General features: G+C 35.4%; 195 protein-coding genes and 1 tRNA gene (1 of these 196 cut by a window edge). 136 read left to right on the plus strand and 60 right to left on the minus strand.

Going from position 1 to position 230,686, the window contains the following annotated elements:
* Positions 1 to 363: 363 nt before the first annotated feature.
* A complete protein-coding gene (locus tag DMB68_RS15565; RefSeq protein WP_110347598.1) occupies positions 364 to 1,116 on the minus strand; it encodes a DUF1349 domain-containing protein in 753 nt (250 codons plus the stop codon).
* A gap of 105 nt (positions 1,117 to 1,221) precedes the next feature.
* Here DMB68_RS15565 and DMB68_RS15570 point away from each other — a divergent pair, with 105 nt between their 5' ends.
* Positions 1,222 to 1,992, plus strand: coding sequence for a response regulator transcription factor (locus DMB68_RS15570; RefSeq protein ID WP_110347599.1), 771 nt, complete (start codon positions 1,222 to 1,224; stop codon positions 1,990 to 1,992).
* Positions 1,993 to 2,050: 58 nt separating this feature from the next.
* On the opposite strand, the gene DMB68_RS15575 is transcribed toward DMB68_RS15570, so the two are convergent.
* The 8 genes from DMB68_RS15575 to DMB68_RS15610 form a co-directional block, all read right to left on the minus strand.
* Complete coding sequence (locus tag DMB68_RS15575) at positions 2,051 to 3,157, minus strand: pectinesterase family protein (RefSeq protein WP_110347600.1); 1,107 nt, start codon at positions 3,155 to 3,157, stop codon at positions 2,051 to 2,053.
* 91 nt (positions 3,158 to 3,248) lie between these two features.
* A complete protein-coding gene (gene fucP / locus DMB68_RS15580) occupies positions 3,249 to 4,553 on the minus strand; it encodes an L-fucose:H+ symporter permease (protein WP_110347601.1) in 1,305 nt (434 codons plus the stop codon).
* A 21-nt stretch (positions 4,554 to 4,574) separates the two neighbouring features.
* A complete protein-coding gene (locus DMB68_RS15585; protein ID WP_110347602.1) occupies positions 4,575 to 5,015 on the minus strand; it encodes a MaoC/PaaZ C-terminal domain-containing protein in 441 nt (146 codons plus the stop codon).
* A 190-nt stretch (positions 5,016 to 5,205) separates the two neighbouring features.
* Positions 5,206 to 6,270 (minus strand): Gfo/Idh/MocA family protein, encoded by a 1,065-nt coding sequence (locus DMB68_RS15590; protein ID WP_110347603.1) that lies wholly within the window; start codon positions 6,268 to 6,270, stop codon positions 5,206 to 5,208.
* 2 nt (positions 6,271 to 6,272) lie between these two features.
* A complete protein-coding gene (locus DMB68_RS15595; RefSeq protein WP_110347604.1) occupies positions 6,273 to 7,496 on the minus strand; it encodes an extracellular solute-binding protein in 1,224 nt (407 codons plus the stop codon).
* Between the two features lie 2 nt (positions 7,497 to 7,498).
* Positions 7,499 to 8,635 (minus strand): CaiB/BaiF CoA transferase family protein, encoded by a 1,137-nt coding sequence (locus DMB68_RS15600; RefSeq protein ID WP_110347605.1) that lies wholly within the window; start codon positions 8,633 to 8,635, stop codon positions 7,499 to 7,501.
* 4 nt (positions 8,636 to 8,639) lie between these two features.
* On the minus strand, positions 8,640 to 9,782 hold the full coding sequence (locus DMB68_RS15605; RefSeq protein WP_110347606.1) for a CaiB/BaiF CoA transferase family protein: 1,143 nt from the start codon (positions 9,780 to 9,782) through the stop codon (positions 8,640 to 8,642).
* A 4-nt stretch (positions 9,783 to 9,786) separates the two neighbouring features.
* Positions 9,787 to 10,926: an ABC transporter substrate-binding protein gene (locus tag DMB68_RS15610; protein WP_110347607.1), complete on the minus strand. Its 1,140-nt coding sequence runs from the start codon at positions 10,924 to 10,926 to the stop codon at positions 9,787 to 9,789.
* Between the two features lie 286 nt (positions 10,927 to 11,212).
* Here DMB68_RS15610 and DMB68_RS15615 point away from each other — a divergent pair, with 286 nt between their 5' ends.
* From DMB68_RS15615 to DMB68_RS15640, 6 genes are read left to right on the plus strand one after another with little or no spacing between them, the layout of a single operon-like run.
* Entirely contained in the window at positions 11,213 to 12,400 is a 1,188-nt protein-coding gene (locus tag DMB68_RS15615) for a glycoside hydrolase family 88/105 protein (RefSeq protein ID WP_110347608.1), read from the plus strand.
* Between the two features lie 18 nt (positions 12,401 to 12,418).
* A complete protein-coding gene (locus DMB68_RS15620; RefSeq protein ID WP_031455526.1) occupies positions 12,419 to 13,183 on the plus strand; it encodes an SDR family NAD(P)-dependent oxidoreductase in 765 nt (254 codons plus the stop codon).
* Positions 13,184 to 13,200: 17 nt separating this feature from the next.
* Positions 13,201 to 14,055, plus strand: coding sequence for a fumarylacetoacetate hydrolase family protein (locus tag DMB68_RS15625; RefSeq protein WP_110347609.1), 855 nt, complete (start codon positions 13,201 to 13,203; stop codon positions 14,053 to 14,055).
* Between the two features lies 1 nt (position 14,056).
* Positions 14,057 to 15,070, plus strand: a complete 1,014-nt coding sequence (locus tag DMB68_RS15630; protein WP_031455528.1) for a zinc-binding alcohol dehydrogenase family protein — start codon at positions 14,057 to 14,059, stop codon at positions 15,068 to 15,070.
* 19 nt (positions 15,071 to 15,089) lie between these two features.
* Complete coding sequence (locus tag DMB68_RS15635; protein WP_031455529.1) at positions 15,090 to 15,887, plus strand: SDR family oxidoreductase; 798 nt, start codon at positions 15,090 to 15,092, stop codon at positions 15,885 to 15,887.
* A gap of 6 nt (positions 15,888 to 15,893) precedes the next feature.
* A complete protein-coding gene (locus DMB68_RS15640) occupies positions 15,894 to 16,727 on the plus strand; it encodes an amidohydrolase family protein (RefSeq protein WP_110347610.1) in 834 nt (277 codons plus the stop codon).
* A gap of 75 nt (positions 16,728 to 16,802) precedes the next feature.
* Here the strand turns inward: DMB68_RS15640 and pelA are convergent, their stop codons facing one another.
* Both pelA and DMB68_RS15650 read right to left on the minus strand, forming a co-directional pair.
* On the minus strand, positions 16,803 to 18,005 hold the full coding sequence (gene pelA, locus DMB68_RS15645) for a pectate lyase (protein ID WP_110347611.1): 1,203 nt from the start codon (positions 18,003 to 18,005) through the stop codon (positions 16,803 to 16,805).
* Between the two features lie 73 nt (positions 18,006 to 18,078).
* On the minus strand, positions 18,079 to 19,767 hold the full coding sequence (locus DMB68_RS15650) for a glycoside hydrolase family 28 protein (RefSeq protein WP_110347612.1): 1,689 nt from the start codon (positions 19,765 to 19,767) through the stop codon (positions 18,079 to 18,081).
* A gap of 406 nt (positions 19,768 to 20,173) precedes the next feature.
* Between DMB68_RS15650 and DMB68_RS15655 the strand changes: the two genes are divergently transcribed.
* The 4 genes from DMB68_RS15655 (at position 20,174) to DMB68_RS15670 (ending at position 27,109) form a co-directional block, all read left to right on the plus strand.
* Positions 20,174 to 22,696 carry an L-rhamnose mutarotase gene (locus DMB68_RS15655; RefSeq protein ID WP_110347613.1) on the plus strand — a complete coding sequence of 841 codons (2,523 nt, stop codon included), beginning with the start codon at positions 20,174 to 20,176 and terminating at the stop codon, positions 22,694 to 22,696.
* 90 nt (positions 22,697 to 22,786) lie between these two features.
* Positions 22,787 to 23,851, plus strand: a complete 1,065-nt coding sequence (locus DMB68_RS15660; protein WP_110347614.1) for a Gfo/Idh/MocA family protein — start codon at positions 22,787 to 22,789, stop codon at positions 23,849 to 23,851.
* A complete protein-coding gene (locus DMB68_RS15665) occupies positions 23,848 to 25,428 on the plus strand; it encodes a sodium:solute symporter (protein WP_110347615.1) in 1,581 nt (526 codons plus the stop codon). The genes DMB68_RS15660 and DMB68_RS15665 overlap by 4 nt, the downstream gene beginning before the upstream one ends.
* Before the next feature lie 166 nt (positions 25,429 to 25,594).
* Complete coding sequence (locus DMB68_RS15670; RefSeq protein ID WP_165830151.1) at positions 25,595 to 27,109, plus strand: T9SS type A sorting domain-containing protein; 1,515 nt, start codon at positions 25,595 to 25,597, stop codon at positions 27,107 to 27,109.
* 172 nt (positions 27,110 to 27,281) lie between these two features.
* On the opposite strand, the gene DMB68_RS15675 is transcribed toward DMB68_RS15670, so the two are convergent.
* Positions 27,282 to 28,490, minus strand: coding sequence for an MFS transporter (locus tag DMB68_RS15675; protein ID WP_110347616.1), 1,209 nt, complete (start codon positions 28,488 to 28,490; stop codon positions 27,282 to 27,284).
* Between the two features lie 101 nt (positions 28,491 to 28,591).
* On the opposite strand from DMB68_RS15675, the gene DMB68_RS15680 reads away from it, so the two are divergent.
* On the plus strand, positions 28,592 to 29,386 hold the full coding sequence (locus tag DMB68_RS15680; RefSeq protein ID WP_110347617.1) for an AraC family transcriptional regulator: 795 nt from the start codon (positions 28,592 to 28,594) through the stop codon (positions 29,384 to 29,386).
* Between the two features lie 36 nt (positions 29,387 to 29,422).
* Here the strand turns inward: DMB68_RS15680 and DMB68_RS15685 are convergent, their stop codons facing one another.
* A complete protein-coding gene (locus tag DMB68_RS15685) occupies positions 29,423 to 30,454 on the minus strand; it encodes a hypothetical protein (RefSeq protein WP_124019443.1) in 1,032 nt (343 codons plus the stop codon).
* Positions 30,455 to 30,709: 255 nt separating this feature from the next.
* Between DMB68_RS15685 and DMB68_RS15690 the strand changes: the two genes are divergently transcribed.
* The 36 genes from DMB68_RS15690 (at position 30,710) to DMB68_RS15865 (ending at position 102,945) form a co-directional block, all read left to right on the plus strand.
* Positions 30,710 to 32,893: an alpha-L-rhamnosidase-related protein gene (locus DMB68_RS15690; RefSeq protein ID WP_110347619.1), complete on the plus strand. Its 2,184-nt coding sequence runs from the start codon at positions 30,710 to 30,712 to the stop codon at positions 32,891 to 32,893.
* A gap of 180 nt (positions 32,894 to 33,073) precedes the next feature.
* A complete protein-coding gene (locus DMB68_RS15695) occupies positions 33,074 to 34,750 on the plus strand; it encodes a glycoside hydrolase family protein (RefSeq protein WP_110347620.1) in 1,677 nt (558 codons plus the stop codon).
* A 91-nt stretch (positions 34,751 to 34,841) separates the two neighbouring features.
* Complete coding sequence (locus tag DMB68_RS15700; RefSeq protein ID WP_110347621.1) at positions 34,842 to 35,975, plus strand: glycoside hydrolase family protein; 1,134 nt, start codon at positions 34,842 to 34,844, stop codon at positions 35,973 to 35,975.
* 79 nt (positions 35,976 to 36,054) lie between these two features.
* Entirely contained in the window at positions 36,055 to 39,399 is a 3,345-nt protein-coding gene (locus tag DMB68_RS15705; protein ID WP_231131660.1) for a glycoside hydrolase family 2 TIM barrel-domain containing protein, read from the plus strand.
* 105 nt (positions 39,400 to 39,504) lie between these two features.
* On the plus strand, positions 39,505 to 42,897 hold the full coding sequence (locus DMB68_RS15710; protein WP_110347622.1) for a glycosyl hydrolase: 3,393 nt from the start codon (positions 39,505 to 39,507) through the stop codon (positions 42,895 to 42,897).
* A 281-nt stretch (positions 42,898 to 43,178) separates the two neighbouring features.
* Positions 43,179 to 44,603, plus strand: a complete 1,425-nt coding sequence (locus DMB68_RS15715; protein ID WP_110347623.1) for a sialate O-acetylesterase — start codon at positions 43,179 to 43,181, stop codon at positions 44,601 to 44,603.
* Between the two features lie 250 nt (positions 44,604 to 44,853).
* On the plus strand, positions 44,854 to 47,184 hold the full coding sequence (locus DMB68_RS15720) for a DUF5703 domain-containing protein (protein ID WP_110347624.1): 2,331 nt from the start codon (positions 44,854 to 44,856) through the stop codon (positions 47,182 to 47,184).
* A gap of 4 nt (positions 47,185 to 47,188) precedes the next feature.
* The gene (locus DMB68_RS15725) at positions 47,189 to 49,642 is read left to right on the plus strand and encodes a pectate lyase family protein (RefSeq protein WP_110347625.1); all 2,454 of its coding nucleotides are present in this window, start codon (positions 47,189 to 47,191) and stop codon (positions 49,640 to 49,642) included.
* Positions 49,643 to 49,790: 148 nt separating this feature from the next.
* Entirely contained in the window at positions 49,791 to 51,809 is a 2,019-nt protein-coding gene (locus tag DMB68_RS15730) for an aceric acid hydrolase (protein ID WP_110347626.1), read from the plus strand.
* A 110-nt stretch (positions 51,810 to 51,919) separates the two neighbouring features.
* Positions 51,920 to 52,912 (plus strand): pectinesterase family protein, encoded by a 993-nt coding sequence (locus tag DMB68_RS15735; RefSeq protein WP_110347627.1) that lies wholly within the window; start codon positions 51,920 to 51,922, stop codon positions 52,910 to 52,912.
* A gap of 817 nt (positions 52,913 to 53,729) precedes the next feature.
* On the plus strand, positions 53,730 to 57,125 hold the full coding sequence (locus DMB68_RS15740) for a SusC/RagA family TonB-linked outer membrane protein (RefSeq protein ID WP_110347628.1): 3,396 nt from the start codon (positions 53,730 to 53,732) through the stop codon (positions 57,123 to 57,125).
* A gap of 20 nt (positions 57,126 to 57,145) precedes the next feature.
* Positions 57,146 to 59,155: a RagB/SusD family nutrient uptake outer membrane protein gene (locus DMB68_RS15745; RefSeq protein WP_110347629.1), complete on the plus strand. Its 2,010-nt coding sequence runs from the start codon at positions 57,146 to 57,148 to the stop codon at positions 59,153 to 59,155.
* A gap of 141 nt (positions 59,156 to 59,296) precedes the next feature.
* Positions 59,297 to 61,006, plus strand: a complete 1,710-nt coding sequence (locus DMB68_RS15750) for a pectate lyase family protein (protein ID WP_110347630.1) — start codon at positions 59,297 to 59,299, stop codon at positions 61,004 to 61,006.
* 117 nt (positions 61,007 to 61,123) lie between these two features.
* Positions 61,124 to 61,795 (plus strand): DUF3826 domain-containing protein, encoded by a 672-nt coding sequence (locus DMB68_RS15755; protein WP_165830152.1) that lies wholly within the window; start codon positions 61,124 to 61,126, stop codon positions 61,793 to 61,795.
* A 102-nt stretch (positions 61,796 to 61,897) separates the two neighbouring features.
* Positions 61,898 to 63,598, plus strand: a complete 1,701-nt coding sequence (locus tag DMB68_RS15760) for a polysaccharide lyase (protein WP_110347631.1) — start codon at positions 61,898 to 61,900, stop codon at positions 63,596 to 63,598.
* Between the two features lie 87 nt (positions 63,599 to 63,685).
* A complete protein-coding gene (locus DMB68_RS15765; RefSeq protein WP_110347632.1) occupies positions 63,686 to 66,838 on the plus strand; it encodes a DUF6298 domain-containing protein in 3,153 nt (1,050 codons plus the stop codon).
* Between the two features lie 109 nt (positions 66,839 to 66,947).
* Positions 66,948 to 68,354: a glycoside hydrolase family 140 protein gene (locus DMB68_RS15770; RefSeq protein WP_110347633.1), complete on the plus strand. Its 1,407-nt coding sequence runs from the start codon at positions 66,948 to 66,950 to the stop codon at positions 68,352 to 68,354.
* Between the two features lie 33 nt (positions 68,355 to 68,387).
* Positions 68,388 to 69,962, plus strand: coding sequence for a glycoside hydrolase family 28 protein (locus DMB68_RS15775; protein ID WP_110347634.1), 1,575 nt, complete (start codon positions 68,388 to 68,390; stop codon positions 69,960 to 69,962).
* A gap of 425 nt (positions 69,963 to 70,387) precedes the next feature.
* A complete protein-coding gene (locus DMB68_RS15780; RefSeq protein ID WP_110348035.1) occupies positions 70,388 to 71,305 on the plus strand; it encodes a glycoside hydrolase family 43 protein in 918 nt (305 codons plus the stop codon).
* 58 nt (positions 71,306 to 71,363) lie between these two features.
* Positions 71,364 to 73,238 (plus strand): sialidase family protein, encoded by a 1,875-nt coding sequence (locus tag DMB68_RS15785; protein WP_110347635.1) that lies wholly within the window; start codon positions 71,364 to 71,366, stop codon positions 73,236 to 73,238.
* 94 nt (positions 73,239 to 73,332) lie between these two features.
* Entirely contained in the window at positions 73,333 to 76,086 is a 2,754-nt protein-coding gene (locus DMB68_RS15790; RefSeq protein WP_110347636.1) for a glycoside hydrolase family 78 protein, read from the plus strand.
* A gap of 9 nt (positions 76,087 to 76,095) precedes the next feature.
* Entirely contained in the window at positions 76,096 to 77,523 is a 1,428-nt protein-coding gene (locus DMB68_RS15795; RefSeq protein ID WP_231131661.1) for an acetylxylan esterase, read from the plus strand.
* Positions 77,524 to 77,728: 205 nt separating this feature from the next.
* Positions 77,729 to 80,200 (plus strand): glycoside hydrolase family 95 protein, encoded by a 2,472-nt coding sequence (locus tag DMB68_RS15800; RefSeq protein WP_110347637.1) that lies wholly within the window; start codon positions 77,729 to 77,731, stop codon positions 80,198 to 80,200.
* A gap of 239 nt (positions 80,201 to 80,439) precedes the next feature.
* Complete coding sequence (locus DMB68_RS15805) at positions 80,440 to 82,008, plus strand: MGH1-like glycoside hydrolase domain-containing protein (protein ID WP_110347638.1); 1,569 nt, start codon at positions 80,440 to 80,442, stop codon at positions 82,006 to 82,008.
* A 112-nt stretch (positions 82,009 to 82,120) separates the two neighbouring features.
* Entirely contained in the window at positions 82,121 to 84,871 is a 2,751-nt protein-coding gene (locus DMB68_RS15810) for a glycoside hydrolase family 78 protein (protein WP_110347639.1), read from the plus strand.
* 136 nt (positions 84,872 to 85,007) lie between these two features.
* Positions 85,008 to 86,156 (plus strand): sialidase family protein, encoded by a 1,149-nt coding sequence (locus DMB68_RS15815; protein WP_110347640.1) that lies wholly within the window; start codon positions 85,008 to 85,010, stop codon positions 86,154 to 86,156.
* 127 nt (positions 86,157 to 86,283) lie between these two features.
* Positions 86,284 to 87,174 (plus strand): sugar phosphate isomerase/epimerase family protein, encoded by an 891-nt coding sequence (locus DMB68_RS15820; RefSeq protein WP_110347641.1) that lies wholly within the window; start codon positions 86,284 to 86,286, stop codon positions 87,172 to 87,174.
* Positions 87,175 to 87,339: 165 nt separating this feature from the next.
* The gene (locus DMB68_RS15825) at positions 87,340 to 90,072 is read left to right on the plus strand and encodes an alpha-d-galacturonidase (protein ID WP_110347642.1); all 2,733 of its coding nucleotides are present in this window, start codon (positions 87,340 to 87,342) and stop codon (positions 90,070 to 90,072) included.
* Between the two features lie 186 nt (positions 90,073 to 90,258).
* Positions 90,259 to 93,756 carry a malectin domain-containing carbohydrate-binding protein gene (locus DMB68_RS15830; RefSeq protein WP_110348037.1) on the plus strand — a complete coding sequence of 1,166 codons (3,498 nt, stop codon included), beginning with the start codon at positions 90,259 to 90,261 and terminating at the stop codon, positions 93,754 to 93,756.
* A gap of 148 nt (positions 93,757 to 93,904) precedes the next feature.
* Entirely contained in the window at positions 93,905 to 96,337 is a 2,433-nt protein-coding gene (locus DMB68_RS15835; protein WP_110347643.1) for a sugar-binding domain-containing protein, read from the plus strand.
* A gap of 150 nt (positions 96,338 to 96,487) precedes the next feature.
* Positions 96,488 to 97,294 carry an SDR family oxidoreductase gene (locus DMB68_RS15840; protein ID WP_110347644.1) on the plus strand — a complete coding sequence of 269 codons (807 nt, stop codon included), beginning with the start codon at positions 96,488 to 96,490 and terminating at the stop codon, positions 97,292 to 97,294.
* Between the two features lie 12 nt (positions 97,295 to 97,306).
* Complete coding sequence (locus DMB68_RS15845) at positions 97,307 to 97,618, plus strand: hypothetical protein (protein WP_110347645.1); 312 nt, start codon at positions 97,307 to 97,309, stop codon at positions 97,616 to 97,618.
* 12 nt (positions 97,619 to 97,630) lie between these two features.
* Positions 97,631 to 98,545 (plus strand): helix-turn-helix domain-containing protein, encoded by a 915-nt coding sequence (locus tag DMB68_RS15850; protein WP_110347646.1) that lies wholly within the window; start codon positions 97,631 to 97,633, stop codon positions 98,543 to 98,545.
* Positions 98,546 to 98,548: 3 nt separating this feature from the next.
* Complete coding sequence (locus tag DMB68_RS15855; protein ID WP_110347647.1) at positions 98,549 to 98,869, plus strand: nucleoside triphosphate pyrophosphohydrolase family protein; 321 nt, start codon at positions 98,549 to 98,551, stop codon at positions 98,867 to 98,869.
* Positions 98,870 to 99,397: 528 nt separating this feature from the next.
* Complete coding sequence (locus DMB68_RS15860) at positions 99,398 to 101,308, plus strand: M48 family metallopeptidase (RefSeq protein ID WP_110347648.1); 1,911 nt, start codon at positions 99,398 to 99,400, stop codon at positions 101,306 to 101,308.
* 263 nt (positions 101,309 to 101,571) lie between these two features.
* Positions 101,572 to 102,945 carry a hypothetical protein gene (locus DMB68_RS15865; RefSeq protein ID WP_110347649.1) on the plus strand — a complete coding sequence of 458 codons (1,374 nt, stop codon included), beginning with the start codon at positions 101,572 to 101,574 and terminating at the stop codon, positions 102,943 to 102,945.
* Here the strand turns inward: DMB68_RS15865 and DMB68_RS15870 are convergent.
* Positions 102,942 to 104,201, minus strand: coding sequence for an MFS transporter (locus DMB68_RS15870; RefSeq protein ID WP_110347650.1), 1,260 nt, complete (start codon positions 104,199 to 104,201; stop codon positions 102,942 to 102,944). The two genes, DMB68_RS15865 and DMB68_RS15870, sit on opposite strands and share 4 nt — an antisense overlap.
* A gap of 166 nt (positions 104,202 to 104,367) precedes the next feature.
* Here DMB68_RS15870 and DMB68_RS15875 point away from each other — a divergent pair, with 166 nt between their 5' ends.
* The 9 genes from DMB68_RS15875 to DMB68_RS15915 all read left to right on the plus strand — a co-directional run bounded on the left by DMB68_RS15875 (position 104,368) and on the right by DMB68_RS15915 (position 112,288).
* On the plus strand, positions 104,368 to 105,609 hold the full coding sequence (locus tag DMB68_RS15875; RefSeq protein WP_110347651.1) for a ribulose-bisphosphate carboxylase large subunit family protein: 1,242 nt from the start codon (positions 104,368 to 104,370) through the stop codon (positions 105,607 to 105,609).
* A complete protein-coding gene (locus tag DMB68_RS15880; protein ID WP_110347652.1) occupies positions 105,609 to 106,991 on the plus strand; it encodes a four-carbon acid sugar kinase family protein in 1,383 nt (460 codons plus the stop codon). The genes DMB68_RS15875 and DMB68_RS15880 overlap by 1 nt, the downstream gene beginning before the upstream one ends.
* Positions 106,988 to 107,650 carry an aspartate/glutamate racemase family protein gene (locus tag DMB68_RS15885; RefSeq protein ID WP_110347653.1) on the plus strand — a complete coding sequence of 221 codons (663 nt, stop codon included), beginning with the start codon at positions 106,988 to 106,990 and terminating at the stop codon, positions 107,648 to 107,650. The genes DMB68_RS15880 and DMB68_RS15885 overlap by 4 nt, the downstream gene beginning before the upstream one ends.
* Positions 107,651 to 107,792: 142 nt before the next feature.
* Entirely contained in the window at positions 107,793 to 109,076 is a 1,284-nt protein-coding gene (locus tag DMB68_RS15890) for a bile acid:sodium symporter family protein (protein ID WP_231131662.1), read from the plus strand.
* A 284-nt stretch (positions 109,077 to 109,360) separates the two neighbouring features.
* Positions 109,361 to 109,900 carry a hypothetical protein gene (locus DMB68_RS15895; protein WP_110347655.1) on the plus strand — a complete coding sequence of 180 codons (540 nt, stop codon included), beginning with the start codon at positions 109,361 to 109,363 and terminating at the stop codon, positions 109,898 to 109,900.
* 151 nt (positions 109,901 to 110,051) lie between these two features.
* Positions 110,052 to 110,699, plus strand: a complete 648-nt coding sequence (locus tag DMB68_RS15900) for a DUF4249 domain-containing protein (protein ID WP_124019444.1) — start codon at positions 110,052 to 110,054, stop codon at positions 110,697 to 110,699.
* 52 nt (positions 110,700 to 110,751) lie between these two features.
* Positions 110,752 to 111,126 carry a hypothetical protein gene (locus DMB68_RS15905; protein WP_124019445.1) on the plus strand — a complete coding sequence of 125 codons (375 nt, stop codon included), beginning with the start codon at positions 110,752 to 110,754 and terminating at the stop codon, positions 111,124 to 111,126.
* A gap of 58 nt (positions 111,127 to 111,184) precedes the next feature.
* A complete protein-coding gene (locus DMB68_RS15910) occupies positions 111,185 to 111,709 on the plus strand; it encodes a hypothetical protein (protein WP_110347658.1) in 525 nt (174 codons plus the stop codon).
* Between the two features lie 210 nt (positions 111,710 to 111,919).
* Positions 111,920 to 112,288, plus strand: a complete 369-nt coding sequence (locus DMB68_RS15915; protein WP_110347659.1) for a hypothetical protein — start codon at positions 111,920 to 111,922, stop codon at positions 112,286 to 112,288.
* Positions 112,289 to 112,452: 164 nt separating this feature from the next.
* Here DMB68_RS15915 and DMB68_RS15920 read toward each other — a convergent pair whose 3' ends face one another.
* Entirely contained in the window at positions 112,453 to 112,854 is a 402-nt protein-coding gene (locus tag DMB68_RS15920) for a DoxX family protein (protein ID WP_110347660.1), read from the minus strand.
* Between the two features lie 304 nt (positions 112,855 to 113,158).
* Between DMB68_RS15920 and DMB68_RS15925 the strand changes: the two genes are divergently transcribed.
* The gene (locus tag DMB68_RS15925) at positions 113,159 to 114,463 is read left to right on the plus strand and encodes a hypothetical protein (RefSeq protein WP_110347661.1); all 1,305 of its coding nucleotides are present in this window, start codon (positions 113,159 to 113,161) and stop codon (positions 114,461 to 114,463) included.
* A 26-nt stretch (positions 114,464 to 114,489) separates the two neighbouring features.
* Here the strand turns inward: DMB68_RS15925 and DMB68_RS15930 are convergent, their stop codons facing one another.
* Positions 114,490 to 115,284, minus strand: a complete 795-nt coding sequence (locus DMB68_RS15930) for a winged helix-turn-helix domain-containing protein (protein WP_231131663.1) — start codon at positions 115,282 to 115,284, stop codon at positions 114,490 to 114,492.
* Positions 115,285 to 115,517: 233 nt separating this feature from the next.
* On the opposite strand from DMB68_RS15930, the gene DMB68_RS15935 reads away from it, so the two are divergent.
* Both DMB68_RS15935 and DMB68_RS15940 read left to right on the plus strand, forming a co-directional pair.
* On the plus strand, positions 115,518 to 116,114 hold the full coding sequence (locus tag DMB68_RS15935) for a hypothetical protein (RefSeq protein WP_110347663.1): 597 nt from the start codon (positions 115,518 to 115,520) through the stop codon (positions 116,112 to 116,114).
* Between the two features lie 52 nt (positions 116,115 to 116,166).
* Positions 116,167 to 116,817, plus strand: coding sequence for a YceI family protein (locus tag DMB68_RS15940; protein WP_110347664.1), 651 nt, complete (start codon positions 116,167 to 116,169; stop codon positions 116,815 to 116,817).
* A 172-nt stretch (positions 116,818 to 116,989) separates the two neighbouring features.
* Here the strand turns inward: DMB68_RS15940 and DMB68_RS15945 are convergent, their stop codons facing one another.
* The 4 genes from DMB68_RS15945 to DMB68_RS15960 form a co-directional block, all read right to left on the minus strand.
* Positions 116,990 to 117,499, minus strand: coding sequence for a cupin domain-containing protein (locus DMB68_RS15945; protein ID WP_165830153.1), 510 nt, complete (start codon positions 117,497 to 117,499; stop codon positions 116,990 to 116,992).
* Between the two features lie 4 nt (positions 117,500 to 117,503).
* On the minus strand, positions 117,504 to 117,896 hold the full coding sequence (locus DMB68_RS15950; protein WP_110348038.1) for a DUF1398 domain-containing protein: 393 nt from the start codon (positions 117,894 to 117,896) through the stop codon (positions 117,504 to 117,506).
* A 173-nt stretch (positions 117,897 to 118,069) separates the two neighbouring features.
* Complete coding sequence (locus DMB68_RS15955) at positions 118,070 to 118,834, minus strand: helix-turn-helix domain-containing protein (RefSeq protein ID WP_110347666.1); 765 nt, start codon at positions 118,832 to 118,834, stop codon at positions 118,070 to 118,072.
* Positions 118,835 to 119,068: 234 nt separating this feature from the next.
* Complete coding sequence (locus DMB68_RS15960) at positions 119,069 to 119,425, minus strand: winged helix-turn-helix transcriptional regulator (RefSeq protein ID WP_110347667.1); 357 nt, start codon at positions 119,423 to 119,425, stop codon at positions 119,069 to 119,071.
* A 136-nt stretch (positions 119,426 to 119,561) separates the two neighbouring features.
* Between DMB68_RS15960 and DMB68_RS15965 the strand changes: the two genes are divergently transcribed.
* A complete protein-coding gene (locus tag DMB68_RS15965; RefSeq protein ID WP_110347668.1) occupies positions 119,562 to 120,344 on the plus strand; it encodes an SDR family oxidoreductase in 783 nt (260 codons plus the stop codon).
* Between the two features lie 18 nt (positions 120,345 to 120,362).
* Positions 120,363 to 120,686 (plus strand): nuclear transport factor 2 family protein, encoded by a 324-nt coding sequence (locus DMB68_RS15970; RefSeq protein ID WP_110347669.1) that lies wholly within the window; start codon positions 120,363 to 120,365, stop codon positions 120,684 to 120,686.
* 81 nt (positions 120,687 to 120,767) lie between these two features.
* Here the strand turns inward: DMB68_RS15970 and DMB68_RS15975 are convergent.
* Both DMB68_RS15975 and DMB68_RS15980 read right to left on the minus strand, forming a co-directional pair.
* Positions 120,768 to 120,842: transfer RNA gene (locus tag DMB68_RS15975), tRNA-Val, on the minus strand.
* A gap of 175 nt (positions 120,843 to 121,017) precedes the next feature.
* Complete coding sequence (locus DMB68_RS15980; protein ID WP_110347670.1) at positions 121,018 to 122,244, minus strand: bifunctional folylpolyglutamate synthase/dihydrofolate synthase; 1,227 nt, start codon at positions 122,242 to 122,244, stop codon at positions 121,018 to 121,020.
* Positions 122,245 to 122,373: 129 nt separating this feature from the next.
* Here DMB68_RS15980 and DMB68_RS15985 point away from each other — a divergent pair, with 129 nt between their 5' ends.
* Together DMB68_RS15985 and DMB68_RS15990 are read left to right on the plus strand one after the other, a co-directional pair.
* Entirely contained in the window at positions 122,374 to 123,069 is a 696-nt protein-coding gene (locus DMB68_RS15985; protein WP_110347671.1) for a MotA/TolQ/ExbB proton channel family protein, read from the plus strand.
* A gap of 3 nt (positions 123,070 to 123,072) precedes the next feature.
* Positions 123,073 to 123,468, plus strand: coding sequence for an ExbD/TolR family protein (locus DMB68_RS15990; RefSeq protein WP_110305515.1), 396 nt, complete (start codon positions 123,073 to 123,075; stop codon positions 123,466 to 123,468).
* Between the two features lie 441 nt (positions 123,469 to 123,909).
* Here DMB68_RS15990 and DMB68_RS15995 read toward each other — a convergent pair whose 3' ends face one another.
* The 3 genes from DMB68_RS15995 to DMB68_RS16005 all read right to left on the minus strand — a co-directional run bounded on the left by DMB68_RS15995 (position 123,910) and on the right by DMB68_RS16005 (position 127,094).
* Entirely contained in the window at positions 123,910 to 124,842 is a 933-nt protein-coding gene (locus DMB68_RS15995; RefSeq protein ID WP_110348039.1) for an energy transducer TonB, read from the minus strand.
* Positions 124,843 to 125,150: 308 nt separating this feature from the next.
* Entirely contained in the window at positions 125,151 to 126,377 is a 1,227-nt protein-coding gene (locus tag DMB68_RS16000; RefSeq protein WP_110347672.1) for a Glu/Leu/Phe/Val dehydrogenase dimerization domain-containing protein, read from the minus strand.
* Positions 126,378 to 126,521: 144 nt separating this feature from the next.
* The gene (locus tag DMB68_RS16005; protein ID WP_110348040.1) at positions 126,522 to 127,094 is read right to left on the minus strand and encodes a chalcone isomerase family protein; all 573 of its coding nucleotides are present in this window, start codon (positions 127,092 to 127,094) and stop codon (positions 126,522 to 126,524) included.
* Positions 127,095 to 127,542: 448 nt separating this feature from the next.
* Here DMB68_RS16005 and DMB68_RS16010 point away from each other — a divergent pair, with 448 nt between their 5' ends.
* From DMB68_RS16010 to DMB68_RS16030, 5 genes are all read left to right on the plus strand, one after another.
* Positions 127,543 to 128,685: an acyl-CoA dehydrogenase family protein gene (locus tag DMB68_RS16010; RefSeq protein WP_110347673.1), complete on the plus strand. Its 1,143-nt coding sequence runs from the start codon at positions 127,543 to 127,545 to the stop codon at positions 128,683 to 128,685.
* A 97-nt stretch (positions 128,686 to 128,782) separates the two neighbouring features.
* The gene (locus DMB68_RS16015; protein WP_110347674.1) at positions 128,783 to 129,760 is read left to right on the plus strand and encodes a M20/M25/M40 family metallo-hydrolase; all 978 of its coding nucleotides are present in this window, start codon (positions 128,783 to 128,785) and stop codon (positions 129,758 to 129,760) included.
* Positions 129,761 to 129,796: 36 nt separating this feature from the next.
* Complete coding sequence (locus DMB68_RS16020; protein WP_110347675.1) at positions 129,797 to 130,474, plus strand: SDR family NAD(P)-dependent oxidoreductase; 678 nt, start codon at positions 129,797 to 129,799, stop codon at positions 130,472 to 130,474.
* A gap of 27 nt (positions 130,475 to 130,501) precedes the next feature.
* Positions 130,502 to 130,864 (plus strand): four helix bundle protein, encoded by a 363-nt coding sequence (locus DMB68_RS16025; protein ID WP_110347676.1) that lies wholly within the window; start codon positions 130,502 to 130,504, stop codon positions 130,862 to 130,864.
* A 15-nt stretch (positions 130,865 to 130,879) separates the two neighbouring features.
* On the plus strand, positions 130,880 to 131,482 hold the full coding sequence (locus DMB68_RS16030) for a SprT-like domain-containing protein (protein ID WP_110347677.1): 603 nt from the start codon (positions 130,880 to 130,882) through the stop codon (positions 131,480 to 131,482).
* A 67-nt stretch (positions 131,483 to 131,549) separates the two neighbouring features.
* On the opposite strand, the gene DMB68_RS16035 is transcribed toward DMB68_RS16030, so the two are convergent.
* The 7 genes from DMB68_RS16035 to gcvP form a co-directional block, all read right to left on the minus strand.
* A complete protein-coding gene (locus DMB68_RS16035) occupies positions 131,550 to 132,311 on the minus strand; it encodes an ABC transporter ATP-binding protein (protein WP_110347678.1) in 762 nt (253 codons plus the stop codon).
* A complete protein-coding gene (locus DMB68_RS16040; RefSeq protein ID WP_110347679.1) occupies positions 132,311 to 133,057 on the minus strand; it encodes an MlaE family ABC transporter permease in 747 nt (248 codons plus the stop codon). Before DMB68_RS16040 ends, DMB68_RS16035 begins: the two co-directional genes overlap by 1 nt.
* Before the next feature lie 80 nt (positions 133,058 to 133,137).
* A complete protein-coding gene (locus DMB68_RS16045) occupies positions 133,138 to 133,986 on the minus strand; it encodes a glycosyltransferase (protein ID WP_110347680.1) in 849 nt (282 codons plus the stop codon).
* 99 nt (positions 133,987 to 134,085) lie between these two features.
* Complete coding sequence (locus DMB68_RS16050) at positions 134,086 to 134,607, minus strand: methyltransferase domain-containing protein (RefSeq protein WP_110347681.1); 522 nt, start codon at positions 134,605 to 134,607, stop codon at positions 134,086 to 134,088.
* Between the two features lie 237 nt (positions 134,608 to 134,844).
* Positions 134,845 to 135,903 (minus strand): 3-oxoacyl-ACP synthase III family protein, encoded by a 1,059-nt coding sequence (locus DMB68_RS16055; RefSeq protein ID WP_110347682.1) that lies wholly within the window; start codon positions 135,901 to 135,903, stop codon positions 134,845 to 134,847.
* A 221-nt stretch (positions 135,904 to 136,124) separates the two neighbouring features.
* Positions 136,125 to 137,372, minus strand: a complete 1,248-nt coding sequence (locus tag DMB68_RS16060) for a glycoside hydrolase (RefSeq protein ID WP_110347683.1) — start codon at positions 137,370 to 137,372, stop codon at positions 136,125 to 136,127.
* 376 nt (positions 137,373 to 137,748) lie between these two features.
* Positions 137,749 to 140,598 (minus strand): aminomethyl-transferring glycine dehydrogenase, encoded by a 2,850-nt coding sequence (gene gcvP / locus DMB68_RS16065; RefSeq protein ID WP_110347684.1) that lies wholly within the window; start codon positions 140,596 to 140,598, stop codon positions 137,749 to 137,751.
* 220 nt (positions 140,599 to 140,818) lie between these two features.
* Between gcvP and DMB68_RS16070 the strand changes: the two genes are divergently transcribed.
* Together DMB68_RS16070 and DMB68_RS16075 are read left to right on the plus strand one after the other, a co-directional pair.
* Entirely contained in the window at positions 140,819 to 141,631 is an 813-nt protein-coding gene (locus DMB68_RS16070) for a UbiA prenyltransferase family protein (protein ID WP_110347685.1), read from the plus strand.
* 18 nt (positions 141,632 to 141,649) lie between these two features.
* Entirely contained in the window at positions 141,650 to 142,054 is a 405-nt protein-coding gene (locus tag DMB68_RS16075) for a hypothetical protein (RefSeq protein WP_110347686.1), read from the plus strand.
* A 68-nt stretch (positions 142,055 to 142,122) separates the two neighbouring features.
* Here the strand turns inward: DMB68_RS16075 and DMB68_RS16080 are convergent, their stop codons facing one another.
* Positions 142,123 to 142,521: a DUF1090 family protein gene (locus DMB68_RS16080; protein WP_110347687.1), complete on the minus strand. Its 399-nt coding sequence runs from the start codon at positions 142,519 to 142,521 to the stop codon at positions 142,123 to 142,125.
* Positions 142,522 to 142,978: 457 nt separating this feature from the next.
* Here DMB68_RS16080 and DMB68_RS16085 point away from each other — a divergent pair, with 457 nt between their 5' ends.
* Complete coding sequence (locus DMB68_RS16085) at positions 142,979 to 143,386, plus strand: DUF1842 domain-containing protein (protein ID WP_110347688.1); 408 nt, start codon at positions 142,979 to 142,981, stop codon at positions 143,384 to 143,386.
* A 284-nt stretch (positions 143,387 to 143,670) separates the two neighbouring features.
* Here the strand turns inward: DMB68_RS16085 and DMB68_RS16090 are convergent, their stop codons facing one another.
* From DMB68_RS16090 to DMB68_RS16135, 8 genes are all read right to left on the minus strand, one after another.
* On the minus strand, positions 143,671 to 144,123 hold the full coding sequence (locus DMB68_RS16090) for an SRPBCC family protein (protein ID WP_110347689.1): 453 nt from the start codon (positions 144,121 to 144,123) through the stop codon (positions 143,671 to 143,673).
* A gap of 382 nt (positions 144,124 to 144,505) precedes the next feature.
* The gene (locus DMB68_RS16100) at positions 144,506 to 145,417 is read right to left on the minus strand and encodes a TIGR01777 family oxidoreductase (RefSeq protein WP_110347691.1); all 912 of its coding nucleotides are present in this window, start codon (positions 145,415 to 145,417) and stop codon (positions 144,506 to 144,508) included.
* 3 nt (positions 145,418 to 145,420) lie between these two features.
* The gene (locus DMB68_RS16105; RefSeq protein ID WP_110347692.1) at positions 145,421 to 146,203 is read right to left on the minus strand and encodes a fatty acid desaturase family protein; all 783 of its coding nucleotides are present in this window, start codon (positions 146,201 to 146,203) and stop codon (positions 145,421 to 145,423) included.
* Positions 146,204 to 146,274: 71 nt separating this feature from the next.
* Positions 146,275 to 146,661 carry a hypothetical protein gene (locus tag DMB68_RS16110; RefSeq protein WP_110347693.1) on the minus strand — a complete coding sequence of 129 codons (387 nt, stop codon included), beginning with the start codon at positions 146,659 to 146,661 and terminating at the stop codon, positions 146,275 to 146,277.
* 17 nt (positions 146,662 to 146,678) lie between these two features.
* Positions 146,679 to 147,026, minus strand: a complete 348-nt coding sequence (locus DMB68_RS16115) for a hypothetical protein (RefSeq protein ID WP_110347694.1) — start codon at positions 147,024 to 147,026, stop codon at positions 146,679 to 146,681.
* Between the two features lie 2 nt (positions 147,027 to 147,028).
* On the minus strand, positions 147,029 to 147,472 hold the full coding sequence (locus DMB68_RS16120) for a hypothetical protein (RefSeq protein ID WP_110347695.1): 444 nt from the start codon (positions 147,470 to 147,472) through the stop codon (positions 147,029 to 147,031).
* 28 nt (positions 147,473 to 147,500) lie between these two features.
* The gene (locus DMB68_RS16125; RefSeq protein ID WP_110347696.1) at positions 147,501 to 148,241 is read right to left on the minus strand and encodes a YqjF family protein; all 741 of its coding nucleotides are present in this window, start codon (positions 148,239 to 148,241) and stop codon (positions 147,501 to 147,503) included.
* A 426-nt stretch (positions 148,242 to 148,667) separates the two neighbouring features.
* Positions 148,668 to 149,171, minus strand: coding sequence for a GbsR/MarR family transcriptional regulator (locus DMB68_RS16135; protein WP_110347698.1), 504 nt, complete (start codon positions 149,169 to 149,171; stop codon positions 148,668 to 148,670).
* A gap of 265 nt (positions 149,172 to 149,436) precedes the next feature.
* Here DMB68_RS16135 and DMB68_RS16140 point away from each other — a divergent pair, with 265 nt between their 5' ends.
* From DMB68_RS16140 to DMB68_RS16150, 3 genes are all read left to right on the plus strand, one after another.
* Positions 149,437 to 151,212: a GMC oxidoreductase gene (locus DMB68_RS16140; RefSeq protein WP_110347699.1), complete on the plus strand. Its 1,776-nt coding sequence runs from the start codon at positions 149,437 to 149,439 to the stop codon at positions 151,210 to 151,212.
* 6 nt (positions 151,213 to 151,218) lie between these two features.
* Positions 151,219 to 152,139 carry a cupin domain-containing protein gene (locus DMB68_RS16145; protein ID WP_110347700.1) on the plus strand — a complete coding sequence of 307 codons (921 nt, stop codon included), beginning with the start codon at positions 151,219 to 151,221 and terminating at the stop codon, positions 152,137 to 152,139.
* A gap of 174 nt (positions 152,140 to 152,313) precedes the next feature.
* Positions 152,314 to 153,576 (plus strand): cation:proton antiporter, encoded by a 1,263-nt coding sequence (locus tag DMB68_RS16150; RefSeq protein ID WP_110348041.1) that lies wholly within the window; start codon positions 152,314 to 152,316, stop codon positions 153,574 to 153,576.
* Between the two features lie 52 nt (positions 153,577 to 153,628).
* Here DMB68_RS16150 and DMB68_RS16155 read toward each other — a convergent pair whose 3' ends face one another.
* On the minus strand, positions 153,629 to 154,288 hold the full coding sequence (locus DMB68_RS16155; protein ID WP_110347701.1) for a SanA/YdcF family protein: 660 nt from the start codon (positions 154,286 to 154,288) through the stop codon (positions 153,629 to 153,631).
* A 152-nt stretch (positions 154,289 to 154,440) separates the two neighbouring features.
* Positions 154,441 to 156,468, minus strand: coding sequence for a M3 family metallopeptidase (locus DMB68_RS16160; RefSeq protein WP_110347702.1), 2,028 nt, complete (start codon positions 156,466 to 156,468; stop codon positions 154,441 to 154,443).
* 223 nt (positions 156,469 to 156,691) lie between these two features.
* Between DMB68_RS16160 and DMB68_RS16165 the strand changes: the two genes are divergently transcribed.
* Positions 156,692 to 157,360 carry a hypothetical protein gene (locus DMB68_RS16165; protein ID WP_110347703.1) on the plus strand — a complete coding sequence of 223 codons (669 nt, stop codon included), beginning with the start codon at positions 156,692 to 156,694 and terminating at the stop codon, positions 157,358 to 157,360.
* A gap of 72 nt (positions 157,361 to 157,432) precedes the next feature.
* Here the strand turns inward: DMB68_RS16165 and purE are convergent, their stop codons facing one another.
* From purE to DMB68_RS16200, 7 genes are all read right to left on the minus strand, one after another.
* A complete protein-coding gene (purE, locus tag DMB68_RS16170; protein WP_110347704.1) occupies positions 157,433 to 157,918 on the minus strand; it encodes a 5-(carboxyamino)imidazole ribonucleotide mutase in 486 nt (161 codons plus the stop codon).
* 66 nt (positions 157,919 to 157,984) lie between these two features.
* The gene (locus DMB68_RS16175) at positions 157,985 to 158,581 is read right to left on the minus strand and encodes an HNH endonuclease domain-containing protein (protein WP_110347705.1); all 597 of its coding nucleotides are present in this window, start codon (positions 158,579 to 158,581) and stop codon (positions 157,985 to 157,987) included.
* 1 nt (position 158,582) lies between these two features.
* On the minus strand, positions 158,583 to 159,821 hold the full coding sequence (locus tag DMB68_RS16180; protein ID WP_110347706.1) for an AAA family ATPase: 1,239 nt from the start codon (positions 159,819 to 159,821) through the stop codon (positions 158,583 to 158,585).
* Positions 159,822 to 159,896: 75 nt separating this feature from the next.
* Complete coding sequence (locus tag DMB68_RS16185; RefSeq protein WP_110347707.1) at positions 159,897 to 161,045, minus strand: 5-(carboxyamino)imidazole ribonucleotide synthase; 1,149 nt, start codon at positions 161,043 to 161,045, stop codon at positions 159,897 to 159,899.
* Between the two features lie 54 nt (positions 161,046 to 161,099).
* Positions 161,100 to 161,651, minus strand: a complete 552-nt coding sequence (locus DMB68_RS16190) for a hypothetical protein (protein WP_110347708.1) — start codon at positions 161,649 to 161,651, stop codon at positions 161,100 to 161,102.
* Positions 161,652 to 161,672: 21 nt separating this feature from the next.
* Positions 161,673 to 163,763 carry a TonB-dependent receptor gene (locus DMB68_RS16195; protein WP_110347709.1) on the minus strand — a complete coding sequence of 697 codons (2,091 nt, stop codon included), beginning with the start codon at positions 163,761 to 163,763 and terminating at the stop codon, positions 161,673 to 161,675.
* Positions 163,764 to 163,949: 186 nt separating this feature from the next.
* Positions 163,950 to 165,227, minus strand: a complete 1,278-nt coding sequence (locus tag DMB68_RS16200; RefSeq protein ID WP_110347710.1) for a PQQ-dependent sugar dehydrogenase — start codon at positions 165,225 to 165,227, stop codon at positions 163,950 to 163,952.
* Between the two features lie 181 nt (positions 165,228 to 165,408).
* Between DMB68_RS16200 and hpt the strand changes: the two genes are divergently transcribed.
* The 5 genes from hpt to DMB68_RS16225 all read left to right on the plus strand — a co-directional run bounded on the left by hpt (position 165,409) and on the right by DMB68_RS16225 (position 171,545).
* Positions 165,409 to 165,939 carry a hypoxanthine phosphoribosyltransferase gene (gene hpt / locus DMB68_RS16205; protein WP_110347711.1) on the plus strand — a complete coding sequence of 177 codons (531 nt, stop codon included), beginning with the start codon at positions 165,409 to 165,411 and terminating at the stop codon, positions 165,937 to 165,939.
* A gap of 74 nt (positions 165,940 to 166,013) precedes the next feature.
* The gene (locus DMB68_RS16210) at positions 166,014 to 166,586 is read left to right on the plus strand and encodes an adenylate kinase (protein ID WP_110347712.1); all 573 of its coding nucleotides are present in this window, start codon (positions 166,014 to 166,016) and stop codon (positions 166,584 to 166,586) included.
* Between the two features lie 212 nt (positions 166,587 to 166,798).
* Entirely contained in the window at positions 166,799 to 168,073 is a 1,275-nt protein-coding gene (locus tag DMB68_RS16215; RefSeq protein WP_110347713.1) for a hemolysin family protein, read from the plus strand.
* A 149-nt stretch (positions 168,074 to 168,222) separates the two neighbouring features.
* The gene (gene obgE / locus DMB68_RS16220) at positions 168,223 to 169,224 is read left to right on the plus strand and encodes a GTPase ObgE (RefSeq protein WP_110347714.1); all 1,002 of its coding nucleotides are present in this window, start codon (positions 168,223 to 168,225) and stop codon (positions 169,222 to 169,224) included.
* Positions 169,225 to 169,400: 176 nt separating this feature from the next.
* Entirely contained in the window at positions 169,401 to 171,545 is a 2,145-nt protein-coding gene (locus DMB68_RS16225; protein WP_110348042.1) for a S46 family peptidase, read from the plus strand.
* A 194-nt stretch (positions 171,546 to 171,739) separates the two neighbouring features.
* On the opposite strand, the gene DMB68_RS16230 is transcribed toward DMB68_RS16225, so the two are convergent.
* On the minus strand, positions 171,740 to 178,216 hold the full coding sequence (locus tag DMB68_RS16230; RefSeq protein WP_110347715.1) for an alpha-2-macroglobulin family protein: 6,477 nt from the start codon (positions 178,214 to 178,216) through the stop codon (positions 171,740 to 171,742).
* Positions 178,217 to 178,347: 131 nt separating this feature from the next.
* On the opposite strand from DMB68_RS16230, the gene DMB68_RS16235 reads away from it, so the two are divergent.
* Both DMB68_RS16235 and DMB68_RS16240 read left to right on the plus strand, forming a co-directional pair.
* The gene (locus DMB68_RS16235; RefSeq protein WP_110347716.1) at positions 178,348 to 179,037 is read left to right on the plus strand and encodes a tetratricopeptide repeat protein; all 690 of its coding nucleotides are present in this window, start codon (positions 178,348 to 178,350) and stop codon (positions 179,035 to 179,037) included.
* Between the two features lie 65 nt (positions 179,038 to 179,102).
* Complete coding sequence (locus tag DMB68_RS16240) at positions 179,103 to 180,458, plus strand: UDP-N-acetylmuramate--L-alanine ligase (protein WP_110347717.1); 1,356 nt, start codon at positions 179,103 to 179,105, stop codon at positions 180,456 to 180,458.
* Between the two features lie 87 nt (positions 180,459 to 180,545).
* Here the strand turns inward: DMB68_RS16240 and DMB68_RS16245 are convergent, their stop codons facing one another.
* Complete coding sequence (locus tag DMB68_RS16245; protein WP_110347718.1) at positions 180,546 to 181,175, minus strand: DUF1287 domain-containing protein; 630 nt, start codon at positions 181,173 to 181,175, stop codon at positions 180,546 to 180,548.
* A gap of 91 nt (positions 181,176 to 181,266) precedes the next feature.
* On the opposite strand from DMB68_RS16245, the gene DMB68_RS16250 reads away from it, so the two are divergent.
* The 4 genes from DMB68_RS16250 to DMB68_RS16265 are packed head-to-tail and all read left to right on the plus strand — an operon-like array spanning position 181,267 to position 183,868.
* A complete protein-coding gene (locus DMB68_RS16250) occupies positions 181,267 to 181,728 on the plus strand; it encodes a GNAT family N-acetyltransferase (RefSeq protein ID WP_110347719.1) in 462 nt (153 codons plus the stop codon).
* A 14-nt stretch (positions 181,729 to 181,742) separates the two neighbouring features.
* Positions 181,743 to 182,432, plus strand: a complete 690-nt coding sequence (gene radC / locus DMB68_RS16255) for a RadC family protein (RefSeq protein ID WP_110347720.1) — start codon at positions 181,743 to 181,745, stop codon at positions 182,430 to 182,432.
* A 3-nt stretch (positions 182,433 to 182,435) separates the two neighbouring features.
* Positions 182,436 to 183,122: a YjjG family noncanonical pyrimidine nucleotidase gene (locus tag DMB68_RS16260; protein ID WP_110347721.1), complete on the plus strand. Its 687-nt coding sequence runs from the start codon at positions 182,436 to 182,438 to the stop codon at positions 183,120 to 183,122.
* Between the two features lie 2 nt (positions 183,123 to 183,124).
* A complete protein-coding gene (locus DMB68_RS16265) occupies positions 183,125 to 183,868 on the plus strand; it encodes a hypothetical protein (protein WP_110347722.1) in 744 nt (247 codons plus the stop codon).
* A gap of 14 nt (positions 183,869 to 183,882) precedes the next feature.
* On the opposite strand, the gene DMB68_RS16270 is transcribed toward DMB68_RS16265, so the two are convergent.
* Entirely contained in the window at positions 183,883 to 185,160 is a 1,278-nt protein-coding gene (locus DMB68_RS16270; RefSeq protein WP_110347723.1) for a replication-associated recombination protein A, read from the minus strand.
* A gap of 219 nt (positions 185,161 to 185,379) precedes the next feature.
* Between DMB68_RS16270 and DMB68_RS16275 the strand changes: the two genes are divergently transcribed.
* A complete protein-coding gene (locus DMB68_RS16275) occupies positions 185,380 to 186,135 on the plus strand; it encodes a rhomboid family intramembrane serine protease (RefSeq protein WP_110348043.1) in 756 nt (251 codons plus the stop codon).
* Positions 186,136 to 186,220: 85 nt separating this feature from the next.
* Here DMB68_RS16275 and rlmB read toward each other — a convergent pair whose 3' ends face one another.
* The 6 genes from rlmB to DMB68_RS16305 all read right to left on the minus strand — a co-directional run bounded on the left by rlmB (position 186,221) and on the right by DMB68_RS16305 (position 194,801).
* A complete protein-coding gene (gene rlmB, locus DMB68_RS16280; protein WP_110347724.1) occupies positions 186,221 to 186,955 on the minus strand; it encodes a 23S rRNA (guanosine(2251)-2'-O)-methyltransferase RlmB in 735 nt (244 codons plus the stop codon).
* A gap of 89 nt (positions 186,956 to 187,044) precedes the next feature.
* Entirely contained in the window at positions 187,045 to 187,536 is a 492-nt protein-coding gene (locus DMB68_RS16285) for a lipid-binding protein (RefSeq protein ID WP_165830154.1), read from the minus strand.
* Positions 187,537 to 187,546: 10 nt separating this feature from the next.
* The gene (locus tag DMB68_RS16290) at positions 187,547 to 188,311 is read right to left on the minus strand and encodes an immunoglobulin-like domain-containing protein (RefSeq protein WP_110347726.1); all 765 of its coding nucleotides are present in this window, start codon (positions 188,309 to 188,311) and stop codon (positions 187,547 to 187,549) included.
* A 13-nt stretch (positions 188,312 to 188,324) separates the two neighbouring features.
* Positions 188,325 to 189,794, minus strand: coding sequence for a SusD/RagB family nutrient-binding outer membrane lipoprotein (locus tag DMB68_RS16295; RefSeq protein WP_110347727.1), 1,470 nt, complete (start codon positions 189,792 to 189,794; stop codon positions 188,325 to 188,327).
* An 18-nt stretch (positions 189,795 to 189,812) separates the two neighbouring features.
* Positions 189,813 to 193,013 (minus strand): SusC/RagA family TonB-linked outer membrane protein, encoded by a 3,201-nt coding sequence (locus tag DMB68_RS16300; protein ID WP_110347728.1) that lies wholly within the window; start codon positions 193,011 to 193,013, stop codon positions 189,813 to 189,815.
* Between the two features lie 84 nt (positions 193,014 to 193,097).
* A complete protein-coding gene (locus DMB68_RS16305) occupies positions 193,098 to 194,801 on the minus strand; it encodes a BamA/TamA family outer membrane protein (RefSeq protein WP_231131667.1) in 1,704 nt (567 codons plus the stop codon).
* 182 nt (positions 194,802 to 194,983) lie between these two features.
* On the opposite strand from DMB68_RS16305, the gene rpsL reads away from it, so the two are divergent.
* The 37 genes from rpsL (at position 194,984) to ctlX (ending at position 218,634) form a co-directional block, all read left to right on the plus strand.
* On the plus strand, positions 194,984 to 195,367 hold the full coding sequence (gene rpsL, locus DMB68_RS16310) for a 30S ribosomal protein S12 (protein WP_007136570.1): 384 nt from the start codon (positions 194,984 to 194,986) through the stop codon (positions 195,365 to 195,367).
* Between the two features lie 115 nt (positions 195,368 to 195,482).
* On the plus strand, positions 195,483 to 195,959 hold the full coding sequence (rpsG, locus tag DMB68_RS16315; RefSeq protein ID WP_026727879.1) for a 30S ribosomal protein S7: 477 nt from the start codon (positions 195,483 to 195,485) through the stop codon (positions 195,957 to 195,959).
* 10 nt (positions 195,960 to 195,969) lie between these two features.
* The gene (gene fusA / locus DMB68_RS16320) at positions 195,970 to 198,126 is read left to right on the plus strand and encodes an elongation factor G (protein ID WP_110347730.1); all 2,157 of its coding nucleotides are present in this window, start codon (positions 195,970 to 195,972) and stop codon (positions 198,124 to 198,126) included.
* Between the two features lie 11 nt (positions 198,127 to 198,137).
* Positions 198,138 to 198,443, plus strand: a complete 306-nt coding sequence (gene rpsJ / locus DMB68_RS16325; protein ID WP_007803605.1) for a 30S ribosomal protein S10 — start codon at positions 198,138 to 198,140, stop codon at positions 198,441 to 198,443.
* A 404-nt stretch (positions 198,444 to 198,847) separates the two neighbouring features.
* Positions 198,848 to 199,465, plus strand: a complete 618-nt coding sequence (rplC, locus tag DMB68_RS16330) for a 50S ribosomal protein L3 (protein WP_057124294.1) — start codon at positions 198,848 to 198,850, stop codon at positions 199,463 to 199,465.
* Positions 199,465 to 200,094 (plus strand): 50S ribosomal protein L4, encoded by a 630-nt coding sequence (gene rplD / locus DMB68_RS16335; RefSeq protein ID WP_110347731.1) that lies wholly within the window; start codon positions 199,465 to 199,467, stop codon positions 200,092 to 200,094. The genes rplC and rplD overlap by 1 nt, the downstream gene beginning before the upstream one ends.
* A 7-nt stretch (positions 200,095 to 200,101) precedes the next feature.
* Positions 200,102 to 200,392: a 50S ribosomal protein L23 gene (gene rplW, locus DMB68_RS16340; RefSeq protein ID WP_017495018.1), complete on the plus strand. Its 291-nt coding sequence runs from the start codon at positions 200,102 to 200,104 to the stop codon at positions 200,390 to 200,392.
* Positions 200,393 to 200,401: 9 nt separating this feature from the next.
* Positions 200,402 to 201,226 carry a 50S ribosomal protein L2 gene (rplB, locus tag DMB68_RS16345; protein ID WP_110347732.1) on the plus strand — a complete coding sequence of 275 codons (825 nt, stop codon included), beginning with the start codon at positions 200,402 to 200,404 and terminating at the stop codon, positions 201,224 to 201,226.
* Positions 201,227 to 201,232: 6 nt separating this feature from the next.
* Complete coding sequence (rpsS, locus tag DMB68_RS16350; protein ID WP_031456039.1) at positions 201,233 to 201,511, plus strand: 30S ribosomal protein S19; 279 nt, start codon at positions 201,233 to 201,235, stop codon at positions 201,509 to 201,511.
* Positions 201,512 to 201,517: 6 nt separating this feature from the next.
* Positions 201,518 to 201,931 carry a 50S ribosomal protein L22 gene (gene rplV / locus DMB68_RS16355; protein ID WP_007803631.1) on the plus strand — a complete coding sequence of 138 codons (414 nt, stop codon included), beginning with the start codon at positions 201,518 to 201,520 and terminating at the stop codon, positions 201,929 to 201,931.
* A 5-nt stretch (positions 201,932 to 201,936) separates the two neighbouring features.
* The gene (gene rpsC, locus DMB68_RS16360; protein ID WP_007803635.1) at positions 201,937 to 202,698 is read left to right on the plus strand and encodes a 30S ribosomal protein S3; all 762 of its coding nucleotides are present in this window, start codon (positions 201,937 to 201,939) and stop codon (positions 202,696 to 202,698) included.
* 19 nt (positions 202,699 to 202,717) lie between these two features.
* Positions 202,718 to 203,143 carry a 50S ribosomal protein L16 gene (gene rplP / locus DMB68_RS16365; RefSeq protein ID WP_007803637.1) on the plus strand — a complete coding sequence of 142 codons (426 nt, stop codon included), beginning with the start codon at positions 202,718 to 202,720 and terminating at the stop codon, positions 203,141 to 203,143.
* Positions 203,144 to 203,156: 13 nt separating this feature from the next.
* On the plus strand, positions 203,157 to 203,348 hold the full coding sequence (rpmC, locus tag DMB68_RS16370) for a 50S ribosomal protein L29 (protein ID WP_031456038.1): 192 nt from the start codon (positions 203,157 to 203,159) through the stop codon (positions 203,346 to 203,348).
* 17 nt (positions 203,349 to 203,365) lie between these two features.
* Positions 203,366 to 203,626 carry a 30S ribosomal protein S17 gene (rpsQ, locus tag DMB68_RS16375; protein WP_059114054.1) on the plus strand — a complete coding sequence of 87 codons (261 nt, stop codon included), beginning with the start codon at positions 203,366 to 203,368 and terminating at the stop codon, positions 203,624 to 203,626.
* Between the two features lie 2 nt (positions 203,627 to 203,628).
* Positions 203,629 to 203,997 (plus strand): 50S ribosomal protein L14, encoded by a 369-nt coding sequence (gene rplN / locus DMB68_RS16380; RefSeq protein WP_007803649.1) that lies wholly within the window; start codon positions 203,629 to 203,631, stop codon positions 203,995 to 203,997.
* 11 nt (positions 203,998 to 204,008) lie between these two features.
* The gene (gene rplX, locus DMB68_RS16385; RefSeq protein ID WP_007803650.1) at positions 204,009 to 204,323 is read left to right on the plus strand and encodes a 50S ribosomal protein L24; all 315 of its coding nucleotides are present in this window, start codon (positions 204,009 to 204,011) and stop codon (positions 204,321 to 204,323) included.
* 2 nt (positions 204,324 to 204,325) lie between these two features.
* Positions 204,326 to 204,877, plus strand: a complete 552-nt coding sequence (rplE, locus tag DMB68_RS16390; protein ID WP_007803652.1) for a 50S ribosomal protein L5 — start codon at positions 204,326 to 204,328, stop codon at positions 204,875 to 204,877.
* A 3-nt stretch (positions 204,878 to 204,880) separates the two neighbouring features.
* Positions 204,881 to 205,150 carry a 30S ribosomal protein S14 gene (rpsN, locus tag DMB68_RS16395; RefSeq protein WP_031456037.1) on the plus strand — a complete coding sequence of 90 codons (270 nt, stop codon included), beginning with the start codon at positions 204,881 to 204,883 and terminating at the stop codon, positions 205,148 to 205,150.
* A 104-nt stretch (positions 205,151 to 205,254) separates the two neighbouring features.
* Positions 205,255 to 205,653 (plus strand): 30S ribosomal protein S8, encoded by a 399-nt coding sequence (gene rpsH, locus DMB68_RS16400; RefSeq protein WP_007803657.1) that lies wholly within the window; start codon positions 205,255 to 205,257, stop codon positions 205,651 to 205,653.
* 19 nt (positions 205,654 to 205,672) lie between these two features.
* Positions 205,673 to 206,215, plus strand: a complete 543-nt coding sequence (gene rplF, locus DMB68_RS16405) for a 50S ribosomal protein L6 (RefSeq protein ID WP_110347733.1) — start codon at positions 205,673 to 205,675, stop codon at positions 206,213 to 206,215.
* Between the two features lie 11 nt (positions 206,216 to 206,226).
* Entirely contained in the window at positions 206,227 to 206,577 is a 351-nt protein-coding gene (rplR, locus tag DMB68_RS16410) for a 50S ribosomal protein L18 (RefSeq protein WP_110347734.1), read from the plus strand.
* 3 nt (positions 206,578 to 206,580) lie between these two features.
* Positions 206,581 to 207,105, plus strand: coding sequence for a 30S ribosomal protein S5 (rpsE, locus tag DMB68_RS16415; RefSeq protein ID WP_085950271.1), 525 nt, complete (start codon positions 206,581 to 206,583; stop codon positions 207,103 to 207,105).
* Positions 207,106 to 207,117: 12 nt separating this feature from the next.
* Positions 207,118 to 207,300: a 50S ribosomal protein L30 gene (rpmD, locus tag DMB68_RS16420; protein WP_017495010.1), complete on the plus strand. Its 183-nt coding sequence runs from the start codon at positions 207,118 to 207,120 to the stop codon at positions 207,298 to 207,300.
* Between the two features lie 11 nt (positions 207,301 to 207,311).
* On the plus strand, positions 207,312 to 207,764 hold the full coding sequence (gene rplO, locus DMB68_RS16425; protein WP_017495009.1) for a 50S ribosomal protein L15: 453 nt from the start codon (positions 207,312 to 207,314) through the stop codon (positions 207,762 to 207,764).
* A gap of 12 nt (positions 207,765 to 207,776) precedes the next feature.
* Positions 207,777 to 209,123 carry a preprotein translocase subunit SecY gene (gene secY, locus DMB68_RS16430; protein WP_110347735.1) on the plus strand — a complete coding sequence of 449 codons (1,347 nt, stop codon included), beginning with the start codon at positions 207,777 to 207,779 and terminating at the stop codon, positions 209,121 to 209,123.
* A gap of 7 nt (positions 209,124 to 209,130) precedes the next feature.
* Positions 209,131 to 209,346: a translation initiation factor IF-1 gene (gene infA, locus DMB68_RS16435; RefSeq protein WP_007136545.1), complete on the plus strand. Its 216-nt coding sequence runs from the start codon at positions 209,131 to 209,133 to the stop codon at positions 209,344 to 209,346.
* Positions 209,347 to 209,358: 12 nt separating this feature from the next.
* Positions 209,359 to 209,475: a type B 50S ribosomal protein L36 gene (gene ykgO / locus DMB68_RS16440; protein WP_002987490.1), complete on the plus strand. Its 117-nt coding sequence runs from the start codon at positions 209,359 to 209,361 to the stop codon at positions 209,473 to 209,475.
* A 2-nt stretch (positions 209,476 to 209,477) separates the two neighbouring features.
* Positions 209,478 to 209,852, plus strand: a complete 375-nt coding sequence (gene rpsM / locus DMB68_RS16445; RefSeq protein ID WP_031456033.1) for a 30S ribosomal protein S13 — start codon at positions 209,478 to 209,480, stop codon at positions 209,850 to 209,852.
* A gap of 8 nt (positions 209,853 to 209,860) precedes the next feature.
* The gene (gene rpsK, locus DMB68_RS16450; RefSeq protein ID WP_007803677.1) at positions 209,861 to 210,244 is read left to right on the plus strand and encodes a 30S ribosomal protein S11; all 384 of its coding nucleotides are present in this window, start codon (positions 209,861 to 209,863) and stop codon (positions 210,242 to 210,244) included.
* A 92-nt stretch (positions 210,245 to 210,336) separates the two neighbouring features.
* On the plus strand, positions 210,337 to 210,942 hold the full coding sequence (rpsD, locus tag DMB68_RS16455; protein ID WP_007803679.1) for a 30S ribosomal protein S4: 606 nt from the start codon (positions 210,337 to 210,339) through the stop codon (positions 210,940 to 210,942).
* A gap of 21 nt (positions 210,943 to 210,963) precedes the next feature.
* Entirely contained in the window at positions 210,964 to 211,956 is a 993-nt protein-coding gene (locus DMB68_RS16460) for a DNA-directed RNA polymerase subunit alpha (RefSeq protein ID WP_026109818.1), read from the plus strand.
* A 62-nt stretch (positions 211,957 to 212,018) separates the two neighbouring features.
* Entirely contained in the window at positions 212,019 to 212,510 is a 492-nt protein-coding gene (gene rplQ / locus DMB68_RS16465; RefSeq protein WP_110347736.1) for a 50S ribosomal protein L17, read from the plus strand.
* A 252-nt stretch (positions 212,511 to 212,762) separates the two neighbouring features.
* Positions 212,763 to 213,881 (plus strand): glutamine-hydrolyzing carbamoyl-phosphate synthase small subunit, encoded by a 1,119-nt coding sequence (carA, locus tag DMB68_RS16470; RefSeq protein ID WP_110347737.1) that lies wholly within the window; start codon positions 212,763 to 212,765, stop codon positions 213,879 to 213,881.
* Positions 213,882 to 213,983: 102 nt separating this feature from the next.
* Positions 213,984 to 215,276: a phosphopyruvate hydratase gene (eno, locus tag DMB68_RS16475; RefSeq protein ID WP_110347738.1), complete on the plus strand. Its 1,293-nt coding sequence runs from the start codon at positions 213,984 to 213,986 to the stop codon at positions 215,274 to 215,276.
* Between the two features lie 155 nt (positions 215,277 to 215,431).
* Positions 215,432 to 216,709 carry a citrate synthase gene (locus DMB68_RS16480; protein ID WP_110347739.1) on the plus strand — a complete coding sequence of 426 codons (1,278 nt, stop codon included), beginning with the start codon at positions 215,432 to 215,434 and terminating at the stop codon, positions 216,707 to 216,709.
* A gap of 59 nt (positions 216,710 to 216,768) precedes the next feature.
* Complete coding sequence (locus DMB68_RS16485) at positions 216,769 to 217,683, plus strand: dimethylarginine dimethylaminohydrolase family protein (protein WP_110347740.1); 915 nt, start codon at positions 216,769 to 216,771, stop codon at positions 217,681 to 217,683.
* A gap of 15 nt (positions 217,684 to 217,698) precedes the next feature.
* A complete protein-coding gene (gene ctlX, locus DMB68_RS16490; protein WP_110347741.1) occupies positions 217,699 to 218,634 on the plus strand; it encodes a citrulline utilization hydrolase CtlX in 936 nt (311 codons plus the stop codon).
* A 63-nt stretch (positions 218,635 to 218,697) separates the two neighbouring features.
* Here the strand turns inward: ctlX and DMB68_RS16495 are convergent, their stop codons facing one another.
* Positions 218,698 to 219,327 carry a MarC family NAAT transporter gene (locus DMB68_RS16495; RefSeq protein ID WP_110347742.1) on the minus strand — a complete coding sequence of 210 codons (630 nt, stop codon included), beginning with the start codon at positions 219,325 to 219,327 and terminating at the stop codon, positions 218,698 to 218,700.
* A 155-nt stretch (positions 219,328 to 219,482) separates the two neighbouring features.
* Between DMB68_RS16495 and DMB68_RS16500 the strand changes: the two genes are divergently transcribed.
* The 11 genes from DMB68_RS16500 to DMB68_RS16550 form a co-directional block, all read left to right on the plus strand.
* Entirely contained in the window at positions 219,483 to 219,848 is a 366-nt protein-coding gene (locus DMB68_RS16500; protein WP_110347743.1) for a CoA-binding protein, read from the plus strand.
* 172 nt (positions 219,849 to 220,020) lie between these two features.
* A complete protein-coding gene (gene recR, locus DMB68_RS16505) occupies positions 220,021 to 220,641 on the plus strand; it encodes a recombination mediator RecR (protein WP_110348044.1) in 621 nt (206 codons plus the stop codon).
* A 71-nt stretch (positions 220,642 to 220,712) separates the two neighbouring features.
* On the plus strand, positions 220,713 to 221,504 hold the full coding sequence (locus DMB68_RS16510) for a polysaccharide biosynthesis/export family protein (RefSeq protein WP_110347744.1): 792 nt from the start codon (positions 220,713 to 220,715) through the stop codon (positions 221,502 to 221,504).
* A gap of 16 nt (positions 221,505 to 221,520) precedes the next feature.
* On the plus strand, positions 221,521 to 223,971 hold the full coding sequence (locus tag DMB68_RS16515; protein WP_110347745.1) for an exopolysaccharide transport family protein: 2,451 nt from the start codon (positions 221,521 to 221,523) through the stop codon (positions 223,969 to 223,971).
* Between the two features lie 9 nt (positions 223,972 to 223,980).
* Positions 223,981 to 224,964: an SDR family oxidoreductase gene (locus tag DMB68_RS16520; protein ID WP_110347746.1), complete on the plus strand. Its 984-nt coding sequence runs from the start codon at positions 223,981 to 223,983 to the stop codon at positions 224,962 to 224,964.
* 21 nt (positions 224,965 to 224,985) lie between these two features.
* Positions 224,986 to 226,377 (plus strand): UDP-glucose 6-dehydrogenase, encoded by a 1,392-nt coding sequence (locus tag DMB68_RS16525; protein WP_110347747.1) that lies wholly within the window; start codon positions 224,986 to 224,988, stop codon positions 226,375 to 226,377.
* A 12-nt stretch (positions 226,378 to 226,389) separates the two neighbouring features.
* Positions 226,390 to 226,866 carry a UpxY family transcription antiterminator gene (locus tag DMB68_RS16530; RefSeq protein ID WP_110347748.1) on the plus strand — a complete coding sequence of 159 codons (477 nt, stop codon included), beginning with the start codon at positions 226,390 to 226,392 and terminating at the stop codon, positions 226,864 to 226,866.
* Positions 226,867 to 227,177: 311 nt separating this feature from the next.
* Positions 227,178 to 228,461: a nucleotide sugar dehydrogenase gene (locus DMB68_RS16535; RefSeq protein ID WP_110347749.1), complete on the plus strand. Its 1,284-nt coding sequence runs from the start codon at positions 227,178 to 227,180 to the stop codon at positions 228,459 to 228,461.
* A gap of 31 nt (positions 228,462 to 228,492) precedes the next feature.
* Positions 228,493 to 229,500 carry a mannose-1-phosphate guanylyltransferase gene (locus tag DMB68_RS16540; protein WP_110347750.1) on the plus strand — a complete coding sequence of 336 codons (1,008 nt, stop codon included), beginning with the start codon at positions 228,493 to 228,495 and terminating at the stop codon, positions 229,498 to 229,500.
* Positions 229,500 to 230,546, plus strand: a complete 1,047-nt coding sequence (rfbB, locus tag DMB68_RS16545) for a dTDP-glucose 4,6-dehydratase (protein ID WP_110347751.1) — start codon at positions 229,500 to 229,502, stop codon at positions 230,544 to 230,546. Before DMB68_RS16540 ends, rfbB begins: the two co-directional genes overlap by 1 nt.
* Before the next feature lie 50 nt (positions 230,547 to 230,596).
* On the plus strand, positions 230,597 to 230,686 hold the 5' portion of the coding sequence (locus DMB68_RS16550) for an SLBB domain-containing protein (RefSeq protein ID WP_110347752.1). The gene runs 2,334 nt beyond the window's last position; the window shows 90 of its 2,424 coding nt (coding positions 1-90); the start codon lies at positions 230,597 to 230,599; the stop codon falls past the right edge of the window.

Consider the following 230,686-nt stretch of genomic DNA (forward strand, 5'->3'; position numbering starts at 1 on the left):
TGGACAGCAATGTCCGTGCGGGTTCAAGTCCCGCTCTGAGTACTGAAAACTCCAATTGGCTATGGCTGATTGGAGTTTTTTTTTTCTTAATGAAATTACTTGCTTAAAAACTGAAGCTTCCCGATGTCCCTTACTGCGCTAGGGATGCAAGGGGAATCCTTTTGTGAGCCCTTATATTCCTGTATCATACCAAAACTGCCTGAACGAAAGATACACCGTAAAGCCCGCCCCGTAGGGAAGCCATAAAAACAGATACAAAATGTTCATATCTAAATCATAATACATAAATGATTTAGATATATATGATGCTAAAAAAGCGGATCATTTATAGATCCGCTGTTGTTATAAAAATTTTAATGTTTTTTAGATCCCTAATCGAAAATCTTTTACACTTTTTTGTTCTAAGCTAATATCTTCAAAATAACTTGTCGTTCCTTTATCAACCGGGCATTGGGCACTGATTCCTGTCCAGATTTCTGAAGGATAATTATTTTTGTATAAACGGACCATTTGCCAGTTTTTATTGTCTATTGAATAATAGCTTGCCACGGTTTTTGTATCTGATGAAATTTTCATGTAAACTGTTTTCCCTTCAACAATATCATGATTGTTGTCGTCAGAAGTTCCTATGGTTCGAACCGTTACAATTCTGTGATTGCCACGTTCATCTTGTTCGAAACAAAATTTTTGATAAAAACTGTCATTTACATATAAATATAAAACTCCGGCATTGTATAAACCACTTTTAGTAAACTCCGGACTTACCTTTGCTGTCAATGTAAAAGGTTTTGTGTTGTCAACTTTAGACAAAAGAATAGGTGCTGAATTATTTGAGAGCTTATTATTTGGATCCGAAAAATAATCTTTTTTCTCTCCTACGTGAAATAGCATCTTTTCTTTTACATTTATTTTTACTAACGTATCCGCACCATTAATTGACTTGGTAAAATGAATTCGGCTTAGTTTTATATCACATGGAATTCCACGTACTATTGCCGAGTCTTTTGTTGTAGGATCAGTGTTTTCAACTGTTTTATTTTCTTTAGAAATATTATTACAAGCTGAAAATAGAATAATTTGATAAAGGCTGCAGTAGATAAGAAATTTAGGTTTCATAAATGTTTTTGTTAAAAGTATAAATAGTCTAACTTAGTTTCTCAAATTTATACACTACTTCCAATAACTGCAATACGTAAAATTAACCAATTTATTTAAACAACTATGACTAACGCATCCATCGAAGATCAGTTAACATCTACTTTATTGCAACAAACATTTTTGGATGGAAATATACTCGATATTGAAGATTATAAAAAAATGGCTGCTGCTTATGTTTCTATAGAGCAATGTGTGGCGGTACTTTCGGATTTTCAGGCTGACTGCAGTTATATATATGCGGGTAATTTCGGTAAATTCTTAGGACTCCCTTTAGGGGATTTATTTATCGATTCGGCTTTTGAAGATTGTATATTCGATAAGTTAAATTCGGAGGATGTAATCGAACGTCATGCATTAGAACTTCATTTTTTTCAATACCTGAAAAACCTGCCTGATGAAGAATATCGAAATTACAGTACTTTTAGCCGTCTGCGTTTTTCTGATGATAAAAATATGAATTATATAAATCATCGTACTATGTATCTTAAAAAATTATGCAATGGAAGTGTTTTATTTGCATTGTGTTTATATGCACCATCGACTAATTTTAGATTTCAAACCGGAATTGATGGTAAAATTGTAAATATTAAGACAGGAGAAACGATAACATCAGAAAAATATAAACCTTATACAGAAACCCTGCTTTCTAAAAGAGAGTTAGAAATCCTGAATCACCTGGCAAAGGGAAACAATAGTGATCAGATTGCAAATCTTTTAAATATTTCGGTTTATACTGTTCGTCGTCACAGACAGAATATAATTCAGAAAATGCAGGTTGCCAATACGACAGAAGCATTAAAAACAGCTTTTGTTATGGGGTTGATAAATGTATAATCAAAAAATAAAGAAAAACCTTTAGCCACGTAACGCTTAAAGGTTTTTCTTTATTTTTTTAGTTAAATGCTTTTTCAAAATTAGAATCTGCATTTTTGGCTTTTTTAGAAGGTAAAACAGAATCACATTTGTCTTTTTCAATTACTGGATTCCAATCTCCTTCGAGTTTATTTGCGGTTGTAGTGCTTGCTGCAAATATTTTTTCTTTTGTGTATTCAGAGACTTCGACTTTATTCAATTGTTTAGACCATGAAATGCGTTTATCTTTATCAGAGCCAGGTCCAAAACAATCATATTCTGCATAGAAAGAAGTTTTCCAGTTGTCATAGGCTTTATTTTCAGGATCTTTAGACCAGATCGACCATCCTTCAGGTATTATAATTGATTCTTCATACGAATGGATAAAAACAGTATTGGCACCGGCTCCCCATGGTCTTCCAAGTGACACTTTTGAAATGGCTGCTTTAGGATATTTCATTATGACACAATCTTTGAATACAAAACCATATTTACTTTTTCCCGCTTCATGATTTCCGGCAGTGATGTATGAGTCTTTTCTGCATTGGATAACACAATTTTCAAACAAGGCTATACCTGCGCCAAAAATAAAGTCTGTCGTTCCATCAATTATACAATCTTTAATGTAAGTTCTTTTGTTAGCTTTTAGGTAAAATGTATCCTGAAAACCACTCATTTTACAGTTATGGAAAATAACCCTGTCACCATTTACCATCAAAGCTACAGCCTGACCGCCCTTTTTATACTGTGACAATTCACTACTAATAGTGTTTTCAAAAGTTATATTTTCTGCAAAAAAATCATTTGCTTCAATTAATACACTAAATGATTTGCTTGTTCCTCCTGCAATTTCAGCATAATCATCGTAAGTGAGAATGGTATTTTTATACGATTCGCCTATTAAGGATACATTTTTCTTTCCTGAGGTTAATTTTAGTTTCTCTTTATAAACACCTGGCTTTACAAAAATAACGGTACGTTTAGAATTATTATCAGGTACAGCATTAAAAGCATCCTGAACTTTTGTATAATTACCGCTTCCATCAGCAGCTACTACAATATCATAAACTGTTTTGTTTTTTTGAGCGTGTAAAGCTGCACTGAAACTAATAAGTAAGAAATAAAAAGTAAGTAAAGTTTTTTTCATGTTAGATTATGAATGATAAAGTTTTAAAATAAAATTTCCAAGGAATAAATTGTTTTACACCTTGGAAATTTATAAAAATAATTGAATATAACTAAGAAATGCTGTTTTTTACTTTATGTCCAAATATTCCAAAATAAAGAATGATTACAAAACATACCAAAGGAATAATGTAACCGGCTTGAATATCATCGTGTTTCATGTCGATTAATGTTCCCATTCCATAGGGTAGTATAGCACCACCCACAATAGACATTACCAACCAGGATGAACCAGTTTCTGTATTGGATTTTAAACCTACCAATCCTAAAGAGAAAATAGTTGGAAACATAATTGACATAAAAAATCCAATTCCGCCAAGAGCATAAATAACTACAATTCCGGATCCGTAAATAGCTACTAAACAAAGTAAAATACTTGCTACACAATATATAGAAAGTAGAACATAATCTTTAACAAACTTCAAAAAGAAAGTTCCAATAAAACGTCCTGCCATAAACAGAAAACCATAAATTCCAAGATAATATCCGGCTGTCTTTTCATCTAATCCAGCTCCTTGCTGTGCAATTCGAATGAAGAAACTCGTAATACAAACCTGGGCGCCAACATAAAAAAACTGTGCTACAACAGCCCAACTCAAATGAGAGAATTTCAAAACAGAGAAAAATCCCGGTTTTACTTCCACTTCAGAATGTTGTGGTTTCATTGAAGGTAAATGCATGAAATAAAATAAGATAGCAACCAATACCAATACACTTCCTAAAATGATATAAGGTAATTTCACAGCCGAAGCTTCCCCTAACAGATAAGCAGCTTTTGTTGCTTCCGGCATAGCTGCCATTTGTTCTGGAGTGTGATTTGTTCCTGAAAGAATAAACAGTGAACCAACAATTGGGGCAACCATAGCTGCTAATCCGTTAAAAGAAGCAGCTAAATTTAATCTTTTGGAAGATGATTCAGCAGGTCCTAATATAGCAGCATACGGATTGGCGCTGGTTTCCAGAATGGTTAGTCCGCAACCAATAACAAACAAGGCCAAAAGGAAAAGTTCATAGGTTCTTGTATTTGCAGCAGGTACAAAAAGAAATGCTCCACAGGCAAAAACTAATAATCCTATTATGATGCTATTTTTATAGCCAAATCTTTTAATCAGCATTCCGGCGGGAATTGCCATAATAAAATAAGCAAAAAATACGGAGGTATCAATCAATGTAGATTGACTGTTATTTAATTCACAAGCTTTTTTTAAGTGTGGAATCAAAATAGAATCCAGATTGTGCGCCATTCCCCAAAGGAAAAATAAGCTGGTAATTAAAATGAAAGGCAAAAGATATTGATTTCCTTTTCCGCCTTCTGTTGGTACTTCGTGTTGGTCACCTGTTTGGTTAGTTACTTGCATAGTTAGATTTTTATTTTAGGATTATTTCTTTTTTACTAATAATAGGTGATCACATACCAAAACTATTTCGCCTCTTTGGTTGATGATTTCTACGTGTTCGGTTACTGTTCCCATATCCGGTTTTTTGGCTTCTCCTTTTTCCGATATCGTAATTTCTGAATGAATAGTGTCTCCAATATGAACCGGCTTCACAAATCGCATTCTGTCGTATCCTTTAGAAAAAGCTTCCGGATTTATTTCTGAAGCAGTCAAACCGATTCCAATACTGAAAACCATTGTTCCGTGCGCAATTCGCTGTCCGAAAGGTTGTGTTTTACACCATTCCTCATCCATGTGGTGTGGAAAAAAATCGCCAGTATGTCCAGCATGGACTACAAAATCGGTTTCTGTAATAGTTCTGCCTAATGTAACTCTTTTATCATTAAGTTGATAGTCTTCGAAAAATGTGGATTTGAAATACATATTTTAGTTTTTTAGTCCTTAGTAATTAGTCCTTAGTGACTAGCTCAAATGCTAATTACTTATGACTTTTCACTAATCACTACATTTATATAATTTTTTTGGGCGTTTAAACACGCTTTCCGCTGTATCTTTTTTGGCAGAAAAAGCCAAAAAAGGATGTCGCTTCAATCGTTAACGCGGGCAACCGTTGTTATAACTCATTTAGTGGAATTCCACCTTTTTGATTACTGATGTAACAAGCTTCAACAACCTTCATCGTATCTAGCACATCCTGAACACTTGCTAATAATTTGTCATCAGAACCTTCTTTAAAGCGCATTAAGTTTGACATGGTACCTATGAAAGCTTCTGGAAACCAGGAACCTTCTAAATTGATTTTTTCCCATTCGTAAGTGCCATTTTTTTCCAATGCCACTTCAAATTCGTCCGGCATACCGTCAGGATAATTCATCAGCAAGCCCATTTTTGCTTTAATTGCTCCTTTTGTTCCTTCCCATTTGATGTAGCTTTCTTCATGTTTTGGTCCAAAATGATGATCGTGATTCGTATTGATAACCACACGCATCGAATCGCCATAATCCAAAATAATCGAAGAACGGCAAGATGATAATTTCTTTAAAGGATGATTGGTTGTTTTTGCATAGACTCCTTTTGGATTTCCCATAAAGGAACGAATGCAGTCAATATAATGCACACTGTGAAAAAGAATCTCCAATCTTGGATGTTCCTTGATTAATGGAAATAATTCCCAAGGAGTGTTTACAGTTACTTTAAATTCCAGATCATACAAGTCTCCAATAATTCCCTGATCAATCATATAACGCGCTGCACTTACAAAAGAAGCAAAACGCAACTGAAAATTAATCGCTGCTACTAATTTTTTTCTTTCGCAAACAGCTACAATTTCTTTGGCCTGCGCCAAATCATTTCCCATTGGCTTCTGAATCAAAACTGCAGCACCATCTGGCAATTGTTCTAATATTTCGATGTATTGATCAGGCAATACCGTAATATCATAAACAGCATTCGAAGGAGCATTTTTTACAGCATCGGCTACGTTTTCAAAAACATTCGGAATGCCGAATTCCTCAGCCATTGCGTGTGCTTTTGCCACCGTTCTGTTTGTAATTCCGAAAACCGAAAAGCCAGCCATTTTATAAGCCGGCAAATGAGCATCTTTTACAATACCGCTTGCACCAATAATAATAATCGGCTGCGTTGTTTCGGGCAATAAAGGTTTATATGGAATATTCATATTTATTCTATTTTTTGAATATTATTATGTGTTTCTTCTAATAATTGTGCTGAAGGAATGTCGCTGTTGATTGCTTTTAAAATCATATGATCGATAAACTCACACACTTTTGGCCAAATTGGTGTTTGTGGAAGGGTAAATGCATTTTCATGCAGCATTTCCAGTTTATGATAAAATGGTATTAAAGCATTAATTTCTTCATCTTTCCAAGTCGACTTTCTACAACCAATACCGCCTTCTTTTGTTAATAATTTGTCACTTTCAGAAGTTGTTGCAAAACGTAAAAAATCGTAAGCCAGTTTTTTATGTTTACTTCCTGATCCAATAGTATACAACCAGTACACATTCAAAGAAGCCGTTTTATGATTCGGATCGGAAGGGAGTGAAGTGATATCAATTTTTCCCTTTACTTTCGATTCCTCAATCACTTGTGCCATCGAAGCAAATCCGAACCAGTTGATAGCCATTGCAGCTTCTCCTTTGGCGAAGGCCAAACCCGCCTGAACCGAATCAAATTCTTTTGATTTTGGATGAACAGCAGTTGGATCGTTCACCATTTTTCTGTAAAAATCCAAAGCTTCAATTGCAGCTTTACTGTGAACGCTGATTTGATTTTTGTGATTGATTAATGATCCGCCACGTGTCCATAATTGCAGGCAGAAATCAAAAACCATGTTGTGTCCGTCTGGATAATTGGCAAAAATGCAGCCGTAAAGATTTTCTTCTGGCCGATTAAAGAAAGAAGCAATTTCTACGAACTCTTTCCATGTTTTTGGTGTGGAAAGTTCGTAACTATACTGCTTTTTAAAATTTTCCTGCTCGTTTTGGTCTTCGAATAAATCCTTTCTGTAAATCAGACATTCCGGGCCATCATGAAACGGAAGTCCATAAGTGCCGTTATCCAGTTGCTGTAATTTTAAAAGCGATTTATGCCAGCCGTAAGGATAATTTTCCGGTGGATTTGCTGCTATAAAAGAATACAAATCCAAAACCGCTTTTTCGTGTACAGCATCATAAATCCAATCGGTATTGAGGTGTGCAATATCCCATTTACCTTCTTTCAAACCTTTTTTTGTAATAGTGGTTTCATACAAATCATGAAGCTCCAGCGGTACCATTTCTGCTTCAATTTGAATATTGTTTTGAAGGCAAAATAAATCCCACAGCTTTTGAAGAGTGGTTTCAAAAGGATCAAATTTCCTGACAGCGATTCTTATTTTTTCCATTACTACGCTATAAATTCCTTAATAATTCGTTCGTTGTCCTGTCCTAATTTTGGGGAACCTTTAGTCGATGTGAAAATTTCTCCGTCTATTCTAATGGGGCATCGGGTTGTTTTATAGTTGTAGCTGTCCAGCATTTCTACTCTTTGTATGAAATTTAGAACCTGAAATCCTTCTTCGGCAAAAAGCTGTTTGTAGTTCAGAACTTTGGCACACCAAATATCAGCAGGCTCTAAAATATCCAGCCAATATTGGGTTTCCTGAGTTTGCAAATGAGAAGCGAGAATGTTTTTAATTTCATCTCGCAGTTCAAATTTATTTTCAGGAAATTGTAATAACGCATCACATTGTAGCAGCGAAGCCAAAACCGGAATCGATCCCATTGCTAAAGCCAGATAGCCGTTTTCAGTTTTATAAATACCATAAGGCGCTCCTAAATAAGCATGTGCATTATTGGATTTTGTCCGAACTGGCAATTCACCACCGTCGTTAAAATACGTTGTAATGGTTTCAAACTGAAAATCAAAAGCCGATTCCAGCATACTTACCTGAACTTTTGCCCCAATACTATGAGTTGCTTTTCTGTATAAAGCAGCTAAAATTCCTTGTGCCAGATGTGCTCCCGCCAACATATCCACAATTGATAATCCCATTGGTACGGGTCCATCCTCCTGATTTCCACTTAACCAGGTTAAGGCGGTCAAAGATTGCAATAGTAAGTCCTGTCCGGGTAAATCTTTTAGTTCGGATTTAGTGCCATAACCCGAAATTTCGGCATACACTATATTCGGGTTGATTTTTTTGACTTCATCATAACTCAAACCAACGCGTTCCATCACTCCTGGTCTGAAGTTATGCATGACAACATCGGCTTTGGCCAATAATTTTTTTAATTTTTCAAGCTCTGACGGTTGTTTGAAATCAATAGCGAATGATTCTTTATTTCTGTTGATGGTATGAAAAACAGATGATTCTCCATTCATAATCAAATCAGAAGTATATAAGGTTCGGCAGATATCACCTGTTCCCGGTTTCTCAATTTTTATCACACGGGCACCTAAATCGGCCAATCGCAAACTCGCTGAAGGGCCTGAAAGAAACTGGCTAAAATCTACTATTAAATAATCTTCTAATGGTTTCATCCTGCTAGTTTAAAAATTGTTCGTGTATTGTTACATTATCTTCTCCCACTTTAGGGGCTGCTTTCGTATTGGTTAAAATCTCTCCGTCTAATTGTATCGGGCTTCTGGTAGTAACCAATTTTTCTCCTGCAGAATTTTTTACCGTTTGTTTCAATTGCAATTCGTTTACAAAAGGCTGGCTGTCTAATTCCTGGTAATTAAGTACTTTTCCACACCAGATTCTTTCTTTTTGTAACACATCAATCCAATAATCTGCTGTTTGGGTATTCAGTTTTTCGGTTAATAATTCCCTAATTTCATCTCTTTGAGAAAACCATTTGTGTTTATCAGTGTATTTTTGGAAATCGATTTCTAAAACACTTCCAATAAAAAGCAAATCGCCCATTGCAAGAGAAATATATCCGTCTTTAGTTTGATAAACTCCGTAAGGAGCGCTTAGAAAAGCATGAGCACTTCCTTTTACATCGCTTCTTTGTGGTTGTTGTCCTCCATCATTCAAGTAAGAAGTTATTGCTTCAAACTGCACATCCAAAACCGATTCCAGCAAGCTGACTTCAACTAAAACACCTTTTCCGGTTTTAGCTCTTTTAAGTAAAGCTGCTAAGATTCCCTGAACGAAATGGTTGCCGCACATCAAATCCGCTACAGCCAGACCAAAAGGAACTGGTCCCTGACTTTTCCTGCCGCTTAGCCAGCTTAATCCCGAAAGTGACTGCAAAAGCAAATCCTGTCCCGGTTTATTTGCCCAGGGACCTTTGTCTCCGTAACCTGTAATGGTTCCGTAAATTATTTTTGGATTAATATTTAAAGTTGTTTTAAAATCCAATCCGATTTTTTCCATCACACCCGGACGGAAATTATGGGTCATAATATCCGCTTTAGCGATTAGCTTTTTGACTAAAACCAAATCATCCGGATTTTTAAGATCGGCTGCAAAAGATTCTTTATTTCGGTTAATGGTATGAAATAACAAACTGCTGTCATCGATAAAAAGATCTTTGATGCTCAACTGGCGGCAAGCTTCACCTTTTACAGGACGCTCGATTTTTATAACCCTTGCTCCTAAATCAGCTAATTTCAATCCCGCAGAAGGTCCTGCCAAAAACTGGCAAAACTCCAATACAACTAATCCTTCTAATGGTCTCATACTGTTATAAGTTTAAAGACTTTATGTATAGTCCATTCATTACTTCCAAAACAGATTCTTCATCACCGCCATTCATTAAATAATCACGAACCACATCACCTGCATGATCCTGAAAATACATGTGTCCGGAATATCTCGGTCTTAAAAAAGCTCTTTCTAATGCTGGTAAAGTATTTTTGAAATAATCATGCGTTATACCATTGATTCTGTCATTTTTCCAGGCCTGCAAATGCCCCGGCTGTCCGCCATTATCAGCAAAAATATTCTGTTGTACCTGTGATGAACCTGTAAATTCAGCATATTTTATGGCTTCGGAAATATGCTGGCTAAATGAAGAAACTGCCAAACCGGTTCCGCCTAAAGAGCTGATCATTGGTTTGTCATTCAATTTAACTAAGTCATAAAAGTGAAGCAGATTTTTGCTGTAACCAATTCTTGAATAATTAGAATAGCCATACGCAAAAGGGCAGTAAGCAATCTCATCCGAATTCACCATAGCTTCATATACCTGAATCGGATTACGGTTAAAATTAGCCGAATCCATTAATTGAGCAAGTTCACGATGCATCTGTAAAGCTTTTTTTCCTGTTTCCACAGAAATTACTTTTTCCTGTGATTGAAAAGGGTCTTCGCCTAAACTACAGCAAAAAGAGTAAAATGTCATTAAGGAATCTACCGGAATTCCTGCAAAGGCAACTAATCTTTTTTTCGCTAAAGCCAATAAATCATCATAGGTCTGTGGGACTTTTAATCCTTGTTTTTCTAAAATATCCAATCGGGCAGCTGCTACCGGAGTTGCCGCATCAATTGGCAAAGCCCATAATTTATTGTGAAAGACATAACTTCCGTAAGATTTACCAACGGTATTGATTTCCTGATCTTTTATATATTCTGAAGGAAGATGATCTGATAAAGGTAGAATGGTTTTTGTATCGGCACCAAAACCTGTCCATGGATGATCAATAACCAATAAATCAAATCTTTTGGCTAAATCTTCTATGGAAGCATCTGCAAATTCCTGTAAGCTTCTTTTCTCCCAGCTAATTTCAATGTCCGGGTTTAATTCTGTAAAACGTTGAGCTGTGGCAACCATTGGTAATAAACCCCTAGTATGATTCCACGTAATCCCTTTTAGTTTTTTCATTTTGATAGTCTGATTTAATAAATGTGATTTTCACATTTACAAATATAGAAATTAGATTCAAATGCCATGATTATATATTTGTTTTTTGGCATTTCGGGCAATGCTTTTTTATATTTTATACAAATTACAGCTAAAATGTGATATTGCTTTTGATTATATCTGTTTTTGGGTATTGATTTTTAAAATATGTCGTTGTTATTAATATTAAGTTTTATATTTGTAAATGTAAAAATCACATTTATTTTTGCGTTAAATTACATAAAATACAATTTTTAAAATAGCAATTATGCTTAAAACTTCTTTTTTTTCCAAAATGATTGTGTTACTGATTTTTGTAACAACAATTTCAAAAGCTCAAAATACAATTTCAACTAAGCTGAAATGGTCAGAAAGAATGGCATTAACGTTAATGCAGCGTCACCCTCAATCGTATATGCTTGATGATGCTCCTGTAGCACATATCAGTTATGTTCATGGTTTGGTTACTTATGCTTTTCAGGAATTAGGCAAGAAAAAAAATGATGAAAAATACGCGGCTTACGCCAAACAATATGCTGATGAATTGATAGATGCCGATGGAAATATTAAGACTTATAAGTATGAGTCCTTTAATATTGATAACATACCTACAGGACGAATTTTGTTCGACATTTATGAGCAAACTAAAGACAAAAGATATTTAGTTGCGATGCAGACTTTGCGTAAACAATTAGAAGAACAGCCTCGTACCCCAAGTGGTGGTTTTTGGCACAAAAAAATATATCCCAACCAAATGTGGCTGGATGGCTTGTATATGGGAGAACCATTTTATGCAGAATATACCGTTACGTTCGAAAATGGAGCTAAGTTAGATGATGTTGCTCATGAATTTGAATTGATTCAGCAAAAGGCAACAGATGCAAAAACAGGGTTGTTGTACCATGCCTGGGATGAGAGCAAAGAAATGGCATGGGCAAACAAAGAAACCGGAGTTTCGCCTAACTTTTGGTCGCGATCAATGGGCTGGTATGTGATGGGATTGGTTGATGTACTGGATTATTTTCCTAAAGATCATCCAAAAAGAAAAGAACTGATTTTGTATTTAAACAATATTTCGAATGCCTTAGTGAAATTTCAGGATAAGTCAGGATTGTGGTATCAGGTTACTGATATGGGAACCCGTGAAGGTAATTATTTAGAAACTTCGGGTACGGCTATGTTTGCATATGCTTTTGCAAAGGGAGCTAAAAAAGGATATCTGCCTAAAAAATTCAAAATAATTGCTGAAAAAGCCTTTGATGGTATGACTTCAAAATTTGTTAAAGTATATCCAAACGGGGAAATTGAAATTACGAATGCCTGCGCAGTAGCAGGTTTAGGAGGGAAGCCTTATCGTGATGGCTCTTACGAATATTATATTAATGAAAGAAGGAAAGATAATGACCCTAAAGTAACCGGACCCTTTATTCTGGCGGCTTTAGAATTAAACCGATAATTAAAAAATTAAATATATATGTTTTCATTACAAAATAAAAAAGCAGTCATAACGGGTGGAGGAAGCGGAATAGGTAGAGCAATCGCTACTTTATTTGCAAAACAGGGAGCAGAAATTCACATTATTGACTTAACAACAGAAAGTGCTCAGGATGCGGTTGCTGATATACAGCAATTGGGAGGAAAAGTATTTTCATATGCCTGCAATGTAGTAGATCAAAAAGAGGTTGTTGCTACATTTGAAAAAATTGGAAATATCCATATTTTGATTAATAATGCCGGTATTGCCCATGTGGGGAAAGTAGGCACAACTTTGGAAATCGATTTCCAAAGGGTGATGGATGTAAATGTAAAAGGAGTTTACAATTGTTTATATGCCGCAATTCCACAATTTCAATTGTCAAAAGGAGGTGTGATTTTGAACATGGCTTCTATTGCATCATGGGTTGGAATTCAGGATCGTTTTGCTTATTCAACTGCTAAAGGTGCTGTAATGGCTATGACATTATCAGTTGCAAGAGATTATATTGATGAAGGGATTCGATGCAATTCGATTTCGCCTGCCAGAGTGCATACTCCTTTTGTAGATGGATTTATCAATAAAAACTATCCGGGTAAAGAAGCTGAAATTTTTGAAAAGTTGTCTAAGTCACAACCAATCGGGCGTATGGGACAACCGGACGAAATTGCTGCTTTAGCCCTTTACTTATGCAGTGATGAAGCAGGATTTATTACGGGAAGTGACTATCCTATCGATGGAGGATTTATAAAATTAAATAACTAATTAAAAATATATAAGAAATGAAATTAATACGTTTTGGAGCTGCCGGACAAGAAAAACCGGGTGTTATTATTGGAGAAAAAAGATATGATGTTTCTTCAATTGTTTCGGATTTTAACGAAGCTTTTTTCGAAGACAATGGTTTGGAAAAATTAAAAAAAGCTTTAGAAAGTAATCCGGCATTACCGGAAGTAGGAACAGATGTACGTTTAGGTTCTCCGGTTGCGAGACCTTCAAAAATAATCTGTATCGGTCTGAATTATGTAGATCATTGTCATGAAACAGGAGCTCCGATTCCAACAGAGCCAATTATCTTTTTCAAATCAACCACTTCTTTATGCGGTCCGAATGATGATTTGGTGATCCCAAAAAACAGTGAAAAAACTGACTGGGAAATCGAGCTGGCATTTGTGGTTGGCAAAAAAGCAAGTTATGTAGAAGAAGCAGATGCTTTAGATTACGTAGCAGGATATGCTTTGTTGAATGATTACAGCGAAAGAGCTTTCCAAATCGAAATGGGCGGACAATGGGCAAAAGGAAAAGGTTGTGATACTTTCGCACCTCTTGGACCGTTTTTGGCTACGCAGGATGAAATTGCCGATGTGAATAATTTACCAATGTGGCTGACAGTTAACGGAAAGAAATTCCAAAACAGTAATACTTCTAATCTGGTTTTCAAAATTCCATTTTTAGTGCATTACCTAAGTCAGTTTATGACCTTGCTTCCTGGCGATATCATTAGTACAGGAACGCCTCCGGGAGTTGGATTAGGAATTAAGCCGGATCCAATCTATATCAAACCGGGCGACGTTATCGAATTGGGTATGGACGGTTTGGGTTCAAGTAGACAAGTAGCTAAAGCTTATTCTAAATAAAATGAAATATATTGTTTGCGAAAAACCGCAGGAGTTTCTAATCAAAGAAAAACCAATGCCGGAACCAAAAGAGGGAGAAGTACTTTTGAAAATTAGAAGAATAGGAGTTTGCGGAACCGATATTCATGCTTTTGGAGGAACACAGCCTTATTTTGAATACCCCAGAATTTTAGGTCACGAACTGGCTGCCGAATATATTAAAGGAAATGCAAAAGGTTTTGAGCCTGGCGATAAAGTAACTTTTATTCCTTATTTCAGCTGCGGAACATGTGTGGCCTGTCGAAATGGTCTGACTAATTGTTGTGCCAATATCAAAGTCTTCGGCGTGCATATTGACGGCGGAATGGCCGAGTATGTTACGATTCCGGAACAGTATTTATTGCACGGACAAGGTTTGGATTATGACGAACTGGCTTTGGTTGAACCATTAGCAATTGCAGCACACGGAGTAAGAAGAGCCGCTGTAAAAGCAACCGACACTGTTTTAGTAATGGGTGCAGGACCTATTGGATTAGGATTGATTCAGTTTGCTAAAATTGCCGGTGCCAAAGTGATTGTGATGGATATCAACGAATATCGTCTTAACTTTTGTAAAGAAGCACTTCAGGCAGATGAAACCATCAATCCGCTGAATGATGATGTGGCTGCAAAATTAGCAGAACTTACCAACGGCGATATGGCGAATGTAGTCATTGACGCTACCGGAAATCAAAAAGTGATGAACAGTGCTTTTAATTATATTTCGCATGGCGGAAGATTCGTATTGGTGGGACTTCAAAAAGGAGAATTGAGTTTCAGTCATCCTGATTTTCATAAAAGGGAATCTACTTTGATGAGCAGCAGAAATGCGACTATCGAAGATTTTGAATATGTAATGAAATGTCTGAAAGAAGGTAAAATCGATCCGAAAAAATACATTACACACAGAGCTGGTTTTGAGGATATGATCAGTGAATTTGGAAAATGGATTGATCCGAAAAACAATACTATCAAAGCAATTATAGAATTAAATTAATTCTGAAAAATATAATATTATGGATTTACATTTAAAAGGTAAAATTGTAGTCGTATCAGGATCGGCAGGAAAAGAAGGAAGTATTGGTGAGACCATCATCAATCGATTAGCTGATGAAGGTGCTATTCCGGTTTTGGTTGACAGAAACAGCAGAGGTTTTGGTTATGCGGAAGCTTTTCAGAAAAAAGGAATCGATTCTTTGTTTGTACAAACGGATGTGACCAATCCTGATGAAATGCAAAATGCAGTCAACAAAATTGTTGAAAAATACGGCAGGATAGATGTCGTGATTAATAATGTAGGGGTAAATGACGGTGCCGGTTTAGATGCTACTTACGAAGAGTTTATGGATTCATTAAAGCTTAATGTGGTAAGTTACTTTTTGCTCGTGAAATTTGCACTTCCATACCTAAAAGAATCAAAAGGTAATATTTTGAATATTGGTTCAAAAGTAGCTTTGACAGGGCAAGGTGGGACTTCAGGATATGCGGCTGCAAAAGGCGGTGTTCTTGGACTTACGAGAGAATGGGCTGTAGATTTGATTCAGTACGGAATCCGTTCTAATGCCATTATTATTGCTGAATGCTATACACCTGCATACGAAGACTGGATCAAAACAGTGCCGGATGGTGAAGCAGTTTTGAAAAAAATAAATAAAAGTATTCCGTTTGAGTCCAGAATGACTACAACAGAAGAAATTGCAGATACGGCGCTTTTTATTATTTCAGATCGTTCTTCTCATACTACGGGACAATTTGTTTTCGTAGAAGGAGGTTATGTGCATTTGGACCGTGCCTTAATCAGTGATGTAAATTAATTAGGTATGAACCGAGTTGATTCCCATCAGCATTTTTGGATATTTGATCCGGTTAGAGATAGCTGGATTGATGATTCGATGCAAAAGATTCAAAGGGATTTTTTACCCCAAGATTTGTCGCCATTGCTTTCAGAAAATCAATTTTCGGGATGCGTAGCGGTTCAGGCAAGTCAGTCTGAAGAAGAAACTAATTTTTTACTAGATCTCGCTTCAAAAAATGATTTCATAAAAGGAGTTGTGGGCTGGGTTGATTTAAGAGCTGAAAATATTTCAGAGCGATTGAGTCATTTTTCTCAATTTGAAAAATTAAAAGGGTTCCGACATGTTGTGCAGGGAGAACCGGATGATTTTATGTTTGGGGCGGCATTTCGTAAGGGAATTGCAGCTTTGAAGGAATTCAATTTTACGTATGATATTTTGATTTTTCATCGTCAGCTGCCGGCTGCAATTGATTTGGTGAAATCTTTCTCTGATCAGGCTTTTGTGATCGACCATATTGCAAAACCGGATATAAAATCGGGTGAGATTGCGTCCTGGAAAGAAGGAATTAAGGAGATTGCAAAATTCGAAAATGTAAAATGCAAAATTTCCGGAATGGTGACGGAAGCCGATTGGAACAATTGGAAACCATCCGATTTAAAACCGTATCTGGATGTGATTTTTGAAAACTTCTCTGCAGATAAATTAATGTTCGGATCCGACTGGCCGGTTTGCAATGTAGCTTCAGATTATAAGCAACTGGTAAAAACATTAGAAGATTATATGTCTCAGCTTTCAATAGAGGATCAGAATAAAATCTGGTCTGAAAATGCGAAATCATTTTATAAGTTTAATGACTAAAATGATAATTTCAGTTAATAAAAAAAGCGTGAATTTCTACAATTCACGCTTTTTTATTTTCAGTTTGGACTTTTATTATTTCAAAACATCAGTTTCAGGAGTCCATTTTTTTTGCCATTCCGGATATTTTTTAAGGGCTTTTTCAGGATTGTACGTGTACCAGGCATAACCGCTTCTGCGTTCACGGCTTACTTCAGCCAATGAATATAAGTATACACTGTCTCTGTCGCAAAACAAAGGTTTTCCGGTTCCTAATTCGTAATAGCGTGTCCAGATTGGAGGTGCTGTAGGATCGTTTACAACACGACGATCATCTTTAACTTTCTTGAATTTCGAATCAAATTCAGGAGCTTCAAAAGTCTCCACTCTGGTATTGTATATTTTAGAATCCTGAAACCACTTAATCGCACCTTGCACAGATCGAATAACCTGTTCGCTTGGATTTTCTATTTTCATCAAAAATAAAACCACGTCAACACTTTCTGCATTACTAACACTAGGCGGTTCAAATTTTCTTGCCCATGCAGGTAATAAGGTTACCTCGTCATGCTGCTGACACCAGGCACTTAATTTTCCATGATCAGAAATTTGTGTTTTTAAAATGCAGTCAATTCCTTTTTCATAAGCAATATTTACTTTGTTTCTTGTTTCAGCATCTACGAAACTAAAATTAGAATCGTTCCTGATTATTTTGTCAAGCAAATTCATGATTCCCATATAAGTTCCATCGTTGAAAGTTATATGACGGCTATATCCTTTTTCTAAAGGGAAATATTGCGGCCATCCACCATTTGCATATTGTGCTTCAAGGATAAAGTTGATTCCTCTCAGGCATGCAATTTTATATTTTTCGCTTTTAGTCAGTGTGTAAACCTGCGCTAAATAATAAATATGAGTATAAGTGGTAGCATTGTCAAAAGTCGTATGCAATACAGATTTTGTATAAACGACATCTTTTATCTGCTCTTCGGTCAGAATAGCACGCATATCATAATTTTTTGGCCAGCCCCCGTTATCGCGCTGAAAATATAAAATATTATCTGCTATTTTGGTGTAATCGGTTTCCTCATATCTGGGCTGATTCGGGATCGGATTTACAATATTGCTTTTATCTGCAATACCATACCAGTGATTCGTACTGTCACCAAATGGTTTTGTACTGATTGCTGCATTTTTATCTTTTTCAGATTGAGCGCCTGAATGAAGAAACGAAAAGGAGGTGAGTAGGATGCCAAATAATAAACTCTTATTTCTGGACAGATTTTGTAATGTTTTCATAGTAATTTTTGATGAGCTCCTGTTTGTGTTTGTTTTAGACTTAGACTCAACAGAAGCAAAATAGTTTAATCACCTATAGTTTTACTGCAGATTTTGGAACCGTTTCTCCAATAACTGTTTTCTTGGCAAAATCTGAATTTGATGAAGGCACAAATTCAACATTTTCAGTAGCTTCTCCATTAATAGTAATAGCATTAGAAGCTGTCGAATTCAGTTCAATATCTTTGAAAGACATATTTTTACCATTGTAAATTTCAATTACGGTTGGTTTTTCAATATCCAGTTTTGCATTGTGAATTTTGATTCCGTTAGCATCAACAATAGTAAATCCTTTTTCTGCTTTTGCAATCAAATTAGAGATTTCAATGTTTTCAAGGTTCATCTCAGGTAATCCTTGTAAAAATACGGCCTGTTGCGCACCTTTAATTGTCACATTTTTTATTGAAATGTTTTTGAACTGTGGTGTTTTTTCATCTACAGGCATCTTTTGATTCACAATTTTATCACCCCCTTCTTCCAAAGTTTCAGCAATAGATTTTCCTCCATAATAAAGATTGAATGAAATCGCCTGAGACGGAATATCGGTCATGAAAATATCAGAAATGAAAATGTTTTCTACAACACCTCCGCGTCCACGGTTACTTTTAAAACGCAATCCCACATCAGTTCCCATAAAAGTGCAATTAGAAACGTGCATGTTTTTTACACCTCCGGACATTTCACTTCCTACAGTTACACCTCCGTGTCCGTGATACACAATATTGTTTTTTACAATAATATTTTCACAAGGAACTCCACGATCACGACCGTCTTTATCTTTTCCTGATTTAATACAGATGGCATCGTCTCCTACATCAAAACTTGAATTTTCAACAATCACATTTTTACAGGATTCTACATCCAGTCCATCACCATTTTGTGAAAACCAAGGGTTACGAACCGTTACATTACGAACAATTAAATCTTCAATCATTAATGGGTGAATGTTCCATGCCGGAGAATTTTGAAATACCGGTCCGTCAAACAATACTCTTTTGCTGTTTTGAATGCTTACCAATACAGGACGAAGAAAATCATGAATAGCTTCAAATTCTTCTTTTGTTTTTAAATCCAGACGTACATTTTGATCAGCCCCTACAGAAGCTTTCATAAAGGTTTCTGATGGATACCAGCTTGTTTTACTTTCGTTAAGAACTCCGCCTGAATTCACAAACGCTTTCCATTGGCTTTCTGTTAATTTGCCTTTTTTAACTTGTCTCCAAACCTCGCCGGAACCATCCCAAACACCATTTCCGGTAAAGGCAACATCTTCAAGATTTTTTCCGTAAAGAGGAGAGATACAACGCCAGGTATTCAAACCTTCAAAGCTGGTTTCAATTATTGGATATAAACTCTTGTCTGGTGAAAATTTGATTAAAGCACCGGTCTGTGCATGCAATTCTATTTTACTTTTTAGAATGATTGGACCTGTTAACCAGATTCCCGGAGGAATGATTAATTTTCCGCCTCCTTTTTTTGAAAGCGCATTAATCGCATCTTCAAAAGCTTTTGTGTTTAAAACATATCCGCCGTTTACTGCACCGAAATCTTTTAGGTTCACCGTATTTTTCGGAATTTTTGGCTCATTTACCTTCGGCATTTTAAACTCAATGTTCGCATAAGTGTCATTGGATTTTGACTTTTGTGCTATCATATTTCCTGAACAGTTTATTGCCAAAACAGCCAAAAGCATACGAAAAAAGTTAGTTGGATTAGTTTTCATTCTTATTGAATTAGTTAAAGTTTAATTTTTAGGTATCAAAATAGTACGATATGTTTATCTTGATAATACTTTTTTTACAAATTGTAAAATAAGTTTCGTAAAAAAACGAAAATACAATAATGTAATCGATTGCACAAATTTATAAAAAATATTTACAATATATTTAATAGATGTAAAAAAACGATTAAGACTGTCTGTAAGTTAATTGCAATATTTTTTGCTATTTTTCATTTATACGCACTGATGCCAGGTAACTAAACAGAAGCAGGAAGGTACAGGACACTTATATTTTTGTGTTCTGTTAAATTGTACCCTCATTTGGTAAAAGTGTAAAAAATACATTTATCTGCAAGTCTTATACTGTTAAGAAATAAACCCTTTACGGCTTTACCTAAAAAATAAAAAAATGCGTTTAAATACTTTGACAAAAGTTCTAATTATCTTTTTAATAACTATTTGCACATTCTCAATGAATGCAGCCGAAATTTGGGTTTCCCCTCAAGGAAAAGACACCAATCCCGGAACAAAGGTCAGTCCCTTGGGAACCGTTCAGATGGCAGTAAGAAAAGCAAGAGAACTGCGAAGATTAAAAGATGCATCAATAAAAGACGGAATCCGTATTATTGTAATGAACGGAACCTATTATTTGAACGAACCTTTATTTGTTCGTCCTGAAGATTCGGGAACAGCAGACTGTCCGACGACTATTGAAGCAGATGCAAATGCTAAACCAATCTTAAGTGGAGGAATCGAAATCAAAAACTGGAAAAAATCAACACTTGCCATAAACGGCTTAAAAGCAGGAACAATTTGGGAAGCCAATGCGCCACAGCAGGCAGGTGAAATTATCAATTACCGTCAGTTATGGGTGAATGGCAAAAAAGCCGTGAGAGCCAAAAGTACTGCAGGGACCCAAATGGACAGAATCCTTTCCTGGGATGCAGCAACCGAAACCTGCTGGATTCCTTTCAAAGATAAATCGGTTAAGTTTGAGCCGGGAATGGAAATGTACATCGTGCAATGGTGGGCGATTGCCAATCTTCGAATCAAAAATATTGAAGTAGTTAAAGACAGCGCAAGGCTTTCATTCGAACAGCCTGAAAGCAAAATTCAGAGCGAACACCCCTGGCCGGCACCTTGGATTTCTAAAAACAATGGAAATTCAGCATTCTATTTAAACAACGGAATCTCGATGCTGAATGAACCGGGAGAATGGTTTTTAGACAGAAAAAAAGCTAAAATTTATTATATCCCAAGAAAAGGAGAAGATTTGGCTTCTGCTAAAGTAACTGCACCGGTTTTGGAAAATTTGGTAAAAATTGAAGGCACTCTAGATACTCCGGTGCATCATTTTAATTTCAAAGGAATTTCATTTCAGTACAGCAACTGGCTTCGTCCTTCACAGCAGGGACACGTTCCGTTACAGGCAGGAATGTATTTACTGGATGCCTATAAACTCAAAACTCCGGGAACTCCGAATCAGGCGACTTTAGAAAATCAGGGATGGGTAGGAAGACCAAGAGCAGCTGTTGAGGTAAATTATGCTAACAATACACTTTTCGAATCTTGTACTTTTGAACATTTGTCTTCTACAGGATTAGATTTGCATAGAGGAACGAATCATAATATTGTCAAAGGAAATCTATTCAAAGACATTGGTGGAAACGGAATCAATCTGGGTGTTTTTTCTGAAGAATCTTTTGAAGCGCATTTACCTTATACCGTAAAAGATGATAGAGTAGTTTGTTCAGATGAATTGATTACCGATAATTTAATTACCAACGTAGCCAACGAAGATTGGGGATGTCTGGGAATTGCTGCCGGTTTTATAAAAAATCTGACGATTGAACACAACGAAATTTCGGATGTGGCCTATAGCGGAATTTCGATGGGATGGGGTTGGACACACACCGACAACGTAATGCGAAACAATAAAATTCAGCGAAATAAAATCCATCATTATGCGAAGCATTTGCATGATGTAGCCGGAATTTACACGCTTTCATCACAGCCTGAAAGCAGAATTGAAGAAAATTACATTGATAAAGTCTATAACAGTCTGTATGCACACGATCCATTTTTATGGCTTTACTTGTATACCGATGAAGGAAGTCAGGGCTTTACGATTAAAAACAACTGGATTCCAATTCAGAAAATATTGAAAAATAACAATGGTCCGAAAGGGAATATCTGGCAGGACAATTATGCTTTTGTAGATCCAAAAATCAAAGAAAATGCCGGAATTCGTGCGCCATACAACAACCTATTAGCGAAAGAAGTTGTCGTTGACGAAGCCTGGGGATTGCAGGAAATGCCAAAATCGGTTGCCATAGAATTAATTGGAAAAGATCTGGATATCGAAAAAATTAAATCGACTATAAAAGGATTCCGAATCGTAGGCGAAGAATTGTACCAATGGGAAAACCATTTAGTAATTTACGGATTGATGAATCAGCCGGAAAGAACGAAACGAAAACTGGCTTTGGCTTTTCCTAAACTGGAAATCAAAATCTACGAAAACCCGGTTTATGATTTTCAGAATTTCCAAAGATGTAAAGATGCCAAAGTAGCTTCTGAATGGGAGAATATCGTTCTGACTGCAAATTTAGTTGAAGATGAAAAACTGCAAAAAGAATACGTAAATTATCACACAACTCAATTCGAAAAGTGGCCGGAAATTGCCAAAGGTTTCTGCAATGCCGATTTTCAACAATTACAGGTTTTCAAAAACGGAAGGCAATTGATGTTGGTGATCAGCATCCCGAAAGGAGAAAGTCTGGATAAACTGAATCCAAAAACAACTGAAAATAATCCGCGTGTAGACGATTGGAACAACTTAATGAAAAAATACCAAACCGGAATTGAAGGCTCAAAGCCGGGAGAAGTTTGGATTTTCCTGAACAAAGTTAAAGCAGAAGAGAAAAAGTAGAATAAAGAGCAAAGAATAAAGAAAAAAATCTGCTCAATCTGCTTAATCTGCGTGAAAAATAAAACTAACAATCTTAATTAACCACACCTCATGTTAAAAATAGCTATTCTGGGACTTGGAGAAGGACGAAGCACCATGTCGGCCGCTTTAGAAAGTTCAAAATTAGAACTTTCTAAAGTGTGCGACAGAAATGAAGAAATCTGCAAGCAAAGAGCAAAAGAATTTGATTTTCATTCATACACAACTAACTACGACGATTTATTAAACGATAAATCCATTGACATCATCGCTATTTATACGCCGGACCATCTGCATGCTCAACACGTTAAGCAGGCTTTGCTGGCAGGAAAGCACGTAGTGTGTACCAAACCGTTTATCGATGACCTTTCGGATGCCAAAGAACTATTGGAACTAAGTAAAACAACCGGTAAAAAGGTTTTCATCGGACAAAGTTCAAGATTCTTCGAACCGGCCAAAAGACAAAGAGCAGATTATGAAGCCGGATTAATAGGTGATTTAATTACGATAGAAGCCCAATATCACGCAGACCACAGATGGTTTTTGAAAAAAGAATGGTCATTATTGCAGTCTTTCAAATGGTTGTACGGAGGTTTAAGCCATCCTGTAGATTTCATTCGTTGGTATCTTCCAAATATTCAGGAAGTAATGGGGTATGGAATGATCAGCAGTAACGGAGCTGTTGCAGGATTAAAAAACGAAGATACGATGCATTTTATTTTCAAAGCTACAGATGGAAGAATTGCCAGAGTGAGCGGAGTCTATACTTCGCCAACACAGCCAGCTCAAAGAGACAGTGGAATGAGCACAATTTTAAGAGCAACAGAAGGTGCGAGTCAGGCCGATTATCACGAATTGCGTTATGCCGTTACGGATAAAACCGGTGAAGAAAAAGTAATCACCTGGGGTGACAGCACTATAAAATATTATTTCCGTTTTGAAGGGCAAAGTCATCATGGTGGAGAATACCAAAATTATTTAGAATATTTTGTGGACAGTATTGAACAGAATTTTGAAGCCTATCCAAATATGGAAGAAGGCATCGGAACCGTGGCATTATTACAGGCAATGGATAAATCATTACAAACCGGTCTGCCAGTAAAAATTGCTGACGTCCTTAACGAATACGGACTATGAACAGCATCTACGATAAGTTAACGACTTTAGATTTTATCATTGTAGCGATTTATCTGGTGACCTTATTGGTCATTGGTTATGTAGTGAGCGTGAAGCAAAGCAAGAAGAACGAAACGCTTTTTATGGCGGGAAATTCCCTGAACTGGTACAACATCGGATTCAATATGTGGGGTACCAATGTGGGGCCATCTTCTTTATTGGCTTTTGCCAGTATTGGTTACGCGACCGGAATCGTAGCCGGAAATTTCGAATGGTATGCCTTTGTGTTTTTATTGCTTTTGGCTATCGTTTTTGCACCGAGATATATTGCCAGCAAAGTCAGCACGATGCCGGAATATATGGGAAAACGTTATGGCGACAGTACACAGACGATTTTGGCCTGGTACGCTATGGTTAAGATTTTAGTAAGTTGGCTGTCGTTGGGATTGTTTAGCGGAGGAATTTTGGTACGTCAGATTTTAGGAATTCCGATGTGGCAGAGTGTGACGGTATTGGTAATCTTTTCAGGAATTTTTACTTACGCCGGAGGATTGAAAGCCATTGCCAAAGTGAATGTTTTTCAGATGATTTTATTGATTGTCGTTTCGCTTACCTTATCGTATTTAGGTTTACAGAAAGTAGGCGGAATCGAAGCTTTGATTGCCAAAACACCTTCTAATTTCTGGAATCTGGTTCAGCCCGCAGACGATGCACATTATCCGTGGCCTGCTATTTTATTAGGTTATCCGGTGGCGGCAGTAGCATTTTTCTGTACCGATCAATCGATGGTGCAGAGTGTTTTGGGAGCCAAAAATCTGGAGCAGGGACAATTGGGGGTGAACTTCATAGGCTGGCTAAAAGTAATGGCTTTGCCATTGTTTATTTTACCGGGAATCCTGTGTTCGGTTTTGTTTCCGGAATTGGGTGAAAACTCCGATTTGGCTTATATGACCATGGTTACGAATTTATTCCCAAGCGGAATGAACGGTTTGGTGATTTGTGTCATGATTGCCGTTTTGGTAGGAACAATTGGTTCGTCATTGAATGCATTGAGTACCGTTTTCACGAATGATATTTATGTAAAGAAAATGAATCCGACAGCGTCTATTAAAGAGCAGATCAAAATCGGAAGATTGACAATTGGGGCAGGTTGTGTGTTCGCCATTCTGATTGCCATTGCGATTGATAATATTAAAGGACAAAATTTGTTCAACATCTTTCAGGCAGTTTTAGGATTTCTGGCGCCATCATTATCAGTGGTGTTTTTGTTGAGTGTTTTTTGGAAACGCACTACAAAAAAATCCGTAAATGCTACTTTATCTTGGGGATCAGCCTTCAGTTTATTCGTAGGAGTTTTGTATTTATGGATTTTCCCTGCAGATAAGTATCCGGTTTGGCCACACTTTTTATTGATTTCGTTTTACATTTTTGCTGTGCTTTTAATTGCTGCAGTGATTATTTCATTAACCGATAAAAATCCGGAAGTTAATTTTTCAGATGAAACGGATATTCCTAAAACGAGTAAGAAAGTGAAGTTGCTGTTTGGTTTGTTAGGATTGGTGATTTTGGCTTTGTATCTTGTTTTCAATTTCAATTAAATGCTAATGAAAGTATAACAAGTAGAGACGTAAAGTAGTGCGTCTTTTTTATATATGAAAAAACAATTTCCAAATCAAATCCAATTTCACCAAAACCATTGAATTAATTCAATATTTTTATAAAAAACCATAAGTACCTTGTGCAGTTCAAACTAACACAAAACTTATGAAAAAAATCTACTATTTTATGCTGTCCCTTTTAGTATCGGGATCAGTTTCAGCAGCTACTTATTATGTGACACCAACCGGAAACGCTACTAATTCGGGTTCGAGTTTTACTAACGCAATCAATTTTAAAACGGCAGTTGGCAAAGCTGTTGCCGGAGATGTTATTTTATTACAAGCCGGAACTTATACTATTGCGTATACTGCCGGTGCAAAAAATACTATTTCGTTTACAAAATCAGGAACTTCGGCAAGTCCTATTAAGGTAGAATGTGTAAACAATGGAAGGGCGATCATAGATTTTTCGTTTCCGGATCAGGAATGGGTACAGGATTCGTACGGTTTTAGCATTACAGGTTCTTATTGGAGTTTTAAAGGAATTGCCATTACCAGAGCAGGTTATCAGGGAGCATATGTAACAGGTGCCAATACTATTTTCGAAAATTGTGCTTTTTATAACAATCGTAACACAGGTTTGGAAATTAACAAAGGAGGTTCGAATACTACGGTAAAAAACTGTGATGCGTACAGAAATTATGACCCTAAAAAAAAGGGAAGCATGGCTGATGGTTTTGGTCCAAAACAAGAACAGGGACCCGGAAATAAATTCATCAACTGCCGTGCATGGGAAAATTCAGATGACGGATATGATTGTTTTGACAGTACTCAAAAAGTAACTTTCGAAAATTGCTGGGCGATAAGAAACGGCGTTGATGTGTGGAATTACGGAGGATTTACCGGAAACGGAAATGGTTTTAAAGTAGGAGGAAATTCTGTTCCGGCTGACAATGTACTGACCAAATGTGTTGCAATAGGACATCCCAAAAAAGGATTCGATCAGAACAACAATACCGGAAGCATAACACTATATAATTGTACAGGATTCGGAAACAACATCAACTTTGGTTTTGGAAATCCGGTGCAGTCGGGAAAGAAACATATTTTCAAAAATAATATTTCATTATCCGGAACAATTTCTATTTCAAACGCTACACAGCAAAACAACTCGTGGAATCTAAGTGTCACTGTAAATACCTCCGATTTTACAAGTACCAGTACTTCACTTGCCATCGGAGCCCGACAGTCAAATGGGGATCTTCCAACAAACTTACCATTCAAATTAGTTCAGGGAAGTGATCTGATTGACAAAGGGACAAATGTTGGTCTTTCGTATTCCGGCAGTAATCCTGATTTAGGTTATTCCGAAAGTAACTTTACAACCGCTAAAAAAATAAATACAGATCTAAATGTGGAAACAATAGAAGATGTTAATTCTGATTTCACATTTAATTATTATCCAAATCCGGTAAAAAACATCCTGACAATAGAATTAGACAACGAAATGGCAAAAGGCACTTTAATTGAGCTGTTTGATTTGTCCGGTAAATTGATTGTTACTAAAACTGTAAATAGGCAAACAGAAAACTTAAGTTTAGAAAATCTTCCATCTGGAGCTTATATTTTGACTTTAACAACTAATGGAAATAAAATTAGTAAACGTATTATTAAAGATTAAAGGGGTACAATTTTAGTGTTTCACTTTGAAAATTAGATACAAAAAAACAGATAGTTTTCAGTTGAAGAACTATCTGTTTTTTTATGAAATACTGTAAGATTGTTTGCAAAACTTGCTTTAAATGCCAAAAAAAGAAACCTTTGCGACTTCGCGACTTTGCGAGATTAAAAAATTAGGCCTTTTTTCGACCTTCAATATTCGGTAAAAAGCCGGTAATAATACCAATCAACGGCAGGAAGGCACAAATTTTAAAAACATATTCGATACTGGTGGCATCAGCAATTTTTCCTAAAACCGCAGAACCTAACCCGCCCATTCCAAAAGCAAACCCGAAGAAAAGACCAGCTACCAGACCCACTTTTCCCGGCAGTAATTCGGTAGCATAAACTAAAATTGCAGAGAACGCAGATGAAAGTATCAGGCCAATAATTACAGATAAAATTCCAACCCAGAATAGAGAAACGTAAGGCAGCATCATAGTAAAAGGAGCAACACCCAGAATCGAAACCCAGATTACATATTTTCTTCCAAAGCGATCACCAATTGGTCCGCCAATCAAAGTTCCTGCAGCAACTGCTCCCGAAAATAAGAATAAATAAACCTGAGACTGCTGAATCGAGATATGAAATTTATCAATCAAAAAGAACGTATAATAACTCGTAATACTCGCCATGTAGAAATATTTGGAGAAAATCAAAACCAATAAAATTGCTAACGAAGCAATCACTCTGTTTTTGGACAAATGATGTGTTTCGATTTTAAGAGCCGATTTATTAGCCATTCTTTCAGATAAATGTGCTGTGTACCAAAGCGCAATTTTATACAAAGCAAAAATCCCAACCAAAGCAATAATACAAAACCAAGCCACATAACTTTGTCCGTGCGGAATGATAATAAAAGCTGCCAATAAAGGCCCGATAGCACTTCCCGCATTTCCGCCTAACTGAAAGATTGACTGCGCCAGTCCTTTTTTACCTCCCGAAGCCAGATGCGCCACCCGGGAAGATTCGGGATGGAAAATCGAAGACCCGATTCCGATTAAGCTCACAGATAATAAAAGATACGTAAAGCTCGAAGCAATCGAAACAAGAAATAACCCGGTCATGGTAAAACACATTCCGATAATCAACGAATAAGGCTTTGATTTTTTGTCGGTATACATTCCCACAAAAGGCTGAAGGATAGAAGCGACAATCTGATACGTAAAAGTGATAATCCCGATTTGAGAAAAACTTAAATTGAAATTTTCCTTCAGTAACGGATAAATGGACGGAACAACAGCCTGTAAAAGATCATTAATTAAATGCGAAAAACTGATGATAAAAAGAATAGAATAAGTAGTTTTTTTGACTATTTCCGAATTTGTTTTAATGGTCTCCATGAGTTATTTTTAGATTATGACAGATTAAAGATGATATCTGCAATTAATTTTTTTACAAAGGTGAAAATAAATGATTATGTCTTAATTACTATATTTGGACAATGAATAGCGATGTTCGGACATATAAAGTAGTTGATTTTGGATTTCAGATAAATCCTGACTTACCAGTAGTGGGTTATACCGAAATGGTAACTGATGCCGTTTGTATATCACATTCGCATCCGCGGGCACAGCTTATTTATGCTACGAGCGGTGTTATGAATGTCGTGGTCAATAATCAGATTTGGGTTGTAAATCCGCTGCAGGGACTTTGGATTCCGGGTCATACCGAGCATCAGGTAACGTTTCAAAAAGACGTTAATTTATATAGTGTTTATGTCGATCCTTCGTTTATGGATGGCTTGCCGAAAGTCAGTTTCTCTTTTGATATTTCGGTATTTCTAAAACAATTGGTTTTTAAAATCATTTCTTTTGGAACTGATGGAGATATTTCGCCGTCCAAAAGAAGAATCATCGATGTATTCCTGGACGAATTGGCCTTAATCGAACCAAGTGCCACTTTTCTGCCAACAACCAACCATGAAAGACTGCAAAAAGTAGTGCAGCTTTTGCTCAATGATGTAGCAAGTAAAAATACGATCGAGTATTATGCCGACATATCTTTTATGAGCAGCAAAACCTTATCCCGCTTATTCATCAAAGAACTCGGAATGAATTTCAGCGACTGGCGTACCCGGTTGAAATTACTGGAAGCCATAAAACGATTAGGCGAAAAGCAATCCATAAAAGAAATAGCGCTCGATTTGGGGTATGAAACTGCGAGTGCTTTTATTTTTATGTTTAAAAAGCATTTGGGAACGACACCTGCTAATTATATTTTGGAGGATCAGAAATGAGGATATTACTAAACTTTAACTAAAGTAGTTAATAGTTTATCTAATTAAATAATCAAATCCCCTGAGTCTGCCAGTTTTCCTAATTCTAAATAAATCTTCTACATAAAAACCATGAGTAATGAAGATTTTTCCATTATCTATTTTGAAATAGGGGTCCGGAAAGTTTTCTATTATTTGTTTTTCAAACCTTTCGTCATAAGTAAATTCAATGGGGTCGACAAAATTTAGCAGTTCCGGCTGATTAACAGAGTCTGGAGTGATTGTGTGAAAAAGATTTTTGGGTTTTAAAGGAGAAGCCCATCTTCCTTCTTTGGTCATATAAACATCATCAAACAAATATTTAACCTGAATTAATTCCCCTTGATATTCCAGAATATACAATAAGGTATAATCGTATTGCGTAAAATTACTTTTAAAAGGAGAGTAATTTTGCGGTAAGGGAGCTGAATGCGCATAGGAGGTAAACTGAATAGTATCTTTTGGATAATCGCCATAAATGTTTTTTACCACTTCATATTTTGCGAGCGTTCTGCTATCTGAAGGAAGATTGCAATGACCGGGTGGAGAGTTCCAGGCTTTGATTTTTTTACCAACAAAGACGTATAATTTTGTAGGCTTTTCAGGATGTTCCGGCCAGACTTCACAAGGTTCTAATTTTAGTTTTAAATTGAGATTTTTCTTTTTTACTAAATCTGCAACTGCATATTTCTGGGTAATGTGAGCATACGATTCGAAAAATAAACTATCGGTAAGATTGGCTCTGATCTCAAAGTTGCCTAAACTGTCTGTTTGTGTTTTATGATCTTTATTGTTGTTAAGCTGATTGAAGTCTGTATTGAATTTATTATTGTCATATTTAAAATCAATTTTATTTTTAATGGCATTTGCTTTTGCAGTTTTATAAAGCAGGGTATTGTGTTTTCTAAGTTTATTGATGGTGTCATTTACAATTACAAAAACGGTGCGGTCAGAATAAGTTCCGGTATTTTGAACTCGTCCTTTTATCAGTGCTCTTTGAGAAAAAACGACCTGAAAAGTCAATATAAAAAATAGAATATATTTTTTCATTGTTGTATTGATTACATGAATTGTTAGCTTGATATTCCGTTTAATTGTAAATTTAATCAAATCTAAGATAATTACTTTTGGTTTAGTGATGGTAGAAATTCTTAGAGTATTTACAGTTTAAAAAAACATCTTTTCAATTAGTGTTTTAAAATTCTTTCAAAAACATAGAAATTTGTTAATTTCAGGATGGTGCAGGACAGTGCAGGTTGTAAAATGTGAAAATAACACTTATCTTTATTCCCAAAAAATATTTTTATGCGAAATCGATTTCTAAATTTTAAAAAATTATTTGTTTTTGCAGTTTTATTTTCTTCAGCTCTTGTATTTGCTCAGGAAAATAAACCTGCCACATGGATTTGGTATCCAGGGGATTTTGAAATTTGGTTAAGCAATAAAATGCAGGTTAGACGTACAGAACGTGAAGCAGTATTTCCACCGCTGTGGCAATATTACAGTCCGTATGCCCTGGTAACTTTTCAAACAGAAGTAGATATCCCAAAACCGGATGAGGTAAAAATCTACTCAGAAGGACCTTTTCAATTACTTTTAGATGGTGTTCAGGTTTACGGACAACCAAAATCAATTACAGTTCCTGCCGGGAAACACAAAATTTCATTTAAAGTTTACAATCAGGAAGTATTGCCGGCTATTTATATTTCGGGTCAATATGTTAAGTCTAATGCCTCCTGGCAGGTGACCAATGAAGATAAACTTTGGATTGATGAAAATGGAAAAGCGCAGCAATCCGGTACGCCATGGGTACCTGTTGGTTCCTGGAATTTTGATTCAGCAGAGAATAAACCTTCTGAATTTAAACTGACAACCAAACCTTTGAGTGCAAAAAAAACAGAAAAAATCGGAGCAGGTCAGTTGGTCGATTTTGGTAAAGAAACTTTTGGATACATTAAAATTCACGGTTTAAAAGGTAAAGGTAAAGTAGCACTTTATTATGGTGAATCTCGAGAAGAAGCTTTGGATTCCGCCAGATGTGAAACCTTAGACCATTTATCTTTTGATGGAAAACAGCCTGAAATCTATACACATAACGGATCAAAAGCATTCCGTTATGTTCAGGTACAGGCAGATGCAGGAGTAAAATACGATTCTATTTCGATGCTTTATGAATATTTGCCATTAGACTATCGCGGTGCTTTCAAATCTTCGGACCAAGAATTGAATAAAATTTGGGATGTGTCGGCTTACACAATGCATTTAACGTCCCGAGAATTTTTTATAGATGGAATCAAACGCGACCGCTGGGTTTGGTCGGGCGATGCATATCAGAGTTATTTGATGAATTATTATTTATTCTTTGATTCGGCTTCTGTAGAACGAACGCTGTTGGCTCTTCGCGGAAAAGATCCTGTGACCGCTCATGTAAATATCATTATGGATTATTCGCTGTATTGGTTTGTGGGTGTTTACGATTACTACTTACACACGGGAGATACGAAATTCATCAAAACTTTTTACCCAAGAATGAAATCGCTTATGGATTTCTGTTTGGAAAGAAGAAACAAAAACGGATTTCTGGAACCATTAGAAGGTGATTGGGTTTTTATCGACTGGGCGAACGGATTGCCAAAAACCGGAGAGGTAAGTTTTGAGCAGATGCTTTTAGCAAGAAGTTTAGAAGCCATGGCAGTGAGTGCTGAAATTGCAGGTAAAAATGAAGACCAAAAACAATATCAAAAATTAGCTTCGGATTTAAAAACCAAATTATTCGATGTGTTTTGGGATAAGAAAGAAAACGTGATGAAGCACCAGCGTATCGACGGAAAAATGCAGGATATTGTAACCAGATACGCTAATATGTTTGGTATTTTCTTCAATTATTTTGATGAAGAACAAAAACAAAGTATAAAAAATAAGGTATTACTCAATAAAGATGTTCTTCAAATCACAACACCATACATGCGTTTTTACGAACTGGAAGCCTTGTGTGCCATAGGCGAACAAGATTATGTGCTGAAAGAAATGAAAGACTATTGGGGGGGAATGTTGAAAGAAGGCGCAACATCTTTTTGGGAAGAATACAACCCAAACAAAAAAGGAAAAGAACATTTAGAAATGTATGGACGTCCTTATGGAAAAAGCCTTTGCCATGCCTGGGGGTCCAGTCCAATTTATTTGCTTGGGAAATATTATTTAGGAGTAAAACCAACTGCTCCGGGTTATGCTGAATATGAAATCAAACCGAATTTAGGCGGACAGCAATGGATGGAAGGAAAAGTGCCAACCCCAAATGGAGAAGTGGCGTTGTATGTGAGCAAATCTGAGATAAAAGTAAAAGCCTCTGAAGGCGAAGGAAAATTGGTTTTTGAAAGTGCAGGCAAACCAAAAGCGAGTTCAGGGACGATTACGGAATTGGCAAAGAATAAATATCAGTTGATCGTAAAACCGAATGTGGAGTATAAAGTGAGTTATAAAGCGATTTAAGTTCTTAGTGATTAGTACCTGGTTCCTAGTCCTTAGTTTGTAAACGTCTAGTTTGTCATTCCGACGGAGGAGGAATCTCAGCGACAATGTTCCGCAAAGATTGGAAATACTTTGTCGAGTTCCTTACGAAGGTTCCTCATTCGTCGGAATGACAAACTAAAATATAAAAAATAAAACCTAATGTTTTCAAAAAACACAAAATACAATTTCAATTTAAAAACCACCTTTTTGGTACTGTTTTCAATCTGCACTCAATTTGTAGAAGCACAGAATGCATGGAAACCAGCTTCATTCGAAATTGTAAAATCCAATTATAAAACATTCAAAACGAGTCAGTACGCTCATGTTTTTTCAGGAAGCAAACACAATATAGTTGGTTTGGTTCCGGAATTGCAAGGTTTGACAGGTATTGAACTTCCTTTGGATAAATATAAAAACGGGACAAACTCGCCTTTGCAGTTAAAATTCAAAGAACCCGTTCAGGTTTTAGTAGGGATTTTTCAGGAAAAGAATTCAGAATATCTGCAAGCCGATAAACTTCAAAATGCAAAATTAGTTTTAGAAAATGGAATTACAATCACAGGGTTGGCTCCTGTAAATATATATGCAATTGCTTACGCAAAAGGAACACACACAATTCTGCCAAACGCAAAAGGATTGTTTGCCATTTTGGGAGTAATAAAAAGCAGTCAGCAATTGGTTTCCCGAAACGCCGAATTATTAGACGGAAAGCTTTGGAATCCAACTTATATCATCGAAGGATTCTCCGATGAAAAACCATTATTCGAAATCATTGGCGGAGAAAACAAACCCGTTATAGACGAAGGAATGTCTGGAACAGAAGGAATTCAGGGAGGTTTTGAAGGAGGAAGAGTCGTAAAAGTCGGCGATACTTATCACATGTTTCCAACTGAAAGAGCAGGAGAAAAAGGAGTGGAATATTATTATGACCGTGTAAAAACCAAAATTGGTCACTGGACAAGTAAAGACGCCATTCACTGGAAAAGAGAATCTACCATTTATCAGGCAAGCGGAACTTACGCAGTTACAGAAGATGATAATCCAATGAACGATCGTCGTGGTGCTATTTGGTCGTATATGCCTGTTTTTAGCGAAAAAGCAAACAAATGGTATGGCTATTATTTGGCGTATACCGTTCATAAAGAAATTCAGCCAAATCACTCTTTTGGAAGAATCTGGAGATGCGAATCGACTGTAGAAGGTATCAACGGAATTGGCGGCCCTTATAAAGATATGGGCATTATTATGGAACCGGGATTGGATTCTCAGCCTTGGGAAGGACGTCAGGGAGTAGCTTCGTTTTTTCCATATAAAGTCGGCGATAAATATTTCGGATTTTACAGCGGGGCTTATCCGTTTGAATCCTGGGCAGATTATCCGAAGAAATCAGGAAAAGGCTGGTTTGTGGCTTTAGCAGAATCAAATAGTCTGGAAGGACCTTGGACAAGAATGAATAAAGGCTTAGAACCAATAAAAACCATCCATCCGCAATTTGTTGAAAACCCTATTGTGAGTCAGTTGCCAAACGGTTTGTATATCGCTGTTTTTGACGGAGGCCCGGAAGGCTGGGGACATCATTTACCGAATATGATAGGCTATACACTTTCAAAAGACGGAATCAATTGGGGGGAAGCGCGCTATTTGCCAATAGAAACCAAAGTAGATAAAACCTGGGATATTATGAGAACGCCATTATGTTTAATTCCAGAAGGCAATGATGTGTACACGATTATCTATAATACAATCGATCTGAAAAAAAGATTTCATCCAACCGGAATGGTAAAAGTAAAACTGAATAAAGAAGTAATGGAATCCCGATTGAAAGAGTTAAAATAGAGCCAAGAGCAAAGAAGCAAGAGAATAGAATAAAGAAAAAAGAAACTTTGCACCTTCGCATTTGCGATAAACTATCAAGAATAAACCAAAAATGAAAAACTCAATTAAGTATCTCATAATTGCGATTACAGTTGTATTGATCAGCAGTTGTGCTACTACAAAATACAAAAAAAGAGAAATCAACGAAACCGTAATGCAGGAGATTTACAAAGAAATCAAAACGCCTTACAAATATGGTTTGGTAATGGTGCCAACAGACAACTCATACAAAATGGACTGTCCGAGTGTTTTCAGAAAAGATGGAAAATGGTACATGACGTATTTAATTTATGACGGAAGAGGATACGAAACCTGGCTGGCAGAAAGTGACGATTTATTACATTGGAAGCATTTAGGAAAAGTAATGTCTTTCTCAGAAAATGAGAAACACTGGGATGTCAACCAAAAAGCAGGATATATTTCGTTGCAAGATCCAACCTGGGGCGGAAGTTACGAATGGGAAAAATACGATGATAAATACTGGATGAGTTATTTTGGCGGAGACAGTAAAGGTTACGAAGCAGGAGTTTTGTCGATTGGAATGGCCTATACCACAGCATCACCGACAAAGCCACACGAATTTAAGAGATTAGAAAATCCGGTTTTGACACCAAAAGATAAAGATGTAAGCTGGTGGGATAACAGTACGATGTATAAAAACAGTGTGATTCGCGATAAAGAAAAATTGACCGGACATAATTTTATCATGTATTACAATGCCCGTGGTGATAGTATAAATCCGGCAAAAGGAGCAGAAAGAATTGGAATGGCGGTTTCTGACGATATGAAAACCTGGAAACGTTTTGGGAAAAATCCGGTACTGAACAACCATAGAGGAATAACAGGCGATGCTTTCATTCAGAGAATCAACGATACCTGGGTAATGTTTTATTTCGGTGCTTTCTGGACGGGTTGGGATCAGGGCGCTTTTAACCGTTTTGCCGTTTCGAATGATTTAATAAACTGGACCGATTGGAAAGGCGACAATTTAATTGAATCATCAGAACCGTATGATGATATGTTTGCTCATAAATCATTTGTTGTAAAACATGATGGCGTTGTCTATCATTTTTACTGTGCGGTAAACAAAGCAGAACAAAGAGGAATTGCAGTTGCCACTTCGAAAGATTTAGGTAAAAGTGAAACGAGTTTTGTTGCACCGCCGGAGAAGAATAAAAAACAGTAATTGAGTTGTGAGTGTAAGATGTGAAATGTAAAACATCTTGCGCGGTAATACTCAGCAGGGACAATTGAATCAAATAATAATGAAACAAAATATAAAACCAATGTTAGCGTCAAAAACAAAATATAAAAATCCATTTTTCAGATTTCGATTTTCGGCGTATGCATTTTACATTTTACTATTCACATCTTACGCAACACAAGCCCAATCCGTAACAGGAGAACCGGCCGGAGTTCCGGAACTTCATAAAAAGTACGAATTTGCACCGTGGGAAGATCCAACAGTTACAAGCATTAACAGGCAGCCATCCAGAGCAACAGCATATTCGTACACCAGTGTTGAAGACGCGTTAAAAGGCGACAGAACCAAAAGCCGAATCCAAATGCTGAACGGCGATTGGAACTTTAAATATGCGGTTAACTTAAAAGAAGCTAATAAAGATTTCTATAAAAACACAGTTTCTGGCTGGGATAAAATTGAAGTCCCATCCAACTGGGAAATGAAAGGCTACGATAACCCGATTTATAAAAGTGCCGTTTATCCTTTTAGACCGATAAATCCACCTTATATTCCTAAAGATTATAATGGAGTTGGTTCTTACCAACGCAGTTTTACTGTTCCTGAAAACTGGAAAGATATGACTGTGACTTTGCATTTTGGAGCAGTAAGTTCCGGTTTTGAAGTGTGGTTAAACGGAGAATTTTTGGGATATGGAGAAGATAGTTTCCTGCCATCCGAGTTTGATATTACACCTTATTTAAAAGCAGGAGAAAACGTAGTTTCCGTGAGAGTGATTCGCTGGGCAGATGGTTCTTATCTAGAAGATCAGGATCACTGGCGTATGAGCGGGATCCAGCGTGAAGTTTTTATTATGGCTGAGCCAAAACTACGCATTCAGGATTTCTTTGTTCAAACCAAGTTGGATAAAAAATATGAAGATGCGATTTTTAAACTGCGTCCAAAAGTAGAGAATCTTACGGGTGAAAAAGTCAAAGATTATACAATTAACGTTCAATTGTACGATGCCAACAATACGGCAATGTTCAAAGAACCGCTTCAAAGACCGGTGATTGATTTGATCAACGAAAGTTATCCGCGTCTGGATAATGTTCGTTTTGGATTCTTTCAGGAAACTATTAAAAATCCAAAAAAATGGAGTTCCGAGGAGCCGAATTTATACACGATGGTCATTTCTATAAAAGATAAAAACGGAAATATTACGGAAGCGAAAAGTTGTAAAGTAGGTTTCCGTTCGATAGAATTCTCCAAAGAAAACGGCAAAATGCTCATCAACGGAAAAGAAACTTACGTTTATGGTGTAAACCGTCACGATCATAATCCTGTTCGTGGAAAAGCCGTAACCAGAGAAGATATCAAACAAGATATTACAACCATTAAAAAGTTTAATTTCAACTTTATACGAACAAGTCACTATCCAAACGATCCTTATTTCTACGAATTGTGCGATCAATACGGAATTATGGTAATGGACGAAGCAAACCAGGAAACCCATGGAATTGGCGGAAAATTAAGTAACGACCCAAAATGGACCAACGCTTACTTAGAGCGTATGACCCGAATGGTCGAAAGAGATAAAAATCATCCATCGGTTGTAATGTGGAGTTTAGGTAACGAAGGCGGAAAAGGTCCAAACCACGCAGCAATGTCAGGCTGGGTTCACGATTTTGACATTACGCGTCCGGTACATTACGAACCGGCACAAGGAAATGCGAAGTTAGATGGATATATCGATCCGCTGGATCCCGGATATCCAAAAACAATCGATCACGCATATCGATTCGAAAATCCGCAGGATGATTCGTATGTTGATATGGTCAGCCGTTTTTATCCAGGCGTTTTCACACCGAAATTTTTAGTTGACCAAAAGAAAGATACCCGACCAATTATTTTCGTTGAATATTCTCATGCCATGGGGAATTCAGTTGGAAATTTAAAAGAATTGTGGGATGAATTCCGTTCGCTTCCAAGAGTTATTGGAGGCTGTATCTGGGAATTTAAAGATCAGGGACTGGTGAAATTCGATTCCAGATCAGATCAGAATTATTTTGCTCACGGAGGAGATTTTGGCGAAAAATACCACGATGGAAATTTCAACACCAAAGGAATTGTAGATTCTAACGGAAAACCAAAAGGTTCGATTTTTGAGAATAAATGGGTGTATCAGCCAGCAACATCTACTTTAAAAGATGGTAATCAATTAGAAATAAAAAATCGCAGTGCTGTAAAATCTTTGGCAGGATATATTCCGGTTTTAAAAGTTTTGGAAAACGGAAATATCATTAAAACACAAATTCTAAAACCATTCAATTTAGAGGCAGGACAATCAACAACTTTAAACATAAGTCAGTATCTGCCAAAAATGAAAAGTGATGCCGAATACCTTTTAAATATAGAATTCCAACTTTCAAAAGATGAACTCTGGGCTTCAAAAGGATACGCTGTCGCGGAAGATCAATTTGTGCTGAAAAAGAAGGAAGTTGTTTTAGAATCTAAAAAAGGAAATCTAAATGTTTCCGAATCAGATTCAGATTTTAACATCAAAGGAAAATCTTTCGACATCAAAATCAACAAAGCAAACGGAGCCTTGAGTTCGTATGTTTTCAATGGAGAAGAACAGGTTTTTGCACCATTGCTTCCCAATTTCGTTAGACCTTTGACAGACAATGACAAAAGAGGATGGAAATCGCAAAAGCTTTTGAAACAATGGTACAAAGCCAAACCAAAATTGACGAACATCAAAATTGACAGGTTAGCTTCTGAAATTAAAATCACAAGTGACTATGAAATTATAAACGACAGTGCGAGCGTAAATGTAGTTTACAACATCAAACCAGACGGAACAATCAAAGTCGATTACAGTTTAAAAGCGTCAAACAAATTACCAAACATTCCAAAAATCGGAATGCAGATGGGTGTTCAAAGAAAATTCGATCAGATTTCGTGGTACGGAAGAGGAGAACTGGAAAATTACAACGACAGAAGTTTTGGCTCGTTTGTTGGTAAATATTCACTTCCAATAAATGATTTCATCGAGCATTATCCAAAGCCACAGGAAAATGGAAATCGTTGCGATGTACGATGGATGGCATTAAGTTCTCCACAAAAAAGCAATGGATTTTTGGTGGTAAATGATACCAAACTTTTAAGTATGAGCGCATGGCCGTATACACAGGAAAATCTAAGTGCAGCTACTCATACATATGAATTGAAAGACCCTGGATTTTTGACAGTGAATATTGATTTAATTCAAATGGGAGTTGGAGGAAACGACAGTTGGACATTAGTAGCTCAGCCGTTAGAACAATATCAAATTAAGTCGGGAGATTACCAGTATAGTTTTTATTTGACGCCTTTCAGCGGTTCAAAAAATGAATTAGAAAGTAGTTTGAAGAAGTTTAAATATTAGACAAAGAATATCAAAAATAATCCGCTAAATCTGCCAAATCTGCGAGAAAAATTTACTCTCGCAGATTCAGGGGATTTGGCAGATATTATAAAAGGTTAATCAGCAATGTTTCAAAAAAAACACCTCTTTTTTATACTACTCATTGCGGGAATCCTTTCCGCACAAGAAACTTATAAAAAAGAAAACACATCATTCCAACCAACACTAGAATCCTCCAAATCGTGGGTGTATTGGTATTGGATGAAATCAGCCTATTCCAAACCCGGAATCACAGCCGATTTAGAGGCGATGAAACAAGCCGGAATTGCAGGCGCCTATTTAATGACCATCAAAGGTCCGGCAAATCGACCATTGATCGATCCGCCAGTTTTACAGTTGAGTCCTGAATTTTGGGATATGATCCATTGGGCTTTTAAAGAAGCGGATCGTTTAGGTTTAAAATTGGCTTTTCACGGGGCAGACGGATTTGCGGTTGCAGGAGGTCCTTGGATTACGCCTGAAATGTCAATGCAGAAAGTGGTTTGGTCGACAACTGAAATTTTAGGAGGAAAAAAAGCAGCTTCAAAACTTCCCGTTTCGGAACATTACAAAGACTATTATAAAGACATTGCGACTTTTGCTATTCCGATAAAAGAATATCAAACAACATCACAAATTCAATTGCCAAAAGTTACAACATCAAATAATTCAGATGCTTCATTTTTGGCTGATCCTAAAAAAGACGAAAATTTCAAGTTTGCCGATGCAGGCTGGATTCAGTACGAATTTGCTCAGCCTTTTACCTGCAAATCGATTGTAATTGAAACCAAAGGAAGAGATTATCAGGCACAGCGTTTAATTGTGGAAGTGAGTGATGACGGAATCAATTTTAGATTTCACGAAAGATTGATAGCACCACGTCACGGTTGGCAGGATATGGATTTCTCAAATACACATACAATTGCACGCGTTACGGCAAAATATTTCAGATTTGTTTATGATCCGGTAGGAACAGAACCAGGAGCAGAAGATTTAGATTTTGCAAAATGGAAACAAAACCTGAAAGTGAGTAAAATTACACTTTCAAATCAGTCCTTAATCAATAATTACGAAGGCAAATCAGGAGCAATTTGGCGTCTGACTCCGGAAACTACTGAAAAACAAATTCCTAATTCAGAGGCATTCAAAAAATCAGAAATCATTAATATTTCGAGTTTTGTTGATTCTGATGGAAATTTGAACTGGAAAGCTCCAAAAGGGAAATGGAAAATTATCCGAATGGGACATACTTCTACAGGTCATGAAAATGCAACGGGCGGAGCAGGAAAAGGATTGGAAGTAGACAAATTTAATCCAGAATTAATCCGTTTTCAATTGGATCATTGGTTTGGTGAAGCCGTTCGTTCTGCTGGTCCTGAGCTGGCTTCAAAAGTGTTAGAAATTCTTCATTTTGACAGTTGGGAATGCGGAAGCCAAAACTGGTCTTCGATTTTTCAGGCGGAATTTAAGAAGAGACGTGGCTACGATCTTGTAGATTATCTTCCAGTCATGGCCGGAATTCCCGTAGAAAGTGCCGATTTCTCAGAGAAAGTTTTATATGATGTCAGAAAAACCATTGCCGATTTGGTAGCGGATAATTTCTACGGAACTGTAAATCAAATCGCCAAAGAAAATAACGTGAAATTAAGCTCAGAAAATGTGGCGCCAACAATGATGAGTGATGCTTTATTGCATTATAAATATGTTGATTATCCGGGAGGGGAGTTTTGGTTAAAAAGTCCGACGCATGACAAACCTTTTGATATGGTAGATGCCATTTCGGGCGGACATATTTACGGAAAAGATATCATACAGGCGGAATCTTTTACGGCGTTGAGAATGGATTGGGACGAACATCCGGGGAATTTAAAAACAACGGCAGACCGCAATTACGCTTTAGGAATTAACCGATTATTCTATCATGTTTTTGTACATAATCCGTGGACGGATAGAAAGCCAGGAATGACTTTAGATGATATCGGAACTTTTTTCCAAAGAGATCAAACCTGGTGGAAACCGGGGAAAGCATGGTTTGAGTATTGCCAACGTGTGCAGTTTCAATTGCAGAAAGGAAAACCAGTAATTGATTTAGCGGTTTTTATTGGAGAAGATTTTCCTTCACGCTCTTTTGTACCGGATCGATTAGTGCCGTTAATTCCGAATGTGTTTGGAAAGGAAAGACTGGAAAGCGAGAAAATCCGTTTGGAAAATGAAGGTCAGCCAACAGCCAAAATGCCGAAAGAAGTGACGTATTCTAAAAATATCACTGATTTATCACAATGGATTAATCCTCTAAATGGTTATCAATATGATTCATTTAATGCCGATGTTTTAATCAACAGAGCAAAAGTTCAAAACGGAAAAGTAACTTTTGATGGTGGAATTGAATATGGCGCTTTACTTTTTCCGGGAAGTCACAAAATGGCTCCGAACAAAATGATTTCTTTGGCTTCCGCCGAAAAAATACTGCAATTGCTAAAAGAAGGTGGAACTATTTTTGTAGATGAAAAACCAACTATCCAGCCGGGAATTCAGTCAGAAGAAGATCAAAAGAAATGGCAGAATGTAATTGATGAAATCTGGAACAATGCAAATGCTGAATCATGGAAAATTGGAAAAGGAACAGTTATGAAATTACCGTATTTAGGAAATGATTTTGCTTCAATCGGAATTACACAAGATGTTTATTTTCCGAACCTGAACAGAACCGATTCAGAAACTATTGCCTACACACACCGAAAAGCAGAAAACGAAGATTTATATTTCCTTTCGAATCAAAAGAATGAAAAAAGAACATTTGATGCTTCTTTTAGAATAGCAGGAAAAGTGCCTCAATGGTATAATCCTGTTACCGATAAAACTTTAGCTTTAACCAATTGGAAAATAGAAAACGGAAGAACAATTGTTTCGATAATTTTAGATGCCAACGAATCCGGTTTTGTGATTTTTAAAGACGAAACGAAAGATGTTTTAGCTAAAAGAAAATCTTCTGAATTTGAAAAAGTTCAGGTTTTAGATGAAAACTGGGATCTACAATTTGATCCTGAATTCAAAGGTCCGAAAGAAGTGGTAAAAACGAACAAACTTTTTGACTGGAGTACTTCTGAAAACGATCAGATTAAGTATTATTCAGGAACTGTGGTGTATAAAAAGGAGTTCATCTGGAAAGGAAAAGATGTTAATAAAATATGGCTTGATTTAGGAGAAATTGCAAATATGGCCGAAGTTTCAATCAACGGAAAAGACTGCGGAACACTTTGGACTTTCCCTTTTAAAACTGATATTTCAAAAGTTTTGCAAAAAGGAAAAAATACGATAGAAATAAAAATCACAAATACTTGGGCAAATAGATTAATCGGCGATCAAAAATTGCCAAAAGAAGAAAAATTAACGTGGACAACAGCGCCATTTCGTTTGGAAGGCGAACCGTTGTTAAAAGCGGGATTATTGGGACCAGTAAGTATTGTAAAAGAAAAATAAAATGTTAGCCACAGATTAAAGGATTAAAAATGATTATTTAACCTGTGATAAAAGAAGAGTTAGATGAATTGCCTCCAGCTTTAGCTGGAGGTTTAGAAGAAGATAAAAATTGGGCTTTAGCCAAACTAATTATTTGGCTAAAGCCCTAAAAATGAAAATACTTTATGACCTCCAGCTAAAGCTGGAGGCAATTGAAAACAAAAATATCAATAGATTAAAGAATTTCAAGTGATTAATAATCCTTTTTAATTTTTTAATCTGTGGCAAAAAAAACATAAAAAATGAAAAAATCAATTATTGCATTATTAACGATTTTAGCAAGTTTTCAAATTAATGCCAAAATTAAACTACCTGCATTGTTTACAGACAACATGATGTTGCAGCAAAAATCGAACGCACCAATTTGGGGATGGGCAGAAAAGAATGCAAATGTTACGATCAAAACATCATGGAATTCTAAAATCTACAAAACAAAAGCTGATGCTTCCGGTAAATGGAAAACTGAATTACAAACGCCAACAGCAGGAGGACCTTTTACAATTGAAGTTACGGAAGGAAACGAAAAAGTAACTATCAAAAATATTTTGATTGGCGAAGTCTGGCTTTGCTCCGGTCAGTCGAATATGGAAATGCCTTTGAAAGGATTTCAGGGACAGCCGGTTAAAAACGGAAATGAAATTATTGTAAGATCAACTAATAAAAACATTCGTTTAATTACGATTCCGCGTGCGACAGTTTTAGAACCTAAAGATGATTTTGAAGGAAAATGGGAAGAAGCTTCTCCAAAATCAACTTCAAATTTTAGCGCAACAGCATGGTATTTTGGTTCAATGTTACAGGAAGTTTTAGATGTTCCGGTGGGATTGATTCATGTTTCGTACGGAGGTTCGAGTATGGAAGCCTGGATGAATCAGGAAATGCTGAAAGATTTTGCAAGTGCCAAAATTCCGACCACAAAAGAAGAATTGGCAAAAGACCCAAATCGTGTTCCAACGACTTTGTTCAACGGAATGCTTTCGCCGGTTATTGGTTACGGAATTAAAGGCTGTATCTGGTACCAGGGAGAATCGAATTACGAAAGAGCAAATGAATATACTGCTTTGATGAAGAAAATGGTAAGCAGTTGGAGAACGTTGTGGAATCAGGGAGAATTTCCTTTTTATTTTGCTCAAATAGCACCTTTTAATTACGCTTCATTTCACCCAAAAGATTATTTAGAAAAATACAATTCGGCTTATTTGAGAGAGTCGCAATTTATAGCCGCAAAAGAAATTCCGAATTCAGGAATGGCTGTTTTAATGGATGTTGGTGAAGAAAATAATATTCACCCAATGGACAAAGAAAAAGGAGGGAATCGACTGGCGTTCCAGGCTTTGGCAAGAAGTTATGGAATTGAAGGTTTCGAATTCGAAAGTCCGAAATACAAATCAATGGAAATAAAAGACGGCGCTATAACGGTTTCTTTTGATGATGTTGCTAACGGAATTACGACTTACGACAAAGAGGTTTTAGGTTTTGAAATTGCTGGTGAAGACAAGGTTTTTTATCCTGCTAAAACCGTTGTTAGAAGAAAATCAGTGGTTTTGACTTCTGATAAAGTTACAAAACCAGTTGCGGTAAGATATTTGTGGAAAGATTTCGCAAAAGCTGAATTGTTTAGCGCGGGCGGATTGCCGGTTTCTTCATTTAGAACAGATGAGTGGTAATTAATAATTATAAGTTATGAGTTATGAGTTTCCACATAGTTTGTCATTTCGACGAAGGAGAAATCTTCGCAAGTAACTCGACAAAGATTTGAAACTAGCATGATGATTGTTTGGGACGCTTAATTTATAACTCTCGCAGATTTGGCAGATTTTGTAGATAAAAATAAATCTGCTTAATCAGCTAAATCTGCGAGAGAAAATTAAAAATAGATATCTATAAGGTTTTGAAAACCTTGCAGGAAAGAAAACGATGAAAAATAATATACTATTAATACTTCTCTTCACTACGCTTTGCATCAAAGCGCAAATTCCTGCGCTCGATAATTACAATCAAGTTTGGACAACGCAAAGCGCAAATTCATCAGAATCTATGCCTTTAGGAGGAGGAGATATCGGGATGAATGTTTGGGTGGAAAAAGGTGATTTGTATTTCTATTTTTCCCGAAGTGGGACTTTCGATGAGCATAATACGTTATTGAAATTAGGTCGTGTAAAAATTACTTTAAGTCCGAATCCGTTTGAGGGGGCAGCAGGTTTTCGTCAGGAATTAAAACTGAAAGACGGGTATGTTTTGGTTGGTCAAAACGATACCAAAATCAAACTTTGGGTTGATGTTTTTAAACCGATAATTCATGTTGATTTAGAAAGTAAAGATCTGCTGAAAATGACAGCCTCTTATGAAAGCTGGCGTTATCAGAACCATCAGTCAAAAGGAAAAGAAAATAATGCCAATTCCTATAAATGGGCACCTCAGGGAGATCTTGTCAATTTTAAAGATTCAATTGCTTTTGAAAATAACGGACTTAAATTCTACCATCGAAATCGAGAACAAACTGTTTTCGATGTCGCTGTAAAACAGCAGAAAATGGAATCGGTTAAAGACCAGATGATGAATCCAATTGCCAATTTGACTTTCGGTGGATTCATGAAAGGCGATAATTTAAAACCGGATGGAACATATCTTGGAAAATATCAGGATACCGATTTCAAAGGTTTTAATTTAACGAGCATAAAACCTTCAAAAAAGTATTCTTTAGAAATTTACTTAAACACCATTCAATCTGATTTTTCAACTTGGAATAACGGATTGAAAAGCTTAATTGCTGAAAATAAAAATACAGCAAAACAAGCGGAGAAAAACACAATAAAATGGTGGAATAATTTCTGGAACCGCAGTTTTATTTACACTCAAAAAAGTACTTCCACAGCCAAAGATTCTGTTTATCAAATAGGACAGAATTATCAATTGTTCCGCTATATGTTGGGCTGTAATGCATACGGAAAATATCCAACAAAATTCAACGGTGGATTGTTTACAGTTGATCCTGCTTTTACGAATCCCGATTTGAATTTCACACCTGATTTCAGGAATTGGGGAGGAGGAACAATGACAGCCCAAAACCAAAGATTAGTGTATCATCCGATGGTGAAAAGCGGTGATTTTGACATGATGAAATCACAGCTTGATTATTATTTGAGCCTTCAGAAAAATGCTGAATTAAGAAGCAAAGTTTATTGGAACCACAATGGAGCATCTTTCACAGAACAATTAGAAAACTTCGGTTTGCCAAATCCTGCAGAATACGAATGGAAACGCCCGGCAGATTATGATCCGGGAATGGAATATAACGCCTGGCTGGAATACGAATGGGATACGGTTTTTGAGTTTTGCCAGATGATGTTGCAGCATAAAGAATATGCAGGAGAAGATATTCAGAAATACAATCCATTCATCATTAGTTGTCTTCGTTTTTTTGACGAACACTATCAATATTTAGCTAAGAAAAGAGGCAGAAAAGCTTTGGATGGAAACGGGCATTTAGTACTGTTTCCGGGTTCTGCTGTCGAAACTTACAAAATGACCAACAATGCCAACAGTACTATTTCGGCATTGAAAATAATTATGGAAAGTCTTTTAAACCTTTCTGAAAAAGAATTGTCCAAAGAAGACGGTGAATACCTCAAAAGTTTTCAAACCCGAATCCCGCCTTTGAATTTTGGAACTATCGAAAACCACAAAGTGCTGCTTCCGGCAAAAACCTGGGAACGCATTAATAATACCGAAGTGCCACAATTGTATCCGGTATATCCGTGGGGAATTTACGGAATTGGAAAACCCGATTTAGAAACGGCTTTGAATACATGGAAATACGATTCGGATGCAATAAAATTCAGAAGTCATATCGGCTGGAAACAGGATAATATATTTTCGGCAAGATTAGGCTTAACCGAAGAAGCAGCAAAATATAATTTGTTGAAAATGTCCAATTCAGAAAGACGTTTCCCCGCATTTTGGGGTCCCGGATATGACTGGGTTCCGGACCACAACTGGGGAGGTGCCGGAATGATTGGGATGCAGGAAATGCTTTTGCAGGAAACCGATGGAAAAATCTATCTTTTTCCAGCCTGGCCAAAAGAATGGAATGTGCATTTTAAATTGCATGCAACACAAAATACAACGGTTGAAGCCGAACTTATCAATGGAGAATTAAAAGTTTTGAAAGTAATTCCGGAAGATAGAAAGGCAGCTATTATAAATCTGTTGGGTAAGTCGACAGAAGAAAAAATAAAATTAAATTAAAAAAATGATAAAGAAATTAATTGGTGCTGCTGTTTTAGCAACACTTTTAGCAGTAAACGGACAGGCACAAAATACTGGGAAACAAATTGTAAAAGTAGATTTTGATTTTTTTCAGAGAAGACTGGAAGAAGTTCACGCTCCGGGTTATGATTCGTGGGTTGTAAATGAAATGAAAGAAGACCAAAAGATTTTCAATGGTATAACATTTAAGTTAAAAGGAAATTTTACTTCTAAATGGTATAAAGTGGGAATGAATGCCCCTTATTATAACAGATTAGGCAGTGACGGTCTGGTTACAGCCGAAAATCTGGAATTAAAAATCAGTGGATTAAAGCCAGGAAAACATACGCTTCTGACGTTTCATAATGCTTTTGATGTCATTACAGGAAAAACATTTTCACCAATAAAAATATTTGTAAACGGAAAATTGGCAGAAACTGTGAATGCCAGCCAGAGAGCCAATGCCAAGGCTGATGCTTCTATGGCATATATTTCTTTTAATGCTGTAAAATCGAAAGAAGTTGTTATACGTTTTGAAATTGATCCGACCACAAATCCGGATATTGTTAAGCAGATTGTAATTAATGGTTTTGAAGTTGATACGCCGAACTTAATGAATCAGGCGCGTTCTCCAAAACCGGAAAATGCAAATGAGCATGTCGTTACAGTTGATAAAAAGGTTTTGTTGGAATGGGAAGCTTCAAAAAATGCGGTGGCGCATAAATTGTTTTTTGGAGAAGATAAAAATGCTGTTGCTAATGCTACTGAATCTTCAAAAGAATTCAAAGGAAAATTAACTGACAGAACATTTTCAGTTTCTGATTTATACAGTGGCTCCTCTTATTACTGGCGAGTTGACGAGGTAGATGCTAAAGGAAATGTTACATTAGGAAATGTCTGGTCATTCAAACCGGCACAATTGGCCTTTCCGGGAGCAGAAGGTTATGGGCGTTTTGCTGTTGGAGGCCGTGGCGGAAAAGTGGTTGAAGTAAACAATTTAAACGATGACGGACCGGGAAGTTTGCGTGATGCTATCAATCAGGAAATCGGACCGAGAACAATCGTTTTTAATGTTTCGGGAAATATACAGTTGAAATCAAGGCTAGTAGTGAATCAGCCATACATTACCATTGCAGGACAGACAGCTCCGGGCGAAGGAATTACGATTAGCCGTGCACCAATTGGCCTTACCGGGAATGATGGTGTAATCCGCTTTTTGAAAGTTCGAATTGGCGGTGGAACGACTTTTGACGGAATGGGATTAACGGGTGCTGATTACAGTATAATCGATCACTGTTCTATCAGCTGGACGATTGATGAATCATTCAGTTCAAGAGGAGCACATCATATTTCATTACAAAGAACTTTAATTTCAGAAGCCCTGAACGTTGCAGGACACGATAAATACGAAGCCGGGAAAATGCACGGATATGCAGCAACAATTGGTGGTGATATTGGAAGTTTTCACCACAATTTACTGGCTCACAATTATGGACGTAACTGGAGTATTGGTGGTGGTTTAAGCGGTGACGGATTTTATACCGGTAGAATTGATATTCGAAACAATGTCGTTTACAACTGGGGGAAAAGAACTACTGACGGTGGAGCAAACGAAGTTAATTTTGTGAACAATTACTACAAGCCTGGCGCTTCAACAGATATTTTTGTAGCACTAAATGCACAACACGAAGGAGTTGGAAAAGGAATGCAGCGTTATTTCTTTGATGGAAATGTAATGCCGGGATACTTCGATGAGAAATCTCAGGATAAGGGAAGAAAAATGACCGTTACCAATAAAGAAATTGTAGAATACGAAACGTTTGTAGATAAGCCTTTCTTCGAATCTTATGTAAATACGGAATCAGCAAAAGGAGCTTATAAAAATGTACTTTCGGATGTTGGTGCGAATCAGCCTTTTTTTGATAAACACGATAACCGAATCATAGAGGAAACTTTAAAAGGAACTTTTACTTATAAAGGAAGCAAAAGTGGTTTAGGTGGTATGATCGATAATGAATCAGATGCGGGTGGATGGCCTGAGTTTGCTTCAGAAACCCGTCCTGCAGACTGGGATACCGATCATGATGGTTTGCCGGACTGGTGGGAAAAAGCATTCAGTTTAAACGAAAATTCTAAAGCAGGAGATTTTTCAGATGCGAATTTAGATTTAGATGAAGACGGATTTACGCAATTAGATAATTATTTAGACTGGATGGCACAGCCGCATTTCTTTATAAAATCGGGTGAGAAAACAGTTTTAAATGCTGCAGACTATTTTAAAGGTTACGAAACAACCCCGGTATTTACTTTTTCCGATCTTACTAATGGGAAAGTAGTCTTAAAAGGAAAAGAAGTTCAGTTTACGCCTATTGAACCAGGATTAGCATCTTTTGTATTAACAGTTAAAGATGCAGATGGCGATACAATGAGCCGTAAAATTAATTTCCTTGTGAAATAATAGAAAGATTTGAAGCAGATTTGATTTAAGAAATTTGCTCAGATTTCAATTTAAAAGCAAAAAAATAATCCGCCAAATCTGCTAAATCTGCGAGAAAAATTGACCTCCCGAAGATTCATCAGATCAGGCAGATAAAAAATTATATCAAATGAAAAAGCACATTGTCATATCGTCTTTATTCCTTTCAACAGTAATTTTTGCCCAAAACAAAGGTTTGGTAGCCAATTCTGAAAGCCCTTATTCTAAATTACAGAGTGTAGGTTTGCAGGATGTAAAATGGACAAACGGTTTTTGGAAAGAACAATTTGATGTTGAAACCCAGAATACATTACCTTATATGTGGGACTTGTATCATAATGATGAGGTTTCGCACGCTTACAAAAATTTTGAAATTGCAGCTGGAGAAAGCAAAGGAACTTTCAAAGGGCCATCTTTTCATGACGGGGATTTTTATAAAATTTTTGAAGGAATGGCAGCGACATATGCAGTTACTAAAGATAAAAAACTCGATGCAGAAATGGATAAAGCCATTGCACTTTTTGCGAAAGCACAGCGAAAAGACGGCTATCTGCATACACCGGTTCTAATCGATGAACGCTGGGGAACGCTTGGACCCGAAGAAGTGAAAAAACAATTGGGTTTCGAAAAATACAATATGGGGCATTTGATGACTGCGGCCTGCATTCATTACCGGGCGACAGGAAAAACTAATTTCTTAAACATTGCCAAAGGCGTTGCCGATTTCCTATATGATTTCTACAAAAAAGCTTCACCGGAATTGGCTCGAAATGCAATTTGTCCTTCACATTATATGGGAATTGTCGAAATGTATCGCACTACTAAAAATCCAAAATATCTGGAATTGGCGAATAATCTTATCGATATCAGAGGAACTACCGATGATGGTACCGATGACAATCAGGACAGGATTCCGTTTAGACAGCAAACTACCGCAATGGGTCATGCCGTACGAGCTAATTACCTGTACGCAGGTGTAGCCGATTTATACGCAGAAACCGGAGAGAAAAAATTACTGGATAACCTGGAATCAATCTGGGATGATGTAACGTATAGAAAAATGTATATCACAGGAGCCTGCGGTTCTTTGTATGACGGGGTTTCTCCAGATGGGACTTCGTATAATCCAACCGATGTGCAAAAAATTCATCAGGCCTACGGAAGACCTTTCCAATTGCCAAATGCTACAGCTCATACCGAAACCTGTGCTAATATTGGAAATGTGCTGTGGAACTGGAGAATGCTTCAGATTACAGGAGATGCCAAATACGCGGATATTGTGGAATTAGCTTTATACAATAGTGTTTTGTCAGGAATCAGTCTGGAAGGAAAAGAGTTCTTTTATAACAATCCGCTGAATGTTTCCAAAGATTTGCCTTTCAAACAAAGATGGAGCAAAGAACGTGAAGGTTATATCGCTTTGTCAAACTGCTGTGCGCCAAACGTAACCAGAACGATTGCTGAGGTGAGCAATTATGCTTATAACTTTTCGAAAGAAGGTTTATATGTGAATTTATATGGAAGTAATAATCTGAATTCAACAACACTTACAGGAGAAAAAATAGAAATTGAACAGCAGACGAATTATCCTTGGGATGGCAAAGTTACGTTGAAAATCGTAAAAGCCCCGAAAGAGGTTTATGCTTTTTTATTGAGAATCCCGGGCTGGAGCCAGGGGACGACAATTTCAGTTAACGGTAAAAATATAAATGAGGCCATAGCTTCAGGTTCTTACCAAAAAATAGTACAAAAGTGGAAAAAGGGAGATGTCATCGAATTGAATATTCCAATGCCTGTACAACTGATGCAGGCAAATCCATTGGTAGAAGAAGTAAAAAATCAGGTTGCCGTAAAAAGAGGACCAATTGTATATTGTTTAGAATCGAATGAACTTCCGGCAAATACAAAAGTGAATGATGTGATTTTGGATGTTAATTCTAAATTCACCACCGATTTTATTAAAATTGACAACAGGCAATTATTGAGTATAACGGCAAGTTCATCAGTTACTTCAGATAATTCCTGGGACAAAAAGTTGTACAAGCCGCTTTCTGCAAAAGACAACAAAGAAACCACTATAAAATTAATTCCTTATTTTGCATGGGGAAATCATGGCAAAGGCGAAATGTCTGTTTGGCTTTCTCATTAAAATAATTTGAATTTACCATATAAGTCATATAAGGTTTTGTAAGCAAGAGGAAATAATTTCCCAGCTTAAATATCTCATATGACTTATGTAGTTTAAAAAAATCCAACACTATGAAATATATTGTTACCTTATTTGTGGCATTATTATCTGCCATATCATCAGCACAAACAACTGATAACCGATTTGAATTAACCGTTGCCCAGGATGGTTCGGGAGATTTTAAAACCATTCAGGAGGCCATTAATAAAGTAAGAGATCACGCTGAAAAGAGAGTTGTAATTACTATCAAGCCCGGAACTTATAATGAAAAAGTGGTGATTCCGGCTTTTAAAAGAAATATAACGCTAAAAGGAACCGACAGAGAAAAAACGGTAATTTCATACAATGATTATTCAGGTAAACCTTTTAGAGGGATTGATGTTACGGGAGATACAAAATTTAGTACTTATACTTCTTACACTTTATTGGTCCAGGGAAATGACTGTTCAGTAGAAAATTTAACTGTAGAGAATACATCAGGAAAAGTAGGTCAGGCAGTGGCTTTGCATACCGAAGGCGATCGGGTTTCTGTGAAAAACTGTTCGGTTTTAGGAAATCAGGACACTTTATATCTGGCAAAAGGAGGGACACGAAATTATTTCGAAAATTGTTATATCAACGGAACTACTGATTTTATTTTTGGGGCAGCAACAGCTTATTTTTACAATTGTACGATTGAAAGTTTAAGTAATTCTTATGTCACGGCTGCATCAACTACACAACAAGATAAATATGGATTTGTATTTCTGGATTGCAAACTTACAGCTAAAGACAATACGGTAGATAAAGTTTTTCTCGGACGTCCTTGGCGACCTTATGCAAAAACCGTTTTTATTAATTCAGAGTTGGGTTCACACATCGTTCCAGAAGGCTGGAATCCGTGGAAAGAAGATAAGAACTTTCCGGATAAAGAGAAAACAGTATTTTATGCTGAACTTGCCAGTAAAGGTGAAGGAGCAAAAGATGTATCTAAAAGAGCTTCATGGTCGCATCAATTGAAAAAATCAGATTTAAAAAAATATGATTTGAAGAATGTATTGAATGGATGGAATCCTAAATTATAAAAACACTTTCAATTTTTTATTATTATAAGCGCCTTTATTCAAAAGGCGCTGTTTTGATGCGGTTCTTTACTAAGATAAAAATAAGGGCGTAGTTTAAAAGAATTTTTAAGCTTCTCTATGCAAATTTCCCCGGTCATGTTAAAAACTCTCATTTTCAGTCTGTTGTATTATATGAATAGAAGGTTTTTGATCAATATCCAATTATAATGCTAAATCTTAGCCTAAAAATCTTTAGTTTACAAAAAATCTATTCTCATAATCTTTGCGGATCAACAAATCGTTATAAATATTAATAAGAATTTACTTCTTCAAGCGCAACGCTTTTAATTTTTTTTTAATTTTTTTAATTTTTTTTTAACTTAGAAAAATGTTATTTTTTGTAAGATTTTTAACTGAAAGAAATCGATTTCCTACATTGTTTTCATCTAAGCGAAATGCATATAATTGCTTTTCTTTCAACTAATTTTAGTAAAAGGCCTTGTTTTTAGGCATTTTTTCTTACTTATTTTATTTGTATCTTGTTATATTCAAAATTTCACCCTTTTTTTTAGTGTAACGCTATTTTGCCTTACATTTTTTTGATGATATGGTTTTTTTATTGGTTTTTTTTTAATGATAATTCCGAAGCAGGATGCCACAGGACAGTTGTGATTTTCAATCATTATATTTTTGAATTCAGGTAATAAATGTATTTTTAACGTTTAAAATTCTGCGGGCATTTAATAGCTGTCAAAATGTAGCATTTTCTTCAACAATAATAATGCGTTTGTTATAAACTAAACTAACCTAACTATTAATCTAACTAAATCAAAGATTTATGAAACAAGCACTTATAAAAAGATGTAGTTTTATTCTGTTTGCATTGATGAGTATTGTTACTAATGCCCAAACTGCAAGCAGTCAAATTAAGATCACGGGTACGGTTACCGATAATACAGGCTTGCTATTGCCTGGGGTAAACGTAACGGAGAAGTCATCAAAAAACACTGTTACTACAGATTACAGTGGAAGGTATGAAATTAGTGTAAAGCCTGGTGCAACATTGGTTTTTTCTTTTATTGGAATGAAGAAAATTGAAGTTCCTTTAAATGGTCGTACCAATTTAGATGCTAAGCTACAGGAAGACTCTAATGTATTAGATGATATTGTAGTTGTAGCATACGGTAAACAGAAAAAAAATAATGTTACTGGAGCTATAGTAACTATTAAACCTGATGAAATAAGGGATTTGCCGGTTTCAAATTTATCAGAAGCTTTAAGAGGATTGTCTCCGGGAGTAAATGTGAATAATGCAAATGGATCCAGCCGTCCAGGCGGGGCTGCGGATATTACTATTCGTCAATCTTTTGGATTTACAAATGCTACCTCACAATTTAGAGTTCCTTTGATCGTAATTGATGATATGGTTCAGATTGATCCTCAAACCGGTTTACCTACGCAGGAAGCTTTCAATAGATTAGATCCTTCAGAAATTGAAAATATTACAATTTTGAAAGACGGTTCGGCTGCCATTTATGGTGCTCGTGCTTCTCAGGGAGCTATTATTGTGAAGACAAAAAGAGGAAAAGAAGGTAAAGCTAAATTTACTTATTATTCTCAATTTGCGGTGAATGATGCGGTAAGCCATCAAAAAACAATGAGTGCTTATGAGCATGGGGTTTGGAAAAACAGATTTTTAAGTTCTAATTTGGAGGCGAATCAAGCGAAATATTTTTCTGAAGACGAATTAGAACAAATGAAAAGTCTGGATTATGATTGGTTAAAGAAAGCCTGGAAACCGGCTATACAACAAAGACATGTTCTTAATGTAAGCGGTGGTACTGATAAGGTAACTTATTTTGCAGGTGGTGCCTTTTTTACTCAGGGAGCCAATTTAGGAGATCAGGATTATGAAAAATGGAATTTCCGTACTGGTACTACTGTAAAAGTGACAAATAATTTAGAGTTTTCAGCTTCAGTTTCCGGAACTTCAACAGATACACAAAAATCATTTACTAAAGCATCTGCAAATTTAAACGATGCGGGTAGTTTTGGTTCTCTTAGTGCAGGTGAACAGGCAGATTATATGTATTTGTTGCATATGCCAAAATACATTCCATGGCAAACAACTGTGGCAGGTAAAGAATATTGGATGTCCCCGATTGCCCGTAGCGATGCCAACTTAGGAAGTGCTAATAATAGAGGTACTCTTGCAGGCTGGAATTATTTTGCAGCTCTTCAGGCAGGTAAACAAACAGATGAGGATTTTGCATATAATGTGAATTTGAATATGACGTATAAAGTACCTTTTGTTAAAGGTATGTCTATTAAAGGAAGTTATGCCAGAAGTCAGTCAAGTGCTAGTAATGAACAAGTACAATTACCTTTTGATTTAGCCAGAATAAGAAATTATGAAACAATTGGTAACCATTTGGCTTCTGCTGCTGATCCTACGGTTTATGATGCTGTGAATAATCCAAATGGTGATTATCTTATTGAAACGAATAGTGCTCAGTCAAGAGTGTATTATAATAGTGACGTAGATAAAATGATTCAGTCAAATATTTTTGTTAACTATAACAGAACTTTTGGCGATCATGCTTTTGATGCGATGGTGGGTGTTGAGCGTTCTGAGTTAAATAGCAGAAGTTTACGTTTGGCTTATGAAGGTACCGGAAAAGATTATTTGGGAGATTATACTTCTGCAGGACCAATAAGCAATAATTCAACAGCTATGAAAACAGAGTCAGGAACTCTTTCTTATTTGGGACGATTAAATTATGGTTATAAGGATAAGTATTTGGCTGAATTCATTTTCCGCTCAGATGCTTCAACTAAATTTGCTCCAAAAAATTACTGGGGTTTTTTCCCGGGTGCTCAATTTGGATGGGTAATGTCTAAAGAAAAATGGTTTACAAATAATGTATCTTGGGTAAATAATTTAAAACTGCGTTATTCTATTGGGAAATCAGGAAAGGATGCTATCCAGCCTTGGCTTTGGCAGCAATTTTATGAACCAGTTGTGGATAGAGGAGCTCAATTTGGTTCACAGGGAGGGACTCTTGGAACAGGTATAACACCTCGTCCTACACCAAATTCAGAGGTTAGATGGGATGCTAGTCTTAAGCAAAATTATGGAATAGATGTAGCGCTATTAAATAATAGATTACAAATATCTGTTGATTATTATTATAATAAGAATACTGAAATGTTGGTGGATATGGCAGGTATTGTGGGTACTCCAATTACAGTAGGTGGAGCTTTAGCAGAACAAAATTATGGAGCTGTCAATGATTGGGGAACTGAGTTTTCAATCAATTGGAATGATAAAATTAAAGATAAATTCAGTTATAATGTGGGAGTAAACTTTGGCTTCAATGATAATGAAATAAAAGAATTTCCACTGTCTGCCCCAGCACTTGAATCTGCAAATGTTAGACGTGTAGGGCAATCGTCATACACTCCTGTGTGGGGATTCAGAACCTGGAAAGAAACTTCTTCAGGAGATGGTATTTTACGTACAGATGAGGATATTGCTAATTATTGGCAATACTTAACAGAACGTGCTGCAGCTGTTGGCGGGACACCTGGTTATATTGGTAATATAACAAATGTAAGCAATATGAGAAAAGGTATGTTGGCTTATCAGGATGTTGGAGGTGTTTTTAACGCTACTACAGGAGAACAGGCTCCTGCTGATGGAAAGATTGCAACTGGTGAAGATTATGTAAAATTGGTAAATAGTAATAGAACTTATGGTTTTACCACAAATCTTGGATTCAAGTACGATAGTTTTTATTTTAAAACTCAAATTGCTACCTCTTGGGGAGGATATAATGCCATAGACTTAGTAAAACAAGGAATTGCTACTTCAAGTAGTGGGACACATAATGACTGGAGTCATGAGGTTTTCTGGACAGATATGTATGATGCTACTACCAATCCGGATGGAAAATATCCAAATATGTATCAAACAGCTAATTTTAATCCATCTGATTTCTGGCAATTAAATAATTTCAGATGCGTAGTTAGAAACTTATCTGTAGGTTATGCGCTTCCAAAGGAAGCACTTAAAACTGCAAAGATTGATGGTATTAGTTTTGGAATTACTGGTCAGAATCTTTGGGATTTGTATAATCCTTATCCAAAAAAATACCGTAATATGTATGATGATTCTACTACAAAGTATCCAACGCTTAGAACCTGGTCATTGAGCATGAATGTAACATTCTAATTTTAAAGTAAATTTTAATTATGAAAACAAGATTTAATAAATATATAGTAGTTTCATTATTACTGGTTTTGGGGGTTTCTTCGTCTTGTAGCGATGATTTTTTAGAAGAAAAAAAACAGTTTAAATACTACGATGAGACCTTTTTAGAAAGTGAAACCCGTGTGAATCAATATGTAAATAATTTATACTATGATTTTTATGATGGGTATAAAACACCTACAGCAATTAGAGTAGCTTCCTGGACGACAACAGAAACATCTTACACAGAGGAAGTGGGAGGAATTTCTAATCTGATCAACCCAGGGATCACTTTACAAAATGCAGAAGATGGATCATCCTATTATGGTACTAAACTAGGTACAACACTTAGTAACAATCCATATACAAGAATCAAGGATTGCAATTTTTTGTTGGAAAAACTGGATGTAGTTGGGGCTGCTTTACCAAAGACTTTTCGTGACCAGATAAAAGGACAGGTATATTTTTTACGCGGATTACAATATTTTGATTTAATGCGTATGTATGGTGGTGTTCCTATTATAACCACGGTTCAGGAAGCATCTCCAACAGATGAATCCATTAAAATACCTAGAGCAACTGTAGCAGAAGTAGTGAATCAGATAGTTGCCGATTTAGACCAGGCAGCAACTTTATTACCTCCAAATTGGGATGCGTCAAATTATGGCCGTTTTACTAAAGGTGCAGCTTTAGCTCAAAAATCAAGAGTGTTGTTGACTTATGCCAGTCCATTATTCAATAAAAATTGGGATTCAGCAACAGATCGTTGGGATAAAGCTTTAGCGGCAGGACTAGCTGCAGAAACACAGCTAACCGCTGATGGATATGGTTTGTATGGCTCAAACGCAAAACAATGGGCAGAAATGTTTTATATTATTGATAATGCTAAAAATCCAGAAGCAATTACGGTTAAACTTTTGGCTAATGGTACTACGGCATTGTTTTCAAACAATTCTTGGGAAAGATCAATCCGACTTGCTAGTCAGGGAGGAGTAGCTGGGTCAGGTGTAAAAGTGCCTAAGAGAATGATAGATTTGTTTCCAACAAATACTGGAGCAAGACCGGTAGCAGGAACTAATTATGATCCATTTATTTTCTTTAAAAACCGTGATCCACGTTTCTACAGAACCTTTGGTTTTTCAGGTTGCGCATGGCCTTACAACAATGCTACTGGAGCTACACTTCAAACAACTGTTTGGGCATATCGTTGGGCGGTGAATAACACTCCTACTACAGCTTTCGGTTTTAGTATGGGTAATGATGTTCCGAGTCCTGCTTTTGTTCGCAAGATGTCAAATCCTACTGTCGCTAATACTAGTAATTTTCAATACTCAGGTACTGATATTATTGAATATCGTTATGCAGAGTTGTTATTGAATATTGCAGAATGTTACGCTGCTAAGGGAGATATATCAAATACTTTAGCCTATTTAGGTAAAATCAGACAACGTGTAGGGATTCCTTCGGGAAGTAATTATGGAATTGGTACATTAGCTGATAAATATGCTGCAATTGAAGCAGTATTATATGAACGCAGAGTAGAATTGGCTTATGAAGGGAAACGTTTTTGGGATATTCAGCGTTGGATGTTGTATAGTGATGATAGTTCTGTAAATCAGGATAATACAAATGTGAAACTTGGTATTCCTGATATAAATGGAACACAACGTATAGGTAATTACTTGCAGTATAAAAATGGGTTTAGCCCTGCTAATACAGATCCATTGGCTGCGGCACGTACTAGTGCTAATATTTCAGTAGATCCGGACAATGCAAATTTTAACGCTCAGATTCTGGCCCTAGAAGCTTTTTATAATGCTAACTTTGAGTTGAAATCTCCGCCAAATCCTATGGACCATGTTAGTGGTACAGCAACTAATATTCTATTCAGACCGAATTATTATATTATGGGACTTACTCAGACTATTTTAGCACAAAATCCATGGTTAGTGCAAAATAAAGGATGGAATGGTGCTTCAGGAGAGCAAGGAACTTACATCTACCAAGAATAATTTATAAAATGCCTGATAACTTTCAGGCATTTTTATTAATATCTTAATAAAACGTTAACATTAAAATTAGACTTTTCACCTGTATTCCGTCAAAAAGATACAGGTGATTTGTTTAAACCGAATTACCAAATTAAAATTAACATGAAAAATTCAGCATTATTTGTATTGCCTTTTTTGCTTTTAGGAAGCATTAAATGTTTTGCCCAATACCCAAAAATAAGTCCTGAAATGGCTGCGCAATCAAAAGCTTTTATAGATGAAGCGGATAAGCGCTCTGATGAAGCCTGGGAAAAAGCATTAGTTATTATTGAAGAAGAAGCAAAACATGGTAAGCCTTTTATTCCATGGGCATCAAGACCAAACGATTTACCACAGGCATCTATACCTGCTTTTCCAGGAGCTGAAGGAGGAGGTATGTATACTTATGGAGGTCGTGGCGGTAATGTTTACACCGTTACAAGTCTTGAAGACAGAGGACCTGGAACTTTACGTGAAGCTTGCGAGCAAGGCGGGGCCAGAATCATTGTTTTCAATGTATCAGGAATTATCAGAATCAAAACGCCGTTAATCATTCGTGCACCTTATATCACTATTGCAGGTCAAACTGCTCCTGGTGACGGTATTTGTGTAGCAGGAGAATCTATTTGGATCAATACTCATGATGTTATTATCAGACATATGCGTTTCCGTAGAGGTGAAACTTTTGTAGGGCGTAGAGATGATTCTATCGGAGGAAACCCTGTTGGAAATATTATGATCGATCACGTTTCTGCAACCTGGGGATTAGACGAAAATATGTCTATGTACAGACATATGTACAGTCCTGGTGCAGGTTACCCTGACGAAAAGAAACCTACTGTAAATATCACAATCCAAAACAGTTTATTTGGAGAAGCATTGGATACCTACAACCACGCTTTCGGAAGTACTTTAGGTGGAGAAAATTGCTCTTTCATGAGAAACATGTGGGCGAGCAATGCAGGTAGAAACCCTTCAATCGGTTGGAACGGTATTTTCAATTTCGTAAACAATGTAGTGTACAATTGGTACAACAGATCTACAGATGGTGGTGATTACACTGCAAACTATAACATTATCAATAACTTTTACAAACCGGGACCTGTTACTAATTTAAACGAACCAATTAGCTACAGAATCTTGAAACCGGAATCAGGAAGAAGCAAATTGCCATATATGGTTTTTGGTAGAGCCTATGTTAATGGAAACGTTGTGAACAATAACGAAAAAGTAACAAAAGACAACTGGGACGGCGGTATCCAGATCGAAAATAAAAAAGGAGAGTTAATGGGTTATGATGAAGCTAAAACGTATTTCGATAAAATGAAAAGCGACAGACCTTTCCCAATGCCTTGGTTCCGCCCAATTATGAAAGCAGAAGATGCTTATGAATTTGTTTTGAAAAATGTAGGTGCAACATTGCCAATCAGAGATAAGGTTGACGAAAGAATCGTAAGAACTGTAAAAACAGGAACTCCAGAATATGCAAAAGGTTTAGAGAAAAAGACTTTCTACCAATTCGAGCACAGACGTTTACCGATGGATTCGTACAAGCAAGGTATTATCACAGATATTTCACAAGTAGGAGGATATCCTGAATACAAAGGGAAACCTTATGTTGATACAGACAAAGATGGTATGCCGGATGCATGGGAGAAAAAATACGGTCTGAATCCAAAAGATCCATCTGATGCAAAAGGAGATTTAAACGGAGACGGTTATTCTAATATAGAAGATTACATCAACGGTGTAAACCCAGCTATCAAAGTAGACTGGACTGATTTAGCCAACAACAAAGAAACTTTGGTAAGACCTTTGTTAGATTTAAATTAAAAAAATAATCTGCTCAATCTGCGTGAAAAATTACTTTCGCAGATTGAGCAGATTTGATAAAATCACTAATTAGTCGATTTTAGATTATAAAAACAGACTAACTTAAAAATTTTAAAAATGACATCAATTAAGAAATTAGGTGCATTGTTTTTGCTTTTTGCCTTTTGCAAATTAAGCGCACAACAATATGTAGATCCAGAATACATCAAGGTTACCAATGAAAGAGCTTCAAAAATTGTCGAAAAATTAGCTTTGAACAATAAGGAAAAAGAAAATGCTGTAAGTAATATTATCGCGCAGCAATTCCGTGATTTAAGTAAAATTCAGGACACAAGAGATACTGAAATCAAAAAGGTAAAAGACGACACAACTTTAGCTAAAGAAAAACAAAAAGAGAAAACAGATAAGCTAAAAGCAAATGCAGACAAGTCAATTGATAAACTGCATAAAGCCTATTTAAAAAAATTAGCAACTCAATTAAACGAAGCGAAAATCACTGAAGTAAAAGACGGAATGACTTACGGCGTACTTCCAATTACGGTAACCGCTTATAATGATATGATCCCTACTTTGAACGAAGCTCAAAAAAAATATATTTATAATGCTTTAGTTGAAGCCAGAGAACACGCCATGGATGGTGGTTCATCCAAAGAAAAGCATGCCTGGTTTGGTAAATACAAAGGAAGAATCAACAATTATTTGTCTAAAGAAGGCTATGATTTAACTAAAGAGCGTGAAGGCTGGAATAAACGTATTGCAGAAAAAGAAAAGAATAAAAAGAAGGAATAATTGTTGTTTTTCTTTATAAGTGTGTTTTTAACATTTTTAAGTTAAACCTTTTGCGAATAACAGTGTCAAACTATTCTAACTAATAATTTCATATTAACACTTATGCAAAACAATTTACAAAAGATCACTCTTAGAAGAACAATTATGGTAGCTTCCTTTTGTTCTCTTTTTTCATCAGCCTATGCGCAATATCCTGATATTCCAAAACCAATTCAGGAAAAAACCGATGCCATGATGAAAGCTGAAAGTGAGCGTTTGGATCAGATTTGGAAAGCCAATGAACACATCATCAAAGCCGAAGAATTGCAGGGACGTCCTTATGTACCCTGGGCGGCATTACCAACTGATTTAGTTCATGCTGATATTCCTGCTTTTCCAGGTGCAATGGGTGGCGGAGCTCAGACACCAGGTGGACGAGGCGGTAAAATATTTGTTGTTACAAGTTTAGAAGACACTGGAAAAGGAACTTTTCGTGAAGCACTCGAAGCCGTTGGAGCCCGTACAGTAGTGTTTAATGTTTCGGGAATCATTCGCCTTAAAAAGCCAATTACTGTTCATGCACCATACATCACTATCGCAGGACAAACCGCACCGGGTGACGGAATTTGCGTTGCGGGAGAATCTGTTTTATTAGACACACACGACATTATTATTCGTTACATGCGTTTTCGCCGTGGAGAAACCGAAGTGACACGTCGTGACGATGCTTTGGGAGGAAACGTAATCGGAAACGTAATTATTGATCACTGTTCCATGAGCTGGGGATTAGACGAGAATATCTCTTTATACCGCCATCAGTTTCAGGCGAATGAAAAATCAAAATTAGAAAAACTGCCAGCCGTTAATGTTACGATTCAGAATACCATTTCAGCAGAAGGCCTGGATACTTACAACCATGCTTTCGGAAGTACTATCGGTGGTTTAAATAGTATGTTTATCCGCAATTTATGGGCTGATAATATTTCGAGAAATGCCTCGGTTGGAATGTACGGAAGTTTTAACTTTGTGAATAATGTCGTTTTCAATTGGTGGAACCGTACCCTTGATGGAGGTGATTATCGTTCGCAATACAACATTATCAATAATTATTTCAAACCGGGGCCAATTACGCCAACTGATCAGCCGATTCGTTACCGAATTATAAAACCCGAATCAGGTTCTATCAGTCCGAAAAGATTTGGAAAAGCATTTGTTGACGGGAACTTTATTGCGGGTTCACCTGAAGTAACAGCCGATAACTGGAACGGAGGTGTGCAATTAGAAGATTTGTCACCTGAAGTAACCAAAGATTTTTTGGCTCAAATTAAACAAAACAAAGCTTTTCCAACGCCACCAATTTCTATTATGAAGGCAGATCAGACTTATGATTTTGTGTTGGAAAATGCAGGAGCAACTTTGCCAAAACGTGATGCCGTTGATGAGAGAATCGTTAAACAGGTTCGCACCGGAAAAATAGAAGTGAAAGACGGTTTGGAAAATACAATCGGAAAAGAATTTATCAAGAGAAGATTACCTGCTGACTCCTATAAAAAAGGGATTATAACACATCCTGATCAGGTAGGCGGTTATCCGGAATACAAAGGAAAAGCCTATAAAGATTCGGATAATGATGGAATCCCGGATGCCTGGGAAAAGAAATTTGGCATGAATCCAAACGATGCAGCTGATGCAAATAAAGATTCAAATGGTGATGGTTATACCAATATTGAAAAATATTTTAACGGTATAGATCCAAAAGGAAAAACAGATTGGACAAAAACAGAAAATAATAAAGATACATTATCAAAAATATTATTACAATAGTTTTTTTAAGTTAGTTTGATAAGACCTGACGGCATTAAAAAAACTGTCAGGTCAATTTAAAAAGAATAATCTATAATAAAATTTAAAGTGAATTTTATCCAGCTAAAAAACATCATAACAAAACAGGATTTACTCGTTTTATCCTGTTTTGTTATTTTCTTTAGTGCCAATATTACTAACGCACAAAACACATTTCCTGATATTACAAAATCGAAAGAAGGAAAACTGGAGCGTACCGCTGATGCAAAAGGAAACCAGATTCCTGATTTTTCGTATGCCGGTTATAAAGTCTCTTCAGTTGCTATTCCGGACGTAGCCATTAAAGCTTTTGTTCCGCACATCGATGGTGATGCTACAGCTACAATTCAGTCAGCCATAGATTATGTTGCCAAATTAAAAACCGATAAAAATGGTTTTAAAGGAACAGTACTTTTAGACAAGGGAACTTTTAAAATTTCGGGTGTAATCAATATTGCAGAAAGCGGAATTGTACTAAGGGGAAGTGGTGCAGGAAATAGCGGAACAATTCTTTTAGGAACTTCCATCAACAGAAGCGCCATCATCAATATCAGCGGAATCAACAATCCCGTTTTTAAAGATAAATTTGAATTAGCTGATAATTTCACACCATTAGGAGCAACAGTTTTATCAGTAAAAAATGGAACTTCCCTAAAAAAAGGAGATCATATTACAATCAACACACCCATCACCAAAAATTGGATTGACGTTTTATCAATGAATGATTTTGGTGGAGAAAGCGGATGGATTGGCTGGAAAGCCGACGATTTTGTTATTCGTGCAGACAGGGAAATTACAAATGTTCAGGGAAATAAAATCACGATTGATGCACCTTTGACAAATGCTTTAGATGAAGAATTATCAAAATCAACTGTCGTAAATTATGTCTGGTCAGGCAGAATCAATAATTCAGGTGTTGAAAACCTGACATTGAAATCAGATTACGATACTACAAATCCAAAAGACGAACAACATAGATGGCACGGAATTTCTATAGCAAATGCTGAAGATATCTGGGTAAAACAAGTCAATTTTGAACAGTTTGCAGGCGGTGCAGTTTCTATTTTGAAAACGGCAAAAAGAATCACTGTTGAAGATTGTCTGGCTTTAAACCCAATCTCGGAAATTGCAGCGCATAGAAGAAATACTTTTTATACAGAAGGTCAGCAAACACTATTTCAGCGTTGTTATTCGGAATTTGGATATAATGATTTTGTGGTTGGTGGATATGCTACTGCAGGACCAAATGTGTTTTTGCAATGCGAATCGCATCAGCCATACAGTTTCAGCGGATCTGTAGGAAGCTGGGCAACCGGAATCCTTTTTGATGTTTCGCTGATTGACGGAAATGCCATTAGTTTTAAAAACAAAGAACAGGACGGAAGAGGTTTAGGCTGGAATGTTGCCAATAGCGTAATTTGGGAAACTTCGGCATCCAAAATAGAAAATTACAGTCCGCCAACAGCTCAGAACTGGGCATTTGGAGTCTGGGCACAATGGGCAGGAAACGGACACTGGAAAGACGTGAACAATCACATCATCCCGAGAAGCTTGTTTTATGCTTTGCTTGAACAGCGTCTGGGCAAATCACCAATGGATGCCCAAATAATGGATTTGGGAACGGAACCTTCTTCAAGCCCGACATTAGAGCAAGCCAAAGCTTTAACAGCAGAAGCCTATAAATTAAATGAAACTTTAAAAGAATTCATCGCTAAAGCAAAAACAAGAAATCCAATTGCAATTGATTATGCTAAAGTCAAACGAATTGAGGAAGTAAAAAACAATACTGAAATCGTTTCCAATGCCGATAAAATTACTTTAGCGAATGGATTATTGACTACTTCAAAAGGTGTACTTACCGGAGAAACAGTTGATGTTCCGTGGTGGAGAGGCAGTTTACGTGAATCAGAAATTTCAAAATCAAGACCGCACATTACAAGATTTGTTCCGGGACATTATGGTGTAGGTTATACCGATAATCTGGAAGAAACAGTCAACTATTTAGTCGAAAACAACAAAATTGCTATTGATCATAATTACGGATTGTGGTATGAACAACGAATGGCCGACCACGAACGCATCCGAAGAATGGATCCTGACGTTTGGGCTCCGTTTTACGAACAGCCTTTTGACAGAAGTGGTCAGGGAATCGCTTGGGATCATTTAAGTAAATACGATTTAACGAGATACAATGCCTGGTACTGGAACCGTTTGAAAAACTTCGCCGAATTAGGAGCTCAAAAAAATAAGATTTTAATTAACGAAGCCTATTTTCAGCATAATATTTTAGAAGCAGGCGCACACTGGGCAAGTTCTCCGTGGCGACCGGCGAATAATATCAATACAACGGGATTGCCAGAACCTCCGCCTTATGCAGGTGATAAAAGGATTTTCTTAGCAGAGCAATTCTATGATGTAAAAAATGCAGACATCCGTAAATTACATGAAGCCTTTATCGAGAAAAATATAGAAAATTTCAAGGATAACGCTAACGTTCTGCAAATGACAAGTGCCGAATATACAGGTCCTTTAACATTTATGCAATTCTGGATTGATGTGATTGCGAACTATGAAAAGTCACATCCAAATGAATCCAAAATAGCTTTGAGTGCTACAAAAGATGTTCAGGATGCTATTTTAAATGAGGTGGAAAGAGCCAAAACAGTTGATGTGATCGATATCAAATATTGGTATTACAGAGAAGACGGCACAACATATGCTCCGGAGGGTGGTGTAAATTTAGCCCCACGCCAGCACGCCAGAAAAATCAAAACAGGCAAAGAAACAGATGACCAGGTTTATAGAGCCGTTCGTGAATACCGTGAAAAATATCCGGAAAAAGCAGTGTTGTATTCCACTATGGGAGCACCACGATTAGGCTGGGCTGTTTTAATGGCGGGAGGCTCTTTGCCAAATGTTCCAAAAATTGAACTTTCTTCCTTCCATTCTGCCCTATCTGGTATGAAGTTTGCAACAGGAACTACTTTTTCAGACAACCTTTGGACACTGGAAAATAAAGGCAACGCATATCTTTTTTATCTGAAAAAAGATCAGGATGTTTCAATCGATTTGTCAAATCAAAAAGGAACATTTGAGGTATATACAATCAATGCTTCCAATGGAAGTATCGCTAAAAAAGCAAATATTAACGGAGGAAAACATGTCGTAATTCCGCAATCAGAAATTAAAGAAAAAGTTTTATTCGTAGTGAAGAAAAGTTAGCCACAGATTATATATAAGAATTAAGAATTAAGAATTAAGAATTAAATCTGCCTTATCTGCTAAATCTGCGTGAAAATAAATAAAAAACACAATTCAAAATAAAAATAAAATGAACCTGAAAAATAAATACCTATACACCCTTTGTATAAGCTTTATGTTGACAGCACAAAGCGGATTTTCGCAATCTGCAAAATCAAAAGCATTACCAAAACTTAAAGTTTCCGAAAACAAACATTATTTTGTAACTGAAGACGGAAAACCTTTCTTTTGGTTAGGCGATACAGGCTGGCTGACATTTGGAAAACTGGACAGGGCAGGTGTGGAAAAATATCTTCAGGATCGAAAAGCAAAAGGATTCAACGTCGTTCAGGTTATGGTTTTGCATAATGTGAATGCTGTAAATGCGTATGGTGATCAGGCATTAATGAATGATAATCTGGCCCAGCAAATTACGTCACCAGGCAACGATCCAAATGATGCTCCCGAATACGATTACTGGGACCACGTAGATTATACTTTGGATGTAGCACAAAAAAACGGAATCTACCTTGCCATGGTTCCGGTTTGGGGAACTAATATTAGTAGTGCTAAAAGTAAAGTAACGAAAGCTGATGTTGAAAAATATGCAAAATTTTTAGCCGATCGATATAAAAAAAGAACCAATATAATCTGGCTGAACGGTGGCGATACCTACGGAGATAAATTTCAGGACATCTGGAACGCACTCGGAAGTACTTTAAAAACCAATAATCCGGATCAGTTAGTGACTTTTCACCCTTTCGGAAGGACCGATTCTTCAGAGAATTTTCATAATGCAAGCTGGCTGGATTTCAATATGTTCCAGTCCGGTCACAGAAGATACGATCAGGATACGTTACCAAACTCTTTCAAAGAAGACAATTACAAATTTATGTTGAGGGATTTTGCCCTTAAACCGACCAAACCTTCGCTTGACGGAGAACCATCTTACGAAGGAATTCCACACGGATTGCACGATACGCTACAGCCATTATGGAAAGACAGCGACGTAAGACGTTACGGATATTGGTCTGTATTTTCCGGAGCAGCAGGTTATACCTACGGACACAACGCCGTAATGCAAATGTTCCGAAAAGGAGATAATCCTGCATACGGAAATAAAGTGCTTTGGAATGATGCCATCAATGCCCCGGGAGCAGGACAAATGATTTACATCAAAAATCTGATGTTGGAATTTCCATTTTTAGAAGGAACTCCGGATCAGTCCATAATTGCGAATCAGGGAGAGAAATACGATTACTTGCCAGCCATAAGAGGAAATGATTATGCTTTGATTTATACCTATAATGGAAGAAAAATCACTGTGAATATGGGGAAAATTGCAGGAGATAAAGTAACGGCTACCTGGTTCAACCCAAGAAACGGTAAAAAAACAAAGATTGGAGTTTTTGAAAACAAAGGAACAAAAGAATTTCAGCCTTCTGGCAAAAAAGAAGACGGAAATGACTGGGTTTTAATTCTAACGTCAAACAAATAATCAGCCGAATCTGAGTCCTAAAAAAATATTAAAATGAAAATCAAAAACATCATAATACTATTCTTTTTCATAACCGGATTAAACACAGCTTTCGCAAATGACGGCTGGCTAAACATCCTAAACGAAGGGGGAAACAACAAAGGGATAAAATGCACCGAAGCCATTCAAGGCGCTATCGAAAAAGCATCTAAAAACGGAGGCGGAACCATCTTTTTCCCAGCTGGCGAATACTTAACGGGAGCATTAAAACTAAAAAGCAACATCACCATCCATTTGGATTCAGGTGCGCTTTTAAAATTTTCAGAGAATTTCGATGACTACCTTCCGTATGTAGAAATGCGTTATGAAGGCATCGTGATGCAGTCGTTCTCGCCGTTATTTTACGCCAAAGATGTCGAAAACATCACCATCAAAGGAAGAGGCGTAATCGACGGACAAGGAAAAGCGTGGTGGAATGAAGTGTACCGAATTGAAACTGCCAAAGGCCCGATTCCGGAAACCAAATACCAAAAAATGTGGACCGAGCAAAACAAAGGAATCGTTTACGAACCATATTACAAAAGAACGATTGACAAACACTTTTTCAGACCTTCATTTTTCCAGGCCTACAATTGCAAAAATATTTTAATCGAAGGCGTAACCTTCAAAAACTCGCCTTTCTGGACCATAAATCCTGAATTCTGCGACAATGTAACCGTAACCGGAATTACAATTAACAATCCGCATTCCCCAAACACAGACGGAATCAACCCTTCGTCCTGTACAAACGTACACATTTCGAACTGCCATATCAGTGTGGGTGACGACTGTATCACCATCAAATCGGGTCGCGATGCAGACGGCCGTAAATACGGAAAAGCAACCGAAAATGTAACCATTACCAACTGTACGATGTTAAGCGGTCACGGAGGTGTCGTTATCGGAAGTGAAATGTCAGGCGGAATCAAAAAAATCACGATTTCCAACTGCGTTTTCGACGGAACAGACAGAGGAATCCGTATCAAAGCCGCTCGTGGAAGAGGTGGAGTGGTCGAAGACATTCGCGTCGACAACATCGTAATGAAAAACATCAAGGAAGAAGCCATAATTTTGGATCTTTTCTACGACAAAGACAATCCCGTAGAGCCCGTTACCGAGCGCACGCCGATTTTCAGAAACATCCACATCAGCAACGTTACGGGCGGAAACGTCAACAAAGCCGGATTCGTTCGCGGAATTGTTGAAATGCCCATCCAAAATATCACCTTCTCCAACATCAATATGGACGGCAAGGAAGGTTTCACCATAAACACGGCGACCGATGTAGAATTTCACGACGTAAAAGTCAACGCAACCGTGGGTTCTTCTTTCAAAATCAGCGATGCCAAAAACCTGATTCTGGACAACGTAGGTTCATCGACACCGCTCAAAGGCGTTCCGGTCATTAAAATTGATAACGCTTCCAACATTCTGATCAACAACAATTTTCCGTTCAATGCCACCGATATTTTCATCGAAGCCAATGGAAAAGACACGAAAAATATTTTCCTTAAAAACAATGTCTTCAACAATGTGACCACAGTTGTCAAAAAAGGAAAAGACCTGGATAAAAAAGCAATTACAGAATAACGTAATTATTTTCAGGAGCAGAAACATTGGGCATTTTAGGAAACATCGTCCCGCTTTCCGTTACAATCTTTTGTGCCGAACACCGGCACAAAAGGATTTCCACTGCAATCGGGGCTAAAGAGAAACATTTGGATTTTTTGACATTAAGAAGAAATACCAAATCCTTTCAGAAATGGTTTTAAAAATAGAATACACCAATTTTTTAATAATTAAAATTTGTGAAAATTTGTGCAATTTGTGGTGAGAAAAAATAAACACCAAATCCTGCAAGGTTTCCAAATGCTGGTATTAGTTGTCCACATAGCTCTGTGTTTTCATAAAAAGTGAAACGCCTTTTTAGATAAAGAAAACTATGTTTCTATGTGTTAAAATATATTGAACACCTACAAGGTTTTTTGGAAACCTCGCAGGATAAAAAGATAACAATGAAAAAAATATTAATCATACTAACGCTTTCACTTTTCGCAGTAAGCTATTCCCAGAAAAAAAAGGAAATTTTCCTTTTCACTTCTTTCAGAGAACCGGCTACCGAAGGTTTGTATTTAGCCTACAGCGAAGACGGCTACAACTGGAAAGGTTTGGAAGGATCATTCCTAAAACCCGAAATAGGAGCCAGCAAAATAATGCGTGATCCATCCATCACAAAAGGTGCAGACGGAACCTATCACATGGTCTGGACAACCGATTGGAAAGGCGGAAATGGTTTCGGCTACGCTAGTTCCAAAGATTTAATTCATTGGTCAAAACAGGAATACATTCCCGTAATGAAACACGAACCCGAAGTTGTAAACGTGTGGGCGCCCGAAATTTTTTATGACGATGTCAAAAAAGAATACATCATTATCTGGGCATCCACAATCCCATTCCGATTCGAAAAAGGAGTTGAAGATGAGAAAAACAATCATCGAATGTATTACTTAACGACAAAGGATTTCAAAACCTTTTCGGATACCAAATTATACTATAATCCAGGTTTCAGCGTCATCGATTGTGTGATTGTAAAAAAAGGCAAAAAGGATTACGTTTTGGTTCTAAAAGACAACACCAGACCGATGCGAAACATAGAAGTAGCTTTCGGAAAATCTCCATTAGGGCCATTCGAAAAAAGATCAAAACCCCTGACCGAATATTTATCAGAAGGTCCAACGGTTGTAAAAGTCGGTAAAAACTGGTTGCTGTATTATGACAACTATGGATCCAAAAATTACAAAGCATTAAGCACTTCAGATTTTGTGAAATTCGAAGATGTTTCTTCAAAAATAAAATTGCCAGAAGGACACAAACACGGAACGATTACAACAATTTCCGCAGACCTTCTAAAAGGATTAATTGAAAAGAAATAATGGATTTACTCGACCGCAGGGTTCATAATCTTGAGTTGGTGAAATAAATAAAATAAAAATGATTGCATTTCAAAACATAAAAACCAATATCGTAACAGCAACAACCATTTTGTTGAGCTGTATCGCAGTCAATTCGACGCAAGCCCAACAAGACACAATACGATATACAGGCAAAACACTTTCCAATGTCGATTACCACCACGGGCAATTGAGTCCGGCGGTTGGAGTTCACGCCACACAAATTATGCGTGCCAGCCGTGAACATCCTGAAAAAGCAGATGGTTTTGGCTGGACGTACAATCACCAATCGATGATGGCGTATTGGAACAATACATTTTACCTGCATTATTTAAGCGATCCATCGGGAGAACACATTCCGCCGAGCCAGACTTTTATAATGACTTCCAAAGATGGGGTGAACTGGACAAAACCAGCGGTACTTTTTCCAATTTACCACGTTCCGGACGGATTCAAAAAAGAAGGAGTAGAAGGCGTTGCCAAAAACATCGATGCCATTATGCACCAGCGAATGGGATTCTATGTTTCATCCGACAACAGATTACTGGCAACCGGTTATTATGGAGTCGCTTTGGACAAAAAGGACGATCCGAATGACGGAAAAGGAATTGGTCGTGTAATTAGAGAAATTTATAAAGACGGAACGTATGGTCCAATTTATTTTATTCGATACAATAAAACCGGAAACCCGATCCCAACAACCTTCCCATTTTATACCAAAAGCAAAGACAAAAAATTCATCAAAGTCTGCAATGAACTGATGTCAAAACCTTTACTGATGCAACAATGGGTAGAAGAAGCCGACAGAGATGATGTTTTGATTCCGTTAAAAAAACAATACAAAGCCTTCAATTATTACCATTTGCCAAACGGAAACGTAGTCGGTTTATGGAAATTTGCTTTGACATCTTTAAGTAAAGACAACGGAAAAACATGGGAATACATGCCATTGAGAGCACCAGGATTTGTGAACAGCAATGCCAAAATCTGGGGACAAAAAACCTCTGACAATCGTTATGCAACCGTTTATAATCCGTCAGAATACCGCTGGCCATTGGCAATATCCACCAGTGATGACGGACTGAATTATAAAGATTTATTATTGGTTCACGGAGAAGTAAGCCCGATGCGTTACGGAGGAAACTACAAATCTGCCGGACCGCAATACGTTCGCGGAATCCTCGAAGGAAACGGAACTCCGCCTGACGGAAAATTGTGGGTAAGTTACAGCGTCAACAAAGAAGATATTTGGGTAGCTTCTGTTCCCGTTCCTGTTACAAGCGAAGTCAAAGAAAACGCGAATGATTTTTTCAATGATTTGCCAAACGGAGAAGAATTAAAATTATGGAACACCTACGATTTATCTTGGGCATCCACCAAAATCGAAAAGAAAACAGACGGAAAAAAATGGCTGACGTTAAGAGATCAGGACTTCTTTGACTATTCCCGTGCCGAACGTGTAATTCCGTTTGCACAAAAAATGGAAGCGACATTTACCGTAAAACCGGAACAAAATAACCACGGATTATTGCAGGTGGAATTCCAAAACAAACAAGGATTGCCTGCAATTCGCATCGTTTTCGATTCGGATGGAGAAATAAAAGTAAAACACGGAGCCCGTCATGGCGGAATTGGTAAATACGAAGCAGGAAAAGACTATACAATTACAGTTAAACTGGATGTGACTTCTCGTTCGTATACTGTAAAAGTGAATGACGGCAAAGAAACCAACAAAATTTTCTATGCACCGGTTGATGGAATTTCACGTATTATGTTCCGCACAGGTGATCAGCGTTACACACCAAATGCAGACACCGAACCCGATACACCGGATTTCACCGATTTACCGGATACAGGAAAATTAATCCCGGAAGCAGTATTTAATATTCAGTCGTTGGTAACGAAGAAACTATAAAATATACAACCGCAAATTGCACAAATTCTCGCAAATCTTTTAACTGAAAGAAAAAGAATAATTTGTAAAAATTTGTGGTAAAAAAAAATAAAGCGTGAAGAATTTAAAAAACATAGTATTCCTCTTTTGTCTTCTGATATCGTTCATTTCGAATGGACAAATTTCTGCTGAACATTTGACCTGCGAAATGACCGAAAATCCATTGGCAGTAATTCAAAATCAGCCAAGATTAAGCTGGCAGTTGGTTTCAAAAGAATTTTATGCCTCACAAATAGGTTATCAGATTTTGGTTTCCTCTTCGGAAGAAAATCTAAAAATGGACAACGGCGATATCTGGAACAGCGGAAGAGTAAATTCAGAGAAAAATCTTCAAATTACTTACAGCGGAACTCCGCTAAAAAGCGAAACCAAATATTTTTGGAAAGTAAAAGTGTGGAATCAAAAGGGCAAGGCATCCAATTGGAGCAAAACAGCTTCGTTTAGAATGTCACCTTTAGCATCAGATTTGAATCCAGTCTGGATTGGAGCTATTACAAAAGCCGACAGCCATTTGCCGGAAGGTAGAAATTATCACACAGCAACTTTTAACAGACAGAAAAAAGACGCTCTGATCAATGCTTCGGATTCATTGTCGCGCAGAAGTATTATGCTGCGTAAACCTTTCGAGGTAAAAAAAGAAATAAAAGAAGCCGTGGTTTACATTTCAGGTTTAGGGCATTATGAACTGACGATTAACGGAAAGAAAATCGGCAACAGTGAATTCGCACCATTGTGGACAGACTACGATAAAACCGTTAATTTCAATACCTACGAACTGACTGCAAAAGAACTTCAAAACGGAGAAAACGTAATTGGTGTTTTGTTAGGCAACGGAATGTACAATACGCTTGCCGAACGCTATTCGAAATTTTATGTAAGTTTTGGCCCTCCGACTTTATTTTTCAAAATGAAAGTGATTTACAAAGACGGTTCAGAAGACATCATAAAATCGGATGAAAGCTGGAAATACAGCAAAAGTCCGATTACTTACAATAGTATTTTTGGGGGCGAAGATTACAACGCTAATCTGGAACAAAAGGGCTGGAATAATAAAGATTTTAATGATTCGACCTGGAAAAAAGTAATCGTTCAGGAAGCGCCTAAAGGAGTTTTGAGAGCGCAGACAACAACACCAGTTACGGTCCAGAAACGTTATGATGTAAAAGAAGCAAAAGAACTGAAACCTAACTTTTACATTTTCAATATGGGGCAAAATCTATCCGGATTTACAACCATAAAAGTCAAAGGAAAAAAAGGGCAAACCGTTCGTATTTGGGTAGGCGAGAGTCTAAACGAAGACGGAACGGTAAGTCAGGGAAAAACCGGAAAACCGTATTATTACGATTATACCTTAAAAGGAGAAGGCATTGAAGAATGGCAACCCAAATTCAGTTTTTACGGTTATCAGTACGTTCAGATTGAAAACATCAATTACAAGAAAATGAAGGACGAAAATCTTCCGACTTTGTTAGATTTAAAATCAAATTTCATTTACAATTCGGCAGGAGAAGCAGGGACTTTCGAATCTTCAAATGATATTTTCAATAAAACACATTTACTGATTAACAACGCTATAAAAAGTAATTTCCAAAGTGTTTTTACCGATTGTCCGCAACGCGAAAAATTAGGCTGGCTCGAAGAAATTCACTTAAACGGACCGGGATTATTATTCAATTACAATCTCGAAAGTTTTATTCCGGCAACGATGCAGAACATTGAAGATTCGCAACGTGACAACGGATTAATTCCGACCATCGTTCCCGAATATGTAGTTTTTGGAGGCGACTTTACTGATTCACCGGAATGGGGAGTTACAGGTGTAATTCTGCCGTGGATGTATTATGAATATTATGGCGATGCTTCATTAATCGAGAAATATTATCCGGTAATGAAAAAGTATGTCGATTATTTAGGGACAAAAGCTACGAACCATATCGTTTCCCACGGTTTAGGCGACTGGTACGATTACGGAACACACGCAGCAGGTTATTCCAAAAACAGTCCGATTGCGCTTTCGGCCACTTCTCATTATTTTTATGGAGCGAGTTTGGTTGCAAAAGCATCGAAATTATTGAACAAAACAGAAGATATAGCGAAGTATGAAAAGCTGACTTTGGATATCAAAAACGCTTTCAACAAGGAGTTTTTCAATCCCGAAACCAAACAATATGGAACCAGCAGTCAGTTTAGCAACGCCGTTCCAATTTTTATGGATATCGTAGAACCGGAATATAAACAAGCCGTAATGCAGAATTTATTGGCTGATATCAAAGCTAAAGGCGACCGATTAACGACAGGCGATGTTGGGAACCGTTATTTATTTCAGGCATTGGCACGAAACGGCGAAAATGAATTGATGTACAAAATGAACAACCATTACGATGCACCGGGTTATGGTTTTCAGATTAAATTTGGCCTGACGACGCTGACCGAACAATGGGATCCGCGTAAAGGAAATTCGTGGAATCACTTTATGATGGGACAAATCGAAGAATGGTTCTATCAAAGTTTAGCCGGAATTGTGCCTGATGAAAAAAATCCGGGATTCAAACATTTCTTCATTCAGCCGGAAATTGTGGGTGATATGACTTTTGTAAAAGCAACGTACCAATCTATTTATGGGAAAATTGCTTCAGCATGGGAAAAGAAAGATGGAAAATTAATCCTGAAAGTCGAAATTCCTTCCAATACATCAGCGACAATAAAATTGCCGGTTTCGACGAAAGGTTCTGAAATAAAAGTGAATGGAAAACCGATTAAAAATTTGAAATTAGGTTCAGGAAAATATACAATTGAATGCAAATTATAAGATTTAAAAATGACTACAATTAAAAACATACTGTTTGCTTTATTGGTTTCAATCTTTGGATTGACGCATGCAAACGCGCAATGCACATCCGATACGAATTTCAGAAAACCAGTTTCAGAAACCATCAAAAATATCGCAACCATTTTCAAAATCACCGTAATCGACGACAGAGGTTTACTAAAAGGAAAAGAACTCGATTACGCCGATTGGCGAATTGAACAAGGCAATCTGGAAGTTTCTCTGGCGAATGTTTTAGTTCCTTTTGAACTGACTTATTTCAAACAGCCGGACGGAAAATACCAAATCCGAAAATATGAAAACCACAAAGTTTCAGTCGATAAAGGAAAAGAGCGTTTGGATTATTTAACGACTTTATATTCCAATGTTGCCGACTGGGAAAAACGCAAAAAGGAGTTAAAAGCTTGTATGAACACGTCATTTGGTTTAGACAAGGCGCCCCCAACACCAAAGTCTAAACCACTTTTAACCCCAAAAAGAGTTTATAAAGATTACAGCGTCGAGAATATCGCTTTGGAAATTCTTCCGGGTGTTTACACCACGGGATCGATTTACAAACCGTATCCTTTAAACAAAAAATCACCGATTATCTTAACGCCCGACGGACATTTTGGCGACGGAAGATATAGAAAAGACGAACAGTACCGTTGCGCCATAATGGCCAAAATGGGTGCGATTGTTGTGAGTTACGATTTGTTTGCCTGGGGTGAATCATTGCTTCAATTTCCTGAAGAAACCCACAGAAATAGTATTGCCTCAACCGTTCAGGTTTTAAGCGGAATTCGTTTATTGGATTATCTGGCCACTATAAAAAATGCCGATGTTTCGCGAGTTGGCGTTACAGGCGGTTCAGGAGGAGGTTCACACACGATGTTTCTGTCCGCTTTGGACGATCGAATCACAGTTTCTGCTCCGGTAGTAATGGTTTCTTCGCATTTTTCGGGAGGATGTCCGTGCGAGAGCGGTCGCGGAATCCACCTTTGCGGAAACGGAACCAATAATGCCGAAATTTCGGCAATGATGGCGCCAAAACCACAATTAATCGTTTCCGACGGAAAAGACTGGACACTTGCAGTTCCTGAACTGGAATTTCCTTTTATCCAAAGAACTTACGAGTTGTACGGCAAAAAAAATCTCGTAGAAAATGCCCATTTTGCTAAGGAAGGTCACGATTTCGGCGTTTCAAAACGTATGGCGCTATACCCGTTTATGGCGAAATATTTAGCTCTGGACTTAAAGAAAGTACAAAATGAAAAAGGAGAAATTGACGAATCGACTTGTGTGATTGAACCTTATGACAAATTATATGTTTTTGGCAACAAAGCCGAAAATCTGCCGAAAAACGCATTAAAAGACATCGACAAATTATATGAAATGTTCGGAGAAAAAAATCTGAAAACTTATGAGGTGAAGAAATAGTATTTGGGCGTGACCCAATTTGAAAAAGGGGGCAACTCTCGAAACCGCTTATTCGCCCCCTTTTTCAAATCGGGTCGGGCTATCCGCGCTACTTCGGTAGCCAGCTTCTATCCCTCACGCACTCTCGTAACTTGAAAAATTTGTGATAATTGGTGCAATTTGTGGTTAAAAAATAATTAGGGCATTTGCCCAAAAAGTATAAAATATGAAGTTTAAAAATAAAATAATTGCTTTTCTAGGAGTTTCGTTATTTGTTTTACAAAACACAACAGCGCAAAACAATACCAACCTTAAACTCTGGTACGACAAACCCGCCACCATCTGGAACGAAGCTCTGCCTTTGGGTAACGGCCGTTTGGGTGCAATGGTTTTTGGAGATCCCGCTGTGGAACGTTTGCAATTGAACGAAGAAACCATTTGGGCAGGTTCGCCAAACAGCAACGCGCATACCAAATCAATCGAGGCTTTACCAAAAGTAAGACAACTCGTTTTCGAAGGAAAATTTGATGAAGCACAGGCTTTGGCGACTCAGGATATTATGTCGCAAACCAATGACGGAATGCCATACCAGACTTTTGGAAGCGCTTATATTTCGTTTCCCGGACATCAAAAATACACGAATTATTACCGCGATTTGGATATCGAAAATGCTACGGCAAAAGTAAAATACACGGTAAACGGAGTAGAATTTACCAGAGAAATATTGACCTCCTTTTCAGATCAGGTGATTGTAGTCAAATTATCGGCAAGTCAGCCGGGACAGATTACGGCGAATGTTTTTATGAACAGCCCGATTGACAAAACGGTTCCTTCGACAGAAGGAAATCAAATTATACTTTCGGGAGTTGGAACTAATTTCGAAAACGTAAAAGGAAAAGTAAAATTTCAGGGACGAATCGAAGCCAAAAATAAAGGCGGAGAAGTTTCGGCAAGCAACGGAATTCTAATCATCAACAAAGCTGATGAGGTAACACTTTACATTTCGATAGCGACCAATTTCAAAAACTATCAGGACATCACCGAAGACGAAATAGCGAAAAGCAAATCGTATTTAGAGAAAGCTATTTCGAAAGATTTTGAAACTATAAAAAAAGCGCACGTCGCTTATTATCAAAAGTTCTTCAACAGGGTTGCTTTGGATTTAGGTTCAAACGACGCCATCAAAAAACCAACGAATGAAAGAATCCGTGATTTCAAAAATCAATTTGATCCGCAATTGGCGAGTCTGTATTTCCAATTCGGGCGTTATTTATTGATTTCGAGTTCACAGCCAGGCGGACAGCCAGCCAATTTACAGGGAATATGGAATGATATGGTAACTCCGCCTTGGGACAGTAAATACACAACAAACATCAATGCCGAGATGAATTATTGGCCGGCAGAAGTTACCAATCTTACCGAAATGCACGAGCCTTTTATCCAAATGGCAAAAGAATTGAGCGTTACGGGAGCAGTAACAGCCAAAACAATGTATAACGCTAACGGCTGGGTATTGCACCACAACACCGATATCTGGCGTGTAACCGCTCCGGTAGATTCGGCAACTTCCGGAATGTGGCCTACGGGCGGTGCCTGGGTTTCGCAGGATTTGTGGGAACGTTATTTGTACACGGGAGATATCAATTATTTAAAAGAAATATATCCGATAATTAAAGGCTCTGCAGATTTCTTTTTGGATTTTATGGTTATGGATCCAAACACGGGATATTTGGTTGTTGTTCCGTCAAGTTCTCCTGAAAACACACACGCAGGAGGAACCGGAAAATCGACTATTGCATCGGGAACTACGATGGATAATCAGTTGGTTTTTGATTTATTTTCGAATGTGATTAAAGCTTCGAAACTGGTGGCTCCAGATGAAAATTATACGAAAAAATTAAGTGATGCTTTGGCAAAAATGCCTCCAATGAAAATCGGAAAACACAGTCAGTTGCAGGAATGGCAGGACGATTGGGACAACCCGAAAGACAACCACCGACACGTTTCTCATTTGTATGGCTTGTTTCCTAGTAATCAGATTTCGCCAATCAAAACACCGGAATTATTTGAAGGTGCCAAACAATCCCTGATTTACAGAACTGACGAATCGACTGGTTGGTCAATGGGCTGGAAAGTGAATTTATGGGCACGATTGTTAGACGGAAATCACGCTTACAAACTGATTCAGGATCAATTGCATTTGGTAACCGCTGACCAAAGAAAAGGCGGTGGAACTTACCCAAATATGCTTGATGCACACCAGCCGTTTCAGATTGATGGTAACTTTGGATGCACTGCCGGAATCGCCGAAATGCTGATGCAGAGTCAGGAAGATGCGATTCATTTATTGCCTGCTTTACCAACAGTCTGGAAAGATGGAAGCATCAAAGGTTTGGTAACCCGAGGCGGATTTGTAATTGATATGACCTGGAAAAACAATAAGGTTTCGACTTTGAAAGTGTACTCAAAATTAGGAGGAAACTGCCGATTGAAATTAGAAAACACCTTGAAAGCAGATAAAGGAATTGCACTTAAAAAAGCAAAAGGTAAAAATCCAAATCCGTTGTTTTATGATGTGGAAGTAAAGAAACCAATTATTGCTAAAGAAGCAAAATTGCCTAAAGTCAAATTGCCGAAGTATAATGAATATGATGTGGAGATGAAAGCTGGGCAGATGTATAGTTTTTCTGCGAATTGATTAAACGGTATCGTCCTGCAAGGTTTTCAAAACCTTGTAGGTATGTGTTAGAGTTGAATACCTACAAGGTCAAAAAAGACCTTGCAGGAGAAGAAATATGATTGTGTCCGCGTGAGTGATGGCAGTGGAGCTCTTTTTTTGAGAGGCTTTTTTTGCCGACCAAAAAAAAGCGGGAACGTACAGCACGACCCGAAGTTTTTTACGGAGGGTCACGCCCAAATAAATAAAATAATTTGAATATGTTACACCATTTTAAATACAAAATAATGGCGATTGTCATTCTGATTTCGGCTTTGAACAGCGGTTGTAAATCGGTTGCGGGGCATTCTAAGAAAGGAACTTCTGTTGTTTTGAAAGCCGATAATTTTAAGCATTATGTGGATTATTTCAACACGATGGAAGATGAGAATTTGAAATTTGCGATTCCGAATGACAGTGCGTGGGCGTGGATGGAAAAGAATGTTCCGTTGTTTGAATGTCCACAGCAGAATTTTGAGGAAATCTATTATTATCGTTGGTGGACGGCTCGAAAACACATCAAGAAAACGCCACTTGGTTTCGGAATTACGGAGTTTTTAGTAGATCGTTCGTATGCCGATAAATACAATTTGATTGCTTGTGCAGTGGGGCATCACATCAATGAATTTCGCTGGGTTCACGATCCGCAGTATATTGAACAGGATGTCAAAATTTGGTACCGTGGCAATGAAGGAAAACCGATGAACAAATTGTATAAATTCAGTAGTTGGACAGCTGATGCTTTGTACAATCGTTATTTGGTGAATAAGGATGAAAAATTCTTATTGGATATGTACCCGGATATGGTTGCGGATTATGCGGTTTGGGAAAAAGACCGTCAGCGTAAAGATGGCTTGTTTTGGCAACACGATGTAAAGGACGGAATGGAAGAATCGTTGAGTGGCGGAAGAAAAGTACAAAATGCAAGGCCAACGATTAACAGTTATATGTATGGAAATGCCGTGGCGATTTCGAAAATGGCATTGATGAAAGGCGACAAAGAAGTGGAGGCAAAATTTAAAGCCAAAGCCGATGTTTTGCAACAATTGGTGGAAACGAAATTATGGAATCCGAAAAGTGAATTCTTTGAAACGTTTACCGAAAAAGATACGCTGGCTCAGGTAAGAGAGGCGATTGGATTTATTCCGTGGTATTTTAATCTGCCACAAAAAGACAAAGGTTTTGAAAAAGCCTGGGAACAGATTAAGGATGAAAAAGGGTTTTCGGCGCCTTTTGGTTTGACAACGGCAGAACGCAGAAGTCCGCGTTTTAGAACTCACGGAACCGGAACCTGTGAATGGGACGGAGCAATTTGGCCTTTCGCGAGTTCACAGACTTTGACTGCTTTGGCGAATGTTTTGAATAATTACAATCAAACTTTAGTTGCTAAAACGGATTATTTCAAACAAATGGATTTGTATGTGCAGTCGCAATATTACAGAGGTAAACCTTATATTGGAGAATATCTGGACGAAACAACCGGTTATTGGCTGATGGGCGACAAAGAAAGAAGTCGTTATTACAACCATTCGACTTTTAACGATTTGATGATTACGGGACTGGTTGGTTTACGCCCGAGAGCAGATGAAAAAATTGAAGTAAATCCGTTGATTCCACAGGAAAAATGGGATTGGTTTTGTCTGGATAATGTGTTATATCACGGGAATATTATCACGATTCTTTGGGATAAAACTGGGGAGAAATATAAGAAAGGAAAAGGTTTTAGGATTTTTAAAAATGGAAAGGAAATTGCGGTTTCAGAAAAATTGGAGAAATTAGTTTCTGAGTAACTTTGTATTAAAATTTTTCTCGCAGATTTGGCAGATATAGCGGATTTATTTTGAGTAAAAAAGATAATCTGCCGAATCTGCAAAATCTGCGAGAACAAAAAATAAAAATAAAATGAAAAAGTTTTTTTTACATGTTACATTAATTATTACACTTTTTACATTTTCGGCGCAAGCCCAAAACAAAATCAGTGTAACCAATCTGCAATGCGAAATGCTGAACAATCCGGAAGGAATTGATGTGGTTCAGCCTCGTTTGAGCTGGCAGATAAAGTCGGATGTGAATGATGTAAAGCAAACCGCCTATCAAATTATGGTCGCTTCTACTTTGGAAAATCTGAATGCGGACAAAGCTGATTTATGGGATAGCGGAAAAGTAACAAGCAACAAATCTGTCAATATAATTTACAACGGAAAAAAGCTGGGAGACCGACAAAATGCGTTTTGGAAAGTAACTGTTTTTACGAATAAAGGCGAAATCAAATCGACGGAAAATGCCCATTTTAGCATCGGGATTTTAACCTATGCCGACTGGAAATCGACCCGCTGGATTGGCTATGAAAAATTATCGAAAGATGATAGCGTTTCTCAGTATTCCAGATTGTCTGCGCGTTATTTGCGAAAAGAAATCAATCTGAAAAAACAAGTCAAATCTGCCAAAGTGTACATAATGGGAATGGGCTTATACGAGCTGTACATTAACGGAAATAAAATTGGTGATCAGGTTTTGGCACCCGTTCCGACAGATTATACCAAAAACGTAAAATACAATGTTTTTGATGTGACTTCGCAATTGAAAGAAGGCAAAAATATGCTGGGAACAATTTTAGGAAATGGACGTTTTTTTGCGATGCGTCAGGATTACAAACCGTATAAAATCAAGTCATTTGGTTTCCCGAAAATGGCGTTGCAGTTATTTGTCGAATATACCGATGGAAGCAAAGACATCATCCGAACAGACGACACCTGGAAATTAACTACTGACGGGCCAATTTTGTCCAACAACGAATACGACGGCGAAGAATACGATGCCCGTAAGGAAATGAAAGGCTGGGCTACGACCAGTTTTGATGATAAAAATTGGGTAAATGCAAGATACGTTCAGGAACCGGGTGGTTTTTATGAAGCACAGATGATGCCGAATATGAAAATAATGGGCGACGTAAAACCAATTTCCATAAAAGCGACTGCCAAAGGAACATATATTTTGGATATGGGTCAGAATATGGTGGGTTGGCTGCAACTGAAAGTAAAAGGGAAAAGCGGTGACCAAATCACGATGAAATTTGCCGAATCTTTGCAGGCTGATGGTTCGCTGTACATTGCCAATTTGCGTGATGCCAAAACTACTGATGTTTACACTTTGAAAGGCGAAGGCGAAGAAATTTGGGAACCCCGTTTTATATTTCACGGATTTCGATTTGTAGAAATTTCAGGTTTTCCGACTAAACCAACTTTGGATAATTTCGTTGGAAAAGTGGTGTATGATGATATCAAAACCACCGGAACTTTCGAATCTTCAGATGCGACGATGAACCATATTTTTAAAAATGCCTGGTGGGGAATCAGTGGAAATTACAAAGGAATGCCAATCGACTGTCCACAGCGAAATGAGCGTCAGCCGTGGTTGGGGGATAGAACAACAGGAGCTTATGGTGAAAGTTTCTTATTCGACAACCAGACTTTGTATGCCAAATGGCTGGATGATATTAAATATTCACAAACTCAGGATGGTGGATTGCCAGATGTGGCACCGGCTTTTTGGCGTTATTATGGCGATAATGTGACCTGGCCGGGAACGTATATCACAGTGGGCGATATGCTGTACCAACAATTTGGTGATGCAGAAGTGATTAAAAAACAATATCCGTCTATGAAAAAATGGATGGTGTATATGGAAGAAAATTATTTGCAAAATGATTTAATGGACAAGGACAAATACGGTGATTGGTGCGTTCCGCCGGAATCACTAGAATTGATTCGTTCCAAAGACCCTGCGCGTTTGACGGATGGACAATTGTTGTCGAGTGCGTTTTATTATCAGCTTTTGACTATTATGAAAAAGTTTGCCGTAATCGCAAATGCAGATGCTGATATTGCACATTATGATGATTTGACAACAAGAATCAAAAAAGCATTCAACGCCAAATTTTTAAATACGGAGAAAAATTACTACGCCAATAATACGGTAACGGCAAACGTATTGCCTCTGGCTTTCGGTCTGGTTCCTGAAAACTTAATTGACAAGGTTTTCCAAAATATGGTACACGAAGTTGAGGTAACTAAAAACGGCCATATCAGTACAGGTGTAATCGGAACGCAATTTTTGATGCGTACGCTGACGAACTTTGGAAGAGGAGATTTGGCCTATAAACTGGCTTCCAACAAAACCTATCCAAGTTGGGGATATATGGTTGAAAACGGAGCCACCACCATTTGGGAATTATGGAACGGAAACACCGCTGACCCAACTATGAATTCACAAAATCACGTAATGCTTTTGGGTGATTTACTGATTTGGTATTACGAAAATATGGCGGGAATCAAGAGTAATCCTGAAACTCCGGGTTTCAAACAAATCATTATGAAGCCTGATTTCAATGCGGGACTGACTTTTGTAAACGCGTCTTACGAATCTATTTACGGACTGATTAAAAGCGACTGGAAGAAAACCAAAAACACTTTAGAATGGAAAATTACCATTCCGGCCAATTCATCGGCTGTGGTGTATTTGCCAACAGAGAATGCTTCATCAGTAACGGTAAATAAGCAAAAACTGGCTCAATTTTCTTCTTCTTATAAAACCGAAAAGAACAACATTGTCCTGACTTTAGAATCGGGTTCGTATGTTTTGAATGTGAAGTAAAATGCCCATTAAAACAGGACGGTACAGGTTACTTGGCTGTTTTTTTAGTGTTATTTTTACACTTAATAAGTTTTTGCATTCGGATATTTATATAATGCATTGAAAATAAACGATATAATATTTTAAAATATAAATAATGAAATTGAAACATATAATAATTGCTTTTTTTGGACTGCTGCTTTTAGGGAGCTGTAAATCTGCTTTGGAAAAAAAGACATGGAAAGAAGGAATTTTGGTAGATGAATTTATTTACGAAAAAGCGCCTTATCCGTCCTGCCACTCCGTAACGATTGTGGAAGCAACCAATGGAGATTTGGTTTCGGCCTGGTTTGGAGGGTCACACGAAAGACATCCGGATGTTTGTATTTATTCGGCCATAAAACCAAAAGGAAGCGACAAATGGGGTGAACCCATTAAGGTTGCAGATGGTGTGATGAAAGACGGGACAAGATTTCCAACGTGGAATCCTGTTTTGTACCAAATTCCTGGAGGCGATTTGATGCTGTTTTATAAAATTGGACCAAAACCATCTGAGTGGTGGGGCGTTTACAGAACGTCTTCTGATGGTGGAAAAACCTGGTCTGATAAAATCGATATGCCCAGTAAAGATTTTCTGGGTCCAATCAAAAACAAGCCTGTTTTATTGAGTAACGGAACAGTATTGCTTCCGTCAAGTACAGAAGGAAATGGCTGGCATTTACGAATGGAATCCACTCCTGATTTCGGAAAAACATGGGTGATGGACGATACCATTTCAAGAGGAAAACAAAAAATCAATGCTATTCAGCCAAGTATTCTGTTTCATAAAGATGGAAGCATTCAGGCAATTGGAAGAACCAAAAACAGAGCAATTTTCAGCACTTTTTCTAAAGACAACGGAAAAACCTGGTCGGAGTTAGAACTAATTGGTTTGCCAAACAACAACTCTGGAACAGATGCCGTAACATTGAAAAATGGAAAACATTTATTAGTTTACAACCACGTTTTGCCTCCTGGAAATGAAGCCAAAGGACCAAGAACTCCTTTAAATCTTTCTATTTCTGATGACGGAATCAACTGGAGCGCTGTATTGGTTTTAGAAGATTCAAAAATCAGTCAATATTCCTATCCATCGATAATTCAAAGTTCAGACGGAATGGTGCATATCGTTTATACCTGGAGAAGACAAAAACTGAAATATGTAAAAATCGATCCGAGTAAACTGGTAGCACTTCCTATCAAAAACGGAATCTGGCCAGGACAAGAAGGTGTCGAAGTGAAAGCTGTGAAGGCTGAAGAAGAGTAAAATCTCCATAATCAGCTAAATCTGCGGGAAAAATTACTCTCGCAGATTTGCTCCGCCTGTTCGCTATCGCTCGGGTGGCAGATTTAGCAGATTCTTTTTTAATCTGTGATAATAAAAACTAATAAATATGAAGTTAACTTGTTTTAAAAGATTTTCGATTATTGCACTAATTGTTGCTTTATCGGGAACAATGAATATTACAGTTTCTGCACAATCCAAAAAGCAAAAATACAAAGTAGCTGTTTGCGACTGGATGATTTTAAAAAGACAAAAACTCGGTGCCTTCGGTCTGGCAAGCGAAATAAAAGCAGACGGAATCGAGCTGGATATGGGTGGTTTGGGCAAAAGACCAACCTTTGACAGCAAATTAGGTGATCCAATCGAAAGACAAAAGTTTCTGGATAAGTCTAAAGAAACGGGTGTTGGAATCAGTTCTATCGCTATGTCCGGATTTTATGCACAATCCTTTGCCAAAAGAGATTCCATCACATTGATGATTAATGATTGTGTGGCAACAATGAAAAATATGAAGGTGAAAGTGGCCTATCTTCCATTGGGAACAGAAAGCGACTTGACTAAAAACCCGGAATTACGCCCAATCATTATTGAAAGATTAAAATGGGCAGGTAAACAAGTCGGTAAAATAGGAGGAGTAATCGCAATCGAAACCTCATTAAATGCCACAGAAGAGAAAAAACTATTGGAAGAAATTGGCTGTAAACACATCAAAAGCTCTTTCAATTTTGCCAATGCAGTTGACAACGGAAGAGATATTGCAACCGAATTAAAGATTTTAGGAAAAAAATACTTGGCTCAGATTCACGCCTCAACAACAGATACTGTGTGGCTTGAAAACGATAAAAATGTCGATATGCCAAAAATCAAAAAAGCGCTGGACGAAATGAAATGGAGTGGCTGGCTGATCGTAGAACGTTCCCGCGACGTAACGCAGGTACATAACGTAAAAGCCAATTATGGAGCCAATGTAGCGTATTTGAAGAAAATTTTTCAGAATTAAAATAAAAAAATCTGCTAAATCTGCAGAATCTGCGTGAGAAAAATTAGCACGCAGATTTAAAAAGATTCAAGCAGATTCTTAACAGATTTTTTAATCTGTGACAAAAACAAATACGATTATAATTTGCGAAAATTTGCGCAATTTGTGGTCAAAAAATAAAAAACAATGAAATATTTAAGCTTACTTTTTTTAGGACTATACGCCACTTTTGCAACAGCACAAAACATCACCATTGTTCGTGATGCCAATGCGCCAAGAGCGAAATATGGATCCGAAAAACTATCAGAAACCGCAACATCCAAAGGATTCAAAATAACTTTTGCAGACAAAGTACCAAAAAAATCAAAAAACAAAGTAATCGTTATTGGCGAAAAAGGAACCGATTTCTGGAAGCAAAATTCCAAAACGGCTAAAATCGACGATAGCCAATTAACCAAGAAAGAAGGCTTTCAAATCCGTACGCAAAAAAACATCATTTTCATTGAAGGAACCGATGCAACCGGAGCGTTGTACGGAGCTTTGGAATTGGCAGACCGAATCAAAACTTCCGGTGAAATTCCATCAGAAATAAATATCGAAGACAGTCCTGAAATGGTTTTGAGAGGCGCCTGTATCGGAATGCAAAAACCGGTTTATCTTCCGGGAAGGGACGTTTACGAATATCCGTATACACCAGAAACTTTTCCTTGGTTTTACGATAAAAAGCTTTGGACAAAGTATCTGGATATGATGGTCGAAAACCGAATGAACTCTTTGTATTTATGGAACGGACATCCGTTTGCTTCTTTGGTAAAACTTAAAGACTATCCGTTTGCGGTAGAAGTAAGCGACGAAGATTTCAAAAAGAACGAAGAAATCTATAAATACCTAACCGTAGAAGCCAACAAAAGAGGAATCTGGGTGATTCAGATGTTCTACAACATCATTGTTTCCAAACCATTTGCAGAACATTACAACATCAAAACACAGGATCGTTCAAGGCCAATTACACCTTTGCTTTCGGATTATACCAGAAAATCAATTGCGGCTTTCATCGAAAAATATCCAAATGTAGGATTATTAGTTTGTCTTGGAGAAGCGATCAATACAGTAGATGACGACGTAGAATGGTTTACCAAAACCATCATTCCAGGCGTTCAGGACGGATTAAAAGCTTTAGGGAGAACAGACGAACCACCAATTATTCTACGTTCTCACGATACCGACGGACCTTTGGTAATGGAAAAATCACTTCCGTTATACAAAAATCTGTACACAGAAAGCAAATACACCGGAGAATCGCTGACGACTTACACACCAGGCGGACCTTGGGGCGAAACACACAAACAGTTGAGTGCTCTTAAGTCAATTCATATCGAAAACGTTCACATTTTGGCGAATCTGGAGCCTTTCCGTTATGGATCGCCAGACTTTATCCAGAAAACGGTAAAAGCGATGCACAGCGTTCACGGTGCCAATGCATTGCATTTATATCCTCAGGCTTCCTATTGGGACTGGCCTTATTCTGCAGATAAATTGGCTGATGGAAAGCGATTGCTGGAAATGGATCGCGACTGGATTTGGTATAAAGCCTGGGCAAGATACGCCTGGGACAGCAAAAGAGACCGAAATGAAGAGATTAAATATTGGGACAAAGATTTGGCTAATAAATACGGAACCGACTTAGAAGGCGCCAATAACATTTTAAAAGCCTACGAAGAAACCGGAGAAATTGCCCCGAAAACCTTAAGACGTTTCGGAATCACCGAAGGAAACCGTCAGACTTTATTATTAGGAATGTTCGAAAGTCAGTTGGTCAACCCATCAAAATGGCGTGTCTATCCCGGATTCCACGAATCGTGCGGACCCGCAGGAGAATTACTTTTGGAATACGCCAAGAAAGAGTGGAACAAAGAACCACATTCAGGGGAATTGCCAACACAGATTATTGCCGAAATCACCCAACACGGAAAATTAGCCGTTGAAGCCATCGATAAAGCCGAGGCCAGCGTAACCAAAGACAAAGAAGAATTCCTGCGTCTTAAAAACGATGTACATTGCTACAAAGCCTTCGCAGATTTCTTTTCAGAGAAAGTAAAAACCGCATTGTTGGTGTTGCGATACAGTTATTCAAACGACATTGCCGATTTGGATAAAGCCCTTCCGCATCTCGAAAAAAGCATCGAATATTATGAAAAATTGGTCAATTTAACCAAAGACCATTATTTATATGCTAACAGTATGCAGACCGCGCAACGCCGAATCCCGATTGGCGGAGACGATGGTAACAACAAAACCTGGGCAGAATTATTGCCACATTACGAAAGAGAATTGGTCAATTTCAAACGAAATCTGGATTTGCTGAAATCATCAAAAGATGGTAAAGTTGTAACTAAAGAAGGCAAGCCGTGGAAAACTGCTGAGGTAACTTTGCTAAGTGAAAGCAAAGGAACTTACGCTGTAAAAAACGGAACAAAAGTGTATGGAACGCCAATTTCGGAACTGACAAAAATAGCTCCCGAACTGCAAAACCTAAAAGGAATTGCATTCGATGAAGCATCACAAAACGAAAACGGAACGCACCTGAAATTCAAAAATACCAAAGCCGTAAAACTGGTAGCTGGTTATTTTAATTCCGATCAGAAAAGATTTTTATTCCCGCCAAGTTTGGAAACTGATGCGTCCGGAAATGCCCACGGTCAGGCCGAAGTAATTCTGGCAAGTGCGATGAATTTGAAGGAATTGCCACGAATCAACATTCACACCTACACCTTTCAGCCGGGCGAAAACAAGCTCGATTTAGGCAAAGGTAGAGTCCTGATTTTAGGCTTCATCGATGCGGATCAAACCATCACAACCCGTGATGTCGGTTACATAGATGCAGGCGAAAAAGGCGCGGTAGACTGGTTGTTCTATTAAAATAATCTGGGCGTGACCCTCCGTAAAAACTACGGGTCGGGCTATCCGCTATATCTTTTGGGGCGAACCCCGCCCCAAAAGGATGTCGCTACTATCCCTCACGCGAACCCAGATTAAGTTATACAATCAGGTTTCAAAATAATAAAACTTAAATAACCTTATATGACTTATATGGTTAAAAAAGATATGAAGAAAATAGTTTTTTTTATTTTTTGTTTTTTTTCAGGGTATGGTTTGGTGTGGAGCCAAAACAATAAAGAATCAGCGAAGTTTCGTAAAGAAGTTTCGCTGAACTCCTCCTGGGAAACCATTGTTTTGAATCAGCTTCCGGAAAAGGAAGAAACTTTTGTACAAAATCCAAAAGTAGATGCACAATGGCAAAAAGTAAACGTACCCCACAACTGGGATCAGTATTACGGTTTTTTAAGAACCAAACATGGCAATTTACACGGCATCGCCTGGTATCACAAAACATTGCAGTTAGACAAAAAAGATAATTCAAAAAGACTTTTCCTCTTTTTTGAAGGCGTAAGTTCGTATGCCACAGTTTGGGTAAATGGAGAAAAAGTAGGTGAACATAAAGGCGGAAGAACCACTTTTACGGTCGATATCACCAACGCCGTTTCTTTCGAAAAAGCAAATGATATAATAGTAAAAGCATCACATCCGTCATTCATTGCCGATTTGCCTTGGGTTTGCGGAGGCTGTTCCGGAGAGTGGGGATTCTCGGAAGGCTCACAGCCAATGGGGATTTTCAGACCCGTAACTTTAGTGGTTACCGATGAAGTTCGCATAGAACCTTTCGGCGTTCATATTTGGAATGACAAAGCAACATCCAAAGAAAAAGCAATCCTGAATATTACCACCGAAATCAAAAACTACGGAACTTCAAACCGAAACATAAGTATCGAAAACACCCTTTTTGATAAAAACGGAAAGAAAGTTGTTAGCGTAAAAACTGATGTCAAAAACACTTCACTTGAAATAAAAGAAATAGCACAAACGCTTCCAAAGTTTTCAAATCCAAAATTATGGTCGCCATCCAGTCCGTATTTATATGAATTGGTTACTATAATTTCGGAAAACGGAAAAAAAATAGACGAATTAAAAACACCGTACGGAATCCGCTGGGTAAGCTGGCCGGTGAGTAGAGACGGAAAAGACAATCGTTTTTATATTAACGACGAACCTTTGTTTATCAACGGAACCTGCGAATACGAACATCTAATCGGAAATAGTCATTCGTTTTCAGATGAGCAAATCCATTCGAGAATCGAACAAATAAAAGCAGGAGGATTCAATGCTTTTCGCGAAGCGCACCAGCCTCACAATTTAAAATATAAGGAAGAACTGGACCAAAATGGTATCCTGTTCTGGAGTCAGTTTTCGGCACATATTTGGTACGACACACCCGAATTCAAAGAGAATTTTAAAACCTTATTACGCGAATGGATTAAAGAACGCCGAAACAATGCGTCGGTCGTGATGTGGGGATTGCAAAACGAAAGTACCATTCCAAAAGAATTTGCCGAAGAATGTACCCAAATCATTCGCGAAATGGATCCAATGTCGGCTTCACAACGTATCGTAACTACTTGCAACGGAGGCGAAGGAACCGATTGGAATGTCGTGCAAAACTGGTCGGGAACCTATGGTGGCGATCCGTTTAATTACGATGTCGAAATGAGCAAGCAATTGCTGAACGGTGAATACGGTGCCTGGCGCTCACACGACCTGCACACCGAAGGCGAATTCGACCAAAAAGGAACTTTGAGCGAAAATCGTTTCTCGCAATTAATGGAAATAAAAGTTCGCGAAGCCGAATCAGTAAAAGATAAAATCGCAGGACAATTCAACTGGCTTTTTGCTTCGCACGAAAATCCGGGACGCGTTCAAAACGGTGAAGGATTTAGGGATATCGACAAAGTCGGACCAGTCAATTACAAAGGGCTTTTCAGCATTTGGGGAGAACCTCTGGATGCTTATTATATGTATCGAGCCAATTATGTTTCGAATAAAACCAACCCGATGGTGTATATCGTTTCGCACACCTGGCCGAATCGTTGGGATGCTCCGGGAATCAAAAACGGAATCGATGTCTATTCGAATTGCGATGAGGTCGAATTGTTCAATGATGTCAATAGAGTATCACTCGGAAAACTAAAAAATCCGGGATTGGGACAGCATTTTCAATGGAATAATGTCAATATTCAATACAATGTTTTGTACGCTGTAGGTTATGTAAAGGGAAAAGCCGTTGCTAAAGATTATATAGTATTGAACAGTTTGCCAAAAGCGCCAAATTTCAAAGCATTAGAAACAAAAAAAGAAACACTTTTACAGCCTCAGAAAAACTACAATTACATTTACAGAGTAAACAGCGGAGGCAGTGAAATCAAAGATTCTAACGGAAATGTTTGGAATGCTGATGTTCACAAAAGCGGTGAAAACACCTGGGGTTCTTTGTCATGGACGGATAGTTTCAAACAATTACCTGATTTTTATGCGAGCCAAAGAACCACTTTCGACCCAATTTCAGGAACAAAAGATTGGAAATTATTTCAGAGTTTCAGGTACGGAATCGACAAATTGCGTTACGAATTCCCAGCTCCCGACGGAGAATATCTGGTAGAATTGTATTTCACAGAACCCTGGTACGGAACCGGTGGTGGACTCGACTGCAAAGGCTGGCGTCTGTTTGACGTTGCCATCAATGATAATGTAGTGGTAAAAGATTTGGATATCTGGAGTGAAGTCGGACACGATTCAGCGTTAAAGAAAACATTTGTGGTAAAAAGCAAAAACGGAAAAATTATTATCTCTTTCCCAAATGTAAAAGCAAGTCAGGCAATTATTTCGGCAATTGCTATTGCTACTAAAGATAAAACGGTAAAAGGAGCTTCGGCTTCGCCAAAAAACATTCAGAATGTTGCAAGTAATTCGGAGACTAAAATCGGTTCGTGGCTGGATATCAATTCCAAACAATATTCAGATTCGGATGTTATTTTTACACAATTGCCTTCAGAAGTTTTTGGGGCAGATTATTTACAGATTTCAGCAAATTCAAAATCTTCAGGTTCATTCATAACCAAAGAAGATTCGGAAATTTATCTGTTTAGTAGATCAAAAGATTCTATTTTGGGTTATAAAAGATTGACAGAAACCGCTAAAAATTCAGATAAAATTGAATTTTCAGTTTTCCATAAAAAAGTCAAAAAGGGAGAAAAAGTTGGTTTTGAAAATAGTACAATAGCAGTTGTTCCAACCTATGATATGGGCGAAAAAGACGATTCAAGGCCCGTTGTACTTTTGGAAGTAGAAACCGCTAAAACCACCGGAACCGGAATCGAAAAAGGCAATTTCAAAAAAGCGGATTATATTGAATTTAAGGAGAAAACAAAAAACAGCATTCAGTTTGAAGTGAAACCCGGAGTAGCAGGAATTTACCTGATGCGCTTCCGATTTATGAATAGAAATGAAACACCGTTGAAAGTCAAATTCAAAATGGAAGACGCCTACGGAATTATGATGCGAAATGATACGATTGAGTTTCCATCTGCTACGGAGAAATGGAAAGTTTTGAACACAACTTCCGGAGGGTATATCAACGCAGGAACCTACAAAATCACGATAGAATCAGACGATATGAAAGGATTGCTTTTGGATTCTTTTGAGTTTCAGTAGTTCTTTGTTCGTTATTTTTGTTATTCCGACGTAAGGAGGAATCACACTAGTCGAGCACGCACTGTTGTGGAATGTTGGATGTGATTTTTCCTTACGTCGAAATGACAAACTTTGTATAAAATTTTAGATTAGAATAAAAAACATATTTATGATTAAGCATAAAAACATTTTTCAAAAAATTGCAATAGCCTTAACAATACTGCTTTCAACAGCAAGTTTCGCGCAAGCCAAAAAAGCCAGAATTGTCGAAGATTTCAACCAAAACTGGAACTTCAAATTAGGGGATCATCCACAGGCCATCAATGCTGATTTCAGCACTGCGGATTGGAAAAATTTGCAATTGCCCCACGATTGGAGTATCGAAGGCGCATTCAATAAAGATTTTCCAACAGGAACTAAGCAAGGATTTTTGCCGGCAGGAAAAGGCTGGTACCGCAAAACATTTACATTGCCAAAAGATTGGGAAAGCAAATCGATTTCGATAGAATTTGATGGTCTTTTCAAGAACAGCGAAGTGTTTATTAACGGTCATTCACTGGGGATACGTCCTAGTGGATACATTTCCTTTGCTTATGAAATGACTCCTTATCTGCATTTCGGAAAACAAGAAAATGTTATTGCCGTAAAAGTCGATAACGATGCACAGCCCAATTCCAGATGGTACACAGGTTCTGGAATTTATAGAAACGTACGTTTGGTGGCTGTCGAAAAATTACACGTAGCACATTGGGGAACTTATGTAACCACTCCCAAAATCAGCAAAGAAAAAGCATCAGTACACTTTGAAGTGACTGTAGAAAATAAAGCAAATACTGAAAAAGAATTCAAATTTGTCACCTCCATTGTAGACGCTAAAAATAAAGAAGTAGCCAATGTAGTGTCAACAGAAAAAATAGGTGCAAATACCAATTCTAAAAAAACACATAATTTGGAAGTGAAAAATCCAAATTTATGGGATACTCAAAATCCGTATTTGTATAAAGTGCTTACCAAAATTTACGAGAATAAAAAATTAGTTGATACTTATGAAACACCATTAGGAATTCGATTTTTCTCTTTTGATGCCGAAAAAGGATTTTCTTTAAACGGAAAACCAACCAAAATATATGGAGTCTGCCTGCATCACGACAACGGTGCTTTAGGAGCTGTAGAAAACATTCATGCCGTTCGACGTAAACTGACTCTGCTGAAAGAAATGGGAGCGAATGCTATCAGAATGTCACATAATCCGCATTCGTTGGAGATGATGCAATTGTGTGATGAAATGGGTTTTATTGTACAGGACGAAGCATTTGATGTTTGGAAAAAACCAAAAGTAAAGAATGATGCTCACAAAGAATGGGATAATTGGTACAAAAGAGATTTAGAAGATTTAATTTTGAGAGATCGCAATAATCCTTCGGTGATGATGTGGAGCATTGGAAACGAAATCCGTGAACAATTCGACAGTACCGGAATTGCGATTACCAGAGAATTGGCACAAATTGTAAAAAATCTGGATACCACTCGTCCAATAACAAGTGCGTTGACAGAGAATGTTCCGGAGAAAAATTTTATTTATCAATCAGGTGCTTTGGATTTGCTGGGATTCAATTACAAGCATGAAGATTACGCAGCATTTCCAGCACGTTTCAAGGGGCAAAAAATAATTGCTTCCGAAACTGTTTCTGCTCTTGAAACCCGCGGACATTATGACCAGCCTTCGGATGTGGTTAAAGCGTGGCCTGTTAAATACGGAGAGAAATTTGATGGCAATGCAGACTGGACGGTTTCGGCTTACGATAATGTAAAATCATTTTGGGGTTCGACACACGAAGAAAGCTGGAAAGCAATAAAAAATTCCGATTTCATTGCCGGTACTTTTGTCTGGACTGGTTTTGATTATATCGGTGAACCCGACCCATACCCATTTCCGGCACGCAGTTCGTATTTCGGAATCATCGATTTGGCGGGACTTCCAAAAGATGTCTATTATATGTACCAAAGTGAATGGGCAAAGAAACCCGTTTTGCACATTTTTCCGCACTGGAATTGGCAAAAAGATCAGGAAGTCGATGTCTGGGCGTATTACAACAATGCCGATGAAGTAGAATTATTCCTGAACGGAAAATCATTGGGTAAAAAAGCAAAACAAAATGATGATCTGCATATTTTTTGGCGTGTAAAATTCGAACCGGGAACGTTAAAAGCCATTTCCAGAAAAGATGGAAAAGTAGTTTTGGAAAAAGAAATCTACACCGCAGGCGCAGTTTCCAAAATTGATTTGAAAGTAAATAAATCAACTATCAAAAATGATACTTACGATTTGGTTTATGTAACGGTTTCAATCGTTGATAAAGAAGGGAATCTGGTTCCGAATGCCGATCATAAAATAGATTTTGAAGTTACAGGCGGAGGGAAATTAGTGGGTGTTGATAACGGCTACCAGGCAGGTTTGGATTCGTTCAAAGCGAGTTCCTGCAAAGTCTATAACGGAAAATGCATCGCCATTATTCAATCCAACGGAAAGAAAAAAGACATTCATTTTACAGCTTCAGGGGTAAACGGAATGTCAAGTACAGTAATTCTAAAAGTAGAATAAGCACTTCACGAAATAATTATATTAAAACTCCATTAGCAATAATGGAGTTTTTTGTTATTCGTCATTTTGGCTAATGTATATGCTAAAACGGCTAATTTCAACTTGAGACTTCGGCTGATCTTTGCATTATAAATTTAAAACAATCAAAAAATGCAAAAGACAATTTTTATTACGGGAGCTTCATCAGGATTAGGGAAATCAACAGCAAAATTATTTCAAAGCAAAGGCTGGCAGGTAATCGCAACCATGCGTAATCCAGAAAAAGAAACGGAATTAAATCAATTAGAAAATGTAATTGTACTTCAGCTTGACGTTTCCAATTCGGAACAAATAAAAGCAACGATCAAAAATGTTACGGATAAATATGCTGTTGATGTCGTGTTGAATAATGCCGGATATGGATTAATTGGTGCTTTAGAATCTTTGGAAGAAGAACAAATTGAACGTCAGATTGAAACTAATTTATTTGGCGTTATTAAAGTTTCAAAAGCTTTTATATCTCACTTTCGGGAGAAGAAAAGCGGCACTTTTATTAATGTAACTTCGACTTTTGGATTAATGGGTTTTCCAACTTGTTCTATTTACAGCGCTACCAAATTTGCGGTTGATGGTTTTTCTGAAAGTTTAGCGTCAGAATTGGTTCAATTTGGAGTTCAGGTAAAAGTAGTTGCTCCGGGCGGAATGCAGACTGATTTTGCTGTTCGGTCTATGGAAGTGGGACAACATCCTGCCTACGAAAAACTAACGACCGAAGTAAGCAAAGGGTACAGCGCAGAAAAACTGGAGAATTATACCAAAGCCGAAGATGTTGCCCAAATTATTTACCAAGCGGCGACCGATAATAAAAACCAATTGCGATATGTCGCCGGAAATGACGCCAATGCTTTATACGATGAGCGTTTGAAATTGGGTGCCGAAACCCAGGTGCAAAACATCAAAACCATGTTTACTTTTTAATTTTAGAATCAGATGAAAAATAAAGCGATAGAATTGACTACTTTTAAACTAAATGGTTTTACAACACAACAATTTATTGACGCGAATGCTGAAATTGATGCATTTTTAAAACATCAAACAGGATTTTGTTCCCGAACTATTTTCGAATTAAAAAAAGATGTTGTTTACGATATGCTCGTTTGGGATAGTATCGAACATGGAACCAATGCAATGCATAAATTAATGTCAGAACTTAGTGACTCTGTTGTCCACGACATGATCGATCAAAGTACCGTAAGCTGGAACATTGCGCCAGTTGAACATTTCGTAAATTTGTATAAATAAGTATTGTTAGAAATGAAAAATCAGCCTAAAATATTCCAGTCGATATCCGAATTGCATAAATCGATGGGACAGTCAAAACCAATGCATCCGCAGATTAGTGTTTTGGATTATGGCAAAGCGATTTTTGATCCGAAGGATTTTGAGCAGGGCATCATTTTAGATTTTTATAAGATCTCTTTCAAAACTAATTTCTCAGGAAAATTGCGTTACGGACATGGTTTTTATGATTTTGAAGAAGGTGGAATGTCGTTTGTTGCACCCGGACAAATTTTGAAAATGCAGGAAGAAGAAGCCGATTATAGCGGCATGTCACTTAATATTCATCCCGATTTTATTCGGCCTTATACTTTAAATGAAAATATTAAAAAGTATGGTTTTTTCTCATATTCTGCTGCCGAAGCTTTGTATTTATCAGAGAAAGAAAAGGAAACAATTTTGGCAGTTTTTGCTAATATTCAGGACGAACTCGATCAGCGAATTGACAATTTTAGTCAGGATGTAATTATTTCGCAATTAGAGCTTTTGCTGAATTACAGCAATCGTTTTTACAACAGGCAGTTTATTACCCGAAAAGCGGTTAATAACGATGTGCTTTCTAAACTCGAAAACCTGCTCGAAGATTATTTTAATACGGAAAAACCACTTGAAAATGGTTTGCCAACAGTACAATTTGTGGCAGATGAACTGCAATTGTCATCAAGATATCTGAGCGATTTATTGCGAAGTGTTTCAGGACAAAATACACAACAGTTTATTCATGATAAACTGATTGAAAAAGCAAAAGAATACATTGCAAAAGGAACTTTGTCTATTTCTGAAATTGCTTATAAATTGGGGTTTGAGCATCCGCAATCGTTCAATAAATTGTTTAAGAAAAAGACAAATGTGAGTCCGGTTGCTTTTCAGGAATTATTCAATAAAAATTAAATTATGGATTCAATAAATTTTGAACAATTAAAAGAACGTTCTTTAAAAATAAGAGCAAAATATCGTGAACTTGAACTTACACATCACGGCAGCGAATGGACGGTTGAAGAAGATGCATTGGCTTTTTTAACCGATGCAGGTTTGGTTGGACGCCACGTAATGTCGCAACAAGGAAGATGGCCAAAAGTAAATACAGAAGAAGAACTGAAACATAAATTAGGAGAATCTATTTGGTGGCTTACCGTTTTAGCCGAAAGAATGAATATCAATATTGAAGAAGCGACGGAGGATTTTTTAACTAAAACAGAAGAATTGTTTCAGTAATACGTTTGATTTATTTTTGTTCGATTTAGATGTGAACATATCAAAAAACTCCATTAGCAATAATGGAGTTTTTTTGTGGATAATACTACCCAATATTTTTGTTCTGAATGCTGTTTGAAAAGACAGTAGATGTTTTTTTGATATTATAATCCAATTTTTCAAAAAAAATGATTTTAATAATAATGCTTTTCCTCAAATAAATTAAACTTAAAAAGTAAGACTGAACCAAATTACTGTAATGATACTGATCTCGAAATTGTGATATATATATCACTTTTAATTTAAAAAATTAACATTATGTTTGTAAGGTAAAGGACTTAAAGAACCAAAATTAGTATTAGTCTGATTTTGTAACGTTTAATTGTAAATAAGAAAAATAAAAGCTCAGCTGAAGAGATTTTAACCATTGCCAGGACAATTTCGGTTAGTTTGAGTGTACAACTAAAAGAAATAGGAATCGAAAATTGACAGAAACCAAAATTAAAAAATATAAATATTGATTAACCCAAAACCACCTTGTAACCAATTATGAAAAAAGTAAAGTTAAGTCTGTTAATTATTATGATGATGATTTGTGTCCATTTGCAGGCGCAAGCACCAACAAGAAACCGTCAAAAAGAAGAAAAAATTGAAAAACAACTTGAGGCGATAGATCCTTCATTGGTACAAATATTCAAAGAGGGTACCATCGCTATGGACGAACAAAAATATAAACTGGCAGATAGTTTGTATTCTATTGTTTATGCCAAAGCTCCCAATTTTGACCCTGTTATTCGCCGGCATGGCAGCTTACAATTAAGTTTGGGAAATACTCAAGAAGGAATAAATTTATCCAAAAAGGCAGTTGAAATAAACAGATCGGCTTACAACTTAACAAGTTTGGCAGAGGCATATATGACTTCTAAGGATTCAACAAAATACTATGAAGCTCAACAATTATTTATCGAGGCATTAAAACTTCCAAACGGTGATGACGTAGAAATTCTCGCTGAAGCAGTTCAAGTCTCGCTTATGGTAAATGACCTAACTACAGCAAAGCGAGTAGTGGAAAAATTAAAAGAAAAATATCCAAATGAGATCTTTACCCATTATTATACTGCTGTGATGTTAGCCTATGGAGAAAAATGGAAAGAAGCTAAAAAAGAAATACTCAAAGCTCAGGAAAAGGGACTTCCGCAAGAAGACGTTGATCAATTTTTGAATTCAGGCATAAATGATGAAATACTCAAAATTAATGTAATCTTTTATTTTGGATTAATTGTGGCTATATGGGTTTTTGGACTTTTACTATTATTTCTTGTTGGCAAGTTGTTTTCCAACGTTACTTTAAAAGCCATCGAAAGTGACCAGTTAGAAACTAGTTCAGTGAAACCAGGGGGGTGGTTGCGTTCAGGATATAAAACTCTAATTAATATAGGAGGTTATTATTATTACATATCGCTGCCAGTGATACTTATTCTAATTATAGGCCTCACTGGTGGAACAATATATCTTTTTTTATTAGCTGGAACAATTCCGATTAAACTTGTAGCAATTCTGGTTATTGGTGCAATAATTACTATTTATAATATGATTCGTTCATTACTTTTAAAAGTTGATTATAGTGATCCAGGTCGTGAACTAAAGAAAGAAGAAGCTCCAAAATTATTTAGTCTGACTAGTGAAGTGGCTCAGATAATGGGAACTCGCCCAATAGAAGAAATTCGGATCACTCCGTTGACCGATCTCGCTGTTTACGAAAAAGGCACGAAAAAGGAGAAAATGAATGATGAAGGAAAACGAATCCTAATACTTGGAACAGCAGTTTTAAAAGATTTCAAGAAAGAAGATTTTAAAGCTGTATTGGCTCATGAGTACGGACATTTCACTCATAGGGATACAGCGGGTGGTGAAGTTGCATTTAGAGTTCAAAATGATATTACCAAATATTTTATAGCATTATACAATGCCGAACAGAATACGATATGGAATGTTGCTTTTCATTTTCTAAGATTGTACAATTTTATATTTCAGAAGATAAGCCATGGTGCATCTCGCCTGCAGGAAGTTCTTGCCGACAGGGTGGCCGCTGAAACATTTGGCACAATCGCATTTGTAAATGGATTAACTCATGTTATTAAAAGACAAATTGAGTTTGGAAAATTTGCTGATGTTGAAATTGAAGAAGCTTTAGAATTGAAACGACCGATAAATAATCTTTACGAATTAAAAGGGAATCAAGATGAAACAATTGAAGAAGAATTGAATAAAGCGCTAAACAGTAAAACCACCGAGGAAGATACACATCCTAGCCCGGCTGACCGATTCAGATATATTGATGGAATTAAGACTGTAAATGTTTTGGAAGATAATTCTTTAGTGAGTGATTTGTTCGAAAATTGGAATGCCCTGACTGAAGAAATGACCAAAACAATAGATGCCAGAATTGTCAGGGATTAATACTAATGGCGATTCAGGCACAAGAACATTTTTGGTAGAAATTCAAAAAAATAAACTCCAATATGGCGCTCGTTTACCACGAATGCCTATTTACTTTTAAGTCTTAAATAAAGTATTTGTAACGGGATTCATTTACTACAAAGCTCCTCCGCTTGCACGAGCATCTTGCTCATGAACAAGACAGCTTTGGTTAACAAAAGAATCGATCACTAGGAAAAAATAATTCTAAACCAATTGACTAAAGAAATATAAAATGTTTTTTTATGAATAAAACACTTTGGGAAGAAGTCCTGAAATTTAGTTTTGATGATCCTAATGATGAATACGGATTTTCGACACGATTAGCACTTGAAAATCATTGGACATTGTATTTTACACAAAAAGTGCTGCTTGAATATAAAAAGTTCATGTTTCTGGCCGCAACAAATAATGAAATGGTTTCGCCTTCAGAAACAGTAGACATAGTTTGGCATCAACATTTAATTTTTACGAATTCGTATTCTGACCTTTGTAACCTTCTTGGTAAAAGAATTGAGCATATTCCCTCGACTCATAATAGATTAGAATTCGAAAAATTTCAAAAAGCAAAAGAAAGAACTTCTGCGTTATATGAAAGTGTTTTTGGAGCTCAGCCTCAGGAAGTCTGGCATTATAAAAATGAATTAGATTCTTTACATCTTGATGAAAGTAAATATGAAATTTCGAACCTGAGAAAAATGTTTCTGTGGTACTCAATATTTCTTTCTGTTCCGGTTTGTTTGATCATCTTTCCAGTTTTAATAAAAATCCCAAATCCCAATTTTCTGCTGTTTTATATTTTGGCATTTGGTGCAGCAATTTTATTTTTGGAGTTCTACGTGAGCAAAAGTTTTATTTCACTATATGAGAAAATTAAATCAAATTCAATTTTAGCAAACCTCACACCTTTAGAACTGGTTTTTTTAAAAGAGAATAAACTGGAAGCTGTAGTGCATGGTGCTGTAAACAATTTAATAGAGAATAAAAAAATCAAAATCTTAACGAACAGGAGACTCCAGTTAATAGATGAAAATTTAGTTGATAATCCATACGAAAATTGTGTTATCGAAATCATGAAAGAATTTGATCCAATGACGTACAGGTTTTTGTGTACATCAGCAATGCAAAAACCAATTTTCGAGCAACTGAAAAAAGGGACTTCCAGAATCAGGGAAATAATTATGGACTCCAGGCAGTTTGTTTCTACAATAATTATATCGATGATTGTTTTAGGATTCTTGTTAAGTATTGTTTTCAGCAGATTGATAACAGGAATATACAGAGATAAACCAATAGTATTTTTACTGATTGCAATTATTGCCTTAGTTTTTGCTTCTTTTCATTATTTGGACAGAATAATCAATTTATTGTTTACTAAGATTATACCTTCGTCTTTCAAAGAAGAAGTACGAAAGAATAAAGAAAATAACAAAAATTGGGAATGGAATTATTTCTTGTACGGAAATATGGTTCTGGCAAGTTCCTTTATTCCCTTAACAAATTATGATTCAGGTACTTCTTCCGGTAGTAATTCCAGTAGTTCCGGATCATGTAGTTCCTCATGCGGAAGCTCGTGTGGCAGTTCTTGCGGTTCCTGTGGTGGTTGTGGAGGTGATTAAAATTCCCCCTCAGTCATATCAATAGTTTTTGGATGCAGGCTCACCAGTTGTAAAACGATGGCAGTGATCACTACAAATAAGAGAAGAACAAAAACGTGTCGCATTCCGCCATTATCAGCGGCTTTTCCTAAGAACTCGGTGATAACAGCTCCGGCTGAAATACCTACGAAATTCATAATTCCGTATCCGGTAGCACGGTAGCGGGGCGCAACAAACTGACAAAGAATAGGCATATTGTTGGTGTCGTATATTCCGAATCCAAGTCCAAAAAGGATTGCGCCAAAAATAATAGCTGTTGTGTCACAGCAGTAGCCAAATAAAAACAAGGCCGGAATGGTAAGAAACAATCCAATAGCGCTGGTGTAAATTCTTCCTTTAAGATGTTTCATCACCCATCTGTCTGAAATAGCACCGCCAATTAAAACGCCAAAAAAAGAAGACATCGAAATGGTTACAGTTGCAATTGGTCCCGCCAGAGACATGTCTAAATGCAAAGTTTCGGTAAATAAGGTGGGTAACCAGTTTTTGGCTGCCCAGCCCGGTAAACTTGGTGCAGCGAAATAAAAGAGTAAAACCCAAAAGGAAATATTCCCAAATAATATTCCCAATCCTTTAAACATTTGCCTGAATTCGTAGCTGACAGATGACTTTTTTGTAGTGTCAAAAAAGTATGTTTTCTTTTCCTGTAAAAAAAAGATCAGTACCAAACTGTAAAGTACACCAAGTAAACCTACGGAGTGAAAGCTGAAATGCCACGAAAAATGCTTAGAGATAGTGGCTCCAAAACCACCGAGCGCCTGTCCTAAATAAATTCCCGTAGTATGAATGGCAATAGCAAAAGAGCGTGTTTTTTCCTGATGGTAATCTGCAATTAAGGATAATGCTGCCGGAATATAAAAAGCTTCACTAAACCCCATAATGCCGCGCAAAATATAAATCTGATTGAAAGTTGTGGCATAACCCATCGCCATAGTAACTCCGGACCAGATAAAAAGACTTCCTATGATGATTCTTTTTCGGTTAAACCGATCCGCTATAATTCCGGAAACAGGGCTCATTAGCGCATATATCCAAAGGAAAATAGCCATTAAAAGACCGAAATTTTCGGCTTTAGCCAATTCAGGAATGTCATCCATCATCGCCGATTTCATAGTGGAAAGCATTTGTCGGTCTAAATAATTCAATAACGCTACAAACCACAACAAGCCAACCACAATCCATGGATAGGATTTTTTTTCATTCAATTTTGCAATCATTCTTCTTTTTCAAAATAATGGCCGAATATACGAATTCAAATGCAACAGGAAAGAATTGTTTTTCTATTTGATTTGTTTATTTAAAAAAACGCTGCTCAAACAGTACACAGCAGGACACTTCCTTTTTGTAAATTCATTTAATTTAGAATCTTAAAAATGAAGGACAATGGAAAGAGTTTTTGCGGAGTATCTTATTGAAACTCCTTATGAGGTAGAACAGGCGGCAGCAGTTTTGGCGGGTGAGCAGTCATCGGGCACATTTGTGTCGGTGCCGGGTGAAACTGAAGAATTGAAAAAACGCTTTGCTGCACGTGTTGAAGATATTCAATTATTGGATGTGGCTGATGAACCATCCATACCGGGAGGAAGTATTCCGGGGAAAAAATACCAGAAAGCAAGAGTAAAAGTAAGCTGGTCGATAGAGAATTTTGGTTATAATCTGCCGGTTCTGATTAGCACTTTACAGGGAAACCTATACGAAATCACACAATTTACCGGTTTGAAACTAATGGATTTCGAAGTGCCGGATTCTTTCGCAACTCATTATAGCGGACCAAAATTCGGAATCAAAGGTTCTAAATTATCCTGCGGAGTGACCGACCGACCAATGATTGGTACAATTATAAAACCAAGCATCGGAATGAGCGTTGACGAAACCGCAACTTTGGTAAAATCGCTGATTGATGCCGGAATCGATTTTATCAAAGATGACGAATTGATGGGATCTGCGGCTAATTCGTTTTTTGATGATCGTGTAAAAGCGATTATGAAAGTCATTCGCGATAACGAACAAAAAACAGGTAAAAAAGTAATGTATGCCTTCAATATCAGTGATGAAATTGACGAAATGCAACGAAAATACGATTTGATTCAGCAGGAACAAGGAAGTTGTGCGATGGTCAGCATCAATAGTGTAGGACTTGCAGGAACAAAGAAAATCTGCGATCGTGGCGAACTTGTTATTCACGGTCACAGGAACGGCTGGGGAATGCTTAACCGTCATCCACTATTAGGAATTGAATTTCCGGCGTACCAAAAAATTCAGCGTCTGGCAGGAGTCGATCAATTACACGTCAACGGAATCCAGAATAAATTTTGGGAATCGGACGATTCGGTGGTGACTTCGATACAATCCTGTTTGAAACCCTTTTTAGGCGGATACGAAATATTACCGGTAGTCTCTTCGGGACAATGGGGCGGACAAGCCGTAGAAACCTACCGAAGAACCCAAACTACCGATTTGCTGTATATGGCAGGCGGTGGAATTTTGGCACACCCAATGGGACCAAAAGCCGGAGTAAACGCTTTACAGCAAGCCTGGACGGGAGCCGTTGATGGTTTGTCTGTAGAAGAAACTGCATTGAAATATCCTGAATTTGCCGAATCGGTAAAGAAATTTTCGAAATAATGAACCAGAAAGATAAATTGCTGTTGGCCTATTATGGCGACGATTTTACAGGTTCGACTGATGCCCTGGAATTTCTGACGCTGGCCGGAGTAAAAACGATACTCTTTCTTCAAAAACCAAATCAAAACGATATAGACCGTTTTCCGGGAATTCAGGCCATTGGTCTGGCCGGGAAAAGCAGGTCAATGTCTCCATCGGAAATGGAAACAGAACTTTATACTGCCTTTGAAAATCTGAAAAGTTTTGCCCCAAATCATTTTCATTATAAAGTCTGTTCCACTTTCGATTCAGCACCACATGTAGGGAACATCGGAAAAGCAATCGAAATAGGAAGCGAAGTTTTTAACCAAAATACCGTTTTGGTTTCGCCATCGGCACCCCATTTGGGAAGATTTTGTGTGTTCGGAAATCTTTTTGCCCGAATGGGAACTATCGGTAACGGCGAAATTTACCGTATTGACCGCCATCCCTCCATGAGCAAACATCCTGTTACACCAGCTTTGGAAGGTGATTTGACTTTGCATTTGGCAAAACAAACGGAGAAATCAATAAGTCTGGTCAATCTCACTACTATGGAAAAAGGAATTTCAGAAGTTCTCCAGGAAGTAGAAAACAATCAGACAGAAATTCTGTTTTTTGACGGTTTCAATCAGGAACATCTTAAAACAATTGGAGGTGTTTTTAACCAATTAGCTTCCGAAAAAACATTGTTTTCTGTAGGTTCATCCGGAATCGAAATGGCTTTGGGATTGGATTGGGCAGCACAAAAAATTATAGGAAAAGAAATAGTATTTGAATCCCCGGGAGAAGTTTCGGCCATATTAGTTTTATCCGGTAGCTGTTCGCCGGTAACTTCTGACCAAATTGAATATGCCCTGAAAAATGGATTTCAGGAAATTGCCTTAGAAAGCAAAGCAGTCGATAACCAATATCAAACTGAAATTATAGAGAACACAGTGGCTCAGATTATTGCCAATTTTAATATTGGAAAAAGCACAGTTTTACATACCAGTACAGGTTCAAATGATCCCCGTATTGCAGAAACTGAAGCATATTTTATGACTAAAGGTTTTTCAGCTAACGAGATTCAGAAACAATGCAGTACTCTTTACGGAAGTGTTTTGGGGCAAATAACAAATGGAGTACTAAAAGCAGTTCCGTTAAAAAGAATCCTTTTTGCTGGTGGTGATACGTCAAGCTACGCTGCATCTGAACTCAATATTTTAGCCCTCGAAATGATTGCACCAATAGCACCCGGAGCACCGCTTTGCAGGGCAGTTTCGGATAATGAATGGATTAATGGAATAGAAATGAATTTTAAAGGCGGCCAGGTAGGTACCGCAGATTATTTTATAAAAGTATTAAAAGGAGAGAAATTATGAGCGCAAAAACGTTAGGTTTTGTACACACATCGGCAACTTTGGTTCCGTTGTTTCAGCAGTTAAGCAATGAATTTTTAAATGGGGCAGAAACCTTCAATATAGTCGATGACAGCTTGATTAAAGATGTAATTAAAAAGGGGAAATTAATGCCCAACACTGCTGCGAGAGTAGTAAGTCACGTTAAGCTTGCTGAATCCGCAGGTGCAGATGTAATTTTGGTAACCTGTTCGTCTATTGGTGTAGCGATTGAAACTGCTGCGACTTTGAGTAACGTTCCGGTAATTCGTGTAGATCAGGCAATGGCGGATGAAGCAGTACAAATCAGCAATAAAATTGGTGTCATTGCAACTTTGCCAACTACATTACAACCAACAAGTGATTTGGTAAGAAGAAGAGCAGAATTTGCAGGCAAAAACGTCACAATTTCATCTAAATTATGCGAAGGCGCTTTTGAAGCCCTAATGAGTGGAGATGCTGAAAAACATGACGAAATGGTTGCAAAAGCCCTGAAAGATTTGATGAAAGAAGTGGATGTAATTGTTTTGGCACAAGCTTCAATGGCGCGTGTGGTTGATGGATTGAGTGCCGAAGAAAAACTAGTGCCTATTTTGGCAAGCCCGGCCATTGCCATGAAAAAACTGGCCGAACTTTATTTTTAAAAACACAAAAAACAGATTAATTTTACCACATAAGTTATATAAGAATCATTTAAGAGAAACGCATAAGTCAAAACTTATATTGACTTATATAACTTACAAGGTTTAAAAATCTGAATAAATAATATATTTAATAATTATTTGTATGCGTAAATATTTTCTTTGGCTTGCTCCTGTATTTTTTATTGCAGCCGCTTTAGGCTGGCTTCAGCAAATTGATATTCTATGGGAAATTGGATTGATTTTAGGTTTTTCAAGTATTGCTATTGGAGTTGGACATGTGAAAGTATTAAGCGGTTACCAATATACATTTTGGATTATCACTGCAGTTTGTGCCGGATTAATTTTTCCTGATTTTTTCCTGCATGTCGGAGGCTTTGATATGCGCAATAAATGGCTTATTCTGATTATCATTCAGATGGTAATGTTCGGAATGGGAACACAAATGAGTATCGAGGATTTTACCGGAATCCGAAAATCAGGCAGGGGAGTGCTTATAGGTCTTTTGGGGCATTTTACGATTATGCCGCTTGCCGGTTTTATCATTGCCAAAACTTTTGGTTTTGAACCGGAAATTGCCGCCGGAATTATCCTGATAGGTTCCTGCAGCAGCGGATTAGCTTCTAACGTAATGACCTATATTGCCAAAGGAAATCTGGTTTTGTCCGTTACCGTTACAGCAATGTCAACTTTAGCAGCGCCAATTATGACGCCGTTTTTGATGAAAATATTTGCCGGGACTCTCGTTGAGGTGCATTTTTTCAATATGATGATGGAAATTATCAAAATTGTTCTAGTGCCTTTAGCAGCAGCTATGATTCATGATATATTAAAAAATTATGGAGAAACAGCAAAAAAAAGAATTTATCTTTTGACAATCATTTCGGTAATTTGGTTGGGAGCAGTTGTTTTCTTTGCGGGTTCTTTTTCGGTTCCGGAAGACAGTACAGCAGCTCATGTACTGGAAATTATTAATTTCACATGTGGGGCATTTATCGTGGGTGTATTGTATCATTGGCTGTACAAAGCTTATCCGAAAATTGATGCGATTATGCCTTATTTCTCCATGTTCGGAATCATTTATTTTACTTTGGTGACCACTGCAGCAGGAAGAGATAATTTAATTCAGATAGGTTTCTTATTATTCCTGGCTTCAGTATTGCACAACGGAGCAGGCTATTTCTTTGGTTATTGGCTCAGCAGATTAAGCGGTCTCGACAAAAAAAGCAGTCAGACAATCGCTTTCGAAGTCGGTCTTCAAAACGGAGGAATGGCTTCAGGACTGGCAGGTGCTATGGGCAAGTTGGCAACAGTAGGCCTGGCTTCTGCGGTATTCAGTCCCTGGATGAATGTCTCGGGTTCTTTACTAGCCAATTACTGGCGAAAAATAGGCAATCCCGAAGAAGAAAATACTTCTGATACACATTAGAAAATCACAACTCCATTTTGCCAATGGAGTTTTTTTATGAAATTCCGTTTTATAATTTGGGCAATGCTTGTCCCGATACCTATCTGGAGGCTGTCCCTTATGCAAATTGGTTTTCAGTAGAAAATTTGGTTGAACTAAGTGTTTAGAATTTGTAATAAAAATAATGCTATATTCGTAAAGAAATATATTGATGCAGGTAGATTTAAGAAGATAAGTTTGTTAATACATACGCAACTAAATACTTTGATTTCCATCTATATAGATGAACTATAAATCAAAAAATTATGAAAACCAAAATTTACCTTATTGCATTGGTATTAATTAGCAGTTTAATATCTTCCTGTTCATCAGACGATGAATTAAACTATCAGAATGATTTCGAAAAAAGCGAGAAAGCCTGGCTGGATTTTAAGGAATCTTCCAGTAATTCTTATAAATATACTGTATCCGAAGGTAGTGTTTTTCTGGATTATGGTTGGGAGACTACAATAACGGTATCAAACGGAAAAATAATTCAGCGACATTTTAAATATACCGGAAATACTGAAAATATTCCTGATAACGTACCATTAGAATGGACTGAAGAAGAAAATCAAATAAACAGTCACGAAAATTCACCTGCAGCAGCAGCTTTAACATTAGATCAAATCTATAACAAAGCAGAAAAGGAATGGCTGATTAAAAGGAAAGACGCTACAGTATATTTTGAAGCAAAAAACAATGGATTAATATCGTCATGTGGTTATGTTCCTAAAGGATGCATGGACGATTGTTTTTTCGGCATCAGAATAAAAAGTGTAAATCCGTATCTAAATGAAAGATAAAAATGAAAAATAAGCACCTTCTTTGGCTACAGGTTCTTCTTTTGACGTTTTATAAGTAAAGTGACTCTAATGATTTATCAAAAACCAGAATGTTGATGGGATTGAAAGGAGATGAAATCGGTAAGATATTATTGTAATTCAAATCAAAAATATGAAGAAAAGAAAGAGAATATATTACTCAGCAGGATTAATCAGTATCATACTGCTTCCTGTTTTGTGCTTAATTCATATCAAAAATAGTAAGCCATTTAGAAATAGCTATTCAATGAATTTTCAAAATTGGGACGGACAAGAAAATTCAGAATTCTTTAAAAACAATATGTCTTTTTTAAACACTAAAAAATTTACGACTGTTTCCCTAACGGGGAACAATAATTTGGATAGTATTAAATTGAAAGAAGCTCAAAAAAACATTAAAGAATTAGTGAAATCAAAAGATTCAGTTGCAGGAATTAAATTTCACTTTGGGCAAAAATCAAAGTATTGGGCTTATATTAGAGTTTTGGATATTTTGTATGTTCAGCAATGTTATACTTTTTTTGTATATAAAGATGATATATGGGTTACAAATCCAAAACCAAGAAAAATAGACAAAAATGCAGAACCGATGCAAATTTTTGTCTGCGGTTCTGGGGGTTATGATTCTGAATTTGAAGAAGATAAATGGGGTCTTATATGGCAAAAAACAATAGAAATTGGTAAGAAATATTACTTGTCCATTATATGCTATATCCTTATGTTATTTTTTACTTTTAGAAGAATTGTAAATGAACATATACATCTGGATAATATAAAATAATTAAATAGTGATTTATTAAAAACTAAATAATTAAACAATTAAAATGAAAAAAATGAGTATCGCCCTATTGGGTGTTTTAACAGTAATTTTAGTTGGCTGCAGCGGATCAGATACCTATCGCGGTTCATGGAAAGCTACAGATGCCAAAGGTGAAAAATTTGAATTGTTCTTTAATGCAAAAGATTTCACTGTTAGAAACAGCTCCGGAAAAAAAGAAAAATTTGAGTATAGTCAGAATTCTGTACAAATTGAAAACGCTGTATCAACTTACGGAATTCAATTGGCAGATGGAAGAGGATACCAAATTAACTTCCCTAAATCAGATGATGAAAGTATGGGGCTGATTAAAGATGAAAATGGAACTCCTTTATACGTAATCAGTAGAAAAGCGTATCTGAAATATGAAGATATTTTTAAATTGAATTAATATATTTTGCACAACTGTTTTTCTCTGAAAATAAAGACCCCAAATCAACATTCTAAATATGAAATACGCATTAAGATTATTGCTGTTTATGATTTTATTGACTAACTGTGCCACAAAGCAACCTGTAAAAAAGGATGCTGTGATACAAATTCATAATAAATTTGATGATAATGAGGTTAGCTGGTTTAAAAACAAAGGAACCGGCAGTATTAAAGGAAATGCAAAGTTTAAAAACAAAAGCGGAGAACTGCGTTTTGGAGAAGAATTCAGAATAGAACTGATGCCTTATTCCCTTTATACAGAAGAACGTTTAGGTAAAATATATGATAACAAAAATTCAGGATTTGTTTATTTGGAGGGTATTCCTAAATTCATTCCTGATCCTGAAGGCTATCACGAAACGATAAAAACATTCTGCAATAAACAGGGTGATTTTGAATTTCATAACCTTCCACCCGGTAAGTATTACATCATTGCTTTTATGTTTTGGGAAAAGCAAAATATAAAAACTGAAGGAGGATTAATGAAACAGATTGTACTTTCAGAAAGTGAATCTGAGGTTGTTAAAATGAAGAATTTTTAGAATCTCCATAAAGATTCATGATAGAATAAAATGAATTTAAGAAGAGAAAAAACGGAAAGGTATTTGTTTTTTTAATCTTTTATGCAAGCTCAAAAATTTGAGTATTGAAAAGTTGATAGTGCTGGGATGTTTGTAAATAGTTGGTTGTGAGTATTTTGAATTTGTTTTTTTTGTAACTTGTTTCGTGTTTAACCTATAATCAAAAAAATCATGAAAAAATCTAACTTATTTATCTATGGGATTGTATTATTAGCAGTATTAATGATTTCATGTCACAAAGGGCGTAACAAATTAATAAATTCATGGAAAATTACTGCTGTAGAGGCAAAAATGCCACTTTCGGATTCTGCAAAAACTGCAATTCTAACTAACGGAATGCTAACCTTTACAAAAGATGGTTACGTAACAGGTTTTCTCCAGAGTGAAATAACTAATGGTACTTATGTTTTAACAAAAGGAGGGAAGAGTCTGGTCATTAAGGATGAAACAGGAACTCCATACCCTTGTGAAAGTACCATAACAGAAGATAAGTTGATATTGGATAGTAAAGAAATGAAAATAACACTGGATAAAATATGAGTAGTCTCAAATGAAATTTTGAGCTAAAGAACTCCATTTTTAATGGAGTTTTTTTTGATCTGTCTTCCTGTAAAAAAACCTCCCAAAGCAGCCAACTTTGGGAGGTTTTGTAATTATATTAAATAGTATTAGAATGTAAAATATTTCTCTGTTTCAGGAAAAACTTAATCCCATTGATTGCTTTTTGAAACAGCAATATTACCAGCTCCTGTGAAAAATAAAGTCAGTGCACCAAAGAAATAAAGACCAAGCAGTTCAACAGCCCATCCTCCGTGTTCTCCCATAGAAAATATTTCAGAGCTATGAGCCATTAAAACAGCAACCAAACAATTGAAAGCATATATAGCAGCTGCTATTCTGGTTCTGAAACCAATCAATATTGCTATAGGAGCAAGTATCTCGCCTACTAATACACCATACGCTATAAAATCAGGAATGCCTTTTTCAGCAAGCATCCCTTTAATGAATTCTAAACTTCCGCCAAATTTAGAAATACCATGCAGGAACATTAAAACGCTAACTGTGATACGAAGTATCAATAGTCCTAAATCGTTGTTTTTTCTCATATACTTTTAATTATTTAGATGTTAATAGTCTCAAATATATTGAAATTGTTCAATTGATCTTATCGTGAATATAAAAACATATAAACAAGTTGTTCGGGTAGTTTGGGTTTCTGTTCGAATCAAATAATAGGTTTTAAAATTCTTTGAGAAAACTATTTTAGAAGTATTTAAAGAAATTAACTTTCATATAATCTCAGTTTTAACAAAATAGGATGCAATTAGGGATTAACATATCAAACTATGGTATTGAAAATAGATTTACTATTATTATTTTTGTATACTAAATCTATAGGATATAAGAAGTATGTTGAATGAAATATCATTTATAAAAAAGCCAGTATTATTATTTTTGCTTTTATTTACAATTCAGTTAAGTTCACAAGAAATAGATAGTTTATCTCAGCATTTCCTGATGAATGTAGAAATAAGACCAAGAGTCGAATATACTTCAAATTACATTCTTCCTCCCAACGATTCGCAAGATTCATATTTTTATATTACACAGAGAAATAGAATTTCTACGCAATACGCAAGAGAAAAATGGGTTGTCAAATCAGATCTGCAGGAAATTCATCTTTGGGATCAAAATGACAAGGTATCCAGTGTAGGAAGTATTAATTTTTATCAGTTATTTTTTGAAACTAAGTTTAAATCAATCAATGTGCGGTTGGGAAGACAAAGTATTTTATTGGATAATGGCAGATTGTTCTCTGATGCTCCCTGGGCACAACAAGGAAGAGCTCATGAAGGATTACGAATAATGAAATCTTCTAAAAATTTTTCTAACGATTTTTTCTTTTTGTTTACCCGAAAATACAATACCGAGTTTGAATCAGCTTATTCTCCCGTAGCATCCAATAAATACAAATATCTGCTGATAAATAATTTTAGTTACACTACTAATAATGGATTTTCATTCAATTCAATGAATGTTGTAGATTTTTTAGAGAATACAAATTCCGGACAATTAAATACCCGTGCAACGACAGGAGGCAGAGTAGAGTTTAAAAAGAAACAATGGTATTATACTTTAAATTCCTATCTTCAGTTTGGACGTAATGCTAAAAGTCAAAGCTTATTGGCTTACTATTTTCAGCCCGAAATTAAATTCTCTTTAGAGAAATCTACCTGGCGTTTAGGTGCTGAAATAATTAGCGGAAGCAGACCTGGATTATCAGGCAATAACTCCGGAGACTTTGATGTTTTGTACGGAGTTACGTGGAAATTCAATGGTAATATGAATATGTTTACAAGATTTCCAAATGATGTTAATGGAAAAGGCCTAATAAATCCTTATCTGTTTACTACATTTCCTTTAAATCCTAAGTTATCCCTTCGGTCTGATTTTCATCTTTTTTATACTCAATATCCTCTTCTAAACAATTCAGGCCAGGAAATGACAAAGTTTCTCGGATTCGAAAATGATCTTTCTTTGAAATATATCCCCGTTAAAGAACTTGAAATAAATTATGCATTTTCTTTTTATACATCAGCCAATACGATGAAGTATCTGCCAAAGGTATTGGATGAAAACAAGCTTTCTGTTTGGAGCTACCTTATGATTTCGTATACTTTTAATGCTGTAAATTCAAAGTATTACAAAAACTAATTATTTTGATGATATGAAGTACTTTCCTAATGGTTAATTTCAAGTTTATATCCTTTACTGCGTATCACAACAATGTTGATATTTGGATCTGATTCCAGTTTTTTTCTAAGTTTGGATATAAACATATCCAGGCTACGGCCTACCACAACTCCTTCGTCTTCCCATATTTCTTTTTGCAGTCGGCTTCTCTCTATGGTTTTGTTGGGAGATAATGCAAAAATGAGCAATACACGGGTTTCTGTTCCGGTCAGTTCTATTGTTTTTTCATTTATGATGAGCTTCCGATTCTTCGCATCGAACAACACCGAACCCAAAGTGTACATAGCGGTGTTTTGATTTTCAGGCAAAGTTTTTTGTGGCTTAACAGGTCTCAAAAAAATAAATCCAATTAATGCTAAAAATGACAGGCTGCCCAGAATATGTCCATTTTGTGCTGTATTTATTCCTGTTGATTTGAATTTAATATTAATCATGTAACATGCTCTTGGTTGCTTTCTTCCTATGCAGGTTACAATGTCATCTTTTTTATTTTTAGAGATAGCGTATCCATAGGCTACACCTGAGTTATCACAGTTCAGAACATTAACAATATAATCATCGGCGAGTGGATCTTTAGCCAACAAACGCTGAGTTATATTAACGAGCGAGGCAGGTTGAAAAGTGAGGTCATTCTCAAACCTGATCTGGTATTCATTTTCGGCGATTATTTTTACCGGGAGCACCCTTGATGTACTGTCGCCTGATTGTAAAAGTAGTTCATGTCCAATCATGCGAAGCAAAACTTCCCTTCTTGCAAAAACAAAGTCATCACTATCAGTCATACTGAAAGCCGCACAGATTACACATACAAACGAGAGTAATAGTAATCGGAACAGGTACTTGCGTTTTCCTGAGAAGAGGTTTTGACTAAGATGCATAGTGTCAAGTTTTTATTTACAAAGTTTACATTTTTATTTACAATTCTAATCTCTCAAGCCGAAAAATATCAAACTAATTTTGCTTCATAAACTTTAAAAAGAAACAAAACTATGTTATTAATTAAACCTTCAAAAGTATGAAAAAAATCATTTATGCGCTGATCTTACCGCTGGTTGTGGTAAGCGGACTATTATTTACATTCGCTCTTTTCGCAAATGGCTCGGATATTAATCGTGAAATTAAAAATGAAACTTCTAAAAAGTCAATTCAAAAAAACCTCTCTGCTGCTGAAAGGAAAGCGGCATTGAAAAAATGGGAGGCTACCCCTGACGGTATAATGTATAAAAAATGGGAAGCATCTCCTGCTGGTAAAAAAGTGTATGCAAGTGAAGATAAAATAAGGAAATCCATCAGAGATTACACCAATATGGAGGGAGTTGTAACCTCTCTTTCTCTTCCGTCAGGTTCACGATTAGGTTTCGGAGTGATAGTAAGAATTAATGGTGATGATTACATACTTAGTTTTGCTTCAGTAAAGTCGGATAATTATTTTTTAAACTTTAACAAAGAAGCTCAGCAATTGCTTAGCCTGAAAGTTAACGATAAAATAATTATAAGAAGTCATAGCGTATCGCATGCGCCTAAATATGCATATCCAATACTATCAGGCGACTATGTAGAACGCGACAGTAAAATAATTTATAAACGTGCGCCTCGCAAAGGTGGTTGCTAAGCAGATAAATCATCTAAATCAATTACTTTTTAATCAATATAATTTTTATAATATGAACAACAAGCTATCTATCACTTACTTAATTTTAATTATTACACCTATCGTCTTTAGTTGTCGTGGCCCTGTAAAAGAAGAAAATAAAAACAACACATTGGCAAGCTCCTTATCAGTAGATGCAGCAAATGAAAAATACGTTATAGATATCAAAGAAAGTGTTGTGACATGGAAAGGGTCTAATCTACTGGGTTCAAATAATCACACAGGATATGTCTATATATCAAAAGGAGAACTGATAATTAAAAACGGCAATCTTATGGGAGGTACAGCCGAAGTGGACATGAATACTATTGAAGATGAAAAACACGGGAGAAATAATGGACTTGTTGATCATTTAAAAGAGCCTGATTTTTTTGATGTTAAAAAATTTCCCTCTTCAACAATCGTACTTTCTAAAGCTGCGCCAATAAACAGCGAGAATAGGAAAGTTGCAGGCAACCTGACTATTAAAGGGATCACTCAGCCAGTTACTTTTCCAGCCAAAATGGAGATTAAAGATGGAATTGCCAAACTGAATGGCAGACTGGTCATTGACCGGACAAAATGGGATATCCGTTATAAATCAGGAAAATTCTATGATCTTTTGGCTGATCAGACTATATCGGATTCTATAGAATTCTATATAAAGATTGTAGCAAAAAGATAAATCTGAATTGATTTGTCAAGTTTCAAAAAATCTTATAAAAAACTTCTTAAGAAATTAAGGAGTTTTTGGTAGGCTGTGTGGATTTGCAATCGAACACTTAATCCCTGATTTTGACATTTTTTGAAGCTGTAAAATGAGTTATTTAATTAAGAAATGGTAATATGAAATATTTTTATTTTTCGTTAAGCAATGGTATTATATTATTTTCATCCAGTGAGTAACTATCATTTTCGAGATATAATTTTTGAAAAGCTAATAAATCGTTTAGAGTGTCTTCAAGCATCCGGTACATTTTTCTGAAAAAATCTTCTCTGCTAAATCCTGGATTGAAAATCATTGTCATCTTCACAATTCCATCAGAATTATTGTTATACCCGTGAACTGAAAATCTAGGTATGTGGATTACACTTCCTGTTTCCGCTGTCACTTCTCCAGTTGCTGTAAGGACAGTCAAAATTCCTTCACGGACTATGAATGTTTCGTCCATTTCTTTGTGGTAATGCAATTTCGGACCTCTTGTATTTGCTTCCATTTCAATTTCATATAAGCCAAGTTGATTATTGGTTAAAGTGGTCGGAATAATTACTTTTAATTTATTTCCGTGGCTTTGAAACTGCTCATTTTTATGTGATGGAACGATGACTGAGTCGTCATTCCATTCTTTTAAAAGTAGATATTTCATGGTTTTAGTTTTGTGGAATATCTTCAACCAAAATTTCATTTCCTGCCTTGTCGAAATAGGTACAAGTCATTTTATCCATACAGATTTCCCATTTTTCGATGCCAAAACCTGCACACATTTTAATGAAAGTTAAGAAATCTGTTTTGCCCTGCTGATGAGAAATCAACTCGGCTTTAAATTCATCAGTTTTTGAAGTGTAGGCTATTACTAACGGTTCATACTTTGCAGGCACTTTTGCTATATAATCGTTTGAACCGTGATAATCAATATGTCCATCGGCTACATAAGCTTCATAGTGAGTAACGCCTAATAACTTAATTTCCTTGATGTATGACGGAAAGTCTGCACCTGATTTTACTTTACGATGAGCTGTTTTGATTTGTTCTACTGTAAACATTTTTTCTTGTTTTTTAATTGTTAAACGATTTTTTGAATTACACGCAATCATAATGCTCAAACTTGATAGTATGATTGTCGGTTTCAAAATTGATTTTATCATTGTCTTTACATTAAGATTGCAATGCAAAGATGAGATGATAAAAAAAACTGTAATTGTAAAAAATCGTTTCCCTACAAGAAGCGTTTGAAATTTTCAGGAGTGTCTCCTGTAAATTGTTTGAAGTCTTTGATGAAATGAGCCTGATCAAAGAAATTGTTTTCGTAGCAGATTTCAGTCAACGTTTTAGTTTTGTTCAAATTATCAAGAACTGTATTGAAACGAACAATTGAAGCAAATTTTTTAGCAGTAGTCCCTACCACTTTTCTAAATCGCTTTTCAAACGGACTCTGACTGATAAATAGCTTATCGCTTAATTCTTTAATACGGATAGTTCCATTACTTTGATAAATAAGCTTAACAGCTTCAACAATCAATTTATCTGTTTCCAGGTCTTTAAGTTGCGATATTAAAAACTGCTCAACTACCTTAATTCGATTTTTATCGGAAGTAGCAGTTACTATTTTTTCTTCAACTTCCGCAACGCTATTTTTGTCAAAAACAGCATCAAGTGAAAGGCTTAAATTAAAGAGTTCATTGGCAGGATGTGAGGCAAAATGAGCAAAGCCAATTTCAGTAAAGTAAACCAAGATTGTTCCGATGTCTGCCGAACTTTTAAAGATTTTATAACCGTCGGTAATTCCGGTAATTCCTGCTGTAGCCAGTTTGCATTTGGTATTATCTTTTAGGGTTTCAAGCTGACCTCTGTACTGAAAACCAAGAACCATTCCCGATGAAGGAAAAACTTTATATTCATTTTCCAATTCGTTCTCCGACACTACAAAATATTTAATGTAGGGCCTTAATTGTTCAGTTGGAAAATGCTTTTCAAATTTCATTGTTTGTCTTTTATCTCTGTAAAGTTTTACAATAGTAAAATAAAAAAAGAATACTATGAATAATGTTTTTGAAAAAAAACTTTAAAATCAAATGACTTTGGAGGTTGCTAAATTTTTGTGGCTATCAGGAATTACAATCGAACACTCAATTATAATTCTGACGTTTTTCTTGTCTGAGAGATACAAAAAACTAAACTGTATAAAAAATAGGATTAGTTTTTCTACATCTTAATTTTAATCTAAACGTTTTAAAATGAGCAATCGTAAACGTTCTTCATGCTCCTCTCCCCAATTCCCAATAGCTGAAATTACAGGAATTAGTGTTTTTCCAAAATCTGTCAGGCTATATTCGACTTTAGGAGGCACTACAGGGTAAATAATTTTTGAGACAAGTTCATGTTCTTCTAACTCCTTCAGCTGAATATTTAAAACCCTGCGTGAAGCATCCGGTATTTTACGCTGCAATTCACTTGGCCTTTTATGGCCATCATTAATAAACCAAAGCAAACGTATCTTCCATTTGCCGTAAAGTACTTCACCTATTAGGTCAAGCCCGCAGTTTAAGTTAGGTATTGTTTTTCTTTCATACATATTACAAAAGTAATCCTATGTTCCTATATATACAATAGGGGAATAATTTATCCCTATATGAATCGTAACTCCTTACTTGTGAGTAAGTAACATACTTCCGAGATTTGTACTATAGAAATTTAAAATACAACATAGGATGGATTATCAAAATGAATTATCAGGGAAGATTGCCTTAGTAACAGGAGGTACAAAAGGAGCAGGAAAGGCAATTGCAGAAAGATTGCTGCAAGCGGGTGCAGCGGTAATTATTACCGCAAGAAATGCACCAGAAAAAGAAAATAACAAGCTGCATTTCATTCCTTCGGATTTAAGTAAGAAAGAAGGAGTACAAAAAGTAGTCAGCGAAGTGCTATCGGTTTATGGAAGACTGGACATTCTTGTGAACAACCTCGGTTCCTCAACAACACCCGCTGGTGGCTTTAGCGTATTAACCGATGAAGATTGGGAATCAACCCTACAGGCTAATTTGCTTGCTCCTGTTCGACTAGACAGAGGATTTTTGCCACAAATGATAGATCAAAAAAGTGGTGTCATTATTCATATTGCCTCAATCCAGGGCAAATTGCCTTTGTATGATTCTACTTTGCCTTATGCCGCTGCAAAAGCAGGATTAAGAAATTATAGTAAAAGTTTATCGAATGAAGTTACGCCTAAAGGTATTCGTGTGCTGACTGTTTCACCGGGATGGATAAATACAACGGCATCCAAAGCGTGGTTGGGTGAGATTGCAAGAAACGCAAATAGTACTGTAGAAGAAGCTCAACAAAGTGTTATGGATGCGTTGGGTGGAATACCTTATGGCAGGCCTGCCGAATCGGAAGAAGTAGCTGAATTAATTGGTTTCCTTGTTTCACCAAGAGCTAGTTATTTAACAGGAACAGAATTTATAATCGATGGTGGTACAGTGCCCACAATTTAATAATCTTTAAGAATAAAAATGAACTTACCAAAAGTAATAATTGACCTGATAAAAGCGCAAAACGAATTCGACAGTGTTGCCTATGCTAATTGTTTTTCAGAAACTGGAGTAATGCTTGATGAAGGTAAGACCCATAAAGGAAGGGTTGAAATCCAACATATGATAGACGAGGCAAATAAAAAGTACCAATCAGTGATGAATCCTCTTGAATATACTGAAAATGATACGAAGAGTATCTTATCAGCAACGTGTTCGGGTACATTTCCAGGAAGCCCGATAACATTAAAATTTCATTTTGATATTATTGATGGACAAATTCAACATTTAAAAGTAACAGATTAAAAAATAAAAGAGAGTGTGACTGTTTACTGTAAATTATTAAATGACAAAGCCATTGGAATCCAATGGCTTTATTGTCTTTTGTGGGCGATGAGGGGTTCGAACCCCCGACCCCCTCGGTGTAAACGAGGTGCTCTGAACCAGCTGAGCTAATCGCCCTTTCGGGTTGCAATGTCTTGCGTTATTGCGAGTGCAAATATACGTTAGTTTTTCAGTTCTCCAAAGAAATTGCTTTAAAAATTCAAATAATTTGCACTAAAACTTATATTTTGCTGGAATTGAATTTGTTATAAAAGTGTTTTTTTGAACTTTTTTACCCTAATTTGATTCTGGCTTATCCTAAAGGCAATTCTGCAACCACAAAAGTACTTCCGCCTACATAAATAAAATCATTTTCACAGGCATTTTTCCTGGCTGCTGCAAAAGCATCTTTCACAGAATCGTATTTTTCGCCAAATAAATCCTGATTTTTCGCCGCTTCTTTGAGAATTTCAGTAGCCAAACCTCTGGATGAATCCGGTCTGCAGAAATAATAAATTGCCTTTTTTGGGAAAAGAGGTAAAATCGAATCCAGGTCTTTGTCGTTTACAACGCCCAAAACAATATGCAGATTCTCAAAAGTTTCTTTCCGGATCTGATTCATGACAACTGTCAGGCCATGTTTGTTGTGTGCCGTGTCGCAAATAATTTTAGGGTTTTCACCCAATTGCTGCCATCTTCCCTGCAAACCTGTGTTTTTGAAAACTTGTAATAAACCTTTTTTTAAATTTTCATCAGAAACTTTAAATTTGTTTTGAGCATTTAAAACTGCAATGGTCTCCTGAACTGTTTTTTTATTATGAAACTGATAATCGCCAATTAAATCAGAAGGAAAAACTTCAGCAATCAAATCGGATGCAAAATAAATCGGAGCCTTTTTTTCTTCGGCTTTAGCCAAAAAAACTGACTGTGTTTCCGGAGTATATTCGCCAATGACAACGGGAACATTCGGTTTAATAATGCCTGCTTTTTCTCCCGCAATAGCTTCCAGTGTGTTTCCTAAAAACTGTGTATGGTCCAAACCAATATTTGTAATTACTGAAATTAAAGGCGTGATAATATTTGTAGCGTCTAATCTTCCGCCTAAACCAACTTCAATGATAGCAATATCAACTTTCTCAGAAGCAAAATAATCAAAAGCCAGACCCACTGACATTTCGAAAAAACTCAAATCATTGGCTTCAAAAAAATCTTTGTGTTTGGCAATAAAATCGATAACAAATTCTTCTGAAATTTCTACGCCGCTAATTTTTATTCTTTCCCTGAAATCTTTCAAATGTGGCGAAGTGTACAATCCAACCTTATATCCGGATTCCTGTAAAACAGAAGCCAGCATATGCGAAGTTGATCCTTTTCCGTTAGTTCCGGCCACATGAATGCATTTTAACCTGTTTTGAGGATTATCAAGATGCGCCGCCAATAATTTAATGTTGGTTAAGTCTTCTTTGTAGGCAGAAGCGCCCAGAAGCTGATACATCGGCAATTGATTAAACATCCAGTTTGTTGTTTCCTGATAGTTCATTTTTGAATAAAAATAGGGGTTAATTGAAATAATTTTCGATTTTATTAGTTTAATAATAGAGTGAAAATTATCTTTATTGCAAATTTCAAATATTTTTTAGAATTAATTATTATAAACCAGAATTAATATATGTTTAGCTTCATTCAATTACAAACTGATACCATCGCAAATGCCGCATCTAACGTAGTTATCGAACAAGTTGCACCCAATACAGAAATCTCAGTTTTAGGATTTATCTTAAAAGGAGGTTTTTTCTTAATACCAATTGCCATTTTATTATTTTATACCATTTATGTTATCATTGAACGCTATTTGTATATCACAAGAGCATCAAAAATAGACAATCGTTTAATGCAGGATGTGGGAGACAAACTGCACTCCGGAAATATAGAACTGGCCAGATCTATTGTAGAAAGAAGCAATACGTCTGCCGGAAATATTTTAAAAGAAGGCGTTTTGGTTATCGGGCGTCCGATTGCTGAAATCGAATCGAATATGGATCGTGCCGCCGATATTGAAATTGGCGAAATGGAAAGCCGTTTAGGGCATCTTGGACTTATTGCAGGTATCGCACCAACGCTTGGATTCGTCGGTACTATTTCTGGTGTAATTAAGATTTTCTACAGCATTTCGGTAACAGAGAATATTAGTATCGGAAACATTTCCGGTGGATTGTACGAAAAAATGATCAGTAGTGGGGCAGGACTTATTGTGGGGATTATTGCCTACAGTGCGTACCATATTCTGAATGGTAAAATTGACGATTTTGCCTTGAAAATCCAGAAACAAATATTAGAATTTGTCAATATAATTCAAAGAGCATAAGCCATGTCAATCAAGAGAAAAAGAAGATTTCATGCTGAGGTGGCGACATCGTCGTTAAGTGATATTATGTTTTTCCTGCTGTTGTTTTTCCTGATTATTTCAACGCTTGCAAATCCGAATGTTATTAAAATGACTTTGCCAAAAGCAAAATCCAATGAAAAAACGAATAAACAATTAATCAGTTTATCTGTTACTGAGGATAAAAAGTTCTATATCGACAAACAGCCGGTAGAGTTCGAAGAATTAGAAACCAGTCTGATGTCAAAAATAGGAGACGATAAAGAACAGACAGTTGTAGTTCGTATTCCTTTTAATCTTCAGGTTCAGGATCTGGTAGATGTATTACAGATAGGAGTAAAGAATAATTTAAAATTTGTAATTGCGACGAGTCCAAAGTAAATAATAATTTGGGCGTGACCACAATAAAAAAATGGGCTAATCAGCAGTGTGTTGATTGGCCCATTTTTTTATTCCGGTCGGGCTATTTCCGCTACTTCGGTAGCCAGCTGCAAACGAAGTTCACTGAACTCCGATGAAAATAAAGATTAAGTGAAGTAATCCCTCACGCGAGAAAAGAGAGTATGGAAGAAAGAAAAAAGAGCACAGAGGAAGAACATAGATTAAAGAAATAGTAACCATAAAGTATGTCATTTCGACGTAAGGAGAAATCACACAAGAAACTCCACAAAGAAATGTCGATAATCTTTGGCGATCAGCTAGTGTGATTTCTCCTCCGTCGAAATGACAAAAAAATGTAATAAAAAAGGCTTTCTAATCATTTTCAGAAAGCCCTTTTTATGTGATTGATTAATCTGTGTTAATCCGTGAAATTTGTGTTTTCTAATTCAAACTAAAATTATAAATAATCTTGCCCACTTGTTTGGCAGGAGCATTACTGTCAGCATCCCATTTGGTATTCATTGCCGCAATTTTTGCCTGATCTAATAAACATCTGGCTAAGTTGGTTGTTCCTTTTATTCCAGGCGTTGCACTGATTGTTTTTCCACTTTGGTCAACAGTAACTTCAACAACTACTTTTCCGGCCTCATCACAAGTATATTTGGGTGCCGGTTTAGAAAGTGCTTTACGGTTTCCAAGTGAATAACCTGATCCACCGCCTGTACCTCCTCCGCTTCCTGCTCCGTAACCGCTTCCGGTACCAATTCCATTTCCGGTTCCGTTGCCACCACCGGTTCCTCCTCCAGAACCTCCACTTCCGTAATAACCTCCGGAACTTAGGCTTCCATTTGCTTTTCCTTTATTTCCGGCTACTTTATCATCGCCGTCTCCTCCTTTGTTTGAACCTTTTAAAATGCTCGATAACGCATCATTGGTAGAATTAGAAACTTTAGGTTTTTCAGGAACAGGTTTTGTAACCGGTTTTTCTACCGGAGTAGGTTTTTTAGGTTTTTCTTTTGTTGGAATAACAACATCGTTATCTGCGGCTGTGTTTTCCTGAGTAATGATTGCTTCTTCTTCAGGAGTTGCTTTTGAAGGAGCTTGTTTTACATTGTTTTTTACATCCAGAACTTCGCTTTTATAATTGGCTCCAGATCCTAAATCGCTGTCTCCAAAATTCACCGTTACGCCACCGCCACCGCCGCCTTCTGCAAGTGCAACATTGTTTTCAGGATTATAAGGAGGCCAGAAACGTATAAAAAACAGTAATAGCAGTAACACTGCGTATATCGCTGTGGAGATTAATAATGATTTCTTTTTGTCAGAAGAAATTGCAGCGTCTGCTTTGTTGGGATTAATTTTATAAGGGTTCATTTTCATTGAACTATTTTCAATTCTGAATTTTGTATGCTATTAAATAAAAACGTTTAAAAGTACTAAAAATTGTTTAGAATTAAAGGGATAATTTAACCGCAAGATGCACAAAGGTTTATCTAAGGAGCGCTAACTTATTTCTCGCAAAGTCGCGAAGTAGCAAAGTTTTTCTTTTTAAGTTTTTATTTGCGACTCTGCGTCTTTGCGAGATTAAATACAAACGGCTTTGCAAACTCTGCGGTTAAGTTTTATAAACAAAAAAACGGACCAAAGATTATTTAGCCCGTTTAGAAATGATGTATAAAAAATTACACTAACTGTTTCAGCGCAATCTCAAAAGCAGTTGCACTAATATTTGTTTTTGACGGATTTAAAGCATGGGCTTTTATAATCGCATTTTTGATGATTTCTGAAGTATCATTAAAGATCGCTTCATCAGTCATTTGAACTTTTTTCTCCATAAAATAAGCAAAAACTCTCGCCATTCCGCAATTCGAAATAAAATCAGGAATCAGACTTACTTTATGGTCAACTTCTTCCATAATCGATCCGAAGAAAATTTCTTTATCCGCAAAAGGAACATTCGCTCCGCATGAAATAACTTCTAATCCATTAGCGATTAAGCTGTCAATCTGAGTTTGAGTAACTAATCGTGAAGCAGCGCAAGGAGTAAATATTTCGGCACCAATGGTCCATATTTTTGAGTTGATTTCTTCAAACGGAATCATATTCTCTGCGACTAATTTGTTTCCGTCCTTGTTTAAGAATAGTGTTCTGATTTCTTCAAAAGTAAAACCGTCTTCTTTAATCAAACCTCCGTCACGATCAATAATTCCGATTACTTTGGCACCCATTTCTGCCAGATAAAAAGCAGCAGCAGAACCAACATTTCCAAATCCCTGAACTATTGCTTTTTTACCTTTTATATCGCCGCCATAAGTCGTGTAAAAATGGCGGACAGCTTCAGCGACACCAAAACCGGTAATCATATCTGCTACGGTATATTTTCTAGTTACATCAGGTGAGAATTTTGGATTTTCTATAACTTTTATAACACCTTGTCGTAATTGTCCAATTCTATTAATTTTATCAGCTTCTGTTGGTTTAAAATGACCGTTAAAAACACCTTCCTGAGGATGCCAGACACCGCATTCTTCGGTCATAGGGATTACTTCATGAATTTCATCAACATTTAGATCTCCGCCTGTACCGTAATAACTTTTCAATAATGGGGAAACGGCTTTGTACCAGCGTTGCAAAACGCCTTTTTTTCGAGGGTCGTTAGGGTCAAAATTAATTCCGGACTTAGCGCCTCCAATTGCAGGACCCGAAACAGAGAATTTAACTTCCATTGTTTTGGCCAGGGATAAAACTTCATTCATGTCAAGGCCTTTTCTCATTCTGGTGCCTCCACCTGCGGCTCCTCCACGAAGTGAATTAATCACAGTCCAGCCTTCGGCTTCTGTTTCAGAATCCTTCCAGTTAAAAACAATTTCAGGTTCCTTATTTTCAAATTGCTGCAATAAATCTTTCATTTTGTTGAAATATGTTTAGTTTGTGTAAAAGTATGAAATAGAATAATGCGAATAATGTATTTTGCTCCAATTTTATTTAATCAAAAAAAGAAAGCCGAAAACAACTAAGTTTTCGGCTTTAAAAGTTTATAAAATCAGGAAATATTACTGGCCTAATAAATTTTTCTTTAATGTTTCATCAACTGGTTTGTCTGAAAGCCAGATTCCGAATAATGCTTTTTTGAAATCAAATCCAGTAATTTTTCCTTTCAAGGCTTCATTTTTAAAAACATTGATGGTTTGATCAATTGGATTATAAGCTAAAATGAAGACATCTTTTTCTGTGATTTTATCACTTAAAAGGGTTTTTAACTGTTCGATTCTCGGTCTTAATTCTTCAAGATTGCTTCCGGCAGATTTTTCAAAACCTACATTCATGGCTTTAGTTAATTTGTTGGCAGAAACCATAGACGAAGTAATTTCAATTCGTATCGCCATTTCAGTGTCGCTGTCAATGATAAATTGAGGATCCTGAGTTAATTGAGATAGATACAATGCCTGCACATACACTTCTAACCACATTTTTGATCTTCCGCCGGCACCGTTAAGTTGTAAAGTTTTGTTTAGAACTTCAATTTTTCTTGGAACCGTAACGCCATTTACATCTATATGTGTTTGAGCGGATAATGAGAATTGTATGCTTAAAAGCAGTGTGAGCAATAGTAAAATCTTTTTCATAGTCATTCGTGATAATTTGTTTTAGTGTTTTTTGTTTTTTGCAAAAATACTGTTAATTTCTAAAATTCAGGGTTTTAAACGGTAAGTTTTTTGTGATATTGTTTTTGGTTTTTAAAATCTATTAGATTCAGAATCAAAATAGTAAGAGGAGTTTTACTGCGGATCTGTATTCGTTTTATGTTTTTATGATTTTATGCTTTGCAGAATATTTAAATCACTTTCTTTTAATTTTTCTTATCCATAATTTTACTCTTAAATTCTGAATAATATATTATGAAATTATAGTTTTACTGAGTTATTTCTAACACAGTAACGAAAACGTTATCGTATTTTTGGATAAAAACCTAAAATACTATGCATGCATTGTTATTTGGTATTTAAAATTTATCTTTGAAAAGCTATTTTATGGAAACAGGAAGAGCACTTTAACAACTAAAGAACCACTATTATGGATTTTAATCTAACAGAAGAGCATTTAATGATTCAGCAGGCTGCGAGGGATTTTGCACAAAACGAATTGTTGCCGGGTGTAATTGAAAGAGATGAAAAGCAAATTTTTCCGACTGAACAGGTAAAAAAAATGGGGCAGTTAGGATTTATGGGTATGATGGTTGACCCAAAATACGGCGGAAGCGGTCTGGATACAATTTCATATGTAATTGCTATGGAAGAAATCTCCAAAGTAGATGCATCAGCTTCAGTGGTGATGTCTGTAAATAATTCATTAGTTTGTTGGGGATTACAGGAATTTGGAACTGAAGAACAAAAACAAAAATATTTGCCGGGTCTTGCCTCGGGTGAAATTCATGGTGCTTTTTGCTTAAGCGAGCCGGAAGCAGGTAGTGATGCTACTTCCCAAAAGACTACCGCTATTGATATGGGTGACCATTATTTGGTAAACGGTACAAAAAACTGGATTACAAACGGCAACACAGCATCGGTCTATTTGGTCATTGTCCAAACGCATGCCGAATTGAAGCATAAAGGAATTAATGTTCTTATTATGACCAAAGATATGCCAGGCTTTTCGGTTGGGCCAAAAGAACAAAAAATGGGTATTCGCGGTTCTGATACACATTCCCTAATGTTCAGCGATGTGAAAGTTCCAAAAGAAAACAGAATTGGAGAAGACGGTTTCGGATTTAAATTTGCCATGAAAACGCTTGCGGGAGGTCGAATCGGAATTGCTTCTCAGGCTTTGGGAATCGCTTCAGGAGCTTATGAACTTGCTTTGAAATATTCAAAAGAGCGTAAAGCCTTCGGAACAGAAATTTGCAATCATCAGGCGATTGCTTTCAAATTGGCAGATATGGCAGTAAATATTGAGGCTGCCCGTCATTTATGTATGAAAGCCGCGTGGGACAAAGACCAGCATAAAAATTATGATGTAAGTGGAGCAATGGCAAAATTATTTGCTTCCCAGACTGCTATGGATACAGCGGTAGAAGCAGTTCAGATTCACGGAGGAAACGGTTATGTAAAAGAATACCATGTAGAACGTATGATGCGTGATGCCAAAATTACCCAGATCTATGAAGGAACTTCAGAGATTCAGAAAATTGTAATTTCAAGAGCCGTTATTTCAGAATAATTCTCTCTCTTTTTAATATCCTGAACCCTTTCTGCTTTTTTAGCTTTGAAAGGGTTTTTTTACGATTATTTTTTTTACTTTTCATAAATTTATTTTTATGAAAAAACTATACTTTCTTCTGCCCTTTGCTTTATTGGGATGTAAATCCGGTATTTCAACAGTTAATCAAAAAACTTCATCGTCAGTAGCAGAATCAACTGAAATCATATATCAGATTGAACAAAATGATGTTTCTGATTTTTTAAAATACCTTTCGTCAGATGAATTGGAAGGAAGAGAAACGGGAACACCCGGAATTGAAAAAGCAGCTGTTTTTCTGGAAGACTTTTTTAAAAAGAACAATGTAAAACCGTATTTCAGTACTTATCGTGACACGCTTACTAATTTTAAAGCACCTGCCTATAATATTCTTGGCTGGTTAGAAGGAACTGATCCGGAACTCAAAAAAGAATTCGTGGTTTTGAGTGCACATTATGATCATATAGGTTTGTTGAAAAACAAGCAGGGTGATGTGATTAATAACGGTGCCAATGATGATGCTTCGGGCGTAACTGTCGTAGCAGAAATGGCTAAATATTTTGCGAAGACAAAATCGAATAAAAGAAGCATGCTTTTTGTGTTTTTTGCCGGTGAAGAAAAAGGATTGTTAGGATCGAAAAGTTTAGTGCAAAAACTTAAAAAGAACGATTTTAACTTATATGCCCAGTTAAATATAGAAATGGTTGGTGTGCCAATGAAAAGGGATTATCTGGCTTATATCACAGGTTTTGACAAATCAAATATGGCGGAGCGAATTAATCAGTATACCGGAAAAAATACGATTGGTTTTTTGCCAAAAGAAGCTGAATATGAACTTTTTTACCGTTCTGATAATTATTCTTTTTATGATGTTTTCAAAAAGCCATGCCAGTCCATAAGTACTTTTGATTTTGAAAACTTTGATTTTTATCATCACCCTTCAGATGAATTTCAGGTGATGAATATTCCTCACATAACTAAATTTATTCAGGAATTTTTACCTGCTGTGACACAAATAGCGACAACTTCAATGCAGGAAATTACGATGACTAAATAAAGATTCTTTTTTAGAAGATTTGATTATTTTTGTGGCATGAAAAATATTATAATTACAGGAACTTCAAGAGGAATTGGTTATGAATTGGCTTTACAGTTCGCAGATGCTGGTCATCAGGTTTTAGCCATTTCAAGAAAAATTCCGCAAACGCTTTTAGAACACCAAAATGTTACCTGTCTTTCAGTTGATCTGGCAGATGAATCACAACTCGATATTGTAGCAGATTTTCTTTCATCAACCTGGAGAAAAGTAGATGCTGTTGTACATAATGCCGGTGCTCTTTTGCTAAAACCTTTTGCAGAAACGACTCAGGCTGATTTTGAAAGCATTTATAAAGTGAATGTTTTTGCCGTAGCCAATCTTACCCGAATTTGTTTGCCGTATCTTGAAAAAGGTAGCCATGTCGTAACCATTAGTTCGATTGGCGGAGTGAGAGGCAGTCTGAAATTTGCAGGCCTTGCGGCTTATAGTTCAAGCAAAGGGGCTGTTGGTACCTTAACAGAATTATTGGCTGAAGAATACAAAGAAAAAGGGATTTCATTCAATGTTCTGGCATTGGGTTCCGTTCAGACTGAAATGTTAAATGAAGCTTTTCCAGGTTATCAGGCACCCATTTCTGCAGAAGGAATGGCAACTTATATTTATGATTTTACCCTTAACGGAAATAAATATTTTAACGGAAAGGTGCTGGAGGTTTCTTCGACAAATCCTTAACTAATTATAAATTATGAGTTCTGAATTATGAGTGAAAGTATTGTAAAAACTAAAAGTTTTGAATTAGCTGTAAGAGGGGTTAATTTTTATAAATATTTAGTTTCTGAAAAAAAGGAGTTTGTAATGAGCAAGCAATTTTTGCGTTGTGTTACTTCCGTTGGAGCAAATGTTCGTGAAGCTGTCAATGCTCAGAGCAAAGCTGATTTCATTCATAAATTATCAATTGCCCAAAAAGAGTGTGATGAATCTATGTATTGGATTGAAATCTTAAAAGAGACGGATTATATTTCTCTAGCAGAGTTTGATTCCATACATCAACAATGCAATGAGGTGCTAAAAATTAGAAGCATTATAATTACTTCCAAAAAAAAACTTATAACTCATAATTAATAATTTATAACTATTGTGAGCGAAACATTAGCCAAATATATTCCTGAACATGCAGTAAAGCCCATTTTTGATTTGATAGTGGCCAATCAGGTGCATCTTAAAATCGTTAATGAGCGTCAGACGCGTCATGGTGATTACAGGAGAGGGCATACGGGTAAACATGAAATTACGGTAAATGCAAGTTTAAATAAATATCGCTTTTTGATTACGCTGATTCATGAAATTGCACATTTGGTAGCTTTTGAAAAATTTGGACGAAATATAAAACCACACGGTAATGAATGGAAATTGACTTTCCAGCGTTTGATGGTGCCTTTTATTCGTCCGGAAATATTTCCTAATCAAATTCTTCCCTTATTGGCGAGACATTTTAAGAATCCTTCGGCAAGTAGTGATACCGATACCACTTTATCATTGGCTTTGAAGCAATATGATAAGGAAAACGATAAAAATTATGTTTTTGAAATTCCGTATGGAAGTGTTTTCAGAATTAAAAATGGTAAAATATTCAAGAAAATAGCTGTTAGGACAAAACGTTTTGAATGTCTTGAAATCAGTTCCGGTAAATTGTATCTTTTTAATCCGAATGCTGAGGTAGAATTGATAAATATTCAATAAAAAATAATTCCAAATTCCAATTGTAAACGTTGGAATTTGGAATTTTTATTTTGAAATTTTAAAGAGTTTATCCTTTCAAATAAGCTTCTCTAACTTTCTTAAACAAGTTCGAAGAGTAAACAAATTTGACAATGTCTTTATTGTCTGTTCTAAAGATTTCTTCTTTTGTTCCCTGCCAGGCTTTTAATCCTTTTTTGAGGAAAACAATATTCTCTCCAATTTCCATAACCGAGTTCATGTCGTGCGTATTGATTACGGTTGTAATATTGTATTCCCTAGTGATTTCCTGAATCAGATTATCGATCAAAGTTGAGGTATTAGGGTCTAATCCTGAATTTGGTTCATCACAAAACAAGTATTTTGGATTATTTACAATAGCACGGGCAATCGCTACACGTTTTTGCATACCTCCTGAGATTTCAGAAGGAAGCTTTTGATGTGCATCAACTAAATTTACTCTTTCCAAAACAAAATCAACACGTTCTTTTATTTTAGCACGATTGTCGTTAGTAAACATTCTTAAAGGAAAAGCAACGTTTTCTGCTACTGTCATGGAGTCGAACAAAGCACTTCCCTGAAAAACCATTCCGATTTCGGTTCTCAGTTCTCTTTTTTCATCCGGATCCAATTCAGAATAAATACGTCCATCAAACTCAATTGTTCCTGAATCCGGTGTATGAATTCCTAATAGGGTTTTTAATAAAACTGTTTTTCCTGATCCACTCTGACCAATAATAAGGTTGGTTTTTCCGGATTCAAAAACTGTCGAAACACCTTTTAAAACCTTGCTGTCACCAAATGATTTTTCTATGTTTTTTACTTCTATCATTATCCTAATAATAATTGAGTTAATATATAATTAAAAAGAATGATACAAACCGATGTCCATACAAAAGATACTGTACTGGCTCTACCTACTTCAAGTGCGCCGCCTTTCATATAATAGCCATGAAAAGATGGAATTGTAGCTAATAACATTGCAAAAATTAAAGTTTTGATAAAAGCATATGTGATATGAAAAGGGATAAATTCCATTTGGGCTCCTGCAATAAAGTCCTGACTAGTTGAAAACCCGCCGTAAGCGCAAGCAAGCCACCCTCCAAAAATTCCAAGAAACATACTAATTCCAATTACAAAAGGATACATGAATAAGGCTACTATTTTTGGAAAAACAAGATAATTTAAAGAATTAACACCCATAACTTCCAACGCATCAATTTGTTCAGTCACACGCATGGTTCCAATACTGGAAGTTATGTATGAACCCATTTTTCCAGCCATAATTACTGAGATAAAAGTAGGTGCAAACTCCAGAATTACAGATTGACGAGTAGCAAAACCAATTAAATATTTAGGAATTAAAGGATTGGTTAGATTTAAGGCAGTTTGAATAGCTACAACCCCACCAATAAAGAAGGAGATAAAACAAACGATTCCAAGTGAATCAATTATTAAATCGTCGATTTCTTTGAAAATTAATTTTTTCATTACAGGCCATTTGGTCTGTTTGTTGAAAATTTCTTTCAGCATTAAAAAATATTTCCCTACCTGGGATAAATAACGAATTAACATCATAGTTTTACAAATATTGGCTAAGGTAAAAAGAAGTTACGAGTTTTGGGTTATGAGTTCCCGTTTTTCGGTTGTTTTGGCAATCAAATTAACTTTTGTTTCATTTTTTGAAAACGATACTTTCTTATAAATTTAGCCTGTTCAGGAGTAACTAATAAAGGAGTTTTTGCACTTTTTGCCTTCCAAAAACCTCTTATATAATCTAAGAAGAGAAATGGTTTTTTCTTCATCATTGCGAGTTTTGCAGAAGCAATTGCCGTAATCCAAAAACCGTATCCTAAAGTATAAAAAGCTTCTCCTTGTTTGTAACGTGCTATTTTGTTGTAATTGGCACCTGTTGGTTTAAGATGTTTTACATGTAAAGACTGGTCGGTGACAATTTTCCAGCCATAGTATTTGCACAATAATTCATCAACTGTGTCCCAGCCCATTGCAGGGCGTAAGCCTCCAATTTGTTCGAAAGTTTCTTTTCTATAAGCCTTTAAAGCTCCACGAATATGATCTTTATCGGTCAGGTTTTCTAAAATCCATTCGCCATTTTTATCAATATAACAGAATCCGCCAACCATTCCGATTTTTGAATCTGATTCGAAATGTCTGATAATGGTTTCAAAATAGTTTGGTGGGAAAATTAAATCGCCGTCTATTTTTACAATGATTTCATAATCAGAATTCAAGGTTTCGTAACCTTTTTGAAAAGCCTGTATGACTTTGCTTCCCGGCATATGAATCGCATCAGAAGTTTTATTTACAACAGAAATAAAAGGGTTTTCTTTTGCAAAACCCAAAACCACTTCTTCTGTTTTATCGGTAGAATTGTCATTGACAACGACAACTTTTGATGGCAAAACAGTTTGTGAAACCAGAGATTCAAGGGTTAAACCAATTAAATTTTGTTCGTTGTGTGCGGGAATGACGATATAGTACTTCATATTAAAAATTTAGATTTTTAGATTTTTAGATTTTAGATTTTTTACTTTATCTAAAATCAGAAATCAGAAACCGTTAATCTAAAATCTACATTCTGAAATCTAAATTTTTTCAGCGTAAACAATATAATATCTATTTGTAAAGCTTCTTAAAAAAGGTCTTATACCAAATTTCTTTACCGGGTTTGTCCATTTTTGTCTGTCGATGATTTTCCAGCCGGTTTTTTCCAGAAGCCAGTCCAGCTGCCAGTCTTCAAATTCGTGGTAATGTCTGTCCCACATATCTGTTTTAGAACGATAAGCTGGTGAAAACCATAAACGCATCGGAATCGAAATCAATAATTTGTCTGATTTTATTTCGTTTAAGATCGTAAAGGGATTTAATAAATGTTCGAAAATTTCGAATGCAGTTACAACATCAGAATTGGCGTTTTTCAACGAATCCTGATTCAGATCCAAATCTTCTCCGGTTGTATTATTTACAGAATATCCGGCTTCTTTCATGATTTTTGAAAACGGATTTTCAACCCCCAAATCAAGAATAGTTTCAGATGTTTTGATGTGTTTTTGTAAAAACTCCAGGGTAAGTTTAAATCTTTTATTTGGAAACGTTTTTTCGTACATAATATAGATGTGAACCGGGCAGGGCCAGTTCTTGATTTTATGATTAGGTGGCAAATATACAAAGATATCTTCTAGTTTTGGTGTTTTTTAGCCCGGATAGAAATGAAAAGCCCACGACTTAAAAAGTGTAGTTTTTGCAGGTTTAAAGAAGCGACTGGAAGAAGCTTTTTTAAGGCATAAAAAACACATTTTTTAAGTGTGGACTTGTAATGGATAGCCGGAAGAACTATTTATAATTTAATATCTGTAAACAAATGCATTGACATTCATTCCTGCTCCAACCGAAGCAAAAATCACAACATCGCCTTTGTTAATTTCGTGATTTTCGATTTTGCCCTGAATTAACAGGTCGTATAAAGTTGGTACGGTGGCAACACTGCTGTTTCCTAAATCATGGATACTCATAGGCATGATGTCTTTTGGAGGTGTTTTGTCATATAGTTTATAAAAGCGTGCAATGATGGCTTCGTCCATTTTTTCGTTTGCCTGATGGATAAGGATTTTTTTAACCTCATCGATAGCAATTCCACTTTTATCCAGACAGTCTTTCATGGCGCACGGAACATTGCTTAATGCAAATTCGTAAATTTTACGCCCATACATTTTGATGTATTTTATATCCGGATCCAGATCAGGATTGTATGATTTACCGAAGAAAAGAAAGTTGGCTTCATCGTTTGCAAAAGTGGCACTTTCGTAAGATAATAATCCGGCTTCGTCATTTGAGGCTTCTAAAATTGAAGCTCCGGCACCGTCTGAATAAATCATAGAATCGCGGTCATGATCGTCAACAACTCTTGAAAGGGTTTCTGCACCAATAACCAAAACTCTTTTTGCCATTCCGGATTTGATGAAAGCATTGGCCTGCAATACGCCTTCGATCCATCCAGGACAGCCAAAAAGTATATCATAAGCCACACATTTTGGGTTTTTGATATCCAGTTTATGTTTCACACGGGTTGCTAAACTCGGAATCATATCTGACTGAACAGTTCCGGATTTGACATCACCAAAATTGTGCGCAAAGATGATATAATCTAAAGTTTCTTTGTCAATATCAGCATTTGCAATTGCTTTTTCGGCTGCAAAAAAGGCTAAATCTGAAGTTATATGCTGGTCTTCGGCATAACGACGATTTTCGATTCCAGTAATGCCTTTGAATTTTCTTATTACAGTTTCGTTTGGATATCCAAAAGGAGTACCATCTTCATTTAAAAAAACATGTTTATCAAAATCGGTATTCTTAACTTCTTTTTGCGGAATATAGCTTCCGATACCTATTATCTTTATTCTCATTAGTTCTTTTTCCAAAAATTTTAAGCTAATTTATAAATAAATATATTATTTCAACTATAAAAATTATTATGCATGCATATAATTATGGAATAGTAATTTTTTTAGTAATATACTGTCTATTTTTCAATGAAATAAGAGTTTTGACGAATTTTGAACCTTTATAATAAAAAAATGCTCCGACAAATCGAAGCATTTTAATGTATTAGGTAAATTTGAAAAAATTAGTAAGAAATCAAGGTTGTAATACTTGATGCAGGCAAATTGATTCCAAAGTTACCCCCGGAAACAGCAATATTATCAGCTGCTAAATTAGATGAACTGGTTGTTTTGTAACGATTAAATCCAGTGATTGAAATATTACTATAACTAAAAGGCTGATACGTTATTTCGGAATTGTCATTTATAGCTACAATAACTAATTTATTGTCTTTTTTGTATGCCGTAATATAAACACCTGATGAAGGATTTGCAGTACAGTTAACTTTATTAAATCCAGGACGAATCCATCTGGAGAAATGTGTCATTGCATAACCGCGTTTTGTTATGTTGCCGTTTTCATCAAGCAGACCATAGCTTCTTCTTATATACCACCATGTATACATACTGTAACCTGCAATCATACACTTGTGTATTTCTTTAGCAGTGTTCATAGCACCTGTCCAAATGTTAGCATCGTTTGTGTCTGTAATATGCTCTGTCATCCAGACTTCTTTCCCAAAATTTACATATGTTGGATTTGCACCGTATATGTGACCAGCAATATAACTGGTTTTGTTTTTGGCTGTTGTGTTGTTCAGGTAAGTATTAATATAAGTTGTATTCATGTTAAAAGGTTCTGGGGCCATTATTTTAGTACCACAGTTATCTCCCTGGGCAGCAACAAAATTTGCAACTTCTGAAGCTGTCAACTCCATTGATTCATAACTTACATTAATGTTTGGTTCATTTATTGGGCTAATTGCAGCAACTCCTCCTACAGTTGTATTGAAATTTTTAAGGTGTTGTGCGTAAGCAGCATAAGAACTCGTTTTTAGTTTTCCTGCTACAAGATTGTTATTGTCTTTCATTGAAGCCGGTGCAGTCCATGAAGACGCTATGATGGTTGCTCCGTAAGATTTAGCCGCATCAATTGTTGCTTTTTCTGCTGTCCAGTCAGAGCTGTTAGGAGAAATTCTGACTCTAAGGACGCTTAGTCCTAATCCTTCAGTCGTTGAGAAAGCTTTGATTTTTTGATTAGCAGTCAAATCAGCTACCCAGCCCCTGATGTTGGCTCCGCCAAATCCTCTAATGTATTGCTGGACACTAGCGGGCTCAATAGTAGCATTAGAACTTACTTTACCGGTAAGATTGGTAGGTTTTGTATCCTTTTCTGTAGTTATGTTTTCAATTACTGCTGATTCTTCATCTTTAGAACAGCTCGTAAATGTTAAAACACTAATTAATAATAAAGATGCGATTCTTTTTTTCATAATAATGGTTTTTGAGGTTAAATATTTAGCTAATATAATAATAAAAAAACAACCGATTGTGAGAAAAAGTTTAAAATTATAGATTGTAAAATTTTAATTATTAATATTTTAGCTATTTAATCTTATTGTTTTAACTTATTAAGAATATTTTAAAAACTAAAATTAAACAACCGATTGTAAATGGTGATAAGAAAAAAGGATGAATTATTATAAGTGTTGTATTAACTAATAAAAATGTTTTTAATGGAATACAATTTTTATCAAAGGTTGGATATTAATAATTGCAGAAATAAAAAAGAGCTACTAATTAGTAGCTCTTTAATAAGGTATTTTAAATTTTATTGGATCAAATAAAGAATTGCCAATGGAGTTATTTTTAATTCTCCATGTAAGCTTCAATAGGAGCACAGCTGCAAACTAAGTTTCTGTCACCGTATGCATCATCAACACGACGAACAGATGGCCAGAATTTATTTTCAGCTATGTAATCTAATGGGTAAGCTGCTTTTTCTCTGGTGTATGGAAAATCCCAGGTATCCGCTGTAAGCATTGCTAAAGTATGCGGAGCATTTTTCAATACATTGTTTTTATCCTCTGCTGTAGCGGTTTCAATTTCTTTTCGGATTGCAATAAGAGCATCACAGAAACGGTCTAATTCGGCTAAATCTTCAGATTCTGTAGGTTCGATCATAAGTGTTCCTGCAACCGGGAAAGAAACCGTTGGAGCGTGGAAACCGTAATCCATTAAACGTTTTGCGATATCACCCACTTCAATTCCGTTTTCTTTGAATGCACGACAATCTAAAATCATTTCGTGAGCCGCTCTTCCGCATTCTCCTGTATAAAGAATTGGGTAGTGATCTTCGAAACGAGATTTCATATAGTTTGCATTCAAGATGGCGTGCTCTGTAGCGCTTTTTAATCCTTCAGCACCCATCATAGTGATGTAGCCGTAAGAAATCAAACAAACCAAAGCAGATCCATAAGGTGCAGATGAAATTGCTGTAATAGCTTGTTCACCACCAACATTTAAAATTGGATTTGTTGGCAAGAACGGAACTAATTTTTCATTCACACAAATTGGTCCAACTCCAGGTCCGCCACCACCATGAGGAATAGCGAATGTTTTGTGTAAGTTTAAGTGACAAACGTCAGCGCCAATTGTAGCAGGATTTGTTAATCCAACCTGCGCGTTCATGTTGGCGCCATCCATATATACTAATCCGCCATTATCGTGGATTAATTTTGTGATTTCAATAATTGAAGATTCGAAAACGCCGTGAGTCGAAGGATACGTTACCATTAAACAAGATAAATCATCTTTGTGTTCAATCGCTTTTTCTCTTAAATCTTCTACGTCAATGTTTCCTTCCGGAGTCGTTTTCGTAACGATAATTTTCATTCCGGCCATCGCTGCAGAAGCAGGATTTGTTCCGTGAGCAGATGAAGGAATCAAACATACATTACGATGTCCTTCGTTTCTTGACATGTGGTACGCACGAATCGCCATTAAACCAGCATATTCTCCCTGAGCCCCAGAGTTTGGCTGTAATGTTGTTCCGGCAAAACCTGTAATAACATTTAATTGCTGCTCTAATCTTTTCAACATTGTAAGATAACCTTCAACTTGGTCAACTGGTGCAAATGGGTGGATGCTGTTCCAGTTTGGCATTGATAAAGGCAGCATTTCAGAAGCGGCATTTAATTTCATTGTGCAAGAACCTAATGAAATCATCGAGTGATTCAATGATAAATCTTTACGTTCTAATTTTTTGATGTAACGCATTAACTGACTTTCAGAATGATGATTGTTGAAAACATCATGCGTTAAGAAAGAAGATGTTCTTTCTAAAGAGGCCGGTAATTGACTTGCTTCAGTTAATTCAGAAACCGTGAAAGTTTCTTTTCCTAAAGCTTCAGCAAAAATGGCAATGATTTGATTGATGTCTGCAACTGAAGTCGTTTCGTTGAATGAAATCGAAATGCTGTCAGTATCAGCATAGAAGAAGTTTACTTTGTTTTTCTCAGCAACAGCTTTTACTTTTTGAGCGTCTGCTTTTACTAAAATAGTGTCAAAGTAAGCTGTATTGGTTTGGTAAACTCCAAGTTTATTTAAAGCTTCAGCAGTTGTAACTGCAGATGCGTGAACTTTGTTTGCAATGTATTTTAAACCTTTTGGTCCGTGGTAAACCGCGTACATACCGGCCATAACTGCTAATAAAACCTGAGCAGTACAAATATTTGAAGTTGCTTTTTCACGTTTAATATGCTGTTCACGGGTTCCCAAAGCCATACGTAAAGCACGGTTTCCGTTTACATCTACAGAAACTCCGATAATACGACCTGGCATAGATCTTTTGTATTCGTCCTTAGTAGCAAAGTATGCCGCGTGAGGTCCACCGTAACCCATTGGCACACCAAAACGCTGAGTGGTTCCAACTACAACTGCAGCTCCCATTTCTCCCGGAGAAGTTAAAGTCGCTAATGATAAAATATCGGCAGCAAAAGCCACTTTGATTTCGTTTTCTTTTGCTTTAGCAACAAAAGCGCTGTAATCATTTACCTGACCATATTTTCCCGGATATTGTAAAATCGCTCCGAAAAACTCAGTTGAAAAATCAAACGTTTCGTGGTTTCCAACAACTAATTCAATTCCGATTGGAGTTGAACGGGTTTGAAGTACCGATAAAGTTTGTGGTAAAATTTCTTCTGAAACGAAGAATTTGTGCGTATTGTTTTTCTTCTGGTCACGCGTACGAACGTCAAATAGTAACGCCATAGCTTCTGCTGCAGCCGTTCCTTCATCTAATAAAGAAGCGTTTGCGATCTCCATTCCGGATAATTCGATAACAGTAGTCTGGAAATTTAAAATAGCTTCAAGACGTCCCTGAGCAATTTCTGCCTGATAAGGAGTGTAAGCTGTATACCATCCTGGGTTTTCAAAAATATTTCTCTGAATTGGAGCCGGAACGATAGTTGGATGATAACCTAAACCAATGTATGATTTGAATGTTTTATTTTTCTTCCCTAATTCGCGAATATGATTTGCGAATTCGAATTCTGTCATTGCAGGATCTAAATTCAAAGGTGCCTTTAGACGAATATCATCCGGAAGTGTTTCATAAACAAGTTGTTCAATCGATTCCACTCCAATAGTCTTCAACATGTATGGAAGATCGGTTTCTCTCGGTCCAATGTGTCTTAAAGCAAAAGCATCTGTTCTCATTTGTAGCTATCTAATTTTTTAAAAGGAATGTAATTTTATCTTGTATTCTTTTAACTTGGTCAGCAGAATACAATCTTTATTACATTTTAGGATAAATGTGTTGTTTTTTTGTGGTGCAAAATTAAGTATTATTAATAATTTAATGGGTATTTTTAACTTCAATTTTTATGAATTTTTCAACTAAAGAGTTGATTTGTTAACAATTGATTAGATTTGAAATATGAAACAATTAAAACAGATATTCGATTTTTACTTAAATAGCAGTATTCACGTGGCTTTATCGTGTTATGCTTTGGTACGGATTACGTTTCATGTGTTTCATATTCAGTACGATGAACCGATGGCACTTTTTGTTTTTTTCGGGACAATTGTGGGGTATAATTTTGTTAAATATGATGCTTTGGTTCGTGTCAAAAAAAATCCAATCGGAATTCAGCTAAAAATTATTGCTGTTTTGAGTTTTATTTCGGTGATTTTGGTTGGTTATTATTTTTTTCATTTAAAGAAAATTACTCAGATTGTTTCTATAGGTATTTTTGCGATAACAGCACTTTATACGCTGCCGTTTTTTCCAAATAGAAAAAATGCCAGAAATTGGGCTGGTGTAAAAATTTACATTGTGGCAATTTGCTGGGTGGGAGCAACTTTAGTTTTACCTTTAATAAATGCAGAGATTCCGGTTACTACAGATTTTTTTATAAAATGTATTCAACGTTTCATCTTAGTTTTTGTGCTGATTTTAGTTTTTGAAATTATTGATTTAGCAAATGATGATCCTCATCTTCAAACCGTTCCACAGACAATCGGGGTAAAAAAAACTAAACTTTTGGGTTTTTTATTGCTGATCCCGTTTTGGTTTTTAGAGATTTTAATTTCCACTTTCAATTATCGTGATGCTGTAATAAATCTTTTTATGGTTGTGATACTGATGTTGTTTATTGCATTTTCAAATCCTGAACGTCCTAAATATTATACTTCTTTTTGGGTAGAAAGTGTACCCATTCTTTGGTGGCTGATGATCGTTTTTTTGTAAATTAAATTTTTAATATTTATGGGAGAAGATATATACTTTTTAAGATTTAGATTTACTTTTTTACAATTTCTGGCGCTTTTTTTTGGCTGGAATTTCTTTATCTGTTTTATCTGGCCAATGATGATCGAATCTTATTTTGGCGTTACTATATTTGTTTGTGCTTTTTCTTTGGTTTTTGCAATTGCAGTAAATAATGTATTGGCTTTATTACTGTTAGTGGTATTTCAAATCAATAAAAAGATTGTAATTTTCTATCAAAAGGCAATGCTGTTTATTACGTCTTATTTTGGTACTTGTGTTTTCAGCTGGTTTATGCCTCCAATGAGTATTTACGTTTTTCTCGAACATTTGTTTATTAATGCACTGACATTGTTCTTATATTATACTTTCATAATGAAGGCAACTAACAGGGATGGTGTTTAGGAAATAATGTATTTAAAAAAACCGATATTATATAGATATCGGTTTTTTAATGAAAAGATTATAAAGTCTTATTTTGTTTTCTGAGCCGCAAGTGCTTTATTCAATTCGGCTTTCGCTTCGTTTAGTTTTTTTCTTTTTTTGTCGATTTTCTCTTTACTTTCCTTATCCTTAATTGCCTCATTCAAATCAGCAGTTCTTTCCTTAACTTTTTGTTGTTTATCTTTTACTTTTTTATCCAGATCAGTATTGACTGTTTTTGTAGTGCAGTTTTTTTTGGTTTGAATTATGGCATCTTCAACTCCTTTTATTTGATTTTTATTACCAGCTTTTTTAGCCGCGGCGAGTTTTGTGCTTAATTCGCATAATTTCCTTTCACAGCTTTTTAAATCTTTGCAATTACTTTGTGAGAATCCAATAATGGAGAAAGCGAAGAATACTATTGATAAAATTTTGGTCTTTATTGTCATAAGCTTGATTTTTAATTATATATAAAAGTAAGAAATTACGATTTCAAAATGTCCTTATCTAAAAGAATTAGAGTATGATTTATTTTGAGATTATTACTTATTAGGATTTTAAATAAGGTAATTTCAAAATGTACTTAATGACTCCTTTTAAAGGTTTTATGACCAAGAATCTTCGCCTTACATCATTTTTCTCATTTTTTTTAAGTCTGATATAATTTTGAGTCAGAAATAAAATCACTCCATGTCAATTTTCATCTCTTTCGTGACTAACAATTTCCATCTTATGACATTTCTTCTATAAATCCTACAAATCTGATATAGTTTTGATATAGAAAATTAAGTATACTTCTTTGATAATCTTATAGATATAAATTAAAAAGTGGAGCAGATCCCACTTTAAAAAACGAGGCGGTTCTGAAAAGCCTTACGAGTAAGAAAAAAATATAAATTTAAAGTTATGGCAGATTTATTAGCAGGTGCTTATTTAGCAAAAGGCACAATCGGAAATGTAGGAACACCAGGTGCTTCAGTTGCATCATTTAGTTTAGTAGTTGTACCATCTCAGCATTCAGTATCGGGTACAGTGGTAATTACTCAGGCAATACAAGGTCCTGATAGCCGTATTGTAGTTCCGGTAACAGGAAAAATATATGCAACCGGAATTGGAAATGTTACACAGGTTGTTGGTTTAAAAGGACAATATGTTCATTCAGTTCCTCCACCTGCAATTGGTTCTTTCTTAGCTGACTTTGATGCTCATTTAGCTATCGATAACGAATGGAATGGTACCGGAGGTTTTTCATATTTTGGACATACTATAGAAAATGTACCGGTAAAAGCTGTAAACCAGGCTGAATTAGTATAATATTTCAGCAATGCAATTATAATTATCTTTAAAAGGCTCGTTTTATGACAAGCCTTTTTTTAAGATTTTAATTTTAAAAATACAAAAGTTGTATGTTTTTCCAGTGATCCTGTTCCGAATGTTAATATTTAAAGCAAAGTCTTTCGAGAAAATAGAAAACAAAAAATAAACAGCTTCAAGAGTTTGTTCGTGCTAAACAATAGTAACCGCTAACATATTATACTTTTTTGGGGGAAAGTTAATCAGTTTTGTGGGGATTAAAGTTGTTGTTTTTAAAAATAAGTCTATTGGTTTTCTGCTATTTTTTTGAGCATTTTATTTCTTTCCAAAAGAAAATCAATCAGATGGTTTTTTAGAAACAGAGTATCGAATAATTTTCCGATAATGCCAAACGGAGTTTCATATTGCAGTTGATCTGTCATTATGGTAATTCCGTTTATTTCTTCGAAAAAATGCTCGTGTCTGAAGGTTTTGAAGTTTCCTTCTTCCATTTCATCCACAAAATAACTATAAAAATTCATTGCAGTAATTCGGCTTTTATGAGTTAGGTAAAAACCGAAATGTTTTCCTTTCCAGGTTACGGTTTCGTTTAAATTTATCAATCCTGATGTCACACCGGCAATCGCTTTTTCATTTGATGGAGCTGCAGATTGCTGATGAATATCTATATTTCGTGATACATCAAAAACAGTTTTTAACGGAGCATTTATTTTTGTGGTTAGATTTATGGTTGTCATGTCTGGTGCGTTAATTTAGAATCTGATTTTAAAAATATTCCTGTAATAACTGCAGTAATCGAATAAGATATTGCTATGTCAGACCAGAGTGTTCCACTAATGAGAGCTGTTGTTATCCAAATTCCAATGACTACTATGAGGATGAAAAATATTTTAGTGTAAATAGTTCTTATGTTTTGGTTTTTGAGGACTACAAAGATTAAACTAAATAGCAAGTATGTTGGTATTGAAAAGGCAAATCCCATAATTAACATAATCGGATATAATTCTATAAAACCAAAAATGTTATGATCGCTGAGATTAGATACAGCATTTTTTAAAATGAAAATTATCGGTCCGCATAATAATGTGAGTATCCAATGTCCTCCTATAAATGTCCAATTCATTTTTGTATTAGATTTTCAAACGTACTATCAATATCGCCAAACTTAAATTCAAACCCATTTTCCAAAAGCTTTTTCGGAATTACATTTCTGCTTTTTAAAACCAATTCGGGCTGTGTACGAATCATAAATGATCCAATTTCTAACAAGAAAGTATTCAACGGAATTCCGAATGGAAAACCAACAGCTTTTCGAAGTTTCTGCATAAAATCGACATTTCGAATGGGTTTCGGTGAAACAACATTTACAACGCCTGTCATTTCTTTTTCCATAACAAAATCAACTGCCCGTGCAAAATCCTCTTCATGGATCCAGCTGACAAACTGATTTCCTTTTCCCTGTGTTCCTCCAAAACCAAAGTTTGCCAAAGTTTTTAGCGGAATAAAAGCTCCTCCGTTTTTTCCTAAAACAATAGAAGTTCGCAAAGCTGTTTTTAAAGTATTTGGCGTTTCTGTTTTAAAAAAAGCTTTTTCCCATGAAAGAGCTACATTGATAGAAAAATCATTTCCGATTTCACCATTAGTTTCATCCATTTCTTTGTCTAATGAAAAACGATATATTGTTGATGTTGATGAATTCAGCCAGTGTTTCGGGGGATTTTGGCAATTTAAAACTGCTTTGTTGAGGATTTTGGTACTTTGAATACGGGATAATAAAATCTCTTTTTTATTCTTTTCAGTATAGCGGCAATCTACTGATTTACCCGCCATATTGATTAAAACATCTGCATTTTCGAGTTCTTTTTCCCAGCCGGAGAAAGTTCTGGTATTCCAGTTTACATATTTAATTCCGTCAATTGTTTTTGTATTTCCTCTGGTCAGAATTACAATTTCTTCAAATTTATCTTTGAAATAATTGACTAAAACCTGTCCTAAAAAACCGGTTCCGGCTGCGATGATAAGTTTGCTCATGATTTAAAAAGTTTCTTTTTTTTCGATATTCGGAAAAGCATTATCAATTCTTCTCGCCAATTCCGGCAGTTTAATAGTAGGAACAGCAGGAAATAAATGATGTTCTAAATGATAAAACATGTTAAAGGTAATTTTGTTTTTCCATTCTTTTCTTTGTGTTCTGGCGTATTCCGGAGATTCCCCGGTATCGTGATGCACTGTCCAAACCGCAAAAAACGCCATTAAAAATTCAGCAAAAACCATAACAATGATATGATATATCAGGAAATAGATGTTGAAATAAAAAACAAAAAACGCTGCTATTGCTATAGAAGTTAGTTCTAAAACCACATTTCTGATATAATTTTTATTACCTAATTCTAAAGTGATTTTATGAATCAAAAACATATGGACAGGGCCATACAAAATAGCTCCGTACCAGGTCATTCCTGCTGATTTTCCTTCGTAATCCTCATTAGTTAAACAATATTTATGATGCCTTATGTGGTTAAATTTAACAGCATGTATAGAAACCATCATAAGGATACTGTTTGAATAAAGTGAAAACCAGGTCAGGAATTTATTGGTACCAAGTGAATTGTGAAAACCATTATGGACTTGCCTCAATCCGGTTAAAAAGAAAAAAGCTGAAAATGGCAGGGCTAATACATAATACCCAAAATAAGCAAGGGTCATCGAAATTAAAAACCACGGAATTGTTAAGTTGTTTTCGATCAGCATTTCTTTGAAGTTAAGATCTTTTAAATCTTTCCATTCTACTTGTTTGACTATTTCCTGATGTGTCATTTTCTTAAAGTTAAGGATTTTATAGCAGAGTATTCTAACAGGTTTTAAACCTGTCAGGTATATTCTTGTAATTAAGCTTTAAAAACCAATCGGTCTTCTCTCTGAGCTTCTTTAGCTTTTCTTTTTCCTCTAAAGAAGAAATACAAATTGAAGAATAGCATGACGCCAAGATAGATAGAAAATCCGCCAATCTTGTAGCTCAATTTTTCTATCAGTTCCTGATAACTATCTTGTCCTAGTTGTAATTGTAAAATCATTAAGGCAAAACCAATATTTAAAAGATAAAAACCGGTTTCAAAAAGTCTGTTTGTTGCATCGGCTATATCTTCGCGGCCTTTAAAAATATCTAACATAAATATTTTACCATTTTTGAAAAGTGTTTTAGAAACATAATAAGTAAGAAATAAAGCAATTGGTAAATAAATACTGTAACCGATTAAAATTTTTGTAGTTTCCATAATTATTTGATTTTTAATTATTTGATTAATTTTTGAATGTATTTTGTTATAATGAAAATATTGAGGTAATGTAGAATTGAAATAATAAAAATTATGACAGCTGTTTTTAAACAAATTATTTCGATTAATTCTGTGGAGGAAATAATTTTCTCCCAGGAGATTAAAGTCATAGCACAATAACCAATGTTTAAAAGATAATACGCCATTAATAAAACCTGATTGATCTTTTGGCAAATGTCTGTATGATTCGGAATCAATTCAGCCACGTAAATGTTGCCGTTTCTATAGCAGATTTTTCCAACTTTAAGAATGATAAAAATCGTAATGCTGAGGTAAATAAAATACCCAATGATGTTGAGGTTCATGATTAGAATAATTTATAATGACCAATTAAATTGTAGACAAACAATACGCTGTTGACCAGCGCAAAGAGCACGAAAAGAGTATTCATACAATAACTGCCAATCTTGAATACCAATTTCTGAGGAATCTGGTACATTGGATAATAGGCAATTTGAGTAGCAACTTTTCCAACCCAATAGAAAGCGATTAATCCGGTCAATGCAACTGCCAAAACAGATTGTTCTTTTAATTCGGTTGTAAAAACAATAGCAATTAATCCAAAACAAAAGTTTAATCCCTGAATATATCTTCCGTAAGTTTTGGCAATTTCCTGGTTTAAAGGTTTAAGTTGTTTTACATCATTGTACCAATCAAAAACATGGTGGCGAATATACGGATAGATAAGAGCTGTAAATATTTGGCCAATTCCGCTTAGAATTATGAGCCAGTTTGGTATAGTTATGTTCATGATTCCTGATTTATAGATTAATAAAAATTTAATTGTAAGCTTCTTTGAGTGCTAAAACAGTTTTTAGTCTTCGTTTGTTTTTTACTTTAATGGCAGATCCTTTTGCCAGAAAAACAGATGTTGGAATAGTATTTTCTAAAAACCCAAAGTCATTTCCATAATTTTCCTTGAAATCAATATCAATTCTATGATTTAGAACTTCAAATTGTTCCCATCTCGGATGTTGAACTTCGTACTCAAAAGTGGTTTCGTAATCAATTTTTGTATATCCGAAATAATGTTCTGTAATAAATTCTGCTTCAGAATTAATTTCGATTTCTCTTGGCTTTTTTGCAGTTTCTAACTGAATGGTATTCCATTGATCTTTATTTTTCCATTGGTAAACAAAAGTATTTGTATCCTTAGCTTCCATAATTTCATGTCTCATTTTCTGCGTTTCATAATGTTCCTGATACAAAGTATTAGCTATAAAAGTGATTGCTTTTTTCGGAACAATTTCTTTGATAAAAACAACTCCGCGTTTCCATTCACCATTCTCAAAACGTTTTACATAGAATCTCAAATTGACTTCTTCAAAATTGACATGAAACGGAACTTTTAATCCTAAAACTTTGGTGTTTTTAAATATAAAACCAACTAAGCTTACATAACATTTGTTGTTCCAGAGATCAATTTCAGTTCCGGCTGGAACATGTTTTTCTAAAATTTCACGATTAACCTCATAATTAAATAAGGCTAAATTTTTCCATTCGGCTTTTAAGAAGTTCATTTTCTTGAATATTGATTAAAATTATATGTAAAGTATAAGGCCAGTAAGACAGGTATTCCTCCAAAAAACGCAGATGAAAAATATTGTAAAAATTTTAATTTATATATTAGATCAGAGATTGCGGAAAGACTGAATATTGTGATAAAATAAATTATTACACCTATAAAATAATTTCTGATTTTATCGCTGCAATTTGATGAGATAAACCAAATGAACCCAACTAATAATTGATATGCAGGCATTACAAATAAACCCAAAACTAAAGCGATATCCTTACAATCAGAATAAAATTGACTTAATGCCGCACTTATGATTAGTGTAAAAACGATGGCTAAATTTCCAATATTTAATATTTTCACAATTATTTTTATTTTTAAACTTTCAGAAAAAAATGAAAGTTTAAATTAAATTTTTTTAGTTTGAGATTTACTTCATAATCTTTAGGACCAAACGTCCTAACCAATTCTCATTGAATTCAGTCATTTTATCTAACATATTATCTGCTTTTAAAACAAAGTCATACAGTTTAGAAGTCTGATCTACAAAATGTTTTTCTTCTGCAGAATCTTTTGCTTCGATTGTCGAAACTTCTTTTAAAATTTTCAAAGCGGGCTTAATTTCTCTTTTGCTTCTTTCTCTCGAAATTTTTACTGCTAATTCGTCTAAGTCTTTTTCGGCTGTAAAAAACTCTCTTCGTTCTCCGGCTTTGTATTCTTTGTAAACAATTCCCCAATCCATCAAAGCTCTCAGGTTCATACTGGCATTTCCACGTGAAATCTGCAATTCGGCCATAATATCTTCCATCGAAACAGCTTCGTTCGAAACCATCAATAAAGCATGGATCTGTGCCATGGTTTTATTAATTCCCCATTGAGAACCTAATGCTCCCCAAGTTTGTACAAACTTATTTTTTGCTTCTTTGAATTCCATGAAACAAATGTAAATAAAAGTTTTTAAACTTTCAAAAATAAATGAAAGTTTATTTTGATTTTTTCTCTAATGTGTTTATTTCAGCTGCAACTATTCGGTACAAGAAAAAGTTTCATTCGTGACAAGCATTAAACCTTTAATGACATTTCTTTTATCGTCTCTTTTGGGTTGTTCTATTTTTAATGAAAATTAGTTGGAGCATTTGCTGCTTCTGAGCGCTTATTTTCTTTAATCATAGAAATCAAACTAACAAAAAATAACTATTATGACTACTTTTTCATCAAGCCCGAATTTTGCGAACGGTTTTCCAACACCGGGACCACAGGATCCAACCTCTCAAAAAGTTTTGGATCACATTTTCTTCCTTTCAGAAACGGATTGGAAAATTACAAGAGAGCAGGAACATTTTGACTATATTATAATTGGCAGCGGTTTTTGTTCTTTGGCTTTTGCAGAAAGAACCTTAGCTAAAAATCCAAAGGCTAAAATTCTAATTGTAGAGCGCGGCCCTTTTTTCCTGCCGGAGCATTTTCAAAACCTGCCAATTCCATACCAGCATGTACTGGGTGGATTATCGGAAACATTTCCGTGGACACTTTCCAAAACAACGGCACAACAGCCAAAAGGGAATATTCAGTTTCAACACGGAATGGTTCCGTTTTTTGGAGGAAGAAGTATTATGTGGAGTGCATGGTGCCCAAGACCAACACAGGAAGAAATGGAATACTGGCCACAGGAAACAATTGATGCAGCAAAAGCTCATTTTGAATCGGCTGAAGCTCTATTAAATGTTATTCCGGCTGACGAAATAGATAAAGGTCTTGATCTTGCCGTATTAGGGCATATTTCGTCGCAGCGTCCTATTTACGGAGAGCTGCAGGTACAGTTGCAGGAAATGCTGGCTTCAAATTTAAGCAAAGTGACTTCGGCTACAAGAAGTATGGCAGCTCCTTTGGCTGTAGGTTCAGGCTCACAGCAAGGTTTGGATTTTGCTAAATTTTCTACGCCTTCCGTAATGTTGGAACTCGCTATAAAACAATCTGATTTAAATAAAAAAGGCGAGGGGAGTCCTCTAAAAATGGTTGCTAATTGCATAGTAGAACGTATTCATCAGCAGGATGGTGTTGCCACTGCTTTGGAAACTTCGCGAGGTGTAATTAATGTTGGTGATGCTAAAGTCATTTTAGCTATGGGAACACTTCCTCCAACTACTTTAATTTTAAATTCCTTTCCTCAGGTAAAAAAAGCGGGAGAGCGTTTTACGTCACATTTTATAACTTCAATAGTAGCACGTATTCCTCGCAATGATTATGATTTTGCCGATCAGTTAAGTGAATTGGAACTGGCAGCGATTTATATGGCGGGTGTAAATAAAGAAAGCGGGATGCAATATCATGTGCAGCTTTCGGTTTTATCAGATAAATATCCGCACAAAAATGCTCAAAAAGCGGCCCGTTATATGCCTGATGTTGTAGCTACGGCTTCAATGGCTCAGCTAACAAGTTCAGAAGATTATATCGTATTTGTGTGTGCAGTACTGGGAGAAATGGATTTCAGAAATACGGAAAACTTCCTGCGTCCCAATGGAGGTTCTGATGCAACGACCAATGTTACGCTTCAGGCAGTAGCAAGTGAAAAAGATTTACAGACCTGGGATACTATGGATCACGGAACTTTCCAGATGTTAGAAGAAGCGTTATCTCCAAACGGTAGCTCAGCTGTTGAATACTGGCACGGAGGTCCGGACGAAGGTGTCTGGATGAGTGAACGACCTACAGTACCTCAACGCAGAGTAGGAGGATTGGTTCACGAAGGTTCAACGCTTTGGATTGGTAAAGAAGATGAAGGAGTTGTTGGATTGGATTATCGTCCAAATGGTGTTGAGAATGTATACGTAACAGGCGGTGCGCTTTGGCCGGCAAGCGGTTCCTGGAACCCAACCATGACGATGGTGGCGCTGGCTCAGGATTTAGCAGATAATTTACATCGCGAATCTCATGGAGAAATTAAAATTGGTTCAAAATCTTTTGCTACAAATTAATCAGTTATGGAAACTCAGACTTTAAATGAATTGGTAGGAAATGTAAATAATATTCCATTAGACACAAATCCTCCTATGACGGTGGGAGATGTACTTGATAAAACCGACGGAGTATATTTCTGCATCAAAAATCGCGATTCGGTTTTTTTATGGGTCAATAAAAACTTTGCAGATTTAGTTGGGCAAAGACAGGAAGATATTATTGGAACAAGAGACGAACGTACCGAGCACGTAGCTCATGACAGAGCCGTGATGGAAAGTGGGATTCCGTTGTTGAATTTTCATGAAACTATTGAAGTTCCACAACCGGATGGATCCATGTCTGTTTTAGAAATTGTAACCCAGAAAGGACTGTTGAGAAAAAAAGGCGGTAATGAAATTATAGGAATTACGGTTTGTTTTTCTAAACAATTTCCAAATGCAGATAAGGAAGCAGATGAATTGATTAAGAAGCTAGGAATGGTTCCAACCGGAATTGGAGGTTATCTGGCTCACGGACCAGAAAGTGATATAATACTTCCAAAAGAAGCACTTCCGGAACGTTTTGATGGTAGCAGAAGAGCTTATTCAACCAATTATTTTCTTTTGAAGAAAGGTGAAGTACTTAGAATTCATGCATTAAATCAGGATGAACAGTGGTTTTTTCATCAGGGAAGCGCCATCAAACTCCATATTTTTTCTGAAGACGGAGTGTATTCCACCGTGACTTTTGGCAGTAATCTGGATGAAGGTCAGCTTTTATTAGGTGCTGCACCTCACAATCATTGGTTTGGTGCCGAAGTAACAGGCTCGGGTTATGCTTTGGCGAGCTGCAGTCTTGCTCCGGCATGGGATAAAAGCGATAGTTTTCTTCCTACTGCTGAACAAATTGAAGAACTCAAAAGAAAATTTCCGGAGCAGATTGAAATTATCAACAGGCTTCGATAACTGCCAGAAGATTTTTTATAACACTATATTTTTACGTAAGAAAAGGCGAAAACCTGAAGTTTCAAAAAGCCCTGAAATAATTTTCTGGGCTTTTATAATTGTAAATTTATGTTAATTGAAGATCTGAGCTTTTATTTAAGGAAAGGGAAGGATATTTTTGTAAAAATCACTTTTATGGAATTATACTACACCTTTTCAGTACTGATTGTACTGGCTTCTTTCTTCGCCTATTTAAATTTAAGATTTTTAAAACTCCCGGGAACGATCGGGATAATGATTATTGCAATGCTGGTTTCAGTAGGAATTCGTCTTTTGGGAGATTCTTATTTTCCGGCTACTACCAAACATTTTTTTGCTTTAATAAAGGAATTTGATTTTAATGAAATTCTAATGGGAGCCATGTTGAATTTTCTTTTGTTTGCAGGTGCATTACACGTGAACATGGCCGATCTTAAAGAACAAAAAGTTCCCATTATGATTTATTCAACAGTTTCTGTGGTGTTGTCAGCTTTAATTATTTCAATGTTGCTTTTTTATATCGCGCCATTTTTCGGCATTAGAATTCCGTATTTATTCTGCTTGGTTTTCGGAACATTAATTTCTCCAACCGATCCGATTGTGGTTCTTGGTGTTTTAAAGCAGGCAAAAGTTCCTAAAAGAATAGAAACTAAAATTGTGGGTGAATCACTATTTAATGATGGAGTAGCAGTAGTAATGTTTGCCGTAGTAATGGAAATGGCAACCAACCCAACATTTGATATGAGTTTTGGGTCAATAGCCTGGCTTTTCGCAAAGGAAGGAATTGGCGGACTTTTATTAGGAGCCGTTTTAGGTTTTACAGCTTCAAAAGTTCTTAAGAAAATTGACGATTATAAAGTGTCTGTTCTAATAACGCTTTCGATAGTAATGGGCGGATTTCTGATTGCTAAAAGTTTACACGTTTCTAGTCCGCTGGCTATGGTTGTGGCGGGATTGATTATTGGGAATTATGGCAAAAAAGTGGCAATGAGCGAAGTAACCAAGGATTATTTAGAAAAGTTTTGGGAACTTATTGATGAGATATTAAATGCGATTTTATTTTTATTTATCGGATTTGAATTACTGCTATTACCGAATCTGGACAAACAATTAGTAATTGGTTTGGTAACTATTTTGATAGTACTTTTTGCCAGGATTTCGTCGATCGTTTTACCATGGAAATTCTTCGATATCTTCAAGTTCTTCGGAATAAAATCAGCTTATAATAAAGGTTCTTTAACCGTTTTGGTCTGGGGCGGAATCCGTGGCGGAGTTTCTATTGCTTTGGTACTTTCGCTGCCGGATGGAGAATATAAAAACCTGCTTTTAGAAATCACTTACATAGTTGTGTTATTTTCTATTGTTGTCCAGGGATTAACCGTTGGAAAAGTGGCGAATAAGGTTTTAGAGAAAGAATAAAAATCATTTTCAATGAAAAAAAACGAAGCAAAATTAAATGCTTCGGTTTTTTTTATCGTTTATCTTCTTTGGAATAATTTGAAGGACCGTTAATATTTATTGGATTGCCTAAAAAATAAGGTTCCCGATTTCTCAAAACATCAAAAAAGGACTTGAATGTCGAAATATATTCCCTGAATTTGACATATTGATAGCCATGATATTCACCTTTGTTAGCAGAATACCCGGCAGATTTTATTCCAAGGCTTCTGCCAATATAAATAGCACGGTTCAAATGATATTCCTGAGAAATTAAAGTTGCCTTTTTAATTTTGAAAATATATTTCGCCCTGTACATTGTAGAATAAGTGTCGAAGCCGGCATAGTCAATAAATATTTTTGTAGTATCAACTCCGTGTCGGTAACAATAGTTTTTCATCACGGTTAATTCATCGTATTCTTCACGGCCGTTATCTCCTGAAAGCAAAATTTTATTGATTCTTTTTGCATTGTATAAACGGATTCCGGCATCGAGTCTGTCTTTTAGATATTTACTCGGTTGATCTCCATTAATTCCGGCACCAAAAATAATTCCTACATCATTTTTAGGGAACCTTTTTAAAGAATAATGAACGTACTTTTTAGTCGATGATTTTACATGATAGTTTACAGAAACAATGACAATCAATCCGATAATAGTCAGGTAAAACAGTATTTTTAAATATTTTTTCAAACTGAATTTTATAAAATTAGAGTTAAAATGATGGTGAAGATAACTAAATTTATTTTTAATGTTAAACCCCAAAAGCAATAAAAAAAACCGAAGTATTTCTGCTTCGGTTTTAATTATCTAATATTCTAAGAAGTCTAAAAATCTAACAAAGTCTACAACAATCCTGCTCTCTTCAACAAAGCTTCAGGTTTTGGTTCCTGACCTCTGAAACGTTTGTATAAAATCATCGGATGTTCCGTTCCTCCTTTTGAAAGTACGTTGTCTTTGAATTTTTTCGCTATTTCTGTGTTGAAGATTCCATTTTCCTGAAAATATTCAAAAGCATCTGCATCCAGAACTTCCGCCCATTTGTAGCTGTAATATCCTGAAGAATAACCGCCCTGAAAAATATGAGAAAACGCCGTACTCATGGCATTTTCTTTTACATCCGGATACAATTGCGTATTAGCAAATTGCTCTGTTTCGAAAGTTTTCAGATTTGTAATATTCGTCGGGTCTTGTCCGTGCCATGCCATATCTAATAATCCAAAACTTAGCTGGCGTAAAGTGGCCAAACCTTCCTGAAAACTGGCACTCTCTTTAATTTTCTGAACATATTCTATCGGAATAATTTTTCCCGTTTCATAATGATTTGCAAATAAAGCCAAAGCCTCCGGTTCGTAGCACCAGTTTTCCATAATCTGGCTTGGTAATTCTACGAAATCCCAGAAAACAGAAGTCCCGGATAAACTTGGGTAGTTTGTATTAGCCAGCATTCCGTGCAATCCGTGTCCGAATTCGTGGAATAAAGTCGTTACTTCATTAAAAGTTAATAATGATGGTTTGGTTTCTGTTGGTTTTGTAAAATTACAAACATTCGAAACGTGTGGTCTTTCGTTAACGCCGTCTTTTACATATTGTGATTTGAATGACGTCATCCAGGCACCGTTTCGTTTGCCTTTTCTCGGGAAAAAATCAGCGTAGAAAATAGAAACCAAATTGTTTTCAGTATCCCGAACCTCATATGTGATCACTTCTTCATGGTATTTGTCGATATCAAAAACTTCTGTAAATGTTAATCCGAATAGTTTGTTTGCAACTGTAAAAGCACCATCTAATACTTTTTCTAACTGAAAGTATGGTTTTAGTTTTTCATCATCCAAATTAAAAAGCTGTTGTTTTAACTTTTCAGAATAATAAGCGCCGTCCCATTTTTCAAGCTGTTCGATTCCGTCCAGTTCTTTGGCGAAAGCCGCTAATTCTGCAAATTCTTTTTGTGCCGCAGGTTTTGCTTTTGCCAGTAAATCATTCAAAAAAGTAAAAACTTTATCAGGGCTTTGAGCCATTCTTTCTTCCAGGACAAAATGAGCATGTGTTTTATAACCTAATAAATTCGCTCTTTCAAAACGTAATTTGGCAATCTTTAAAACATTTTCCTGATTGTCGAATTCGTTATTTTGAAATGCTTTTGCACCAAATGCAATCGCCATTTTTTTACGCAACTCACGATTATCGGCATAAGTCAAAAACGGAATATAACTAGGATGATCCAAAGTAAAAATCCAGCCTTCTTTTTCTTTCTCTTTGGCTAATAAGCGGGCAGCTTCAATAGTTCCTTCCGGTAATCCGGCTAAGTCACTTTCGTTGGTTAAATGCAATTCAAAGGCATTGGTTTCAGCAAGTACATTTTCTCCAAACTGTAAACTTAACATCGATAATTCTTTGTCAATTTCGCGTAAGCGGTCTTTTTTGTCTTCGGCTAAATTAGCTCCGTTTCGGGAGAAACTTTTATATTTTTTGTCTAATAAAGTTGTTTGCTCCGGATTGAGATTCAAGCTGTCTTTTTGTTCATAAACCGTTTTGATTTTCGAAAACAATTCGGCATTAAGCGTTATGTCATTTCCAAATTCAGCTAATAAAGGTGAAACTTCCTGAGCGATTTTTTGCATTTCGTCATTCGTTTCTGCCGAATTTAAATTGAAGAAAATACTCGAAAGACGATCCAGAATATCACCTGAAAATTCCATTGCCAGAATGGTGTTTTCAAAAGTCGGTGCTTCCGGATTATTTACAATTGCATCAATTTCTGCTTTTGCCAAAGCAATCCCTTCCTGAAAAGCCGGAAAATAATCTTCGATTTTAATTTGCGAGAAAGGTGCTGTATTATGTTTGGTAGTAAATTTTGAAAGTAAAACACTCATTATAATATAATCATTTTATTTATTGAAGTCGATATTTTTTGAATTCCAAAGATAGCAATTTATAAAAAATCAAGCTATCTAAGCAAGATGGATTCTCGACAAAAAATCTGAGACGAAATGTGTTATAGATATGTTATTTATTTCGTTTAGCGGTTTTAAAACCGTAAATTGAGAAAATGCGATTAGAATTATAAAATGCTAATCATAATTTAAAAAGAAAATAATGAATAATCAAGTTGTAATAAAGAATATTGATACAGTGAATGAAGTAGAAGGTTATTGGTCTGATGAGGATTTTATTCAGTTATTAGAAAAATTCAACTATCCTGACGGAGCAACCGCAGAAAAGAGTAGTTTGCCGGAACTATTAGAAATGGCTATTTCTGATTATGAGCCTAATGAAGCTGCCGAAATCGTATTGAAATACAAATTGGGAGATCAATTAGGCGACGGACAAATTGAGCAAATAGCAAACAATATGTTAATTGATAAGGTTTGTGAAGAATATCCCGTAATTGGAATGCAGGGAACGCTGTTTCATGTGAATCAATTGCTTTTTAAAGCCTACAATGGTAAATTTCCAAATGCAAAAGCGTCTGTTGTTCATTTTTCGATAACACCAACTGATGGTGAAGTACAAAAGTTAACAGCCGAAAACGTGCTGAAATTACTAAATAACGGATTGTCTGACAGAAATCTTATTAAGAGATTGTTTGAGAATCAAATGTCTCAAAATATTTCATTTCCAGAAGCGGAAGGTATTGTTTGGGAATTGACAACAGCAGATGATATCAATTATAATCTGGTTACTTCGGAAAATTGGATAAATAAGGAAGATATAACGGAATATGAATTTGAATCTGTTTTGGAAGAAATTGAAGATGAAGCTTAATTTCTTGCAATAAGATAATATAAATAAAAAGGCTTCGCATAAATGTGAAGCCCTTTTTATTTATGTATATTTTTATTTCTTCAAGCCTTCAGCAGCTTTATTAACAGCAGCTTTTAATTCTTCTTTATAAGCAATAATCGTATCCAAAACTTTTTTATCATGGCTTCCAATGATTTGTGCTGCTAAAATTCCGGCATTTTTTGCACCATTTAGTGCGACAGTCGCAACCGGAACTCCGCCTGGCATTTGCAGAATAGAAAGTACTGAATCCCACCCATCAATTGAATTGCTAGATTTTACCGGAACTCCAATTACAGGAAGAGGAGACATCGAAGCCACCATTCCAGGTAAATGTGCAGCACCTCCAGCTCCGGCAATAATTACCGAAATCCCACGATCGTGGGCATTTTTACTGAAATCAAATAATTTTTCAGGGGTTCTGTGTGCCGAAACGATATCAACTTCTGTTTCGATATTGAATTGTTTTAGTATGTCGATGGCATCCTGCATGACTGGCATGTCTGAGATGCTTCCCATTATGATGGCTACTTTGCTCATTTGTTTTTTGTTTATTTTTGTTTCAGGTTTCAGGTTTGAAAACTTTTACTATTTATTGTTTAATTTCTATTGTGGATTAGGGAGTAAATTCCAAATGTCAATTTTGAATTCTTCATGAATTGCTCTTAGATATGATATTTGTTTTATATCATCATCGATTAAAATCTTAAAGAAATCTTCAGGAGAAACACCATATATTGAAAGCTCTTTAGCTTTTCTTTGAATATATTTTTTTCTTTCATCTGCTAAAATGATATCATCAAGTTTTAATAATTTTATCAAATTAATAGCTTCCTGATCATCCAATTCAGAAACACGATAATCTCCATCGTCATAAACTATTCTTTCGTTGAAATCACTTGCAGTTGGATGTAAAACAGGTTGATAATCTGCCCATTTTGATGATTTCTCTTTATTCCATTGATGTTTGACTAAAAACCAATTTGAATATGAATCATCAGATGTTCCTTTTAAAGTTGGATCAAAATGTTCTATATCTCTTGCATCCGCTCTTCCTAAATATTCTTCTGTATAAATGCAAAAACCTTTTTGCTCTTTGTATAAGATTTTCGAAATTTTTAAATTATTATTTGAATTGCCTTCGATGTAACCCAAATTACTTTTTTTAACTTCGGAATCGTCATTTTTAATAACTCTTCTCATATTAGAAATTATAAGTATCGCCGAGTTTGACAGTTTCTAATAATAATTCTTTTTTTCTTTTAGGATCGGTTTCGTTCGCTACTTCCTGTTTTAAAGAAATATATTTTTGATAGGCTTCTTCGCCATGTTTGTTGTAATAATTAACTCCAAAATCATTTTTTAACATATCATTTGGATCATCACCAATTGGAGAACTTCCTCTACGAACGGCAACCTTTCCTTCTTTTTCAAAATATAAAATAAATCGTTCCTCTGGTTCAAAAGATGCGGCAATAAAAGGTGAATGCGTTGCAATAATAAATTGTGCTTCAGGTGCCAGATCTTTATAAAATTCAACTAATTCCATTTGTATATCTGGATATAGGGATCTTTCAGGTTCATCTATTAAAATTATACTGTCTTTAGTGTTGAAATTATATAAAGGTAATAACAATGAAATTAAAAGCTTTGTGCCAGTACTTAATGAATTAATTGGTATAAAATCTTCTTGATTAAAATGCTTTACATTTAAAAGTGAAGAAGAATTATCTATGTCTACTTCTAAATTTAGCTTTTTTAAAACAGTATTAAATTTTACAGCAAATTTTGTGTTTGGGTTTGGATTTTCTATTACCCATGTGTTAAATTCTGAAATAAATTTAGCTGGGTTTTTTAAGTTTAAAAATTCTCTACTTTTTTTTAGAATATTTTCTCTGTAAACAATAAAATCATTTAATAAGTATTGGTAAACTTCTGAAAAATTGTTTTCCCCAAGTTTAAATTGATTATATTTTTTTAAAAGAAGATTTCTGTCTAAATCGTTAATATTTTGTAAGTTTCCTGGCTGGAGAAAGTTTATAATTCTAGTTATATCTAATTCTGAAGGGAAAAAAATTTTTCTTGTTTCATCCTCAGTCTTTAATTTATTTTCAACAAAATAATTAATAAGTATTTCTTGATTTTGAATATTAAATTCTTCTGAGCTATCATTAAAAAACACACATAAGCTTGCTTTAAGCTTTTCTAATGATGAATAATGTTCAAATTCTTTTGGATAATCAATGTAGGAATTATTATGTGTTTTAATATCTAACAATTCAAGTAGACTTGTTTTCCCAGTAGCACTTTGCCCAATAAAACAGATTTTGTCTAAAGGTTTTCCTCTTTTTTCTTCAATATGGAAATCTTCAGGATAAGTAAAATCAAAATCTAGATTTTCTAAATGTCTAAATTGATCGATATGTAATTTTGAAATTTTCATTTATTGAATTTTTACAAAGCTAATTAAAAAATCATAGGTTAATTGACAACGAGACTAATGACTAATTACTATTCACTAATTACTAATCACTCGAATATTATTCTTAACTTCCTGCGCAATTCTTCTTGCCTCAGCCATATCTTCATTTACAATCGTAACGTGGCCCATTTTTCTGAACGGACGAGTTTGTTTTTTTCCGTAAATATGTGGTGTAACACCATTCCATCCTAAAATGGTTTCGATATTTTCATAAACTACATCTCCTGAGAAACCTTCAGCACCAACTAAATTTACCATAACTCCGGCCACTTTACTGTCTGTGTTGCCTAACGGAAGATCTAAAATAGCACGTAAATGATTTTCGAATTGTGAAGTATAACTGGCTTCAATTGAATAATGTCCTGAATTATGTGGGCGAGGAGCCACTTCATTTACTAAAATCTCATCATCGGCAGTCTGGAACATCTCAACTGCCAGAAGTCCAACGTGATTGAATTTCTCCGAAACATTCAAAGCGATTGCTCTGGCTTTTTCGGCTACTTTATCATCGATTCTTGCCGGGCAGATTACGTATTCAACCTGATTGGCTTCGGGGTGAAATTCCATTTCCACAACCGGATAGGTTTTCATCTCTCCTGATGGATTTCTTACCACGATAACGGCTAGTTCATTTTTAAAAGGAACCATAGTTTCTGCAATACATTCAACATTTGGCAATGTATCTAAATCAGAAACCTGGCGAACTATTTTTACACCATTTCCATCATAACCAAATTCAGTACATTTCCATACAAAAGGCAATTTTAGATCGCTGATTTTAGATTTTAGACTCTCTAAATTTTCGAATCTTTCAAATGGTGCGGTCGGGATGTTGTTATTTGCGTAAAATTGTTTTTGAACACCTTTGTTCTGAATTCCTTTTAAGGTTTTTGGGGATGGATATACTTTTAAACCTTCGTTTTCTAATTGCGTTAAAGCTTCAAGGTTTACCAGTTCAATTTCAAAAGTCAAAACATCAACTTGTTTTCCGAAATTGTAAACTGTTTCATAATCCATTAAATCGCCCTGAAAGAATTTGTTGCAGGCAATTTTGCTCGGAGCTTCGTCACTCGGATCTAAAACGTAAGTTTGTATGTCAAATTTTCGCGTGTCAAACAACAGCATTTTGCCTAATTGTCCACCGCCTAATATTCCTAATTTAAAATCAGAAGAAAAATAATTCATTGTTGTGTGTTTGTGATGCGCAAAGATACTTTATAATGATTGAATAGGAAAATGCTATTTTATTTTCTTCAAAACTTCCCTTGCAACCGCTTTATAAGCCGCAGAATGATCGCCATAATCTTTGTCCAGAATTACCTTGAGTTCTGGATGAATCCAGTCGTAATGCTTTCCCAGAACATATAAAGTTCTTATGGAATACGCTTTTGTGGCCACTTTTACATCATTGATCAGCCAGTCGAAAGAAGCTTCAATACAATCCTGAAGATTTTCTTCGGAAAGTGAAATGTTGTTTTCGCCTTTTTTATAATGTGATTTTACCAATAGCTGAACCACTTTTGCAACGGGACGAATCGAACTGTCATCTTTCAGAATTTTTAAATTAGAAAACAAAAAATCTAAATGTGGCTGCAGCCAATCCAGTTTTTCATACGATACAAATTCCAGAATCCAACAGGCTTTGTGGTTGTTTTTGTCTTGTGGCGAAAAACAAATCGAAACTAATTCGTCGAATAAGGATGGATTTTCCAGAATTTCCTGTGCACAATTTAAGCGGTTTTCCCGGTAAGCTTTTACGTAATCAAGTTTTAATTGAAGTTCAGAAGACATTTTTGTTTTGATTTGATGTCCCTAAAATAAATAATTTAAAGATATCATTCCGTAATAATTTACCGGAAGCCCTGGATAATAATATCTCGGAGATGAAGTTCCAACAGGAAGTGCATTCGGCAAAATTAAAGAGGCATATTTTTCATTGGTTACATTATTGATTCCAAAAGCAAAGTTGGTGTTTACATTAGGAAGAATTTCAAAACGATAGCCGGTTTTTAAATTGATAATAGTATAGGAATCTGAAAAAGCCGAATTAGAATCGTTCATCGGAATTTCATCCACAAACTGATAATCGGCACTTAAATAAATTCCCAAATTTGTATTTAATAGTATTCCGGCGTTTATTTTATTCGAAGGAACACCTGTTAATTTATTTCCGGAATAATCATTTCCATTATCTACAAATTCTTTAAACTCATATTTCCCTACAGAGCCGGCTAAATACGAATTCAAAGAGAAAAACCGATTCATTTGCCAGTTATGATTCAGGCAGATCTCTATTCCTTCATGAAATGTTTTTCCGGCATTTAAACCCACATACTGATCGTCTCCGACTCTTTTGGCAACCAGTAAATCTTTAATTTCCATTCGATAAACAGCAATTTCCGTATACAGTTGTTTGTTGAAGAAATAGAATTTTCCTCCAAGTTCAAAATTATAACCGTTCTCCGGTTTTATATTTGGGTTGATGGTTCCTTCGCTCGTAAGGGTTTCTTCGGTTGCAGGTAAAGAAAATCCACGACTTACTGAAAAATAAATAGTTTTTAACGAATTAGGTTTTAATAAAAAGGATAATTGAGGTGATAAAATACCATCATAGCTGTATTGCTGATCGATATTTTCGGTGAAATTATTAAGCTCAAATTCGGTTTTATTGTAGTTTAAACCCGCCTGAATTTCAAATTCTTCAGAAAGCAAGGTTCGTAATTGCCCAAAAATATTGTAAAAATGCCTTTTTTGGTCTGTTTCAGTCAGCTGATTCCCTTGTAAACTGCCTTGACCGTTGTTTTGTTTGTAAAGGTTTTCAAAAGTGTTTCCGTTATAATTATCCCTGAAATATTCGACTCCGGCAATGAAATTATTGTCAATTTTTCCAATTTTAAAATTCCCCGTAAATTGGGTTCTTGCTCCCGCAGCAAAAGTATACTGACGTAAAACATCAAAAGGCCTTGGTTCATTGCTGTCTTTATAATTGATAAAAACGGAAGTTGAATTACTTAAATTATCATTGATTTTGAAATCGTACGCCAGTCCGCCCAAAGTCGATTTGTATTCTTTAAATCCTTTTGAAGCTACCCATGTTGCTGCTCCGGACTGTGGATTATTTTCGAAAGCATCTTTATTAATTGAACTAGGAATAAAAGCTTTTAAATACGTATAATTAGAGAAATAAGTTAATTTACTGTTTTCTTTTCGAAATAATTCTCCCGCAAGTGTAATTCCTTCCCGTTTATAAGCACTGTTTTCACGCCAGCCGTCTGTTTTTAAATTATGGTAACTGATATTCAGACTTCCTTTTTTCTCATCCAGACTATAATTCAGGCTGTTTTTTAATAATCCAAAAGAACCAAAGACAGAACTGATTCCTGCAGATTGTCCTTTGTTTTTAGAAAGTTGAGGTGAAATTAATATCGCTCCTCCTAAACCTGCGCCATAAACACTCGAAAGCGGCCCTTTGATAATTTCGATCTGATTGAGGTTTTCCAAATCAATATCGTCAATTACCGTTTCGCTGTTTCCGGAAGTCAGTGGAATACTGCCATAAAAAGCCCTTATTTTATTAGTGCCGTAAGGAGTTCTGCCGCCAATTCCGCGAATCGAAATTCGGGTTGTAGTTAAATTTGACGATTGCATCAACACACCCGGAATCGTATTAATTACAGTTGTAATATCTGTAGTGTTGTTTTGTGTCAAATCTTTTTTGGAAAGAATGCCAATAGAAGCCGGTGTGTTTTGTATTTCCTTATTGATGTGAAACGAACTGATGACAACTTCTTTCAGCTTTTCAGTTTGGACAGAGTCAATTTTTTTGCCTTCTTTTTTTTGTGCCGAAATATTTTGGAAAATAAAAGCCGTAAAAAGAAAAAAGCAATATTTTTTTAAGATCATGATTAGGATTGAATTATAAAGTCGTTTTTTAAACACATAAAATCATAGATTTTATATAGTTCGTAAAAGGCGTTTCACTTATTTAAAAACACATAGCTTGTGAATTAATCAAAGTGAAACGCCTTTTATAATAAGATTGTCTGCGTAAAAATAAACGAATAAAATTGGAATTTAAAATTTGAGATTTTATTTATTAGCAGTAACCTTCCAAATCGTATTCCCACTATCATCATTTACCAAAAGTGATCCGTCATTCATAACAGTAACCGCTACGGGACGTCCGTAAACTTCAGCTTTGTCCGAATCTGAAATAAATCCGGTTAAGAAATCTTCTGGTTTTCCGGATGGTTTTCCATCCTTAAAAGGAACAAACAGCACTTTATAACCTGAAATTACAGAACGATTCCATGAACCGTGCTGTCCTACGAAAGCTCCATTTTTATATTTCGCCGGAAATTTATCTTTCGTATAAAACGCCAATCCCAAAGAAGCAGTGTGGGCACCAACAGGAACATCAGGAACAATTGCTTTTTCGACCAAATCTTTTCGTTCGCCTTTCAGTCTCGGATCAGGAATACTGCCGAAATAAGAATACGGCCATCCGTAAAAGCCGCCTCTTTTTACACTTGTAATATAATCCGGAACCAAATCATCGCCCAGTTCATCGCGTTCATTAACTGCAGTCCAGAGTTCTTTTTTATTGGTGGGATTCCAATCCATTCCCATTGGGTTTCTTAGGCCTTCAGCATAAATTTTTTCACCGGTTCCGTCAGGATTGATTTCTAAAATGGCAGCGCGTCGAATTTCTTTATCCATACCATTTTCTCCAACGTTGCTTCCTGAACCAACGCCAATATAAATTTTCGTCCCTTCAGGGTTAGAAAGAAGACTTCTGGTCCAGTGATTGTTGTAACCACCAGCCGGAAGCTCAACAATTTTGACTCCTTGTGTTTCTAATTTTAAAGGTGCATTTTTATAAGGATAACGGTAAAGCCCGTCAGTATTTGCAACATAAAAAAAGTCTTTTAGAATAAGCATTCCCAAAGGCCTGTTTAGGCCTGTCAGAAAAACTTCGCGGGTTTCAAAAACGCCGTCTTTGTCTTTGTCACGCAAAATTATAATTTGGTTTTTGCTTGTTCTTGTACCGCTTTCAACAACAAAAATATCATTGTTTGGACCTATGTATGTCCATCGCGGATTTTCAAATCCATCAGCAAATTTTGTAACCGTAAAACCTTCAGGTGCTTTTGGTGTTTTTCCTTCCGGCCAACCAATAACTTTACTGTTTTTAGATTTCGATTCTGTTGCATAGGGCGGAGGAAGTGTAATGTTTCCAATGGCAGTTTTGACAACATTGCCAGGCTTTTTTGCCAGCGCTTCTTTTTCTTCTTTTTTTACTTGTCCATTACAGGCAGTAATCGTAGCGAGCAAAAATATTGAGAATAATTGTTTAATAGTTTTCATCTTTTACTTGTGGTTTTATTTATTATATAACAATTTATTAAATTTTAAATTCGGACCAAAAAACACTCTATTAACATTAACAGATTTTTAACATTGACAAAAAGTGTTTCAACTACAGAATTACTACTTACAGTTTGGTTGTAATTCTGTATCTTTGCGCATTATTTTAAATGTAAAAATAATGATACAACTTCACGATAAACAATTTGTTCCGTTTATTTCGGCTAAAGAAATTGATTTTGCTTTAACCAAAATAGTCGCTCAGGTAGAAGATGATTTTGGAGATGAAACTCCAATTTTTATAGGCGTTTTGAATGGTGCATTTATGGTTGTAAGCGATTTTTTAAAAAAATATAAAAGCCCCTGCGAAGTTTCATTTATCAAAATGGCTTCTTACGAGGGAATTGAAAGCACAAATTCCGTAAAAGAATTAATCGGAATCAATCAGGATCTTTCAGGCAGAACCGTTGTCATAATTGAAGATATTATTGATACAGGAAACACAATCGAAGAATTGAAGCGCTTGTTTAAAGAACGAAATATAAAGCACTTTAAAATTGCAACCTTGTTTTTTAAACCAGAAGTATATAAAAAAGATATTAAAATTGATTACGTCGGAATCAGGATTCCAAATAAATTTATCGTTGGTTACGGACTAGACTATGATGGATTAGGAAGAAATTTAACCGAAGTATACAAATTAGCCGAATAATTTTAAACAAACACAACTAAATATTCATTTAAAACTTCTTACATGAAAATAAGAAGTCAAGTAACACTCACATTATGATTAACATCGTTTTATTTGGAAAGCCGGGAGCAGGAAAAGGAACTCAGGCTGAATTTTTAAAAGAAAAATACAATTTAACACACCTTTCAACAGGAGATATTTTTCGTTTCAATTTAAAAAATGATACTGAACTGGGTAAAAAAGCAAGAGGTTTTATGGACAATGGAGAATTAGTTCCTTGCGAATTAACTACCGAAATGTTAATTGATGAGGTAAAAAAACATCCTGATACAGCAGGGTTTTTATTCGATGGTTATCCAAGAACAATTAATCAGGCTGAGGCTTTAGACAAATTTTTGCCAACAATTGGTTCAAAAGTTACAGCTACAATCGCTTTAGAAGCTGATGACGAAATTTTGGTAGCTCGTTTGCTTGAAAGAGGAAAAACAAGCGGAAGAGTGGACGATCAGGACGAAGATAAAATTAGAGTAAGATATCAGGAATATAATGAAAAAACTGCTCCGTTAATTGGATATTACAAAGAGCAAAATAAATTTCATGCCGTAAACGGTATCGGAACAATTGAAGAAATTACAGAAAGATTAACGTCAGTTATAGATAATTTGTAGAAGCTTTTCCAGCTGTACGTGAAATCCCGATAGCTATCGGGACGCTAAAAAAACTATTTTTCCAAACCATAAAACGAGCTTCCTCCGGTCGCTGTTTTCTGGCAGGAAAAATTAGTTTTTTTAGCTCCGGGCTTTTCTCTTCCATCTGGGCTATGACACGATCAGGGTTACAAATTACATTAACAACTATTATATAACGAACAAGCCACAAATTGGAAATACTAATAATATTTTTTCTAATACTACTAAACGGAGTTTTCTCGATGTCAGAAATTGCATTGATTTCGGCTAGAAAAAACAGACTTGAAACTGCTGCAAAAAAAGGAAACAAAAGCGCTAAAACAGCACTAGACTTAGCCAATTCCCCTAACAAATTTTTATCCACAGTACAAATCGGAATTACCTTAATCGGAATTTTGACGGGTATTTATTCCGGGGATAAAATCACAATGGATGTCGAAACCTTTGTTAGCGGATTTGAAGTTTTAAAACCTTATGCGCATTCAGTTGCCGTTGGGATTGTGGTTGTCGTTTTAACTTTCTTCTCATTGGTTTTAGGGGAGTTATTACCAAAACGAATCGGTTTAAATTATCCTGAATCAATTGCCAAAATGGTTGCGATGCCAATGAAAGTGATTTCAATTGTCACCGCTCCCTTTATTTGGCTGCTTACATCTTCAACAGATTTTTTATTGAATGTATTTCAGATAAAACCAACCGCTGACGGAAAAGTTACCGAGGAAGAAATCAAGGCAATCATCAAAGAAGGAACAGAAGTTGGCGAAGTACAGGAAATAGAGCAGGACATTGTGGAGCGTGTTTTTCATATCGGTGACAGAAAAGTGAGTTCGTTAATGACACACCGTAAATCGGTTGATATGTTACCATTAAATACGGACAAAGCCAAAATAAAAGAATTGGTACTTCATGATCTTCATACGATTTATCCGGTTTATAAAGACAATTATGATGATATCGTAGGTGTTGTAACCCTAAAAAATATTTTTGCCAATATCGAAAAAGACAATTTTGACCTGGCTTCAATAACGTCTGAAGCACCTTATCTGATGGAGCAGACAACGGCTTACAAAGCGTTGGAAAATTTCAAAAAAACAGGAGTTCATTATGCCTTGGTTTCTGATGAATACGGTGTTTTTCAGGGAATGATTACCTTAAACGATATTTTGGAAGCTTTGGTCGGTGATGCTTCAGATTTTTACAAAGACGAATTTCAATTAATAGAAAGAGAAGACGGTTCATGGCTGGTTGACGGACATTATTCGTTACACGATTTCTTAACGTATTTCGAATTAGACGAATTAACAAACGATTACGAAGTAAACACCGTAAGCGGAATGATTATGACAGAACTATCCCACATTCCAAAAGAAGGTGAAAAACTAATCTGGCAAAAATTTGTGTTAGAAGTTATAGACATGGACGGTGTGAAGATTGATAAAGTATTAGTAAAAGCTTTAAAAGAGTAGAAATTGAGTTATAAATTATGAGTTAGGAGTGTTCTTGGACTTATAATTATAGCTTTCAATTAAATATAGATAATAATAAGAGGATAGAGAGTCGTTTTAGTTTGAGTTCAATCTAAAATCTAAAAATCTAAAATCTGAAATTCAAAACAATGACAGAAGGAAATTTTGTAGATTACGTTAAGATATATGTTTCATCCGGAAAAGGAGGAAAAGGATCTACGCATTTACATAGAGAGAAATTTATTGAAAAGGGAGGTCCTGACGGAGGTGACGGAGGTCGCGGTGGACATGTATATTTAGTAGGGAATAAAGGACTCTGGACATTATTTCACTTAAAGTTTGCGCGTCACATTAAAGCAGGACACGGTGGAGATGGAGGAGGAGACAGAAGTACCGGTGCAGACGGAGAAGATAAATTTATCGAAGTACCTTTAGGAACTGTCGTAAAAGATAAAGAAACAGGTGAAACCTTGTTCGAAATTACTGAGGACGGTGAAAAAAGAATCCTTTCAAAAGGAGGAAAAGGAGGTTTAGGAAACTGGCATTTTAGAAGTTCAACAAATCAAACTCCAAGATATGCACAGCCAGGTTTACCAGGTGTAGAAATGGACGTAATTCTGGAACTGAAAGTTTTGGCAGATGTTGGATTGGTAGGTTTTCCAAATGCAGGAAAATCAACTTTATTATCTGTATTGACTTCTGCAAAACCAAAAATTGCCGATTATCCGTTTACGACTTTAAAACCAAACTTAGGAATCGTAGCTTACAGAGATTTTCAGTCTTTTGTAATTGCTGATATTCCCGGAATTATTGAAGGTGCTGCAGAAGGAAAAGGCTTAGGTCATTATTTCCTGCGTCATATCGAGCGTAATTCGACTTTACTGTTTTTAGTTCCTGTAGACACGCCGGATATTAAAGCGGAATATGATATTCTGGTAAACGAGTTAACGAAATACAATCCTGAAATGCTGGATAAAGAACGTCTTTTGGTAATCTCAAAATGCGATATGCTGGATGATGAACTTAAAGCTGAATTGAAAACAGAATTAGACGTTGCTTTCAAAGATGTTCCGTATATGTTTATTTCGTCTGTTGCCCAGCAAGGTTTGACAGAGTTGAAAGACAAGCTTTGGAAAATGCTTAACGAGTAAAAAAAATAATAAGTTTTTTGAAGGTGTTCTGTTTTCAGGACACCTTTTTTGTTTGCAATAATGTTAAATTCGCAAAATAACAATAAAATAGGATTGTTGAATTTCATTTTCAATGTAAATTGAGTGTTATGATTGTGAAAATGAATTATCTTCGCAAGACTAATTCAAATATTATTATGAAAAGAATAGTTTTATTTTTAACGATGTGCCTTATGGCATTTCCTGTAAGAGCCGACGAAGGAATGTGGTTCTTAATGTTTATCGAAAGGCTGAACCACAGAGATATGCAGAAAATGGGTCTGCAACTCACAGCCGAAGAAATCTACAGTATCAACCACCACAGTTTAAAAGATGCTATTGTGCAGTTTAACGGAGGCTGTACTGCTGAAATCGTTTCTAAAAGCGGTTTGGTTTTGACTAATCACCACTGTGGTTACGACGCCATTGCAGAACTTTCAACTGCTGAGCAAAATTATTTGAAAGATGGTTTTTGGGCAAAAGAAAAAAGTGCCGAGATGAAGCCAAAATCACTATACGTTCGTTTCTTTGTACGTATGGATGATGTTTCGAAAAGAATTTTGTCAAAAGTAAATCCTACAATGACAGAAACGGAAAGAAACAAAATCATTCAGCAGGAAATTGCTTTGATCGAAAAAGAAAACAACGAAGGCGGAAAATATACGGTTTCTGTTCGTCCTTTCTTCCAGGGAAATGAATATTATTATTTCGTTTATCAGGATTATAAAGATGTTCGTTTAGTAGGAACGCCTCCTGAAAGTGTGGGTAAATTTGGTGGAGATACAGACAACTGGGAATGGCCACGTCAGACAGGAGATTTCTCTATGTTCAGAGTGTATGCTGACAAAGACGGAAATCCTGCAGAATATTCTAAAGACAATGTACCATTACAGCCAAAACATTATCTGCCTGTAAGCATTAAAGGTGTAAAAGAAAATGATTTTGCTATGATTTTAGGGTATCCGGGAAGAACAAACCGTTGGATGCCGGCTGGCGGAATTGAGCAAAATATTAAATATGCTTATCCTGCCTGGGTTGAAGGTGCAAAAACCGGAATGGATGTAATGAAAAAGTATATGGATCAGGATGCAACAGTTCGTTTGCAATATGCTTCTAAATATGCTTCAACTGCCAACTACTGGAAAAACCGTCAGGGTATGATTGATGCGTTGACAAAAGCCGGAACAGTAGATGTAAAAGCGGCACAGGAAGATAAGTTCTACGAATGGGCAAGTAAACCTGCTAATAAAGAAAAATACGAAAATGTAATTCCAACAATCAATGACTATTACAGAGAGACAAATTTAAAAGCAACTCACGATAATTATTTGATCCAGCTTTTACGTACTTCAGCTCTTGCAACGGGACCTGCAAATTTAGGAAATGCATTAATTGCATACTCTAAAGAAAATGATGCTAAAAAAGCAGAAATGCTGCCTAAAATCAACGCAATGGTTGAGGATATTTATGGTGAATTTTATGCTCCGTTAGAAAAAGATGTATTGGCGGCACAATTAAATTTATATGCTTCAAAAGCTGCTGAATATGGATTGGCGCCACAAATAGCTAAAATGAAATCGGCTAATAACGGTGATTTTACTTCTGATATAGCTAAAGCGACTGAAACCAGTTTTTTTGCATCTAAGGAAAAAGTTTTAGAATACATAGCAAGCCCAAAACCGGCTGCACTTCCAATAGATCCTTTGTATATTATCTCTACTGATTTGTTAACAAAATATCGTGCTAAAACAGATGATCAGGCAAAAGCTGATGATGGTTTTGCAACTGCTTACCGTGTATTGGTAGAAGGGTTAAGAGAATCAAAGTTAAATACAGTTAAATATCCGGATGCAAACTCTACTTTAAGATTAACTTACGGAAAAGTTCGCGCTTTGCCTGCAGATCCTCGTAATGATGCTAAGATCAACAATTATACAACCATGGAAAGCATGGTGAAAAAGTATAAAGCAGGAGACCAGGAATTTGATTTGCCGGCTCGTTTATTAGAATTGAACAAAGCGAAAGACTTTGGTCAATATGCCGATAAAGCAGGTTACATGCCGGTAAACTTCTTGACGGATAATGATATCACAGGAGGAAATTCAGGTTCTCCGGTTCTTAACGGAAAAGGAGAATTAATTGGAATTGCTTTTGACGGAAATATCGAAGCGATGGCAGGTGACGTAATTTTCGATTCTAAATTACAAAGAACCATCAACGTAGATATTCGTTATGTACTTTGGATTATCGACAAATACGCCGGAGCAAAAAATATTATTGATGAATTGACTATTGCAAAATAATCTCAATTTAGTTATAAAAATTAACCCCGACAGATTTCAAATCTGTCGGGGTTTTTGTTGTTTACATTTAGCCAAGTGTCATCCTGAGTCCATTCGGCTTCGCTCAGGATAAACTTAGTCGAAGGTTTGTTACGTCGAGAAGGGCTTCGACTCCGCTCAGCCTGACAAAAGGTTATATTAGTGCTTTTTGGAATCTAATTAACCTTCACACGAATTCCTTTCGTATGACTTGCAAATTCCGGAGCATACATGCTTTGAATTGTTGTAATCCCGTTTGAAAATTCTCCGCTGCTATTGATACGGATATCATATTCTATCACATAAGTTCCTTTATTGACGTGATCAAAGAAAAGGTGCGTTGCAGCATCTTTTGTACTCATATAATATCCCAGACCATCTTTGTATTTATATTCTGAAAACACATTTACAGGTTCAAAACAGGAAGCTCTCATGTCTTTCAAATGAATATATTCAGTATTTTCTTTGGCAGAAATAATCAATCTTACCGTTACCAAATCTCCGGTTTTTAATGGATTTTTAGACGTTATTTTTTCTAATTCGTTTCCTTTTAAAGTACTCTTTTTTAGATATAATTCTTTTGCAACTGATAAAACGGCTCCTGAATTGGTTTTGATTTTATCCAAATCTTCAAAATACTGCCAGTACACACCTCCAAAACCCGGAACTTTAGATTTGTTTTCAATTTTTACAGAAGCCATTTCTTTTTTCACTTCTTGTGCTTTCCAGTTCATTTTAATGTAACCCGTTGCAGCTTCCTTTTCGTTTTCTGCTAATTTTTTGGTCATAATTTTTTCATCTCCCAGTTTAATAACCGTATTGTCTTTTACACTCAGCCAATCGGTTCCCTGCATTAATAAAGCGTAAACTGCTTCGGTGGTCGATTTTGTCGTTGGCCAGTTTTTGGTTTGTTTGTTTTTTAAGAGCCAGACTTTCATCGCATCAACAGATTTGGTGTCGTTCGTAACTTCAACGAAAGCCTCAATCAATAAAGCCTGAGTTTCAATTGGAGCCTGATACCAATACCAGCCTGATTTGTTGGTGATCCAGTACATTCCCCAATCTTCATTGTTGGAAGAAGTTTCTTTTAAACTTTCCAAAATTGTTTTGGCGGCCTCTTTTTCGCCATAACGATTTAGAGTCAAAGCGGTCATCCCTTTTTCGTAAAGAGAGTAGGAAAGCCAATTATTTTTGGCTGTATCCAGATATAATTTTGACGCTTTTTTCAATGTGTCAGAAAGCGGATATTTCTCCAGATAAAAACTTCTGGCATACAGATAATGCAAATCAAAATACGGATTGATCCAGATTAGTTTATCGGCTTTTTTTAGGTTTTTGGTTCTGATTTTATAGTATTCCAAAAATTTAGAATCTATATATGGAATTCCGGTTTTTGCAATTTCATCAATTTGCAATGCATTGCCTTTGCTCAATTTAGACAAATGGCCTAAACCTGACAGAATATGTCTGGTAATATATTCGTTTTCATCGCTTCCGTCAAACCACGAAAATCCTCCTGAAGCTTTTTGTTTTTGTTTTAGTTTTTGAAAAGTGACTTCCTGTGAAGTTTTCATTTTTTCCAAATCAAATAAAAGGGCCAGATTTTTTTTCTTTTCTTCTTCATTCTGAGCATCTTTCAGCCATGGTGTTTCGGCCAGAATAATCGATTTTAATTCTTCGTTTTCTTCTAATTTTGAATTCAGTTTTCCGTTTTTTCTCCAGTCTTCAAAAACAGCTGCAATTTTCGGATTACTTGAAATGATTTCTGATGCTAAAGCATTCGCATAAAAACGGGCAAAAGTCTGTTCGGCACATTCGTGTTCATATTCCATCAAATAAGGTAATGACTGAATCGCAATCCATGTTGGATTTGAAGTATACTCTAACGTAAATTGATGATTTTTTAAAGTCGAAGAAGTATTATTTTTCAAATTCTCAAACGTATATTCTTTGGTTGAATTCTCACGAACCCAAATCGGAATACTTTCTGTAACCAGCATATTGTTGGTTAAAACCGGAAGTATGTTTTCTTCACCATCAGAGAAATTACCCGATTTTGCCAAAATTTTATATTGAACTCCTTGTAATCCTTCCGGAATTGTAATTTTCCAGCTAACCGTTGTATTTCCGTAGGCAGGAATTGTAATGTTTTTTATATTGTCAGCATTCAGCATTTTGGCATCAATGGGCTGCATGGTAGTGGCGTCAAAGAATTGTAAAACTGAGATTCCGGTTTTGACTTCAGCCGTAATATTCGAAATTTTTGCACTGATCACAATGGTATCTTTTTCCCTAAAGAAACGTGGAAAATTAGGTAAAACCATGAGTTCTTTTTGAGTCACAACACTTTTTTCCAAATAACCTGAAACAGCATCTTTATTGTGCGCCATCAAACGAAGTTTCCAGGCAGTCAGAGCTTCCGGTGAAGTAAAGTTGAAACTCACTTTTCCTTTAGAATCTGTTTTTAAATTGGGAAGGAAGAATGCCGTTTCAGATAGATTTTTTCTGGCTTTTACCTGAGTTAATTCTTCTAATGCTTTTTTGGTCGTAAGAATGATGACGCCGTTTGCAGCTCTGCTTCCGTAAATTGCTGTGGCGCTGGCATCTTTCAGAACATCCATAGAGGCAATATCTGCCGGATTTATGTTTTTGATGTCATTCAGAATTACACCATCAACAACATATATTGGGGCAGAACCACTATCAATACTTCCTGCTCCTCTAATTTGAATTCCGGCTACTCTTCCCTCTAAAGCTTCACTAATACTATATACAGTGTTGTCCTCTTCTATGTTTTCTGATTTAATGGTTGTCACAGCTCCGGTTAACATAGATTTTTTTTGTGTTCCATAACCCACGACAACGACTTCTTTTAAACTATTTTCGTCATCATCTAAAACCACGTCAATGGTTTTTGAGTTTTTGATTATACTATTTTTACTTTTAAAACCTATCATACTAAAAACAAGCTCTTCCTTTTCAGCAGCTTCAATTTCGTAATAACCGTCAAAATCTGTAGCTGTACTTCTTTGTGTTCCTTTTACAGTCACAGAAACTCCTGGTAGCGATAAGTTTGCTTTATCAGTGATGTTTCCCGAAATCATCTTGGCATTTAACGGTTTCTTTGCTTTTCTGTTAAGTTGTTTTTGATATTCCCTTTGCATGTAAAGAGAATTATTGTTATTGTTGAAATCAAACCCAAACCAAATCAGTTTTATGGTTTCGTTATTTAGCACAACTCCTTTTTTGGGGATGTTTAAATTTTGTAGATAACTGGAGGTTTTATCAAATCCTAAACTTGATTTAATATTATTTCCATTATAAGAGTAGTCATAAAAACCAAGTCCATTCCAGTTTCTTGTTGCAAACTGATCCAGTGAACTGTCGTACATCGAAGCCAAAACTTCAGCTTCATTGCTGGTATTGGCTGATTTTAATTTGAACGACCAGTTTTCACTAATTCCGGGTTGCAGTTTGTTTCTAAAAGTTTCAACACTAAATTCCAATTTTGAAGCTTCTTGTTTTTTCAGCATTACATCTAAATCATCATTAAAAGTTGCATTTTCAAAAACACTCTGAAAACCAATTTTAAGATAATTTTCAAACTCTTTTTTCAATGGAATCATAATAATGTCTTCATTGTTTTCTAAATGTGAGGTTTTCTCAAAAAACACTTTACTGTTATAGCTTCCTGTAACAGCAATATAAAGTTCAGGAATCTCCGAAGTTATTTTTAAGGAAACAAAGCCATCTTTTTTCGGGTCTTCATTGAGCTGTTTAATAGTAAATAAAGTACTCGTATTGTATTTGTCTTTGCTTTGTGTAATTTGAAAATAGTCTTCCGATTCTATGTCATTTTCAAAACTGTCTTTTGCTGAAAAGACTACTTTATAATTGCCTGATTTGTAATTCGAAATAAAATCTAACAGAACTTTTTTGTCTTTTTCAGTATCAATTTTTTTAGAATAAACTAAAGTCGGAGTTACATCATCAGTTGTTTTTCCGCTTACTTCATAAGGAAAAAATCTTTTGAAATCTTCTTTGGGAATGTTTTCAAAATCCGGAACCGGCCAGACTCTCGGTTTGAATTTATCAGAAAAAGGAGTTGTATAATAAATTTTGATTTCACCTTTTATCGCTTTGAATTCACCGTTTAAATTGGTACTTGTTAGTGAAATTTCGTTTTTATTTTTCGTTTCAACTTTATCAGGAAGCGTGGCTCCAAGAACCAGATTGTGATATCCCACCTTTACAACGGTTTCAGCATCATGGGTTTCGCCGTTAATGTCCGTTACGCTAATGTTTATTCTATAATTAAAAACAGGTAATTGTTCTTTTTTACCGTTTTTTGACGGAATTGCCGTGAAATCAATACTGAATTTTCCGGAAGCATCCGTTTTGGTTTCGCCGGTAGCCAGAGTTTCAGTTTCATTCTGCTGGCTGTAATAATATCTGAAATAGCTCGTAAATCTTGTGACAGTATATTTTACAACAGCATCAGAAATGTTGCTTCCTGCAAAAGCCTTGGCACTTCCTTTTACTTTAATGGTCTGATTGATTTGAAAGCTTTCTTTTTTAGGGTCAAAAGTAACTTCGAATTTAGGACGTTTGTATTCTTCAACTCTAAAATCAATTTGAGAATTTTCAAAATCAACATTGTCCCAAAAAGGATGTTTATCTTCGTCTTTATCATAATTAATATCATTTTGATAGTTTTCATGTTCTTCAGCTCCAATCCTAAAATTGCCAGTTAAACCACTTTTTGGCAGGACAAATTCTCCTGAAAAAGAACCAAATTCGTTTGTAACAACATCAAATTCTTTGAATTCATTGTCATTCGCATCCCGAACAATTACTTTGAATGATGTATTTTGTACAACAGAAGTTTCGTTTTTCTTTTTCTGAACTGTGATTCCCTTATAAAAAACTGTTTGTCCGGGACGGTAAATAGCCCTGTCTAAATAAAAATTTACTTTTGCTTTTAGTTTAGTGTCATAATTGCTATTCGCCGAATAAGAATCGAAATATTGTACGTAATTTTTTCTAATTGTAATGGAATCGTTTACTGTCGATAACTCAATTTCATCATGGTAATAATTGTCTTTTTTTCGGGTATAATTTGCTATGCCGTTTTTGTTCGTTTTTAGATTAAAATTTTTCGATTTTACACGTACGTTTTCCAAAGGCTTTCCGGTTTTTCTGTCTACCACCTGAAAAGTTTCACCCGATACATTCTGTGAGGCTAAAATAGCCAGATTCGAAACGGTAATAGTTTCGTAAGCAAAAGCTTTCTCGTCTTTTTTCTCTGAATCACTTTCGAAGTGAACAAAATAAGAACCTGTTTTTAATGGTGGTAAATGTATTTCGGTAGTATATTCAAAGAAGTTATTTTTATTTACAATAGAAAAACTTTCTGCAGCTACAGGCTTTTTTTGAAGAAATGCTGTCGTAAGACTATCTCTTTTAGTATATAAATTAGTATAATTCCAAAGCTGTTTCTGACTAATTTTATAGAAAGAAACTTTTACCTGTGTTATGTTTTTGTATTTAATGTATGCTCTTGTATTTTCATCTGAGTAAATGTATTTCTGAAGCTGAATATTTAATGATTTAGACAGCAAATTGTCTTTGTGGTGTATGGCTAATTTGTAAGCATCGGATCTGTTTTTTACGGAAATAATACTGTCTAATAAAGAAACAGATTTTATATTATAATCAGGATGAGTTTCTTTTGATGCGTTTTTGGAATAATAAAGGGCTTTTTCTAATTGAATTTTTTGAACTAAAATAGTGTCTTTTGCTTCCTTTTGAAGGTAATTTAAGGAAGGAAGATAGGCTTCGTCTGACTCAAGTAAAGTGTTTTTTACATATTGCATTCGGTCCAGCTGATTGTCCTGAGAAGTATTGTAAGATTCCTGTTTTTGATATAATGACAAAACAGAACGCAGGTTTTCATTGGTAACAAATTCGAAATTAATTTTAGTAAAATCGTCTGGTTTTCCTAATAACTGTTTCGTATATGGTTTAAAATCACTTTTTACAATTTCCCATTGACGTACTTTTTGCTTATAAAAAGTCAGGTTTTCTCTTAGCAGATAATCAAATAAAGTCTCTTTTTTGAACTTTTCTGATGCAAAAAAATCAAAAATCATTTCATATTCTTCAAGGGAAGTTTTGTTTAAAGCAGATTCATTTTCTAAAGTCATTTTAAATGTTGAATCTATTTGATTTTTGAAATTGGTTTCAGTCCATGTCAGAAAATCATCATCCGGAAAAGTCGTGTTGGTTCGCTGTCTGATTTTATAATCATTTCGTATATAATAATCATTCAGGCATTTTGCATAAATAAAATTCAATATTGCCTTAGACGGAACCGAGACACGATTAATATCTGTTTTAAGATTGTTAAGGATTTTAGTCTGTGCATTTTCATCCACAACCAATAGATATTTGGAATGATAAAAAAAGCATTTGATCATTTGTACTTCATCTTTTTCAGAAACTGCCTTTTTATAAATTTCTGCTACGACTTCACGGGCCGATTTAACCTTTCCTTCGTTTTCAAAGGCAATAACTTTATTCCATTTTTTATCCGTTTGTTGTGCAAATAGAGTTGAAGTAATCAATAACAGAGCAAATACGATTTTTTTCATAAAGTGAGTTTACTTATATAGAGAGTGGTTTTTGAAAAAAGGTTGGGAGAGTAGTAAAATAATTTTCGTACAAATTACTAATTTATATCTAAAAGCAAATAAGGCATTTTATATTTCGTTATTTTTGATAAATGAGACAGCTAATAATTTTTTTCTTTTTGACACCATTTCTTTTATGGTCACAATCCAATTTTGAAAAAGGCGAGAAGTTATTTCATGCCAAAAAATATAAAGAAGCAGAAACTTTTTTTGAAGAAAATCTAAAACATTATCCCAATGATATTAAGACTCTGGAACATTTGGCCGACATCTCTGCAGAAGAAAAAAAATGGGAAAAAACAGCCGCATATTACAAAAAACTAAAGCAATTGAAACCTAACGAAGCCGACTACTTTTACAAATACGGAGGATGTTTAGGAATGCGTGCATTAGAAGTGAATAAAATTAAGGCATTCGGAATGGTGGATGACATGAAGTTTTCATTTGAAAAAGCTATCGATTTAAATCCTAAACATCTGCCTGCACGATGGGCGTTAATCGAATTGTATTTACAGTTGCCCGGAATATTGGGAGGGAGCGAATCGAAAGCGTTGAAATATTCTAATGAACTGGCAAAATTATCACCTGTTGATGGTTACTTATCCAAAGGCAGAATTGATGAGTATTTCAAAAGATATGATTCGGCAGAAAAAAATTATATAAAAGCGAATGAAATTGGCAAATCAAAAGTTACATTTCAAAAATTATATAATTTATATTTGAACAAATTAAAAGAGCCTAAAAAAGCTCAGGAATTAAAACGAAAATTTGACTCAAAATAATCAAATATCAAATACTGAATTCCTAAAAATAATTGGAATTTAGAACTTAAAAATTAGAATTTTAAATGAAAACACATTTCATCGCCATTGGCGGAAGTGCCATGCACAACTTAGCATTAGCATTGCATAACAAAGGATATCAGGTTACAGGAAGTGATGACGCTATTTTTGAACCTTCAAAATCAAGACTGGAAAAAAAAGGAATTCTTCCTGTAGAAATGGGCTGGTTTCCTGAAAAAATTACTTCAGATATTGAAGCCGTAATTTTAGGAATGCATGCAAAGGCAGATAATCCGGAATTACTGAAAGCGCAGGAATTAGGATTAAAAATCTATTCGTATCCGGAATTTTTATACGAACAGTCTAAAAATAAAACCCGTGTTGTAATTGGTGGTTCTCATGGAAAAACAACCATTACTTCGATGATTTTGCACGTTATGCATTATCATAATATTCAAGTGGATTATATGGTAGGAGCACAGCTGGAAGGTTTTGATACCATGGTACATCTTACAGAAGAAAACGATTTTATGGTCCTGGAAGGAGATGAATATTTGTCTTCACCAATAGACCGTCGTCCGAAGTTTCATTTGTACCAGCCCAATATTGCGCTGATTTCAGGAATTGCATGGGATCATATCAATGTTTTTCCAACGTATGAAAACTACGTTGAACAGTTTGAAATTTTTATTGCTAAAATTACAAATGGCGGGATTTTGGTTTACAATGAAAATGATCCTGAAGTAAAACGCGTTTCTGAAGCAGCAACAAATCCAATTAGAAAATTACCTTACCATACACCAAATTATACTGTAAGCGATGGAGTAACACTTTTAGAGACTCCGGAAGGCGATATGCCAATCGAAGTTTTTGGAGCACACAACCTGAATAATTTAGCCGGAGCAAAATGGATTTGCCAGAACATGGGTGTTGATGAAGCCGATTTCTATGAAGCGATTGCAAGTTTTAAAGGGGCCTCTAAACGATTAGAAAAAATCGCAGAAGGAAAAGGAAAAGTGGCTTATAAAGATTTTGCGCATTCACCAAGTAAAGTAGCAGCAACAACAAAAGCCGTAAAAGAACAATATCCAAACAGAACTTTAGTAGCTTGTTTAGAATTGCATACCTATAGCAGTTTAAATGCTGAATTTTTAAAAGAATACGAGGGTGCATTAGAGTATGCTGATATTGCTGTTGTGTTTTACTCACCGGATGCGGTAAAAATTAAACAACTGGAAGAAGTAACTTATGAGCAGATCGCAAGTTCTTTTAACAGAGAAGATTTGATTATTTACACCAATCCAACTGAATTCAAAGAATATTTATTCAATTTAAATCTGGATAATTCTGCTTTATTATTAATGAGCTCAGGAAACTACGGTGGATTAAACTTTGATGAAGTAAAAGGATTGATTAATTAGTCAATTAGATAATGTGATAATGTGCCAATTGCTATGCAGTTGGCCTTTTTTTTAATTTTCTAATTGACACATTATCTAATTGTCTAATTACTTTTGGTATTTAAAATGTCCGACAATTTTATACTCAAACAAACAATCTTCCAAAACCTGTCCGCCTCCCACATTATGAACAATTAGGTTTTGTTCGCCATCGGATGATTTTTTATTGGTAACAATTCCGATATGCGGGAGTTTGTTATTTATCATCCACGTCACGATTTCTCCCGTTTTATAATCTTTGCCATTTTCAGAAACAGGTAATTTTGTTCCTTTTCTTTCAAAAAAAACTTCAAGATTAGGAACTCTCCGATGATCGATATTCGTATCTGTTTTAGTCATTCCCCATTTTTCTAAATTTGGATATTTAGAAAAGTTTTCAATCATATCTTCATGAACTTCTTTTTGTAAATCAATACCTAATTTTCGATAAGCACGAATAATAACATCTGTGCAAACACCTTTGTTTGCTGGTACATCTCCGTTTGGATATTTTATTGAGAAATAGGCCGGATCGTAATCTATCGAAGGATCAATTATGGATATTGCTGCTTCTGAAAGTTTTTCTTCAAAACTTTTTAAAACAGTCTTATTAGTGTTTTCGAAAGTTAAACTGTTGTTTTCTTTTTGATTACAAGAAAAAAAGCAAAGTAGGATTAAAACGATGGAGATAGTTTTCATTCTTTTTTGTTATAAAATTAAGGATTATCAAAATAACAAATAACTTTTAATGAATGATTTTTCTTATTTTTGAAAACATTCATACAATTATATGCTCGAAAAAATTAAAGTTGTTTACACAACAAGCGAAAATCCTGATTTTATATTTTTATACAACACTTTTGATACTTTTTTATGGGAACGTTATCCGGAATTAAAAACGGATTATTGGGGTAATAATGTAATTGAATTCAATCCTAATGTGGTTATTCTTTATCTCAATAATCAACCGGTAGGTTGTGGCTGTTTCAAAAAGTATAGTGAAACTACTGCCGAGTTGAAAAGAATGTTTGTCTTACCTGAAGCGAGAGGACTTGGGATAGCACAGCAAATTATTAAGGAAGTCGAAAATAAAGCATCAGAGCAGGGTTTTAAAATGTTGATTTTAGAAACTTTATATAAACAGCTGGAAGCAATTAATCTGTATCAAAAAATGGGTTTCAAAATAATTGAAAATTATGAACCTTATGTTGGCCTGACAAATAGTATTTGTATGGGCAAAAACATTATTTAATATATTAGTCCCGAATGGAAGTAGCACATTTTCCTATTACAAATTGGTCAGAAGATGACCGTCCACGCGAAAAATTAATGCTGAAAGGCAAAAATGCTTTAAGCGATGCCGAATTAATTGCAATTTTAATTGGCTCCGGTAGCCGAAACGAATCGGCAGTAGATCTGAGTAAAAGAATTTTGGCAAGTGTCGATACTTTAAATTCGTTGGGTAAAATGTCTTTGGCTCAGCTTACTAATTTTAAAGGAATAGGAGAAGCAAAAGCTATTGCAATTATTGCTGCTCTTGAACTGGGAAGACGCCGAAGAGCCGAGGACACTGTAGAATTAACAAAAATTACATCCAGTAAAATTGTTTTTGAAATCATGCAACCTATTATTGGTGAGCTTCCACACGAAGAATTTTGGGTGCTTTTTCTGAATAATTCGAATAAAGTCATTTTAAAATCACAATTGAGTAAAGGAGGTATTTCAGGAACTATTGTAGATGTACGTTTAGTATTTAAGCTGGCTTTAGAAAATGGTGCGACAGGCTTGATATTGTGCCACAATCACCCATCGGGAGGTTTAATTCCGAGTGATGCCGACAAGCAAATCACTAAAAAAATAAAGCAGGCCGGAGATAGTTTAGATGTTAAAGTTTTGGACCATCTTATTATAACTGAAACAAAATATTATAGTTTTGCAGATGAAGGAATTTTATGAGTTATGAATAAAAATATTACCGACGTCTTTTTTGATCTGGACCATACACTTTGGGATTTTGACAGAAATTCAGAATTAGCTTTTAATCGAATCTTTGAAAGAAAATTTCCTGAAATCATCTGTCAGGATTTTATTCAAAAATATATTCCTGTAAATCAGGCTTGTTGGAAATTATATCAGAACGACAAAATTACACATCAGGAATTGCGTTATAATAGACTGAAGCACTCATTTGATGCTTTGGATTTTGTTATTTCAGATGAAGATATTAATCAGATAGCAAATGATTATATTGAATTTTTAACAGATAACAATCATCTTTTTGAAGGAGCTATTGAAATTTTAGATTATTTAAAATCTAAATACAAATTGCATATTATCACCAATGGTTTTGCCAATGTGCAGGAGAAAAAAATAAATAATGCTGCATTAGGCGGTTATTTTAGTACAATTACAAATTCTGAACTGGCTGGTGTAAAAAAGCCAAATAGTATTATCTTTGATTATGCGGTTAACTCAGCTAAAACTTCGAAAGAAAATTGTATCATGATTGGTGATTGCCTGGATGCTGATGTTAATGGCGCTTTGAATGCAGGCCTGGATGCTATTTTTTTTAACGATAAAAAAATTGAGGTACCTCAAGATATTAAACAAATAAATAATCTATTAGAACTTAAAAAATATTTATAATTATGAAAATTAAAATTTTAGTATTTATTCTATTCACTTCATTCATCGGTTTTTCACAGTCTGTAAATGATTATAAAGCTGTAATTGTGCCAATAAATTTTGATTTTGCCAAAGGAGTAAATCCGTACAGACTCTCTACAATGACGAAAGCAAATTTGACAAAGGCTGGATTTAATGCTTATTATGAAAATGATCAGCTTCCTTCAGAATTACTTAACAGATGTGATCTTTTATATGCAGATGTAAAAAGGGATAATGCTTTTTTGGTTACGAAACTTTTTATAGAATTTAAAGATTGCTACGGAAAAGTGGTTTATACATCAGAAACCGGTAGAAGCAAAGAGAAGGAATATGACGCTGCCTACAGAGAAAGCCTTGATTTAGCTTTTGTTTCTGTAAATGATTTGCATTATAAATACAATGGAAAAACAGGAGCATCTTCTGCAATTGCTCCATCAGTTGCTGTTGTCGGATCAACTGTTCCGGTAACTGTAACAGTTGCAGCACCTGTAGCGGATATTTCAGATCCTAATTTATTATATGCCCAACCAACAGAAACAGGTTTTCAGTTAATTGATAAAACACCAAAAGTAGTTATGAAATTAATGAAAACTTCACGTCCTGATTCTTTTATAGCAATAAAAGATGGCGTTCAGGGAACTTTAAATGCAAAAGATAATCAGTGGTTTTTTGAATATTACAAAGATGATAAATTAGTTTCTGAAAAAGTTTCAGTTAAATTTTAAATATCAATTTGGTTTTAATAGCCATATTTATCTTTCCAGCGGTTCTTTAAAAATTCGCGGTTGCTGTTCTCTCTTGAGTTCTGACCCGGATTGTAAAGAACCGTTTCTTTTATAGCATCGGGTAAAAATTCCTGTTCGGCGAAATTATTGGCATAATCATGTGAGTATTTATAATCTTCGCCATAGCCCAATTCTTTCATTAATTTTGTTGGAGCATTGCGTAAGTGAATAGGAACAGGCAGATCGCCTGTTTGTTTAACTAATTGCTGTGCATTTCCAATCGCCATATAAGAAGCATTGCTTTTAGGAGAGGTAGCAAGATAAATAGCGCATTGACTTAATATAATCCGGCTTTCAGGGTAACCAATAGTAGAAACCGCCTGAAACGTATTGTTAGCCATAATAAAAGCCGTTGGATTAGCATTTCCAATGTCTTCACTTGATAAAATCAACATTCTTCGGGCAATAAATTTTACATCTTCTCCACCTTCGATCATTCTGGCCAGCCAATATACTGCTCCATTCGGATCACTTCCTCTGATAGATTTTATAAAAGCAGAAACAATATCATAATGCTGTTCTCCGGTTTTATCGTATAAAACGGTATTTTTCTGAACAAGTTCAAAAACACGGTCGTTTGTAATTATAATTTCATTACCAGCTGTAGCATTCACAACCAGCTCAAAAATATTTAAAAGTTTTCGGCCATCTCCACCAGATAATCTGAGTAACGCTTCGGTTTCTTTTAGAATAATATTTTTTGTAATTAATTCAGTATCCGTTTTCATTGCGCGTTGCAGTAAGGCTTCTAAGTCACTTTTTGTAAAAGCATTTAAAATGTAAACCTGACAACGCGATAATAATGCGGGAATCACTTCAAAACTTGGGTTTTCTGTAGTTGCCCCAATTAGCGTAATCCATCCCTTTTCAACCGCAGCCAAAAGAGAATCCTGTTGCGATTTGCTAAAACGGTGAATCTCGTCAATAAACAAAATTGGATTTTTAGCTGTAAAAAGACCACCGCTTTGTTTTGCTTTTTCAATTACATCACGAATGTCTTTTACACCAGAATTTATTGCGCTCAAAATATAAAAAGGGCGCTTTGATTCCTGTGCGATAATTTGAGCCAGCGTAGTCTTTCCTGTTCCTGGTGGTCCCCAGAAGATTAATGACGGAATAATTCCTTTCGAAATTTGTTGCGTTAAGGATCCGTTTGGTCCAACCAAATGACTTTGACTTATGTAGTCTTCTAATTTTTGTGGGCGAATGCGTTCTGCTAAAGGTGCTTCCATTTTGTAAAATTACTATTTTCAATTTTAATTATAAATTATCAGGAGCTATTTCCTGCTGTCCGCTATATCTTTTTCTGGCTAAAGAAGCCAGAAAAAGGATGCCGCTTCCATCAGGGCTAAAACCGTATCTGAGAATATTTTTCGATTATCTGACAAATTATCAGTAAATTATATTTGGATAGTTTTTTGATGATAAATTATTATTTGATTTTTAAAGACATGAGCGATAACCATTTTAAGTTTACTAATTCAGTAGTTGGACTTCCGGCTTTTTTTGTCCTTTTTTTGTGGATTATCTATTGGATTCAGATTCGTTTTGATTTCGATTTCTATCAAAACGGAATTTACCCAAGGGATTTTTCCGGTTTACAAGGTGTTTTATTTAGCCCGTTTATTCATGAAAATTTAAATCATCTTTATAACAACTCGATTCCTCTTATTGTATTATTGCCTGCATTGCAGTTTTTTTACCCAAAACAAGTTTTAGGGGTTATTGGTTATGGAATTCTGTTTTCGGGATTAATTACATGGCTTATCGGTCGTGAAAATTATCACATCGGGGCTAGTGGACTGATTTATGTTTTGGTAAGTTTTATATTTTTCAAAGGTATTCAGACCCGATATTATCGCTTAGTAGCATTGTCTTTTGCTGTAGTTTTACTTTATGGAGGAATGATTTGGTATGTCTTTCCGGATGTTGATCAAAATATTTCCTGGGAAGGTCATTTGGCAGGTTTTATGACAGGATTTGTTATGTCCTTATTCTATAAAGCTCCTGAATATGCAAAACCAATTTTGTATGACTGGCAAAGACCTGATTTTGATCCTGCTCAAGATCCTTTTATGAAACATTTTGATGAAAATGGTAATTTTATCAATATAGAGATTTTAGAAGATGAACCTGAAATAATTTCTTCTTACTTCAATTCTGATGCTTCGGTAAATTATATCATCACGAAATCAGAAGGTAAATGATTTAGTGATATAGTTTCATGAATGGTAACAAAAAAAAACACCTCGACTGAAGTGTTTTTTTATTCTTTACAACATAATTATTCCTTTAGTTCCTCTGACGAACAGTTTCATATAAGAATGCCCCGCACGCAACAGAAACATTTAATGATCCGATAGAACCAAACATAGGTAATTTTGCTTTTTCATCTACAATTTTTAGAACAGAAGGATTAATTCCTCTGTCTTCAGACCCCATGATAATAGCTACAGGTTCATTCAATCCTACATCATAAATATTTTGGTCTGTCTTTTCAGTTGCAGCTACCGTTTTTATTCCTGATCCCTGAAGATAAAATATAGCGTCTTTAATATGCTCAACTTTGCAAATTGGCACATTAAAAACTGCTCCGGCTGAAGTTTTAACGGTATCTCCATTTACGGGTGCTGAACCGGCTTTTTGAACAATAATTCCGTTTACACCAGTACATTCTGCAGTTCTGATGATGGCACCAAAATTTCTTGCATCAGAAATCTGGTCTAATATTAAAAATAACGGTTTTAAGCCAGATTCGATTGTAGATTCAACAAGATGCTCCAATTCAATGAAACCAATAGGAGATATGGTTGCAACAGCTCCCTGATGATTATTTGGTGTTAGGCGATTCAGTTTTTCTACAGGTACATAAGAGAAATTAATGTTTGCGCGTTTCATCACTTTCATTAAATCCTTCATTAATTCACCCGAAATTTCTTTTTGGATGAATACTTTATCTACTTCTTTTCCTGCCTGAATGGCTTCTATAATGGCTCTGATTCCAAATATTTGATGTTCTTTTTCCATAGCGCAAATATAGGTATAATGTTTATATAAAAAAAAACCGCTCTGAATGAACAGAGCGGTTTTAATATAAAGATACTTGAATTTAATTTTTAGTACTCGTCTTCGGCGAATCCAGTTCTTTTGTGACCTTCGTAAGAATAAATTACCCCTGGCTCGTCACTAAATTCAGCTTTGAAAGTAATTTTGTCTACCTTATGACCTCCTAAAGAAGTAGCAGCTTTTTTTTCAACTTTACCTTCAGTAATGTTTACTGTTCTGCTGTTATATTCATTAGCTGAAGCAGATGCTGAAAAAGTACCATCAGCTTTAGTCATTACTTTAACTTTAAACTCTGCAACAGCTTCATGATCGTCCAGCCATAAGCCACCATCATTTGCAGCAGTATTATAAGTTGAGAATAAGTCATGCTCTGATATAGCTACACCAGATGAATTAGAAATTGTTATAAACCAATCACCAGCTAAAGCTTTAACTGAAGTTCCTCCTGGATCATTATCTCCAACCTCGTCGCAAGCTACGAATGATGTAAGTACAAGTATTGCTACAAGTACACGTGATATATTTAGCTTCAAATTTTTCATTTTCATAATTTTAAAGTTGTACTTGAGTTAATGTTGAAACAAAATTGTAGTTCGTAACCGGAGGCGTGGTTAGCCAGTTAGTTGTTAATACAAGTGTTTTTGTAGCAGCATCAACAGTTAAAGCAGTGATATTTGCAGTTCCACCAAAATATTGATTATCAAGTGGGTTTCCTGGGAATGTAAATGTATTTGTTGCAATATTACCGGAAATTGTTCCGCCTTTTGTTGCAGAAGTTAGGCCAATATTTCTCCCTATACTATACCATCCCCCAAACGCATCTGATACTCCATATGTCCCGTCATCATTTTTCCAAATGTAGATATATTTCTGATCTACTGAACTACCTTGTGCTGCAGATAATAATGAACCGTTTCTTCTTGTTGTAGAAAGGTAAACACCTTCAATACTGTTTACAAGATCTCCAGTTTTATAAACAACTATCTTTCTTGTTGCAGTTGCTTTAAAACCATCTTGGTTTATTGCAGTGTAAGTTTGTGTATACTCGTCGGGTTTGTTGACGTCTAGAGTTTTTGCTCCTCTGAAGTTTCCATTATAGCTTACTTGAGTGGGTATTATAGCTTCACCTTCTTTAGCTACTACTCCAGGATCTGTAAAAGTTCCACCAGCTGGTATAAAAACTACATCGTCACCATTAACTTCTATTATAGGGTAGTTTGTAACTTTAGATACACCGGCAGTTGAATCTGCCTCACAAGAAGTAAGTAGCAGTCCGCTAATTACTACTGTCATCAGTTTTATAAATATTTTTTTCATCTTTAAGATTTAATTAGTTAACATCCCACCATACAGGAGCAGTAATTTTTGCTATTGCAGGAGCATATGGATTTCTTGTTTTTACTGTATTTGGTAAAACAAGTCTTCTTGGGAATACATCGCTCGTTACGTTTTCAACAGATATTGCAAATTGTCCCGGAATATAGTTTTCATCTGTTTGAGGAAGTGCAGATTCTCTCGGGTAACCAGTTCTGTTTTGTTCTAAAAATGATTCGTAACCGTTTCCTGGGAAACTTGCAACCCATTTTTGAGTAATAATAGCTTCAATTTGAGCTTCAGTTCCTGTTGAAGGAAACTCGTATACTCCTCCCGGAGCCACCAAAGCATCTGCATCAGCTTTTTTAATTCCGTCAGTAAGTGGAGCAACTGTAGTTGCGGCACTGTATTTGGCGAAATTAGCAGCAACTCCTAAATCATATTTTTGTTTAGCACCTGCGCCACCATAATATCTAACAAGAGCCTCAGCTTGCAAGAAATAACTTTCTTCAGCACTCATAAAATATAAAGGAGTTTTTGCGTATAGAGTTACTAATGAAAGTCCCGATGCTGCATTTTCAAAATCACCTTGGTTGTTAGGTTTTCCTTCTCCATAATATTTGTTCAAGCGAGGATCATCATTTTCCTGTAAATAAAGGTATAAAGTTTTACTTGCTCTTAAGTTTAAAGTTGTATTTAACTGTCTTCTGTCAGTCTCATACAAAGGATTACTTCTGTCTGCAGCATCTTCAAACTGAGTCATTGCAGCATCAACATCTAAGAATTGAGCCCCAGAATTAATTAATGTTTTAATACCTGATTCAGCTAATGTAGGATCGACTTCTGTTAATCTAAGATGTAATTTTAATAACAATGAGTTACCAAATTTTGTCCAGTTTGACATTGTGCCATTAAAGATAAAATCATCTTTTCCTGGAGGAGTTCCTACAGATGTACTTAAGTCCTTAGATAAGGCTAATTTTAAATCAGCTATCATTAAATCATAAGTTTCTTTTCCTGAATTGAATTTAGGCTGTAAAATATTTGGATTGTTTGCTTCTGCATATGGAATCGCATCGTATAAATCTGTCAATATTTGTGAAGCTTCAACTTCAAGGACAGTAGCAATCAAATAGTAATTCCAGTTTCCTTCAGCTTCAGCCTGTCTTTTTACAACTCTTATATCGTTTAGGGCATCATACATTGCTGTATAGGAAAGTTGAAAATCATTAGTTCCAATACTGTATTGATCAATGTTTTTATATTGGTTTGAAGTAGTGTTTTGTGTCCAAAATTGAGACCAAAACCCTCCTATAAGTGCATAATATGCTCCTTGTGCACCTGCTAAACCAGCAATACCTGCAGGTAAAATAGTGCTATTAGCTTGATTAGGAGGCAATGCATCCGGATCTCTATTAATGTCAAATGATTCATCACATGACACTAACAAAAAAAGCGCTGTTATTAATGTTGCTATCTTTTTCATTTTATATGAATTATATTTTTAGAATGATAATTTTAAAACTCCACCTACTGATCTTTGTGATGGATTTGCTCCAAATTCTCCAAATTCAGAGAATTTTCCTGTTCCGAAAGTTCCAACTTCAGGATCTACATATGGATTTTCTCCAGGAGTCCACATAAAAAGATTTCTTCCGTAAATACCCACAGTGATTTTGTTGAATCCCATGTTTTTAGTAAGAGTAGAAGGGAAATCATAATTTAAATTAACCTCTCTTAATCTAACAAAAGTTTTGTCAATTACGTGTGTTTTCTCTATTCCAGCGTTGTTTCCTGTATTGTAAAAATTAGTTACAGTACTAAATGTAAGAGGTGTTGTGTTTTCAGTATAAGTAACTTCTTGTGTTACTGGGTCAATGTTTTCATTAACAGAATTTGGTATGATAAAAGAATTTCTATCATTATAAGTTGTTTCTATTCCATTTCCTACGAAATGTGATAATCTTTTTGTGTAAGAATAGAAATCACCTCCTTGTTTCCAATCTAATGAGAATGCCAGATTAAAGTTTTTGTATTTGAAAGAGTTTTGCAATCCCATAACAAAATCACGTTGAGCGTTTCCAATTTTTTGGATATCATCGCTTACTTCATACATACCTGTTCCTGCGTTTACAATATATTGTCCTGCAGCATTCGTTTTAGGTGTTTGTGAGTAGAACGAACCAATAGCATCGCCTTTAGTGGCTCTCATAGTTACACCATATGCACTTGTTAAATCAATATAATTTCCTCCTGTATTTAATTCAGTTACTTCATTCAGGTTTTTAGTGAATGTGTAAGTAATGCTCCATGAAAAATCTTTGTTTTTAATTGGACTACCGGTTACAGAAAGTTCAATACCTTTATTTTCTACATCCCCGGCATTGATTGCTTTTATAGTATATCCCGTTGAAGGATCCAATGGCAAGTCTACAATAAGGTCACTAGTTGTTTTATGATACAATGCAATATCATAGCTGATTCTGTTCTTGAAGAATGATCCCTCAGCTCCAACTTCATATTCTAAGGTGCTCTCTGGTCTTAAATCTGGATTACCAAGTCTTCCTGAAGCTTCGAAGAAACTTACACCACCAACCGGTGATGCAATTATACCGAAGTTAGCGTTAGCAGAACCTGAGATGTAAGAATCTTCAGTTGTATATACTCTGGTATCATTTGCAATATTTGAAACTGCTGCTCTTAGTTTAAGGAAAGTATTTCCATTGTCAATTGCAATTGCACCTAATGATAAGGATGGGTAAAAATATGAATTTTCTGTAGGTGGCAGAGTCGATGTAATATCGTATCTACCTGTTACTGTAGCGAAATATCTGTTTTTAAATGAAAACTCAGCAGATGCATAAACGGCTCCTGTTCTTCTTAAGGTGTTTGATTGCTCAATTACCGGTCTTAAGGCTGAGTTTGAAAGCTCGTAGAAGCCTGGTAGACCTAAATTTGTAATTGAGTTTTTTAATATATCAGTCTCTCTTTTATTGTAGTTGAAACCTCCTAAAAGATTTAAGGTCCAGTCTTCGCTTAAGTTAGTGTTGTAATTAAGGTTAAAGTAAGTGTCAAATTCACTAAATTCTGATCTTGATTCTGTAACTCCACCTACAACAGGATTCGCACCTGCGATTGCTTGTGGGGAACCGGCAGAATAATTAACTATTGCACCGTAACTCTTAAGTCTTTCTGTTCTAACGTTTCCACCAATTTGCCATGAAGCAGTAAGTTTATCTGTTAGTTTGTAGCTTAAATTAACATTTCCAAAAAGATTATGTCCGTATACTTTTGTGCTATTCTCGTTAATTGAGAAATATGGGTTTGTAGCATAAGGAGTAAAATAGTAATCGGGTGTGTTAAAGACATTGTTTTTGTAGTCACTTAAATCTACTACACTAATATCTCTTGGGATTTGCAATAAATCTTGTTGTAAGGTTGAACCTTGACCTGCATCATCTCCTTGACCTGTATTAACGATAGATTGGTCTTTATAGACATAGTTTAATGATGTTCTTAATGTGAATTTTTTTCCTTTTAAACCACCATTAAAACCCAAGGATTGTTTTTTGTATAAATCAGCTTCTGTTGGTACCACCCCATCACTGTTTACATTTGAGAATACTAAAGAGAAGTCTGAAGTATCTCCACCACCACTAAGCGTAACAGACTGTGTAGATAACGCACCGATATCGTAAAAATCTCTTATGTTGTCATTTAACCCAACGTAAGGTTTGATTTGTTGACTGTTGTTATATATTGTTCCCCAAGGTCTTACTTCTCCGTTAAAAGCTGGTCCCCAAGAACCGTTTTCGTTACTGGTTGTGCTAGACCCAGAAAATCCAAGACCATTCCATCCTTGTCCAAAACCATTTTGTAAATGAGGTACTCTGGCAACTTCACTAAATTCTGTTGAAGCTAACAAGTCTACTTTAATTCCTGTGTTTGCTTTTCCTTTTTTAGTTGTAATAATGATTACACCACCACCGGCTCTTGAACCATATAAGGCAGATGCTGCAGCTCCTTTAAGAACAGTCATACTCTCAATATTGTTTGGGTCAATATCACTTATCCCACTACCAGAGTCATATGATCTTGTAGAAGTAGCTACATCATTATTTCCAGTTCCAGTTGGAGTATTGTTTATTGGAGTTCCGTCAACAACATAAAGTGGTCCATTACTATTTGTAATACTGTTTAGACCACGAATAACTACTTTAGTTGAAGCTCCTGGTTGTGATGGTGAAGTAATATCTACCCCTGCAATTTTTCCAGAAAGTGTTTCAAAAGGGTTGGTGTTTACTACCTGAGTAAGTTGGTCAGCTTTTAAAGTTGTTGTAGCATAACCAAGAGATTTTTTTTCTCTTTTAATACCAAAAGCTGTTACAACAACACCTTCCAGTTCTTGTGCTCCGGCATCTGCTAATTTTACATTAATGACAGATGAAGTTGCAGCTACTTCTTGGGTTTTCATCCCAATGTAGCTAAATACCAAAATTTGGCTTGGTGATACTTTAATAGAAAATTTACCATCAAAGTCTGATTGTGTTCCGGTTTTTGTTCCTTTTACCAATATGCTAACACCTGGAAGAGGCATTCCTGCATTATCAGAAACAGTTCCTGAAACAGCTCTTTCTTGCGCAAAAGTTAGTTGCGCCATTAGTACTAAAATAAGTACTAAGAATCCATTGAACTTTAGTTTCATTTTTAAATATTTTGAATTAGTATCGCAAAACTCTTAATAATTTGTTAACTATCCTAATAAATAAAAATGTTTTTTCGGTAAACATCAAAATTTAACATTATAACATATGTTTATGATAGTGTTATATAATTTTAAATTTTGACCATTTACGAGACTATTTGTAAGGTTAATCTTCAGTATTCCGTTGCTGGTCTGAATAGTTGTTCCTGCTCCGATTCCTGTTAATTTGTCTATTTTGGTATTGTTATCACTTCGTGTTAAGTCTTGATATATTCCATAATCAAGAATTGAATTTATGTACAAATTTTTTGAAACAACATATCTGTATTCTGTAAGAATAGATGAAAAGAGATTTGCTTGAAGGCTGTTTTCTAAATAACCTCTAATTGAATATATTCCGCCAAAACGAAATAATTCATTTACGATATAATTTTTGCTGTTAAGATAAAAATTCTGTGAATTTATGTTAATAAAATTTTTTTCGTTTAGTTCGAAATTATATGAGAAGTTTATGTTTGTGTAAAATTGATTGCTGGAAGCGGCAGTTTCCGGCTGATTGCTCGTGTTTCTTTTTCCAAATCCTAAAATAAAATTAATATTGGCTTTTTTTGACCACAAATAATTAACAGCATCTGTTTTTATATATTCAAATGTTGAAGTTATAAACGCGTTTTTAAAATCGCTTATAGAAGTGTTATTTGTGTTTTGAATATCGCTTGATTCTGCTGATTGATATCCTAAATATAATTTTGAATTGTATTTGATATAATAGCCTAAGTCAATTCCGGTTTTTGTGTTTTGAAAGGTGCTGTCCTGTTTGAATATGTTTAATTGTGCTTTTATTCCAAGCGGCGACTTGAAAATATATGGAATTTCTAATTTTGTATTAAAGGTTTTTTGTTGGTTTCCGTCGCTTTTCCAATAAAGAGAAAATTGTTCGCCTGCCAGAAGTGTGTTTTGCAGGGTTATGTCGAGATATCCATTTAGATTTACTTTTTTGTTCTCATCATTTGAAAAACCTATGTATCCATCAAAGTTATTGGCTTTCCTTTTTTCAATATAAACATAGACTTTTGTTGAATCATTTGTGAATAATATTTCCGGATATTTTGTCTGATTTATAAATCCAAAATTGTTTATATCATTATAAAGTTCTTTAATTGTTTTTTGATTAAAAGTTTTACTTATGTATTTTTTATTGAGTTGTTTCAAATGCCCTTTAGGAAAATAATCCTTACGATTGTTTTTTGTGTAATTTATTTTAATGGAATTAAGACTTCGTTTTTTTTCGGAATTAAAATTTAAGTCTGCATAAATTATCAAATTCTTTTTTTGAATATTTTCTAATTTTATTTTACTTAGGGCAAAACCTTTGTTTTCGGCATCAATAATTATTTGATTTATGTAGTTTTCGGTTTCTTGATATGGAATAATTGCGGTGTCATTTTTTGTTTTGTATGAGTCAAAAAATGAGTTATTTCTACCTATATATATATAGGTGTATTTTATTTTATTTCCAAGTGAAAGTTTGTATGTGTATGTTGAGTCGTTTTCCTTGTGATTTTCAAGTGTTTTAATATCTATGTAGCCTTTTTTATAAAGCTTTTCTATGCTTAAAATTGATTCATCAACAACAGATTTGATATTTGAGTGTTTTTTGGTATAATTTAACGAATCTATAATTATATTTTCTATTTTATTTGTGCCGCTAATTTTTAAATTAAAGTTTTGAGCATAACCGGAAATGCCTATTGTTGAAAAAATGATTATATGTAATAACTGTTTCAAGAGCAATTGTTTCATTTATTAAAAGTATTGCAAATATCCATTCTTTGTTTGAAAAAACATAAGTTTAAATAATGTTATTGAAAATTAATGATTTAACGTTTGTATAGTGGAATTTATTTTATACATTTGCAACCCCGTAAAAAGCGGGAATTTTATAAACAAGTAATTTTTAGTATTTAATTATGCCAACTATTCAACAATTAGTAAGAACAGGAAGAACTCAGATCACTAAGAAGAGTAAATCGGTTGCTTTAGATTCTTGTCCTCAAAGAAGAGGGGTTTGTACGCGTGTTTACACTACTACACCAAAAAAACCAAACTCTGCAATGCGTAAAGTTGCGCGTGTACGTTTGACAAATGGTAATGAAGTGAATGCTTACATCCCTGGAGAAGGACACAATTTACAAGAGCACTCGATAGTATTAGTGCGAGGTGGAAGGGTAAAAGATTTACCAGGTGTTAGATATCATATCGTTCGTGGAGCGCTTGACACGTCAGGAGTTGCAGGAAGAACGCAAAGAAGATCTAAGTACGGTGCTAAACGCCCAAAAGAAGCAAAAAAGTAATTTAAAAACGTTAAGAGTTCGAGGTTAGGAGTTGAGGGTTAAAGATTATGTGATAGCAAAAGTCGATAGCACAACATTTAACGGATAACCTATAACTTTTTATTAAAAAAAAGACATGAGAAAAAGAGCGGCAAAGAAAAGACCACTTTTACCAGATCCAAGGTTTAATGACCAGTTGGTAACGCGTTTTGTAAACAACTTAATGTGGGATGGTAAGAAATCTACAGCTTTTAAAGTATTTTATGATGCTATTGATATCATCGAGACTAAAAAGCAAAATGATGAGAAGACTTCATTAGAGATCTGGAAAGATGCTTTAACAAATGTTATGCCTCACGTAGAAGTACGTAGTCGTAGAGTTGGTGGAGCTACATTCCAAATTCCAATGCAGATTCGTCCAGACAGAAAAATTTCTATGGCAATGAAGTGGTTAATACTTTATTCAAGAAGAAGAAATGAAAAATCTATGGCGCAACGTTTGGCATCAGAGTGTTTAGCTGCTGCTAAAGAAGAAGGTGCTGCGGTTAAGAAAAGAATGGATACTCACAAAATGGCAGAAGCTAACAAAGCATTCTCTCACTTTAGATTTTAATTCATAAGAAATGGCTAGAGATTTAAAATATACAAGAAATATCGGAATTGCTGCTCACATTGATGCTGGTAAAACAACAACGACAGAGCGTATCCTTTTTTATACTGGGAAGTCACACAAAATTGGTGAAGTACACGATGGTGCTGCAACAATGGACTGGATGGCTCAAGAGCAGGAAAGAGGTATTACAATTACTTCAGCGGCTACAACTTGTGAGTGGAATTTTCCAACTGAGCAAGGTAAGCTTTTGCCTGAATCATTACCATACCACTTTAATATTATTGATACTCCTGGACACGTTGACTTTACTGTAGAGGTAAATCGTTCTTTGCGTGTGCTTGATGGTTTGGTTTTCTTGTTTAGTGCTGTTGATGGTGTTGAGCCGCAATCAGAAACTAACTGGAGACTTGCAGATCAGTACAGAGTTCCTCGTATGGGATTCGTAAACAAAATGGACCGTCAAGGATCTAACTTTTTGGCAGTTTGTCAACAAGTTCGTGATATGTTAAAGTCAAATGCTGTAGCGATCACTTTGCCAATTGGTGAAGAGAATGATTTCAAAGGTGTTGTGGATTTAGTAAAAAACCAAGCTATTATTTGGCATGATGCAACACAAGGGGCGACTTTTGATATTGTTGAAATTCCTGCTGATATGGTTGCTGAAGTTAAAGAATATAGAGATATCCTTATTGAAGCAGTTGCTGATTACGATGAAAACTTGCTTGATAAGTATATGGAAGATCCGGATTCTATCACAGAAGACGAGATTAATAGAGCTTTAAGAGCTGCGACTATGGATATGGCTATCATTCCGATGATTGCTGGTTCTTCTTTCAAAAACAAAGGAGTTCAGTTCATGTTAGATGCAGTTTGTAAATACTTGCCTTCTCCAATGGATAAAGAAGGTATAGAAGGAATTCATCCTGATGATGCTGAATTATTAGAAGAAGATCAAACTAAAATCTTGCGTAAGCCAGATGTAAAAGAGCCATTCGCTGCTTTGGCATTTAAAATTGCTACTGATCCATTCGTAGGTCGTTTAGCTTTCTTTCGTGCTTATTCTGGACGTTTAGATGCTGGTTCTTATGTTTTGAACACTCGTTCAGGAAATAAAGAAAGAATTTCTCGTATCTACCAAATGCATGCTAACAAACAAAATCCAATCGAATATATTGAGGCTGGTGATATTGGAGCTGCTGTTGGTTTTAAAGATATCAAAACTGGAGATACATTGTGTGATGAAAAACACCCAATCATTCTTGAGTCTATGAAATTCCCTGCGCCGGTAATTGGTATTGCAATTGAACCTAAAACTAAAGCTGATGTTGATAAAATGGGTATGGCTTTGGCTAAATTAGCTGAAGAAGATCCAACATTTACAGTTAGAACAGATGAGGCTTCAGGACAAACTATTATCTCAGGTATGGGTGAGCTTCACTTAGATATCTTGGTAGATCGTATGAAACGTGAATTTAAAGTTGAAGTAAACCAAGGTGAACCTCAAGTTGAATATAAAGAAGCGTTTACAAGAACTGCAACTCATAGAGAGACTTATAAGAAGCAATCAGGAGGTCGTGGTAAATTCGGTGATATCGTATTTACTCTTGAGCCAGCTGAAGAAGTTGATGGTAAAGTTCCTGTAGGATTACAGTTTGTTAATGCGGTAAAAGGTGGTAACGTTCCTAAAGAATATATTCCATCTGTAGAAAAAGGTTTCCGTGAAGCTATGAAAACTGGTCCTTTGGCTGGTTATCAAGTGGATAGTTTAAAAGTAACTTTGACAGACGGATCTTTCCACCCTGTCGATTCTGATGCGCTTTCTTTTGAATTAGCAGCTAGAATGGGGTATAGAGAGGTGGCTAAAGCTGCTGGAGCAATTATTTTGGAGCCTATCATGAAAATGGAAGTTATTACTCCTGAAGAAAACATGGGAGATATCGTTGGTGATATCAACCGTCGTAGAGGTCAGGTTAATGACATGGGTGACAGAAATGGTGCTAAAACTATTAAAGCTGATGTGCCATTGTCAGAAATGTTTGGATATGTAACAACATTAAGAACATTGTCTTCTGGTAGAGCTACTTCAACAATGGAGTTTTCACATTATGCAGAAACACCTTCTAATATTTCAGAAGCTGTAATTAAAAAAGCAAAAGGTAACGCTTAATTCTTAAGAAAATGAGTCAAAAAATCAGAATAAAACTAAAATCTTACGATCACATGTTGGTAGACAAGTCTGCTGAAAAGATCGTAAAAACAGTAAAAACTACTGGAGCAGTTGTAACAGGTCCAATTCCGTTGCCAACTCACAAAAAACTTTTCACTGTATTGCGTTCTCCGCACGTTAACAAAAAAGCGAGAGAGCAATTTGAAGTAATGTCATACAAGAGATTGATTGATATTTATTCATCTTCATCTAAAACTATTGATGCTTTAATGAAACTTGAATTGCCAAGTGGAGTTGAAGTAGAGATTAAAGTATAATTTTTTTATTATATTTTATATATAAAAGCGAGGCATTTATGTCTCGCTTTTTTTTGTTTGTTGAAGATGTTATTTTTAAGATTTCTTTTATTTTAAATTTTGTTTTTTGAAATATATTTTATTGAAGTGTCTTTTGTTTAGGCGCTTGCCGAAGGTTTTTTTGATTTTGCGATTAGGTAAATGTTAATAATATTGTTGAGATAAGTTAAGAATTAATATCTGTTTTTTGAAAGAAATAAATGCTAATTCGTGTGGGGTTAATCTCTTGAATTTTGATTATGAGCGATTTAATTTTTGTAACTGTTTGGTATATTCAATTTTAATATCTACTTTTGCACTCCCTGTTTGGAAATTTCTGTTATTTTCAAATTGAAGGGAATTTTAGTAATTAATAATTAATATTTATGTCTGGGTTAATTGGTAAAAAAATCGGCATGACTAGTATTTTCGACGAAAACGGGAAAAACATTCCTTGTACAGTAATCGAAGCTGGGCCGTGTGTTGTTACCCAAGTCAGAACCAAAGGTGTTGACGGGTATGAAGCGTTGCAACTTGGTTTCGATGACAAAAACGAGAAACATTCCACTAAGGCTGCTTTAGGGCACTTTAAAAAAGCTGGAACTGTAGCTAAGAAAAAAGTCGTTGAATTTCAAGATTTTGCAACTGAACAAAAATTAGGAGATCTAATTGATGTTTCTATTTTTGAAGAAGGAGAATTTGTAGATGTACAAGGTGTGTCTAAAGGTAAAGGTTTTCAGGGTGTTGTTAAGCGTCACGGTTTTGGTGGGGTTGGACAAGCTACTCATGGTCAGCACAACCGTTTAAGAGCGCCAGGTTCTGTAGGAGCTTCTTCTTATCCGTCTAGAGTATTCAAAGGAATGCGTATGGCTGGAAGAATGGGAGGAGATAATGTAAAAGTTCAAAACCTTAGAGTTTTAAAAGTAGTTGCTGAAAAGAATCTGCTTGTTGTTAAAGGGTGTATTCCTGGGCATAAAAACTCTTATGTAATCATTCAGAAGTAATGGAAGTAAAAGTATTAGATTTCAACGGAAAAGATACTGGTAGAAAAGTTCAACTTTCTGATTCAGTATTCGCAATTGAACCAAATAATCACGCTGTATATCTTGATGTTAAGCAATATCTTGCTAATCAAAGACAGGGTACTCATAAGGCTAAAGAAAGAGCCGAAGTTACTGGTAGTACGCGTAAGATTAAAAAACAAAAAGGAACAGGTACTGCTCGTGCGGGAAGTATCAAAAATCCATTGTTTAAGGGTGGTGGAACAATTTTTGGGCCAAGACCAAGAAGTTATTCATTTAAATTGAATAAAAGCTTGAAAAGACTGGCTAGAAAGTCAGCTTTCTCGATTAAAGCAAAAGAGTCGAATGTTATCGTTCTTGAAGACTTTAATTTTGAAGCGCCAAACACTAAAAATTTCATTAACGTTTTGAAAGCTTTAGGGTTAGAGAATAAAAAATCCTTATTTGTGTTGGGAGAGTCAAATAAAAATGTATATTTGTCGTCACGCAATTTAAAGGCTTCAAATGTCGTAACTAGCTCAGAATTAAGCACTTACGCAATATTAAACGCTAATAATTTAGTGCTTTTGGAAGGTTCTTTAGAGTTAATTGAAGAAAATTTAAGTAAATAATAGGAATATGAGCATCATTATCAGACCTATAGTAACGGAAAAAGTAACCAAAGAAAGTGAAGTTTTAAACCGCTTCGGATTCGTTGTTGACAAAAAAGCAAACAAAGTTCAGATTAAGAAAGCTGTTGAAGCTGCTTATGGAGTAACTATCGTTTCAGTTAACACAATGAATGTAAGACCGGATAGAACTACAAAATACACTAAAAGTGGTTTAATCAGTGGAAAGACAAATGCAATTAAAAAAGCGATTGTTCAAGTACAAGAAGGAGAAACAATTGATTTTTACAACAATATCTAAGATAGAAAAATGTCAGTAAGAAAATTAAAACCTATTACCCCAGGTCAGCGATTTAGAGTTGTGAATGGTTATGACGCCATTACAACTGATAAGCCGGAACGCTCTTTGATAGCGCCGATAAAAAACTCTGGAGGTAGAAATAGTCAAGGAAAGATGACCATGCGTTATACGGGTGGTGGTCACAAGCAGAGATATCGTATTATTGATTTCAAAAGAACTAAAGACGGAATTCCGGCTACAGTGAAATCAATCGAATACGATCCAAATCGTACTGCGTTTATTGCTTTATTAGCTTATGCTGATGGAGAGAAAACTTATATTATCGCTCAAAATGGATTGAAAGTTGGTCAGAAATTAGTTTCCGGACCAGAATCTCAACCAGAGATTGGTAATACTTTACCTTTAAGCAGAATTCCTCTTGGAACTGTTATATCTTGTATTGAGTTACGTCCAGGACAAGGAGCTGTTATTGCTCGTTCGGCTGGAACTTTTGCTCAGTTAATGGCAAGAGACGGGAAATATGCAACAATTAAAATGCCATCTGGTGAGACAAGATTAATCTTGTTAACTTGTTCGGCTACAATTGGAGCTGTTTCAAACTCTGATCACCAATTAGTTGTGTCTGGAAAAGCAGGTAGAACAAGATGGTTAGGAAGAAGACCTAGAACTAGACCAGTAGCGATGAACCCAGTTGATCACCCTATGGGAGGTGGTGAAGGACGTTCTTCTGGAGGGCACCCACGTTCAAGAAACGGAGTACCGGCTAAAGGTTACAGAACTCGTTCTAAGAAAAACCCGAGTAACAAGTATATCGTAGAACGTAGAAAGAAATAATAAGATATGGCACGTTCATTAAAAAAAGGACCTTTCGTTCATTATAAATTAGACAAGAAAGTTCAGGAAAACATTGAAAGCGGAAAAAATGGAGTAGTAAAGACTTGGTCTAGAGCTTCCATGATTACTCCAGATTTTGTTGGACAGACTATAGCAGTTCATAACGGTCGTCAATTTGTACCAGTTTACGTAACAGAAAACATGGTAGGTCACAAATTAGGAGAGTTTTCACCAACTAGATCTTTTAGAGGTCATGCTGGAGCAAAAAATAAAGGTAAAAAATAAGAAGCAATGGGAGTTCGTAAAAGAGAAACAGCAGATGCGAGAAAAGAGGCTAATAAGTCTATTGCTTTCGCAAAATTGAATAACTGCCCTACTTCACCTAGAAAAATGCGCTTAGTAGCGGACTTGGTAAGAGGTCAGAAGGTAGAAAGAGCACTTAACATCTTAAGATTTAGTTCTAAAGAAGCTTCAAGAAAATTAGAAAAACTATTATTATCTGCAATCAACAACTGGGAGCAAAAAAATAGTGAAGGTAATTTAGAAGAAGCTGGATTATTTGTTAAAGAGATCAGAGTAGATGGTGGAATGATGTTAAAAAGACTTCGTCCAGCTCCACAAGGTCGTGCACACAGAATAAGAAAACGTTCTAATCACGTAACAATCGTGCTTGGGGCTATCAATAACACACAAAGCAATTCTTAAGCAGCATGGGACAAAAGACAAATCCAATTGGAAATAGACTTGGTATCATCAGAGGATGGGACTCAAACTGGTATGGTGGAAATGATTACGGCGATAAATTAGCTGAAGATCACAAAATCAGAAAGTATATCCATGCTCGTTTATCAAAAGCTAGTGTATCAAAAGTGATCATCGAGAGAACTTTAAAGCTTGTAACCGTTACTATCACTACTGCTAGGCCTGGTATCATTATCGGAAAAGGTGGGCAAGAGGTAGACAAGTTAAAAGAGGAACTTAAGAAAGTTACTGACAAAGAGGTTCAAATCAACATCTTTGAAATCAAAAGACCTGAATTAGATGCTTATCTTGTGGCGACAAGCATCGCTCGTCAAATCGAAAGCCGTATTTCTTACAGACGTGCAATCAAAATGGCTATTGCTGCTTCTATGCGTATGAATGCTGAAGGTATCAAAGTTTTGATTTCTGGTCGTTTGAATGGAGCTGAGATGGCACGTTCTGAAGGTTTCAAAGAAGGTAGAATTCCTCTATCAACTTTCAGAGCTGATATTGATTATGCTTTGGCTGAAGCTCATACTACTTATGGTAGAATGGGGATCAAAGTATGGATCATGAAAGGTGAAGTTTATGGAAAGAGAGATCTTTCTCCACTTGCAGGGATGGATAAAAAACAATCTGGAACTGGTGGTGGTAAAGGTGGTGATTCTCCAAGAGGAGATAGAAAGCCCTTTAATAAAGGTGGTAAACCAGACGCTCGTAAAAGAAAGTAAATTTTTAAACTAAAGAAAAATGTTACAGCCTAAAAGAACAAAATACCGTAAGGTACAAAAGGGTAAGATGAAAGGTAACTCTCAAAGAGGTCATGAACTTTCTAATGGAATGTTTGGTATTAAATCTGTACATGAAGATGGAATGTTCTTAACTTCTCGTCAAATCGAAGCTGCACGTATCGCTGCAACTCGTTTCATGAAGAGAGAAGGACAATTATGGATCAAAATATTTCCAGACAAACCAATTACTAAGAAACCTCTTGAGGTGCGTATGGGTAAAGGAAAAGGTGCCGTTGAGTATTGGGCTGCCGTTGTTAAACCCGGAAGAATTATGTTTGAAGTTGGAGGAGTTCCTTTATCAGTTGCAAAAGAGGCTTTACGTCTTGCAGCTCAAAAGCTTCCAGTAAAAACTAAATTCGTTGTTGCTAGAGATTTCGAAGCATAATTAAATTTATATTATGAAACAATCAGAAATAAAAGATCTTTCTGCAGCGGAGTTGCAAGAAAAACTTAGTCAAACTAAGAAAGTATATGCTGACCTAAAAATGGCTCATGCTATTTCTCCAATTGAGAACCCGCTTCAAATTAGAAGTGTAAGAAGAACAGTTGCAAGATTGGCTACAGAGTTAACTAAAAGAGAGTTACAATAATTGTATTCTGCTGAAAGATGGAAGAAAAAAGAAATTTAAGAAAAGAAAGAATTGGTGTTGTTACTTCAAATAAAATGGATAAATCTATTGTTATTGCTGAAGTAAGAAGAGTAAAGCACCCATTATACGGTAAGTTCGTGTTGAAAACTAAGAAATATGTTGCACACGACGAAACAAACGACTGTAACATTGGAGATACTGTAAGAATTAGCGAAACGCGTCCTTTAAGTAAAACAAAATGTTGGAGATTAGTTGAAATCTTAGAAAGAGCTAAATAATTATGGTACAACAGGAATCAAGACTAAAAGTAGCAGATAACACGGGAGCAAAAGAAGTTTTAACTATCCGTGTTTTAGGAGGTACCAAAAGAAGGTATGCCTCTGTTGGTGACAAGATTGTAGTATCTATTAAAGATGCAACTCCAAACGGTAACGTTAAAAAAGGGGCTGTTTCAACTGCAGTTGTTGTACGTACCAAAAAAGAAGTGAGAAGAGCTGATGGTTCTTATATCCGTTTCGATGACAATGCGTGTGTTCTTTTGAATGCTGCAGGTGAAATGAGAGGAACTCGTGTTTTTGGTCCGGTAGCAAGAGAACTTCGTGAAAAACAATTCATGAAAATTGTATCATTAGCACCAGAAGTGCTTTAATTCGTTTTAAGATGATAAAGCTAAAAATAAAATCAGGAGACATTGTAAGAGTAATTGCTGGAGACCATAAAGGTGCTGAAGGTAAAGTTTTACGTGTTTACCGTGAGAAAAATAAAGCGATAGTTGAAGGTGTAAACATGGTTTCGAAACATACAAAACCAAGTGCTAAAAACCCTCAAGGTGGTATCGTTAAGAAAGAAGCTTCTATACAAATATCTAACATTTCACTAATTGATCCTAAGACTAAGGAAACGACTAGAGTTGGTATTAGAGTAGAAGGAGATAAGAAAGTAAGATTTTCAAAAAAATCTAATCAAGTACTATAGTAATGGCATATACACCTAGACTAAAAGAAGAATATAAGAGTAGAGTGATCTCTGCTCTTAAAGAGGAATTCGGATATACAAACGTAATGCAAGTTCCAAAACTTGAAAAAATCGTTTTGAGCCGTGGAGTTGGTGCAGCTGTATCTGATAAAAAACTTATTGACTATGCGGTTGATGAGTTGACAAAGATCACTGGACAAAAAGCAGTATCTACAATTTCAAAGAAAGACGTTGCGTCTTTCAAATTGAGAAAAGGGATGCCTATTGGAGCAAAAGTTACTTTACGTGGCGAAAGAATGTACGAGTTTTTAGACAGACTTGTTACTTCTGCTTTGCCACGTGTTAGAGATTTTAGTGGTATCAAAGCTACTGGTTTCGACGGAAGAGGTAATTATAATCTTGGAGTTTTAGAGCAAATCATTTTTCCAGAAATTGATATTGATAAAGTAAACAAAATTTCAGGAATGGATATTACTTTTGTTACTACTGCAAAAACAGACAAAGAGGCAAAGTCATTATTGGCTGAATTAGGTTTACCTTTTAAAAAGAATTAAGACATGGCTAAAGAATCAATGAAAGCCCGTGAGGTGAAAAGAGAGAAAACGGTAGCTAAGTATGCTGAAAAAAGAAAAGCTTTGTTAGAAGCTGGAGATTATGAAGGTTTACAAAAATTACCTAAAAATGCTTCGCCAGTTCGTTTGCATAATCGTTGTAAACTAACGGGTAGGCCAAGAGGTTATATCCGTCAATTTGGTATTTCACGTGTAACTTTCCGTGAGATGGCTAATAATGGACTAATTCCAGGGGTGAAAAAAGCATCTTGGTAATCTCACAATAAGTTTGTACTTTTGCAAACCAAAAAATAATTTTAATTGATTAAAGGTTCGGGGGACGAGTGTCTCCCGAAAACCATAATCGCAATCAAATACATATGTATACAGATCCTATTGCAGATTATTTGACTAGAGTTCGTAACGCTGTGGCTGCAAATCACAAAGTTGTTGAAATTCCGGCATCTAATCTAAAAAAAGAAATAACTAAGATCTTATTTGATCAAGGTTATATCTTGAGTTACAAATTTGAGGACAACACAGTTCAGGGTTCAATCAAAATTGCTTTAAAGTATGATAAAGATACTAAAGAGCCAGTAATTAAAGATATCCAAAGAATTAGTAAACCAGGTTTGCGTAAGTATGCTGGTGCTGCCAAATTACCTAGAATCCTTAATGGATTAGGAATTGCAATTGTTTCTACATCAAAGGGTTTGATGACTGGAAAACAAGCTAAGCAATTAAATGTAGGTGGTGAAGTAATTTGTTACGTATACTAATTTTAAACACTAGATAAAGATGTCAAGAATAGGTAAAAGCCCAATTGTAATCACTGCTGGTGTAACTGTAGAAGTTAAAGACGGTATTATTACAGTAAAAGGAAAAAAAGGTCAACTAACTCAGGAGTTTTCGGACGTTACTGTAAAAGTTGAAGGCGATCAGGTTTTAGTAGAAAGATCGTCTGATCATAAAGACCAAAGAGCAAAACACGGATTATACAGATCATTAATCAGTAATATGATTGTTGGTGTGTCTGAAGGTTTTACTAAAGAACTTGAATTAGTTGGGGTTGGTTATAGAGCTTCAAACCAAGGTCAAAAGTTAGATTTAGCTCTTGGATATTCTCACAATATTGTTTTAGAAGTTGCTCCTGAAGTAGTTGTTGAAACAATATCTGAAAAAGGAAAGAACCCTATCGTAAAATTAACATCATTTGATAAACAACTTTTAGGGCAGGTAGCTGCGAAAATCAGAGGTTTCCGTAAGCCTGAGCCGTACAAAGGAAAAGGTGTTAAGTTTGTGGGTGAAGTATTAAGAAGAAAAGCAGGTAAATCAGCTTAAAAAATAAGATTATGTCATTAACAAAATCTGATAGAAGACAGAGAATTAGATTCAGAATTAGAAAATCGATTAGTGGTACTGCTGCTAACCCAAGGCTATCTGTATTTAGAAGTAACAAAGAAATTTACGCTCAACTTATTGATGATGTAAATGGAGTTACTTTATTAGCTGCATCTTCAAGAGAAAAAGAAATAGGAAACGGTACTAACGTTGAAATTGCTGCTGCAGTTGGAAAACTTGTTGCAGAGAAAGCGTTAAAAGCTGGAATTGATACCATCACTTTTGATAGAGGTGGATATTTATACCACGGTCGTATTAAATCATTAGCAGAAGGCGCAAGAGCGGCTGGACTTAAATTCTAATATATTATGTCTAAATACAAAAATGTAGAATTGGTAAAACCTAGTGGTCTTGAACTTAAAGATCGTCTGGTAAGTGTTAATCGTGTTACTAAAGTTACAAAAGGTGGTAGAGCTTTCGGTTTTTCTGCTATTGTAGTTGTAGGTGATGAAAATGGAGTAGTTGGTCACGGATTAGGAAAATCTAAAGACGTTTCTGAAGCAATTGCGAAAGCAGTGGAAGATGCTAAGAAAAATTTAGTGAAAATTCCTTTGAATGGACAATCTGTTCCTCACGAACAAAAAGGTAAATTTGGTGGTGCACGTGTATTCTTAATTCCTGCTTCTCATGGTACAGGAGTTATTGCTGGTGGAGCTGTTCGTTCAGTTCTTGAATCAGTAGGTATTCATGATGTATTATCAAAATCTCAAGGATCATCAAATCCTCATAACGTAGTGAAAGCAACTTTTGATGCTTTATTACAAATGAGAAGCGCTTACACTGTTGCAAAACAAAGAGGTGTTTCTTTAGAAAAAGTTTTTAAAGGTTAATTCAAGGAAATTATGGCTAAATTATTAGTAAAACAAGTAAGAAGCAAAATCAACTGCCCTCTTTCTCAAAAGAGAGGTTTGGAAGCTTTGGGTCTACGTAAAATGGGACAAGTTGTAGAGCATGATTCAAACCCTGCTATCCTTGGGATGATAAACAAAGTTAAACACTTAGTTTCTGTCGAAGAAGCTAAATAACAAATACTGTTATGAATTTAAGTAACTTACAACCAGCTGAAGGGTCAACGCACAATCAAAATAAAAGATTAGGTAGAGGAGAAGGATCTGGAAAAGGTGGTACTTCTGCAAGAGGTCACAAAGGAGCAAAATCTCGTTCTGGTTATTCTAAAAAGATTGGTTTTGAAGGAGGGCAAATGCCACTTCAAAGACGTGTGCCTAAGTTTGGTTTCACAAACATCAACCGTAAAGAATACGAAGGTGTTAATTTAGATACGCTTCAATTATTAGTAGACAATGGTGTGATTACTGATTCTGTTTCAATGACAGATTTTGTAGCAAATCGTCTAGCTACCAAAAATGAAATCGTTAAGATTTTAGGTAGAGGAGAATTGAAAGCAAAATTAAAAGTAACTGCTCACAAATTTACTGCTACTGCAAAAGCTGCTATTGAAGCTGCTGGTGGAGAGGCTGTAACAATATAATTTTTCTATTGTATGAAGAAATTTATTGAATCAATAAGTAATGTTTGGAAAATCGAAGAACTGAAAAACAGAATCCTGATCACATTAGGTTTGCTTTTAGTATATCGTTTTGGAGCACACGTTACGCTTCCTGGAATTGACGCAACTCAATTGACTGGTTTAGCGGGACAAACAAAAAATGGTTTAGGATCCATCCTGGACATGTTCACCGGAGGTGCTTTTTCTAAAGCTTCAGTTTTTGCTTTAGGGATTATGCCTTACATTTCTGCGTCTATTGTTGTCCAGTTAATGGGAATTGCGATTCCATATTTGCAAAAACTTCAAAACGATGGAGAGAGCGGTAGAAAAAAAATTAATCAAATTACACGTTGGTTAACTATTGCTATTACATTGGTTCAAGGTCCGACTTATATTTATAATTTATACAGAACACTGCCTGGTAATGCATTTTTGCTAGGATTTAATTCTCCTGAATTTTTGTTTTCTTCTGTTATAATCTTGGTTACTGGTACTATTTTTGCTATGTGGCTTGGGGAAAAAATTACAGATAAAGGTATTGGAAATGGAATTTCATTATTGATTATGGTTGGTATTTTAGCTCGTTTACCTCAAGCTTTTATACAAGAATTTACAACCAGAGTTACGAATAACAATGGTGGTCCTATGTTGTTGGTTATTGAAATTATTGTATGGTTATTAGTTATTATTTCTTGTGTGTTGCTTACTATGGCAGTGCGTAGAATTCCTGTTCAGTATGCTCGTCGTACAACTACGGGGGATTACGAGCAGGATTTAGCAGGTGGTAACAGACAATGGATTCCGCTTAAGCTTAATGCTTCTGGGGTTATGCCAATCATATTCGCCCAGGCAATTATGTTTATTCCTGCTGCTGTAGCTGGATTGTCTAAATCTGATACATCACAATCTATCGTTGGAACATTTAGTAATATGTTTGGTTTTTGGTATAATTTTGTATTTGCAACTTTAATTATTGTATTTACATTCTTTTATACTGCAATTACTGTGCCTACTAATAAAATGGCTGATGATTTAAAAAGAAGTGGTGGTTTTATCCCTGGAGTTCGTCCAGGAGCTGAAACCTCAGAGTTTCTTGACAAAGTGATGTCTTTAATAACTTTCCCAGGATCTTTATTCCTTGCTTTGATTGCTGTGTTCCCGGCTATTGTTGTAAGTGTTATGGATGTACAACAATCTTGGGCAATGTTTTTTGGAGGTACCTCATTAATAATTATGGTTGGAGTTGCAATAGATACTATTCAACAAATCAATTCATACTTGTTAAACAAACATTATGATGGTTTAATGAAGACTGGTAAAAATAGAAAAGCGGTAGCTTAATATATTTATGGCAAAACAATCAGCAATAGAACAAGACGGATCAATTATTGAAGCATTATCAAATGCTATGTTCCGTGTAGAATTAGAAAATGGACATATTGTAATTGCTCATATTTCAGGAAAAATGCGTATGCATTATATCAAATTATTACCTGGTGATAAAGTGAAACTGGAAATGAGTCCTTATGATTTGTCAAAAGCAAGAATTACTTATCGATATTAAAGGATATTCACTATGAAAGTTAGAGCATCAGTAAAAAAGAGAAGTGCCGAGTGCATTATCGTGCGTAGAAAAGGGAGACTGTACGTAATAAACAAAAAGAATCCTAGATTTAAACAAAGACAAGGATAATTATGGCAAGAATAGCAGGGGTAGATATCCCAAAAAATAAGAGAGGCGTTATAGCACTTACCTATATCTTCGGATTAGGGAGAAGTAGAGCAATTGAGATTTTAGAAAAAGCTCAAGTTAGCCAAGATAAAAAAGTTCAAGATTGGAATGATGACGAGATCGGAGCAATTCGTGATGCTGTTGGATTTTACAAAATTGAAGGAGAATTACGTTCTGAAGTTTCTTTGAACATCAAACGTTTAATGGATATTGGATGTTACAGAGGTATCCGTCACAGATCTGGTCTTCCGTTAAGAGGACAAAGAACTAAAAATAACTCTAGAACAAGAAAAGGTAAAAGAAAAACTGTTGCTAACAAGAAAAAAGCAACTAAATAATAAGTAATATGGCTAAAGCAACTGCAAAAAAACGTAAAGTTATCGTTGAATCAACGGGTGAGGCTCATATTTCTGCCACTTTCAACAATATCATTATTTCTTTGACAAATAAGAAAGGTGAAGTTATTTCTTGGTCTTCAGCTGGTAAAATGGGTTTCAGAGGTTCTAAAAAGAACACTCCTTACGCGGCTCAGATGGCAGCAGAAGATTGTAGTAAAGTAGCTCTAGAGGCAGGACTTAAAAAAGTTAAGGTTTATGTAAAAGGACCAGGAAATGGGCGTGAGTCTGCTATCCGTTCTATTCATAACGGTGGAATTGAAGTTACTGAGATTATCGATGTTACTCCAATGCCTCATAACGGTTGTCGTCCTCCAAAAAGACGTAGAGTTTAATAATATTGTTTAAGTATAACAAGGTGGAATAAACGATTATCGAAGGATATGACCTGAATTCATAATCTCTACCTTAAATTTAATTTTTAGAAATGGCAAGATATACTGGTCCTAAAACTAGAATTGCTCGTAAATTTGGCGAAGCAATATTCGGAGATGATAAATCTTTCGAAAAAAGAAATTACCCACCTGGACAACACGGGATGGCTAAAAAAAGAGGTAAAAAATCTGAATACGCTGTTCAGTTAATGGAAAAGCAAAAAGCTAAATATTCTTACGGAATTTTAGAAAAGCAATTCAGAGGTTTATTCAAAAAAGCATCAGCTACTAAAGGTGTTACCGGTGAGGTTCTTTTACAATTATGTGAAGCAAGATTAGATAATGTTGTTTTTAGAATGGGAATTGCTCCATCTCGTAGAGGTGCAAGACAATTAGTTTCTCACAGACACATTACTGTTAACGGAGAAGTTGTAAATATTCCTTCTTACCACCTTAAGCCTGGTGATAAAGTTGCAGTTCGTGAAAAATCTAAATCATTAGAAGCTATCGAACGTTCTTTATCAAATTCAAGTCATGTTTATGAATGGATTACCTGGAACAATGATCTTAAAGAAGGGACTTTCGTTTCTGTACCTGCGAGACTTCAAATTCCAGAAAACATTAAAGAACAATTAATCGTAGAGTTGTACAACAAATAATAATTGACTTAGTCGAAATTTATGGCAATATTTAATTTTCAAAAGCCCGATAAAGTTATCATGATCGATTCAACCGATTTTGAAGGTAAATTTGAATTTAGACCTTTAGAACCCGGTTATGGATTGACTGTTGGTAATGCACTTAGAAGAGTTTTGCTTTCAGCATTAGAAGGTTATGCAATCACATCGGTACGTATCGAAGGTGTAGATCATGAGTTTTCTACTATTTCAGGTGTTGTTGAAGATGTTACCGAAATTATCCTTAATCTGAAACAAGTACGTTTCAAACGTCAAATTGAAGATATAGATAATGAAGCAGTTACAATTTCTGTTTCTGGTAAAGATCAATTAACAGCAGGTGATTTTCAAAAATTTATCTCAGGTTTCCAAGTTCTGAATCCAGACTTAGTTATCTGTAATTTAGATTCTAAAATCAAATTGAACTTCGATTTAACAATCGAAAAAGGTAGAGGATACGTTCCTGCTGAAGAAAACAAAAAACAGAATGCTGCAATTGGAACGATTTTTACAGATTCTATTTTTACTCCGGTAAAAAATGTAAAATATGCAATCGAAAACTTCCGTGTAGAGCAAAAAACAGATTACGAAAAATTAGTTTTTGAAATTAAAACTGATGGATCTATTAATCCAAAAGATGCTCTTACTGAGGCTGCTAAAGTTTTAATTCACCATTTCATGTTGTTTTCTGATGAAAGAATTACACTTGAGGCTGACGAAATTGCACAAACAGAATCGTATGATGAAGAGTCATTGCATATGAGACAATTGCTTAAAACTAAGCTTGTTGATATGGATTTATCTGTAAGAGCATTAAATTGCTTGAAAGCGGCTGAAGTTGATACACTTGGTGATTTAGTATCGTTCAATAAAAATGACCTAATGAAATTCCGTAATTTTGGTAAAAAATCTTTAACTGAACTTGATGAACTTGTCGCAGTGAAGAATTTAACTTTCGGAATGGATTTAGCTAAATACAAATTAGATAAAGAATAATTTACTTCATATTTTGCTCTCCATAGTGGATTGTAGCAAGATGAAGATAAAAAAAACACGTCATGAGACACGGAAAAAAATTCAACCACTTAAGCAGACAGACTGGACATAGAAAAGCTATGTTGGCTAATATGGCTTGTTCTCTTATTGAGCACAAACGTATTAATACTACTGTTGCTAAAGCTAAAGCGCTTAAACAATTTGTTGAGCCTTTAATCACTAAATCAAAGGAAGATACGACTCACAACCGTCGTATTGTTTTTGCTTACCTGCGTAGTAAGTATGCTGTAACTGACTTGTTCAGAGATGTAGCTGCTAAAGTTGGTGACCGTCCAGGTGGATACACTCGTATCATTAAAGTTGGAAATCGTTTAGGGGATAATGCTGATATGGCAATGATCGAACTTGTAGATTTCAACGAACTTTACAATGGTGGTAAAAAAGAAGTTAAAAAAGCAAAAAGCCGTCGTGGTGGTAAAGCTAAAAAAGCTGAGGAAGCAACTCCGGAAGCTCCTGCTGCTGAATCAGAAACGACTACTGAAGCTTCTGAGTAATTATGAAAGTAATGATTCTATAGAAATCAAGGATAAGCTAATTTTTAGTTTATCCTTTTTTTTTGATTTTTTTATAAAGAAAATAGAATTTAACTTATTTAAGAGATTAGGTTTTATTTTTATTAATGAAATTTTTAAAAAATTTTGGAGGCACTCTTTTAAAAAAGTAAATTTGCAAAATATCTAATTACAAAATAAATTTCCTTTTTGGATTTTTGTTAGAAAATTAAAATAAACAATACAAATTAAAGAATGAAATACACAACACGACAAAGCGCCATTTTATTACTAAGCGATGGAACTATTTTTCATGGTAAGTCTATAGGTATTAGCGGTAAAACTTTTGGAGAGGTTTGTTTTAATACTGGGATGACGGGATATCAGGAGATTTTTACAGATCCGTCTTATTTTGGTCAAATTATGGTTGCTACCAATGCTCATATTGGCAACTATGGTGTTAATGATTTGGAAATAGAATCTGATAGCGTAAAAATAGCTGGTTTGGTTTGTAAAAACTTCAGCTTTAATTATTCAAGAGAAGATGCATCTGGAAGTTTAGAAGATTATTTTACTAAGCAAAATTTAATCTGTATTTCTGATGTTGATACAAGAGCTCTTGTAAGTTATATTCGTGATAATGGAGCAATGAATGCTGTTATTTGTACAGATGGGACTTCGATTGATGAATTGAAAAAAGAATTGGCCAATGTGCCAAATATGGAAGGTTTAGAGTTGGCATCAAAAGTCTCAACTACTGAGCCTTATTTTTTTGGTGATGAAAATGCTAAATACAAAATTTCAGCTTTGGATCTTGGAATTAAAAAGAATATTTTGAGAAATCTTGCTAAAAGAGATTGCTACATTAAGGTTTTTCCATATGATTCTACTTATGAAGATTTGACAGCTTTTAACCCTGATGGATATTTCTTGTCAAATGGACCAGGTGACCCTGATCCTCTCCATGGAGCAATTGAAGTGGCAAGAAGCATTATTGCAGATGATAAGCCTTTGTTTGGAATTTGTTTGGGACATCAAATAATCGCTTTAGCAAATGGGGTTAAAACATATAAAATGTTTGGAGGTCATCGTGGAATTAATCATCCTGTAAAAAATATTATCACTGGGAGAGGAGAAATTACTTCTCAAAATCATGGCTTTGCTGTAAAAAGAGAAGCTTTAGAAGGGCATCCTGAATTAGAGTTGACACATATTCATTTGAATGATGATACTGTAGCAGGAATGCGTATGAAGAATAAAAATTGTTTTTCAGTACAATATCATCCAGAGGCTAGTCCTGGTCCACATGATTCATCTTATTTATTTGATCAATTCGTTGAGAATATAAAACAAGCAGGGTCTAAAACGATGTAGTTAATAAATAAAGATGATTAATAATAAGAATGCGTTTTTAGTATTAAATATTTTTATACTTTCGAAAAAAAAAACATAATTTATTAATAAAAAACAAAAATAATGAGTATTATAATTAAAGTTCACGCAAGACAAATTCTTGATTCCAGAGGAAATCCTACTATTGAAGTTGATGTAGTAACTGAAAATGGTGTATTAGGTAGAGCTGCTGTTCCGTCTGGAGCATCTACTGGAGAACACGAAGCTGTTGAATTACGTGATGGAGGTAAGGCTTATCTTGGAAAAGGAGTTTTGAATGCAGTGAATAATGTAAATACCGTTATTGCTGAAGAATTGGTTGGGACATCTGTATTTGAGCAAAATACGATCGATCAGTTAATGATTGATTTAGATGGAACTCCAAATAAATCTAAATTGGGAGCTAATGCTATCTTAGGAGTTTCTTTGGCTGCTGCAAAAGCTGCTGCTAACGAACTTGGATTGCCATTATACAGATATGTAGGTGGTGTTTCTGCTAATACTTTACCGGTTCCTATGATGAATATCATCAATGGAGGTTCTCACTCTGATGCACCTATTGCTTTTCAGGAGTTTATGATTTTCCCTGTGAAAGCCACTTCTTTTACACATTCTATGCAAATGGGAACTGAAATCTTCCATAGCTTGAAAAAAGTTTTACATGATAGAGGTTTGAGTACTGCTGTAGGTGACGAAGGTGGTTTTGCTCCAAACTTAGCTGGTGGAACTGAAGATGCCTTAGATACAATTAAATTAGCTGTTGAAAAAGCTGGTTATTCTTTTGGAGATGAAATTATGATCGCTCTTGACTGTGCTGCTTCTGAGTTTTATGTAAACGGTAAATACGATTACACTAAATTTGAAGGTGAAACCGGAAAAATCAGAACTTCTGAAGAGCAAGCCGATTATTTAGCTGAACTTGCTGCTAAATATCCAATCATATCTATCGAAGACGGTATGTATGAAGATGACTGGGATGGATGGAAATATTTAACTGAAAAAATTGGAGATAAAGTACAATTAGTTGGAGATGATTTATTCGTAACTAATGTTGAGCGTTTATCTACAGGAATCCAAAAAGGTATTGCAAATTCAATTTTAGTAAAAGTAAACCAAATTGGTACTTTGACTGAAACGATTGCTGCTGTAAATATGGCTAAAAATGCTGGTTATACTTCAGTAATGTCTCACCGTTCAGGAGAAACGGAAGATAATACAATCGCTGATTTAGCTGTAGCTTTAAACTGTGGACAAATTAAAACAGGTTCTGCTTCCCGTTCTGATCGTATGGCAAAATACAATCAATTATTAAGAATCGAGGAAGAATTAGGAAGTACTGCTTATTTTCCGGGGTTAAACGCTTTTAAAATCAAATAATTTAAAGAGTTATATTGTAGATTTAGGCCATTCGTGTAAACGAATGGCTTTTTTTTGGAGTTTTAACAAATTCATAGTATTATTCCTTTTTTAATTAGTCTTAAATTCCTTAGATTTGATAAATTATTATTTTAAAGAATTATTTCCCATATATTATGTCAAAAATAGCTACATTAGAAGTAGATGGTAAGAAAATTGAACTTCCGGTAATTACAGGAAGCGAAAATGAATCGGCTATCGATATTAACAAATTACGTGACTTAACTGGTATTATTACTATTGATCCTGGTTATAAAAATTCTGGCTCTTGCAAAAGTGAAATTACTTTCTTGGATGGAGAATTAGGAATTCTGCGTTACAGAGGATATTCAATCGAAGATTTAGCGGAAAAAGCAAGTTTTTTAGAGACCTCTTACCTTTTGATTTTTGGAGAGTTACCAACTGCTCAGGAATTAGAACAATTTGAAAATGACATCAAAAAACATTCTTTGGTAAACGAAGAAATGAAAAATATTATTGATGGGTTTCCAAAAACAGCACATCCAATGGGTGTTTTGTCAGCATTAACTAGTGCTTTAACTGCTTTTAATCCTAAAGCAGTAAATGTTGATAACGAAAAAGAAATGTATGAGGCTATTTGTAAAACAATGGCAAAATTTCTTGTAATTGCTACATGGACGTATAGAAAATCAATGGGTTACCCTTTGAATTATTATGATAATACAAAAGGATATGTTGAAAGCTTTATGCAATTAATGTTTAAATTGCCTACTGGTCCTTACGAAGCAAATCCTGTAATTGTAAATGCTTTAGATAAATTGTTTATTCTTCATGCAGATCATGAGCAAAACTGTTCTACTTCTACAGTTAGGATGGTGGGTTCTTCACATGCAGGTTTGTTTGCGTCTGTCTCTGCGGGAGTTTCAGCTCTATGGGGTCCTCTTCACGGAGGTGCAAATCAGGCAGTTCTTGAGATGTTGGAAGATATTAATAAAGACGGTGGAGATACAGATAAATTTTTAGCGAAAGCAAAAGATAAAAACGATCCATTCAGATTAATGGGATTCGGACACAGAGTTTATAAAAACTTTGATCCAAGAGCTAAAATTATCAAAAAAGCAGCTAAAGAAGTATTGGAAACTTTAGGAGTTGAAGATCCGATTTTGGAGATTGCAAAAAAATTAGAATCAGCTGCTCTTGAAGACGAATATTTCAAATCAAGAAATTTATATCCAAATGTAGATTTCTATTCTGGAATTATTTACAGAGCTTTAGGTATTCCAACTGATATGTTTACAGTAATGTTTGCAATTGGAAGACTACCTGGTTGGATTGCACAATGGAAAGAAATGCGTGAAAATAAAGAGCCAATCGGAAGACCAAGACAAATTTATACTGGACATCCATTGAGAGATTTCAAATCAAATAAATAAAAAAAAGCTTCACTTAACTGTGAAGCTTTTTTTTATATTTGCAACAAAATCTAACAATTATGTTGCAATTAAATGTTAAGAATGAAACTTCAAGATTGCGTGCTGTAGTTTTGGGTTCTGCTGTTCACAATGGACCGACACCTTTAGTACACGAGGCTTATGATCCTAAATCACTAGAACACATAAAAGCCGGGACTTATCCTCTCGAAAAAGATATGATTGTCGAAATGGATGCATTTAATGCTGTTTTTCAAAAATATGATGTAGAAGTTTATCGTCCTGAAATGATAGAGGATTATAATCAGATTTTTACCAGAGATATTGGATTTGTAATTGATGACATATTTATAAAATCGAATATTTTACCTGACAGAGAACATGAGCTTGATGCGATTCAATATGTGATTAATGAAATTGATTCAATAAAAGTTGTTCGTCCGCCGGAAGAAGTTCACATTGAAGGAGGCGACGTGATGTTGTGGAATGACTATGTTTTTATAGGAACATACAAAGGAAGTGATTATAAAGATTATATTACTGCACGTACTAATATGCAGGGTGTAAATTATATTAAAGAATTATTTCCGAATAAAATTGTTAAAGAATTCGATCTGGTTAAATCTAAAATTGAAGCCCGGGATAATGCTTTGCACTTAGATTGTTGTTTTCAGCCTGTTGGAAAAGATAAAGGAATTATTTATAAAAGAGGTTTTCGTGAAGAAGCTGATTATATGTATTTGGTCAATCTTTTTGGAAAGGAAAATTTATTTCATATTGAAAGAAATGAAATGTATAATATGTTTTCGAATGTATTTTCAATTGATGAAAATATTGTGGTTTCAGAGAAGAATTTTACAAGATTAAACAATTGGTTACGTGCTAAAGGCTTTATAGTTGAAGAAATTCCGTATGCTGAAATCGCGAAGCAGGAAGGGTTGTTGAGATGTTCGACTTTGCCTTTAATTAGAGATTAATTTTATTTTTTAAATATGAAACAAACTACAAACTCAATTATAATGATTCGCCCTGTTGCCTTCAGAATGAATGAACAGACGGCTGTAAATAATTATTATCAAAAAGTTTTAGACGGACTTTTACCAAGTACGGTAAATGCAAAAGCGCAGCAGGAATTTGATGCTTTTGTAGAAAAATTGAGAGCAGTTGGCGTAGATGTTACTGTTATAGAAGATACATTAGAAACAGATACACCGGATAGTATTTTTCCGAACAACTGGGTGTCGTTTCATGAAAATGGAGAAGTAGCGCTATATCCAATGTTTGCAGAAAATCGTCGTCAGGAACGCCGGGAAGATATTTTGGATGTTTTGGAAGAAAAAGGTTTCGAAATCAGTGATATTATGGATTATACTTCTGCAGAAGAAGATGGAATCTTTCTTGAAGGAACCGGAAGCTTAATTTTAGACAGAGCTAACGGAAAAGCATATTGTGCCTTATCACCTCGGGCAGATGAAGAATTGTTTATCGAATTCTGTGAAGATTTTGATTATGCTCCGGTAATTTTTGAAGCTTTTCAGTCAGTAGATGGGGAACGTAAACTAATCTATCATACAAATGTGATGATGTGTTTAGGAGAAACTTTTGTGGTTATTTGTGCAGATAGCATTGATGATAAAAAAGAACGAAAAATGGTTTTGGAAAATCTAAAAGCTGATAATAAAGAAATTATTTTGATTACGGAAGCACAAGTAAATAATTTTGCTGGTAATATGTTGGAGATTCGGGGAGCGAATGATAAAAAGTATATAGTTATGAGTACATCTGCGCACCAGAGTCTAACTGAAAAACAAATTACACAATTAGAAAGTCATGCTGAAATCTTAAGTTCAAGTTTAGATACTATTGAAGCTTGCGGTGGAGGAAGTGCAAGGTGTATGATGGCTGAAGTTTTCTTGCCAAAAAACTGAAAATAATTTAAATAAAAAGGGGATAAAAATTTATGTTTTATCCCTTTTTTCTGTTTTAATGAGTTACATCAAATTTCCTTTTATGATATTGATTATTGAGCTCACGATATATTGAATTCCTATAGCAATTACAATGAAACCAATTATTCTGGAAATAGCTACAATTCCTGATGCGCCTAAGATACGAGCTAAATAATGTGCACTTTTTAAGATAATAAAAATGGTAATTGCTATCGCTAAAATAGCTAAACTTGAAATTATTATTTCTTTTATTTCATGATGTTCCTGATAGAAAGCAATTAACAAAGAAATAGATCCAGGTCCTGCAAGCATCGGAATTGCCAATGGTGTTAATGCAATGTCATTTCTTTTTTGCGCATCATTTTCAACCTTTTTGTTAATTCCTCTTTTCTTACTGATTTTTCCGGACAACAATGAAAAACCTGAATTTAAGATTACCAGACCTCCGGCAATTCTAAGTGCATCAATGCTAATTCCAAAAAAGGTCAGTACATATTGCCCGATAAAGAAAGAAACAATTAAAATTATGAAAACATTAATGGCTGTCCATAATGAAATTCGGGATCGTTCACTGTCTGAATCATCATGGGTAAGTCCTACGAAAATAGGTACAGTGCCAATTGGGTTTAATACAGAGAAAAGAGCAGCAAATAAATAAATGAATAAATCCATAATGGTTTAGGTTTGTAGAGTAAAAATAATCAAATTTTAAGATTTTACTCAAATATCATGTTGTGATATTGTTTTTTCTCTTTTAAAGCTGTAAATTCATAATGAGCAGGTAATTCAGCCTTTTTTGCTTACTTTTGTGACATATTCAGAAATAAATGAAAAATAAAAAAACTTTAGTTCTAGGTGCAACAACAAAACCAGAACGTTATGCTTTTAGAGCCATAAATATGCTGACTCAAAAGGGACATACAGTTTTGGCTATAGGTCAAAATGCAGGTGAAGTTGCAGGTGTAAAAATTCATACCAAAGCCATTCCCGTTAAAAATATAGACACAGTAACTTTATATTTAAATCCGGCTCGTCAGCGTGATTACTACAATTATATTATCGAATCACAGCCTAAGCGGGTAGTTTTTAATCCCGGAACCGAAAACCCTGAGTTGTATCAGCTTCTTGAACTTAATAATATCAAAGCCGAGGTTGCCTGTACATTAGTTCTGTTGGCAACAAATCAATATTAGTTTTAGGAGCTATTTCCTGCTGTACACTATATCTTTAGTGCCGAACCCCGGCACAAAAGGATACTGTTTCCATCAGGGCTATAAATGATGTTTTTACAATAACTTTTGTGATGTGAGAAGGATGTTTAAATTACAAGTCCTGTCAAACCATAAAAGTATTATTTTTGTTTTCATGGAATTTTCATCAAAATTAATAGAAAAAGCAGTTAATGAAATGTCGCAGTTGCCCGGAATTGGCAAGCGTACAGCTTTGCGATTAGTTCTTCACCTATTAAAACAGCCTAAAGAACAAACAGTTTTTTTATCACAGGCATTGCTAAATATGCGCGAGGATATAAAATTTTGCGAAAATTGCCACAATATTTCGGATACAAAGGTTTGTGAAATCTGCGCTAACTCATCAAGAAACCATCAGACGATTTGTGTTGTAGAAGATATCAGGGATGTGATGGCTATAGAAAATACAGCACAATATAAAGGGATTTATCATGTTTTAGGAGGTAAGATTTCTCCAATTGAAGGAGTTGGACCAGGTCAGTTAAACATAATAACTTTAGTCGAAAAAGTAAAATTAGGTAAAGTCGTCGAAATTATTTTTGCATTAAGTTCTACAATGGAAGGCGATACTACAAATTTTTATATTTATAAACAAATTGCCGATTATGAAATTATAATTTCTACAATAGCGAGAGGAATTTCAGTAGGAGATGAATTAGAATATGCAGATGAAGTTACACTAGGCCGAAGTATTTTGCATCGCGTGCCTTTCGAAAAAACATTCAAAAACAATTAAATAAAATACAAATAGAGTAAGATTTCCTGAAGATTACAGGAATAGCTATATTTGCGTATAAAATTTTAAAAATGACAAAAAACTGTTTTTATCTATTATTGATTAGTACGTTTTTCACATCATGTATTCCCGTAAAAGATTTAGTGTATTTGCAGGACAAAGAAACAACCGGAACAAAAACTACGGTTTCTGCTGTTGAATCTAAACCTTACAGGTTACAAGTTAACGATGTTTTAAGTGTAGATATCAAAGCAATAGATCCTAAATTGGTTGCTATTTTTAAAGCTACTGAAACTGAAAATAGTAATTTAAGCAAATCCGAGTCACAATTGTATTTTAGCGGCTTTACTGTTGATGATCATGGAAATATAAGGATGCCAATTTTAGGTGAAATAAATGTAATTGGTTATACACTTGAAGAAGTACGCCTCAAAATTGAAAAAAAACTACTTGAAGAATACTTTAAAACAGAAGCAAATATATTTGTTACCGTAAAATTAGCAGGTTTCAGATATACAATAAATGGTGAAGTGGTTGAGACTGGTACAAAAACATTATTTAAGGAAAATGTAAATATAATGGAGGCCATTGCTAATGCAGGAGATATTACAACTGTTGGTAATCGTAAAGCGGTAACTGTAATACGTCAAACGCCAACAGGCGTACAAATGAATGATATTGATCTGACAGATGTAAACGTAATGAAATCGCCTTATTATTATTTACAGCCTAATGATTATGTTTATGTGAAACCTCTAAAACAAAAAACATGGGGCACAGGTCAGACTGGTATACAGTCGATAGGAACAATAATAACTTTGTTATCTTTGGCTACAACAGTTTATTTATTGTTGAAAAATTAAAAACGAAATACAAAAGATGTTAGATATAAAAGATTTTTCGATTTTTGAGAATCATGCAAATTTTGATTTTAAGGGTTTTTTGTTAAAAATTGCGGGGTACTGGAAATTGTTTTTGATGAGTTTAATTATTGCATTTGCTATTGCTTATCAGGTAAACATCAGAAAGGAAAAGATTTATGCCATGCAAACTTTAATTTCGATTAAAGAAGAAAGCAATCCTTTTTTTACATCCAATACAAGCTTGGTTTTTAATTGGGGTGGTATTTCAGATCAGGTGAGTGGTATTTCTACTATTTTGCAATCAAGGTCTCATAACGAATTGGTGGTAGGTAAATTACAGTATTATATAGATTATCTTGAAAAAGGAGAATATAATATGATTGATGTTTATGGCTCCGTCCCCTTTTATGTTAATATTGATAAAACAAAACCTCAATTAACCGGAGCATTAATTAGTGTTAAGTTTTTAAGTCCAAATGAATATGAAATTAGAGTTCCGTTCGAGAATAATTCGGTTTCATTATTTACTTATTCCAACAATAGTTATAGTAATACAGCGGTTCAGCCAATTGAATTTATTAAAAAATATAAAGTTGGGGAGCAAGTTGTGTTGCCATTTTTAAATTGGAATTTGGAAATAACTGATAATCCTGGTGTTTACATTGGAAAAGAATATTTTATTAGATTTAATAATTTTGATGCTACAGTTTCCCGCTATCGAAGAATTAGTGTAGAAACAGATGAAAAGTCAGGTTCTATTCTTGTGTTGTCTCTGCAAGGTACAAATAAGGCCAGAATGGTTGAGTATCTGAATTCTACTGTTAAAATGCTGATTAAGTTTCAATTAGATGGTAAAAATCAATTTGCTACAAATACGATAGCCTTTATCGATAGTACACTCGTGGCAATGGAGTCTCAGTTAAAGGAAACGGGAAATGAGCTTAAATCTTTCAGAAAGGATAAAAACATATATGAAATAGAAGGAGGTGGAGAAAAATTTTCGAATAAGATTCTTGATTTTGATGTTGAAAAAGATGCACTAACGCGTAAAATTGCGTATTATAATTCTTTAAAAGCATATTTAAAAAATAGTACCGATTATTCTAAGTTACCTGCTCCATCAGTTGCAGGAATTGAAGATCCAAATGTTGTCACAAATGTTTCAAAACTTATTGCTTTGTCTGCTCAGAGATCTGAAATGTCTTATGCTGTAAAAAGCGATAAAATTTTTAAAGATTTTGATAATCAAATGATGGCTGTTAAAAATGTTTTGCTCGAAAATATAGTGACAGCGAAATCATCTTTGCAATATGATTTATCTTTAGTTAATAATAAAATAGGTGAAACAGAGAGTACCATTAAGAAGCTTCCGGAAGAACAGCAAGAATTATTAAAAATCAAAAGAAAATATGATTTAAGTGATAATATCTACAGTACATTTCTTCAAAAAAGAAATGAAGCAGAGATTGTAAAAGCTTCTAATTTATCTGATATTCATTTTATAGATACTGCAAAAGATATTGGCGAAGGTTTGATTGGTCCGAAAACTTCAGTAAATTACGTTTTGGCTTTATTTTTAGGGATTTTAATTCCCCTAATTATTGTTTTTATACTTTTCTTTATTAACAATACCATTCAAAATACTGAGGATATTAACAAGCAAACACAGATTCCATTAATAGGAGTTGTAGGTGTTAATAAAGAGAATAGCAATTTAGCCGTTTTTCAGAAACCAAAATCAGCATTATCAGAAGCTTTTAGAGGTATCCGTTCATCGCTACAATTTTTATATAAAAAAAAGCAATTAGACGGAGCAAAAACACTAATGATTACTTCTTCAATTAGTGGAGAAGGAAAGACATTCTGCTCAATTAATATTGCGACTGTTTTTGCCTTAAGTGAAAAAAAAACGGTGATAATAGGAATGGATTTAAGAAAACCAAGATTGGCAGACGAATTTAATTTGATAAACCAATATGGAGTAGTTAATTATTTGATAAAGCAAAAAAAGCTGACCGAAATAATAAATAAAACTCAGATTCCATATCTTGACGTAATTCTTTCAGGACCAATTCCTCCAAATCCTTCAGAATTAATTATAAGCGAAGTAATGGGAGAATTGATTGATGAACTTAAAAAATCATATGATTATATTATACTGGATACACCTCCAGTTGGACTTGTTTCTGATGCATTTGAATTGATGCAATTTAGTGATGTTACACTTTATGTTGTGAGGCAAAATTATTCAAAAAAGGAAATGATAACATTGTTAAATAACCGCGTAAAAAGAGGTGAGTTAAACAATGTTAGTATTGTTTTAAATGGTTTTGAAAACAAAGCTAAATATGGATCCGCATATGGCTATGGGTATTATGGTGGCTATGGGTCATATTCAAATGGTTATCATGAAGATGAAAATAAAGTAAGCTTTCTTCAAAACATTTTCAAAACATTTAAAAAATAAATAAAATAGATGAAAGCAAACGTTCAAAAGACTATTTTAATAACAGGTGGGGCTGGTTTTATTGGCTCTAATCTGTGTGAATATTTTTTAAATTCCGGGCAAAAAGTAATTTGTTTGGATAATTTTTCAACGGGGCATCATCATAATTTAAACGGTTTTATAACAAATTCAAATTTTAAACTGATTGAAGGAGATATTCGAAATATATCTGATTGTAATTTAGCTGTTGATGGTGTAGATTATATATTACATCAGGCAGCACTAGGCTCTGTTCCCCGCTCTATAAACGATCCGATTACTACTAATGATGTCAATGTTTCAGGTTTTTTGAATATGTTGGTTGCCGCACGTGATGCTAAAGTAAAAAGATTTATATATGCAGCAAGTTCTTCTACTTATGGGGACTCTGAAGGATTGCCAAAGATAGAAGAGGTAATAGGCAAGCCATTATCTCCATATGCAATAACTAAATATGTAAATGAATTGTATGCTGAAATTTTTAGTAAAACGTATGGATTAGAAACCATAGGGTTGCGTTATTTTAATGTTTTCGGAAGAAAACAAGATCCCAAAGGAGCTTACGCTGCAGTGATTCCTAAATTTGTAATGCAATTAATGAACTACGAAAGCCCGGTGATTAATGGTGATGGAAATTATTCAAGGGATTTTACTTATATAGATAATGTTATTCAGATGAACGCTCTGGCAATTTCGTCTAATAATTCCGACGCAATTAATACTGTTTATAACACAGCGTTTGGAGATAGAAATACTTTGAATGATTTAGTTAAATATTTAAAAAAATATTTAATCAAGTTTGATGCAAAAATTGCTGATGTGCCAATCGTTTATGGTGAAACAAGAATTGGAGATATACCGCATTCATTAGCAAGTATAGATAAAGCAAAAATAATGTTAGGATATAATCCTAAATACTCACTCGAAGAAGGGCTCAAAGAAGCGGTAAGTTGGTATTGGGATAATTTAAAATAAAGAAAGTATAATATAGAAAATATGAAAATTACAAAAATTTGTTGCATCGGTGCAGGTTATGTAGGAGGGCCAACTATGGCAGTAATCGCACAAAAATGTCCACATATTCAAGTAACTGTTGTTGATTTGAATGAGCAAAGAATTAAAGACTGGAATGATCCAAATACAGAAAATATTCCAATTTATGAGCCAGGTCTTTCTGAAGTTGTAGCAGAGGCAAGAGGTAGAAATCTTTTCTTTTCAACCAATGTAGAAAAAGCAATAGATGATGCTCAGATTATTTTTATTTCGGTAAATACACCTACTAAAACTTATGGTAAAGGTAAAGGAATGGCAGCTGATTTGAAATTTATAGAATTATGTGCCAGACAGATAGCAAAAGTTTCTAAAAGTAATAAAATAGTTGTCGAAAAATCAACTTTGCCTGTTCGTACTGCTGAGGCTATAAAAAGTATTTTGGATAATACTGGAAATGGTGTTCAATTTCAGATTCTTTCTAATCCTGAATTTTTGGCTGAAGGAACTGCTATTACTGATTTATTAAATCCTGATAGAATTCTTATAGGCGGGGATTCAACTCCGGAAGGAGAGGATGCAATTAATGCATTAGTAGATGTTTACGCTAATTGGGTAAGTAAAGATAAAATCCTAACAACAAATGTTTGGTCGTCTGAATTGTCTAAACTTACGGCAAATGCTTTTTTGGCTCAACGTATTTCATCAATTAATGCGATGTCTGAATTATGTGAGAAAACAGGTGCAGATGTAAGTGAGGTGGCTCGTGCTATTGGAATGGATAGCCGTATTGGTTCTAAGTTTTTAAAGGCTTCCGTAGGATTTGGGGGTTCCTGTTTTCAAAAGGATATTCTTAATTTGGTTTATATCGCAAAATCTTACGGATTAAATGAGGTTGCTGATTATTGGGAGCAAGTAATCATTATGAACGACTATCAAAAGAGAAGATTTTCGAATAAAATTGTTCAGACGTTATATAATACAGTAGCCGATAAAAAAATAACTTTTTTAGGATGGGCATTTAAAAAAGATACAAACGATACACGCGAATCTGCTGCGATATATGTGGCAGATGATTTGATCAACGAACAAGCTAAAATTTCGGTTTATGATCCAAAGGTATCAAGAAATAAAATTTTGAGTGATTTAGATTATTTACAAACCAGAAGTTCTTCAGAAAATAATGATGCTGTTTTAACTTTTGACAATTCTTATGAAGCTTGTAAAGGAGCACATGCGATTGCAATACTTACTGAGTGGGATGAATTTGTAAAATATGATTGGCAAAAAATATATGATTCTATGCAAAAGCCGGCTTTTGTTTTTGATGGAAGAAATATTTTGAATGCAAAAGAATTAAAATCAATTGGTTTTATTTACAACGGAATAGGTTCTTAAAAATAAAATCACATGAATTGGTATGTTGTTTATACAAAACCTAAATGGGAAAAAAAAGTAGCTGAAAAATTAAATGAAATAGGAATTGAATGTTATTGTCCTTTAATCACCCAGATAAAACAATGGTCAGACAGAAAGAAAAAAGTCGAAGTTCCTCTTTTTAATTCTTATGTTTTTGTCCAATTGCAAGATACAGATAGAAATGCTGTGTTTCAGGTTGCAGGAGTTGTACGTTATTTATTTTGGTTAGGTAAAGCCGCTATTGTTCGTGATGAAGAAATTGTAACAATTAAAAAAAGTCTGACAAATACAAATATTTCTGAGATTTCTATTGTTCCTTATAAAAAAGGAGATAAAATAAAACTGGAAGATGGAGTTTTTAGTAGCCAGGATGCAGTTATTCAAGAAGTAACCAATACTCATTATATTTTAGTTTTAGAATCTTTAGGATGCGTTTTGAAAATGAAATATAAAAAAGAGTCATTTTAGGTATGTCATGGTTAAATTAAGAATAAGCTTAGTTTTTTAGTATGGTAAATCTAAATTGCTATTTAGTAAAAAGGATTTGAAAAGAATGAAAATCACCAGATTCAGTGGTTTTCATTCTTTTTTTATGTGTATCCTTTTGATTGATAGGTTTTTAAATTTTGTTTTTTTGAGGGAATTATAAGATATTTTGAGGTTGATAAAATTGACTTAATGTGTTATATTTGCTGAAATTGAATTCTTCGATATTCATGTCATCATGTGACTTTGAATAGCGAAGCCGTGCAATGAGATAAACGAAATTAAGGAAAAATATGAATAATAACGTAAAAATAGCCGTTATTGGATTAGGTTATGTAGGATTGCCTTTGGCTCGTTTATTTGCTACAAAATATCCTGTAGTAGGTTTTGATATTAATGAATCAAGAGTTATAAGTTTAAAGCAGGGAACTGATACTACATTAGAAGTTGAAGATGCTATTTTGCAAAGGGTATTAATAGATACACCAAATCAAACAAAAGGACTTTATTGTACTTCAGATATAAAAAATATTGCTGATTGCAATTATTTTATAATAACCGTTCCAACCCCTGTAGATAGAAATAATCGACCTGATTTGACTCCTTTGTATAAAGCTAGTGAATCAGTTGGTAAACTATTAAAACAAGGGGATGTTGTGATTTATGAATCAACAGTTTATCCTGGTGTAACAGAAGAGCAATGTGTACCGGTTTTAGAAAAAATATCAGGCTTAAAATTCAATGTAGATTTTTTTGCAGGATATTCACCTGAAAGAATTAATCCTGGAGATAAGGAACACACTGTAGAGAAAATCCTGAAAATTACATCAGGGTCAACCTCTGAAGTAGGCTTAAAAGTTGATGCGCTTTATAAATCTGTTATTACAGCCGGAACATATTTAGCGCCAACAATAAAAGTTGCTGAAGCTGCTAAAGTAATTGAAAATTCACAAAGGGATATTAATATTGCTTTTGTAAATGAACTTGCAAAAATATTCAACTTAATGAATATTGATACTCAGGAAGTATTAGCAGCAGCAGCTACTAAATGGAATTTTCTCCCTTTTAAACCGGGTTTAGTGGGCGGGCACTGTATAGGGGTTGATCCTTATTATCTGGCACAAAGGGCACAAGAATTTGGATATCATCCTGAAATAATTTTAGCCGGACGTCGTTTAAATGATAGTATGGGTGAATATATAGCATCTCAGGTTGTGAAACTAATGATTAAAAAAGGGATCTCTGTAAATAATGCAGAACTTTTGATGCTTGGAATCACTTTTAAAGAAAACTGTCCTGATGTTCGTAATACTAAAATTGTAGATGTAATAAGGGCATTAAAAGAATATGGTATTTCTGTTACCATTTTTGATCCATTAGCTAACATCAATGAAGTTAAAAAAGAATATGGATTAACAACAATAAGTGTACTTCCAAAAGAAAAATTTGACGCTATAGTTTTAGGAGTTGCTCATTCCGAATTTTTAAAGTTAGATTTTCTGGAAATTCAAAAAACAAATAGTTTAATATATGATGTAAAAGGAGTTTTGGGAGCTATAGCAGACAATAGATTATAGTTTTTAAAACTCTTTTTTTTATTTAGAAAAAATGGATACAAACAATTCAATCACACATGTTATTTTGACCGGAGGGGTAGGTAGTAGATTATGGCCGCTTTCCCGTAAAAGTCAGCCTAAGCAATATTTGGAAATATTTGAAGGGAAATCTTTATTTGAGATGACTGTTGATCGTAATAGTCATTTGGCAAATAAGGTAATGGTTGTAGGGAACGTTGATAACCATCATTTGAGTGGTAAGGTAATGGAGAAATCTAAAACTTCTTATATCAATATTGTTGAATCTACTCCCAGAAATACAGCTGCAGCAATTGCATTCGCGGCATTTGCCTCAAATCCGGATGATATATTAATAATAACTCCATCAGATCATATTATTGATAAAATGGAAGATTATAATAATGCTATAAACGAGGCAATTTTAAAAGCCAACGAAGGTTTTATTGTAACTTTTGGAATCATTCCAACCAAACCAGAAACGGGATACGGTTATATAGAATCAAAAGGGGATAAAGTGATTTCATTTAGGGAAAAACCAAATGAAACAACTGCTAAAGATTTTATTGCAAAAGGTAATTTTTTATGGAATAGCGGAATGTTTTGTTTTAAAGCTAGTGTGCTTTTGGATGAATTAAAACAATTCCAGCCTGAAGTGTATGAAAAATCCAAAATAGTTTGGGAGTCTAACAAAGAAGGTTTCTTGGATTTAGAAGCCTCTTTAGAAATTCCATCCATTAGTATAGATTATGCGGTCATGGAAAGGAGTAAGAAAATTAAAGTTGTCCCTGCATCATTTTCCTGGTCTGATTTAGGTTCCTTTGAATCAGTTTATGATTATTTGGTTTCTAAAGGACATTCAATTGATAAAAATGGTAATATGGTTATTGGTTGTGATAAGCATACTACTTTCCTGGGATTAAAAAACACGATTTTTGTTTATACAAAAACAGCTAATTTAATTTTACAAAAAGAAAACTCTCAAGATGTAAAAGATATATATAGTGATTTAGAAAAACAAAATTCAGAATTATTAAATTAATGAAAAAAATTCTTATAACTGGTGGTGCCGGATTTATTGGTTCGCATGTAGTGAGACGTTTTGTAAATAAATATCCTGAATATCAAATTTATAATTTAGATGCTTTAACTTATGCCGGGAATCTGGAAAACATTAAAGATATAGAAAATCAACCCAATTATAATTTTGTAAAAGGCGATATTGTTGATGAAACTTTTATTTACGAACTTTTTTCAACTCATAATTTTGACGGAGTACTCCATTTAGCAGCAGAATCTCATGTTGACAGATCAATTGAAGATCCTTTGGCCTTTGTGAAAACAAATGTTATTGGAACGATGAATTTACTCAATGCAGCAAAAAAACAATGGAAAGATAATTTTGAAGGAAAAAGATTTTATCATATTAGTACAGATGAAGTTTATGGGTCTTTGGGAGCAGAAGGACTTTTTACAGAAACTACTCCATATGATCCAAATTCGCCATATTCAGCTTCAAAAGCAAGTTCAGACCATTTTGTAAGAGCATATGGAGAAACGTATGGATTGCCGTACGTTTTAACAAACTGCTCTAACAATTATGGATCATATCATTTTCCTGAAAAACTAATTCCGCTTTTCATAAATAATATTATCAATAATAAATCATTGCCTGTTTATGGTGATGGTAATTATACCCGTGACTGGCTTTTTGTCGAAGATCATGCTATTGCAATTGACTTGGTCTTTCATGAAGGAAAAAATCATGAGACTTACAATATTGGTGGCTTTAACGAATGGAAAAATATTGATTTGGTTAAATTATTATGCCAGATTATGGATCAAAAGTTAGGAAGAGATTCAGGTACTTCTGAGAAGTTAATCACTTATGTGAAAGATAGACCCGGGCATGATTTGCGTTATGCAATTGATGCTTCTAAAATTAATAAAGAACTGGGATGGAAACCATCTGTGACTTTTGAAGAAGGTTTAGAAAAAACGATTAATTGGTATTTGAACAACGAAGAATGGCTGAAAAATGTAACTTCTGGTTCCTATAAAGATTATTATAAAAAACAATATTCATAAAAACAATATTCTGATTTGAATTTCTTATCAAAATCAAAACATCATTAAATATGAAAAATATAACTGTTCTTCTTTTATTGTTTTTTACTTTCTTTACTTTTCAGGTCAATGCTCAGGATTTAATGAAATCAAGTGATTTA

Source organism: Flavobacterium hydrophilum (assembly GCF_003202405.1).
Classification (GTDB): Bacteria; Bacteroidota; Bacteroidia; order Flavobacteriales; family Flavobacteriaceae; genus Flavobacterium; species Flavobacterium hydrophilum.

Coding starts and splice junctions, on each gene's coding strand:
- rplF (WP_110347733.1), top strand. CDS start 205,673: ATGTCAAGAATAGGTAAAAGCCCAATTGTAATCACTGCTGGTGTAACT.
- DMB68_RS15710 (WP_110347622.1), top strand. CDS start 39,505: ATGTTTCAAAAAAAACACCTCTTTTTTATACTACTCATTGCGGGAATC.
- obgE (WP_110347714.1), top strand. CDS start 168,223: ATGACAGAAGGAAATTTTGTAGATTACGTTAAGATATATGTTTCATCC.
- DMB68_RS15600 (WP_110347605.1), bottom strand. CDS start 8,635: ATGAAACCATTAGAAGATTATTTAATAGTAGATTTTAGCCAGTTTCTT.
- DMB68_RS16460 (WP_026109818.1), top strand. CDS start 210,964: ATGGCAATATTTAATTTTCAAAAGCCCGATAAAGTTATCATGATCGAT.
- DMB68_RS16010 (WP_110347673.1), top strand. CDS start 127,543: ATGGATTTTAATCTAACAGAAGAGCATTTAATGATTCAGCAGGCTGCG.
- DMB68_RS15570 (WP_110347599.1), top strand. CDS start 1,222: ATGACTAACGCATCCATCGAAGATCAGTTAACATCTACTTTATTGCAA.
- DMB68_RS15990 (WP_110305515.1), top strand. CDS start 123,073: ATGTCAATCAAGAGAAAAAGAAGATTTCATGCTGAGGTGGCGACATCG.
- DMB68_RS16175 (WP_110347705.1), bottom strand. CDS start 158,581: ATGAGAAGAGTTATTAAAAATGACGATTCCGAAGTTAAAAAAAGTAAT.
- DMB68_RS16525 (WP_110347747.1), top strand. CDS start 224,986: ATGAAAATTACAAAAATTTGTTGCATCGGTGCAGGTTATGTAGGAGGG.
- DMB68_RS15745 (WP_110347629.1), top strand. CDS start 57,146: ATGAAAACAAGATTTAATAAATATATAGTAGTTTCATTATTACTGGTT.
- DMB68_RS15635 (WP_031455529.1), top strand. CDS start 15,090: ATGGATTTACATTTAAAAGGTAAAATTGTAGTCGTATCAGGATCGGCA.
- DMB68_RS15860 (WP_110347648.1), top strand. CDS start 99,398: ATGAAAAAAGTAAAGTTAAGTCTGTTAATTATTATGATGATGATTTGT.
- DMB68_RS15610 (WP_110347607.1), bottom strand. CDS start 10,926: ATGAAAAAACTAAAAGGGATTACGTGGAATCATACTAGGGGTTTATTA.
- DMB68_RS16035 (WP_110347678.1), bottom strand. CDS start 132,311: ATGATAGAAGTAAAAAACATAGAAAAATCATTTGGTGACAGCAAGGTT.
- DMB68_RS15595 (WP_110347604.1), bottom strand. CDS start 7,496: ATGGAAAAAATAAGAATCGCTGTCAGGAAATTTGATCCTTTTGAAACC.
- DMB68_RS15795 (WP_231131661.1), top strand. CDS start 76,096: ATGACTACAATTAAAAACATACTGTTTGCTTTATTGGTTTCAATCTTT.
- rplX (WP_007803650.1), top strand. CDS start 204,009: ATGATAAAGCTAAAAATAAAATCAGGAGACATTGTAAGAGTAATTGCT.
- DMB68_RS16200 (WP_110347710.1), bottom strand. CDS start 165,227: ATGAAAACTATTAAACAATTATTCTCAATATTTTTGCTCGCTACGATT.
- DMB68_RS15955 (WP_110347666.1), bottom strand. CDS start 118,834: ATGAAATTTGAAAAGCATTTTCCAACTGAACAATTAAGGCCCTACATT.
- rlmB (WP_110347724.1), bottom strand. CDS start 186,955: ATGGAAAAAGAACATCAAATATTTGGAATCAGAGCCATTATAGAAGCC.
- DMB68_RS15875 (WP_110347651.1), top strand. CDS start 104,368: ATGGAAAGAGTTTTTGCGGAGTATCTTATTGAAACTCCTTATGAGGTA.
- fucP (WP_110347601.1), bottom strand. CDS start 4,553: ATGCAAGTAACTAACCAAACAGGTGACCAACACGAAGTACCAACAGAA.
- DMB68_RS15885 (WP_110347653.1), top strand. CDS start 106,988: ATGAGCGCAAAAACGTTAGGTTTTGTACACACATCGGCAACTTTGGTT.
- DMB68_RS16040 (WP_110347679.1), bottom strand. CDS start 133,057: ATGATGTTAATTCGTTATTTATCCCAGGTAGGGAAATATTTTTTAATG.
- rpsG (WP_026727879.1), top strand. CDS start 195,483: ATGAGAAAAAGAGCGGCAAAGAAAAGACCACTTTTACCAGATCCAAGG.
- DMB68_RS15995 (WP_110348039.1), bottom strand. CDS start 124,842: ATGAACCCTTATAAAATTAATCCCAACAAAGCAGACGCTGCAATTTCT.
- rpsM (WP_031456033.1), top strand. CDS start 209,478: ATGGCAAGAATAGCAGGGGTAGATATCCCAAAAAATAAGAGAGGCGTT.
- DMB68_RS15775 (WP_110347634.1), top strand. CDS start 68,388: ATGAAAATCAAAAACATCATAATACTATTCTTTTTCATAACCGGATTA.
- DMB68_RS16530 (WP_110347748.1), top strand. CDS start 226,390: ATGAATTGGTATGTTGTTTATACAAAACCTAAATGGGAAAAAAAAGTA.
- fusA (WP_110347730.1), top strand. CDS start 195,970: ATGGCTAGAGATTTAAAATATACAAGAAATATCGGAATTGCTGCTCAC.
- secY (WP_110347735.1), top strand. CDS start 207,777: ATGAAGAAATTTATTGAATCAATAAGTAATGTTTGGAAAATCGAAGAA.
- DMB68_RS15605 (WP_110347606.1), bottom strand. CDS start 9,782: ATGAGACCATTAGAAGGATTAGTTGTATTGGAGTTTTGCCAGTTTTTG.
- DMB68_RS15940 (WP_110347664.1), top strand. CDS start 116,167: ATGAACAACAAGCTATCTATCACTTACTTAATTTTAATTATTACACCT.
- DMB68_RS16015 (WP_110347674.1), top strand. CDS start 128,783: ATGAAAAAACTATACTTTCTTCTGCCCTTTGCTTTATTGGGATGTAAA.
- recR (WP_110348044.1), top strand. CDS start 220,021: ATGGAATTTTCATCAAAATTAATAGAAAAAGCAGTTAATGAAATGTCG.
- DMB68_RS15935 (WP_110347663.1), top strand. CDS start 115,518: ATGAAAAAAATCATTTATGCGCTGATCTTACCGCTGGTTGTGGTAAGC.
- DMB68_RS16150 (WP_110348041.1), top strand. CDS start 152,314: ATGGAATTATACTACACCTTTTCAGTACTGATTGTACTGGCTTCTTTC.
- DMB68_RS16265 (WP_110347722.1), top strand. CDS start 183,125: ATGAAAATTAAAATTTTAGTATTTATTCTATTCACTTCATTCATCGGT.
- rplN (WP_007803649.1), top strand. CDS start 203,629: ATGGTACAACAGGAATCAAGACTAAAAGTAGCAGATAACACGGGAGCA.
- DMB68_RS15945 (WP_165830153.1), bottom strand. CDS start 117,499: ATGAAATATCTACTTTTAAAAGAATGGAATGACGACTCAGTCATCGTT.
- DMB68_RS15760 (WP_110347631.1), top strand. CDS start 61,898: ATGCAAAACAATTTACAAAAGATCACTCTTAGAAGAACAATTATGGTA.
- DMB68_RS15715 (WP_110347623.1), top strand. CDS start 43,179: ATGAAAAAATCAATTATTGCATTATTAACGATTTTAGCAAGTTTTCAA.
- DMB68_RS15835 (WP_110347643.1), top strand. CDS start 93,905: ATGATTAAGCATAAAAACATTTTTCAAAAAATTGCAATAGCCTTAACA.
- DMB68_RS16160 (WP_110347702.1), bottom strand. CDS start 156,468: ATGAGTGTTTTACTTTCAAAATTTACTACCAAACATAATACAGCACCT.
- DMB68_RS16540 (WP_110347750.1), top strand. CDS start 228,493: ATGGATACAAACAATTCAATCACACATGTTATTTTGACCGGAGGGGTA.
- DMB68_RS16025 (WP_110347676.1), top strand. CDS start 130,502: ATGAGTGAAAGTATTGTAAAAACTAAAAGTTTTGAATTAGCTGTAAGA.
- DMB68_RS16100 (WP_110347691.1), bottom strand. CDS start 145,417: ATGAGCAAACTTATCATCGCAGCCGGAACCGGTTTTTTAGGACAGGTT.
- DMB68_RS15700 (WP_110347621.1), top strand. CDS start 34,842: ATGAAAAACTCAATTAAGTATCTCATAATTGCGATTACAGTTGTATTG.
- DMB68_RS16535 (WP_110347749.1), top strand. CDS start 227,178: ATGAATAATAACGTAAAAATAGCCGTTATTGGATTAGGTTATGTAGGA.
- DMB68_RS16125 (WP_110347696.1), bottom strand. CDS start 148,241: ATGAACTTCTTAAAAGCCGAATGGAAAAATTTAGCCTTATTTAATTAT.
- DMB68_RS16285 (WP_165830154.1), bottom strand. CDS start 187,536: ATGAAAAATTTGAAGCTAAATATATCACGTGTACTTGTAGCAATACTT.
- ctlX (WP_110347741.1), top strand. CDS start 217,699: ATGAAACAAACTACAAACTCAATTATAATGATTCGCCCTGTTGCCTTC.
- DMB68_RS16135 (WP_110347698.1), bottom strand. CDS start 149,171: ATGGAATTCAAAGAAGCAAAAAATAAGTTTGTACAAACTTGGGGAGCA.
- rplV (WP_007803631.1), top strand. CDS start 201,518: ATGGGAGTTCGTAAAAGAGAAACAGCAGATGCGAGAAAAGAGGCTAAT.
- DMB68_RS15615 (WP_110347608.1), top strand. CDS start 11,213: ATGCTTAAAACTTCTTTTTTTTCCAAAATGATTGTGTTACTGATTTTT.
- rpsQ (WP_059114054.1), top strand. CDS start 203,366: ATGGAAGAAAAAAGAAATTTAAGAAAAGAAAGAATTGGTGTTGTTACT.
- DMB68_RS15630 (WP_031455528.1), top strand. CDS start 14,057: ATGAAATATATTGTTTGCGAAAAACCGCAGGAGTTTCTAATCAAAGAA.
- DMB68_RS16055 (WP_110347682.1), bottom strand. CDS start 135,903: ATGAGAATAAAGATAATAGGTATCGGAAGCTATATTCCGCAAAAAGAA.
- DMB68_RS15920 (WP_110347660.1), bottom strand. CDS start 112,854: ATGAGAAAAAACAACGATTTAGGACTATTGATACTTCGTATCACAGTT.
- DMB68_RS16120 (WP_110347695.1), bottom strand. CDS start 147,472: ATGAACATAACTATACCAAACTGGCTCATAATTCTAAGCGGAATTGGC.
- rpsS (WP_031456039.1), top strand. CDS start 201,233: ATGGCACGTTCATTAAAAAAAGGACCTTTCGTTCATTATAAATTAGAC.
- DMB68_RS16250 (WP_110347719.1), top strand. CDS start 181,267: ATGCTCGAAAAAATTAAAGTTGTTTACACAACAAGCGAAAATCCTGAT.
- rplD (WP_110347731.1), top strand. CDS start 199,465: ATGGAAGTAAAAGTATTAGATTTCAACGGAAAAGATACTGGTAGAAAA.
- DMB68_RS15980 (WP_110347670.1), bottom strand. CDS start 122,244: ATGAACTATCAGGAAACAACAAACTGGATGTTTAATCAATTGCCGATG.
- DMB68_RS15970 (WP_110347669.1), top strand. CDS start 120,363: ATGAACTTACCAAAAGTAATAATTGACCTGATAAAAGCGCAAAACGAA.
- DMB68_RS15950 (WP_110348038.1), bottom strand. CDS start 117,896: ATGTTTACAGTAGAACAAATCAAAACAGCTCATCGTAAAGTAAAATCA.
- rplP (WP_007803637.1), top strand. CDS start 202,718: ATGTTACAGCCTAAAAGAACAAAATACCGTAAGGTACAAAAGGGTAAG.
- DMB68_RS15915 (WP_110347659.1), top strand. CDS start 111,920: ATGAAAAAATCTAACTTATTTATCTATGGGATTGTATTATTAGCAGTA.
- DMB68_RS15820 (WP_110347641.1), top strand. CDS start 86,284: ATGAAGTTAACTTGTTTTAAAAGATTTTCGATTATTGCACTAATTGTT.
- rplO (WP_017495009.1), top strand. CDS start 207,312: ATGAATTTAAGTAACTTACAACCAGCTGAAGGGTCAACGCACAATCAA.
- rpsN (WP_031456037.1), top strand. CDS start 204,881: ATGGCTAAAGAATCAATGAAAGCCCGTGAGGTGAAAAGAGAGAAAACG.
- DMB68_RS15685 (WP_124019443.1), bottom strand. CDS start 30,454: ATGAAAAAATATATTCTATTTTTTATATTGACTTTTCAGGTCGTTTTT.
- DMB68_RS15590 (WP_110347603.1), bottom strand. CDS start 6,270: ATGAATATTCCATATAAACCTTTATTGCCCGAAACAACGCAGCCGATT.
- DMB68_RS15735 (WP_110347627.1), top strand. CDS start 51,920: ATGAAATATATTGTTACCTTATTTGTGGCATTATTATCTGCCATATCA.
- DMB68_RS15585 (WP_110347602.1), bottom strand. CDS start 5,015: ATGTATTTCAAATCCACATTTTTCGAAGACTATCAACTTAATGATAAA.
- DMB68_RS15805 (WP_110347638.1), top strand. CDS start 80,440: ATGTTACACCATTTTAAATACAAAATAATGGCGATTGTCATTCTGATT.
- DMB68_RS16300 (WP_110347728.1), bottom strand. CDS start 193,013: ATGAAACTAAAGTTCAATGGATTCTTAGTACTTATTTTAGTACTAATG.
- DMB68_RS16495 (WP_110347742.1), bottom strand. CDS start 219,327: ATGGATTTATTCATTTATTTATTTGCTGCTCTTTTCTCTGTATTAAAC.
- DMB68_RS15895 (WP_110347655.1), top strand. CDS start 109,361: ATGAAAACCAAAATTTACCTTATTGCATTGGTATTAATTAGCAGTTTA.
- rpsL (WP_007136570.1), top strand. CDS start 194,984: ATGCCAACTATTCAACAATTAGTAAGAACAGGAAGAACTCAGATCACT.
- DMB68_RS15680 (WP_110347617.1), top strand. CDS start 28,592: ATGAATAGCGATGTTCGGACATATAAAGTAGTTGATTTTGGATTTCAG.
- DMB68_RS15660 (WP_110347614.1), top strand. CDS start 22,787: ATGTTAAAAATAGCTATTCTGGGACTTGGAGAAGGACGAAGCACCATG.
- DMB68_RS15840 (WP_110347644.1), top strand. CDS start 96,488: ATGCAAAAGACAATTTTTATTACGGGAGCTTCATCAGGATTAGGGAAA.
- rpsD (WP_007803679.1), top strand. CDS start 210,337: ATGGCAAGATATACTGGTCCTAAAACTAGAATTGCTCGTAAATTTGGC.
- DMB68_RS16190 (WP_110347708.1), bottom strand. CDS start 161,651: ATGTCTTCTGAACTTCAATTAAAACTTGATTACGTAAAAGCTTACCGG.
- pelA (WP_110347611.1), bottom strand. CDS start 18,005: ATGAAAACATTACAAAATCTGTCCAGAAATAAGAGTTTATTATTTGGC.
- DMB68_RS16260 (WP_110347721.1), top strand. CDS start 182,436: ATGAATAAAAATATTACCGACGTCTTTTTTGATCTGGACCATACACTT.
- DMB68_RS15930 (WP_231131663.1), bottom strand. CDS start 115,284: ATGACTGATAGTGATGACTTTGTTTTTGCAAGAAGGGAAGTTTTGCTT.
- DMB68_RS15815 (WP_110347640.1), top strand. CDS start 85,008: ATGAAATTGAAACATATAATAATTGCTTTTTTTGGACTGCTGCTTTTA.
- DMB68_RS16295 (WP_110347727.1), bottom strand. CDS start 189,794: ATGAAAAAGATAGCAACATTAATAACAGCGCTTTTTTTGTTAGTGTCA.
- DMB68_RS16110 (WP_110347693.1), bottom strand. CDS start 146,661: ATGGAAACTACAAAAATTTTAATCGGTTACAGTATTTATTTACCAATT.
- DMB68_RS16085 (WP_110347688.1), top strand. CDS start 142,979: ATGGCAGATTTATTAGCAGGTGCTTATTTAGCAAAAGGCACAATCGGA.
- DMB68_RS16230 (WP_110347715.1), bottom strand. CDS start 178,216: ATGAAAAAAATCGTATTTGCTCTGTTATTGATTACTTCAACTCTATTT.
- DMB68_RS16210 (WP_110347712.1), top strand. CDS start 166,014: ATGATTAACATCGTTTTATTTGGAAAGCCGGGAGCAGGAAAAGGAACT.
- carA (WP_110347737.1), top strand. CDS start 212,763: ATGAAATACACAACACGACAAAGCGCCATTTTATTACTAAGCGATGGA.
- rpsH (WP_007803657.1), top strand. CDS start 205,255: ATGTATACAGATCCTATTGCAGATTATTTGACTAGAGTTCGTAACGCT.
- infA (WP_007136545.1), top strand. CDS start 209,131: ATGGCAAAACAATCAGCAATAGAACAAGACGGATCAATTATTGAAGCA.
- DMB68_RS15655 (WP_110347613.1), top strand. CDS start 20,174: ATGCGTTTAAATACTTTGACAAAAGTTCTAATTATCTTTTTAATAACT.
- rpmD (WP_017495010.1), top strand. CDS start 207,118: ATGGCTAAATTATTAGTAAAACAAGTAAGAAGCAAAATCAACTGCCCT.
- purE (WP_110347704.1), bottom strand. CDS start 157,918: ATGAGCAAAGTAGCCATCATAATGGGAAGCATCTCAGACATGCCAGTC.
- DMB68_RS16070 (WP_110347685.1), top strand. CDS start 140,819: ATGAAACAATTAAAACAGATATTCGATTTTTACTTAAATAGCAGTATT.
- DMB68_RS15780 (WP_110348035.1), top strand. CDS start 70,388: ATGAAAAAAATATTAATCATACTAACGCTTTCACTTTTCGCAGTAAGC.
- DMB68_RS16020 (WP_110347675.1), top strand. CDS start 129,797: ATGAAAAATATTATAATTACAGGAACTTCAAGAGGAATTGGTTATGAA.
- DMB68_RS15675 (WP_110347616.1), bottom strand. CDS start 28,490: ATGGAGACCATTAAAACAAATTCGGAAATAGTCAAAAAAACTACTTAT.
- rplB (WP_110347732.1), top strand. CDS start 200,402: ATGTCAGTAAGAAAATTAAAACCTATTACCCCAGGTCAGCGATTTAGA.
- DMB68_RS16480 (WP_110347739.1), top strand. CDS start 215,432: ATGTCAAAAATAGCTACATTAGAAGTAGATGGTAAGAAAATTGAACTT.
- DMB68_RS15740 (WP_110347628.1), top strand. CDS start 53,730: ATGAAACAAGCACTTATAAAAAGATGTAGTTTTATTCTGTTTGCATTG.
- DMB68_RS16105 (WP_110347692.1), bottom strand. CDS start 146,203: ATGACACATCAGGAAATAGTCAAACAAGTAGAATGGAAAGATTTAAAA.
- DMB68_RS16140 (WP_110347699.1), top strand. CDS start 149,437: ATGACTACTTTTTCATCAAGCCCGAATTTTGCGAACGGTTTTCCAACA.
- DMB68_RS15730 (WP_110347626.1), top strand. CDS start 49,791: ATGAAAAAGCACATTGTCATATCGTCTTTATTCCTTTCAACAGTAATT.
- DMB68_RS16225 (WP_110348042.1), top strand. CDS start 169,401: ATGAAAAGAATAGTTTTATTTTTAACGATGTGCCTTATGGCATTTCCT.
- DMB68_RS15785 (WP_110347635.1), top strand. CDS start 71,364: ATGATTGCATTTCAAAACATAAAAACCAATATCGTAACAGCAACAACC.
- DMB68_RS16520 (WP_110347746.1), top strand. CDS start 223,981: ATGAAAGCAAACGTTCAAAAGACTATTTTAATAACAGGTGGGGCTGGT.
- rpsJ (WP_007803605.1), top strand. CDS start 198,138: ATGAGTCAAAAAATCAGAATAAAACTAAAATCTTACGATCACATGTTG.
- DMB68_RS15705 (WP_231131660.1), top strand. CDS start 36,055: ATGAAACAAAATATAAAACCAATGTTAGCGTCAAAAACAAAATATAAA.
- DMB68_RS15870 (WP_110347650.1), bottom strand. CDS start 104,201: ATGATTGCAAAATTGAATGAAAAAAAATCCTATCCATGGATTGTGGTT.
- DMB68_RS16485 (WP_110347740.1), top strand. CDS start 216,769: ATGTTGCAATTAAATGTTAAGAATGAAACTTCAAGATTGCGTGCTGTA.
- DMB68_RS16165 (WP_110347703.1), top strand. CDS start 156,692: ATGAATAATCAAGTTGTAATAAAGAATATTGATACAGTGAATGAAGTA.
- DMB68_RS15625 (WP_110347609.1), top strand. CDS start 13,201: ATGAAATTAATACGTTTTGGAGCTGCCGGACAAGAAAAACCGGGTGTT.
- DMB68_RS16145 (WP_110347700.1), top strand. CDS start 151,219: ATGGAAACTCAGACTTTAAATGAATTGGTAGGAAATGTAAATAATATT.
- DMB68_RS15830 (WP_110348037.1), top strand. CDS start 90,259: ATGAAGAAAATAGTTTTTTTTATTTTTTGTTTTTTTTCAGGGTATGGT.
- DMB68_RS15925 (WP_110347661.1), top strand. CDS start 113,159: ATGTTGAATGAAATATCATTTATAAAAAAGCCAGTATTATTATTTTTG.
- DMB68_RS16290 (WP_110347726.1), bottom strand. CDS start 188,311: ATGAAAAAAATATTTATAAAACTGATGACAGTAGTAATTAGCGGACTG.
- DMB68_RS15985 (WP_110347671.1), top strand. CDS start 122,374: ATGTTTAGCTTCATTCAATTACAAACTGATACCATCGCAAATGCCGCA.
- DMB68_RS15770 (WP_110347633.1), top strand. CDS start 66,948: ATGAACCTGAAAAATAAATACCTATACACCCTTTGTATAAGCTTTATG.
- DMB68_RS15650 (WP_110347612.1), bottom strand. CDS start 19,767: ATGAAAACTAATCCAACTAACTTTTTTCGTATGCTTTTGGCTGTTTTG.
- DMB68_RS15810 (WP_110347639.1), top strand. CDS start 82,121: ATGAAAAAGTTTTTTTTACATGTTACATTAATTATTACACTTTTTACA.
- DMB68_RS15670 (WP_165830151.1), top strand. CDS start 25,595: ATGAAAAAAATCTACTATTTTATGCTGTCCCTTTTAGTATCGGGATCA.
- DMB68_RS16115 (WP_110347694.1), bottom strand. CDS start 147,026: ATGAACCTCAACATCATTGGGTATTTTATTTACCTCAGCATTACGATT.
- rpsK (WP_007803677.1), top strand. CDS start 209,861: ATGGCTAAAGCAACTGCAAAAAAACGTAAAGTTATCGTTGAATCAACG.
- DMB68_RS15865 (WP_110347649.1), top strand. CDS start 101,572: ATGAATAAAACACTTTGGGAAGAAGTCCTGAAATTTAGTTTTGATGAT.
- DMB68_RS15855 (WP_110347647.1), top strand. CDS start 98,549: ATGGATTCAATAAATTTTGAACAATTAAAAGAACGTTCTTTAAAAATA.
- DMB68_RS15850 (WP_110347646.1), top strand. CDS start 97,631: ATGAAAAATCAGCCTAAAATATTCCAGTCGATATCCGAATTGCATAAA.
- DMB68_RS15720 (WP_110347624.1), top strand. CDS start 44,854: ATGAAAAATAATATACTATTAATACTTCTCTTCACTACGCTTTGCATC.
- DMB68_RS15880 (WP_110347652.1), top strand. CDS start 105,609: ATGAACCAGAAAGATAAATTGCTGTTGGCCTATTATGGCGACGATTTT.
- DMB68_RS16005 (WP_110348040.1), bottom strand. CDS start 127,094: ATGAAAAAGATTTTACTATTGCTCACACTGCTTTTAAGCATACAATTC.
- DMB68_RS15965 (WP_110347668.1), top strand. CDS start 119,562: ATGGATTATCAAAATGAATTATCAGGGAAGATTGCCTTAGTAACAGGA.
- DMB68_RS15640 (WP_110347610.1), top strand. CDS start 15,894: ATGAACCGAGTTGATTCCCATCAGCATTTTTGGATATTTGATCCGGTT.
- radC (WP_110347720.1), top strand. CDS start 181,743: ATGGAAGTAGCACATTTTCCTATTACAAATTGGTCAGAAGATGACCGT.
- rplW (WP_017495018.1), top strand. CDS start 200,102: ATGAGCATCATTATCAGACCTATAGTAACGGAAAAAGTAACCAAAGAA.
- DMB68_RS16275 (WP_110348043.1), top strand. CDS start 185,380: ATGAGCGATAACCATTTTAAGTTTACTAATTCAGTAGTTGGACTTCCG.
- DMB68_RS15750 (WP_110347630.1), top strand. CDS start 59,297: ATGAAAAATTCAGCATTATTTGTATTGCCTTTTTTGCTTTTAGGAAGC.
- DMB68_RS16000 (WP_110347672.1), bottom strand. CDS start 126,377: ATGAAAGATTTATTGCAGCAATTTGAAAATAAGGAACCTGAAATTGTT.
- DMB68_RS16240 (WP_110347717.1), top strand. CDS start 179,103: ATGAAAACACATTTCATCGCCATTGGCGGAAGTGCCATGCACAACTTA.
- ykgO (WP_002987490.1), top strand. CDS start 209,359: ATGAAAGTTAGAGCATCAGTAAAAAAGAGAAGTGCCGAGTGCATTATC.
- rpmC (WP_031456038.1), top strand. CDS start 203,157: ATGAAACAATCAGAAATAAAAGATCTTTCTGCAGCGGAGTTGCAAGAA.
- rfbB (WP_110347751.1), top strand. CDS start 229,500: ATGAAAAAAATTCTTATAACTGGTGGTGCCGGATTTATTGGTTCGCAT.
- DMB68_RS15755 (WP_165830152.1), top strand. CDS start 61,124: ATGACATCAATTAAGAAATTAGGTGCATTGTTTTTGCTTTTTGCCTTT.
- DMB68_RS15825 (WP_110347642.1), top strand. CDS start 87,340: ATGAAATATTTAAGCTTACTTTTTTTAGGACTATACGCCACTTTTGCA.
- DMB68_RS15575 (WP_110347600.1), bottom strand. CDS start 3,157: ATGAAAAAAACTTTACTTACTTTTTATTTCTTACTTATTAGTTTCAGT.
- rplR (WP_110347734.1), top strand. CDS start 206,227: ATGTCATTAACAAAATCTGATAGAAGACAGAGAATTAGATTCAGAATT.
- DMB68_RS16195 (WP_110347709.1), bottom strand. CDS start 163,763: ATGATCTTAAAAAAATATTGCTTTTTTCTTTTTACGGCTTTTATTTTC.
- DMB68_RS15695 (WP_110347620.1), top strand. CDS start 33,074: ATGTTTTCAAAAAACACAAAATACAATTTCAATTTAAAAACCACCTTT.
- hpt (WP_110347711.1), top strand. CDS start 165,409: ATGATACAACTTCACGATAAACAATTTGTTCCGTTTATTTCGGCTAAA.
- DMB68_RS16180 (WP_110347706.1), bottom strand. CDS start 159,821: ATGAAAATTTCAAAATTACATATCGATCAATTTAGACATTTAGAAAAT.
- DMB68_RS16185 (WP_110347707.1), bottom strand. CDS start 161,045: ATGAATTATTTTTCTTCTGATTTTAAATTAGGAATATTAGGCGGTGGA.
- DMB68_RS16510 (WP_110347744.1), top strand. CDS start 220,713: ATGACAAAAAACTGTTTTTATCTATTATTGATTAGTACGTTTTTCACA.
- DMB68_RS16080 (WP_110347687.1), bottom strand. CDS start 142,521: ATGACAATAAAGACCAAAATTTTATCAATAGTATTCTTCGCTTTCTCC.
- DMB68_RS16235 (WP_110347716.1), top strand. CDS start 178,348: ATGAGACAGCTAATAATTTTTTTCTTTTTGACACCATTTCTTTTATGG.
- eno (WP_110347738.1), top strand. CDS start 213,984: ATGAGTATTATAATTAAAGTTCACGCAAGACAAATTCTTGATTCCAGA.
- DMB68_RS15620 (WP_031455526.1), top strand. CDS start 12,419: ATGTTTTCATTACAAAATAAAAAAGCAGTCATAACGGGTGGAGGAAGC.
- rplE (WP_007803652.1), top strand. CDS start 204,326: ATGGCATATACACCTAGACTAAAAGAAGAATATAAGAGTAGAGTGATC.
- DMB68_RS16090 (WP_110347689.1), bottom strand. CDS start 144,123: ATGACAACCATAAATCTAACCACAAAAATAAATGCTCCGTTAAAAACT.
- DMB68_RS15565 (WP_110347598.1), bottom strand. CDS start 1,116: ATGAAACCTAAATTTCTTATCTACTGCAGCCTTTATCAAATTATTCTA.
- DMB68_RS16060 (WP_110347683.1), bottom strand. CDS start 137,372: ATGAAAAAAAGAATCGCATCTTTATTATTAATTAGTGTTTTAACATTT.
- DMB68_RS16075 (WP_110347686.1), top strand. CDS start 141,650: ATGGGAGAAGATATATACTTTTTAAGATTTAGATTTACTTTTTTACAA.
- DMB68_RS16515 (WP_110347745.1), top strand. CDS start 221,521: ATGTTAGATATAAAAGATTTTTCGATTTTTGAGAATCATGCAAATTTT.
- DMB68_RS15725 (WP_110347625.1), top strand. CDS start 47,189: ATGATAAAGAAATTAATTGGTGCTGCTGTTTTAGCAACACTTTTAGCA.
- DMB68_RS15905 (WP_124019445.1), top strand. CDS start 110,752: ATGAGTATCGCCCTATTGGGTGTTTTAACAGTAATTTTAGTTGGCTGC.
- DMB68_RS15690 (WP_110347619.1), top strand. CDS start 30,710: ATGCGAAATCGATTTCTAAATTTTAAAAAATTATTTGTTTTTGCAGTT.
- DMB68_RS15800 (WP_110347637.1), top strand. CDS start 77,729: ATGAAGTTTAAAAATAAAATAATTGCTTTTCTAGGAGTTTCGTTATTT.
- DMB68_RS15900 (WP_124019444.1), top strand. CDS start 110,052: ATGAAGAAAAGAAAGAGAATATATTACTCAGCAGGATTAATCAGTATC.
- gcvP (WP_110347684.1), bottom strand. CDS start 140,598: ATGAGAACAGATGCTTTTGCTTTAAGACACATTGGACCGAGAGAAACC.
- rpsC (WP_007803635.1), top strand. CDS start 201,937: ATGGGACAAAAGACAAATCCAATTGGAAATAGACTTGGTATCATCAGA.
- DMB68_RS16245 (WP_110347718.1), bottom strand. CDS start 181,175: ATGAAAACTATCTCCATCGTTTTAATCCTACTTTGCTTTTTTTCTTGT.
- DMB68_RS16270 (WP_110347723.1), bottom strand. CDS start 185,160: ATGGAAGCACCTTTAGCAGAACGCATTCGCCCACAAAAATTAGAAGAC.
- DMB68_RS15845 (WP_110347645.1), top strand. CDS start 97,307: ATGAAAAATAAAGCGATAGAATTGACTACTTTTAAACTAAATGGTTTT.
- rplQ (WP_110347736.1), top strand. CDS start 212,019: ATGAGACACGGAAAAAAATTCAACCACTTAAGCAGACAGACTGGACAT.
- DMB68_RS16050 (WP_110347681.1), bottom strand. CDS start 134,607: ATGTACGAAAAAACGTTTCCAAATAAAAGATTTAAACTTACCCTGGAG.
- rplC (WP_057124294.1), top strand. CDS start 198,848: ATGTCTGGGTTAATTGGTAAAAAAATCGGCATGACTAGTATTTTCGAC.
- DMB68_RS16045 (WP_110347680.1), bottom strand. CDS start 133,986: ATGAAGTACTATATCGTCATTCCCGCACACAACGAACAAAATTTAATT.
- DMB68_RS15890 (WP_231131662.1), top strand. CDS start 107,793: ATGCGTAAATATTTTCTTTGGCTTGCTCCTGTATTTTTTATTGCAGCC.
- DMB68_RS16500 (WP_110347743.1), top strand. CDS start 219,483: ATGAAAAATAAAAAAACTTTAGTTCTAGGTGCAACAACAAAACCAGAA.
- DMB68_RS15960 (WP_110347667.1), bottom strand. CDS start 119,425: ATGTATGAAAGAAAAACAATACCTAACTTAAACTGCGGGCTTGACCTA.
- DMB68_RS15910 (WP_110347658.1), top strand. CDS start 111,185: ATGAAATACGCATTAAGATTATTGCTGTTTATGATTTTATTGACTAAC.
- DMB68_RS15665 (WP_110347615.1), top strand. CDS start 23,848: ATGAACAGCATCTACGATAAGTTAACGACTTTAGATTTTATCATTGTA.